The organism is Micromonospora sp. NPDC049257 (assembly GCF_040678915.1).
GTDB lineage: Bacteria > Actinomycetota > Actinomycetes > Mycobacteriales > Micromonosporaceae > Micromonospora > Micromonospora antibiotica.
In genome coordinates, this window is record NZ_JBFAQU010000004.1 from 224,551 (window position 1) to 390,101 (window position 165,551).

At 73.8% G+C, this 165,551-nt stretch carries 141 protein-coding genes and 1 pseudogene (1 of these 142 running past the window's edge); 49 read left to right on the forward strand and 93 right to left on the reverse strand.

Annotation, left to right across the window (positions count from 1 at the left end; all coding sequences use genetic code 11):
• Positions 1 to 1,565, forward strand: partial view of a cytochrome c oxidase subunit I gene (gene ctaD / locus AB0K25_RS09425; protein ID WP_363819449.1) — the 3' portion only. 442 nt of this gene lie to the left of the window's left edge; only the last 1,565 of its 2,007 coding nucleotides appear in the window; its start codon lies off the left edge, out of view; it ends in the stop codon at positions 1,563 to 1,565.
• A 77-nt stretch (positions 1,566 to 1,642) separates the two neighbouring features.
• Here ctaD and AB0K25_RS09430 read toward each other — a convergent pair whose 3' ends face one another.
• The 4 genes from AB0K25_RS09430 to AB0K25_RS09445 form a co-directional block, all read right to left on the reverse strand.
• Positions 1,643 to 2,782 (reverse strand): SigB/SigF/SigG family RNA polymerase sigma factor, encoded by a 1,140-nt coding sequence (locus AB0K25_RS09430; RefSeq protein ID WP_208566310.1) that lies wholly within the window; start codon positions 2,780 to 2,782, stop codon positions 1,643 to 1,645.
• A 335-nt stretch (positions 2,783 to 3,117) separates the two neighbouring features.
• Positions 3,118 to 4,521: a hypothetical protein gene (locus tag AB0K25_RS09435; protein ID WP_363819600.1), complete on the reverse strand. Its 1,404-nt coding sequence runs from the start codon at positions 4,519 to 4,521 to the stop codon at positions 3,118 to 3,120.
• A gap of 134 nt (positions 4,522 to 4,655) precedes the next feature.
• Complete coding sequence (locus tag AB0K25_RS09440; protein ID WP_219461088.1) at positions 4,656 to 6,419, reverse strand: thiamine pyrophosphate-binding protein; 1,764 nt, start codon at positions 6,417 to 6,419, stop codon at positions 4,656 to 4,658.
• On the reverse strand, positions 6,412 to 7,530 hold the full coding sequence (locus AB0K25_RS09445; RefSeq protein WP_219461083.1) for a Vms1/Ankzf1 family peptidyl-tRNA hydrolase: 1,119 nt from the start codon (positions 7,528 to 7,530) through the stop codon (positions 6,412 to 6,414). Before AB0K25_RS09445 ends, AB0K25_RS09440 begins: the two co-directional genes overlap by 8 nt.
• Before the next feature lie 175 nt (positions 7,531 to 7,705).
• On the opposite strand from AB0K25_RS09445, the gene AB0K25_RS09450 reads away from it, so the two are divergent.
• The gene (locus tag AB0K25_RS09450) at positions 7,706 to 8,248 is read left to right on the forward strand and encodes a hypothetical protein (protein ID WP_363819453.1); all 543 of its coding nucleotides are present in this window, start codon (positions 7,706 to 7,708) and stop codon (positions 8,246 to 8,248) included.
• Between the two features lie 141 nt (positions 8,249 to 8,389).
• On the opposite strand, the gene AB0K25_RS09455 is transcribed toward AB0K25_RS09450, so the two are convergent.
• A complete protein-coding gene (locus tag AB0K25_RS09455; protein ID WP_357533820.1) occupies positions 8,390 to 8,725 on the reverse strand; it encodes a DUF3817 domain-containing protein in 336 nt (111 codons plus the stop codon).
• 163 nt (positions 8,726 to 8,888) lie between these two features.
• Between AB0K25_RS09455 and AB0K25_RS09460 the strand changes: the two genes are divergently transcribed.
• The 4 genes from AB0K25_RS09460 to AB0K25_RS09475 all read left to right on the forward strand — a co-directional run bounded on the left by AB0K25_RS09460 (position 8,889) and on the right by AB0K25_RS09475 (position 11,288).
• A complete protein-coding gene (locus AB0K25_RS09460; protein WP_208566314.1) occupies positions 8,889 to 10,367 on the forward strand; it encodes a glutamate--cysteine ligase in 1,479 nt (492 codons plus the stop codon).
• A 68-nt stretch (positions 10,368 to 10,435) separates the two neighbouring features.
• Entirely contained in the window at positions 10,436 to 10,915 is a 480-nt protein-coding gene (locus tag AB0K25_RS09465) for a DUF2975 domain-containing protein (protein WP_363819456.1), read from the forward strand.
• Positions 10,915 to 11,136, forward strand: coding sequence for a helix-turn-helix transcriptional regulator (locus AB0K25_RS09470; RefSeq protein ID WP_208566316.1), 222 nt, complete (start codon positions 10,915 to 10,917; stop codon positions 11,134 to 11,136). The genes AB0K25_RS09465 and AB0K25_RS09470 overlap by 1 nt, the downstream gene beginning before the upstream one ends.
• Positions 11,133 to 11,288, forward strand: a complete 156-nt coding sequence (locus AB0K25_RS09475; RefSeq protein ID WP_219461075.1) for a hypothetical protein — start codon at positions 11,133 to 11,135, stop codon at positions 11,286 to 11,288. The genes AB0K25_RS09470 and AB0K25_RS09475 overlap by 4 nt, the downstream gene beginning before the upstream one ends.
• 44 nt (positions 11,289 to 11,332) lie before the next feature.
• On the opposite strand, the gene AB0K25_RS09480 is transcribed toward AB0K25_RS09475, so the two are convergent.
• The 5 genes from AB0K25_RS09480 to AB0K25_RS09500 all read right to left on the reverse strand — a co-directional run bounded on the left by AB0K25_RS09480 (position 11,333) and on the right by AB0K25_RS09500 (position 16,353).
• The gene (locus AB0K25_RS09480) at positions 11,333 to 12,904 is read right to left on the reverse strand and encodes a pentapeptide repeat-containing protein (protein WP_363819459.1); all 1,572 of its coding nucleotides are present in this window, start codon (positions 12,902 to 12,904) and stop codon (positions 11,333 to 11,335) included.
• 138 nt (positions 12,905 to 13,042) lie between these two features.
• The gene (locus AB0K25_RS09485) at positions 13,043 to 13,669 is read right to left on the reverse strand and encodes a response regulator transcription factor (RefSeq protein ID WP_363819462.1); all 627 of its coding nucleotides are present in this window, start codon (positions 13,667 to 13,669) and stop codon (positions 13,043 to 13,045) included.
• Positions 13,666 to 14,919 carry a histidine kinase gene (locus tag AB0K25_RS09490; protein ID WP_363819465.1) on the reverse strand — a complete coding sequence of 418 codons (1,254 nt, stop codon included), beginning with the start codon at positions 14,917 to 14,919 and terminating at the stop codon, positions 13,666 to 13,668. The genes AB0K25_RS09485 and AB0K25_RS09490 overlap by 4 nt, the downstream gene beginning before the upstream one ends.
• A gap of 52 nt (positions 14,920 to 14,971) precedes the next feature.
• Entirely contained in the window at positions 14,972 to 15,430 is a 459-nt protein-coding gene (locus tag AB0K25_RS09495) for an ABA4-like family protein (RefSeq protein WP_363819468.1), read from the reverse strand.
• A complete protein-coding gene (locus tag AB0K25_RS09500; protein WP_363819471.1) occupies positions 15,427 to 16,353 on the reverse strand; it encodes a hypothetical protein in 927 nt (308 codons plus the stop codon). The genes AB0K25_RS09495 and AB0K25_RS09500 overlap by 4 nt, the downstream gene beginning before the upstream one ends.
• A 242-nt stretch (positions 16,354 to 16,595) precedes the next feature.
• On the opposite strand from AB0K25_RS09500, the gene AB0K25_RS09505 reads away from it, so the two are divergent.
• Positions 16,596 to 18,233, forward strand: a complete 1,638-nt coding sequence (locus AB0K25_RS09505; protein ID WP_363819474.1) for a cellulose-binding domain-containing protein — start codon at positions 16,596 to 16,598, stop codon at positions 18,231 to 18,233.
• 180 nt (positions 18,234 to 18,413) lie between these two features.
• On the opposite strand, the gene AB0K25_RS09510 is transcribed toward AB0K25_RS09505, so the two are convergent.
• Positions 18,414 to 19,595 carry a helix-turn-helix transcriptional regulator gene (locus tag AB0K25_RS09510; RefSeq protein ID WP_308290698.1) on the reverse strand — a complete coding sequence of 394 codons (1,182 nt, stop codon included), beginning with the start codon at positions 19,593 to 19,595 and terminating at the stop codon, positions 18,414 to 18,416.
• A gap of 314 nt (positions 19,596 to 19,909) precedes the next feature.
• Here AB0K25_RS09510 and AB0K25_RS09515 point away from each other — a divergent pair, with 314 nt between their 5' ends.
• The gene (locus AB0K25_RS09515) at positions 19,910 to 20,146 is read left to right on the forward strand and encodes a winged helix-turn-helix domain-containing protein (RefSeq protein ID WP_219461053.1); all 237 of its coding nucleotides are present in this window, start codon (positions 19,910 to 19,912) and stop codon (positions 20,144 to 20,146) included.
• Between the two features lie 346 nt (positions 20,147 to 20,492).
• Here the strand turns inward: AB0K25_RS09515 and treZ are convergent, their stop codons facing one another.
• The 3 genes from treZ to glgX are packed head-to-tail and all read right to left on the reverse strand — an operon-like array spanning position 20,493 to position 26,687.
• Entirely contained in the window at positions 20,493 to 22,226 is a 1,734-nt protein-coding gene (gene treZ / locus AB0K25_RS09520; RefSeq protein ID WP_363819477.1) for a malto-oligosyltrehalose trehalohydrolase, read from the reverse strand.
• On the reverse strand, positions 22,223 to 24,565 hold the full coding sequence (gene treY, locus AB0K25_RS09525; protein ID WP_357533831.1) for a malto-oligosyltrehalose synthase: 2,343 nt from the start codon (positions 24,563 to 24,565) through the stop codon (positions 22,223 to 22,225). The genes treZ and treY overlap by 4 nt, the downstream gene beginning before the upstream one ends.
• A gap of 1 nt (position 24,566) precedes the next feature.
• A complete protein-coding gene (glgX, locus tag AB0K25_RS09530) occupies positions 24,567 to 26,687 on the reverse strand; it encodes a glycogen debranching protein GlgX (RefSeq protein WP_219461039.1) in 2,121 nt (706 codons plus the stop codon).
• Positions 26,688 to 27,012: 325 nt separating this feature from the next.
• Between glgX and AB0K25_RS09535 the strand changes: the two genes are divergently transcribed.
• Positions 27,013 to 28,419 (forward strand): glycosyltransferase family 4 protein, encoded by a 1,407-nt coding sequence (locus tag AB0K25_RS09535; RefSeq protein WP_357533836.1) that lies wholly within the window; start codon positions 27,013 to 27,015, stop codon positions 28,417 to 28,419.
• An 85-nt stretch (positions 28,420 to 28,504) separates the two neighbouring features.
• Here the strand turns inward: AB0K25_RS09535 and AB0K25_RS09540 are convergent, their stop codons facing one another.
• The 4 genes from AB0K25_RS09540 to AB0K25_RS09555 form a co-directional block, all read right to left on the reverse strand.
• Positions 28,505 to 29,788 carry a citrate synthase gene (locus tag AB0K25_RS09540; RefSeq protein WP_219461036.1) on the reverse strand — a complete coding sequence of 428 codons (1,284 nt, stop codon included), beginning with the start codon at positions 29,786 to 29,788 and terminating at the stop codon, positions 28,505 to 28,507.
• A 224-nt stretch (positions 29,789 to 30,012) separates the two neighbouring features.
• Positions 30,013 to 32,061: a sulfatase-like hydrolase/transferase gene (locus tag AB0K25_RS09545; RefSeq protein WP_363819482.1), complete on the reverse strand. Its 2,049-nt coding sequence runs from the start codon at positions 32,059 to 32,061 to the stop codon at positions 30,013 to 30,015.
• Positions 32,054 to 33,475, reverse strand: coding sequence for a methyltransferase (locus AB0K25_RS09550; protein ID WP_219461010.1), 1,422 nt, complete (start codon positions 33,473 to 33,475; stop codon positions 32,054 to 32,056). The genes AB0K25_RS09545 and AB0K25_RS09550 overlap by 8 nt, the downstream gene beginning before the upstream one ends.
• Positions 33,476 to 33,490: 15 nt before the next feature.
• The gene (locus tag AB0K25_RS09555; RefSeq protein ID WP_219470885.1) at positions 33,491 to 33,781 is read right to left on the reverse strand and encodes a hypothetical protein; all 291 of its coding nucleotides are present in this window, start codon (positions 33,779 to 33,781) and stop codon (positions 33,491 to 33,493) included.
• Between the two features lie 184 nt (positions 33,782 to 33,965).
• Between AB0K25_RS09555 and AB0K25_RS09560 the strand changes: the two genes are divergently transcribed.
• A complete protein-coding gene (locus AB0K25_RS09560) occupies positions 33,966 to 34,364 on the forward strand; it encodes a VOC family protein (RefSeq protein WP_363819485.1) in 399 nt (132 codons plus the stop codon).
• Between the two features lie 1,163 nt (positions 34,365 to 35,527).
• On the opposite strand, the gene AB0K25_RS09565 is transcribed toward AB0K25_RS09560, so the two are convergent.
• Complete coding sequence (locus AB0K25_RS09565) at positions 35,528 to 36,193, reverse strand: helix-turn-helix domain-containing protein (protein WP_363819603.1); 666 nt, start codon at positions 36,191 to 36,193, stop codon at positions 35,528 to 35,530.
• A 220-nt stretch (positions 36,194 to 36,413) separates the two neighbouring features.
• Between AB0K25_RS09565 and AB0K25_RS09570 the strand changes: the two genes are divergently transcribed.
• From AB0K25_RS09570 to AB0K25_RS09615, 10 genes are read left to right on the forward strand one after another with little or no spacing between them, the layout of a single operon-like run.
• Positions 36,414 to 37,424 (forward strand): asparaginase, encoded by a 1,011-nt coding sequence (locus AB0K25_RS09570; RefSeq protein ID WP_219461002.1) that lies wholly within the window; start codon positions 36,414 to 36,416, stop codon positions 37,422 to 37,424.
• Positions 37,421 to 38,452, forward strand: coding sequence for an alcohol dehydrogenase catalytic domain-containing protein (locus AB0K25_RS09575; RefSeq protein ID WP_357533841.1), 1,032 nt, complete (start codon positions 37,421 to 37,423; stop codon positions 38,450 to 38,452). Before AB0K25_RS09570 ends, AB0K25_RS09575 begins: the two co-directional genes overlap by 4 nt.
• Positions 38,449 to 39,885: an MmgE/PrpD family protein gene (locus AB0K25_RS09580; protein WP_219460997.1), complete on the forward strand. Its 1,437-nt coding sequence runs from the start codon at positions 38,449 to 38,451 to the stop codon at positions 39,883 to 39,885. Before AB0K25_RS09575 ends, AB0K25_RS09580 begins: the two co-directional genes overlap by 4 nt.
• Positions 39,879 to 40,817: a polysaccharide deacetylase family protein gene (locus AB0K25_RS09585; protein WP_219460995.1), complete on the forward strand. Its 939-nt coding sequence runs from the start codon at positions 39,879 to 39,881 to the stop codon at positions 40,815 to 40,817. The genes AB0K25_RS09580 and AB0K25_RS09585 overlap by 7 nt, the downstream gene beginning before the upstream one ends.
• A 2-nt stretch (positions 40,818 to 40,819) precedes the next feature.
• Positions 40,820 to 41,611 carry an ABC transporter ATP-binding protein gene (locus tag AB0K25_RS09590; RefSeq protein WP_232377477.1) on the forward strand — a complete coding sequence of 264 codons (792 nt, stop codon included), beginning with the start codon at positions 40,820 to 40,822 and terminating at the stop codon, positions 41,609 to 41,611.
• Positions 41,608 to 42,468 carry an ABC transporter permease gene (locus tag AB0K25_RS09595; RefSeq protein ID WP_357533847.1) on the forward strand — a complete coding sequence of 287 codons (861 nt, stop codon included), beginning with the start codon at positions 41,608 to 41,610 and terminating at the stop codon, positions 42,466 to 42,468. Before AB0K25_RS09590 ends, AB0K25_RS09595 begins: the two co-directional genes overlap by 4 nt.
• The gene (locus AB0K25_RS09600) at positions 42,465 to 43,562 is read left to right on the forward strand and encodes an ABC transporter substrate-binding protein (RefSeq protein ID WP_208566337.1); all 1,098 of its coding nucleotides are present in this window, start codon (positions 42,465 to 42,467) and stop codon (positions 43,560 to 43,562) included. Before AB0K25_RS09595 ends, AB0K25_RS09600 begins: the two co-directional genes overlap by 4 nt.
• Positions 43,562 to 44,344, forward strand: a complete 783-nt coding sequence (locus AB0K25_RS09605; RefSeq protein WP_357533849.1) for an aldolase/citrate lyase family protein — start codon at positions 43,562 to 43,564, stop codon at positions 44,342 to 44,344. Before AB0K25_RS09600 ends, AB0K25_RS09605 begins: the two co-directional genes overlap by 1 nt.
• Entirely contained in the window at positions 44,341 to 45,003 is a 663-nt protein-coding gene (locus tag AB0K25_RS09610; protein WP_208566339.1) for an SDR family oxidoreductase, read from the forward strand. Before AB0K25_RS09605 ends, AB0K25_RS09610 begins: the two co-directional genes overlap by 4 nt.
• A gap of 39 nt (positions 45,004 to 45,042) precedes the next feature.
• On the forward strand, positions 45,043 to 46,113 hold the full coding sequence (locus AB0K25_RS09615) for a LacI family DNA-binding transcriptional regulator (RefSeq protein WP_357533851.1): 1,071 nt from the start codon (positions 45,043 to 45,045) through the stop codon (positions 46,111 to 46,113).
• A gap of 139 nt (positions 46,114 to 46,252) precedes the next feature.
• Here AB0K25_RS09615 and AB0K25_RS09620 read toward each other — a convergent pair whose 3' ends face one another.
• The 5 genes and pseudogenes from AB0K25_RS09620 to AB0K25_RS09640 form a co-directional block, all read right to left on the reverse strand.
• On the reverse strand, positions 46,253 to 47,479 hold the full coding sequence (locus AB0K25_RS09620; RefSeq protein WP_357533853.1) for a glycosyltransferase: 1,227 nt from the start codon (positions 47,477 to 47,479) through the stop codon (positions 46,253 to 46,255).
• Complete coding sequence (locus AB0K25_RS09625; RefSeq protein WP_363819493.1) at positions 47,476 to 49,881, reverse strand: glycosyltransferase family 39 protein; 2,406 nt, start codon at positions 49,879 to 49,881, stop codon at positions 47,476 to 47,478. The genes AB0K25_RS09620 and AB0K25_RS09625 overlap by 4 nt, the downstream gene beginning before the upstream one ends.
• Before the next feature lie 167 nt (positions 49,882 to 50,048).
• A pseudogene (locus AB0K25_RS09630) lies at positions 50,049 to 51,512 on the reverse strand (HAMP domain-containing sensor histidine kinase); the annotation flags it as partial.
• A gap of 52 nt (positions 51,513 to 51,564) precedes the next feature.
• Positions 51,565 to 52,311: a response regulator transcription factor gene (locus AB0K25_RS09635; protein WP_219460972.1), complete on the reverse strand. Its 747-nt coding sequence runs from the start codon at positions 52,309 to 52,311 to the stop codon at positions 51,565 to 51,567.
• 133 nt (positions 52,312 to 52,444) lie between these two features.
• Positions 52,445 to 52,678, reverse strand: coding sequence for a hypothetical protein (locus AB0K25_RS09640; protein ID WP_357533858.1), 234 nt, complete (start codon positions 52,676 to 52,678; stop codon positions 52,445 to 52,447).
• A 240-nt stretch (positions 52,679 to 52,918) separates the two neighbouring features.
• Here AB0K25_RS09640 and AB0K25_RS09645 point away from each other — a divergent pair, with 240 nt between their 5' ends.
• From AB0K25_RS09645 to AB0K25_RS09655, 3 genes are all read left to right on the forward strand, one after another.
• Positions 52,919 to 53,869 carry a serine/threonine-protein kinase gene (locus AB0K25_RS09645; RefSeq protein ID WP_357533860.1) on the forward strand — a complete coding sequence of 317 codons (951 nt, stop codon included), beginning with the start codon at positions 52,919 to 52,921 and terminating at the stop codon, positions 53,867 to 53,869.
• A gap of 81 nt (positions 53,870 to 53,950) precedes the next feature.
• Positions 53,951 to 54,376 (forward strand): OsmC family protein, encoded by a 426-nt coding sequence (locus AB0K25_RS09650; protein ID WP_208566347.1) that lies wholly within the window; start codon positions 53,951 to 53,953, stop codon positions 54,374 to 54,376.
• Between the two features lie 268 nt (positions 54,377 to 54,644).
• Complete coding sequence (locus tag AB0K25_RS09655) at positions 54,645 to 55,478, forward strand: hypothetical protein (RefSeq protein WP_219460966.1); 834 nt, start codon at positions 54,645 to 54,647, stop codon at positions 55,476 to 55,478.
• 145 nt (positions 55,479 to 55,623) lie between these two features.
• On the opposite strand, the gene AB0K25_RS09660 is transcribed toward AB0K25_RS09655, so the two are convergent.
• The 5 genes from AB0K25_RS09660 to AB0K25_RS09680 all read right to left on the reverse strand — a co-directional run bounded on the left by AB0K25_RS09660 (position 55,624) and on the right by AB0K25_RS09680 (position 60,148).
• Complete coding sequence (locus AB0K25_RS09660; protein WP_363819498.1) at positions 55,624 to 56,142, reverse strand: ATPase; 519 nt, start codon at positions 56,140 to 56,142, stop codon at positions 55,624 to 55,626.
• A gap of 157 nt (positions 56,143 to 56,299) precedes the next feature.
• Complete coding sequence (locus AB0K25_RS09665) at positions 56,300 to 56,746, reverse strand: response regulator (protein WP_208566350.1); 447 nt, start codon at positions 56,744 to 56,746, stop codon at positions 56,300 to 56,302.
• Between the two features lie 128 nt (positions 56,747 to 56,874).
• The gene (locus AB0K25_RS09670) at positions 56,875 to 57,243 is read right to left on the reverse strand and encodes an STAS domain-containing protein (protein ID WP_308290694.1); all 369 of its coding nucleotides are present in this window, start codon (positions 57,241 to 57,243) and stop codon (positions 56,875 to 56,877) included.
• A gap of 65 nt (positions 57,244 to 57,308) precedes the next feature.
• Complete coding sequence (locus AB0K25_RS09675; RefSeq protein WP_357533863.1) at positions 57,309 to 58,355, reverse strand: cobalamin-dependent protein; 1,047 nt, start codon at positions 58,353 to 58,355, stop codon at positions 57,309 to 57,311.
• Positions 58,352 to 60,148: a PP2C family protein-serine/threonine phosphatase gene (locus tag AB0K25_RS09680; RefSeq protein WP_363819502.1), complete on the reverse strand. Its 1,797-nt coding sequence runs from the start codon at positions 60,146 to 60,148 to the stop codon at positions 58,352 to 58,354. Before AB0K25_RS09680 ends, AB0K25_RS09675 begins: the two co-directional genes overlap by 4 nt.
• A gap of 265 nt (positions 60,149 to 60,413) precedes the next feature.
• On the opposite strand from AB0K25_RS09680, the gene AB0K25_RS09685 reads away from it, so the two are divergent.
• The gene (locus AB0K25_RS09685) at positions 60,414 to 60,764 is read left to right on the forward strand and encodes an STAS domain-containing protein (RefSeq protein WP_219460960.1); all 351 of its coding nucleotides are present in this window, start codon (positions 60,414 to 60,416) and stop codon (positions 60,762 to 60,764) included.
• 84 nt (positions 60,765 to 60,848) lie between these two features.
• Entirely contained in the window at positions 60,849 to 61,202 is a 354-nt protein-coding gene (locus AB0K25_RS09690) for an STAS domain-containing protein (RefSeq protein WP_219460958.1), read from the forward strand.
• A gap of 147 nt (positions 61,203 to 61,349) precedes the next feature.
• Here AB0K25_RS09690 and AB0K25_RS09695 read toward each other — a convergent pair whose 3' ends face one another.
• Positions 61,350 to 61,685 (reverse strand): hypothetical protein, encoded by a 336-nt coding sequence (locus tag AB0K25_RS09695; protein WP_208566356.1) that lies wholly within the window; start codon positions 61,683 to 61,685, stop codon positions 61,350 to 61,352.
• A gap of 157 nt (positions 61,686 to 61,842) precedes the next feature.
• On the opposite strand from AB0K25_RS09695, the gene AB0K25_RS09700 reads away from it, so the two are divergent.
• Entirely contained in the window at positions 61,843 to 62,931 is a 1,089-nt protein-coding gene (locus AB0K25_RS09700) for an AI-2E family transporter (RefSeq protein ID WP_363819506.1), read from the forward strand.
• Between the two features lie 27 nt (positions 62,932 to 62,958).
• On the opposite strand, the gene AB0K25_RS09705 is transcribed toward AB0K25_RS09700, so the two are convergent.
• Positions 62,959 to 64,260, reverse strand: coding sequence for an NAD(P)/FAD-dependent oxidoreductase (locus AB0K25_RS09705; RefSeq protein ID WP_363819509.1), 1,302 nt, complete (start codon positions 64,258 to 64,260; stop codon positions 62,959 to 62,961).
• A gap of 291 nt (positions 64,261 to 64,551) precedes the next feature.
• Here AB0K25_RS09705 and AB0K25_RS09710 point away from each other — a divergent pair, with 291 nt between their 5' ends.
• Positions 64,552 to 65,637 (forward strand): hypothetical protein, encoded by a 1,086-nt coding sequence (locus tag AB0K25_RS09710; protein WP_208566359.1) that lies wholly within the window; start codon positions 64,552 to 64,554, stop codon positions 65,635 to 65,637.
• 226 nt (positions 65,638 to 65,863) lie between these two features.
• A complete protein-coding gene (locus AB0K25_RS09715; RefSeq protein WP_208566360.1) occupies positions 65,864 to 66,895 on the forward strand; it encodes a LacI family DNA-binding transcriptional regulator in 1,032 nt (343 codons plus the stop codon).
• A 113-nt stretch (positions 66,896 to 67,008) separates the two neighbouring features.
• On the opposite strand, the gene AB0K25_RS09720 is transcribed toward AB0K25_RS09715, so the two are convergent.
• The 5 genes from AB0K25_RS09720 to AB0K25_RS09740 form a co-directional block, all read right to left on the reverse strand.
• Positions 67,009 to 67,302, reverse strand: coding sequence for a DUF6510 family protein (locus AB0K25_RS09720; RefSeq protein WP_208566361.1), 294 nt, complete (start codon positions 67,300 to 67,302; stop codon positions 67,009 to 67,011).
• A 16-nt stretch (positions 67,303 to 67,318) separates the two neighbouring features.
• Positions 67,319 to 68,053: a ferredoxin reductase gene (locus AB0K25_RS09725; protein ID WP_219469924.1), complete on the reverse strand. Its 735-nt coding sequence runs from the start codon at positions 68,051 to 68,053 to the stop codon at positions 67,319 to 67,321.
• Between the two features lie 28 nt (positions 68,054 to 68,081).
• A complete protein-coding gene (locus AB0K25_RS09730; protein WP_307799081.1) occupies positions 68,082 to 68,681 on the reverse strand; it encodes a sulfite oxidase-like oxidoreductase in 600 nt (199 codons plus the stop codon).
• Positions 68,682 to 68,782: 101 nt separating this feature from the next.
• Complete coding sequence (locus AB0K25_RS09735) at positions 68,783 to 69,802, reverse strand: TerC family protein (RefSeq protein ID WP_219460943.1); 1,020 nt, start codon at positions 69,800 to 69,802, stop codon at positions 68,783 to 68,785.
• Positions 69,803 to 70,091: 289 nt separating this feature from the next.
• A complete protein-coding gene (locus AB0K25_RS09740; RefSeq protein ID WP_363819514.1) occupies positions 70,092 to 70,505 on the reverse strand; it encodes a DUF2267 domain-containing protein in 414 nt (137 codons plus the stop codon).
• A 221-nt stretch (positions 70,506 to 70,726) separates the two neighbouring features.
• Here AB0K25_RS09740 and AB0K25_RS09745 point away from each other — a divergent pair, with 221 nt between their 5' ends.
• A complete protein-coding gene (locus AB0K25_RS09745; RefSeq protein WP_219460935.1) occupies positions 70,727 to 70,999 on the forward strand; it encodes a DUF2795 domain-containing protein in 273 nt (90 codons plus the stop codon).
• A gap of 255 nt (positions 71,000 to 71,254) precedes the next feature.
• Here the strand turns inward: AB0K25_RS09745 and AB0K25_RS09750 are convergent, their stop codons facing one another.
• The 3 genes from AB0K25_RS09750 to AB0K25_RS09760 form a co-directional block, all read right to left on the reverse strand.
• On the reverse strand, positions 71,255 to 72,229 hold the full coding sequence (locus AB0K25_RS09750) for a pirin family protein (protein ID WP_219460930.1): 975 nt from the start codon (positions 72,227 to 72,229) through the stop codon (positions 71,255 to 71,257).
• 48 nt (positions 72,230 to 72,277) lie between these two features.
• Complete coding sequence (locus AB0K25_RS09755) at positions 72,278 to 73,201, reverse strand: hypothetical protein (protein ID WP_357533874.1); 924 nt, start codon at positions 73,199 to 73,201, stop codon at positions 72,278 to 72,280.
• Positions 73,202 to 73,306: 105 nt separating this feature from the next.
• On the reverse strand, positions 73,307 to 74,101 hold the full coding sequence (locus AB0K25_RS09760; protein WP_357533876.1) for a DedA family protein: 795 nt from the start codon (positions 74,099 to 74,101) through the stop codon (positions 73,307 to 73,309).
• Positions 74,102 to 74,173: 72 nt separating this feature from the next.
• Between AB0K25_RS09760 and AB0K25_RS09765 the strand changes: the two genes are divergently transcribed.
• Entirely contained in the window at positions 74,174 to 74,992 is an 819-nt protein-coding gene (locus tag AB0K25_RS09765; RefSeq protein ID WP_357533878.1) for an MOSC domain-containing protein, read from the forward strand.
• A 104-nt stretch (positions 74,993 to 75,096) separates the two neighbouring features.
• Here AB0K25_RS09765 and AB0K25_RS09770 read toward each other — a convergent pair whose 3' ends face one another.
• The 3 genes from AB0K25_RS09770 to AB0K25_RS09780 all read right to left on the reverse strand — a co-directional run bounded on the left by AB0K25_RS09770 (position 75,097) and on the right by AB0K25_RS09780 (position 77,311).
• Positions 75,097 to 75,951, reverse strand: a complete 855-nt coding sequence (locus AB0K25_RS09770; RefSeq protein WP_208566368.1) for an SAM-dependent methyltransferase — start codon at positions 75,949 to 75,951, stop codon at positions 75,097 to 75,099.
• A gap of 94 nt (positions 75,952 to 76,045) precedes the next feature.
• Positions 76,046 to 76,933, reverse strand: a complete 888-nt coding sequence (locus AB0K25_RS09775) for a helix-turn-helix transcriptional regulator (protein ID WP_357533880.1) — start codon at positions 76,931 to 76,933, stop codon at positions 76,046 to 76,048.
• A gap of 138 nt (positions 76,934 to 77,071) precedes the next feature.
• A complete protein-coding gene (locus AB0K25_RS09780; protein WP_208566370.1) occupies positions 77,072 to 77,311 on the reverse strand; it encodes a DUF397 domain-containing protein in 240 nt (79 codons plus the stop codon).
• Between the two features lie 267 nt (positions 77,312 to 77,578).
• On the opposite strand from AB0K25_RS09780, the gene AB0K25_RS09785 reads away from it, so the two are divergent.
• Entirely contained in the window at positions 77,579 to 78,229 is a 651-nt protein-coding gene (locus tag AB0K25_RS09785) for a GGDEF domain-containing protein (protein ID WP_208566371.1), read from the forward strand.
• A gap of 43 nt (positions 78,230 to 78,272) precedes the next feature.
• Here AB0K25_RS09785 and AB0K25_RS09790 read toward each other — a convergent pair whose 3' ends face one another.
• The 5 genes from AB0K25_RS09790 to AB0K25_RS09810 form a co-directional block, all read right to left on the reverse strand.
• Positions 78,273 to 78,767 (reverse strand): type II toxin-antitoxin system PemK/MazF family toxin, encoded by a 495-nt coding sequence (locus tag AB0K25_RS09790; RefSeq protein ID WP_208566372.1) that lies wholly within the window; start codon positions 78,765 to 78,767, stop codon positions 78,273 to 78,275.
• 30 nt (positions 78,768 to 78,797) lie between these two features.
• The gene (locus AB0K25_RS09795; protein ID WP_308290691.1) at positions 78,798 to 80,105 is read right to left on the reverse strand and encodes an RNA polymerase sigma factor; all 1,308 of its coding nucleotides are present in this window, start codon (positions 80,103 to 80,105) and stop codon (positions 78,798 to 78,800) included.
• Positions 80,078 to 80,497 carry a YciI family protein gene (locus AB0K25_RS09800; RefSeq protein ID WP_219460922.1) on the reverse strand — a complete coding sequence of 140 codons (420 nt, stop codon included), beginning with the start codon at positions 80,495 to 80,497 and terminating at the stop codon, positions 80,078 to 80,080. Before AB0K25_RS09800 ends, AB0K25_RS09795 begins: the two co-directional genes overlap by 28 nt.
• A gap of 98 nt (positions 80,498 to 80,595) precedes the next feature.
• On the reverse strand, positions 80,596 to 81,027 hold the full coding sequence (locus AB0K25_RS09805) for a hypothetical protein (protein WP_363819524.1): 432 nt from the start codon (positions 81,025 to 81,027) through the stop codon (positions 80,596 to 80,598).
• Positions 80,970 to 81,467 (reverse strand): hypothetical protein, encoded by a 498-nt coding sequence (locus tag AB0K25_RS09810; RefSeq protein WP_363819527.1) that lies wholly within the window; start codon positions 81,465 to 81,467, stop codon positions 80,970 to 80,972. The genes AB0K25_RS09805 and AB0K25_RS09810 overlap by 58 nt, the downstream gene beginning before the upstream one ends.
• Before the next feature lie 54 nt (positions 81,468 to 81,521).
• On the opposite strand from AB0K25_RS09810, the gene AB0K25_RS09815 reads away from it, so the two are divergent.
• Complete coding sequence (locus tag AB0K25_RS09815) at positions 81,522 to 82,037, forward strand: NUDIX domain-containing protein (RefSeq protein ID WP_208566375.1); 516 nt, start codon at positions 81,522 to 81,524, stop codon at positions 82,035 to 82,037.
• A 40-nt stretch (positions 82,038 to 82,077) separates the two neighbouring features.
• Positions 82,078 to 83,451: a hypothetical protein gene (locus AB0K25_RS09820; protein WP_357533883.1), complete on the forward strand. Its 1,374-nt coding sequence runs from the start codon at positions 82,078 to 82,080 to the stop codon at positions 83,449 to 83,451.
• Between the two features lie 163 nt (positions 83,452 to 83,614).
• Here the strand turns inward: AB0K25_RS09820 and AB0K25_RS09825 are convergent, their stop codons facing one another.
• The 8 genes from AB0K25_RS09825 to AB0K25_RS09860 are packed head-to-tail and all read right to left on the reverse strand — an operon-like array spanning position 83,615 to position 109,284.
• Complete coding sequence (locus AB0K25_RS09825) at positions 83,615 to 89,131, reverse strand: amino acid adenylation domain-containing protein (protein ID WP_363819531.1); 5,517 nt, start codon at positions 89,129 to 89,131, stop codon at positions 83,615 to 83,617.
• Positions 89,128 to 92,289, reverse strand: a complete 3,162-nt coding sequence (locus AB0K25_RS09830) for an amino acid adenylation domain-containing protein (RefSeq protein WP_363819534.1) — start codon at positions 92,287 to 92,289, stop codon at positions 89,128 to 89,130. The genes AB0K25_RS09825 and AB0K25_RS09830 overlap by 4 nt, the downstream gene beginning before the upstream one ends.
• On the reverse strand, positions 92,286 to 92,474 hold the full coding sequence (locus tag AB0K25_RS09835) for an MbtH family protein (protein WP_208566379.1): 189 nt from the start codon (positions 92,472 to 92,474) through the stop codon (positions 92,286 to 92,288). Before AB0K25_RS09835 ends, AB0K25_RS09830 begins: the two co-directional genes overlap by 4 nt.
• A complete protein-coding gene (locus AB0K25_RS09840) occupies positions 92,474 to 93,427 on the reverse strand; it encodes a TauD/TfdA family dioxygenase (protein WP_219460903.1) in 954 nt (317 codons plus the stop codon). Before AB0K25_RS09840 ends, AB0K25_RS09835 begins: the two co-directional genes overlap by 1 nt.
• A 24-nt stretch (positions 93,428 to 93,451) precedes the next feature.
• Positions 93,452 to 98,929, reverse strand: coding sequence for an SDR family NAD(P)-dependent oxidoreductase (locus AB0K25_RS09845; RefSeq protein ID WP_363819537.1), 5,478 nt, complete (start codon positions 98,927 to 98,929; stop codon positions 93,452 to 93,454).
• Between the two features lie 56 nt (positions 98,930 to 98,985).
• Positions 98,986 to 102,540 (reverse strand): amino acid adenylation domain-containing protein, encoded by a 3,555-nt coding sequence (locus AB0K25_RS09850; RefSeq protein ID WP_363819540.1) that lies wholly within the window; start codon positions 102,538 to 102,540, stop codon positions 98,986 to 98,988.
• A 58-nt stretch (positions 102,541 to 102,598) separates the two neighbouring features.
• Positions 102,599 to 105,769, reverse strand: coding sequence for a thioesterase domain-containing protein (locus AB0K25_RS09855; protein ID WP_357533893.1), 3,171 nt, complete (start codon positions 105,767 to 105,769; stop codon positions 102,599 to 102,601).
• A complete protein-coding gene (locus AB0K25_RS09860; protein ID WP_363819542.1) occupies positions 105,766 to 109,284 on the reverse strand; it encodes an AMP-binding protein in 3,519 nt (1,172 codons plus the stop codon). Before AB0K25_RS09860 ends, AB0K25_RS09855 begins: the two co-directional genes overlap by 4 nt.
• Before the next feature lie 632 nt (positions 109,285 to 109,916).
• On the opposite strand from AB0K25_RS09860, the gene AB0K25_RS09865 reads away from it, so the two are divergent.
• Together AB0K25_RS09865 and AB0K25_RS09870 are read left to right on the forward strand one after the other, a co-directional pair.
• On the forward strand, positions 109,917 to 110,531 hold the full coding sequence (locus tag AB0K25_RS09865; protein ID WP_091239114.1) for a class I SAM-dependent methyltransferase: 615 nt from the start codon (positions 109,917 to 109,919) through the stop codon (positions 110,529 to 110,531).
• 150 nt (positions 110,532 to 110,681) lie between these two features.
• Positions 110,682 to 111,287 (forward strand): class I SAM-dependent methyltransferase, encoded by a 606-nt coding sequence (locus AB0K25_RS09870; RefSeq protein WP_219460876.1) that lies wholly within the window; start codon positions 110,682 to 110,684, stop codon positions 111,285 to 111,287.
• Positions 111,288 to 111,311: 24 nt separating this feature from the next.
• Here AB0K25_RS09870 and eccB read toward each other — a convergent pair whose 3' ends face one another.
• Positions 111,312 to 112,697 carry a type VII secretion protein EccB gene (eccB, locus tag AB0K25_RS09875; RefSeq protein WP_357533898.1) on the reverse strand — a complete coding sequence of 462 codons (1,386 nt, stop codon included), beginning with the start codon at positions 112,695 to 112,697 and terminating at the stop codon, positions 111,312 to 111,314.
• A gap of 194 nt (positions 112,698 to 112,891) precedes the next feature.
• Between eccB and AB0K25_RS09880 the strand changes: the two genes are divergently transcribed.
• Positions 112,892 to 113,605 (forward strand): spermidine synthase, encoded by a 714-nt coding sequence (locus AB0K25_RS09880; protein ID WP_357017926.1) that lies wholly within the window; start codon positions 112,892 to 112,894, stop codon positions 113,603 to 113,605.
• A 204-nt stretch (positions 113,606 to 113,809) separates the two neighbouring features.
• Positions 113,810 to 113,989, forward strand: a complete 180-nt coding sequence (locus AB0K25_RS09885) for a hypothetical protein (RefSeq protein ID WP_208566388.1) — start codon at positions 113,810 to 113,812, stop codon at positions 113,987 to 113,989.
• Between the two features lie 224 nt (positions 113,990 to 114,213).
• Here AB0K25_RS09885 and AB0K25_RS09890 read toward each other — a convergent pair whose 3' ends face one another.
• A complete protein-coding gene (locus tag AB0K25_RS09890) occupies positions 114,214 to 114,534 on the reverse strand; it encodes a multidrug efflux SMR transporter (RefSeq protein WP_208566389.1) in 321 nt (106 codons plus the stop codon).
• Between the two features lie 277 nt (positions 114,535 to 114,811).
• On the opposite strand from AB0K25_RS09890, the gene AB0K25_RS09895 reads away from it, so the two are divergent.
• Positions 114,812 to 115,828 carry a hypothetical protein gene (locus tag AB0K25_RS09895; RefSeq protein WP_357533902.1) on the forward strand — a complete coding sequence of 339 codons (1,017 nt, stop codon included), beginning with the start codon at positions 114,812 to 114,814 and terminating at the stop codon, positions 115,826 to 115,828.
• 222 nt (positions 115,829 to 116,050) lie between these two features.
• Here the strand turns inward: AB0K25_RS09895 and AB0K25_RS09900 are convergent, their stop codons facing one another.
• Both AB0K25_RS09900 and AB0K25_RS09905 read right to left on the reverse strand, forming a co-directional pair.
• On the reverse strand, positions 116,051 to 117,196 hold the full coding sequence (locus tag AB0K25_RS09900) for an acyl-CoA desaturase (RefSeq protein WP_208566391.1): 1,146 nt from the start codon (positions 117,194 to 117,196) through the stop codon (positions 116,051 to 116,053).
• Positions 117,197 to 117,210: 14 nt separating this feature from the next.
• Positions 117,211 to 118,302, reverse strand: a complete 1,092-nt coding sequence (locus AB0K25_RS09905) for a ferredoxin reductase (RefSeq protein ID WP_357533906.1) — start codon at positions 118,300 to 118,302, stop codon at positions 117,211 to 117,213.
• A gap of 83 nt (positions 118,303 to 118,385) precedes the next feature.
• Here AB0K25_RS09905 and AB0K25_RS09910 point away from each other — a divergent pair, with 83 nt between their 5' ends.
• The 3 genes from AB0K25_RS09910 (at position 118,386) to AB0K25_RS09920 (ending at position 124,876) form a co-directional block, all read left to right on the forward strand.
• Positions 118,386 to 119,672, forward strand: a complete 1,287-nt coding sequence (locus AB0K25_RS09910) for a helix-turn-helix domain-containing protein (protein ID WP_357533908.1) — start codon at positions 118,386 to 118,388, stop codon at positions 119,670 to 119,672.
• Between the two features lie 162 nt (positions 119,673 to 119,834).
• Entirely contained in the window at positions 119,835 to 120,194 is a 360-nt protein-coding gene (locus AB0K25_RS09915) for a hypothetical protein (protein ID WP_208566394.1), read from the forward strand.
• Complete coding sequence (locus AB0K25_RS09920; RefSeq protein WP_363819554.1) at positions 120,191 to 124,876, forward strand: caspase family protein; 4,686 nt, start codon at positions 120,191 to 120,193, stop codon at positions 124,874 to 124,876. The genes AB0K25_RS09915 and AB0K25_RS09920 overlap by 4 nt, the downstream gene beginning before the upstream one ends.
• Positions 124,877 to 125,010: 134 nt before the next feature.
• On the opposite strand, the gene AB0K25_RS09925 is transcribed toward AB0K25_RS09920, so the two are convergent.
• From AB0K25_RS09925 to AB0K25_RS09950, 6 genes are all read right to left on the reverse strand, one after another.
• Positions 125,011 to 125,907 (reverse strand): sulfite exporter TauE/SafE family protein, encoded by an 897-nt coding sequence (locus AB0K25_RS09925; protein WP_363819557.1) that lies wholly within the window; start codon positions 125,905 to 125,907, stop codon positions 125,011 to 125,013.
• Positions 125,904 to 126,503, reverse strand: coding sequence for a rhodanese-like domain-containing protein (locus AB0K25_RS09930; RefSeq protein WP_357017947.1), 600 nt, complete (start codon positions 126,501 to 126,503; stop codon positions 125,904 to 125,906). The genes AB0K25_RS09925 and AB0K25_RS09930 overlap by 4 nt, the downstream gene beginning before the upstream one ends.
• Positions 126,504 to 126,531: 28 nt before the next feature.
• Complete coding sequence (locus AB0K25_RS09935; protein WP_363819560.1) at positions 126,532 to 127,932, reverse strand: MBL fold metallo-hydrolase; 1,401 nt, start codon at positions 127,930 to 127,932, stop codon at positions 126,532 to 126,534.
• A gap of 126 nt (positions 127,933 to 128,058) precedes the next feature.
• On the reverse strand, positions 128,059 to 128,328 hold the full coding sequence (locus tag AB0K25_RS09940) for a metal-sensitive transcriptional regulator (protein ID WP_204926517.1): 270 nt from the start codon (positions 128,326 to 128,328) through the stop codon (positions 128,059 to 128,061).
• Positions 128,329 to 128,441: 113 nt separating this feature from the next.
• On the reverse strand, positions 128,442 to 128,711 hold the full coding sequence (locus AB0K25_RS09945; protein ID WP_357533916.1) for a GlsB/YeaQ/YmgE family stress response membrane protein: 270 nt from the start codon (positions 128,709 to 128,711) through the stop codon (positions 128,442 to 128,444).
• A 102-nt stretch (positions 128,712 to 128,813) separates the two neighbouring features.
• On the reverse strand, positions 128,814 to 129,608 hold the full coding sequence (locus tag AB0K25_RS09950; protein WP_363819563.1) for a dienelactone hydrolase family protein: 795 nt from the start codon (positions 129,606 to 129,608) through the stop codon (positions 128,814 to 128,816).
• A gap of 336 nt (positions 129,609 to 129,944) precedes the next feature.
• On the opposite strand from AB0K25_RS09950, the gene AB0K25_RS09955 reads away from it, so the two are divergent.
• From AB0K25_RS09955 to AB0K25_RS09965, 3 genes are all read left to right on the forward strand, one after another.
• Complete coding sequence (locus tag AB0K25_RS09955; protein ID WP_219460842.1) at positions 129,945 to 130,688, forward strand: SDR family oxidoreductase; 744 nt, start codon at positions 129,945 to 129,947, stop codon at positions 130,686 to 130,688.
• Between the two features lie 65 nt (positions 130,689 to 130,753).
• Positions 130,754 to 131,653: an RNA polymerase sigma-70 factor gene (locus tag AB0K25_RS09960; protein WP_219460839.1), complete on the forward strand. Its 900-nt coding sequence runs from the start codon at positions 130,754 to 130,756 to the stop codon at positions 131,651 to 131,653.
• Positions 131,654 to 131,756: 103 nt separating this feature from the next.
• Positions 131,757 to 132,416: an HNH endonuclease family protein gene (locus tag AB0K25_RS09965; protein ID WP_363819566.1), complete on the forward strand. Its 660-nt coding sequence runs from the start codon at positions 131,757 to 131,759 to the stop codon at positions 132,414 to 132,416.
• A 268-nt stretch (positions 132,417 to 132,684) separates the two neighbouring features.
• Here AB0K25_RS09965 and npdG read toward each other — a convergent pair whose 3' ends face one another.
• From npdG to AB0K25_RS10020, 11 genes are all read right to left on the reverse strand, one after another.
• Complete coding sequence (gene npdG, locus AB0K25_RS09970) at positions 132,685 to 133,347, reverse strand: NADPH-dependent F420 reductase (protein ID WP_219460834.1); 663 nt, start codon at positions 133,345 to 133,347, stop codon at positions 132,685 to 132,687.
• A 228-nt stretch (positions 133,348 to 133,575) separates the two neighbouring features.
• Complete coding sequence (locus AB0K25_RS09975) at positions 133,576 to 133,911, reverse strand: VOC family protein (protein ID WP_219460814.1); 336 nt, start codon at positions 133,909 to 133,911, stop codon at positions 133,576 to 133,578.
• Complete coding sequence (locus AB0K25_RS09980; protein ID WP_357533921.1) at positions 133,908 to 134,891, reverse strand: LLM class flavin-dependent oxidoreductase; 984 nt, start codon at positions 134,889 to 134,891, stop codon at positions 133,908 to 133,910. The genes AB0K25_RS09975 and AB0K25_RS09980 overlap by 4 nt, the downstream gene beginning before the upstream one ends.
• Positions 134,892 to 134,899: 8 nt before the next feature.
• The gene (locus tag AB0K25_RS09985) at positions 134,900 to 135,871 is read right to left on the reverse strand and encodes an enoyl-CoA hydratase/isomerase family protein (protein WP_208566406.1); all 972 of its coding nucleotides are present in this window, start codon (positions 135,869 to 135,871) and stop codon (positions 134,900 to 134,902) included.
• Between the two features lie 15 nt (positions 135,872 to 135,886).
• Positions 135,887 to 136,882, reverse strand: a complete 996-nt coding sequence (locus AB0K25_RS09990) for an LLM class flavin-dependent oxidoreductase (RefSeq protein ID WP_357533923.1) — start codon at positions 136,880 to 136,882, stop codon at positions 135,887 to 135,889.
• Complete coding sequence (locus AB0K25_RS09995) at positions 136,879 to 138,645, reverse strand: AMP-binding protein (RefSeq protein WP_357533925.1); 1,767 nt, start codon at positions 138,643 to 138,645, stop codon at positions 136,879 to 136,881. Before AB0K25_RS09995 ends, AB0K25_RS09990 begins: the two co-directional genes overlap by 4 nt.
• A gap of 50 nt (positions 138,646 to 138,695) precedes the next feature.
• The gene (locus tag AB0K25_RS10000) at positions 138,696 to 139,697 is read right to left on the reverse strand and encodes an LLM class flavin-dependent oxidoreductase (protein WP_357533927.1); all 1,002 of its coding nucleotides are present in this window, start codon (positions 139,695 to 139,697) and stop codon (positions 138,696 to 138,698) included.
• Positions 139,694 to 140,785 carry an LLM class flavin-dependent oxidoreductase gene (locus AB0K25_RS10005; protein ID WP_357017981.1) on the reverse strand — a complete coding sequence of 364 codons (1,092 nt, stop codon included), beginning with the start codon at positions 140,783 to 140,785 and terminating at the stop codon, positions 139,694 to 139,696. The genes AB0K25_RS10000 and AB0K25_RS10005 overlap by 4 nt, the downstream gene beginning before the upstream one ends.
• 73 nt (positions 140,786 to 140,858) lie before the next feature.
• The gene (locus AB0K25_RS10010) at positions 140,859 to 141,890 is read right to left on the reverse strand and encodes an acyl-CoA dehydrogenase (protein ID WP_363819573.1); all 1,032 of its coding nucleotides are present in this window, start codon (positions 141,888 to 141,890) and stop codon (positions 140,859 to 140,861) included.
• 13 nt (positions 141,891 to 141,903) lie between these two features.
• Complete coding sequence (locus tag AB0K25_RS10015; RefSeq protein WP_219460794.1) at positions 141,904 to 143,055, reverse strand: acyl-CoA dehydrogenase family protein; 1,152 nt, start codon at positions 143,053 to 143,055, stop codon at positions 141,904 to 141,906.
• Positions 143,056 to 143,088: 33 nt separating this feature from the next.
• Complete coding sequence (locus tag AB0K25_RS10020; RefSeq protein ID WP_357017987.1) at positions 143,089 to 144,636, reverse strand: AMP-binding protein; 1,548 nt, start codon at positions 144,634 to 144,636, stop codon at positions 143,089 to 143,091.
• 68 nt (positions 144,637 to 144,704) lie between these two features.
• Here AB0K25_RS10020 and AB0K25_RS10025 point away from each other — a divergent pair, with 68 nt between their 5' ends.
• Positions 144,705 to 145,685: an MBL fold metallo-hydrolase gene (locus tag AB0K25_RS10025; RefSeq protein WP_357533935.1), complete on the forward strand. Its 981-nt coding sequence runs from the start codon at positions 144,705 to 144,707 to the stop codon at positions 145,683 to 145,685.
• A 33-nt stretch (positions 145,686 to 145,718) separates the two neighbouring features.
• Here AB0K25_RS10025 and AB0K25_RS10030 read toward each other — a convergent pair whose 3' ends face one another.
• Genes AB0K25_RS10030 through AB0K25_RS10080 form a run of 11 tightly spaced genes read right to left on the reverse strand, consistent with a single transcriptional unit; the run spans position 145,719 to position 157,809 of the window.
• Positions 145,719 to 147,272 carry an AMP-binding protein gene (locus tag AB0K25_RS10030; protein WP_363819577.1) on the reverse strand — a complete coding sequence of 518 codons (1,554 nt, stop codon included), beginning with the start codon at positions 147,270 to 147,272 and terminating at the stop codon, positions 145,719 to 145,721.
• Positions 147,269 to 148,792: an AMP-binding protein gene (locus AB0K25_RS10035; protein ID WP_363819580.1), complete on the reverse strand. Its 1,524-nt coding sequence runs from the start codon at positions 148,790 to 148,792 to the stop codon at positions 147,269 to 147,271. Before AB0K25_RS10035 ends, AB0K25_RS10030 begins: the two co-directional genes overlap by 4 nt.
• A complete protein-coding gene (locus AB0K25_RS10040) occupies positions 148,792 to 149,286 on the reverse strand; it encodes a VOC family protein (protein ID WP_219460777.1) in 495 nt (164 codons plus the stop codon). Before AB0K25_RS10040 ends, AB0K25_RS10035 begins: the two co-directional genes overlap by 1 nt.
• Before the next feature lie 29 nt (positions 149,287 to 149,315).
• A complete protein-coding gene (locus AB0K25_RS10045; protein WP_357533941.1) occupies positions 149,316 to 150,236 on the reverse strand; it encodes an SDR family NAD(P)-dependent oxidoreductase in 921 nt (306 codons plus the stop codon).
• A complete protein-coding gene (locus AB0K25_RS10050; RefSeq protein ID WP_363819583.1) occupies positions 150,233 to 151,417 on the reverse strand; it encodes an acetyl-CoA acetyltransferase in 1,185 nt (394 codons plus the stop codon). The genes AB0K25_RS10045 and AB0K25_RS10050 overlap by 4 nt, the downstream gene beginning before the upstream one ends.
• On the reverse strand, positions 151,407 to 152,819 hold the full coding sequence (locus tag AB0K25_RS10055; protein WP_363819586.1) for a zinc ribbon domain-containing protein: 1,413 nt from the start codon (positions 152,817 to 152,819) through the stop codon (positions 151,407 to 151,409). The genes AB0K25_RS10050 and AB0K25_RS10055 overlap by 11 nt, the downstream gene beginning before the upstream one ends.
• Positions 152,820 to 152,836: 17 nt before the next feature.
• Positions 152,837 to 153,628: an ABC transporter ATP-binding protein gene (locus tag AB0K25_RS10060; RefSeq protein ID WP_357533947.1), complete on the reverse strand. Its 792-nt coding sequence runs from the start codon at positions 153,626 to 153,628 to the stop codon at positions 152,837 to 152,839.
• Positions 153,625 to 154,515: an ABC transporter permease gene (locus tag AB0K25_RS10065; protein ID WP_219460764.1), complete on the reverse strand. Its 891-nt coding sequence runs from the start codon at positions 154,513 to 154,515 to the stop codon at positions 153,625 to 153,627. The genes AB0K25_RS10060 and AB0K25_RS10065 overlap by 4 nt, the downstream gene beginning before the upstream one ends.
• A 2-nt stretch (positions 154,516 to 154,517) precedes the next feature.
• Positions 154,518 to 155,441: an ABC transporter permease gene (locus tag AB0K25_RS10070; protein WP_219460760.1), complete on the reverse strand. Its 924-nt coding sequence runs from the start codon at positions 155,439 to 155,441 to the stop codon at positions 154,518 to 154,520.
• Complete coding sequence (locus AB0K25_RS10075) at positions 155,438 to 156,283, reverse strand: dipeptide/oligopeptide/nickel ABC transporter ATP-binding protein (protein ID WP_357533950.1); 846 nt, start codon at positions 156,281 to 156,283, stop codon at positions 155,438 to 155,440. The genes AB0K25_RS10070 and AB0K25_RS10075 overlap by 4 nt, the downstream gene beginning before the upstream one ends.
• A 2-nt stretch (positions 156,284 to 156,285) precedes the next feature.
• Positions 156,286 to 157,809, reverse strand: coding sequence for an ABC transporter substrate-binding protein (locus tag AB0K25_RS10080; RefSeq protein WP_219460756.1), 1,524 nt, complete (start codon positions 157,807 to 157,809; stop codon positions 156,286 to 156,288).
• A 191-nt stretch (positions 157,810 to 158,000) separates the two neighbouring features.
• Here AB0K25_RS10080 and AB0K25_RS10085 point away from each other — a divergent pair, with 191 nt between their 5' ends.
• From AB0K25_RS10085 to AB0K25_RS10095, 3 genes are read left to right on the forward strand one after another with little or no spacing between them, the layout of a single operon-like run.
• Positions 158,001 to 158,738, forward strand: coding sequence for an enoyl-CoA hydratase/isomerase family protein (locus AB0K25_RS10085; RefSeq protein ID WP_208566425.1), 738 nt, complete (start codon positions 158,001 to 158,003; stop codon positions 158,736 to 158,738).
• A complete protein-coding gene (locus AB0K25_RS10090) occupies positions 158,735 to 159,553 on the forward strand; it encodes a VOC family protein (protein WP_219460753.1) in 819 nt (272 codons plus the stop codon). The genes AB0K25_RS10085 and AB0K25_RS10090 overlap by 4 nt, the downstream gene beginning before the upstream one ends.
• Positions 159,550 to 160,065, forward strand: coding sequence for a flavin reductase family protein (locus tag AB0K25_RS10095; protein ID WP_219460750.1), 516 nt, complete (start codon positions 159,550 to 159,552; stop codon positions 160,063 to 160,065). The genes AB0K25_RS10090 and AB0K25_RS10095 overlap by 4 nt, the downstream gene beginning before the upstream one ends.
• A gap of 144 nt (positions 160,066 to 160,209) precedes the next feature.
• On the opposite strand, the gene AB0K25_RS10100 is transcribed toward AB0K25_RS10095, so the two are convergent.
• The 6 genes from AB0K25_RS10100 to AB0K25_RS10125 form a co-directional block, all read right to left on the reverse strand.
• Positions 160,210 to 160,698 (reverse strand): MaoC family dehydratase, encoded by a 489-nt coding sequence (locus AB0K25_RS10100; RefSeq protein WP_219460746.1) that lies wholly within the window; start codon positions 160,696 to 160,698, stop codon positions 160,210 to 160,212.
• A 73-nt stretch (positions 160,699 to 160,771) separates the two neighbouring features.
• Positions 160,772 to 161,515, reverse strand: a complete 744-nt coding sequence (locus tag AB0K25_RS10105; protein ID WP_357533953.1) for an enoyl-CoA hydratase/isomerase family protein — start codon at positions 161,513 to 161,515, stop codon at positions 160,772 to 160,774.
• 5 nt (positions 161,516 to 161,520) lie between these two features.
• The gene (locus AB0K25_RS10110; RefSeq protein WP_219460742.1) at positions 161,521 to 162,477 is read right to left on the reverse strand and encodes a zinc-binding dehydrogenase; all 957 of its coding nucleotides are present in this window, start codon (positions 162,475 to 162,477) and stop codon (positions 161,521 to 161,523) included.
• Complete coding sequence (locus AB0K25_RS10115) at positions 162,474 to 163,184, reverse strand: nitroreductase family protein (RefSeq protein WP_357533957.1); 711 nt, start codon at positions 163,182 to 163,184, stop codon at positions 162,474 to 162,476. The genes AB0K25_RS10110 and AB0K25_RS10115 overlap by 4 nt, the downstream gene beginning before the upstream one ends.
• Positions 163,181 to 163,594 (reverse strand): nitroreductase family protein, encoded by a 414-nt coding sequence (locus AB0K25_RS10120; RefSeq protein WP_363819606.1) that lies wholly within the window; start codon positions 163,592 to 163,594, stop codon positions 163,181 to 163,183. Before AB0K25_RS10120 ends, AB0K25_RS10115 begins: the two co-directional genes overlap by 4 nt.
• Before the next feature lie 103 nt (positions 163,595 to 163,697).
• Positions 163,698 to 164,669: a nuclear transport factor 2 family protein gene (locus tag AB0K25_RS10125; RefSeq protein WP_219460736.1), complete on the reverse strand. Its 972-nt coding sequence runs from the start codon at positions 164,667 to 164,669 to the stop codon at positions 163,698 to 163,700.
• A gap of 121 nt (positions 164,670 to 164,790) precedes the next feature.
• On the opposite strand from AB0K25_RS10125, the gene AB0K25_RS10130 reads away from it, so the two are divergent.
• The coding region (locus tag AB0K25_RS10130) for an acyl-CoA dehydrogenase family protein (protein ID WP_363819609.1) at positions 164,791 to 165,551 on the forward strand (761 nt) is incomplete at its 3' end.

Below are 165,551 nucleotides of genomic sequence, written 5' to 3' on the forward strand. Positions count from 1 at the left end.
TCGGCGGCTACCTCACCCCCGGTGGTGCGGCCGACTTCGGCTGGACGGCGTACAACCCGCTCAGCGACGCGACGCACTCCCCCGGCATCGGGGGGAACCTGTGGGTGGTCGGCCTGGTCGTCTCCGGCCTGGGCACCATCCTGGGCGCGGTCAACCTGATCACCACCACGCTGACCCTGCGCGCGCCCGGCATGACCATGTTCCGGATGCCGATCTTCACGTGGAACATGCTGCTCACCGCCGTCCTGGTGATCCTGGTCTTCCCGCTGCTGGCCGCCGCGCTGCTGGCGCTGGGCGCGGACCGACTGCTCGACGCCCACGTCTACGACCCGGCGACCGGCGGGCCGATGCTGTGGCAGCACCTGTTCTGGTTCTTCGGCCACCCCGAGGTCTACATCGTGGCGTTGCCGTTCTTCGGCATCATCACCGAGATCATCCCGGTCTTCAGCCGCAAACCGATCTTCGGCTACACCGGCCTGGTGCTGGCCACCGTCGCGATCACCGTGCTGTCGATGACCGTCTGGGCGCACCACATGTTCGCCACCGGCCAGGTGCTGCTGCCGTTCTTCAGCTTCCTCAGCTACCTGATCGCGGTGCCCACCGGGGTGAAGTTCTTCAACTGGATCGGCACCATGTGGAAGGGGCAGCTCACCTTCGAGACGCCGATGCTGTTCGCCGTCGGATTCCTGGTCACCTTCCTGCTCGGCGGCCTGACCGGGGTGCTGCTGGCCAGCCCGCCGGTGGACTTCCACGTCACCGACTCGTACTTCGTGGTGGCGCACTTCCACTACGTGCTGTTCGGCACCATCGTGTTCGCCGCGTTCGGCGGGGTCTACTTCTGGTTTCCCAAGATGGCCGGCCGGCTGCTCGACGAACGGCTCGGCAAGCTGCACTTCTGGACCATGTTCATCGGCTTCCACGCCACCTTCCTGGTGCAGCACTGGCTGGGCGACGAGGGGATGCCCCGCCGGTACGCCGACTACCTGCCCGACGACGGCTTCACCACGCTCAACATGATCTCCACGGTCGGGTCGTTCGTGCTCGGCGCGTCCACCCTGTTCTTCCTCTACAACGTGTGGAAGTCCTGGCGCTACGGCGCGCTGGTGACGGTGGACGACCCGTGGGGTTTCGGCAACTCCCTGGAATGGGCCACCACCTGCCCGCCCCCGTTGCGCAACTTCGACCGGATGCCCCGGATCCGCTCCGAGCGGCCCGCCTTCGACGCCAAGTACGGCCCCCTCGTCGCCGACCTCGGCCGGGACCTGCCGCAACGCACCACCCGGCCACCGCAGCACCTGCACGACGAGTTGCACCACGAGCGGCACGTCCCCGAGTCACCGGCGGCCGAGGGCGCGCACGGGGCCCGGGAGGCGGTGGAGTACCAACCCGCCCCGCAGTCCGGCGCCCGCCCGGTGGAGGTGCCCGAACCGGAGGACGTCCGCCGTCCCGGCTTCGCGCACTCCGACGCCCCGGACGACGACGGCCCCGGCGGTGCGAACCCCGACACCCCCGAACGGTGGCGGCACCCGCACGGCACGGACGACGACGACCCCGGACGGCGCTGACCCGCAACGGCCGTCGGGCCGGCACCCCGTGCGGGGGTGCCGGCCCGACGTTCGTCCTGCCGCCGGCCGGAGCCGGGTCAGGCGTCCACGGTGGCGGGCAGGCCGGCGGCGGCCAGCGACCGCCGTACCGCCGGCTGGGCCCGGGTCAGCCGCAGCGGCACCCCGGTCCGGATGGCGGCGTCCCGGCCGGCCACCAGCGCGGCGATGCCACCGGCGTCGACCCCGCCCGCTCCGTCCAGGTCCACCACCAGCTCGCGGGGCTGCCCGGCGACCGCCTCCAGCATCATCCGGCGCAACTGGTCCGCGCCGTCGCGGTCGATCTCTCCCCCGACCTCGACCACCGTCCGCTCCGCGGTGCGTCTGACCGCGATCCGGTTCCGGCCGGTCTCCGTCTCGGCGGTGCCGTTCTGCCAGGGCGGCGGGGTGTCGGCGAGCATCGCCTGACGCAGCCAGGTCAACGCCCGCGACAGCAGCCGGGACACGTGCATCTGGGAGATGCCGAACCGGGCGGCGATCTCGGCCTGGGTCTGGTTGCCGTAGAAGCGCATCGCCAGGATGCGCCGCTCCCGCCAGGGCAGCCGGTGCAGCAGCCCGCTGACCGTCACCCGGTCGTCCACCGACTCCAACGCGTTGTCCGACTCGCCGACGAGGTCACCGAACTCGGCGGAACTCTCCCCGCCGACCGGCGCGTTGAGCGAGGCGGGGCTGTAGCCGGCCGCCGACTCCAGGGCGGCGAGGATCTCCTCCTCCGGCGTCTCCAGCCGGGCCGCCAGCTCGGCCACGCTCGGCGCCCGGGACAGTTCGCTGGTCAGCGCCGAGGTGGCCTGCCCGACCTCCAGGATCAGGTCGCGCAACCGCCGGGGCACGTGCACCCCCCAGGTGCGGTCCCGGAAGTGCCGCTTGATCTCACCGACGATGGTGATCGCCGCGTACGCCGTGAACGAACCCCGCTCGGGGTCGTACCGGTCGACGGCGTTGACCAGGCCGAGCCGGGCCACCTGCTCCAGGTCCTCCAACGGCTCGCCCCGCCCCCGGTAGCGGCGGGCCAGCCGGCCGGCGAACGGCAGGGCGAACCGGACCAGGTCCTCGCGGGCCTCGCCCCGACGCTCCGGTGGCAGGCCGGCGATCCGCGCGGCGTACGCCAGCGCGGCGGCGTCCAGATCCTCCAGACCCCGTTCGGTCGGAGGTGGTGTGGTCGTGGTGGTCTGTCCGAACATCCGCGCCTCCCTCAGGAAGGTCCCCCGCCCGGATCGAGCCGGTCGTGCGCGTGGTGGCACCACGCACCGGGTCGGAAGTGGGGTCACGTGCCGCGCCGGGATCGCCGGACGCGCGGAGGCGATGACCGGTCGCCACCCGGCGTGATCGCACCGTCGCGGCGAGCGGTCTTCCCGCTCCCCAGGTACTCAACCACGCGGCCCCGGGTTCGCGAGGATGTTTCGGTGTGCCCGGTCCGGCCCGACGGCGCGGACACCCCCGGCGTCCCCTTTCCGGGTTACCGGCTGCCCCGTCGCCCGCCGGAGCGGGCGGTGTCGGTGCCGGACGGGCAGGCCGGTCAGGACACGGCCAACCCCAGCGGGGCACCCGCGTCCCGGAGCCCGGCCAACGCGTCGGCCACGCTCAGCGGCGGCGGCGTCGGCAGGTCGTACGGCTGACCGCGCAGCACCTCGGTGGCCCGCCGGGTGGCCACCGAGGCGACCGGGTAGCCGCGGGCGGCGGTGCGGTCCAGGGCCCGGCGGCGACGGCCGAACGCCGCCACCGCCAGCCACTGCGGCAGCCCGGCCAGCGCCGGTGAGCGCATCCCCGGCGACTCGGGCAGCACGTCCACCGAGCTGAACGGCTCGCTGCCGGCGAGCCACCACTCCACCTCCTCGACGCTGCGTCGGGTCGCGTTCTCACACCAGTACGGCACCAGTCCCGCCCGTACCACCTGCCACGGGTCGAACAGCCGGCCGCACTCGACCACCAACCGGTCGCCGGTCTTGCCGGCCCGACGCAGCCACCGGCGGTACAGGTCGGCGGTCGCCGCGCTGAGCGCCCCGGGGTGCGGCGTCTGCACCTGACGCAGCTCGTGCCCCCGGCTGCGGGCCCAGTGGTCCAGCGTGCGGGTGAAGCCCGGTTCCACCCCGTGCTCGGCGGGCTCGCGGGCGGCGGTGACCGCCGGTGGCTCCCAGCCCTGCCCGGTCCCGCCGACCGCCCGCAGCACCTGACGCAGGGTGGGTGAGTCGGTGTGGAAGTCCACCGGTTCCAGCCCGCTGGCCGGGGAGCCGAGCTGGAAGCTGTGCCCCTGCCCGGAGTCCGACACCGGCCACCGACGGCCGTCACCGACCAGCAGCAGCACCGCCCGGGGCGTCAGCCGGTCGGCCAGGAACCGGGCGTACGCCACCGGCAACGCCCGCCACCGGGCCACCAGGCTGATCGCGACGCCGGCCAGCGTGCCCCGGCTCGCCGGGCAGTGCACCTGGCGGACGTGCAGGTCGGGGTTGCCGGCGAGGACCCGGGCGGCGAACGCGGCACCCTGGTCCAGGGCGGCACCGGGCCGGTCCACCGCGCCGCGCGTCCAGTGCGCGGTCATCTCGAACCCGGTGGGCAGCCAGGGCACCCCGAGCGCCACGGCCAGGTGCACCGCGGCGGCGTGCGGGGAGCCCAGCACCAGCGCCGGATACCGTTCCCGGGGGTACTGGTCGACGATCCACCGGGCCACCCGTTCCCCGTCCACCTCGCCGGCCTGTGCGGCGGTGAGCGCCAGCTTGCCGGCGACCCGCCCGGCGACGGCCCCCCGCACCGGCTCCGGCGCGGGGGTGAACCGTGACGGCGGGCTCGGCTGGCCCAGGTCGGCGCAGTCCACCCCGCGCAGGGCCCGGGCGGCGGCGGCCACCAGCACCCGCGCGGGGCTGCCCACCGCCACGACCCGGTCGCCGGCCAGCCCCGCACCCTGGGCCGTCGGTCCCGCCGGCACCACCGACGCCGGCTCCACCCCGCCTCGATCACTCACCACGCAGCCCGGCTTCCCCTCCCTCTGGGGTCTAAACGGGGCATCCCGCCCCGTCGGGCGCAATCCCCGACCCCGGGGGTGCACCGGCGACGACGGTGCTAGACGAGGTCCTCGGCCTCGACGACCGACCGCTCGGCCGACATCATCCGGTCCCGGACGCGTCGGGCGGCGTCGCCGTCGGCGAACAGGCCCCGCAGGTCGGCCAGGGCCGGTTCCGGCACCCGCAGCGGCACGCCCGGGTCCACCACCGCCTCCAGCACGCACGGGCGGTCGGCGGCGAGCGCCTCGTCCCAGGCCGCGCCGACCAGCTCCGGCCGGTCCACCCGGACACCGTGCAGCCCGAGCAGCCGGGCCCAACCGGCGTACGGCACGTCGGCCCGCCGCCCGGCCACGCCCGGCACCCACCCGCGGTGGTCCAGACCCCGCTGGTCACGGTCGTTGAGCACCAGCACCACCAGCCGGGGATCGGCCCACCCCTGCCAGCGGTGGGCCACGGTGATCAGCTCGGCCAGCCCGTTGAGCTGCATCGCGCCGTCACCGAGCAAGGCGATCACCGGCTCGTCCGGGCGCTCCAGTTTCGCGGCGAGCGCGTACGGCACGGCGCAGCCCGGCGAGCCGAGTGCGCCGCAGAGCTGCGCGTCGACCCCGGGCGGCAGTTCCAGGTGGCGGGCGTACCAGTAGAGCACCGAACCGACGTCCACGGCGACCGACCCGGTGCGGGGCAACCGGGTGGACAGCTCGTGCAGCACCAGCTGCGGGTTGACCGGTTCGGCCGGTTCGGCGGCGCGGGCGGCGGCCTCCGCGCGCCACCGCTCGACGGAGCCGGAGACGGTGGCCCGCCACTGCCGGTGGGGCCGGTCGGCGACCTGGGCCAGCAGCGCGCGCAGGGTTTCGGTGGCATCGCCGACCAGCGGCACGTCCACCGGGTACCGGCTGCCGATCCGTCGCCCGTCGATGTCGATCTGGATGGTGCGGGCCTGACCGGGCATCGGGAGGTAGTCGGTCCACGGGTCGTTGGTGCCCACCAGCAGCAGGGTGTCCGCGCCACCCATCAGCTGGGCGGCGGCGGTGGTGCCGACCGCACCGAGCACCCCGGTGTGGAACGGCAGCCGCTCGTCGAGCACCGGCTTGCCCGGCAGTGAGCTGGCGACGCCGGCACCCAACCGGTCGGCCAGCGCCGCGATCTGCCCGGCGGCACCCCGGGCGCCCTGCCCGACCAGGATCGCCACCCGCGCTCCGACGCTGAGCAGCGCCGCGGCGGCGTCCAGGTCCGCCTGGTGGGGCAGCACCCGGGCCAGCGGTTCGCCCGGCGTCGCGTTGAGCACCCCCACCGTGTCCGGTTGCAGGTCCGGCACCACGGCGACCTGCAACGCGCGGGGCAGCACCACGCAGGTCGGGCTGCGGGTCGCCGCGGCGGTGCGCAACGCCTGGTCGAGCAGGGCCGGCACCTGGGCCGGGGTACGGCCGTAGCGGACGAACTGGTGGCAGACGTCGCCGAAGAGCCGGCTCAGCCCGATCTCCTCGTGCACCTCACCGAGCGGTCCGGTGACGTCCTCCCCGAGGATCGCCACCACCGGCCGGCTGTCCAGTTTCGCGTCGTACAGACCGTTGAGCAGGTGCACCGCGCTGGGGCCCTGGGTGGCCAGGCAGACCCCGATGCCGCCGGTAAACTTGGCGTGCCCGGTCGCCATGAAGGCGGCGGCCTCCTCATGCCGGGCGGGGACGAACTCCGGGTCCCCGCCCGCGGTGTCCAGTGCCTCGACCACCGGGGCGATCGCGTCCCCCGGGCAGCCGAAGGCGCGGGGCACCCGCCAGGCCCGCAACCGGTCCACCACCAGCTGCGCGACCGTACGGTCAGCCATGGTCGCGTCCCGGCGTGGCCGGGTCGACGTAGCGCAGCACCGCACCGATCCCGTCGGCCAGTTCGGGGGCCTCGTCCGGCCCGAGGACGGTCAGGTCCGCGTCCGTGCCGACCAACGCCCGGACCAGTGCCGCGTCGGCGCGGACCCGTTGCGGGTCGGACACGGCGGCGAGCTGGCCGGGTGCGGTGGCGATGTCGGTCGGGCGGGGTCCGATCCACAGCTCACCGACGGCCGACGGGTCGTCGACGAGCAGCATCGTGTCGACCTGGTTGCGTTGCAGGGCGGCCACCACGGCGGCCAGCCCCGCACCGACGTCCTCCTGGGTGCCGAACCGGTCCAGCGCGGCGGTGACGTGCTGGTCGGCGACCTCGGCGATGGTCTGCACGGTGACGTCGTCCATCGCGGCCGGGTCGGCGCCACCGGCCCGGGAGCCGGCGTCGGTGCGCACCACCACGTCCTGCCAGCGGGCCGGCAGCTGCGCGGTGATCATCCCGGTGGCCCGGATGTCCCCGGCGACGACCACCACGTCCGCGCCGACCCGGTCGGCCAGTTCGGCGGTGGCCGCGGCGGCGTCCCCGGCGTTGTGGTGCCAGGCTTCCATCGCGGCCCGCTGGTAGCGGGACTGGGACCAGCCGCCGGGTTGCACCCGGCGCAGCGGGTAGGTCTGCCGGCCGCTGACGTGGGCCCGTCGGGGCACCCCACCGGCGCTGACCGCGACCGCGTCCGCGCCGGTGCGGTCGGCGAGGACCCGCACCCAGGCCACCTGTTCCCCGCGTTGCGCCAGCAGGGGCATCACGTGCGGCAGCGGCGTGTACGCGGCCAGGTCGCGCAGTGGTGGCGCGGCGAGGTACTCGGACAGCACCACCCGGCCCCGACTGGCGAACGCGGCCAGCCCGTAGTCGCCGGGCATCGGGTCGTGACCCCGGACCACCCGGTCCAGGGCCGCGATGGTCGGCTCGTCGGCGCCGTCGGCGGCGAGTTGTTCGGCAAGGGCCCGCCAGCGTAGGTCCAACGCCGGACGCGCGTCCTGGGTGTCCCGGGAGGCGTCCAGGTAGACCGAGCACCACGGCCCGGGACGGTCATAGAGCGGGCGCAGGAAGGACAGCTGCATGCTCGACCCCTTTCCGGCTCGGCCGCCCGCTTACCCGGGCTGCCCGGGATGTCACCTCGGCCCGACCACCAGCCGAAGCGCCTCACCCACCGTCGTCCGTGTCGTGACTCTCCGGTTCATTCACGTCGTTCGACCCGTTTGCTGGATACCATCAGTGAACGGGAAGGGACTCTCGGTGGTGAACATGGACAGCGATCTCCGAAATCGGGTGGTACGCCCCACCCAGCGGATACTCACCGGGCGGGTGGTCCGGTTCATGGACGGCTACCCCCGCGAGGTCAGGATCGGCCAGCCGGTGCTGGTGGCGGTGCTGACCGCGGCGAGCGTGGCGGGTCTGCTGGTGCTGCTGGTGCGGACCGCCCTCTCCCGGGCCGGCGGGGGCGCGCGCCGCACCTGGAAGGACCTGAAAAAGGGTCCGGAGTTCCTGGTCACACCGCTGCGGGTGCGCGACGACAAGGGTCTGCTCTATGAGGTGGAGTTGCACGGGCACCTGCCGCAGAGCGCGGTGCACCCGTCCGACTGGGTGCAGCTGACCCTGCGGCCGCAGGACGTCGACCTGCCGCCGCGCATCGAACGGATCGTCAACCTGACCACCGGTCAGCTGCTCACCCCGCGTACCGCCACGGTGTGGAGCCACCTGGGCCCGCCGCTGCTGATCCAGGCGGTGCTGGGGGCGGTGCTGGTGCTGCTGGTCGCCGCCGCCGTGGTCCTCACCTGACGGCGACCCGTCCGATCGTCACCCGCCCCGACGGCCGGGCCCGGACGGGCGGCCCGGTCGTGGGTGGGTGGGTTCCGGCCCGGTCGACTCCCGGCGTCGGCCCGTCGCGGGGTGTCCCCGCCGGGCGCGCACGCGGGGCGGTCAGCCGACGGGGGTCAACGGGCGCTGCTCCCCGGTGGCCCGCAGCAGGCCCCGGCGGGCGGCCCAGCGTTCAAAGAACAGGGTGGCCAACGGCGGCACCGCGCAGACCAGGGCGACGACGGTGACCCCGAGGGACCACCGGTGCAGCCGGGCGACGGCGAGCACCAGGAGGCCGTACGCGACGAAGAGCGCGCCGTGAATCGGCCCGAAGACCTTGACGCCGATCTCGTTGCCCGGCGGGCCGTACTTGACCGCCATGCCGACCAGCAGGGCCAGCCAGGAGCACGCCTCGGCGATCGCCGCCGCCACGAACAACCGGGTCACCTTCTCGCGCATCGGGTCATGGTAGCCAGCCGCCGTCGGCGGCCGGCGCGTGACGACCGGGGGGCGACGGGGATCACCCGGGTCCCCGGTGGGTACGTAGGGGGTCCTTCGGGTCTTCCCGGTCCGTCCGGGACGTGCGAGGTTGACAGGACCAACGGTGACAGGGCGGGTGGCCATGGGTGAGGAAGTCGGAGCGCGCACGTTCAGCCGGGAGGACCGGGCCCGCTACCGGGAGAAGGTCCGCCGGTGTCTGGACGTCTTCGCCGAGATGCTGCGGGAGTCCCGGTTCGACGTCGAGCGGCCGATGACCGGCCTGGAGATCGAGCTGAACCTGGTCGACGACGACTCCCGGCCGACGATGCGCAACGCCGACGTGCTGGCCGCCGTCGCCGATCCCAGTTTCCAGACCGAGCTGGGCCAGTTCAACGTGGAGATCAACGTGGCGCCCCGACGACTCGTCGGCACCGGCACGGCCGAGTTCGAGTCTCACGTGCGGGCCAGCCTGAACGCCGCCGAGGAGAAGGCCCGCACGGTCGACGCCCACATGGTGATGATCGGCATCCTGCCGACCCTGGAGCCGGGGCACCTGACCGCCGGGGCGCTGTCGGCGAATCCGCGCTACGCACTGCTCAACGAGCAGATCTTCGCCGCCCGTGGGGAGGACCTGCGGATCGCGATCAGCGGGGTGGAGCGGTTGGCGACCACCGCCGACACCATCACCCCGGAGGCGGCCTGCACGAGCACCCAGTTCCACCTGCAGGTCAGCCCGGTCGACTTCGCCGCCTACTGGAACGCCGCCCAGGCGGTCGCCGGGATCCAGGTGGCGCTGGGCGCGAACTCCCCGCTGTTCTTCGGCCGGGAGCTGTGGCGGGAGACCCGGGTGCCGCTGTTCCAGCAGGCGACCGACACCCGCTCGGAGGAGATCAAGGCCCAGGGGGTACGCCCACGGGTCTGGTTCGGTGAGCGCTGGATCAACAGCGTCTTCGACCTGTTCGAGGAGAACGTGCGCTACTTCCCGGCGCTGTTGCCGGTCTGCGACCCGGAGGACCCGGCGCAGACGCTGGCTGCCGGTGGGGTGCCGAGGCTGGCCGAGCTGCGGTTGCACAACGGCACCATCTACCGCTGGAACCGGCCGGTGTACGACGTGTGGAAGGGCCGCCCGCACCTGCGGGTGGAGAACCGGGTGCTGCCGGCCGGGCCGACGGTGGTGGACACCATCGCCAACGGCGCGTTCTACTTCGGGCTGGTCCGGGCGCTGGCCGAGTCGGACCGGCCACTGTGGTCGCAGATGTCGTTCAGCGCGGCGGAGGAGAACTTCACCAGCGGGGCCCGGCACGGCATCGACGCGCAGGTCTACTGGCCGGGTCTGGGCTATCTGCCGGCGACCGAGCTGGTGCTGCGCCGGCTGCTGCCGTTGGCGCACCAAGGGTTGGACGGCTGGGGGGTGGATCCGGCCGAACGTGACCGGCTGCTCGGCATCATCGAGCAGCGCTGCCTGACCGGACGCAACGGCGCGAGCTGGCAGGTGGCGACGTTGCACCGGTTGGAGTCCGCCGACCATCTCGACCGGCCGGAGGCGTTGCGGGAGGTGGTCCGCCACTACGTCGAGCTGATGCACAGCAACCAGCCGGTCCACGAGTGGCCGGTCCCCTGACGGTGTCGGGTCACCGCCCACCCGCCGAGTCGATTGACTTTCGATAGCTTACGAGCGATAGTCGATATATGACGACAGCGCGTTGGGCGGTCACCACCCTCAGAGGCTTCCTCGTGGTCCTGTTCGCGGTGCTGGTGCTGTTCCAGACCATGTCGCTGCCCGGCCAGTTCGCCCACCTGGCGCGCGAAGCACCCGAGCAGGCCTACCTGCGCTGGCCGGCCACCGCCGTGACGGTGTTCTGGGTGCTCTGCGTACAGGTGGTGATCGTCGCCACCTGGCGGCTGCTCACCCTGGTCAGAAACGACCGGATCTTCAGTGAGTCGGCACTGGCCTGGGTGGACGCCATCGTCTGGGCCGTCGCCGCCGGCTGGCTGGTGCTGGTGGCCGTCTTCGGCTATGTCGGGTTCCACGCCGACGACCCCGGGCTGCCGATGCTGCTGTTCCTCCTGTCGGTCGGCGTCACCGTGCTCGGGCTGCTGATGGTGGTGATGCGGGCGCTGCTGCGGCAGGCCACCGCACTGCGCACCGACCTGGAGGCGGTGATCTGATGCCCATCGTCGTCCGCATCGACGTGCAACTGGCCAGACGCAAGATGAGCGTCGGCGAGTTCGCCGAGCGGGTCGGGCTGACCCCGGCCAACGTGGCCGTGCTGAAGAACGGCCGGGCCAAGGCGGTGCGGTTCAGCACGCTGGAGGCGATCTGCCGGGTGCTCGACTGCCAGCCGGGCGACCTGCTCGAATTCGTCGACGACGAGGAGCCGACGCCGTGAGGTACCTGTCCGCCCTCGTCGCCGTCGTGCTCCTGGCCGTCGGGGTGGCCGGCGTCGTACTCGGCGAGTCCGACGACTCCCCCGGGCTCCAGTTCCTGGGCGGCCTGCTGGTCATCGGCGCGATCGCCATCGGCGTACGGGTCCTGCGGTAGCGCCCGCCGGGGCCGGGTCGTTCAAGGGCGCCGCGCGGTGGCGCTCACGCCGGGGGAGACGCCGTCTCGTCGACCACCATCCCGGCGTGACCCGCCACGGCGCCGAGGACCTCGCGCACACCGCGTCGGCGGTCGAGGCGTGCCCCGGCGAAGCTGACGGGACCGTGGAACGTCGCCTGCCCGTCGCCGCCGCCGAGCCGGAAGGTCGCCCCGGTGAAGACGCTCCCCACGAACCCGGTGTCGCCGTGGAACTGGGCGCCGGTGAAATCGGCGTGGCCGACGTGGCAACCGCCGAGGTCGAGGTCGACCAGGGTGGCCCCGCAGAGCATGAGGTCCGTTCCCGGCCAGTGCGGCGGCTCGCCCGGGGCGGGCGTCGACGGACGCAGCCGCGCCGCGAGCATCCGTTGCGCGGTGCGCCGCAGCTCCAGCTCGGCGGCCTGCCCGTCGGTGCGGGGCCCGGCCAGGTCGAACGACAGCGGGGTACGCAGGTAGCCGCAGACCGCGTCCACCACCCGCTGCCGCAGCTCCGGCCGGGCGTCACCCAGGTCGGCGAGGACCGCCAGCCCCGCCCGGCGCACGTCCGGGTCGGCGTCGGCGAGCTGACCCGAATACGGGCGGACGGCGTCGTCGGGCACCAACTGCGCCCCGTCCGGCCCGGCCGGTGCCGGCGTCCAGCCGAGCGGCCAGCACACCGGCCCGTCGTCGGTCGTACCGGCCCAGGTCGCGCCGGTGAGCTCCACGCTGGGCTGGTCGAGGTGGACCGGCCCACCGAACCGGGCCCGTCGGAACGTCGCGGCGGCCCCGAACCGCGCCTTGAAGAACCAGGCCGGACCGGCGAAGCTGGCCTGCCGGAACGACACCGGCCCGACGAACCGGGCACCGTCGCCGCCCTCGCTCCACTCCTGGTAGTCACCCATCAGCACGGCGACGGGCCAGTGCGGGTCGTCCTCGTTCGGCTCGTCCCAGGGTGCCGGGGAGGTCTCCTCGATGGTCTCCCAGGCCGGGTCGTCCTCCCACAGCTCGTCCTCGCCCCGGCCGAACCAGGCGAACGCGGCGAACCGGGCCCCGGTGAAGTCGGCGTCGGCGCGGAACCGGGCCCGACCGAATGCGGCGTGGCCGAGGAACCGGGCCCGGGTGAAGCGGGCCGGGCCGGGCCAGACGGTGCGGGCGAAGTCGGCGTCGCCGGTGAACCGGACGTCGGAGAACGAGGTGGTCCCGAGGAACCGGGCGTCGGCGAACCGGGCCGCGCCCAGCACCGCGCAGGAGAGGTCGAGGTCGACCAGGGTGGCCCCCCGCAGGTCGAGGTCGACGGCGGGCGGCGGTTCCGGATCGGCGGTCGGGTCCGCCGGCCCGGCCGGGGCTTCCGCCGCCGGGCGCAACAGCGCGGCCAGCACCCGGCCCGCCTCCCGCCGGGCGTCGGCGTCCCACCCGTCGGCCCCCACCGGTGCCCGCAGCCCGTCGGCGAGAGCCGCGACCGCCCGGGGTCGCAGCCCGGGGCAGCCGGACACCAGTTCGCCGAGGCCACGCAGGGCGACGATCCGGCCCGCGCCGGTCTCCTGCGCCACCGCGCGGACGGCTACCTGGAACGCCACCGAGTCCGACTCCCCGACCGTCACCCGACCTCCCACCCGAGCCCTCGCCGGGGACGCCCCCGGCGTCGCGCAGGATAGCCGGGCCGACAGGCAGCCACCCCAGCCGGGCGGCCCGGTCAGCCGCCCCCGGTGGGCCCGGTCAGCCGCCCCCGGTGGGCCCGGTCAGCCGCCTCGGGCGAACAGCGCCAGGCGAACCCGGTTCGGGCTGTCCGTCTTGGTCATCAGACTGGTGATGTGGGTCTTGACGGTGGTCACGCCGATGTGCAGCCGGTCGGCGATCTCGGTGTTGGACAGCCCCTCGGCCACCAGGTCGAGGACGTCCCGCTCGCGGGCGGTCAGGCCCGTCACCGGTGTGCGCGGCTGCACGCGGGCCCGCACCGCCCGACCGACCAACCGCTGCAACACCTCTTCGCTGAACGGGCTGGCTCCGGCGGCGGCCCGCCGGACCCCGTCGACCAGGTCGGCAGGCGGGGCGTCCTTGAGCAGGAACCCGCAGGCACCGGCGGTCAGGGCGGGATAGAGATGGTCGTCGTCGCCGAACGTCGTCAACACCAGCACCCGGGTGCCGGGCCGGTTGGCGAGGATGCGCCCGGTCGCGGTGATCCCGTCGACACCGGGCATCCGCAGGTCCATCACCACGACGTCGGGGACGAGCCGGGCGGCCAGGGTGACCGCGTCGCGGCCGTTGTCGGCCTCCCCGACGACCTCGATGTCGGGTTGTGCCTCGCAGAGCATGCGCAGGCCCGCACGGATGAGGTGCTGGTCGTCGACCAGCAGCACCCGGATCACGCCGGCCCCGCCGCGTACGGCCCGGCGGAACCGGGCGGCGGGGACGCCGGGCCGGCCCACCCGGCCCGAGGCGTCCCCGCACCGGCCGGCGACGCACCGGCACCGGGCGACGCCCCGGTGGGGGACGCACCGGCAGGCAGCACGGTCCGGACCCGCCAGCCGGTGCCGGCCGGCCCGGCGTCCAACCGCCCACCGAGGACCTCCACGCGTTCCCGCATGCCGGTGAGACCGTGTCCACCACCGGGCGGCACCGCCGCCGGAGCCCAGCCCCGACCGTCGTCGGACACCTCCCAGTGGACGGCGTCCTCGACGACCGACACCGACAGCCGTGCCCGCGCGGACGCGCCGGCGTGCTTCACCACGTTCGTCAGAGCCTCCTGGGTCAACCGGAGCACCGCCAGCCCGCGTACCGCGTCGAGTGCGCCCACCGCCGGATCGACCTCCGCCTCCACCGTCACCCCGGCCTGCCGGGCCCGGTCGATCGCCGCGCCGAGCGCGGTGGGCAACGCCGCCGGCTCGATCGAGATCAGTGCCGCGTCCCCGTGCGCCACGTCGGGATCACGCAGCACCGCGACCAGCCCCCGCAGGTCGGCCAACGCCGCCGTCCCGGTCGCGTGCACGTCGTCGAAGACCGCGCCCACCCCGGGGCCGAGGTCGGTCAGGACGTGCCGGGCGACACCGACACGCAGCACCATCGACGCCACATGGTGCGCGACCACGTCGTGCAGCTCGCGGGCGATGGCGCTGCGTTCGTCGGCGCGTGCCGCCCTGTTGTCCGACTCGCGTCGCAACTGTTCCGCCCGGAGCCGTTCCTCGGCCTGCCGGGCGAGTTCGCGGTTGGTACGCACCACCGTGCCGACCAGCAGCGGCAGCCCGACGTAGACCAGCACCCCGAACACCGTCCCGACGATGCCCCGGGCCCCGTGACCCGACGGGGACGGGCCGAACGCCGTGACCACGGCCAGCCCGCCGGCGGCCAGCCAACCGGTACGCGGCCGACGGGACCGCATGGTCAGTTCGAGCAGCGCCCAGCTGGCCCCGACCTGGTTGATGGTGGTGTCGTCGAGGGCCACGACCGCGACCACCAGCAGTCCGGTCTGCACCGTCAGGTTCACCAGGGGCCGGCGGTGTGCGAGCACCGCGACGGCGAACGCGACCACCGCCAGCGCCCACTGGGCGTCGGTGGGCGGCTTACCGGCCTGCGTGCCGAAGACGAGGTAGCCGAGGCCGCTGAGATCGAGCAGCAGCATCCGCACGAGAGTGTCCCGTGCGTCGAACAGTCGCCCGACCCAACCCACGGGGTCAGCCTACGGATCGGGGGGTGGGAGCGGCAGCTGCCCCACTCGGGTGGGCCCAGCGGGTCCGCAGCACCAGGTAACCGGCCAGGCCGAGGGGTCCCAGCAGGATCGTCGCCACCAGCACCGGGGCCATGACCAGCGCCGGCACGGCACGGTCCCGGCTGTCGAGCCACGCCCACCGGCCGACGAACAGGTCGAACCCGATCAGGTGCGCCCAGGCTGCCGCCGCGCCGACGTCGGTGCCGAACAGGTCCCGTACCCCGGTCAGGGTCGGCGAGGTCACCACCGGGAGCACCGCGCCGAGCGCCGGGAGCACCAGCACCGCGTAGATCACCAGGACCGGCAGGACGATCAACGGCGACCGGACGATCCGGATGGTCCACGACCAGCCCGGCAGCAGGATCATCAGCGCCCAGAACGGTGCGGCCAGCGCGAAGGTCAGCGTGAACCAGGTGGCGGTCACGCGGCCAGCGCCAGTTCCGGGCGACGTCGCCGGGCCACCACCGCCACCGCGGCGACCGTGGTCGCCGCGGCCAGGGCGGCCAGCGCGGTGAGGGTGGCCAGGTCCGGCCGCAGCAGCGGCTGCCCGCGCAGCGCCTGCCAGGTCAACAGCACCGTGAGTACGCCGTACCCGGCCCCCGCGACGACCAGCAGCCGGACCCGGCTCCGCTCGTCGAGCCAGTGACCCAGGTAGCGGCGCAGCAGGTAGGCCAGGATCGGTAGCGCCTGCATGGCGTGCAGCCCCACGAAGTGCCCGATCCGCAGGTCGCCCCCGGTGGTGCTCCACCCGACGATCGGCAGGCCCGGCCCGCCGTCCGGCACGCCCACGCTGTGCGCCCCGGCGATCCCGTCCGGCCCGGCCCGGTCCTGGGCCACCATCGGGAACGCCGCCAGCATTCCCAGCGCGGACAGGCCGAGCCCCAGAGCCACCGCCCAGGTGGTGGCCCGGTCGGTGGGCCGCCGTACCAGCAGCGCCACCGCGACGATCAGGTGCGCGGCGAACAACACCATGATCGCTATTCCCATCACCTGCCAGAGCGCGGCGTTGAGCGGGGTGGTCTGGTTGTAGTGGCTGGTCGTGCCGCGCAGCACCTGCCCGACGATCACCACCATCTCGACCAGGGCCGTCGCCACCACCACGCCGGCCGACCACTCGGCGATCCGGCTGCGGCGCGGCAGTTGCGCCAGCATCCAGGCGAGGGTGGCGGCGTAGAGCGCGAAGGACACCGAGAACTTGAACGGCTTGAGCCAGATCGGCACGCCGGTGAGTACCCGCCCGTCGACCACCACACCGACGGCGGTGACGACGGCGAGCACCGCCGCCGCCACGCTGAGCACCCTCAGGGGGCGGTGCCGGCCGGCCGCCCGGGACATCAGTTCAGTCATGTGTCGAGCCTCGCCGGCCGTCGGCCCGGCCGCGCCCGACCGGAAGCCCCGGTCACGGCCCCCGGTCGGAGGCCGCCTCCTCCCCAGGGTGGAGGGGTGCCGGGGCGGACGGGCGGATTGACGGCATAGACGATGCTCAGTACCTTGGAAAGCGCTTACCTCGACTGACGCGCCGACCCACCACCTCCCGGAGCGGCCCCGGGGCAGGGCGGGCTTCGTACCCCAACCCCCAGGAGAAGACCATGATCTACCGACAGCGTCGGACGGCACTGTGGATGTCCGCAGTGGCGGCGACGACGCTCACCGCGACCGGAGTCGTGATCACCGCGAACGCCGCCCAGGCCGCCGCCGGTTGCCGGATCGACTACACGGTGTCCACCCAGTGGTCCGGCGGTTTCACCGCGAGCGTCAACCTCACCAATCTGGGCGACCCGCTCAGCGCCTGGACGACCACCTGGACGTTCGGTGCCGGGCAGCGCGTCGACCAGGGGTGGAACGCCACGTTCAGCCAGAGCGGCAGCACGGTCAGCGCGGCGAACGCCGGTTACAACGGGGCGGTCGCCACCAACGGCACGGTCTCGTTCGGTTTCAACGGCACCTGGACCGGCAGCAACCCGGTCCCGACGAACTTCGCGGTCAACGGGGTGGCCTGCACCGGCGGCGTCACCCCCACCACCGGCACCCCCACCAGCGCGCCCCCGACGACACCCCCGCCCACCACACCCCCACCCACGACACCCCCGCCGACCACGCCGCCGCCGACCACCCCACCGCCCACGACACCCCCGCCGTCGGGCAGCACGCTGTACGTGGCACCGAACGGCAGCGCCGGTGCGGCCGGCACCCAGACGAACCCGACCACGCTCGCCTCGGCCATCACCCGGGTCACCGCCGGTGGGACGATCTATGTCCGCGCCGGGACGTACAACCTGGCGCAGACCGTGACCATCGAACCGGGCAACAACGGCACCGCCAGCGCCCGCAAGAAGCTGTTCGCCTACCCGGGCGAGAAGCCGGTGCTGAACTTCTCGGCGATGAGCGAGGACCCGGCCAACCGAGGGCTCGCGCTGAACGGGTCGTACTGGCACGTCCAGGGCATCGTCGTCGAGCGGGCCGGCGACAACGGGATCTTCGTGGGCGGCAGCAACAACATCATCGAACGTACGGTGACCCGCTTCAACCGCGACAGCGGGCTACAGCTCTCCCGGATCGCCTCCAGCACCCCGCGCGACCAGTGGCCGGCCAACAACCTGGTGCTCAGCGCCGAGTCGCACGACAACGCCGACTCCGACGGGGAGGACGCCGACGGCTTCGCCGCCAAGCTCACCGTCGGCAACGGCAACGTCTTCCGGTACGCGGTGTCCCACAACAACATCGACGACGGGTGGGACCTCTACACCAAGACCGACACCGGAGCCATCGGTGTGGTGACCATCGAGGACTCCCTGGCCTACAACAACGGGACGCTCAGCAACGGCACCCAGAACGGCAACGGTGACCGCAACGGCTTCAAGCTCGGCGGCGAGGACATCGCGGTCAACCACGTCGTGCGGCGGACCATCGCCTTCCGCAACGGCAAGCACGGGTTCACCTACAACCGCAACCTCGGCTCGATGTCGATCTCGAACAACCTGAGCATCGACAACACCGAGCGCAACTTCTCGTTCGACGGTGGCAGCTCGGTGTTCCGGAGCAACACCTCGTGCCGCAGCGGCAGCGGCTCGAACGACAAGATCGTCGGCAACGCCGACAGCTCCAACCAGTTCTGGAACGGCAGCAACGGCTCCCGCTGCGCGTCGTACACCGGGGCGATCGGTTGGTCCTTCGCCTCCGACGGGCGGCTCGTGGTGACCCTCGGCGGCCGGCAGGTCACCCTGTAACCGCCGGCCTGCGGGTGGTGGCCCGGCCGGTCCGACCGGCCGGGCCACCACCACGGGCAGCCCGGTCGGCACGGCCGGCGCGGCCTGCGGCCCGTCGGCGGCGACGGCCAAGGGCGGGCCGCAAGCCGGGCAGGCGGAGGCGGCGGACCCGGCCGGGCGGGGCAGGCGGAGGGCGACCGGTCACCGGGTCGTGAGGCCGACCAGCGTGGCCAGTCGCGCGACACCGGCCACAGTAGGCCGCCCCCGGGCGATCTCGGCGATCACCGCACGCGCCGCCGGCCGGCAGCGCACCTCGGCCGGCGCGATGCCGTCCGCGTCGACGAGCACCCGACCGGCCCCGAACAGGTCACCGACCTGGAGGTACGCCCGCGCGGCGTCGACCAGGTAGGCGGCCCGGTACTCGGCCGGCAGCAGCTGCCACCCCTCCCGACGGACCACCTGCTCGTGCCGGTAGACAGCCTCCCCACCGTCGCCCACTTCGATCGCCGCCACCACCCGGGCCAGCTCGACGGCGACCGGCCCGAAGCAGATCCGGTGCGGATCGTCACCGCTCCCGGCCCGGGTGGCGATCCCGGCAGTCAGGTCGATCAGCTCGTCGGCCCGGTGGGTGTCGCCGTGCTCGGCGGCGGCAAGGGCGGCCTGGAGCAGCAGCGTCCCGCAGAGCGCCTGCCGGCCCGCCGGGGCGTCGCGTACCGGCCTCGGGGCGACGCGACGCGCGGCGGCCACGGCCACCGCGAGCGCCAACCGGCCACGGCCCAGGGCCCGCAACGCCTGCCCCACCGCGACCGCCGCCGTACCCGCCAGTACCGGGTCGTCGCCGGCCACGGCCACCGCCCGGTCGGCGGCCAACCACCCGAGGTCGGCCTCGCCGAGCTTCACCAGCACCGCCGAGGCGATCCGGTACGTCTGCACCAGCGCCTCCGCCGCGCCCTCCGGGGCGGTCGAGTGCCGGCTGCGGGCCGCGTCGAGCAACCCCGGCAGTGCCCGCAGCACCTGCGCGTAGTGCGCGTGCTGATAGGTCAACCAGGCGTGCCCGACATGCCGCCGCAGTTCCGCCGGTGACACCACCCCGACCGTGACGTCGTAACGGGCGAGGGCGGCGCGCAGCCCGTCCACCCCGTCCACGCCGGTCCCGCCCGCCGACGGCAGCCGGGTGCCGAGCAGCACCGCCGGATCGACCCGCAGCACCTCGGCGATCTCCTGGATGACCGAGTACCTGTCCAACGTGCGGACCCCGCGTTCGACCTTGTCCACCCAGCTCTTCGACTTGCCGAGCCGGTCGGCAAGCATCTGTTGGGTCATCCGCCGCCGTACCCGCCAGCGCGCCACCCGCCGTCCGACCGGCAGTTCCTCAGAGCCCACGCCGCCACCGCCGATCCGGCACGGCGCGCGTCGTGTCCTCCACGGGTACCCGCTCCGCCTCGGCCTGCGCGAGCAGGCGACACCGAGCCGCCTCCTGCTCAGCTGCATCAATCCGCTCACCCCGGTTCCTTGGAGGGGACGGATCGTCCTGAACCGAATAGACCGGATGCTGGTACCACTTTCGTCTCGGCATGACACCCCTCTTCATCACTGACCGGGGTCCAACTCTACTAGCAGAGTAGACAGTGTAAGCAGTGTTGAAACAAAATACATACTGGACATGGCTAGCTGGGCCGACTGATCTACTGAATTCCATGAGTGGCTACGTCCCGACCTTCCGGATGGTCATCAACGACATCCGGACGTCGATCGCCTCGGGGCAGCTCAAGAAAGGCGACAAACTCCCGTCGCTGCCTGAACTTGCCGAGAGGTACGACTGCTCCATCGGCACGGTGCGGCGGGCGATCGAACATCTCCAGATCACCGGCGAGCTTCAGGGACGCCAGGGCAAGGGCACTTACGTGACCGGGAAGCTGTTCGAGGAGTCCTGAGCTGCGGGCTGATGCTCGTCGCCCGTCAGCGGGCGGCGCGAGGTCGGGTCTGGAGTGTCATGGTCCGATCGGGCTTATGACACACAGGCATAAATATGACGGACAGGCATACTGCTCTGCGCGCACACTGGCTCCCGCCGCACCCGTGACCCAGCGTGACGACCCCTCGCGGGGACAGGCACCCTCGCGATCCCCGATGCTGCCGCGGGCAGCAGCGGGCAGCAGCGGCCCGCCGCTACCCGCCGCACCGCCCGTGTCACCCGAGAAACGCGCGGGCCCGCGCAGATGACCCCGGGCCACGACCGCTGCCGCGCACAGCCAGCCGTGGCACAGCCGGGCGCGGCGCTCAGAGAGCCACGATCGCGGCGGTCTCCGCCGGCAGCTCCACCCGGTCGCGCATCACCGTGACGCCCTCTCCGGTGGTGAGCAGCACCCGGCGTGCCACCCCGGGCAGGGTGATCCGCTGGCGTCGACCGGCGAGGTTCGCCACCACCAGGCATCCGCCCCGGCGGACCACCAGGAACTCGTCGCCGTGGCGTACCTCCACCTGGTGCAGGCGGGGGTCGGACAGGTCGGGGCGGGCCTTGCGCAGCGCGATCAGCCGCCGGTAGAAGTCGTACATCTCGCGGTGTTCGGGCTTGTCCAGCTCGGCCCAGTCGAGCCGGGAACGCAGGAAGGTCTGCGGGTCCTGCGGGTCGGGCACGTCGCCCGGCGGCCAGCCGTGCGCGGCGAACTCGCGCCGCCGGCCGGTCGCGACCGCCGCCGCCAGCTCCGGCTCCGGATGGCTGGTGAAGAACTGCCACGGCGTGCTGGCCGCCCACTCCTCCCCCATGAACAGCATCGGGGTGAACGGCGCGGTCAGCAGCAGCATCGCCCCGACCCGCAGCAGCGCGGGCGACAGGCCGGCGGAGATCCGGTCGCCGGTGGCCCGGTTGCCGATCTGGTCGTGGTTCTGCAGGTACGCCACGAACCGGTGCCCGGGGGTGGCGTGCCGGTCCACCGGCCGGCCGTGGCTGCGGTTGCGGAAGCTGGACCAGGTGCCGGCGTGGAAGAACGCCCCGGTCAGCACGTCGGTCAGGCACTCCAGCGAGCCGAAGTCGCCGTAGTAGCCCTGCCGCTCCCCGGTGAGCAGGGTGTGCAGGGCGTGGTGGGCGTCGTCGTTCCACTGCGCGTGCAGGCCGTAGCCGCCCGCCTCCCGGGCGGTGATCAGCCGGGGGTCGTTGAGGTCGGACTCGGCGATCAGCGACAGCGGCCGGCCCAGGTGGGTGGCGAGCGCCTCCACCTCGACCGCCACCTGCTCCAGGACGTGCACCGCGCGGGAGTCGGGCATCGCGTGCACGGCGTCCAGCCGCAGGCCGTCGACGTGGTAGTCGCGCAGCCACATCAGCACCGAGTCGACGATGTAGCGGCGCACCCCGTCGGAGTGCGGGCCGTCCAGGTTGACCGTGCGTCCCCAGGAGTTGTCCTGCTCGGTCAGGTAGGGCGCGAACCTCGGCGCGTAGGCCCCGGAGGGCCCGAAATGGTTGTAGACGACGTCGAGGATCACCCCCAGCCCCCTGGCGTGGGCGGCGTCGACCAGGCGTTTCAGCCCGTCCGGCCCACCGTAGGGCTGGTGCGGGGCAAACCAGCACACCCCGTCGTAGCCCCAGTTGTGTTCGCCGTTGAAGGCGTTCACCGGCAGCAACTCGATCAGGTCGACGCCGAGGTCGACCAGGTGGTCGAGGCGGTCGATCGCCGCGTCGAAGGTGCCCTCCGGGGTGAACGTGCCGACGTGCAGCTCGTAGAGGATGCTGCCGGGCAGTTGCCGGCCGGGCCAGCCCTGGTCGGTCCAGGCGAAGGCGGCGTGGTCGTAGCGTCGGCTCGGCCCGTGCACCCCGGTCGGCTGCCAGGCCGACCGGGGGTCGGGCAGCGGGGTGTCGTCGTCGTCGAGCAGGAACGCGTAGTCGGTGCCGGGGCCGGCGGCGGGCACCTCGACCCGCCACCAGCCGTCCGGCCCCGCCCGCATGTCGTGGTCGGCGACGCCGGGCAGGTGCAGCCGGACCCGGGCGACGTCGGGCGCCCAGACGGTGAACTCGGTCATGCGGCAGCCTCCACGGGGTCGGTGGGAGCCAGCAGGGCGGTGGGCGCGAGGAGCGCGACGGGGTAGGTGCTCAGCAGATCATGAAGGAGCAGCTCAGAACCACTGTAGACCCGTCCGGTGAACACGTCGGTAACACTGTTGCCGGGCATCGACAGGCGGGTGTCACGCCAGCCGCCGTCGCGGGCCAGCCCCACCGGCAGCCGGGTCGCCACCGCGATCACACCACCCCGGTCGAAGGCGACCACGTGGGCGGCGGCCGGCCCGTGCGCGGCCACCGGCCGGTAGCCGGCGAACAGCTCCGGGTGGTCACGGCGCAGCCGCAGCGTGCGGGAGACCACCAGCAGCTTGGCCGCGCCGTCGGCGGCCACCGCCGGTTGCCAGCCGGCGTCGAGCCGGGCCAGCAGCTCCCGGCGTACGGCGAAGTCGACCGGGCGGCGGTTGTCCGGGTCGACCAGCGAGTTCTCCCACAACTCGGTGCCCTGGTAGGTGTCGGGCACCCCCGGCATGGCGAGCTGGACCAGCTTCTGGCCGAGCGCGTTGGACCAGCCGGCCGGGGTCAGCTCGGCGGCGAACGCGCTGACCTCGTCGTGCAGCAGCGGGTCGTCGTACAGCCGGTCGACCAGGGCGTGCAGGTCGTGTTCGAAGGTCGGGTCGGGGTCGGCCCAGCTGGTGGAGGTCGACGCCTCCCGGGCGGCCTTCTCCACGTACGCGTGCAGCCGCTCCCGGTCGATCGGCCAGGCACCCACGGCGGTCTGCCACAGCAGGTGGGCGAAGGCCGGATCGGCCAGCGGCGCACGGGCCATCCAGTCACCGACCTGCTCCGCCCAACGGGCCGGCAGCTCGGCGAGCACGGCCAGCCGGGCCCGGACGTCCTCGCCGCGCTTGGTGTCGTGGGTGGACAGCGTGGTCATGCTGGTGGGCCAGCGGACCTGCCGGGCGGCGGCGAACCGGTGGAACTCCGCCGGCGGCACCCCGAAGTGGGCCGGCGAGCCACCGACCTCGTTCAACGCGACGAACCGGCTCCACCGGTAGTAGGCGGTGTCCTCCACCCCCTTGGCCATCACCGCACCGGTGAGCTGCGGGAACCGGGCGGCCAGCTCGTGCTCGGGACGGCGCAGCAGCGCGGTCACCGCGTCGAGGGTGGCGGTGAGATCGGGCCGGCGGCGGCCCGCCTCGGCGCGGGCGGCGGCCAGGTGCCGGGCCCCGTGCGGCGGGTAGCCCCGGTAGACCGGGAAGCAGGCGGCCAACTCCGCCAGGGCCGCCCGGGTGGCGTCCCGGTCGAGGTCGGGGGCGAGCGCGGCGAGCCGGCCCAACTCGGCGGCGAGCAGCCGGGTGGCGGCTTCCAGCTTGGTGGTGTGGGTGAGGTCCTGCCACGAGGTGTGCCGGCCGGTGAGCCGGGCGTCGAGGGCGGTGAAGTCGCCCTCGGCCCGCCCGTCGACGAACAGCCCGCAGACCGCAGCGAGCGCGTCGTAGCCGGTGGTGCCGTCGACCGGCCAGTCCGGTAGCTCCTCGCCGTACTCCAGGATCTTCTCCACCACCAGCCAGGCGTGCGGGGCGGCGGCCCGCAACCGGGTCAGGTAGCCGGCCGGGTCGCGCAGGCCGTCGGGGTGGTCGACGCGGATGCCGTCGACCTCACCGGCGGCCACCCAGCGCAGCACCTCGGCGTGGGTGGCGTCGAAGACCGCCGGGTCCTCCACCCGCAGCCCGGCCAGGTCGGACACGGCGAAGAACCGGCGGTACGTCAGCTCGGCGTCGCCACGCCGCCAGGAGACCAGCTCGTAGTGCTGCCGGTCGTGCACGTCGCGGGGGCTGCCGTCGGCGGTGCCGTCGGCGATCGGGAACCGGTGCTCGTGGTAGCGCAGTTCCCCGTCGACCAGCTTGAGGTCGTCGGTCGCGTCGGGGCTGTCGGCGAGCACCGGCAGCAGCAGCCGCCCCCGCTCCCAGTCGACGTCGAACCAGTCGGCGTAGGCCGAGTCCCGGCCCCGGCGCAGCACGTCCCACCAGGCCGGGTTGGCGGCCGGCTGGGCAACCCCGGCGTGGTTGGGCACGATGTCGACGACCAGGCCCAGCCCGGCCGCCCGCAACGCCCGGACCAGCCGTTGCCGGCCGGCTTCCCCGCCCAGCTCCGGGTTGACCGCGCGGTGGTCGACCACGTCGTAGCCGTGCGCGGAGCCGGGGGTCGCGGTGAGCAGCGGTGCGGTGTAGAGGTGGGTGACGCCCAGGTCGGCGAGCCAGTCGGCCAGCCCGGCGGTGGTGTCCAGGTCGAACCCGGGTCGGACCTGGACGCGGTACGTCGACCCGACCGTCGCCGTCGAGTCGGGTGCGGGCTGAGCGGGCATGTCAGACCGTCCTCTCCAGGACCACCAGGGAACGGTCCGGCACGCAGACCGCGCCGCCCGCCTCGACCACCGTCGGCTTCTCCGGATCCGGTTCCGCGGTGCTGATCACCAACTCCCAGCGCTGCCCGAACTCCGCACCGGGCAGGGTGAAGTCCAGCGGCGCGTCGTGGGCGTTGAAGCAGAGCAGGAACGAGGAGTCCCGGTGCCGCTGGCCGTACTGGCCGCGCTCGGGGATGCCGTCGCCGTTGACGAACAGGGCCACCGACCGGCCGAAGTCGTTGCCCCAGTCCTCACCGGTCATCTCCCGGCCGTCGGGGGTGTACCAGGCCAGGTCCGGCAGCCCCGCCTCGGCGTTGCGGCCACCCACCGGCAGGCCGGTGAAGAACCGGCGGCGACGGAACACCTGGTGCCGGTTGCGGAAGTCGGTGAGCCGCCGGACGAAGGCCAGCAGGTCGTCGTCGGCGTGCTCCCAGTCCACCCAGGCCAGCTCGCTGTCCTGGCAGTAGGCGTTGTTGTTGCCGTGCTGGGTACGGCCCAGCTCGTCGCCGTGGCCGAGCATCGGCACGCCCTGGGAGAGCATCAGGGTGGCGAGGAAGTTGCGGCGCTGCCGGGCCCGCAGTGCGGTGATGCCGGCGTCGTCGGTCTCCCCCTCGACGCCGCAGTTCCAGGACCGGTTGTGGCCCTCGCCGTCGCGGTTTTCCTCACCGTTGGCCTCGTTGTGCTTGTCGTTGTACGACACCAGGTCGTTGAGGGTGAACCCGTCGTGGCAGGTGACGAAGTTGATGCTGTGGAAGGGGCGGCGGCCGTCGTCCTGGTAGAGGTCGGCCGAGCCGGAGATGCGGGAGGCGAACTCGGCCAGGGTGGCCGGCTCGCCGCGCCAGAAGTCGCGGACCGTGTCGCGGTACTTGCCGTTCCACTCCGTCCACAGTGGCGGGAAGTTGCCGACCTGGTAGCCGCCGGGGCCGACGTCCCACGGCTCGGCGATCAGCTTCACCTGGCTGACCACCGGGTCCTGCTGCACCACCTCGAAGAACGTGGACAGCCGGTCGACTTCGTAGAACTCGCGGGCCAGGGTGGCGGCGAGGTCGAAGCGGAACCCGTCGACGTGCATCTCGGTCACCCAGTAGCGCAGCGAATCCATGATCAGCTGGAGGGAGTGCGGGCTGCGCACGTTGAGGCTGTTGCCGGTGCCGGTGTAGTCGACGAAGTACCGGCGGTCCTCTTCGGACAACCGGTAGTAGCTGGGGGCGTCGACGCCCTTGAAGCTCAACGTCGGGCCCAGGTGGTTGCCCTCGGCGGTGTGGTTGTAGACCACGTCGAGGATGACCTCGATGCCGGCGGCGTGCAGCGCCTTGACCATGCCCCGGAACTCCTGCACCTGCTGGCCGAGGCGGCCCAGCGCGGAGTAGCCGTGGTGCGGGGCGAAGAAGCCGATGCTGTTGTAACCCCAGTAGTTGCGCATGCCGAGGTCGGCCAGCCGGTGGTCGTGCACGAACTCGTGCACCGGCATCAGCTCGATGGCGGTCACCCCGAGCTGCCGGAAGTAGTCGATCATCACCGGGGAGGCGATCGCCGCGTAGGTGCCGCGCAGCTCCTCCGGGATGCCGGGGTGACGCATGGTGAGCCCGCGCACGTGTGCCTCGTAGATCACCGAGTGGTGGTAGGGGATGCGCGGCGGCCGGTCGTTGCCCCAGTCGAAGTACGGGTTCACCACCACCGACTTGGGCATGAACGGGGCCGAGTCGGTCTGCGACATCCGGTCCGGGTCACCGCCCAGCTCGTAGTCGTAGACCGCCGGGTCCCAGCTGACCTCCCCGTCGACCGCCTTGGCGTACGGGTCGAGCAGCAGCTTGTGCGGGTTGCACCGGACACCGTTGGCGGGGTCGTACGGGCCGTGGACCCGGTAGCCGTACCGCTGGCCCGGCTCGATCCCGGGGATGTACGCGTGCCAGACGTACGCGTCGACCTCACGCAGCTCGACCCGGCGCTCCGCGCCGGTGTCCCACTCGTCGAACAGGCACAACTCGATCTTCTCGGCGACCTCCGAGAAGATCGCGAAGTTGGTGCCCATCCCGTCGTAGGTGGCGCCCAGGGGATAACGCTCACCCGGCCAGACCTGCATGTCGCTCCTTCGGCCCATGATCATGAGCACACCTACCGAGTCGGGGACCGGCCGATGCGCACGCCACTGATGCCCCGTGGCCGGGTCGGCCAATCCACCCGTTCGGACGGCACCCGATTTCCACCCGTCCGAGGGATCACCCACCGTCAGGTGTCGTCCGTCACGATAGGCCCTTTCGAGATGCGCCGAGCCGCCCGATGCCCTTTGCTAGACGCGACGCGCCCGCGCGGGCACGTCGCCACTCGGCCCTCGGCCACCCCCACCACCGCCCCCTCCCGCCGTCACCGCTGCCGGCGTGATCGCGTGCGCATGGACGGAGATTGATGTGACCACCCTGCGGGTCAGCGACCAGCTCGCGACCGCTGTGGACCGGACCCGCCGGCCCACCCCCACCTTCCGGCCCCAGCTCCCCCAGCAGGGCGGCGGCTCCGGCGTGCCCCCGCGCACCCGGCGCATCCTGATGCTCTCCTGGGAGTATCCGCCGGTGCTGGTGGGCGGGCTCGGCCGGCACGTGCACGCCCTGTCGGTGGCCCTGGCCGCCGCCGGGCACGAGGTCACCGTCGTCACCCGGCACACCGAGGGCGCGGCGCTGGAGGAGTACGCCGACGGCGTGCGGATCGTCCGGGCCGCCGAGGACCCGGTCACCTTCCCGCTGGCCACCGACTCGCTGCTGGCCTGGACGATGGCGTTCAACCACACCCTGACCCGGGCCGCCCTGCGGGCCACCGAGTCCGGCGCGTACGACGTGATCCACGCCCACGACTGGCTGGTCGCGCACACCGCCATGACGTTGCGCGCCCACCTGGACGTGCCGCTGGTGACCACCATCCACGCCACCGAGGCCGGCCGGCACCAGGGCTGGCTGCCGGGGGAGATGAACCGGACCATCCACGGCGTCGAGCAGTGGCTGGCCGCCGAGTCGGGTCGGGTCATCGTCTGCTCCCGGTACATGCGCGACGAGGTGGGCGCGCTGTTCGACGTGCCGACCGCCCGGGTCGACGTGGTCCCCAACGGGGTCGAGCCGCACCGGTGGAAGGTGCCGACCTCGGCGGTCACCGCGGCCCGCGCCCGGTTCGCCGGGGACGGGCCGCTGGTCACCTTCGCCGGCCGGCTGGTCTACGAGAAGGGCGTCCAGCACCTCCTCGCCGGCCTGCCCCGGCTGCGCGAGCGGCACCCCGGCCTGCGCGCGGTGATCGTCGGCGACGGGCCGTACAAGGCGGAGCTGGAGGCCGAGGTGCGCCGGCTCGGGTTGGGCGGCACGGTCGCCATGCCCGGTTTCCTCGGCGGCACCGACCTGCCGGCCGTGATGGCCGCCTCGGACTGTTTCGCGGTGCCCAGCATCTACGAGCCGTTCGGGATGGTCGCCCTGGAGGGCGCGGCAGCCGGCGCACCGCTCGCGGTCGCCGAGACCGGCGGGCTGGCCGAGATCGTCGAGCCGGGGGTGACCGGGATGACCTTCGCCCCGGAGGACCCGGCCGACCTCACCGAGGCCGTGCACGCGCTGCTGTCGGACCGGGAACGCGCCCGGGTGCTCGCCCGCCGGGCCCGCGCCATGGTCCACGAGCAGTACGGCTGGTCGGCGATCGCCGCCCGCACCGCGACAGCGTACGCCTCGGCGATCGCCGGGGACGCCGCGTTCACCGCGCAGCGGGCCGAGCAGCGGATGGCCACCGGCCGGGTCACCGCCCCGATCCCGGCGGGCAACCTGCTCGTCGCCGCCGGCCTGCGCTGATCCACCGGGCCCCGACGCCCGGTCTCCCGTACGCGAGAAGGCCGCCGACCCCCAGCGGGGTCGGCGGCCTTCGTCGTGACCGGGGTCAGCGCTGCGAGATCGCGGTGAACTCCCGCTCGGGCGCACCCGTGTAGACCTGCCGGGGCCGGCCGATCTTGGTCTCCGGGTCGCTGATCATCTCGCGCCACTGGGCGATCCAGCCGGGCAGCCGGCCCAGCGCGAACAGCACCGTGAACATCTTGGTCGGGAAGCCCATCGCCTTGTAGATCAACCCGGTGTAGAAGTCCACGTTCGGGTAGAGCCGGCGGGACACGAAGAAGTCGTCGGCGAGCGCGATCTCCTCCAGCTGCATCGCGATGTCCAGCAGCGGGTCCGGCTTGGCCATCCGGCCGAGCACGTCCTGGGCGGCCTTCTTGACGATGGCGGCCCGGGGGTCGTAGTTCTTGTAGACCCGGTGCCCGAAGCCCATCAGCTTGACGCCGTCCTGCTTGTCCTTGACCTTGCGGACGAAGGACGCGACGTCACCGCCGTCGGCCTCGATCTTCTCCAGCATCTCCAGCACGGCCTGGTTCGCCCCGCCGTGCAGCGGACCGAACAGGGCGTTCACCCCGGCCGAGACCGAGGCGAAGAGGTTGGCGTTGCTGGAGCCGACCAGCCGGACGGTGGAGGTCGAGCAGTTCTGCTCGTGGTCGGCGTGCAGGACGAACAGCATGTCCAACACCCGCGCCACCACCGGGTCGACCTCGTACGGCTCGGCGGGAACGCCGAAGTTCATCCGCAGGAAGTTCTCCACGTAACCCAGGGAGTTGTCCGGGTACAGCAGCGGCTGACCGATGGACTTCTTGTAGGCGTACGAGGCGATGGTGGGGACCTTCGCCATCAGCCGGACCGTGGACATCTCCACGTGCTCGGAGTCGAACGGGTCCAGGCTGTCCTGGTAGAAGGTGGAGATGGCGCTGACCGCCGAGGACAGCACGGCCATCGGGTGGGCGTCCCGGGGGAAGCCGTCGAAGAACCGGCGCATCTCCTCGTGCAGCAGGGAGTGCCGCCGGATCCGCTCGCTGAATTCGCCCAGCTGCTGCTGGGTCGGCAGCTCACCGTAGATGAGCAGGTAGGAGACCTCCAGGAAGGAGGACTTCTCGGCCAGCTGATCGATCGGGTAGCCGCGGTACCGCAGGATGCCCGCGTCACCGTCGATGTAGGTGATCGCGGAAGAACAGGACGCGGTGTTCACGAAACCGGGGTCGTATGTTGTCATCCCGGTTTCCTTGAGCAACTTACTGACCCCGATGCCCGCAGGGCCCTCGACCGCGCCCTGCACCGGCATCGAAAGCTGCCCACCGGGGTGGTCGAGCTTGACTTCCGTCATGTGGTTCCTCGCTTCGCCGGCGAATCTTCGTTGAATTGCCTTCGCTTTTACCGTAATCGCGGTCGCGGGGATACTGCCCCCCGTGGTTCTGCGGTGAGGTATGCGTCACCCGATTCCCGACCCAGCGGCGCGGAAACCCCGCCGGGCCCGGGGGTACGGCCGGAGCCGGACACCGGTGACGGGACGCAGAAAAGCGGCGAAATGCCAGGAAATTGCACTACAGCTTAGGAGAGGGTCAATCGACGCAGATCGCCGCCGCTGCCCACCCGGTAGATGTCCAACCGGTTCGCCCCGGCCCGGAACAGCCGGTCGTCGGGGAGGAACGCGGCGAACCGGCGACCCCCCCGGTCCGGGGGCACCACCGGGACGACCGCGCCGATGCGGCCGTTGACGGCCACCGCGAGCAGCGTGCCGTCGGGCACCTGCCCGGGCACGGTCCCCCACACCAGGGCCGGCAGCTCCCCCGCCCCCGCATCGACGTGGTCGAACGCGCCCAGGTGCGCCACCGAGGCGGTACCACCCGACGGCTTCTCCCCCACCGTCGTGCCGACCAGCGGATGCGGGACGGGCGGCGCGGGACGGGCCGGCACCCCGCCGGGAAGGGCCACCCGCTCACCGGGCTGGTCGTAGAAGAACTTCTCGGTACGCTCCCGGGGCGGCTGCTGCGCAGACCGGCCGTCGAGCCGCCACGGGACCCGGACGTGCACCTCGTCGGCGATGGTGGGCAGCAGGTCCACGTGCTCCCAGTTGCGGTCGTCGACCCGACCGGCACGCTGACCGGGCTCCTTGACGAACAGCGGCACCCAGGCCACCTCGCCGGGCGCGTGCGTGATGGCCCCCATCCCCCGCCCCTGCCAGTCCGGGGCGAAACTCACCCCGTGGTCGGCGGTGAGCACGACCAGCGACCTGTCGTACAGGCCGGAGGCGCGCAGGGTGCGCAGCGTCTCGCCGACCAGCCGGTCGGTGTACCGCAACTGGGCCAGGTGCCGGGCCCGGGCCAGTTCCGCCCAACCCGCGCCGTCGTTGGGCAGGTCGTCCGGTGCGTCGTAACGCGCTCCGGACGGCAGGTACACCCACGGGGCGTGCGGCATCAGCAGGTGCAGGAAGTGCAGGGTCGGCCGGTCGGACGGGCGCAGCCCGGCCAGGAAAGCGGTGAACCGGGCCGGCTGGTTGTCGTTCAGGCTGTCCCAACGGAACTTCGGGTCGGCCGGGACCGGTTCGGCGGCGTCCAGGCCCACCTCGGCGGCGGTCTGCTCCCGGTACGACTCCTGCGGGTCGACCCGGCTGTCCACCGGGGCGGCGATGCGGCCCAGCAGCGCCCCGCTCTCCCGGACCAGCACGCCGAGCCCCTGTTCGGGGGCGACCGGCTGGTCACAGCGGCTGGGCGGGCAGAGCCGGGTGATGCTCTCCTGGGCCCGGATGTCGTACAGGCCGCCGAGGGCGGTGAACAGGTTGTCCGGGTACTGCGAGTAGTGCGGGGCGGCCGGGGTCGACGGGTAGCGGCCGGTCAACATCGCCGGCAACGCGTACGGCGTCCACCCGCTGACGCCGGTGGCGTTGCGGTACCAGGTGGAGCCGCCGGCCAGCTCGGCGAAGTTCGGGTAGCGGGCCGCGTCGATCCGTCCGTCCGGACCGAGCAGCGACACCAGCGGCAACTCGTCCAGGACGATCATGACGACCGGCGGGTGCGAGCCCGGGCCGGCGACCCCGGCGGCACCCTCGTGCGCGCGGGGCAGCACCACCGCCGAGGCGGGCGATGCGAACAGGAACAACCCGACGAAGACGACCGGTCCGACGGCGGCCACCCGCAACACCCGGCCGGGCAGCGACCAGCGCCGGTGTGCCACCGCCCCGGCTGCCCCGGCCAGCACCGCCACCACCACCAGCGGTACGCCCCGCAGCGCCGTCACCTGCCGGCCCACCTGCACGGCCAGCCCGGCCAGCAGCAGCCCGACGAGCACCGTGTGGGCACCGGCCCGGACCCGGGCCCCGGCCAGCCGGGTCGCCGCCCCGAGCAGTACCACGGCGAGGCCGGGCACCACCGCGACCAACGCCACCAGCGCGAGCACGTCCCCGCTGCCGGCCCGGTGGAACAGGAAGAAGTCGGGGCTGCGCCCGAGCACGTCGAGCAACGGCTGGGTGACCACCAGGCCGACCAGGGCGACCAGCTCCGCCGCCCGGCGCAGCTCGACCCGGCGGGTGGACGGCGCGCTCCGCTCATCCGGCGCGGGCGGCGCGACGGGCTCGGTCCGGGTGAGGGTCGGCTCAGTCACCCACCACCACCTGGTAGAGCGTCCGGGTGCCGGAGGGCAGTTCGCACCGACGCTCGATCCGGCAGTGGGCGGTCAGCAGCCGGGTGAACTCGTCGCGCCGGTAGTCGGGGAAGATCCCGGCCGGCTTGTTCGCCAGCAGCCGCCGCGCCATCGGGTCCTGCGGATCGACGAACTCCACCACCAGCCGACCACCGGGTCGGACGTACCCGACCAGCTGGTCGACCACCTCGGGAAGCGGCACGTTGTGGCCGATCGCCAGGTGGTGCACGACGGCGAGGGCGAGCACCACGTCGGCGTGGGCCCGGGCGGCGAACCCGGCCCGTTCCACGCCCCGCCAGCCGCCGCCGGGTGACGGGTCGGCCAGGTCCATCACCAGCGGCAGGATCCGCCGGTCACCCTCGGCACGCAGCGCCCGGTAGAGGGCGTCGACCACGGCCGGGTCCTGCTCGACGGCGACCACCTGGGCGGCGTGCCGGGCGGCGATCCGGGCGTACCGGCCGTCGTTGGCGCCCAGGTCGAGCGCCAGCCGGGGGGTGCCGCCCGCCGCCACCGCCGCCTCGACGAAGCTCTCCTTGGCCGCCCGGTCCGCCGTGGTGTAGCCGCAGGTGCGCGGGTAGTCGACCCAGTGGCTGCCGGCCACCCGACGGTCCAGCCGACTGACCAGCCGCGTCAACCGTCGTACGGTGGCCAGGGCCAGCTGGCGGGAGTAGCCCGCGTCGCGCAGCTGGGCGGCGACGGCGTTGCTGCTGGCGTCGGCGTTGCGGGCCTGCATCGCGCCGTGCAGGTGCACGTGCGTGGGCACCCCGGGCAGCAGCCGGCGCACGCCCCGGAACAACGGTCGGAGCTGGTCGGGGGTGATGCCGTCGACCCGGGCCCGCAGCCAGGGCTGGAAGTCCACCCCGAGATGGGCCTGAAGCAGCAGCGGATAGAGCAGGGTCTGGCAGAACTGCCGGTAGCCGGCCCACGGCTCGCCCTCGGTCAGCGGCGCGAACGAGCCGATGTCGATGAAGACCGGGGTGGCCCCCCGCCACTGGAGGTTGTAGGCCGAGCCGTCCTTGACGGTGAACCCCGCCTCCAGCGCCCGACGCAGGATCTCCAGGTGCAGCAGGGCGGCGTCGCGCAACATGCCGAACGACCACTCGTACGGATGCGAGACGAACGGGATGCGCTCGTGCCGCAGCACCGTGGTCCACCCGGTGTCCGGCAGCGTCGCCGGGTCCACCGCCGAGGTGGCGCAGACCTTGCCCTCGGCGAGCAGCGCGGCGAAGAACCCGCTGGCCGCAAGGGCCTGCCAGTCGGCGGTGCCCTGCGGGCCGAGCCCGCGCAGCACCTGTTCGCCCAGGTGGAAGACCCGATTGGCGGGGTCGCGGAAGGAGCCGGGTTCGGCCCGGATCCCGAGGTCGGCGGTGGTCATCCGTGCGCCGGCCCGTCAGTTGCCGGCGGGCTGTCGCGGTTGCCGGTCGGTCCGGGTGGCCTCGGCCGGTACGGAGGGGTGCCGCCCGGTCGCGACCGGTTGCCGCCCGGTCGCGGTGGCCTCGGCCTGCCCGGCGGGTTGGCCGGGTGGGCGGGCCTCGACGGGTTCGGTGGGGTGGCGCCGGAAGCGGGCCGCCACCCGCCGCCAGTAGAGCTTGGCGGCGACCGCTGCGCCCGCTGTTCCGCCGACCACCGCCTGCACGATCAGACTGCCGGATCCCGCGTCCAGGTAGGCCAGGTGCATCATCGGCCGCTCCCTTCCCTCGCCGTCATGGACCGCCGACAGGCACGCCGTTACGAGGCATTTGAACCTGAAAGGCGGGTTTCTCCCCTGACACCGTACGTCGTCCGGTCCCCGCGCGAGGGGCACATGGTTTCCTCGGTCCGTTCCGTTCAAGACCCCGGGTCGGGCACCGACCTAGCCTGAACCCATGACGCCCCGCTTCGACCTCATCGGCACCGCGGTCAACGACATGGCCCGCACCCTGGACTTCTACCGCCGGCTCGGGCTCGACATCCCCGCCGACGCCGACCACGAGGACCACGTCGAGGTCACCCTGCCGGGTGGGCTGCGGCTGGCCTGGGACACCGTGACGCTGCTGCGCGGCTTCCACCCCGACTGGACGCCACCCAGCGGCAGCCCGCGCGCCAGCCTCGCCTTCCGCTGCGCCGACCCGGCCGAGGTGGACCGGTACTGGACCGCGCTGACCGACGCGGGCTTCCACGGTGAGGTCGCCCCCTGGGACGCCTTCTGGGGCCAGCGGTACGCCGTCCTGCACGACCCGGACGGCAACGGTGTCGACCTCTTCGCCCCGCTCGACCCGAGCTGACCACGGCGGCCACGGATTTGCCGGCATTCCCACCTGCTGCCGGCGGGACGGCGTGGTAACCGAGACCGAGAAGACCCGGCTCACGCCACCACTGCCCGCGCCACCGCCCCACGGGGCCACAGCCACGCGCGGCCACCGCCTGCCCCGCCACAGCCCGCGCACCACCACAGCCCGCGCGACCACCACAGCCCGCACCACCACAGCCCGCGCGGCCACTCCCCCGCACCACCACAGCCCGCGCCCGCGCGCCACACTGCCCGGGATGCCACCCGGACGCAGGATCCTGCCGGGAGCGGGACCAGGCGTGGTGCTATTCGGGTCCTTTCGAGCTGATGACGTCAACGATTCACTCGACCGGCCCGCCCACCGACTTCGCCGCTGCCGGGCCGGTTCGGGCAGGCGGAGCGGGGAGAACGAGGACAGAACCGGCCCGCCACCCTCTCATCCCCGAGCCGACATCGTCGGTCGGTGGCGTCATCAGCCCTCCCCTCCGACGCCGACCGGCGGGCGTGGAAGGTCCTGGAGAAACTGGCGAGGGCTCCGGACGACCAGGGCGGAAGCAGGGTGGTGACCGACGAGGACTCCGGACGACCGGGGCGGAAGCAGGGTGGTGACCGACGAGGACTCCGGACGACCGGGGCGGAAGCAGGGTGGTGACCGACGAGGACTCCGGACGACCGGGGCGGAGGCAGGGTGGTGAGTCGTTTGGGTCATCAGCTCGAAAGGGCCCGGACAGCACATGGTCAGCCGGGCTGTCCGACGACCCGGGCGACGGCCCGGGTAATGGCCCGGGCGACGGCCCGGCGCTCAGTGCGCCGGCCGGAGCACCGGAATCGTCTCGATCAGCCCGACGATGCCCGCCGTGGCCCGGCGTCCGCTGGCGGCCCTTCCGCAACGGACTTCCGGGCCATCGCCCGGCCACGCTTGCCCAGCACCCGGCCCACGGCGACCACGACGTGACTGACGACCGACTGCCCCGTCCGTCGTCGCGCCGATGTCGACGGAGCCGCCCACGGCTGCCAAGGCACCCGATGACGGGCAGCCCCGAGTAACGGCAACGGGCACTACCGGGCAACGGACAGCGACAGGCAACACCCTGGCAACGGGCACTACCGGGCAACGGACAGCGCGGGTCAAGGGGCACCACTGCCGACGGGGCGGGGTCACCGGGCGAGCAGGGTGGTCGGCGGGACTCCGGCCAGGTCCCGGGCGTCGCGGGTGAAGTGGGCCTGGTCGGCGTAGCCGGCACGGGCAGCCACCTCGGCCAGGCCGACCCCGCGACCTGCCAGGGCGAGGGCGCGGCGCAGCCGCAGGATGCGGGCGAGGGTCTTCGGGCCGTACCCGAAGAGGGCCTGGCTGCGTCGGTGCAGGGCGCGCGGGCCGAGGCCGACCTCGGCGGCGGTCGCGGTGACCGTGGCGCCGGCGGCGAGCAGGGCGGCCACCCGGGGGCCCAGCGGGTCCGCGCCGCCCACCCGGGCGAGCCGGTCGGCCGCCACCGTGGCCAGATCGGCGGCGGTGGGCGACGCGCCGAGTTGGTCGGCGAGCCGGAGGGCGGTCCGCCCCCAGAGGGCGTCGAGGGGCACCCGACGGTCGCGCAACTCGTCGGCGGGGACGCCGAAGACGGCCGGGCCCAGCCCGGGCGGTAGCCGGACACCACGCCACCGCTCCCCCTGCCGGGACAGGCTCAGGTAGGCCGTGCGGTCCGGCCCGGCGACCAGCAGGCCCGCCCGGCTCGACCAGAGCAGATCCAGGCAGCCATCGGGCAGCACCCGCGTCGGCGCGGCGTCCGGGCGACTCTCGCTCGCCCAGAGCACCGCGCCGACGATCATCTCGGCAGGCCGTTCCCGGTACACGGACCCAGCCTGCCACGCCACCGGCCGGGGACCGCGCCACGCCACCGGCCACCGGCCCGAACCGGACGACGACGGACACCGAAACAGGCCGGACATCGGGCCGTCACCTGGCAGATCGCCATCGCATAACTTCCTCGCTTCCGCGTTCCCGCAGCTCTTGTGCAGGGCGAACGTTTGTGCAACTGTCATCACCCAGTTGAGCAATCGTTTGCGCAAGGGGGTGTGGCTGGTGCGGATCGCGGTTCTGGCAACCGGTGGGACGATCGCGTCGCGGTGGGACCCCGACGAGGGCCTGGCCGTGACCGACTCCGTCACGGACCTGCTGAAGAACGTCACCGTCCCGGCCGGCGTGGAAATCCACGGCTTCGACCTGTCCTGCCGGCCGAGCTTCGCGCTCTCCCTGGACGACATGCTCGGCACCGTCCGGGCCGTCCGGGCCAAGCTCGCCGACGGGTTCTCCGGCGTCGTCGTCACCCACGGCACCGACACGCTGGAGGAAGCCGCCTACCTGACCGGGCAGCTCACCGGCCCCGACGCCCGCGTCGTGCTGACCGGCGCGCAACGCAGCGCCGACGAGCCCGACTCCGACGCCGGACGCAACCTCGCCGACGCGATCCGGATCGTCGCCGCCCCGCAGCCGGTCGGCGCGGCGACGGTCATGGGCGGGGTCGCCTACGCCGCGGTGGAGAGCCGCAAGGTGCACACCTCGGCGGTGTCGGCGTTCTCCGGCGGAACGGCCGGGGTGCTGGCCCTGGTCGACCCGGACGGCGTGCTCCGCGTCTCCACCGCCGCCCGGGGCAGCCACTACGCCGACCGACCGGTCCCCACCGCACTTCCCCGGGTGGACCTGGTCAAGCTCGTCGCCGGTGTGGACGGCACCCACCTGAACGCGTCGCTGCGCGCCGGTGCCGCCGGCATCGTGGTCGAGGCGTTCGGCGCGGGCAACGCCCCACCCGCGGTCGCCGAGGCCGTCGCGGAGGCCGGCCGACGCGGCGTACCCGTGGTCATCACCAGCCGGACCGGGGCGGGCCGGGTCCGCCCGGTCTACGCCGGCGGCGGGGCGACCCTCGCCCGCGCCGGCGCGCTCTTCGCCGGTGACCTCACCGGCACCCAGGCCCGGGTGGCGTTGGCCCTCGCCCTGGCCGTCGAAGAACCCGGCGCCGTGCCGGCAGCCCTGCGCACCATGGTGGAAGGACGTCACGCGTGAAGACCGAAGCAGTGACCATGAACGGGTACGGCGGCCCCGAGACGCTCACCCTCACCGAGGTCGACCTGCCCGAACCCGGCCCCGACGAGGTCCTGCTGCGGGTGCTCGCGGTCGCCGTCAACCACCTCGACGCCGACCTGCGCAGCGGGGTGTCCCGGATGCCGCTGCGGCTGCCACACGTGCTCGGCCGGGAGGTCGTCGGCGTGGTGGAACGGCTCGGCTCCCGGGTCACCGACCGGGCCCCGGGCGACCGCGTGCTGGTGCTGCCCAACACGCCCTGCGGGACCTGTCCCCGTTGCCTGGGCGGCCGGGCCAACCTCTGCCCGAACGCCGACATGCCCGGCATCACCAGGTGGGGCGGCTACGCCCGGCACGCGGTGGCCCCGGCGCGCGGCCTGCTCGACATCGGCGACCTCGACCCGGTGGTCGCCGCCTCCACCCCGATCTCCTTCGGCACCGCCTGGCGCACCCTGTACTCCATCGGCCGACTCGCGCCCGGCGAGTGGGTCCTCGCCCCGGGTGCCGCCGGTGGGCTCGGGCACGCGGTGGTGCAGCTCGCCAAGCTCGGCGGCGCGCGGGTGGTCGGCCTGATCGGCGACCCGGCGAAGGCCGACTTCGTCTCCTCCCTCGGCGCCGACGCGGTGCTGAGCACCCGCGATCCCGACTGGGCCACCGAGGCCCGGAAGATCACCGGGGGTGCGGGCTTCGACGTGATCGTCGAACACATCGGCGGCGACGTCTTCGAGGCCGCGCTGGGCACCCTCGCCCCCACCGGCCGACTGATCGTCGGCGGCGGCCACGCCGGGGAGCACCCGCACCTCGACCTCATCGAGACCTTCCGCAACGAGTACGAGCTGCGCGGGTCGCGCAGCCAGCGCCCCGACGAGATCGCCCGGGTGCTGGGCCTGGTCGCGGCGGGACAACTCACCCCCCGGGTCGACGCGGTCCTCCCGCTGGCCGACGCCGGCCGGGCCCACCAGGCGCTCGCCGACCGGCGGGTGCTCGGCAAGCAGGTGATCACACCGTGACCGACCACCGGCGGGGGGATGCCCGCGGCGACGTGCTGGCCACGCTCGTCGCCGGTGCCGTCGAGGCCGCCGACACGCTGCTGGCCACCGGCGCTGGACAGGTGCTGGTCCGGCAGGTGGCAGCCCGGCTGACCGCCAACGCCGTCGCGGCCCGGGGGCACCTGCCCGCCGGGCTCGACACCCCCGGCGACCCGCACGGCCGGTGCACCCTGCTGGCCGCCCCGGGCGGGACGGACGAGCCGGCGCGGGCGGCGGCGGTGACGGCGACGGCGATCACCGTCAGCCAGTGCGACGAGGGCCTGCGCGAATCCCGGGGGCACCCCGGGCTGCACGCGTACGCCGCCGCGCTGGCCGCCACCGAAGCCGACGGTCGCAGCCTGCGGGTGTTCCTGCGGGCGCTGGCGGTCGGCTGGGAGGTGGGCGCCCGGCTCGGTCTGCTCCTCGGCGCACCCCGCCCCGGGGTGCACCCGCACGGTGGGTGGGGCACCGGCGCGGCGGCGGCCGCCGCCGGGATCGTCACCGGTCAGGACACCGCCGGGGTCACCGACACGGTGAACCTGGCGCTGACCGTGGCGCTGGCCGGGCCCGAAGCCGACACCCGGCGGGGACACGCCGCCCACTACCTGCTGCCCGCCCTCGGCACCGCCAACGGGCTGACCGTCGCCCGGCTCGCCGACGCCGGGTTCCCGGCCACCGGTCCGGCGCTGCCGCACCTCGCCCGGACCGTCCACCACGGCGGAACCGACCGGCCCGTGGACGGTGCGCTGGGATCCCGACCGCTGCTGCCGGAGGCCTACTTCAAACCGGTGGGGGTCTGCGCGCACACCCTGACCGGGTGGACGGTGGCCCGCGCGATGGCCCGGGACCTGACGGCCGACGAGGTGGCGACGGTGACCGTGGACACCTACGCGGGCGCGGCCCTGCTCGCCGAGCGTCGTCCGGTCGGCCGGCTGGCCCGCCAGTTCAGCATCCCGTGGGTGGTCGCCTGCGGGCTGGTCGGCACCGACCCGGGTGCCCCGGACGGGCCGGCGGACGACCGGCGGGCCCGCGCGGCCCGGCTCGCCGAGCGGGTGACCGTACGCCACGACCCCGGGCTGGACCAGGGATATCCGGCGGGCCGGCCGGCGGTGGTGGAGGTGACCACCCGCAGCGGGGCCCGGCTGACCGGGCGGGCCCGGTTCCACCACGGCGACCGGGAGGACCCGATGACGGCCGACGAGCTGGCCGCCGTGGACGCCGCGCTGCTGCGTACGCCGGGCGTACCGGCGGGGGCGGCCGAGCTGCTGTACGGGCTGACCCGGGCCCCCGGGGCGACCCGACTGCGAGACCTCACCGCGCTGGTCCGGGGTGGGGCACCGAATCCGCACGGCGGCCCGCCGTCGGTTCCCGCTGGGCCCGGCCCATCCGGCAGAAAGGACATGACGTCATGGTGATCAGAGTCGAACCCGGCACCGCGCGGGACTTCATCGGCTACGGCGCGGACCTGCCCCGCGTCGAGTGGCCCGGTGGCGCCCGGGTGGCGGTGAGCCTGTGCCTCAACTACGAGGAGGGGGCCGAGCACAGCCTCCTCGACGGCGACAGCGTCAACGAGTGGGTCGGCGAGATCTCCTACACGCCGACCAGCGCGGAACACCGTGACCTGTCCCAGGAGTCGGTCTACGAGTACGGCAGCCGGGCCGGGGCGTGGCGGTTGCTGCGGCTGTTCGACCGCACGCAGACCCCGGTGACCGTCTACGGCTGCGCCGAGGCGCTGGCCCGTAACCGGCCGCTGACCAAGGCGTTCGTCGACGCCGGGCACGAGATCTGCTCGCACGGCCTGCGCTGGCGGGAGCCGTCGGGGATGACCGAGGACGAGGAACGCGCGGAGATCCGGCAGGCGGTGGCGACGATCACCGAGCTGTGCGGGGAACGCCCGGTCGGCTGGTACTCCCGCTACGCCCCGTCGGACCGGACCCGGCGGCTGCTGGTCGAGGAGGGTGGCTTCCGCTACGACTCCAACGCCTACAACGACGACCTGCCGTACTGGGTGCAGGTGGCCGACCAGCGGCACCTCGTGGTGCCGTACACCCACACCTACAACGACGGCCGGTTCGCCTTCAGCCCCGGCTACGGCAACCCGACGGACTTCTTCGAGAACTGCCGGCGGGGCATCGAGTACCTGTGGGAGGAGGGCGAGACCTCCCCCAAGATGATCTCGATCGGGCTGCACGCCCGGCTGATCGGCCAGGCCGGGCGGGCCTCCGCGCTGCGTGACCTGATCGCCTGGGCGCAGGACCTGCCCGGCGTCTGGTTCGCCAGGCGGCGCGACATCGCCGACTGGTGGCACCACAACTACTCCGACCTGCCGGCCCACGGAGGGCAGTGACCATGCGCATCGAGATCGACAACGTGGCCAAGGGGTATCCCCGGGCCGACGGGAGCCGACTGTCGGTGGTCGGCAGCCTCAGCACCACGATCGAGGCGCAGGAGTTCGTCTGCGTGATCGGGCCCAGCGGGTGCGGCAAGTCGACGCTGCTCGGCCTGCTCGGCGGGCTGCGCCGGCCGGACGACGGGGAGATCCGCTTCGTCGGCGAGCGCACCGCCGCCGGCCCGCTCACCTCGATCGTCTGGCAGGACTACGCGCTGATCCCCTGGCGCTCCATCGCCGACAACGTCGGCTTCGGGCTGGAGCTGCGCGGGGTGCCCGCCGCCCGGCGGCGCGAGGTGGCCCGGGAGCACCTGACGATGATGGGCATCGAGGCGTTCGCCGACAACAAGCCGCACGAGTTGTCAGGCGGGATGCGCCAGCGGGCCGGGATCGCCCGGGCCCTGGCGAGCGACCCCGAGGTCCTGCTGATGGACGAGCCGTTCGCGGCGGTGGACGCCCAGACCCGGACCCTGTTGCAGGACGAGCTGCTCCAGGTCTGGTCGAAGCACCGCAAGACGGTCCTGTTCATCACGCACAGCATCGAGGAGGCGCTGCTGCTGGCGGACCGGATCATCGTGCTCGGGCCCCGGCCGACCCGGGTGGTCGAGGAGATCCGGGTGCCGTTCCCCCGGCCGCGTACCCGCGACGTCGAGTTGGACCCGCGGTTCACCGAGTTGAAACGCCACCTGTGGGCGCAGTTGCGGGACGCCACCCTGGCGGCCGAATGGGCGGAAGCGAAGGGGGACCGATGAGCGAGCAGAGCGTGCCGACCCGGGAGCGGACGCCCGACGAACCCGTGGTCCGCTACGCGGTGGACCCCCGCGCGGAACGCCCGCCGGGTCGCGGCTTCAAGCTGCTCAGCAGCGGGCTGGGCAGCATGGTCCCGGTGGTCGTGGTGCTGGCGCTGTGGCAGGGCGGCAGCATGGCCGGGCTGATCGACAAGACCTTCTTCCCGGCCCCGTCGGAGTGCGTGCAGGCCCTGGTCGAGCTCTTCTCCTCCGGGGAGCTGCTGCCCAACGTCGGGATCACCGCCCAGCGCATCCTGCTCGGCTTCCTGCTCGGGGTGATCCCGGCGACGCTGCTGGGCATCGCGATGGGACGGTCGAGGTGGGTTCGGGTGCTGATCGACCCGCTGATCGCCATCACGTACCCGATCCCGGTGGTGGCGATCCTGCCGCTGCTGCTGGTCATCTTCGGCACCGGCGGGCGGCCGATCGTGGTGCTCGCCGGGATCATCTCGTTCTTCCCGGCCGTGGTGAACGCGATGTCCGGGGTGCTCCAGGTCGACGAGCGGCTGATCCTGATGGCCCGCAACCTGGGCGCCGGCCGGCAGCAGATCCTCTGGAAGATCGTCCTGCCGGGCGCCCTGCCGTCCATCTTCGCCGGCATCCGGCTGGCCGCGGGGCTGGCCCTGCTGGGCACCATCGCCGGTGAGTTCCTCGCCGCCAGTGACGGCGTCGGGTCGATGACCTGGCGGTACTGGCAGATTTATCAGATCGACAACATGTACGCCACGCTCGCGGTGATCGCGGCGATGGGCTTTTTCCTCACCACGGTGACGCTGCGCGTGCAGCGGCGCTTCTTCAGCTGGACGGAGGGCCAATCATGACAATCAAGCGGATCACGACGATCAAGCAAAAAGGTGTCATCGCCGCGCTGTTGGGGGCGAGCCTGCTGCTCGGCACCGCGGCCTGCGGTGACGACGCGGAGTCGAAGGGCGCCGACGGCACCGACAAGGTGACGGTCAACTCGCTGGAGATCCTCTCGCTGGCGCCGATGATGGTGGCCGACGCGAAGGGCTTCTTCGGCAAGCACCAGGTCGAGGTGGAGTTCAGCAACGCCGACATCTACTCCCGGCTGGCGGTGCAGGGTCAGGGCAAGCTCGACGTGAACATCCCGGGCACCGGTGGCGCGCTGTTCAACGCGGTCAACCAGGGCCTGCGGGTGCGGGCGGTGGCCGACCGGCAGCAGTACCGGTGCGCGTCGGACAACCTCCTGCTGGCCCGTACCCAGGCCTTCGACGGCGGCCTGAAGAGCGTGGCCGACCTCAAGGGCAAGAAGGTCGCCATCCTGGCCAAGGGTTCGACCACCGAGTACTGGCTGGACCGGGCGCTGGGTGAGGTCGGGTTGAAGCAGTCCGACCTGGGGCAGATCGTCACCCTGAGCTACCCGGACACGGCCAACGCGCTCAAGAGCGGTGCGGTGGACGCCGGCTTCGTGGTGCAGCCGCTGGCGTACCAGCTCATCACCGACGGGCAGGCCAAGCGGGTGCTGGCGATGAACGAGGTGGCGCCCAACCAGGAGCAGGGCCTGATCACCATGTCGCAGGACTTCATCAGCAAGCGGCCCGAGGTCGCGGCCCGGTGGATGGCCGGCTGGCTGGAGGGCGTGCGCTACTACCAGGACCCGGCCAACAAGGACGACGTCATCAAGATCGTGGCCGAGCGGACCAAGGTGCCGGCGGAGACGATCACCAAGCTGTACGGCACCGACCAGTGGCCGTACATGGACCCGAACGGTCGGGTGGACACCGCCACGGTGACCGCCGAGGACGGCAAGTGGCTGCTCGACAACAAGATCATCGAAAAGTTGCCGGAGGTCGGTGAGTGGCACGACGGTTCCGTCGTCGACGCCGCCCTGAAGATCGTCGGCGAGGTGCCGGCCAACCGCGACTGCGGCGGCGTGCAGAAGCTGGAGTCCTGATGTATCCCCGTCCGAGCCGGCTGGCCGAGGTGCTGCGCGACGGTGGCGTCGCCCTCGGCAGCCTGACCCTGCTCCAGGAACCGGCGATCGGCGAGATCCTCGGCACCCTCGGCTACGACTTCCTGGTCGTGGACACCGAGCACGCCGCGGCCGACGAGCAGAGCGTGCTGGCGATGGTCCGGGCGGCCGGCTCGGCGGGGACCACCCCGCTGGTCCGGCTGCGCCGGATCGAGGAGAAGGACCTGCTCTGGTCCCTGGACAGCGGTGCCGGTGGGGTGGTGCTGCCGCTGGTGGAGACCGGCGCGCAGGCCGTCGAGGCGGCCCGGCTGACCCACTACCCGCCGGTCGGTGACCGGACGCTGTGCTCGGCGGCGCGGGCCGCCGGGCACGGCACCGCCCGGGGCGACTTCGACCGCTACCTGACCTGGGCCGGACAGAACACCACGGTCGTCGCCCTGGTCGAGACCCCTGCGGGGCTGGCCAACCTGGACGACATCCTCGCCGCCGACCTCGACGTGCTCATGCTCGGGCGGGCCGACCTGTCGGTCAAGCTGGGCCTGGGCTACCAGCCCACCCACCCGGAGGTGGAGAAGCACGCGGTCGACTTCGTCGAGCGGGTCGTCGCCGCCGGCCGGGTCGCCGGCATGCTGGCCTACTCCGCCGAGGAGGCCCGCCGCTGGATCGACCGGGGCGTCCGCTTCGTCGTCTACTCCCAGCCGGAGATGCTGCTCTCCGACGCCTACCGGCGGGCCCGCGACGAGATCCTCGGCGGCACGTCGTGAGCCTGCTGGTGACCGGCGGGGCCAGCGGCATCGGCGCGGCCGTGGTCGCCGCCGCCCGCGCCCGGGGCGAGACGGTGCACGTGCTGGACGTCTCCACCGGCGTGGACGCCGCCGACCCGGTCGCGGTGGGCGAGTTCGTCGACGCGATCGGCACCCCGCGCCGGGTGGCCCACCTGGCCGGGGTGGTCAGCTCCGGTGGCATCGAACAGACCAGCCTCGCCGAGTGGGAACGCACCCTGCGCAACAACCTCACCGCCGCGTTCGTCGTCAGCCAGGCCGTGGTGCCCCGGATGGCGGCGGCCGGCGGCGGGTCGCTGGTGCTGATGAGCAGCCTCAACGCCCGTGACGGCGGCACCCGGCTGTCGGGCACGGCGTACGCGGCGGCGAAGGCGGGGGTGCTGGGCCTGATGCGGCACCTGGCCGTCGACTTCGGACCGCAAGGGGTACGGGTCAACGCCGTCGCGCCCGGCCCGGTGGCCACCCCGATGCACGACCGGCTCACCGCCGAGCAGAAGGCGGGGCTGCGGGCCCGGATGCCGCTGGGCCGGGTCTCCTCGGCACAGGAGATCGCCGACATCGTGCTGTTCCTGCTCTCCGATTCCTGCGCCACGGTCACCGGCATGACCTTCGATGTGAACGGGGGCAGTCATCTCAGCTAGGTTGCCGGGTACGGGTACCGGTCCGGCACGGGAGGCACAGTGAACAAACGGGTGACCCTGCGCGATGTCGCCAGCCTCACCGGGGTGCACGTCTCCACGGTCTCCCGGGTGCTGCGCGGCGACGACGTGCGGGTCGCCCCGGCGACCGCGACCCGGATCGTGGAGGCCGCCAAGCAGCTCGGGTTCCACCGGGACCGCTGGGCGGCCAGCCTGCGCAGCGGCAAGACCGGGGTGATCGGCGTGCTGGTCCCCCGGATCACCGACATCGTGCTGGCCACCGTCTTCGAGGGCATCGACGCCGCCGCTGCCGCCGCCGGCTACCAGGCGGTGGTCAGCAGCAGCTGGGACGACGACGAGGCGCGGGCGCTGCGCATCCAGCGGTTGATCGGGGAACGGGTGGACGGGCTGATCATCGGTGACGCCCGCCGCAACGACCCGATGCTGGCCCGGCTGGCCGCCGACGGGGTGCCGTTCGTGCTGGTCAGCCGGGCCTCCCGGGGTTTCCCGTCGGTGACCGGCCGGGACCGCCTCGGTGGGCGGCTCGCCGCCGAGCACCTGATCGACGTGGGCTGCCGGCGACTGGCGGTGATCGCCGGCCCCGGCCACGCCAGCACCTCCGCCGACCGGGTCGCGGGCTTCCTCGCCGCGGCGAAGGCCCGGGGCGTCCCGGTCGACCCCCGGTGGGTCGCACCGTCCACCTTCGACGTCGCCGGTGGGGCCTCGGCGATGGCCGGGCTGCTGGCCACCGGTCGTCCCGACGGGGTCTTCGCGGTCAACGACTTCGCCGCGATCGGCGCGATGGGCACCCTGCGCGACCACGGCCTGCGGGTCGGTCGGGAGGTGGCGGTGGTCGGGTACAACGACATCGACGTGGACGCCCAGCTCCTGGTGCCGCTCACCTCGATCCGTACCCCGCTGCGGGACATGGGCTCGCAGGCGCTGCACGCCCTGCTCACCCTGCTCGACTCGGGCAGCACCACGTCGGTGCGGCTGGCCCCGGAGCTGGTCGTCCGGGCGACCACCGCCGACTTCCTCCCCGACGCGACGAGGGCGGTGGCGGGTACCGTCGCGCTGCCGGCGGTGTCCCGGGTGGGCACACCGGTGAACTGACGGCCGCCCGGCGGACCCGGTCGGCCGGCACCCGCCGTGCCGCCCGGACCGGATCCGCCCGTGCCCCGCGCCACCCGGACCGGTGCCGGGGGCCGGTCGTGCGGGGTACGGCGGCCACGACGCGTCGCCGCCCGGCCGGTCAGCGCCGGCGGTGGTGCATCGCCAGGCGTAGCAGCAGGAACCGCAGCGCCGTGGCGGCCAGGTTCGCCGCCACCAGCACCACCAGTTCGACCGACCGGGCCGGGGTGCCGACGGCGTGCAGCGCGGCGAGCGCACCACTGGTCAACGCCAGCCCGAGGGCGAAGGCGAGCAGGCCCTGGAGGTGGTGCCGACCGACCGACCGACGACCGGTGATGCCGAAGGTGAGCCGCCGGTTCGCCGCGGTGTTGCCCACCGCGGTCACCAGCAGCGCCACCAGGTTCGCCGGTTGCGCGCCGAGCACCCCCCGGGTCGCCACGAACAGCACCAGGTACGCCACGGTGCTGACCACCCCGACCAGCGCGAAGCGGGCCAACTGGCCGGGCAGCCCGACCGGCACCCGCGCCGGCTGCCCGGCCAGCGGTGCCCGGCCCCACTGGGCGCGCAGGGTGGCCAGCGGCAACGCCCCGGTGAGCAGGGCCCGCCCCAGGCGGCCGATGCCGCGCAGGTCGGCCAGGGCGGTGGCCACGATGTCCACCCGGCTGTCCGGGTCGTCGACCCAGTCCACCGGCACCTCGTGGATGCGCAGCCCGGCCCGCTGGGCGAGCACCAGCAACTCGGTGTCGAAGAACCATCCGGTGTCCTGCACCAACGGCAGCAACTCCCGGGCCACGTCGGCGCGGATCGCCTTGAAACCGCACTGCGCGTCGGAGAACCGGGCCGCGAGGGCACCCCGTAGCAGCAGGTTGTAGGCCCGGGAGATCACCTCCCGTTTGGCGCCCCGCACCACCCGGGAGGTCCGCGCCAGTCTGGTGCCGATGGCCAGGTCCGAGTGACCGGAGATGAGCGGGGCGACCAGCGGCAGCAACGCGGCCAGGTCGGTCGACAGGTCCACGTCCATGTAGGCCAGCACCGGGGCGTCCGAGGCCGACCAGGCGGCCCGCAGCGCGCGGCCCCGACCCTTGGCGCTCAGGTGCCGCACCTCGACGTGCGGCAGTTCGGCGGCGAGCGCCTCGGCCACCCCGAGGGTGCCGTCGACACTGGCGTTGTCCGCCACGGTGATCCGGAACGGGTACGGGAAGTGCGCGCTGAGGTGCTCGTGCAGCCGACGTACGCAGGGGCCGAGGTCGGTCTCCTCGTTGTAGACCGGCACCACCACGTCGAGCACGGCGGTGGGGGTGTCGGTCCGGGTCTCGATGGCGCGTCGGGGGCTGCCGATCGTGGTCATCCCTGTGCCTCCTGTCCGGCACTGGTCAGGTCGTAGACGGTGACCCCGTCCACGGTCTGCGCGGTGAAGGTCTCGGCGACCCAGGCGGCGATCTCCTGGGAGGCGGAGCTGCCCCCGTTGGCCCGGAAGCCGCCCCCGCCGACGAAGTAGTGGATCTTCCCGGCGGCCACGTACTCCTGGAACCGGGCCAGGGTGGGCGACGGGTCGCTGCCGTTGAAGCCGCCGACCGCCATCACCGGACGACCGGTGGCCAGCTGGTATCCGGAGGCGTTGTTGGAGCCGACGGCCGCCGCGACCCAGGTGTAGTCGTCGGCGTCGGCCGTCAGCAGCGCCTTCAGCGCGGCACTCGGCTCGCGGGAGTCGAGCAGCCCGCCCATCCCACCGCCGGTGCGCCCCTGGCCACCCCCGGTACGCCCACCGTCCTGCCCCGTGCCACCGTTGCGGCCGGTGCCGCCGTCCTGCCCCGGGCCGCCGTTCTGGCCGGTGCCGCCGGGGAAGCCGGGGAACTGGCCCGGGCCGCCGTCGGCGGTACCACCGGGGAAGCCGGGAGGCTGACCGTTCTGGCCGGTGCCGCCGGGCCGGTTGCCGCCCGGGAAGCCGCCACCGGGAAACTCCATGCCGTTGCCCATCCGGCCGCCGGGTCCGCCACGCCCCGGGCCGAAGCCGCCCTGCACGGCCGGGCCGGCGCTCGGGATGGACCCGGTGTGCGGGGTGCCGGTGGTCTGCGCCGCGTACGCCGCCGGGCCGGCCAGCGCGGCCGACGCGCCGAGGGCCAGCGCCACCGGCACCAGCCGCCGGGGCAGCAGTCGGGCCGCCAGGATCAGCACCGCCACGGCGAGGCCGACCACCAGCACGGCCGGGCGCAGCCAGGGGTGGAAGTCGGGGCTGCGCCCGAGCAGGGTCCAGGACCACCAGGCGGTCACCGCGAGGGTGCCGGCCAGGACGACGGTGGCGAACACCCCCCGCCACCGGGCGGACCGCCGACCACCGGCCCCCGGCGCGGCACCGGCGACAGGCTGCGCCGGCCCGGGGTCGGCCCCCGGCGTCGGTCCCGGGTGGACAGCCGACGCGGTGACCGGCGCGGCGGGCGTCGCCGTACCGGTGACCGGGGTGGCGGGTCGGGCGGCGGCCCGGCGTTCCCGCCAGAGCAGGACGGTGCCGATGCCGACCAGCGCGCCGACCGCCGGGGCCAGGGCCACCGTGTAGTACGCGTGGAAGATGCCGGACATGAAGCTGAAGATCAGCCCGGTGACCAGCAGCCAACCGCCCCACAGCAGCAGCCCGGCACGCCGGCGGTCGGTGCGGGCCGCCCGCCCGGCCAGCACCAGGCCGGCGACGAGCAGGATCAACGCGGCCGGCAGCAGCCAGGAGATCTGGCCGCCGACCTCGGTGTCGAACATCCGCAACCAGCCGGTCTGCCCGGAGAACGGCCCACCGCCGCCCGGCCGGGCGCCGCCGCCGACGCTGCCCTCCTCGTCGCCGGTGATCCGGCCGAGGCCGTTGTAGCCCAGGGTCAGCTCCAGGATGCTGTTGCCCTGCGACCCGCCGATGTAGGGCCGGGCGCTGGCCGGGACCAGCTCCACCGTCGCCACCCACCACCCGGCGGCCACGACCAGCCCCAGACCGGCCAGCAGCAGTTGCCGGATCCGCCGCCAGAAACCGGTCGGCGCGGCCAGCAGGTAGACCCCGGCGAAGACCGGGACCACCAGGAACGCCTGGAGCATCTTGGTGAGGAAGCCGAAGCCGACCAACACCCCGACCAGCACGATCCACCGGGTGCTGGCCGTCTCCACCGCCCGCACCGTGGCGTACGCGCCGAGCACGAGCAGCAGCACCAGCAGCGCGTCCGGGTTGTTGAACCGGAACATCAGGGTGGCGACCGGGGTGAGCGCCAGGACCGTCCCGGCGATCAGGCCGGCGGCCGGGCCGTACCAGCGGCGGACGGTGGCGAACAGGACGCCGACCGAGGCGACGCCGAGCAACGCCTGCGGCACCAGGATCGCCCAGCTGTTCAGCCCGAAGATCCGTACCGACAGGGCCATCAGCCACAGCGAGGCTGGCGTCTTGTCGACGGTGATCGAGTTGGCCGCGTCGGAGGAGCCGTAGAAGAACGCCTTCCAGCTCTCCGCACCGGCCTGCACGGCCGCCGAGTAGAACGAGTTCGCCCAGCCGGACTCCCCCAGGCCCCACAGGTAGAGCAGGGCGGTGCCGAGCAGCAGCACGGCCAGCGCGGGTCTGACCCAGCGCGGGTCCCGTCGTGGGGGCGCGTCGCCCGCGTCCGGGTGGACGGTCGCCGACCGGGCCGGCGGTACGGTCGCGGCGTCGGGCGGGCCCGACGGCGGTGCGGTCGCGGCGTCCGGCGGGCTGGCCGGCGTCGTCAGCAGGCTCTCGGTTCTGTCCATGCGGTCAGCCTGGCCGGGCTGGTTGGGTCGATCCCGTGCCCTGGCTATGCGTGCGCTGTGGAATCCGGGGACGCGGGCCCGTCGCCGTCCGACCGCGCGGGCGCGACGGAAACCTGCGGCGCGGGGGCGGCGGGACGTGCCGGTGTCGGCGGGTCCGAGGCCGGGGGCGCGGGGGCGGTGGAGTCCGGCAGCCGTACGGTGAAGACGGTGCGGCCCGGTCGGCTCTCCAACGCGACGGTGCCGTGGTGAGCCTCGACCACGGCGGCGACGATGGCCAGGCCGAGGCCGGTGCTGCCGTGTTCCCGGGACCGCGAGCTGTCCCCCCGGGCGAACCGTTCGAAGACCTCGTCGCGCAGCTCCGCCGGCACCCCGGGGCCATCGTCGGTGACGCTGATCTGCACCGCGCCGGGCATCGGGGCGAGCCGGGTGGTGACGGTGCTGCCGGGCGGCGTGTGCACCCGGGCGTTGGCCAGCAGGTTCGCCACCACCTGGTGCAGCCGGACGGCGTCACCGGGCACCTCCACCGCCTCGTCGGGCAGGTCGAGTTGCCACCGGTGTTCGGGGCCGGCCACGTGGGCGTCGCTGACCGCGTCCACCACCAGCGCGGTCAGGTCGACCGGCCCGGTGGCCAGCGGCCGGCCGGAGTCGAGCCGGGCCAGCAGCAGCAGGTCGTCGACGAGGCTGGTCATCCGGGTGCTGGCGGACTCCACCCGGCGCAGCGCGTGGGCGACGTCCGGCGGCACCTGGTCGCGGCCCCGGCGGGCCACCTCCGCGTAGCCCCGGATCGCGGCCAACGGGGTGCGCAGCTCGTGCGAGGCGTCGGCGACGAACTGGCGTACCCGGGTCTCGCTGGCCTGCCGGGCGGCGAGCGCGGCGGCGACGTGACCGAGCATCCGGTTCAGCGCCGCTCCCACCTGCCCCACCTCGGTACGCGGATCGGTGTCGGCGTCGGGCACCCGCACCGACAGGGCCACCTCGCCCCGGTCCAGCGGCAGCTCGGCGACCCGTCCGGCGGTGGCCGCCACCCGGTGCAGCGGACGCAGTGTGGCCCGGACGATCAACGCGCCCAGGCTGCCGGCGACGAGCAGACCGGCGGCCGCGACGCCCGCCTGGGCGACGACCATCCACCACACCGTCTCCTGCACCAGCTGCAGCGGGATGGCGAAGATCAGGATGTCGCCATCGGGGAGCCGGCGGGACACCGCCCGGTAGTCACCGCGGTCGCCGAGTGCGACGGTGTGCGGCGCACGGTCGGTGGGTAGCCGGGTCAGCGGGGCGACCTCGGCGGCGGTGAGCGCCTCGGTCGCCCCGGAGCTGCTACGGATGCGGGCCGACGTCTCCCCCTGCGGGGTGACCCGCATACCGACCGAGCCGACCGGGAACGTCGGCGGTGGATCGGGTGACCCCTGCCGGTTGGCGGACTGGTCGAGAGGGCGCGGCTGGTCCGGGGATCGGTCCCAGGGCAGCCGGCTGTCGAAGCGGCGGTTGTCCATGGCGAACTGGTTGTCGACCTGGTTGATCAGGAAGTGCCGCAGCGCGATCGTGGTCAGCCCGCCGATGCCGATGCTGACCAGCGCGAGCAGCGCGACCACGGTGAGCACCAGCCGGCGGCGCAGGGACCAACCGGCCAGCCACCGTGCCCGGACCGCACCGGACAGCCGGCGACGCAGCCGGCCGACCGGGTCACGGCGCGGGCTTGAGGACATAACCGGCGCCGCGCAAGGTGTGGATCATCGGGCGGCGTCCCACGTCGATCTTCTTACGCAGGTACGAGATGTACAGCTCGACCACGTTGGCCTGCCCACCGAAGTCGTAGTTCCAGACCCGGTCGAGGATCTGCGCCTTGCTCAGCACCCGGCGCGGGTTGCGCATCAGGTAGCGCAGCAGCTCGAACTCGGTGGCGGTCAGGGTGATCAGGTCGTCGCCCCGGCGTACCTCGTGGCTGTCCTCGTCGAGGGTGAGGTCGCCGACGGTGATCACGGCCTCCTCCCGGGCGGTCACCGCGAAGCCGGTACGCCGCAGCAGGGCGCGCAACCGGGCGATGACCTCCTCCAGGCTGAACGGCTTGGTGACGTAGTCGTCGCCGCCGACGGTCAGCCCGGCGATCCGTTCCTCGACCGCGTCACGGGCGGTCAGGAACAGCACCGGCACGGTCGGGGTCTGCTCGCGCAGCCGGCGCAGCACCTGGAAGCCGTCCAGGTCGGGCAGCATCACGTCGAGCACCACCGCGTCGGGTTGGAACTGCCGGGCCGCGCTGAGCGCCGCCATCCCGTTGCCCGCGCTGCGCACCTGCCAGCCCTCGTAGCGCAGTGCCATCGAGAGCAGGTCGGTCAGGGTGGGTTCGTCGTCGACCACCAGCACCCGGACGGGCTCACCGTCGGGACGGCGAAGCTCGATCCGGTTCGGTACGGTCTGCCCGTCGGTCACCATGCCCCCATCGTGGGACCGGTTGCTGGTCCTGATCTATGCGCATCCTGTGTGCCGGCTGTGCGCGTGCGGCTGCCCCGCTCGACCGTACCGGGCCGGACGGGGTCGGGTGGGCCGATCGTGCTTCTGTGGGCCGCTACTGGCCCGCGCCGAGCGGGTAGGTGTGCACGAAGGACATCGTCCAGACCCCGTCGGCGGTCGGCCGGTCCCGCTGGTAGAGGTGGTCGGGGCCGCCCCCGCCCGGGGTCGGCGGGGTGTCCGGGTGGCGCAGCACCCAACGCACCGGCGGCACGCCCGCCTGGTCGGCTGGCAACGCCCTGACCAGGTCGTGGGCCGGCCCACCGAGGAAGCGTACGGTCACCTCGCCCATCGACCCTCCCGGTGGTGGGCCGACGGTACGCCGGCCACCCCGGCAAGCTACCGCACACCCGGCCGGGCCGGGGGCACACGACGGACGCCGCACGACGGAGGCCGCACGACGGGCCGGCACCTGGCGGTTCCGGGGTCCACCGGGGCGGGCGGACGGTTTGCCCTGCGCAGCGGCCGGGTACCGGCTCGGCAGCGCCATCGCCATCCCGGCGACGCGGTCGGCATGGACAGGAGCGGGTCGATGAGGACGCTCGCCGGGCGGTACCAGCTCGAACAGCGCATCGGCATGGGTGGGATGTCGGAGGTCTGGCGGGCGCACGACGTCGTGCTGGACCGGCCGGTCGCGGTCAAGCTGATGTCCCCCGCCCACCGGGGCGAGGAGACCTCCGTCGAGCGGATCCGGACCGAGGCCCGCTCCGCCGCCCGGCTCGTGCATCCCAACGTCGCCAGTGTCCACGACTTCGGCACCTCCACGACGCTGCCGGGCCGGGAGATGCCGTACATCGTGATGGAGCTGGTGGAGGGGGAGACCCTCGCCGCGCACCTGCGGGCCGGGCCGTTGGACTGGCGCATCGCCGTACGGGTCTGCGCCGAGGTGGCCGCCGGGCTCGCCGCGGCGCACGCCCACGGCATCGTGCACCGCGACGTCAAACCGGCCAACGTCATGCTCACCCCGTCGGGGGCGAAGGTGCTCGACTTCGGCATCGCCACCCCGGCGGGGGCCCCCGACCGCAGCCCGGACGGCATGGTGGTGGGCACCCCGGCGTACCTGGCCCCGGAGCAGTTCGACAGGCAGCCGGCCACCCCCGCCGCCGACATGTACGCGGTGGGGGTCCTGCTCTACTACTGCCTCACCGGCCGGTTGCCGTACGCGGCGGGGACCACCGCCACCCAACTGGTCGGGGCCCGGTGGAAGATCACGGCGGAACCGCTGCCGCCGATCGCGGGGTTGCCACCCGAGGTGGTGGACCTGTGCCGGCGCTGCCTCGACGACGACCCCCGGCAGCGGCCCAGCAGTCTGGTGGCGGCGCTGGAGCTGGCGGAGGTGGTCGACGCCCGGGTCTACGTGCCGATGCTGGCACCGGTGCCCCGGCCCCGGACGGCGTCGATGTCGCCCTGGACCGAGCGGGCGGCGGCGGAGGCGACCGAGGTGGTGGCGTTGCACGACTGGTCGCGTACCGGATCGGTCTGATCCCGGTTCCGCCGGCCGCGCGGCACGGCGTTTCACCCGTTCGTGGCCGGGAATCCGGCCCACGAGTGAGGGAGGAACGCGATGCCGGATCCGAGTTCCTGGCTGCACGAGGCCAGCGCGACCGCCACGGGCGGGCACGTACGCACCGACGACGGTGGGCTCTCCACCGCGCTGGCGTCGCCGCTCGCGCCGCACTGCACGGGGTTGACCCCGGAGCAGCTGCTCGCCGCCGCCTTCGCCTCCTGCCTGCACCACGCGGCGGTCGAGGCGGCCGGGGAGATCACCGACGAGGCGCACACGGTGCAGGTGACCGCCGAGGCGAAGCTGGGACGCGACGACGACGGCCGGTACCGGGCCGACGTGCACGCCAGCATCTCGTCGGTGGGGTTGAGCCGCGACCAGTTGGCCGAGCTGGTCGCGTACGCCGACCGGCTCTGGCCGTTCTCCAGCGACGACAGCAGCCGGCACCGGTTGACGGTGAGCGCGGCCGACAACGGCCGGCACTGAGCCACATCGTTCGGCCGGTGGAGGCACCATCGGTGGTACGGCCACCATCGCCCCCACCGGACGAACGATGCCCACCGATCGATCAGCAACGATGACATTCTGCCCGCTATCGCCAAAGAAGTAATGCTATAAGCGACAGAAGCGGCCTGAGGCTTACGCGGCTCCCCTAGCGATATGCGGAGAAGATCCGGGCGGAAAGTGACCCGTTGTGGCGTAGGCCACCCGGCACGGCGGTGGTCCGCGGCCGAAACCTCTCTAGCCTCGGCGGGTGCACCCCGACGACACCGATGAGCAGCGACCGGCCCGACAGCACGCGGCTGACCCTTCGACCGGGGCCACCTCGGACGAACGGAGGATCGGCCGGCACCGCGCACCGGAGCCGCCCCGGCGGGGCGTCCGCACCCCGTTCGCCTCGGTCCCCGCCCGGATCGCCCTCGCCGGCGGCGTCACCTGCTGTCTGGGGCTCATCGCGTTCGCCGGTACGCACCACGTCGACCGGCAGCGGCCCCGGCCGGTGCAGGAGGTGCTGGCCGACCGGGCCGCCGACGAACAGCGGGCCTCCCGCGCACGGGACCGGGCCGCCTCGCCCCCGGCCGCCCCGGCGTCGGCGAGCCCGCACCCACCGGCCGCCCGCAGCGCCTCACCGACACCGACGAAGCCGGGCCGGCCCCGTCCGGTCGCCGGCCTCACCCCGGTCCAGATGGACAACGCCAAGAAGATCGTCGACGCCGGTGTCGATCTGGGCGTGCCCCGACGCGGCATGGTGGTCGCCGTCGCCACCGCCATGCAGGAGAGCGACCTGCACAACCTCGCCAGCGACGTGCTGCCCGAGTCGTACGACCACCCGCACCAGGGCAGCGGTTCCGACCACGACTCGGTCGGCCTGTTCCAGCAACGCCCGAGCAGCGGCTGGGGCACCGTCGCCCAGCTGATGCGCCCCGACTATGCGGCTCGGGCCTTCTATGCGGCGCTGGCCAAGATCCCCGGCTGGCGGGAGCTCAGCGTCACCGCCGCCGCGCAGGCCGTGCAGATCTCCGCCTACCCCCACGCCTACGCACGGCACGAGCAGCGGGCCACCACCGTGGTGGCCGCGCTGACCTGAGGCCCGACGACCCCGGCCCGTCACCGCAGCGGTGGCGGCGCCGACCACTGAGGCCCGACGACCCCGGGCGGTCGCCGCAGGTGGCGGCATCGACCGCTGAGGCCCGACGGCCCCGGGTGGGTCGCCGGCAGCGGGTGCGGCCCGGTCAGGCCGCCCAGGTCCCCGGCTCAGGCTGGTCGGCCGGCACCTCGTCGACGCCGGTGGCCACCCGGGTCGCCGGCACACCCCCGGCGGCGGCGGTCGGGGTGTCGACCGGCACCGTCTCGACGGCCACCCCGGTCAGGAGCTGATCCGCCCGGGCGGCCCGGTGCCGCCGTTCGTGCAGCGACGCCTCGAACTCCCGCCGGGCCTGCACCGCCTCGGCGTACACCCGCTCCCGCAGTTGCCGGGCCTCCTCCCGGGCGGCGTCCAGCTCGTCGCGGGCCCGGGCCAGTAGCTCGGCCGCCGGCTCCGCCGGGCGGACCGCACGGCCGGCGTCGGCCCGCCGCCGGTCGACCATCGCCAGGAGCAGGGTGGTCTCCTGGCGGATCTGATCCCAGTCCCGCCCCGCGCCGGCGATCACCTCCGCCCGCGCGGCGAGTCGGGTCAACCGGACTCCGAGCTCGTCCAGGAAGGAATCGGCCTGTTGCCGGTCGGAGCCGGACCGCACGACGGAGAACCTCATCACGTGTCGCCCCCCAGGAAGCTGATACGTCTGTTCCAGCTCGATCCTGGCGGCAGCCGGCCGACACGGGGGCGGTTCGGGAAAAATGTTCAGCAATTGCGGGGCCGGCGGCCGGCCGGGCCCCGGCGCGGGGGACGCGCCGGGGCGAACCGCGCGGTCAGGAACGCTTCGGCAGCACCACGACCCGGCCGAAGAACTCGTCGATCCGGCGCACCACGTCGTTGAAGTCGTCCAGGTCGATCGGCTTGGTGACGTAGGCGTTGGCCTGCAGGCTGTAGCTGCCCACGATGTCGGTGTCCGCGTTCGAGGTGGTCAGCACCACGATCGGGATCGTCCGCAGGTCGTCGTCCTGCTTGACCTCGCCGAGCACCTGACGCCCGTCCATCCGGGGCATGTTCAGGTCGAGCAGGATCACGTCGGGGCGTCGGGCGTCGACGTGCCGGCCCTCCCGACGCAGGAACTCCATCGCCTCCTGGCCGTCACCGACCACGTCGATGACCTTGGCGATCTCGGAATCCGCCAGGGCTTCCTCGATCATCAGCACGTCACCCGGGTCGTCGTCGACCACCAGGATGCGGACGGGGTTCGTGGCGCCTCGGTCCATGGGTCCAACCTGTCTGTCTCGGCGATCGGGGACGACGGTCTCGGTACCCCGTCGGCGGGAGAACCGAACGCGGTCATCCGCGAGGTGGGAAACCGGTCGGTCATCCGCTGGCGGGGAAATTTAGCCCATCACCGGGCGGACGGCGACCGCGGGTCGGCGGTGTCCGGCTGGTAACGCAGCACCTCGGCCAGCCCGGTGATCTGGAGAACCCGATCCACCCGGCCGGTCGCCCCGGACAGCCGCAACCACCCGCCCCGGGCGGCCGTCAGGTTGTCACCGCGCACGAAGGCCGCGATGCCTGTGGAATCGCAGAAGGTCAACGCGCCGAGGTCGAGCAGCAGGTGCCGCTCGCCGTCGGCCACGAGCCGGTCGATCTCGGCGTTGAGCGCCCCGGCCGCACCGAGATCCAACTCGCCCGCGAGCCGCAGGCACACGCCGCCACCATCGCGCTCGTCGTGCGTGACGGTGAAGGTCAACGTCGTCCCTCTCGCTTCCACCGCAGGAAGACCCTTGCAGTGCAGCAAGTATACGCAGCGCTCCCCGGGCGCCCCGCAACGCCGCGTCAGTGCCGGACGACCCCGGATGCGACGGTCGCCGCCACACCCAGCGCCACGAACCGTCCCGCCCGGGGGAAGTCACGCAGGGCGTGCCCGTAGTGGCCCAGGGTCGACGCGACCGCCGCGGTCGGTACCCCCCGACTGGCCAGGATCGTCGCCAGCCAGGACACGAAGTCGGTGAACAGCTCCGGGTCGTCGACGTAGACGGCGGCGGCCAGCGAATCCACGATGTAGCCGAGATCACCGATCGTGGCATCCCACTGCGTCGAGGTGTACTCCCCGACCGACGGCACCCGGACCCGCAGGTCCGCCACCGCCGAGTCGATCAGCTCACCACGCCGTTTCACCAGGCCCGCGTACTCGTGGTCGGCGAGGTGGGACAGCTCCGCAGGTGGAACCCGACGCAACCGCCGCTCGTCGGCGACCAGGTCGGCCGCGCCCGGGGCGTCCGCCGCCCAGGCGACCCCGAGCCGCCGGGCCCACCGGCCGTCCACACCGAACCCGCGCCCGCCGACCACCACCGGCACGTCCGAGCGCCGGCACGCCTCGATCATCCGGTGCGCGTACGGCAGCCGCATGGGCAGGGCACAGGCCAACGCGACCGCGTGCGCGTCGTGCCGGTGCAGGTAGGACACCAGGTGCGCAGCCGGCACACTGGCCCCCAGGAACGTCACCTGCCAGCCGCGCAGTCGCAGCACCTCCGCGACCAGCCGGGGCGGCAGGGCGTGCCACTCACCATCCATGCAGGCCACCACGATCCGCCCCCGGGTGGGACGCGGATCGGCGTACCCGGCGATCGCCGCCACCACCCGCTCGCTGATGTGGGTCGCCGCGTGTTCCTGCGCCACACTCCACTCGTTGCGGGCCCACCGCTCACCCACCTCGACCTGGGCCGGTGCGACCAGGTCGAGCAGCACCCGCTCCGCGGGGACACCGGCGTCGAGCAACCCGGTGGCGACCTCGATCGCGCCGTACTCGTCCGCCTCCTCCAGACAGGCGAGGAAGTCGGCGAAGGCGTGCGCCGGGTCGACCGGGGCGGTCGGGACGGTCACGATCGGGGGTTCCTCTCGGCCGTGCCCGGGACAGCCGGGACGGAGTGCAGGTGCCGTCGGGGACGACCGCCCGGCCCGGTCGCCCGCAGGGCCAGCACCGCGATGTCGTCGTGGTCACCGTGCCCCAGCCAGTCGCAGGTGACCTGCTCGACCCGCTCGGCGAGCGCCGGGGCGGGCATCCGGTGGCAGGCGGTCACCGCATGGACCAACCGGTCCTGGCCGAACTGCTCGTCACCACGTCGACCGCCCCGGGCCTCGGTCACCCCGTCGCTGTAGAGCAGACAGGTCTCCCCCACGGCCAGGCGTACGGTGACCTCACCGACGCGGGGGTCGGGGACCACGCCGATCAGCATGCCGCGCAGCGGCACCGTCTCGACCTCGCCGGAGTTGCGCAGCACCAGCGGCGGCAGGTGCCCGCCACCGGCCATCGTCAGCGACAGGCCGCCGTCGCGGTGCGGGCGTACCGTCCCGAGCACCAGGGTGGCGAAGCGGCCCTGACCGTGCGCCTGGGTGGTCTCCAGCAGGGCGTCGTTGAGCAGCTTCACCAGCCGGCCGGGGTGCGACTCGACACGATGGAGCGCCTGGAGACACTGACGCAACTGGCCGGTGAAGACCGCGGCCTCCACCCCCTTGCCCGAGACGTCGCCGAGGAAGAACACCGCGCCACCGTCGGCCAGCCGGTGCGCGCCGTAGAAGTCGCCACCGATGCGCAGGCTCGCCTGCGCCGGCCGGTAGGCCGTCCCCCACTGCACGCCGGCCACCTCGGGCGGCTCCACCGGCACCAGACTGGCCTGGAGGGTGTCGGCCACCTCGGCCTGGTTGCGGTAGAGGACCGCGGTGGTGAGCGCGGCGCCGGCCCGGGCGGCGAAGGCCCGGACGAGATCCAGGTCGGCCTCGTCGTACCAGCGGATGCGGCGGGCCACCAGCAGCACCCCGGCCGGGGCGTCCCGGCCGGGCAGCGAGACCATCCGGGCGGTCACCTCCGACGTGGTCAGCCCCGGCAGCCAACCGGCCTCGACCGCCTGCTCGACGAGCCAGTCCACGGCATGCGGCTCGACACCGGACAGCCCCTCGGCGATCGCCGGGGGCAGTGCGGCGGCGGGCAGCACGCCGCTGTCCACCGTGGGGGACTCGTGGTCGGCCCGGGTCGCCCGCCACCACCGGGCCCGCCCGGACCGGGGCGCCAGCACCAGCACCGCCACCTCGGCCAGGGTCGGTACGGTCAGCCGGATGACGGCGGCGGCGGCCCGGTCGGGGTGCAGCGGGTTACCGAGCTTCTCCCCCACGACGGCGAGGAAGGCGGACCGGGCCCGCTCGGCGAGCAGCGCGTCCGCCCGGGAGACGCTGTCGGTGACGTCCTCGACGTACAGACAGCTGCGGGACCCGGACAGCGCCACCCGGCGGATCCGCAGCCGCCGGCCGTGATGGCCGAACCCGTCGGGGTCGGTGACCCCGGTCAGCACGGCGAGCCCGGCGGCGGCCAGGCCACGACCGGGCGTCACCTCGGGCAGCAACCGCTCGGCGACGGGGCTGACGTGCCTCACCACGCCGTCGGAGTCACAGATGATCAGGCCCTCACGGAAGTGCTCGACGACCTCGGACCAGGCGGGCTCGGACCGGGCGGGCTCGGGCCAGGCGGGCTCGGACCGGGCGGGCTCGGGGCTGGTGCCGTCCGGTGCCAGCGGGGGCAGCACGGCGGGGGCGCCGACGGACCGGGCCGGAGCCCGTCCGGCACTCGGCGTGGAGATCCGTCCGTCGCCCGGGTCGAAACCCCTGACGTCGGCAGCAGCCACCAGCTGAGCCCCACTCCCCTTGTCACCGTCCGCCTGTCACCGTTCGCCGGGCCGCGGAGGTCGTCCGTATGCGCCAATCTGTTCCGCTCAGCCTACGCCGCACGGCGGGTTCCGCCACCGCACGGCACCCGGCGGCCCGGATACGCGCTCCTGCGGACCCGCCGGGAGATTGTTACGATCCGGCTGATCCAGCCCGACCGTCGGCCCTGCGGAAAGGCGCGCTGTGGCATCCCCTGGCAGGACTTTCGAAGCTGCCCCGCTGACCATGTCGGTCGACGGGTCCGACCCCCGGTCACCGGTCATCGCGGTCGGGGGTGAGCTGGCCTACACCACCTCCGCGCCGTTGCGCGCCGAGATCGACCGGTTGCTCACGGGCCGGCCTCCGGTGATCGTCATCGACTTCGCCGGCCTGACCTTCATCGACAGCACCGGGTTGTCGGTCATCGTGCACGCCTGGCGCGAGGGCCAGCGGGCCGGGACGCTGATCCGCCTGCGAGCCACGCCCCGGTTCCTGGGGACCATCCTGGACATGACGGGGGTCACCGGGCTACTGGCCCGTCAGGCGCCGGAGCAGTCCGCCGTCGCCGCACCGAAGCCACCCGCCGCCACCGCCTGAACCCCCGGCGACCGCGCCCGGCCCCGGATGGGTCCCGCGAACCCCCGACGTTTCCCGGTCCGGGGTTGCTGGGAACATGAGGGCATGCGCCCGCAGCTGTTGTCCATCGAGGTGACCCGGCCCGATGCCGGCCACGCCCGGCTGCGGTTGACCGGTGACCTCGACTTCGACACCGCTCCGGAGCTGCTCGAGGCGGCGGCCCGGGTCCGCGCGGACGGCTGCCACGAGCTGACGGTCGACCTCGGCGGGGTCGGTCTGTGCGACTCGTCGGGCCTGAGCGCCTTCCTGGTGCTCAGCCGGGGCGGCGTCGGGCCGCTGCGGCTGACCGGGGTGGGTGACCGGCTCCAGCAGTTGCTCGACCGCACCGGCCTGACCGAGCTGCTGGCCGTGGAGCGACCGACGGCAGGTGCCGCCGACGACGTCCGCGAGGTGGGCTGAGCCACCCGGCTGCCGGGGTGGCCCCCGACCCTGGGACCAGGGGCCGGGGGCCGGGAGGGGGCGGGCGGGTCAGCTACACCCCGGTCATGTTCGTGCCGGGGCCGGCGGCGGGCGGCCCGGTCGACCCCGTCGGCGTACGGCCGACGGTCATCCGGCGACGGCGGGCTCCTGCGTCACGACGGCGGGTTGCCGGCGGGGACCGGTCGACCGGACCTCGACGGGGGAGGGTCGTTCGACGTCCTCCGGAGGACCGGAATCGGGCAGCTGGAACAGGTAACGGACGAATCCCCCACCCGACTCGTTCTCCTCCGCTCCCGGCCACTGCCCGGCGCAGTCCACACCGACGACCTCACGACCGGAACCGTCGGCCTCCTCCACCAGCGCCCAGAGGCTCACCGGGTAGCACCGTGTCGCCTCGGGGCCGATCCGCCACCGCGAGTACCAGCCGGGACGAGCCGGAACAATCTCCACGATCCTCTTCATGACGACCTTCCCTTCCGCGTGCCTCGGAAGACCTCCGGTCGCCTCGATGATCTGCCCCGGACGGGTGAGCGCCCCTCACCCCCGGCGAGTGAAGCCGCTGCCCGCCGGGGGTCCGGCAGAACGGTTTCCGGGCTCCGACCGGGGGTAGCCGCGCCGGATGGGGACCACCGACGATCGTCGTACCGCCCGCCGGGCGCTGATCGTGATCGGTCTGGTGTTGGCGGTCGTCATCGGGCTCGGCCTGCTCTGGTCCACCCGTCGGGTGCTGATCTGGATCCTGCTCGCGGCGTTCCTCGCGATGGCCCTCAGACCCCTGGTGGACCGGGTGGAGCGCCGGCTGGTGCGGCACCGGGCCACGGCCACCCTGCTGGTCTTCCTGGCCGTGTTCGGGCTGCTGGCGGCGGTGGGCGCGGTGATCCTGGTGCCGCTGCTGGACGAGCTGGGACGGTTCGCCGACCGGGCCCCCGAACTGCTGCGGCAGGCCCGCGCCGGGCAGGGACCGCTGGGCGGCCTGCTCGACCGGACCGGCCTGTTGGACTACGCCCGTCGCCACGGCGACCAGGTCCAGCGGTACGGCGGTGAGCTGCGCCAGCCTGCGGTGGAACTGTTCCGGGGCGTCCTGCGGACCCTCGCCGGCCTGGTCACCGTCGTCGTGCTGGCCTACCTCATGGTCCTGGAGGCGCCCTGGATCATCCGGACCATGCTCGGGGCGGTCGGTGCCGGCACGGGGGTGCGGTTGCGGCGGATCGGGCGGGGCACCTCGCGGGTCATCACCGGCTATCTCAGCGGCAACCTGCTGATCAGCGTGATCTGCGGACTGGGGACGTACGTCGTGCTGGTGCTGGTGGGGGTGCCGTTCGCAGCGGTGATCGCGCTACTGGTGGGGATCGCCGACCTGGTTCCGCTGGTCGGCGCGACGCTCGGGGCGGTCGTCGCGTCCGGGGCCGGCTTCCTGCGCTCCCCCACCGCCGGGCTGGTGGTGCTGGTCTTCTTCGTCGTCTACCAGCAGGTGGAGAACCATCTGCTGCAACCGCTGATCATGTCCCGGGCGGTCCGGCTGAACCCGCTCACCGTGCTGGTCAGCGTGCTCGTCGCGGCCGATCTGGCCGGGCTGGTCGGGGCGCTGTTGGCCATCCCGGCGGCCGGGGTCGTCCAGGTGCTGCTGCGCGAGTTCGGACCCGTCGGCCACCGCAGGGGTGACGATGTCGGCGGGTCCGACGCGGCCCGGCCCGGCCGCCGGGGGTGAGCCGGCGGCCGGACCGATCAGCTTCGGTCAGCGGGTGCGCGCCGGCACCTCGGGCGAGGAACTCTCCAACGGCACGGCGTTGGCCGGGACCAGGCCGAGCTGCGTCGCCGGGCGGGTCAGCGCCGCGTCGAGCACCCAGTCGGCGCTCACCCGCGCCCGGTTGCCGGGCATCGCCAGCAGGTGGTAGCCCCGGGTGACCGCCTTGGCGGGCAACCCGGACAGCGACAGTTTCAGCGGGTTGGCCGCCGCGTCCTTCCCACCGAGGTCGACCACCCAACCCAGGTCGTGGTGCTTGTACGGGTGACGCCGGCCCTGGCCGTAGGAGGCGGCGATGTTGCGCGCCACGAGCTTCCCCTGCCGCTGCGCGTGCTGGGCGGTCATCGTGCAGACCTGGCCGGGGCGGGTCAGGTCCGGCACGGCGGCGGCGTCGCCGCAGGCGTACACCTCGGGGAAACCGGGGACGTTGAGGTACTCGTCGACCACCAACCGGCCCTTCTCGGTCCGCAGCCCCAACTCGGCCACGAACGGGTCGGGACGGACCCCGACGCACCAGGCCAGCGTGCAGGTCGGGACGTACTCGCCGTCGGTGAGGCGTACCCCGTCGGCGGTGGCCTCGGCGACCGAGGTGCCCATCCTGACGTCGACACCCCGACGACGCAGCACCCGGTCGGCGGTGCGCGACATCCGCTCGTCCAGCTCCGGCAGGACCCGGGGGGCGACGTCCAGCAGCATCCACCGGGGCCGGACCGTCAACCGGGGGCGCTGCGCGTGCAACGCGTCGGTGAAGAGCTGCCCGTGCGCGGCGACCTCGGTGCCGGTGTAACCCGCCCCCACCACCACGAAGGTGGCGCGGGCCTGCTGCTCGGCCGGGTCCTGCGCCTGCTCGGCCAGCTCGATCTGGCGGACCACGTGGTCGTGCAGGTAGACCGCCTCGGGCAGGCCCCGGAAGCCGTGGGCGTACTCGGTCACCCCGGGGATGGGCAGCAGCTTGTTGACGCTGCCGACGCAGAGCACCAGCCGGTCGTAGGCCAGTTGGCCCCGCTCCCCCTCCGGGTTGGTGAAACCCACCCAGCGGTTGGCCAGGTCGACCCGGTCGGCCTCGCCGACGACGACCCGCACCCCGGGCAGGGTGCCGGTCAACGGGACCGAGATCCGGGTCGGCTCGACCACCCCGGCGGCCACCTCGGGCAGCAGCGGCAGATAGAGGAAGTAGTCGGTCGAGTTCAGCAGCACGATCTCGGCCCGCCCACCGGCCAACCGCCGCAACGTCTTCGCCGCGTGGTAACCGGCGAAACCGGCGCCCACGATCACCACACGAGGTTTCGTCATGCCCGCTCCCTTCCCGGCGGTCAGCACGACAAACGTGTCGGATCGCCCCGGCACCGTCGCACCGGAGCGGGGCGGAGCGCGCCGGAGCGGGGCGGGGCGGCCGGTGACCCGGAGTCACCGTTCCCGCCGCCGCGCGAGGACGCGTGCGGTGCACGAGGGCGTTCCGGCCCGCCTGATACATCAGTGACGGGCTCCCGACTGTAGTCACACCGCGTAGACGACACCGTTGCTTTCGACGCGCCTTCCGCTCACGCTGAGTTCCTGTTCGACCACCACCAATCGGAGGGACAGATGAGAGTTCGCCGTGTCGTCGCCGTCGCACTGGCCGCCCTGCTGGCGGCCGTGGGGCTCGCGCCGACCGCACCCGCCGCGGCGGCCACCGCGGACCGTTGGGGTTTCGCCTACGTCGACAACCCCACCGTCACCAGCTGGACCGTGCTGGACACCACCCGGCAGTGGGGCACCTGGAAGACCGCCTTCCCGGCCGCCTGGGCCACCGGCATCAAGCTCGCCCCGGGCCGGTTCCAGGTGCGCTTCCCGCAGATCGGCGCCGGTGCGCGCGGGGTGCCGCACGTGACCCCGGTGGACCGGGCCGGGCACTACTGCACCGTGGTGCGCTGGTTCCAGTCGGGCACCGACGAGATCGTCGACGTGCAGTGCTTCGCCCCCGGCGGCACCCGCGACGACAGCCGGTTCACCGTGCTGTGGACCGCCAGCTCCGGGGTGCTGCCGGCCGGCACCGCACACGCCTACGTCCAGGGCGGGGTCAGCGGCCTGGTCCAGTCGTACGTGTCCACCGGGGCCCCCGCCGCGCTGGCCCCGCTGGGGGTCGGGCAGTGGTCGGTGCGGCTGCCCGGGGTCGGGCTGGCCGGGGTGCTGGCCGGCAACGTGCAGGCCACCGCGATCCAGCCGAACGCCGGTCCGCGCCGGTGCACCGTGGCCCGGTGGGGCGCCTCCGGCACGGACGTGCTGGTCTACGTGTTCTGCTTCGACCAGGCCGGCGCGCCGGTGAACACCGACTTCACCCTCTCCTACCACCGGGGGCGGTCGGTGATCGGGTCGCTGGCCCCGCCGAAGTTCTTCGGTCACCTGGCCAGCGCGGCGGGCGGCCCCACCAACGACAACTCCCAGCTCGGGGTGGGCGTCAACACCATCGCACCGCTCGCACCGGCCGGCCGCTACCTGGTCACCTTCAAGCAGCTCGGCCAGAAGGAGACGCATGCCCAGGTCACCGCGCAGGGCACCGGGCCCAACTACTGCAACCTGACCCAGCCGTGGTCGTACGCGGTGGACGCCCCGGTGGACGTGATCTGCTTCGACAACACCGGCACGCCCGCCCCGTACCAGGTGCTGGTCGCCTTCACCTCCCGGATCTGAGCCGGACGTCGATGCCCGCCGGTGCACCGCACGGGCGGGCATCGGCCCGGGCGACGCCGCCGTACCGCCAGCACCCGCCCGGCCCGGCACGTGCCGGGGGCCGTCGCCGCCCCGCCCAACCCGTGGACCGGGTGCCGAACGTCGTCTCCGCTTCCCGGCCGGTTCGGCTAGCGTTGTCGGACCGTCGCCCCGGCGGCCGAGCCACGAGCAGCACGAAGGTGAGCCGATGGGACCGAAGGCGAGCATCCGGGACGTCGCCGCCGCGGCGGGCGTCTCGGTGACCACCGTGTCCCACGTGTTGAACAACAAGTCCGGCACCCGGGTCAGCGCACAGACCCGGGAACGGGTCGAGGCGGTGGCCCGGCAACTCGGTTACGCGGCGAACGGGCTGGCCCGGGGGCTACGGCTGCAACGGTCGTACGCGCTGGGGCTGCTCGGCGACGTCATCGCCGCCACCGGGCAGGCCGGGCGGCTCATCCTCGGCGCGCAGGAGACCGCATCGGCGCGCGGGTGGGTGCTGCTGCTCACCACCGGACGCGACCTCGAGGCCGAACGGCGGGAGATCCGGGCGCTGTCGCGGCACCGGGTCGACGGTGTGCTCTACGCGACCACGGACCACCGGGTGGTGCGGGTCCCCGACGAGCTGCGCCCGATGCCGGTGGTGCTGCTCAACGCCCGCAGCGACGACGCCACGCTCCCCTCGGTGGTGCCCGACGAGCGCGGTGGTGCCGCCGCGGCGGTGCGGGAACTGCTCGCCCACGGGCACCGCCGGATCGGTTTCGTCACCACCGTCGACGACGTTCCCGCCGCGCGGGGCCGGCTGCTCGGCTACCGCGAGGCGCTGTGGGCCGCCGGGGTCCCGTACCGGCCGGAGCTGGTACGTGCCGACGTCGGCGACCCCGCCGGCGGGCACCGGGCCGCCCGCGTCCTGCTCGACGCGGCCGACCGGCCGACGGCGCTGTTCTGTTTCACCGACCGGATGGCGATGGGCGTCTACCGGGCCGCCGCCGAACTCGGCCTGCGGGTGCCGCAGGAGCTGTCGGTGGTCGGCTCCGACAACCAGGAGGTCATCGCGGACGGGTTGTTCCCCGCGCTGACCACCGTGGCGTTGCCGCATCACGGGATGGGCGCGTGGGCGGTCGAGACGATGGTGGAGCTGCTCGACCGGCCGAAGGGGGCCCGTCGCCGGGTGGCCCGGCACGTCGCCATGCCCTGCCCGCTGGTCCGCCGGGCGTCGGTCGCCGCCGCACCGCACTGACCGGCGGAACCCGCAGGTGCCGACCGCGGGCCCGGACCACACGGGTCCGGGCCGTCCGGCCGCGAGCCCGGTCGCACCCCGCGACGGCGGCGGGGACGAAGGCAGGTGGCTGGTCAGAGTGGTCGGGGGAACGGTTCGGCGGTCGGCATCGGCACCTGGAGGTAGGTGGCGCCACGCAGGTCCAGCCAGGCCCGGTCGGGGGCCCGGACCAGCCGCAGCATCACCTCGGCGCAGGAGGGACAACGACCCACCAGCCCCGGGGCGTGGGCCCAGACGCGCAGTCCGGCCATCGGGCCGACCATGCCACAGGACGCGCACCGCCCGGTCGCCGCGCTCAGGTCCACCGCGAGCAGCTCGCGCAACGGCCCGTCGAGCATGTTGCCGTCCAGGTAGGACATCTCGGTCATCGGTTCTCCTCGCCGGTCAGCCGGTCGGCCCGAACCGTTCGGTCCGGACCCGCCGGGTCGGGTGGCCCAGCCCCACCAACAGGTCCGCGACGGTCTCCACGAAACCGGTCGGACCGCAGACGTAACAGAGCGGTTCCAGGTCCGCCGGCCAGCCGTGGGTGTTCACGTCGGCCAGACCGATCCGGTGCGGCTCGCCCCGCCACCCGTCGGGGGCCTCGCGGGTGTAGACGTAGCTGACGTCCAGGCCGAAGTCGTCGCGGGCGCGGGTACGTAGTTCGTCGGCGTAGATGACGTCCGCCGGGGTGCGTACCGAGTAGATCAGCCGGAACGGCGCCCGGCTGCCGGCGGCCCGGCGGGCCCGCACCATCGCCATCAGTGGCACCACCCCGGAACCCCCGGCGACCAGCAGGACCGGCGCGGTCTGCTCGGACCGCCAGACGAACCAGCCGCCGACCGGGCCACGCACCTCCACCGGGTCCCCCTCGGCCCAGGCGTCGGTCAGGTACGGCGACACCTCGCCGTCGGGCACCCGCTGCACGGTCAACGCGATCCGGTCGCCGTCGGGCGGGCCGGCCAACGAATAGGAACGGGCCGCCTGGTAGCCGTCGGGGGCGGTGAGCCGGACGTCGACGTGCTGCCCCGGCAGGTGTCCCGGCCAGCCGGGCACCGACAGGACGAGGGTCTGCGCGGTGGGCGTCTCGATCCGGCGCTGCGCCAGCCGGGCCACCCGCCAGCCCAGCGGGGCGGCCACCCGGCCACCCGGGGCGGCTGTGGTCACCTCAGTCACCCTGGTAGCGCTGCTCACGCCACGGGTCGCCGTAGTCGTGGTAGCCGGCCGTCTCCCAGAAACCGGGCTCGTCCTCCACGGTCAGCCGCAGGCCCCGCACCCACTTGGCCGACTTCCAGAAGTAGAGGTGCGGCACCAGCAGCCGGGCCGGGCCACCATGCTCGGCGGGCAGCGGTTCGCCGTCGTACCCGTGCACCACCCAGGCCTGACCGTCACGCAGGTCGTCCAGCGGCAGGTTGGTGGTGTATCCGCCGTACGAGTGGGCCTGGGCGTAGTCGGCGGCGGTGTCCACGCCGTCGAGCAGCACGTCCAGCGAGACGCCCTGCCAGCTGGTGCCGAACTTGGACCACCGGGTGACGCAGTGGATGTCCACCGTGGGGGTCTCCTGCGGCAGGGCCATCAGCTCCGCCCAGGACCAGCGGAACTCGTCGCCGGTCTCGGTGGCGAGGACGAACTCCCAACGGTCCAGCGGGACCCGGGGGGTCGGCCCGGCGGACAGCACCGGGAAGTCCTCGGTCAGGTACTGCCCCGGCGGCAGGGCCGGATCGGTCGTACGGCGTCGGCCCTGGAAGCCCGGTGACACGATTCCCACCCGTCAGTCGTACCACCCGGCGGGTGTGCGCGGGAGGGTTCCCGCCGACCGGCACGCCTTCGGCGGCGACCCGGTCGCGGGTCGCCGCCGGGCGCGTACCGTCAGTGCTTGTCGGTGACGACCTCGACCTCGCCGGGCTCCCGGTCGCGGGTGGCCCGCAGGCTGGTCAGGGTGACCACGGCCAGGACGCCGATGATGACGCCGAGCGAGGCCAGGGTCGGGATCTCCGGCACGCCCGACCAGATCCCGTGGGCCCAGTGCAGGCCGAGCTTGACGCCGATGAAGGCCAGGATGATGGCCAGACCGTAGCTGAGGTGCACCAGGCGGCTCAGCGCGGCATGCAGGACGAAGTAGAGCGCCCGCAACCCGAGCAGCGCGAACGCGTTGGTGGCGAAGACCAGGTAGGGGTCCTCGGTGATGCCGTAGACGGCGGGCACCGAGTCGACCGCGAAGACGATGTCGGTGGCGAGCACCGCGACCACCACCAGGGCGAACGGGGTGAGGGCCCGGCGACCCTGCTGCCGGATCGTCATCCGGGTGCCGTGGTACTCCTCGACGACCGGCATGAACCGGCGCAGCAGCCGCACCGACCGCATCTTGTTGATGTCGACTTCCTGCTCGTGCCCGGACAGGGCGTCGCGCAGCAGCTTGACCGCGGTGGCGATCAGGATGATGGCGAAGAGCAGGAAGGCGAAGTCGAGGGTCTGCAACGCCGCCGCGCCGAGGGCGATGAAGATCGCGCGCAGCACCAGCGCCCCGGCGATGCCGTAGAGCAGCACCCGTTGGGCGAGCACCGCGGGCACCGCGAAGGCGGCCAGCAGCAGCATGAACACGAAGAGGTTGTCGACCGACAGGGACTTCTCGACCAGGTAGCCGGTCAGGTACTCGACGCCCTGCTGGGAGCCGAAGCGGTACCAGACCCAACCGCCGAAGGCCAACGGCAACGCGATGTAGAAGGCCGACCAGCCCAGCGCCTCCCGGATCGACACCTCGTGCGGGCGTCGGGTGACCAGGAAGTCGAGGACCAGCAGGGCGAGCACGCCGACGATGGTCACCGCCCACAGGGTGGGCGTGCCGACCGACGACAACCCACCGGCAGCAAAGTACGACAGATCGGTCATGGAGCCTCCTCGAACACCGTGCCATGTTCGAGGTCTCCTTCACCCACGTTCGCCGTGGGCAACCACCCGAGGCGCACCCGGGGCGCGCCGTACTGACCGGAATGGTTCGTGGGAAGTACTCCCCTCGTGCGGTCCAGGTTAGGCCAGGTCCGAGCAACTCGCCAAGTCAGGGCGCACCACCGTCACGGCGTCGTTGCCCTGGTCAACGGCTGTGTGCCCGGGGCGGCGGTCGGCCCGACGCCCCCGCCGGAGCCCGACCACCCGGTGGCACCGGGGTCGACCGGTGGGGTCAGGCCCGACGCAGGGCGGCCACCCCGGGGGTGAGCGCCGGTTCCACCAGTTCCCGGTAGTCGCGGGGGAACCGGGTCACCAGATCGTCGAACTCACCACCGCTGACCGCCTCGCGGACCGTGACGAAGACCGCCCGCACCACGTTCCGGGCGGCCGATTCGTCCAGGTCGGCCCGCTGCGCCACCCGGGCGACGAACTCGGCCGCACCGAACCGCTCGGCCGCCTCGGTGCTCGGGCTGGGCCGCAGTGCCAGCCGCAGCGGCGCGGGCAACTGGGTGGCGAGGTCGAGCACCTCCCCACCGGTCAACCGCTCGGCGAGGGTGGCCAGGGTCGCGTGGACCAGCACCACGGCCCGCTCCGGGTCGGTGCGGACCCGACGGGCCACCTGGTCGACGAAGGTGTCGTAGTTCATGCGGGGCTCCCTTCGACATGAGGCCGGTCGGTTACCCGCCACGGCGACCCGGAAACGACCCGGTTCCCCGCCCTCGCCCGGGTCCGGTTCCGACGCCGGATCCCGCTGCGGGCCGTACCACCGGCAACGAGCCACTTTTCCGCTTCGGGGCGCGTGACCGGCCGGCGGACGGGTAACCGCCGCCGATCGTGACCGGCACGAGGCGGCGAGGAGGCTCACCGGTGGCCAGTCGAACCGAGGTCCTGCGGTACCTGTCCCGGCTGGACTGCCCGGCGACGCGCGACGCCGTGGTGCGCCAGGCCGAGCGGGAGGGCGCACCACCGGAGGTGGTACGGGCGTTGCGCGCGCTACCGCCGGTGGACTACGCCGACACCGCCGAGGTGGCCCGCTGCGCCGCGCTCGACCCGGCGCCGGAGGGCGACCCGGCCCGACGCGCGGAACAGGGCGACCGCAGGCGTCACCTGCGGGTCGCACAACACCTGCGGAGCATCTGAGCCGCCGGCGGCGAAGGTGGTCTGCTGCCCGGCCGGCGAGACGGCGGGGCCGGGAGGCGGGAGGGGTCCCCACACAGGCGGGCGCCCCGGGTCACGAACCGTGACCTGGGGCGCACGCGTGCCTGTTCACCGGCCAACCGCCGGGTGGCCACCCGAACCGGGTGGGCATCGCTGCCACGATCATCATATGACACGCCATCACCCGTACGGCTGATTGTTGAAATAGTGTGGGCTAGCACACGGCCGGGCGGCGGGTCAACCGTGCAGGTCCCCCCGCCGGTCCCGGGCCTTCAACCGGACAGTCGGCAGTTCCGGGGCGGGCAGCGGCGGGGCCGCGTCGTCGGCGACCCGCCCGAACCGGTCCCGGCCGGCCATCCAGTCGTCCCGGGCGGCGGCCACCTCCTCGTGCGAACGACCGACGAAGTTCCACCACATGACGAGCGGCTCGTCGAACGGCTCACCGCCGAGCAGCATCAGCCGGCTCCCCGGTTCGGCGGTCAGCTCCAGCCGGTCGCGCCCCCCGCCGAGCAGGAGCAGCGCGCCGGGCTCCAGGGACAGTCCGTCGACCCGGGCCCGGCCGGACATCGCCAGCAGGGCGTACTCGAAGCCGGGTCGCAGGCCCAGCGTGGCCGGAGCCGGCCCGTGTGCCTGGAGCTGCGCACCGACCAGCGGCGTGTGCACCACCGCCGGGGACCGCTCGCCACCCAGCTCACCGACGAGCAGGGTGTGGTCCCAGTCGCCGGTGCGCCAGCGGGGCAGGTCGGCGTGGTGGGCGAAGTCGGCCGCACCGGCCCGCGCCGGATCCGGCAGCGCCACCCACAGCTGCACACCGTGCATCAACGGCGGGTGGGAGGCCGGTGACCGCTCGGAGTGGGCGATGCCGTGCCCGGACGTCATCACGTTGAGCTGACCGGGCCGGATCGGCTGGACGTTGCCGAGGCTGTCGCGGTGCACGATCTCACCGTCGAGCAGCCAGGTCACCGTCTGCAGGCCGGTGTGCGGGTGCGGGGGCACCTCCATGCCGGGCCGCTGCGCAACGTCGTCGGGGCCGAAGTGGTCCACGAAACACCACGCCCCGACCATCCGCCGGGCCCGCTGCGGCAGCAGCCGGCGCACCGTGGTGTAGCGACCCAGGGGCACGTCGTGGCCGGGCAGCAGCACGCTGCCCGGGTCCTCGTCGGCCATGCCGGGTGGTCGGGTCTGCGCCGGCAACGATTCGGTACGGTCCACCGTCCGACTCTATGCCGGCCCGCCCGCCCGGGCGCGGGGCCGGCCGGTTCAGTCCTCGACGACGGTGACCGTGTTGGCCCCGGCGACGAGGTCGAGGTAGAGCCGGTCGGGTGCCCGGTCCCAGTTCGGCGAGCCGACGGTCGCCCCCCGGGCCAGCCCGTCCCGCCGATCGCCGTACCAGACGACGCTGCCGGCGCCGGAGCCCGCCCGGACCCGCACCGGGGGCCCGTCGGGCGCCCGGACCACGAACTGGTTGACACCGCCGGTCATCCGTACCGTGCGGGTGCCGGTCGTCGGGGGTAGCCGCAGGTCGACCCGGGCCGCGCCACCGATCAGCTCCAAACCCGACAGCCGCGCGTCGGAGAGGTCGAGGACGTGGTCGCTGACCCCGCCGATCAGCCGCAACCGCCAGGTCACCCGCGTGTTGAGGACCACGTCGACGACGCCCCGGCCGGGCCGGTCCCGGCGGGTCACCCGCAGCTGCACCCGGTCGCCGGAGACCTCGGGCCGGGGGGTCAGGCCGGCGTCGGCCGGGCTGCTGATCCGGTACAGGTCGGCACCGAGATCGTCGGTGCGCAGCCGGAACGAGGTCACCCCGTCCAGCAGCTCGAAGGTCGCCCGGCGCAGCTCACCCACGGGTGCGGTCGCGGTCCGCCCGGAGGCGGCCTCGGCGGCACCGGCACCACCCGGCTCGGCGGTCGCCGCCACCGGCGGCGCCCCGTCGCGGCCACCGGAGATGACCATCCCCAGCCGGTCCGGGTTGGCCATCGTCACCACCACCGCGAGCGCGCCGAGCGCGACCACCAGCACCGCCGCGGCGGCCAGCAGCCGCGCCCCCCGGGGCCACGGCGACCGGTCCGCCCGGTCGCCGTCGGTCACCTCGACCGGCTCACCCGTCACCTCGATCACCGGCTCGAAGACCGGTTGCTGCTGCCCCGCCGTCGGACGGTGCTCCTGATCCGGCTCCGCCATCGTGCCTCCCCTGTTCCGGTCCCCGCACAGCAGTACGGACGCGCAGCCGCAACGGATCAGTCCGGTCGGCGTACGGTGGCGGACGTCGCCGGGGCCGGGGCCGGATCAGTCGGTGTCGCGTCCCCAGACGCCACCCCGGTAGACGGTCCCCCGGTAGGTCGTGTCCCCGCCGGGCTCCGCCGGCCCGGCGGCGGCATCGCCGGGCGGGACGCCGCCGGCCGGGGTGTCGGCGCGGGCGGCGCGGGCCCGGCGGACCCGGTTGACCACGAACCAGCCGGCGGCGGCGACGCAGACCACGATGACGACCTTCTGGAACGACCCGACGTACTCCTCGACGACGTGCCAGTTGTCGCCGAGCAGGAAGCCGGCCATCACGAAGGTGGTGTTCCAGATCAGGCTGCCCAGCGTGGTGTAGAGCAGGAACGTCAGGATCGGCATCCGCTCCACCCCCGCCGGGATGGAGATGAGGCTACGGAAGATCGGGATCATCCGCCCGAAGAACACCGCCTTGACCCCGTGCTTGAGGAACCACGCCTCGGTGCGGTCCACGTCGCTCAGCTTGACCAGCGGCAGCCGGGCCGCGACGGCACGCATCCGGTCGCGCCCCAGCGCCGCGCCGATGCCGTAGAGCACCCACGCGCCGACCACGGACCCGAGGGTGGTCCAGAGGATCGCCGAGACCAGGCTGATCCGCCCCTGGGCGGCGGCAAAGCCGGCCAGCGGCAGGATCACCTCGCTGGGGATCGGCGGAAACAGGTTCTCCAGCGCCACCGCCAACCCCGCGCCGGGGCCGCCGAGCCGCTCCACCAGGCCGGTGACGAAACCCACCGGTCCCTCGGACGACGGCTCGGCGGTGGACACGACCGTACGGGAGTTGAGCGCCAGGGAGCGTGGGATCATCCGACAAAGTTACGAGCCGGTCGACGAATCGACCACGCGGACCGTGCGTACCTGACCGTTTACGCTGGGCCGGTGGGCGGAGTGTTGACTCAGGTGTGGCGGTATCCGGTCAAGTCGATGCTGGGCGAACCGCTACACGGCGCCATGGTGGACGGTCGGGGGCTGGCCGGGGACCGCCGGCTCGCCGTGCTGGACCGCGACACCGGGCGGGTCGGCAGCGCGAAGCGGCCCCGCCGGTGGTCGGCCCTGCTCGGGGTCCGCGCGACCGGTGCCGCCCCCGACCGGGTACGCCTCACCCTCCCCGACGGCACCGGCTACGCCCACCCCGACGACGGCCTGGACACCGCGCTGTCCCGGCTGCTCGGCCGGTCGGTCACGCTGACCGGCACGGTGCCCGCCGACGCCCTGCTGGACCGGGCCGACCCGGACGCGGTGCTGGCCGAGGGAGCCGATGCCGACGTGCCGGTCACCGGGAACCCGTTGGATGGCGTCGCCCCGGCCGGCAGCCTGGTCGACTTCGCACCGCTGCACCTGCTCACCACGGCCAGCCTGGACGCGCTCGACCTGCCCTGGGAGGCGGCTCCGCGCTACCGGCCCAACCTGGTCGTCGCCACCGACGCGACGGGTTTCGTGGAGAACTCCTGGGTGGGTCGGGAGCTGCGCGTCGGTGCGGAGGTGGTGCTGCGGGTGGTCGCGCCGACCCCCCGGTGCGCGGTGCCCACCCTGGCACACGGCGAGCTACCCGGGGATCCGGAGGCGCTGCGGCGGCCGGCCCGACGCAACCGGGTGGTCCCCGTGCCCGACCTGGGGGCGCAGCCCTGCGTCGGGGCGTACGCGGTGGTGGTGCGGGGCGGTCGGGTCACCGCCGGGGACCGGGTCGGGCCGGCCTGACCGTAGGCAGCCCGCCGCGTAGGAGTCCACGCGGGGTGAGCGGAGCGTCGGGTCGCCCGTGCGGGGAGCCCTCCGGCGTCGGCCCGGCCGGTCGACGGGACGGGTCAGGGCTTGCGGCCGAGTGCGCAGTACATGCTCACCTCGTCCACCGTGGGGCGGGGCTGTGGTTCGGCCTCGGCCCGCCAGCGGGCGACCGAGACGAAGCCGGGCTCGACCACCTCCAGGCCGTCGAAGAACCTGGCGAAGTCGTCCCGGCTGCGCAGGTTGATCCCGCCCGGTGGGTTGCCCGCCCGGGTCGTCTCCCGGGCGGCCTCGGCGACGTCCGGAGGAAGGTGGTCGTAGGTGGCGTGCGAGGCGGCCAGGTAACTGCCCGGCGGTAGTTCCGCGAGCAACCGGCGGACCACGGCGTACGGGTCCTCGGCCTCCCCCACGAAGTGCAGGATGGCCACCAGCATCAGGGCGACCGGCTGCCCCAGGTCGAGGGTGCGCCGCAGCTCGGGGTGGTGCAGGATCTTCTCGGGTTCACGCAGGTCGGCGTCGATGTAGGCGGTGGCGCCCTCGGGCGAGCTGGTCAGCAGGGCGCGGGCGTGGGCCAGCACGATCGGGTCGTTGTCGACGTAGACCACCCGGGACTGCGGGGCGACGGACTGGGCCACCTCGTGGGTGTTGTTCGCCGTCGGGATGCCGGTGCCGATGTCGAGGAACTGTCGGATGCCCGCCTCACGGGCCAGGTGGGCCACGGCCCGTTGCAGGAAGCGACGGTTCTCCAGGGCGGCGGTGCGGATGGTCGGGAAGGCCGCGGCCATGGCGTCGCCGGAGTCGCGGTCGGCCTGGAAGTTGTCCTTGCCACCGAGCCAGTAGTTGTAGCGGCGGGCCGGATGCGCGACCGAGGTGTCGATCCGGTCGCTGGGATGCTGGGCGGCGCCCGTCGGGGCATCGGTGGTCACCGGGTCCTCCATGACTGCGCGCCACCGGTCGATGGCGTCCGTCCACTGTCTGCGGTTCTGATCATCGTAGAGGCCGCCCCGCCGGGGTGGCGGGCCGGTGCGGTGGTCACTGCGGGTACAGCTCGTCACGCAGTCGGGCGAGGACCTCCGGTGTGCGCTCCGGCGGGGTGGCCTCGACGCAGAGGCGTTCCATCGCCGCCGCGTAGTAGTCCAGGTCTTCCCGCTTGTCGAGGTAGAGCGCACTGGTCAGCTGCTCGATGTAGACGATGTCGGGCAGGTCGTCGTCGCCGAACCGCAGGATCGTGAACGCCCCGCCGGCCGCCGCGTGGCCACCGGCGTCGAACGGGATGACCTGCAACCGGACGTGCGGCGACCGGGTCGCCTCGATCAACGCGGTCAGCTGCCCCCGCATCACCTGCGGGCCGCCGATCGGCCGGCGCAGGGCGGCCTCGTCGATCACCGCCCAGAGCTGCGGCGGGTCGGGGCGGTGCAGCACCTGCTGACGCTGGACACGCAGCTCCACCCGGCGGTCGACCTCCTCGACCGCCGCGCCCCGGTGGCCGAGCAGGACCACCGCGCGGGCGTACTCCGGGGTCTGGAGCAGGCCGGGGACGAACTGCACCTCGTAGCTGCGGATCAACGCGGCGGCGGCCTCCAGGCCCAGGTAGGACTGGAACCAGGTGGGCAGCACGTCGCCGTAGCGGTGCCACCAGCCGGGGCTGTTGGCGTCGCGGGCCAGCTTGAGCAGCGCGTCGCGGTCGGCGGCGGCGGTGACCCCGTAGAGGGTGAGCAGGTCGGCGACGTCCCGCTCCTTGAAGCCGACCCGGCCCAGCTCCATCCGGCTGATCTTCGACTCCGAGGAGCGGATCTCCCAACCGGCACCCTCCCGCGTGACACCGCTGGCCTCCCGCAGCCGGCGCAGCTGCGCGCCGAGCAGCATCCGCAACACCGTGGGGCCGGTGGCCGGTCCCCCCTCGGCGGCAACCATCGTCACGTGCCCGCCCCTCCGCGCATGCCCATCCGTTCACGGTCCCCGGGCCCCCGCCCGACCGACGAGTAAGCATGCCATGGACCGTCCGTGAGATGAACATCCTCCGGACGGACACGGTCCCATGAGCGGGACCACCAGGTGTCAGTCGATCAGATGGTCGAAGTCGCCGTCGCGCGCGCCGAGGACGAATGCCGCTATCTCGTCCACCGTGTAGATCAGGGCCGGCCCCTCGGGGTGGCGCGAGTTGCGCATGGCGATGCCCGCCCCGCCGGGGAGTTCGGCCAACTCGACACAGTTGCCGCTGGGGTTGCTCCGCCGGCTCTTCTCCCACCTCAGGGGGGGCAACTCGGTGGTGGGGACGCCGTTTTGAGGCTGCTGCATGGATGTCTTTCTGTCGGGGTTCGGACCCACTGTCGCAAGGGGATGGTGCGGGTTCGAGGGTGGTGCGACATCAGATCCGGCCGTGCTGCACGTGCATCTGCTATTGCATCTGCACCAGACAGCGAGCATGATAACGCACGTGCGCGGTACTTATCCGTTCACTTTGAGTGACCAGCCCCAGGGCATTCACCTGGGAAAACGGCGACCCTGCGCGGCACGACGGCCGCCGCCGCCCGGGTCGTACGCCGACACTGCGAGGGAGGACCCGTGCCGGATCCGTTGACCGTCGCGTCCGGCGTCTCCGCAGCCGGGGCCCTGGTCTCGGTGTGGCAGCTACGCCGCCGGGCGCTTGCGGCCGAGGCGGAACTGGAGCACCTCCAGGCCGAACTGGCCGCCGAACGGCACGCCGCCAGTCACGACCCGCTCACCGGGCTGCCCAACCGGCGGGCCTTCTACCGGCTGGCCGCCGCGCTGCTCACCGATGCCGGCGGGCAGCCCCTCATCGCGGTCGTCCTCGACCTCAACGACTTCAAGCAGGTCAACGACCGCTACGGGCACGCCGCCGGCGACCAGGTGCTGATCAGCGTCGCCCAACGGCTGGCCGCCTTCGCCGGCGACAATCTGGTCGCGCGGCTCGGCGGCGACGAGTTCGCCGGCCTGCTGGCCAGCCCGTCGGTCGACCGACGCTGGATCGACCACGCCACCCGTCGGCTCTGCGAGGCGCTGGCCGCCCCCATCCCGCTGGGCCCGTGCAGCGTCCGGGTCACCGCCTCGGTCGGGCTCGCCCCCGTCACCGGCCCCACCCAACTCGCCGACGCGCTGTGCCGGGCCGACGCCGCCATGTACCGGGCGAAGGGTGTCACCAGCCGTCAGTCACCCCGGCAACTACTCGACGTGGCCCGCCTCGCCGAGTGCTGAAACCCACCACCGGCCGGGACGGCCCCGGCCACACCGGCAGCGCTCAACGCCAGCCGTAGCCGGCCCGCAACGCCTGTCCGACCCGGTCGAAACGGCCCCGGTCCAGCACCGCGCCCTCCCGGCGGATGCCGTCCTCCCGCATGGTGAGCACCCGGTCCAGGCGAACCCAGCTGGGCCGGGCGTCACGGTCCCACTCCCCCGGGCCCAACGCCAGCCAGTGCCGCTGACCGTCGCGCTCACTCTGGCTGGAGAGCATCAACCCGAACAGGGTGCGGCTGGACCGGCCGACCACCAGCACCGGACGGTCCTTGCCCTGCTTCGGGTCGTCCTCGTAGGGGACCCAGGTCCAGACGATCTCCCCCGGGTCGGCCTGCCCGTCCGGCTCGGGGGCGTACGACAGCTCCCGCCGTTGCAGGGCGCTGACCTGCCGCCGCCGCGCCACCTGCGCCGGGATCGCAGCCGGGGTGCCCCGCCGCGCGCCGACCACGCCGGTCACCCGGCCGAGCCGGGTCGCCACGTTCCTCAACAGACCTGCCACGGCGGGCAGCCTACCGCCGTCGCGCCCGGGTCACCCGCCGAGGGCGTCGACCTTGCGCAGCAGCACCGCCCGCTCCCGGACGTTGCGGCACAACCGGGCGGCGAACTCCAGCTCCGCCCGGGCCTCGGCGCTGCGGCCGAGCCGGGCGAGCAGCTCGCCCCGCACGCTCGGCAACAGGTGTGACCCGGCCAGTCGCCCCCCGGCGGCCACCTCGTCCACCAGGGACAACGCCTGCTGCGGGCCGTCGGCCATCGCCACGGCCACGGCCCGGTTCAGCTCGACGACCGGCGACGGCGCCACCCGGCCGAGCGCCTCGTAGAGCAGCACCACCCGGGCCCAGTCGGTGCGCTCCACCGAGGGGGCACCGGCGTGGCAGGCGGCGATCGACGCCTGCAGGCCGTACGGGCCGAGGCCTCGCCCCAGCGCCACCACCCGGCCGAGCGCCGCCGTCCCCCGCCGGATCGCCGACCGGTCCCACCGCCGCCGGTCCTGGTCCGCCAGCAGCACCGCCGCACCGTCGGCGTCGACCCGGGCCGGGAACCGGGCGGCGGTCAGCTCGCACAGGGCGAGCAGTCCGTGCACCTCCGGCTCGGCGGGCAGCAACGCGGCGAGCGTCCGGGCCAACCGGATCGCCTCGTACGCCAGGTCGGGGCGGAGCAGCTCGTCGCCGGTCGTCGCCGTCGACCCCTCGGTGAAGATCACATAGAGCACGCCCAGGACCCCGCCGAGGCGTTCCCGCCGCTGCGGCGGCTCGGGCAGGGCGAACGGCACCCGTGCGGCGGCGATCGTCTTCTTCGCCCGGGTGATCCGCGCCTGCACGGTGGGCACCGGCACCAGCAGCGCCCGGGCGATCTCCTCGCTCGACAGGCCACCGACCACCCGTAGCGTCAGCGCCAGCCGGGCCTCGGGGGCCAGCACCGGATGACACGCCACGAACATCAGCGCGAGGACGTCGTCGTCGACCCGGTCCGGGTCCCACGGCAGTTCCCCGTGCCCGGAGGCGGGGTCGGCGAGCTGGCCGGCGAGCACCGCGTACCGGTCGTCCAGCGCCGCCCGGCGGCGGAACGCGTCGACCGCCCGCCGCCGGGCGGCGGTGAGCAGCCAGCCCACCGGGTTCGCCGGCACCCCGTCGCGCGCCCAACCGACCAGCGCCTGCGCCACCGCCTCCTGGGCGACGTCCTCGGCGAGCGCGAAGTCGCCGGTGTACCGGGCCAGCGCGCCGACGATCCGGGCCGACTCGATGCGCCAGAGCGTCTCGACGGCCCGCCGGGCCGCCTCGGCTCCCGGCGGGTCGTCGGTGGGCACCGTGCTCAGAGCTGGCCGGTCCGCTCGCGCCACGCCCGCTCCCTGACGATGAACTCGTTGTCCTGCGGGAACTCGTCGATGCCGGGGACCCGGCGCACCTCGCACCTGCTGCCGCTGACCGCCGGCATCCGCCGGGCCCACTCGACGGCTTCCTCCTTCGACGCCACGTCGAGCAGGTAGAAGCCGCCGAACAGCTCCTTCGTCTCGCCGTACGGGCCGTCGGTGACGACCGGGGTCTCCCCGCTGTAGTCGACCACCACGCCCTGCGCCGGGTCCTCCAGGCCCTCGGCGGCCACCAGCACGCCCGCGCGGATCAACTCATCGTTGAACCGTCCCATCGTCTCCAGCATCTCCTCGAAGGGGATCTTCATCATCGTCGCCAGGGACTCGTCGGTGTTCCGCATGATCAGCATGTACTTGGCCATCGTCGTCGCTCCTCGTCGTCGGGTCGCCGTTCGACCCGCTCACCCTCAGGTCGAACGGGGACCGGGCCGGATCGACACGACCGTCCGGTCAATTTTCGTCAGGCCGGCCGCCGGGCCAGCACCAGGGTGGTCCGCAGGTCGAGGGTGACGGTGCCGCCGAAGCCGTCGACGGCGGCCCCGATCGCCGCGAGGACCCGCTCCCGCTGCCGCGGTGGGCGGCGCAGCTGCGGCGAGAAGGTGCCGACGAGACGCTGGTACTGCGCCGTGGTCAGCGGCACCGCCCGGCGGAACGCGGTCGGCCGGACGTCGGTGAACAGTCCACTGCCGGTGATGTCGGCGTGGAACCAGTCCTCCGGCTGGTCGTGGTGCGGCACCGGGTCGACCGACTCGAACGCCGCCCGGATCGCCGCCGACTGGGCCGGGTCGACGTAGTCGTAGCGGTGGGCGAAGACGGCCAGGGTGCCGCCGGGGGTCAGCGCGTCGTGGGCCCGCCGGTTGCGGGTGGCCGGGTCGAGCCAGTGCCAGGCCAACGCGCACGACAACAGGGGCACGCCGGCCGGGGCGGCGACCACTGCTCGAACCGGGCCACCACCACCTCGACGTCGGGGAACCGGGCGGCCAGCACCGCCGCCATCCGCGCGTCCGGCTCGACACAGGTCACCCGGGTCCGCCCCGGCGCGGCCCGGTCCACGTCGGTCCGGCCGGCGCCGACCGGGCCGGGGCGCGACGGTCCGGTCGATCCCGACCCCACGACGCCCGGCCCCACGACGCCCGACGCCGGCCGGGCCGGGCCGGCAGCGGCGGCGAGGTCGCGCAGCAGCGCGGTGGCCAGGCCGGTGCCCGCGCCGACCTCGACCAGCCGGGTGGGTGGTCCGCCGTGATAGGCGAGGATGGTGGCGGCGAGGGCGGCCGGGTAGCCCGGCCGGATCTCGTCGTAGTCGCCCGCCACCTCACCGAAGAGCTCCGCCATGATCGCCATCGTCGCACCGCCGCCGCCCCGACGGTGCCCCGTCGAGGGAGGCCCATGACCGAACTGCCCCGGGACCTGCCGGTCATCGAACGCACCGCCGTCCGGCTGGTGGTCCGCGACCTCGACGGCCTGATCCTGCTGTTCCACACCCGCGACCCGGAACACCCCCGGCTGGGCACCTGGTGGGAGCTGCCCGGCGGGGGCGTCGACCCCGGCGAGACGTACCCCGAGACCGCCCTGCGCGAACTGCGGGAGGAGACCGGGTTCGTCGTCGCCGCCGCGCAGCTCGGCCCGCCCACCTGGCGGCGGCGGGCCAGTTTCATCCACCGCCGGTTGCGCCACGTCCAGGACGAGGTGGTGCTGACGGTACGCCTCGACGCCGCCGCCCCGGACATCGACGGCGCCGACCGGCTCGACTACGAGGTGGAGGACTACTTCGGGTTCCGCTGGTGGCCGCCCGACGAGATCGTCACCAGCACCGCCCGGTTCTATCCGGGCCGGCTGCCCGAGCTGCTCACCGGTTTCCTGGCCGGCGAGCAGATCGACGAACCGTTCGAACTGTGGTCCTGACCGGGGTGCCGCGAGCGCGAACGGTGGGCACAGTGGGGGCATGACGACGATCCCGTACACCCCACTGGCCCGGTACGCCGCCCGGCTGCACGCCGAACTCGGCGACCGGCACCACGTCGCCTCCCCGCTCGGTGCCTGGCTGCTGCTGGCGCTCGCCGCGCCGGCCGCCACCGGCGCGGTCCGGGCCGAGCTGGCCGAGGTGTTGGGCGTCGACGGGGAGGCCGCCGCGGCGACGGCCGCCGCCCTGTTGGACCACCCGCACCCGCTGGTGCCGTCGGCCACCGCGCTCTGGCACCGACCCGGCGCGGACACCGCGAAGCTCGCCGGCTGGACCGACGGACTGCCCCGGGCCACCGCCAGCGGGCCGCTGCCCGACCAGGCGGGCCTGGACGCCTGGGCCCGCGAGCACACCCTGGGGCTGATCGACCGGTTCCCGCTGACCGTCTCCCCCCGGGTGCTGCTGGCGCTGGCCGGCGCCCTCGCCACCCGGATCTCCTGGGCCACCCCGTTCGACCTGGTGCCCGGCGCGATGCTCGGCCCGGGCGCGGCGGACCTGCCCGGCGACGAACGCCGACCGGGCGCGGGACCCCGCCCCGACCAGGCGCACGGGCCGGCCGGGCCGGGGGGCGACGCCGGCCCCGGGCACGGGCCGGCGGGGTCCGCCGACCGGGGTGCCCCGGACAGCGGGTGGGCCGGGCGGCTGGCCCGGGCGCTGCGCAGCCCGGAACACGGGCACCGGGTCTGGATCGCGGCGACCGGACCGGCCGGTGACGTCGCCGTGCACGCCGCTGCGGCGGTGGAACGCGACGGGGCCGGGCTGCTGGTGCTCTCGGTGCTCGCCGACCCGGCGGTCCCCCCGGCCGACGTGCTCGCCGCCGGCTACGCGCTGGCCGGCGCGGCGGTGGACGGGGAACCGGGCCGGCGGTCGCTGTTCGACCTGCCGCTGGGGGTGGGACCGCTCGGGACGCTGCGCGAGGAGCGGGTCCGCACGTCCGCCCGCGACGGTCGGGAGGAACGCCGGCACGCGGTGCTGCCCTGCTGGTCGGCGCGGGACGAACACGACCTGACCGCCCCCGGGCTGGGGTTCACGGCGGTGGGCCGGGCGCTCGGCGGGCTGCTCGGCACCGAGGCGGACGTCGAGGCCCGGCAGGTGGCGGTTGCCCACTACGGCCGGTACGGCTTCGAGGCCGCCGCGGTGACCGGTGCGTTCGCCCTGACCAGCCTCCCACCGGAGGGGGTCCGTCGGACCGCCGAGCTGCGTTTCGGGCACCCGTACGCGGTGCTGGCGGTGGCCACCGACCACCGCGACGGCGGGACCGGGCCGTGGCACGGGGTGCCGGTCTTCTCCGCCTGGGTGGCCGAGCCCCGGGAGCCGTCGGACACCGACCTCGCCGATCCGGCCGAACCCTTCTGACCAGGCCCGGGCCGGCCTGCCCGCCCGTGGAGGGGCGGACGCCGCCCGGCCCCGACCGCGACGAGCGTCCCCGAGGCGGCACCGTCCCCGGGGACCCGTCGCGGCCGGGTGTCCCTGCCGCGCGGGTACGACGCCTCGATGCCGTCGTACCCGCGCGGACCGGTCAGCCGGCTACCGACGCCGGTTCCGGGCGGGTCTTCGCCCGCTCGGCGAGCCGCCGCTGCCGCTCCTGCGCCCCGATCAGGTCGTCGGGGAGCGAGTCGGGCACCTCGATGTCGAAGCGGCGCAGCATCCGGATCGCGAACCCACCGAGCGTGATCAGCACCAGGGCCAACCCGAAGCAGACGTACGCGAAGCCGATGCCCCGACCCGGACCGGTGCCGATCACCGCGCCCACCGAACCGGCGAGCGTGCCGCCGTCGGCGAGCATCGGCTCGAACAGGGCCGTCGCGCCCGGGGCGAGCAACGCGAAGCCGATCGGCAGGGTCGACCAGGAGATCGTCTGGTTCAGGCTGAACACCCGGCCGTGGAACCGCTGCGGCACCTTGACCTGCACGATCGTGGCGTAGATCGACTGGGCGGTGGTCATCGCCATGGCCAGCCAGAACGCCCCGAAGGCGATCATGACGACGGAGGCGTCGAGGCCGATCAGCAGGCACCCGACGGCGGTGCCCAGGTTGCCGATCAGCACCCCGATCATGCGCCGCTGCCGGGGCCCACCCCACAGCGACATCAGCACCCCGCCGGCCACCGCGCCGATCGCCTCGGCCAGCGCCACCTGCGCCACCTGGGTGGCGGTGCCGAACGACAGCACCAGCGGGGTGGTGAGCACCAGCGCCGGGGCGAGGAAGACGTTGCCCAGCGCGAAGTAGCCGAGCATCAGCCGGAAACCCTTGTGCCGCCACGAGTAGCGCAGACCGTTGGCGATCGCCACCAGCAGCCGTTCCCGGGGCCGCCAGCCGAGCAGGTCGGGGAAGCGGACCACGGCCAGCGTCAGCACCGCCACCAGGTAGCTCGCCACGTCGATCAGCAGGATGCCCTTGAGGCCGATCGCGGCGAGCAGGCCGGCCGCGAAGACCGGCATCAGCAGCATCGCGAAACCGCTGGAGAGCTGGGTGATGCCCATCGCGTGCCCCAGGTAGCGCTTCGGCACCAGCTGCGGCACCGCCGACTGGAAGGCGATCCGCTGGAACGACCCGGCCACCTGACTCAACGCCACCAGCCCGTAGATGTGCCACAGGGCGAGGTTGTCGGTCCAGAGCAGGGCGGCCAGCACCAGCTGGATGGTGCCGGAGACGCAGCTGGCGATCATCATGATCCGTCGCCGGCTGATCCGGTCGGTGAGCGCGCCGGCCACCGGCAGCATCAGCACCCCGCAGATCAGCGCCAACGCCCACAACAGACCCAGGTCGGCCACCGAGCCGGTCCGGGTGAACAACCAGATCGGCAGGGCGAACGCGGTCAACGCCGAACCGGTGGTGGAGACCAGCTGCCCGGCGGTGACCGCGACGAACCGGGCCATGCTGGGCTTCACCACCGCCGGGGCGGGCCCGTTGACGTCGCCGACACGCTGGTGGTCGGCGACCACCCAGCCGGCGTCCTCACCCCGGGCCGCCGGGCCGAGCGCCGTCACGTCCCCGGCCCGCACCGCCGGGTGCACCTGGGTGACGATCTCCGCCAGCTCGTCGGCCCGGTACTTGAGGAAGAAGTGCCCGGCCTGGTCGAGCACCACCAGACCGAGGGTGTCGCTGAGGAACTGCCACTCCGCGTACCGCTCGGCGTGGTAGTCGGTCACCGGGTCCTCGGAGCCGACCACCGAGACGATCGGCGCACGCAGCTTCTCCGCGCCCCGGTCGAGCAGCCCGGTGAAGTACTCCTCCGACGCGCGGGAGTCGGCCCGCATGTTGCTGATGATCCGGTCGGCCTGCTCCGGCTCCAGCTCGTCGGTGTCCACGCCCATGCTCTTGAGCCAGCTCGCGTAGTGCCGGTTGCTGCTGAGCTGCTCCAGCCGGTTGCGCAACGCCGCGAAGGCGCCCTTCGGACGGGCGAACGGGAACATCGCCCCGATGTAGACCACCTCCAGCTCCCGCCCGGCGGCCTCCACCTTGCGGGCCACCTCGGCGACGATGGCGCTGCCCACCCCGCAGTGACCGTAGAGGGCCAACGGACCGTCGATCCGCTCCACGATCTCGGCGGCCACCCGGCTGGTCAGCTCGTCGAACGGCAGGGCGTCCTCGGTCAACCCGACGTCGTGGCCGGGGATGGCCAACGACCACAGGGCGTGCCCGGCGGGCAACGCGTCGGCCAGCGGCTGGTAGACGATGGCGCTGCCGCCGCCGTACGGGACGCAGACGTAGCTGAGCACCCGCTTGCCGGCCGGGATCGGCTTGGTCAGCTCGTAGAGCAGCCGACGCGGGCCGGCCGCCTCGGCGTCACCGGTCATGAACGCGGCCAGTTCCCGGATGGTGCGCTGCTGGAACAGGTCCATCACGCCGACCGCCCGGCCGCCGTGCTCGGCCCGGCGGATCTTCGCCACCACCTGGGTGGCGAGCATCGAGTGCCCGCCCAGGTCGAAGAAGTCGTCGTCGATGCCGAGCGTCGGCACGCCCAGCACCTCCGACCAGATCCCGGCGAGCAGCCGCTCGGTGTCGTCGCGCGGCTCGACCAGGGCCACCGACGCCTCGCGGGTGACCACCGGCGCGGGCAACGCCTTGCGGTCGAGCTTGCCGTTCGGGGTCAGCGGCAACGCGTCCAGGGTGACGAACGCGGCCGGCACCATGTACTCCGGCAGCGTCTCCTTCAGCGCCGACTTCAGCGCGGCATGCTCGGCCCCGCCCACCAGGTAGGCGGTGAGCCGCTTGTCGCCCGGGCTGTCCTCGCGGACGATCACCGCCGCCTCGGCCACCCCGGCCTGCTCGCGCAGGGCGCTCTCGATCTCGCCCAGCTCGATGCGCAGGCCGCGCAGCTTGACCTGGTGGTCGATGCGGCCCAGGAACTCGATCACACCGGCCGGTTCGGCCCCGGTCGTCGGCCCCGCCGGGTCGGGCACCCAGCGGGCCAGGTCACCGGTGCGGTACAGCCGGGCGCCCGGCTCACCGGAGAACGGGTCCGGCACGAAACGTTCGGCGGTCAGCGCCGGCCGCAGGTGGTAACCACGGGCCAGCCCCACCCCGCCGATGTGCAGCTCACCGGCCACCCCGACCGGGCACTCCCGACCGGCCGGGTCGAGCACGTGCAGCCGCAGGTTGGCGATGGGCCCACCGATCGGCACACCGGTCAACCCGGCCAGCAGCGCCGGGTCGCAGTGCCAGGCGCTGACGTCGATCGCCGCCTCGGTCGGGCCGTACAGGTTGTGCAGTGCGCAGTGCGGCAACCGGGCGGTGAAGTCGACCGCCGAGGCCAGCGGCAGCTCCTCACCGGAGCAGATCACCCGCCGCAGCGCGGTGGCCGCCTCCACCCCCTCCTCGGCCAGGAACACCGTCAGCATCGACGGGACGAAGTGGGCGGTGGTGACCCGCTCGGCCACCAGCACGTCACGCAGGTAACCGGCGTCCTTGTGACCGCCGGGCTTGGCCAGCACCAGCCGGGCCCCGGTGCGCAGCGGCCAGAAGAACTCCCACACCGACACGTCGAAGCTGGCCGGGGTCTTCTGCAACACCGCGTCGTCGGCGACGAGCCGGTAGGTCTTCTGCATCCAGTCGAGCCGGTTGACGATGCCCCGGTGGGTGTTCGGCACCCCCTTCGGGCGACCCGTCGACCCCGACGTGTAGATCACGTACGCCAGGTGTTCCGGGCCGGCCAGCGGGGCCGGGTCGGTCTGCGGCTGGTCGGCCCAGAGGGTCGGATCGTCCAGGGCCAGCACCGTCGCGTCGACGGTGGGCAGCACGTCGCGCAGCTGCTCCTGCACCAGCACCACCGGCGCGGCGGCGTCGGTCAGCATGAAGGCCAACCGGTCGGCCGGGTACTCCGGGTCCAGCGGCAGGTACGCCCCACCGGCCTTGAGCACGCCGAGCAGGCCCGCGACCAGCTCGACGGAGCGTTCCGCGCAGACCCCGACCAGGGTCTCCGGGCCGACGCCGGCCGCCCGCAGCCGGTGCGCCACCCGGTTCGCGGCGGCGTTGAGCTGCGCATACGTCGTCGAGACGCCCTCGATGGTGACGGCCACCGCGTCCGGGGTCGCCGCCGCTGCCGCCTCGATCGGGCCGTGCAGCGTCTCGGCAGCCGGGAAGTCGGCGGTGGTGTCGTTCCACGACGCCAGCAACGCCCGCTCGTCGGCGGGGAGCAGGTCCAACGCCGAGACCGGCACGTCCGGGGTGGCCGCCACCGCGCGCAACAGGGCGCCCCAGCGGTCGGCCATCCGGGTCACGGTGGCCCGGTCGAACAGGTCGGTGTTGAAGACCAGCTTGCCCCAGAGCCCGTTGACGGTCTCCACGGCGTGCAGCTCGAAGTCGAACCGGGTGGCCCGCAGCTCCATCGGGGTCCAGTCGAACGTCACGTCGGTGGCGTCGGAGACCTCGGTGAACCGGCCCATCTCGTAGTTCTGCAACACGAACATGGCCTGGAACACCGGTGAGCGGCTGACGTCGCGGGGCAGGCCCAGCTCGTGGACCACCCGCGCGAACGGCACCTCGGCGTGCTCGAAACCGTCGAGCACGCTGCGCCGGGTGCGTTCCAGCAGCTCGGAGAAGGTCGGGTCACCGCCCAACTCGGCCCGCAGCGGCAGCATGTTGATGAACATGCCGACGAGGTCCTCCAGCTCCGGGGCGGACCGGCCGGCCACCGACGCGCCGACCGCGAAGTCCTCCTGACCGGCGTGCCGGGCCAGGAAGACCTGGTAGGCGGCGAGCAGCGTCATGAACAGGGTGCCGCCGGCCACCCGGGTGAGGGTGGTCAGCCGCTCGGTCTCCGCCGGGGTCAGCCGGAACTCGACGAAGTCGCCCCGGTAGGTCTGGGTGGCCGGGCGGGGCCGGTCCAGCGGCAGCTCCAACGGGGTGATCCCGGCCAGCCGGGACTTCCAGTAGTCCAGGTGCGACCGGGCCGCCGGGCCGGCCAGCTCCTGCGCCTCCCAGACGGCGAAGTCGCCGTACTGCACCGGCAGGGTGGGCAGCTCACCGCCCCGGTAGGCGGTGATCAGATCGCGCAGCAGCACGTCGACCGACCAGCCGTCACCGACGATGTGGTGCTTGCTGAGGAACAGCACGTGGTCGTCGGCGGCCAGCCGGATCAGCAGCGCCCGCAGCAGCGGCCCGGCCGCCAGGTCGAACGGCGCGAGCGAGGCCGCCTCCACCAACTCCCGCGCGGCCCGCTCGTCGGGGGCGTCGACCACCGTCAACGGCACCTCGACGGTGTCGGCGACCACCACGGTCGGCTTGCCGTCGGCGTCGGCGGGGAACCGGCTGCGCAGCGACTCGTGCCGGGCGGTCAGCGCGGCGAGGGCGGCGCGCAGCGCCGTGACGTCGAGCGGGCCACGCACCCGCAACGGCACCGCGATGTGGTACGCCGCCTCGCCGGGGGCGAGCTGGTCCATGAACCAGACCCGCTCCTGGGCGTACGACAGCGGCACCTCGACACCCTCGGGGCGCGGCGTGACGCGGGCGGCGGGGGTGGCCTGCCGTCGGCGTAACCGTTGGGCGATCAGTGCCGCCCGGGCGGCGTCCCGGGAATCCTTCAGGTCCGTCATGCGGAAGTGTCCTTATCCGCCGCCAACAGCGCGGCGACCTCGGTCTCGGAAAGGTCGTCCAGTTCGGCGGCGATCTGCGCCTCGATCTGGGCGGCCAGATCGGCCACCACGGGGCTGCCGAACAGCGCCCGCATCGGCAGGTCGACGTCCACCTCGGCCCGGATCCGGGCCATCGCCCGCATGCCGCGCAGCGAGTTGCCGCCGAGGGCGAAGAAGTCGTCGAGCGCGCCGACCTTCTCCACCTGGAGGATGTCGGCGTACACCTCGGCGACCAGGGTCTCGGCGTCGGTGCGCGGCGGCACGTAGCCGTCGCCGGCCACGGACTCCGGCGGGGCGGGCAGCGCCGCCCGGTCCAGCTTGCCGTTCGGGGTCAACGGCAACGCGTCGAGCCGGACGAACGCGGCCGGCACCAGGTGCGCCGGCAGCTCCCGGGCCAGCTCGGCGGCGAGGTGCGCCTCCTCGGCGGTGCCGACGTGGTAACCGACCAGGGTCGGCTCCCCCGAGTCGGTGCGCACGGCCACCGCCGCCTCCCGAACCTCCGGGTGCTCCCGCATCGCCGCCTCGATCTCGCCCAGCTCGATGCGCATCCCGCGCACCTTGACCTGGTCGTCGCGGCGGCCCAGGTAGTCGAGGGTGCCGTCGGCCCGCCACCGGGCCAGGTCACCGGTGCGGTACATCCGCTGCCCCGGCGGGCCGTACGGGCAGGGCAGGAACCGTTCGGCGGTCAGGCCGGGCCGGCCCAGGTAGCCCCGGGCGAGCTGGTCACCGGCGACGTACAGCTCACCGACCACCCCCGGCGGGACCGGCTGCCCCGCGGCGTCGAGCAGGTACACCCGGCTGGTGGCGGTGGGCCGGCCGATCGACACGGGGCCGGCGGGCACCGGCTGCCCGGGGGCGAGCCGGGCGGCGACACAGCCGACGGTCGCCTCGGTGGGGCCGTACTCGTTGACCACCGCCACGTCCGGGTGCGCGGCCCGCCAGTCGGCGAGCTGCTCACCGGTGAGCGCCTCACCGCCGATCACCAGGTCGGTGGTGGGCGACAGGGCCTCCTCCAGCAGCGGCAGGTGGCTCGGGGTGACCTTGAGGAAGGTCGGCCGCCCACCCGTGCGGGCCGCCGGGGAGTCGATCCCGGCCAGCCGGACGGTGCCCCCGGCGGTGAGCGGGCCGAGCAGCCCCGTCACCGTCAGGTCGAACGAGACCGGCGAGTGCAGCAGCGCGGTGCCGGACAGCCCCGGGTAGGTGTCCCGGGCCCAGGCCAGGTACGCCGTGATCGCCCGGTGCTCCACCACCACACCCTTGGGCCGGCCGGTCGAACCGGAGGTGTAGAGCACGTAACCGGGGTGCTCCGGGCGCAACGGCGCGACCCGGTCGGTGTCGGTGAGGTCGGCCTCGCCCCGGGCCGGGTCGGCACCGGCCACAACGGCGTCGGCGAGGGCCGGGTCGACGTCGAGCACCCCGTCGAGCAGCAGCGCGTCCGCCGACACCAGGGGGGCGGTCTCCGCCACGGCCAGCACCAGCGCGGGTGCGGCGTCGGCGAGCAGGTAACCGATCCGGCCCGCCGGGTAACCGGTGTCCACCGGCACGTACGCGCCCCCGGCCTTGAGTACGGCGAGGATCGCCACCAGCAGCTGCGGGCCGCGCGGCAGGGCCAGCGCCACCCGGGTCTCCGGGCCGACGCCCCGGCCCACCAGCACCCGGGCCAGCCGGTTCGCGGCGGCGTTGAGCCGGGCGTAGGTGAGGCAGACGTCGTCGCAGACCAGCGCGGTGGCGTCCGGGGTGGCCGCCACCTGCCGCTGCACCTCGTCGACCACGGTGGACGACGCACCGGCCACCCCGGTCCCCGCCCAGTCGCCGAGCACCAGGTCGCGTTCCGCGTCGGCGAGCAGCGGCAGCGCGGACACCGGCTGCTGCGGGTCGGTGACCGCCGCGTCGAGCAGCCGGACGTAACGGGCCACGACCGTCTCGGCGGTGGACCGGTCGAACAGGTCGGTACGGTAGACCAGCCGGCTCTCCCCGGTGGTGATGTCGAAGGCCAGGTCGTCCTTGGTGGTGCCCAGCTGCACCAGGTCCAGCCCGGAACCGGGGATGAAGTTCAGCGCGGTCTGGAAGACCGGCTGCACCGACGGGTCCCGCTCCGGGGCGACCGCCTCGACGATCCGCTGGAACGGGGTCTGCCCGTGGTCGAGGGCGTCGACCATCGCGTCGCGGACCCGCCCCAGCAGGTCGACGAAGGACGGGTCACCGCCCACGTCGCAGCGCAACGCCACCGGGTTGACGAACATGCCGATCAGCGAGGTCAACTCGGCGGTGTCCCGGCCCGCGGTGGAGACCCCGACCACCACGTCGGTGTCGCCGGAGATCCGCGACAGCAGCGCCGCGAAACCCGCCAACAGCACCATGTACGGGGTGGCCGCCGATCCGCCGGCCAGCCGGCCGACCCGGTCGAGCAGCCCGTCGGGCAGGTCGAAACGCACCTCGTCCCCGGCGAAGCCGAGCTGCGCCGGGCGGGGCCGGTCCAGCGGCAGGCCGGTGACCGCCGGTGCCCCGGCCAGGTGACCGGTCCAGAAGGCGAGCTGCCGCGCCAGCTCCGCGCCGGTGAGCTGGTCGCGCTGCCAGGCCGCGAAGTCGGCGTACTGGATGGGCAGCTCCGGCACGGCGGCCGGCGCACCGGTCGACGCGGCCTGCGCGAACGCGGCGATCTCGGCGTCGAACAGCACCGCCGAGTGGCTGTCGAAGACCGCGTGGTGCACCACCAGCAGCAGCGTCCACGCCTCACCGAGGCGCACCAACCGGGCCCGCCACAGCGGCGGCGCGTCCAACGGGATCGGCGTGCGGGCCAGCTCGACGCAGAGCGCCGCGTAGCGTTGCGCGCGTTCCTCCTCGGGCAGTTCCCGCAGGTCGTCGGTGGGCAGCCGGGTCGGCTGGTGCTCCCGGACCACCTGCACCAGGTTGCCGTCGTCGACCCGCAGGTAGGTCCGCAGCGCCTCGTGCCGGGCGACGACCTGGTCGAACACGCCGGTCACCGCGTCGACGTCCAGCCCCGCCGGGAAGCGGCACGGCATCGAGACGTTGTAGACCGGCGACGCCGGGTCGAGCTGGTTGGCGATCCAGACCCGCTCCTGGGCGAACGAGGCGGGGAAGGTCCACTCGCGGGTCATGCCGTCTGCTCCCGTACCGAACGCGGACGCATGTCGGTCCAGACCTCGTCGACGTGGGCCAGGCATTCCTCACGGCTGCCGGCGAAGCCCGCGTCGTGCCACCCGGCGGGCAGGTCGCGGTCGGCCGCCCAGATCGAGTACTGCTCCTCGTCGTTGCGCACGACCAGGAATCGGGTGTCGGCCATCAGTTCGCTCCAGCGGTGTCGGGGGTGTGCGGTTCGGCCATCGCGACGGCGATCTTGCGGGGTCCGGTGAACGGCTCCCGCCCGTGCGCGGCGGTCATGTTGTCGACCACCAGCACGTCGTCGCGCTGGTAGTCGAAGCGGACGCTGGCCGCCCGGTACGCGGCCCGCAGGTGGTCCAGCACGTCGGCGGGGATCTCGCCGCCGTCGCCGTAGTAGGTGTTCGCCGGCAGCCCCTCGGGGCCGAACATCGCCAGCAGCCCCTCCTGGTAGTCCTTCGGCAGGGTGCTCAGGTGGAAGAAGGTGGCGTGGTTGAACCAGCGCGGGGTGTCCGAGCCGGGCCGGTGGTGCACCACGTCCCGTACCGCCCGGGTCCGCAGCCCGTCCTTGCCCACCCACTCCAGCTCGATCCGGTTCGCCGCCGCGTACGCCTGCACCTGGGCGCGGTCGTCGGTGCCGAAGACGTCCTGCCAGCGGGTGCCGAAGTCGGCGTGGAAGTTGCGCACCAGCAGCCAGCGCCGACTGACGAACTCCGCACGGACCGCCGGGTCGATCTCGGCGTACACCCGGCGCACGTCGGCCAGCGGGGTCGCGCCGAGGGTCTGCGGCGCGGTCAGGCAGTAGAAGAACAGCGTCAGCGGCCAACGCGCCTGGTAGGAGTTCTCGTTGTGCAGGAAGATCTCCTCGTCCGGCGGGTAGTCGGTCGAGGTGTAGACCTTCCCCTTGATGGCGTGCCGGGGCGAGGACCGCTCGGTGTAGGTCAGCGGCTCGCCGGAGAACGCCCGCACCACCGCGTCGAAGCCGTCCACCCCGCCCACGTCGAAGCCGCGGAACAGCAGCCCGCCGTGCGCGACGAGGTCGGCGCGCAGCTCGGCCCGGCGTCGGCCGATCAGCTCGGTCAGGGGTGTGCCGTCGTTCTCGACGACCACCGGCAGCGTGGCGATCGTGTCGCTCATGGCGTGGTCTCCTGTTTCTCGACGTCAGGCGCGGGGTAGCCGCGGGATGGCGGGGATGGTGGCCGGCGCGGCCGGTTCGTCGGCGGCGGCGGCCCGCAGCTGGGCGATGCGCTCGGCCAGGCCGGCCACGGTGGGGGTCTCGAAGAGGCTGCGCATCGGCAGCCGGACCCCGGTCGCCTTGCGCATCGCGGCGATCAGCTGCACCGCGACCAGCGAGTTGCCGCCGAGGGCGAAGAAGTCGTCGTCCACCCCGACCTCGGCCACCCCCAGCCCGTCCCGCCACACCCCGGCAATGGTGATCTCCAGTTCGGTACGCGGGGCCGCCGAGCCGCCCCCGGTCGCCGCCGGAGCGGCCGCCGACGGCTCCGGGTCCTGCTCCAGGCTGTCCGTGGTGACCCGGGAGGCCCGCCGTCGGATCTCCTCGACCGGGCGGGTGGCGATCACCACCTGCGCGCCGAGACCGGCGGTGAGGCTGCGCCGGAACGCCTCCGCGCCGTCGACCGGGCGGATGTCCTCGGTGAGCGCCCCGGCCGCCGGCTCGACCGGGCCCGCGTCGGCGGTGCCGGTCAACCCGCCGGTGACCGCGCCCTGGTCGACGCGGCGCAGCACGAAGTCGCCGATCGCGACGAGTTCCCGGCCCTCGGTGTCGGTCAGCGACAGGTCGGCGGCGACCACCTCGTCGGTGGCGCTGGCCCGGTGCCGCAGGTGGCTGTGGAACACCGCCGGCAGCGGCCCGCGCACCACGATCCGCCCGTACGACAGCGGCAGGTAGGTGCCGTCGCCCTGGCCCCGGCCGAACGCGGTCGCCACGTCCAGCAGCGCCGGGTGCAGCCCCCACGCCGGCAGGTCGGCCCGGACCGGCTCCGGGGCCTCGATCCGGGCCAGTTCCTCGCCGTCGCCGAGGCGGTGCTCGGTCAGCGAGGCCCAGCGCGGGCCGAAGGTCAGCATGCTGGTACGGCCCCGACCGAACGAGGCGTCGTCGTCGACCCGCCGGCCGTCGACCACCGGCACCCGGGCCGCCGGGGCGGCCTCGACGACCCAGCCCGCCGACCCGCGCACATGGGTGCGGAGCTGGCCGGCGGCGAGGCTGCGGACCGCGAAGTCGACGCCCTCCTCGGCCGGGGTCAGCTCGACCCGGTACTGCGCGACGGTGCCCTCGGGCACCGCGAACGGCTCCAGGAACACCACGTCGCGCAGCTCCACCACGGCCTGCGGGTCGTGGGTGGGCACCCCGGCGGCCACCGCGGCCCGCACCGACTCCAGGTGGGCGGTGCCGGGCACCACCGGCACCCCGCCGATGCGGTGCTCGTCGAGCAGCCAGTGGGTGCCGGCGGAGACCAGCCCGTGCAGCACCGTCGACTCCGGGCCGGTCACCTTCGTGGTGAGCACCGGGTGGTCCACCGGCGTGGTGACGGTGTCCCGGCCGGCGGCCCGGAACGCGGCCGGCGCGGCGGTCTCCACCGCCATGCCGACCTCCGCCCAACCACCCCAGTTCTGCGACAGCACGGGGGCCCGGAAACCGACGCCGGAGCGGGCGAACGCGTCGAGGAAGGCGTTCGCCGCGCAGTAGTCGACCTGGCCGAACCCGCCGATCACCGAGGTGATCGACGAGCAGAGCACCACGAAGTCCAGCGGCAGGTCACCGAAGACCTCGGCCAGGGCGAGGGTGCCGGTGAGCTTCGGGGCGAGCACCCGCTCCGCCTCGGCCCGCTCCTTCACCTCGGCCATGCCGCCGCCGGGCAGACCGGCGGCGTGCACGATGCCGTCCAACCCACCGAACTCGGCCTCCACGGTGGCCCGGACCCGACGCAGGTCGGCCGGGTCGGTGACGTCGGCGGCGAGCACCCGCACCGTCGCGCCGGCCGCCTCCATCCGGCGGATCGCCGCGATCGCCCGGCCGGCCCGGTCCGCGCCGCCGTGCACCGCCAGGTGGTCGTCCCACCGCTCACGCTGCGGCAACCCGGACCGGGCCAGCAGCACCAGCTTCACCCCGGCCCGCCGGGCGAAGTCCTCGGCGAGGGTGACGCCGATGCCACCCAGGCCACCGGTGACCAGGTAACGGCCGCCGTCGCGCAGTGCCCCCGGCTCGCCCTCGGCGGCCACGGTGACCTGCTCGTACCCGGTCACCCAGCGGCGGGTGCCGCGCAACGTCAGCTCCACCCGCTGCGGGTCCACCGGGCGGCGCAGTTCGGCGGCGAGCGTCTCGACCCCGGGGTCGGCCGGGTCGGCGTCGACCAGCCGCACGGCCAGGCCGGGCAGTTCGGCCGGCAGCACCCGGGCCAGACCGGCGAGGGTGGCGTGCTCGGGCCGGACCAGGTCGGCACCGGTGACGTCGCCGACGCCCGCGGTGACCAGGTCGAGGGTGAGCGGCTGCTCCCCGGCGGTCGCCCCCGCCCCGGCGAGCGCCTGCACCAGGTGCAGGGCGTCGAAGAAGCCACGCTGCTGGGCGTCCCAGGCGGCCGTCGCGTCGAGCCCGGCCGGCGGGCCGTCCAGGGCGAAGGCGTGCACCAACCGGTCCGGCACCCCGCCTGCGGTCAACGCCGCGACCAGCGCGTCGTGGTCCTCGCGGTGGCCGGGGCGCAGCCGGTACCCGTCGTCGGACGCCGCGAACGCCGCGCCGGGGCGTACCACGACCGGGTCGTCACCGGCGGTCCGCAACGCGGCGACCAGGGCGTCCGCGCGCGGACCGGCGGCGAACACCAGGCAGCGGCCCGCCGGCACGGTCGCCGGGTCGGCGGCGGCCTGCCGCCACACCGGCACCGCGAACCACTGCGGCAGCGCACGCGGACCGGTCTCCGCCGGCACGTCGGCCACCGCCACCACCGGGTCCGGGTCGACCCAGTAACGCCGGCGCTCGAACGGGTACGTCGGCAGCGGCACCCGCCGGGCGGCCGGGTCGGCGTCGAGGCGCACCCCGACCCCGGCGCACCACAGCGCGGCGGCGCTGGTGAGCAGGGCGGCCAGGTCACCGGCCGGCTCACCGGGGCCCGGCAGGCTGCCCAGCGGGGTCAACGCCCGCTGCTGCGGGGAACCCTTGGCGACCTGCATCCGGGCCAGGTTGGCCAGTTGCCGGCCCGGCCCGCACTCCAGCAGCGCCCAGGTGCCCGCGCCGAGCAGGGTCGCCACGCAGTCGCCGAAGCGCACCGGCTGACGCAGGTGCGCCGCCCAGTACGCCGGGTCGGTGGCCTGCTCGGCGGTGATCCAGGTGCCCGTCACGTTGGACAGGAACGGGATGGCCGGCGCGCGCAGCGGCACCGTCGCCATCAACGCGGTGAACTCCGCCAGGATGGGGTCCATCATCGGCGAGTGGAACGCGTGCGAGGTGCGCAGCTGCTTGCTCTTGTTCTTGCCGCCGAGGCTGTCGGCGAACGCGGCGACGGCGGCGCTCTCGCCGGCCACCACGCAGGTGCCGGGGCCGTTGACGGTGGCGATGGCCAGCCCCTCGGGCAGCCGGGCGGCGACCTGCGCCTCGTCGAGCGAGACGGCCAGCATCGCCCCGGCCGGCATCGACTGCATCAGCCGACCCCGGGCGGCGACCACCCGCAGCGCGTCGGGCAGGCTCAGCACCCCGGCGACGGTGGCGGCGACGTACTCGCCGATCGAGTGGCCGATCATCGCCGCCGGGCGGACCCCGGCCCGCTGCCAGAGCAGCGCCAGGGCGTACTCGACGACGAACAGGGCCGGCTGGGTGTAACGGGTCTCGGTGAGCTTCTCCGCCGCCTGCGGGTCGCGGCCCAGGATCAGCTCCCGCAGGTCCAGGCCCAGCTCCGGGTGGAGCAGCGTCGCGCACTCGTCGACGGTGGCGGCGAAGGCCGGTTCCTCGGCGTAGAGCTGCGCGCCCATCCCGGCGTACTGGGCGCCCTGGCCGGAGAAGAGGAACGCGGTGCGGGGCGCGGCACCGTCGACCACCCCGGACTGGCGGCGGCGCGGGGTACGCAGCGCGGTCACCGCCTCGGCCAGGTCGGTGGCGACCACGGCCACCCGGTGCGGGTACTCCTGGCGGCCCACCCGCAGCGTGTGCGCCACGTCGGCCAGCAGCTCCGGCCCGCCGTCGCTGGTCGCCGCCAGGTGGTCGGCGAGCCGGGTGACGGCGCTGTCCAGGGCCGACGCCGTCTTCGCCGACACGTGCAGCAGCTGCGCCGGCCGGACCCGGCGATCCGTCCGGTACGCCGCCGGCGCCTCCTCGAGCACCACGTGCGCGTTGGTGCCGCCGATGCCGAACGAGCTGACCCCGGCCCGGCGGGGTCCGCCGTCGGTGTCCCACTTGGTCAGGGTGTTCGCCACGTAGAACGGGGTGTCGGCGAAGTCGATGCCCGGGTTGGGCGTCTCGTAGTTGATCGTCGGCGGGATCAGCCCGTGTTCCATCGCCAGCACCGTCTTGATCACGCTGACGATGCCGGACGGCTGGCTGAGGTGCCCGATGTTGGACTTGACCGAGCCGATGCCGCACCAGCCCCGCTCGGCGGTGTCCCGGGTGAACACCGCCGACAGCGCGGCCACCTCGATCGGGTCACCCAGCGCGGTGCCGGTGCCGTGCGCCTCGACGTAGCTGATGGTGCGCGGGTCGATCCCGGCCATCCCGACCGCCTGGGCGATCGCCTCCACCTGCCCGTCGACGCTGGGGGCGGTGAAACCGACCTTGCCGGCGCCGTCGTTGTTGATGGCGTTGCCCAGCACCACCGCACGGATCGCGTCGCCGTCGGCGATCGCGTCGGAGAGCCGCTTGAGCAGGGTCACCCCGACACCGCTGCCCCAGACCGTGCCGTTGGCCCCGGCGTCGAAGGGGCGGCACCGGCCGTCGGGCGAGGTGAAACCGTCCATGCCCAGGTAGCCGACGTGCGGCAGCTCCACGTTGACGCCACCGGCCAACGCCATGTCGCACTCGTGGTTGCGCAGCGCCTCGCAGGCCAGGTGGAAGGCGACAAGCGAGGTGGAGCAGGCGGTGTGCACGGTCAGGCTCGGCCCCCGCAGGTCCAACCGGTACGACACGTTGGTCGCCACGTAGTTCGGCGAGTTGCCCGTGGCCAGCGAGACCGCCCCGTGCGGGTTGCCGCCGACCCGCTTGTTGCGCAGCACGTACCGGTGCAGGTAGGTGTTGCCGCCGGTGCCGGCGTACACGCCGACCGCCCCGGGGTAGCGGGCCGGGTCGTAGCCGGCGTCCTGCAACGCGGTGTAGCAGCTCTCCAGGAACAGCCGGTGCTGCGGGTCGGTCACCTCCGCCTCGCGGCTGGTCATCCCGAACAGCCCGGCGTCGAAGGTGTCGTACCCGTCGATCAGCGGGGCCCGGCTCACCCAGCCCGGGTCGTCGACCTCGTCGGTGGTCGCGCCCCGGGCGAGCTGCTCGTCGCGGCTCAGCTCGGTGACCGACTCGACGCCGTCGACCAGGTTGCGCCAGAACTCGCCGACGTCGGCGGCACCCGGCAGCCGGGCGGCGAGCCCGACGATGGCGATGGGTTCGATGCCGTCGTCGGAGGGCGGCGCGGTGTCGATCTCGTTCTGCATCGGGGTAGTCCTTTGTCGCAAGGTGCCGCCCGCAGGCGGTGGGGAGGAATGCGGCGTCACGGCTGGTGCGGTCGGCGAGGCGGTGGGGTACGACGGGTCCGGCCACGCCGGGCGGCGGCGCGCAGCGCGGCGCGGGCCAGCTCGGGTCGGTCGGCGGCCCCGTCGAGGCTGGCGGCGAGCGCCCGGACGGTGGGGTGCCGGAACAGGTCGAGCATGGTGATCGACCGGCCGGTCGCGGCGGTGAGCCGGGCATGCACCGCGGCCAGGGCCAGGGAGTGCCCGCCGATGTCGAAGAAGTTGTCGGCGACCCCGACCCGGTCGCGGTCCAGCACCTCCCGCCAGATGCCGGCGATCAGCTCCTCGGTTCCGGTCAGCTCGTCCGGACCGGTCGGCACCGGCGCGACCGGGGCCGGTGCGGTGGCGGCCACCGTCATCGCGCCGAGCGCCGCCACCCGTACGGTGGGCCGGGGCAGCACCACGGCGACCGTGTCGGCCGGGCTGTGCGGGTCGGCGGCGAGCGCGCCGACCAGGTCGACCAGGTCGGCCAGGAGCGCGTCGATCCGGTCGGCGTCGAACAGGTCCGGGTTGTAGACGACGTCCACCCCGCACCGGCCGTCGCGCTGCACCACGTAGACGGTGACGTCGAACGGGGAGCCCGGCTTGGGCACCGGGACCACCTCGCCGGTCAGGCCGGTCAGCGCCAGCCGGGGCGGGGCGAAGTTGAGCACGTTGAACAGCACCTGCACCAGCGGGGCCCGGGAGGTGTCCCGCCCCACCCCGAGGGTCTCGACGAGCTTCTCCAGCGGTGCGCCCGGGTGGGCGGTCGCCTCGTGCAGCTCGGCGGCGCACCGGTCGACCAGTTCACCGAAACCCACCCCACCGGCCGCGCCCGGATCGCCGGCACCGTCGGCCCGGCCGGTGCGCAACCGCACCGGGACGGTGTCGATGAAGAAGCCGACCACGTCGTCGAAGGCGGCCAGCCGACGGTCGGCGACGATCGCCCCGACCACGTGGTCGTCGCCGCCGGTGAGCCGGCGCAGCAGCTCGGCGAAGCCGGCCAGCAGCACCGCCGCGACGGTGCCGCCGCGCCGCTCGGCCAGGTCCCGCACCGCCCGGTCGGCGGTGGCGGACAGGGTCACCGCCGCCTCCGCCCCGGCGTACGTCTGCACCGCCGGGCGGGGGCGGTCGCGGGGCAGATCCAGCACGGTCGGCACGCCCCGCAGGTGCTCCGTCCACCAGGTGAGGTCGGCGGGGCCCTGCCGGCGGTCCCGCGCGTCGCGCCACACCGCGTAGTCGGCGTACGAGGCGGACAGCGGCGGCAGGGCCGGCGACGCACCGGCGACGGCCTGCGCGTACCCGGTGGCCAGGTCGGCGTAGAGGACCGCCTCGGACCAGCCGTCGAAGACCGCGTGGTGCATGGTCATCGCCAGCACGTGCTCGTCGGGGCCGAGCCGGTAGACGGTCACCTGCCAGGGCGGCCCGGTGGCCAGGTCGAAGGCGTGCGCGGCACCGGCGGCGAGCATCCCGGCCAGCTCGGTCCCGGCGTCGGCGCGACCGGTCAGGTCGACCACCGGCACCGCCACGTCGGTCGGTTCCTCGCAGACCGCGTAGGGCACCCCGGCGTTCTGCGGGATGCGCCAGCGCAGCACGTCGTGCCGGGTGGCCACGGCCCGCAGCGCCGCCCCGAGCGCCACCGTGTCCAGCGGGCCACGCAACCGGTGCGCGACCGCGATGTTGTAGGGGGCGCTGGAGGGGGCGAGCTGGTCGACGAACCACAGTCGGCGCTGCGGCGGGGACAACGTCGGCGGGTTGCCGGTGGTCAGCCCGTCGGCGTCGGCGGGCGCGGCGGCCCGCAGCCGGGCGGCCAACGCGGCCGGGGTGCGCCCGGCCAGCACGTCCCGGGTGTCGACGTGCCGGCCCAGCTCGGCGCGCAACGCCGCGACCAGCCGCATCGCGGCGACGGAGTTGCCACCGGCGGCGAGGAAGTCGGTGTCCGGGGCGGGTGCCGCGCCGAGCAGCCGGGTCCAGACCCGCCGCACGACCCGCTCGACCGGGTCGGTCGGCTCGTCGGTCGGCCCGTCGGCGGGGACGACGGTCAGGGCGGCGTCGGCCAGCGCCCGCAGCGCCGGCCGGTCCAGCTTGCCGGTGATGGCGCTGACCGGCAGGTCGTCGCGGCGCAGCAGCCGCGCCGGCAGCATCGCGGCGGTCAACCGCCCCCCGGCGTACGCCCGGACGGTGTCGTCGTCGGGCGCGGTGGCCGGGGTGAGGAACGCGACCAGTTCGGTCCCGGCCGGGCCGGGCACCGCCTCCACGGCCACCCGGTCGACGCCGGGCACCCCGGCGAGCACGGCCTCCACCTCGCCCAACTCGATGCGCTGGCCCCGGACCTTGACCTGCCGGTCGGCCCGGCCGAGATAGACGATCCGCCCGTCCTCGGCCTGCCGGACCAGGTCGCCCGTGCGGTAGAGCCGCTCGCCGGGCAGCCCGGAGAACGGGTCGGGGACGAACCGGTCGGCGGTCAGGCCGGGCCGGTTGAGGTAGCCGTCGGCCAGCCCCGGCCCGCCGATCAGCAGCTCACCGGTCTGCCCCGGCGGCACCGCCCGCAGCGCGTCGTCCACCACGTACGCCCGGTGGTTGGGCAGGGGCAGCCCGATCGGCACCGGGTCGGTGTCGGCGGCGGTCAGCTCACCGCTGACCGCCAGCACGGTGGTCTCGGTGGGGCCGTAGCCGTTGAGCAGCAGTCGTCCCGGCGCCCAGCGGGCGGCCAGCTCGGCGGGGACGGCCTCGCCGCCGCAGAGCACCGTCCGCCAGCCCGGCACCCGGGCCGGGTCCAGCATGGACAACACGGTCGGGGTGATGAAACCCCAGTTCACGTCGTGGGCGACGATGAACCGGGCCAGCCGGTCCGGGTCGGAGCGGTCGTCCACGCCGAGCAGCTGCACGCTGCCGCCGAGCAGCAGCGGGACGAACAGGTCGATGCTGGCCGCGTCGAAGCCGAGCGAGGCGATGCCGAGGCTGCGCACCCCGGCGTCGGCGGCGCTGAGCGCGGCGCAGCCGGTGACGAACTCGACCACGTTGCGGTGGGTGGTCAGCACCCCCTTGGGTCGGCCGGTGGAACCCGAGGTGAACAGCACGTACGCCGGGTCGCCGGCCCGCGCCGGGCAGGGTGCCGACGGGGCCGGGCCGGTGGCGGTGACCACCTCGACGCCGGGGGTGTCGGCGAACTCGACCGCCGCCGCGTCCCCCACCACCAACGTCACCCCGGCGTCGGCGGCGATCTCCCGCAGCCGCTGCCGGGGGCCACCGGGCTCCAACGGCACGTAGCAGCCCCCGGCGAGCAGCACGCCCAGCACGTCGACCACCAGGTCGGGCCGGCGGTGGGCGCAGATCCCCACCCGGGTCTGCCGGCCCACCCCCCGGGCCCGCAGCGCGGCGGCCAGGCCCGCCGCCCGACCGACCAGCTCCCGGTAGGTGAGCCGGTCGTCCCACTGGCGCACCGCCACCGCGTCCGGGCAGCGGGCCGCCCGTTCGGCGATCAGCTCGGCCAGCGTCCCGTCCGGCCAGGGCAGTGCTTCCCCGGTGACGGCACTGATGGACAGGATGTCGGTCACGTCGCTCCCCGTACGGTTGCTGGTGCGGTACGCCCCACCGGGCGGACGGTGTGCCGGTTCACCGGTCGTCCCGGGCGGTGTCGTCGACCACGTGCAGGCGCAGTTCGCTGAGGTACCGGCGGCCGGCCGCGTCGGGCACCCAGGCGTCGTCCGGGCCGGGCAGCATCTCGCTGACCGTCAGGGAGACCCCGGGGCCGTCGCCCATCCGGGCCGCCCGCACCATGGCGCAGAACATGTTCGCGAAGGCCGGGCTGCTCAGGTCGGCGTAGCAGGGTTTGGTCTCGCTGCCGAGCTTGACGTAGACCTGCTCGGGCAGGTCGAGGCGGCGTCGCCAGGCCCGCACCGCGAGGAACCGGTCACGTTCCCCGGCGGCGTCGGCCAGACCGCTCTCCCCCACCGTGGTGCGCCAGGTCCGCCGGGCCACCACCAGCCGGTCGATGGTGACCCGGGGGGTGTACGGGGCGGCGGCGACCAGCTTGAACCCGTCCACCGCGTGGGCGCTGAGCAGTTCACCGAAGACCTCGGTCAGCGGCCAGCTCTCGCCGTCGGCGGCGGTGGCGACCAGCTGGCCGTCCCGCTCGGACACGGTGAGCGCCACCGTGGGCAGCACCCGGGCCGGGTCGGCCCCGGGCGCCGCCGCGAAGGCCAACTGCCGGTCGCTGGGCCCGGCGAGGGCTTCGGCGGTGCGGCTGGTCCGCCGTGGCCAGTCGGTGGGGTACAGCAGCCGCAGCCGACGCCCGCCCAGGTCCGTGGTGAGGGCGTCCCGCAGCCGTTGTGGGTCGGGGTGGGCCGGGATGAACACCTCGCAGTCGAAGGACGCCCACGCGGCGTGCAGTTCGCCGAGCACGACGGTGTACTCCCCGCGCGCCAACGCCTCCGCGTCGGACGCGCAGAGTTGCAGGTCGGGGCTGTGCAGGACGGCCTTGGACCAGTGCGCCGGGGCGGCCGGGAAGACCTCGTCGACGCGGTCGGCGAGATCGGCGGCGGCGAGGCGCACCTCCCGGGTACCCGGTGGCAGCCCGGCGAAGCCGAACAGTCCCGCCCAGCGGGCGGCGAAGTCGGCGGCGACCGCGTCGACCGGGCGGTCGCCGGCACCCCAGAACAGTCCCTGGGCGAGGTACCACAGGTCGGCCAGGGAGACGGGGGCGTCCCCGGTCTCGCCGCGCAGTTCGTCGTACAGTTCACGGAACACCCGGTCGTACGCCTGCGCCAGGGCGGCCACCATCCACCGGGCGGCCCGCAGCAGCACGTCGAGCGGCGCGGCCAGGTCGGCCAGGAACGGGGCGCCGAGGGTGACGTCGAGATCCCGGGCGGTGTCCTCGTGGCAGAGGGTGCGGCCGGCGTACATCCGGCCCTCCCGACGTCGGGGCGACCGCCCGGTCAGTTCGGTGAAGGTGGTGTCGAGGGCGTCGAGGGCGTCGCCCAGGCGGTGCGGGTCACCGGCGGCTGCGGCGACGGCGTCGCGGGCGGCCGTCAGCCGGTCCAGCCCGGACCGGGCGGCCAGCCGGGCCGCCGGATCGCCGATGGCGTCGATCCGGGCGCGCAGCACCTCCTCCGCGGCCGGGCTGACCGGCAGGGCCGCGTCCCAGGTGAGCAGCTCCCGTTCGACGAGCCGGTCGAGCAGGGTGTAGCCGTCCTCGGGCCGGCGCAGCCCGATGGCCGGGTCGGCGACCAGCTCGTGGGCGGGGCGGTGGCCGTCGACGGCGGCCAGCAGCGCGGCCTCCACCGGGGACAGCGCCACCGGTGGTTGCCCGGGGCGCAGCACGCTGCGGTCGCGCACCGCGACCTGCGGGGCCAGCACCGGCGGCCACCAGCGCCGGACGGCGAGTTCGGCGCCGATGCACTCGGCGTACTCGTCGAGCGCCCACGACTCGAACCGGACCCACCGTCGCCGGGTCAGTTCCGGGCCGACCCGCAGCCGGGCGGTCTCCGGCTGCGCCGGGTCGACGGTCACCCAGCAGCTGGGGCCGAAGAAGCCGACCGTCTCGTTTTTGCCGCAGTACCGCTGCCAGTACTTGAGCAGGGCCCGTTCCCGGTCGCGACGGCGCACGTTGCGGGGCGCGTCGGGACCGCCCCGGACCAGCCCGTCGAAGGCCACCAGCGCGCCCCGGTTCTGCCAGGTCACCGCCTCGCGCACCAGCGGGTCGGCGGCGAGTTCGGTGAACCGCTGCCCGGCGGCGCGGACGGCCTCGTCGAACTCCTTGTCGAAGCGTTCGACGCCGCTGCCGGTGGCCAGCAGCTCGTCGGCGAGCGCGGCGGCGGCCGGGGCGGCGAACAGGACGAGGCCGTCGGCCGGGAAGCCGGTGCTGCGCAGGATCGCGTCGCGCCACACCGACCAGCCGGTGTCGCCCAGCGGCACCCGGTGGTCGGCTGGCCCACCCGTGCCGGGTGCCGGCACCGCCGCGACGGACCCCGGGGCGCGGCCGGCACCGACCGAGGCGACCCGGCCGGTCTCGGTCTCGGTACGCGGGGCACCGGGGGTGGTGGGCGGCGGGGAGCCGAGGGCGGCGGTCAGGTCGGCGCGGATCAGACCGAGCAGGTCGGGCAACCGGTCGTGCAGGAAGAAGTGCCCGCCGTCGAGTTCGTGCAGGGTGAAGCCGGCTGCGGTGTGCCCGGCCCAGCCGGCGCTGTGCTCCCGGCTGACCGCCCGGTCGGCCCGGCCGCCGAACGCCACCACCGGCACCGGCAGCGGCGCCTCGGGGACGTACCGGTAACTGTCGACCCGGCCGAAGTCGGCGCGCAGCAACGGCAGCAGCAGCTCCACCAGTTCCGGGTGGTCGAGCAGGCCGGCGGGCAGGCCGCCGCCGTCGGCGAGCCGGCGCAGCAGTTCGTCGTCGGCCACCTGGGACAGCCCGTCGAAGAGACTCGCGGCGGTGACGTGCGGGGCGCGGGCACCACCGACGTAGAGCCGTAGCGGCAGCTCACGGCCGGTGCGGCGCAGTTCCCGGACCACCTCGAAGCCGAGCCGGCCGCCCATCGAGTGCCCGTAGATCGCGTACGGGCGGTCGGCCCGGTCGGCGACGGCGGTGGCCACCTCCGCGACGGTGAAGGCGGCGTCCTCGCTGATCCGGTTCTCCCGGCCGGGCAGCTGCACGGCCAGCACCTCGACGTCGGGGCCGATCTCCGCCGGCCAGCGGCGGAAGGCGCTGGCCCCACCCCCGGCATACGGCAGGCAGAACAACTGCACCGGTGCCAGGGGTCGGCTTCCGGGCGAGACGAACCAGTTCACCGTGCGCCTCTCTGCGGTGGATCGATCCAGTGCCGCCGGCGCTGGAAGGGGTAGCCGGGCAGCCCGGTGCGCCGCACGACGCCCTCCGGGTGCAGCGCGGCCCAGTCGACGTCCCGGCCGGCCACCCACCCGGCGGCCAGGTCCCGCAGTGCGCCGGGCGCACCGGCCACGGTGACGCCGGTGGTGAGCAGTTCGTCCAGCCCGGCGATCGCCTCGGTCAGGTCGGCGGCGACGACGGCGGCCCGCCGGCCGAAGGAACGCCGGCCCAGGGCCAGGGTGGCGGCCACCTCGGACAGTTCCGGCCCGGTGCCGGCCAGGTGGGTACGCAGCCGGGTCAACGCCGCGCGCAGCGCCTGCGGGGTGCGCGCCGACACCGGCAGCAGCCAGGACCGGGGGGCCGCCGGCTCGGCCGGTGCGACCGGGGGCGGCTGTTCCACCACCACGTGCGCGTTGGTGCCGCCGAGGCCGAACGAGCTGACCCCGGCCACCCGGCGCGGCGCATCCGGCCAGTCCCGGGCCTTGGTCGGTACGTAGAACGGGCCCCCGGCCAGGTCGATCTCCGGGTGGGGTCGGGTGAAGTGCAGGTTCGGCGGGATCACCGCGTGCTGGACGGCGAGCACCGTCTTGATCAGACCGGCGATGCCGGCCCCGGCGTCGAGGTGACCGATGTTGGTCTTCACCGAGCCGAGCGCGCAGGACTCGGCGGGGGCCGCCCCGCCGTACACCTCGTGCAGGGCGGCGACCTCGATGGCGTCGCCCAGCGGCGTACCGCTGCCGTGGGCTTCGATGAAGCGGACCTCGCCGGGGGCGACCTCGGCGGCGGCCAGGGCGTTGGCGACGGCGGCGGCCTGCCCGGCGGGGCCGGGCACCGCGAACCCGGCCCGGTCGGGGCCGTCGTTGGTGACCGCCCAGCCGGGCAGGACGGCGTAGATGCGGTCCCCGTCGGCCTGGGCGTCGGCGAGCCGACGCAGCGCGACCACCCCGACGCCGGAGCCGAAACCGGACCCCTCGGCGGCCTCGTCGAAGGCGCGGCAGCGGCCGTCCGGGGAGGCCAGCCCGCCGGGGGTGGCCCGGTAGCGGGGCCAGGTGACGCTGACACCGCCGGCGAGGGCGATGTCGCACTGGTAGTCGGCGAGGCTCTGGGCGGCGAGGCAGACCGCGACCAGCGAACTGGAGCAGGCGCTCTGCACCGCCACCGCCGGCCCGGTCAGCCCCAGCCGGTACGCGACCTGGCCGGGCAGGTGGTCGGTGGCCTGCCGGCCGATCAGCCGGGCCTCCCAGTCGTCCGGGTCGACGTCGCCGACCACGGCCGGGTTGTCCATCAGGTGGAACAGGAAGTAGCGGTTGGCGGAGGTGGCCGCGTAGACGCCCACCAGGCCGGGGAAGCGGGTCGGGTCGTGCCCGGCGTCCTCCAGCGCCTCCCACGCGGCCTCCAGGAAGAGCCGGTGCTGGGGGTCGGTGCGGGCGGCCTCCTCGTCGCCCATGGCGAAGAACTCGGCGTCGAAGTCGGTGACCCCGTCGAGCCGGCCGCCGGCCCGCACGTGCCGGGGGTCGGCGCGCAGTCGCGGCCCGATGCCGAGGGCGTCCAGTTCGGCGTCGGTGTGGTCGTGCATCGAGTCCACGCCGGCGCAGACGTTCCACCAGAAGGTCGCCGCGTCGGGTGCGCCGGGGAACCGACCGGCGAGCCCCACCACCACGATCTCGTCGCCGGTGTACTCGCGGGCGGCGACCGGCGGGGTGGCCGGGGTGGGCAGGGTCGGCGCGGGGGCCGCCGCGGTGCGTACCGCCGCCTCGGGCGGGTGCAGGCCGACGGCCGGGTGGTCCCCGTCGAGGAGGCGGGCCTGCGTGGCGATCGTCGGGTGGGCGAACAGCCGCACCATGGGCGGCATCACCCCGAACCGCTCGGCGATGCGCTGCTGGACCTGGCCGAGCAGCAGCGACTGCCCGCCGGCGTCGAAGAAGTTCTCCTGCCGCCCGATGGCGCTGCGGCCCAGCACCGCGCACCAGATGTCGTGCACGGTGCGCTCGGTGGCGGTGGTGGGCTCCTGCCCGGCGGGGACCTCGGGGGTCGGGTCGGGCAACGCCCGCTCGTCGATCTTGCCGGTGACGGTGAGTGGGAACGCGTCGAGCACCAGCACGGCGCGGGGCAGCGCGTGTTCCGGCAGCCGCCGGGCGAGGGCGGCGCGCAGGGCCACCGGGTCGAGACCACCCTCGGCCGGCACGGCGTACGCGAGCAGTTCGCCGCCCCGGGCGATGGCGCGGACGGCGGCGACGCCGGGCTGGTCGGCGAGGACCGCCTCGACCTCGGTCAGCTCGACCCGGAACCCGCGTACCTTGACCTGGCGGTCGAGCCGGCCGAGGCAGACCAGCTCACCGCCGGGCAGCCTGGCCCCCAGGTCACCGGTGGCGTACGTGGGCATCCCGTCGGGGTCGACACCGAACCGGTCGCTCGACTGGCCCAGGTATCCGGGGGCGAGGTGCCGGCTGCGCACCACGATCTCGCCGGAGTCGGCCAGCCGCAGTGTGTAGCCGGGCAACGCCGTGCCGATCGGCAGCGGGCCGGTGGCGGCGGGGGCGGCGGTGGCCAGCGGCAGCGCGTACCGGGCGGCGAAGGTCATCTCGGTGGCGCCGTACCCGTTGACCAGGACACAGTCCGGGGCGAACCGGTCGCGGCCCCGGGTGGCGTCGGCGTGGGTGGCCTGTTCACCGCCGAGCAGCACCACCCGCACGGTGTCCAGCCGCCGGTCGCCGAGGGTGTCGAGCAGGAACCGGTAGACGGTCGGGGTGGAGTGGTAGACGGTCACCCGGTGCCGGGCGAGCCGCTCGACGGCGTACGCCAGGCCGTGCCGGCGCAGGTCGATCGGGACGAGGGCGGCCCCGGTGAGCAACGCCGGGTAGAGGTCGGGGATGGCCGCGTCGACGCTGAACGAGGCGAGCAGGCTGAGCCGGTCGGTCGGGCCGATCGCCAGGGTGTCGATCTGGTTGTCGACGACGTGCCGCAGGTTGCGGTGGGTCTGGGCGACGGCCTTGGGCGTGCCGGTGGAGCCCGAGGTGAACAGCACGTACGCCGGGCTGTCGGGGTCGACGGGGGTGGGCCGCAGCGGCGCGGTCGCGCTGTCGTCGAGGACCAGCACGCCGGTGCCGGGGCGTGCGGCGCACAGCGTGTCGGCCAGCGCGCGGTGCTCGGCGGTGCAGGCGACGACCCGCACGTCGGCGGCGACGTCGAGCAGGCGTCGGAGGCGGTCGACCGGGAACCCGGGGTCCAGCGGCACGTACGCGCCACCGGCGGCGAGGGTGCCGAGGGTCGCGGCGACGGCGGCCACGCCGTGCCCGGTGAGCAGGGCGACCAGGTCGCCGGGCCGGACACCGGCCGTGGTGAGCGCGGTGGCGTGCCCGCCGACGGTGGCGGCCAGGGCGGCGTAGCTGACCTCGTGGGTCTCGCCGAGGATCGCCGGCTGGTCGGGACGGGTGGCCGCGACCCCGGCGAACTGTTGGATGATCGTCTGTTGCGGCATGTCAGCGGGCCGGCTCGGCTCCACTGTGGGCAGGCGCGCAGGAACAGTCGATTGTGATCATGATCCCCCCCAGGACTTCACAATGGAAGCAGAATAGGGCTCGATGCGGCCGAGAAAAGATCATCGATCGGAGTCGGACCGAAGGGCCCACCGGCACCTGAAGATCGGACGGCGAAATTCGGCCGATCATCCCCCTAGCGCGAAAAGGAGTTTCAGCCTAAGCGCCTACCGGCAAGTAAATTTGCGGCAAAAGCCCCTGCAAACCGGCGATTTTCCACCGTAGACGGCACCTTAACGGCAGGTCAGGCGGGTTTCCACGACCGCCCGGCCCACGCCATCCTAGGGTCGACGGGCTGGACGGTCCCGCCCGACCGACGCCGTTCGCGCCGCCCGTCGCCCGACCCCGCCGGCCCGGAGCAGGGGCGGCGCACACCCAGGGTGAGGCCCCACGCCACCGAGCGTCACCTGGTAAGACCCGGTGCCAAACCGCCGCTCACGGGGGCTGACGATGGCCGCCCGGGTCCGTAGCATCTGTCGGGGTGCCCGCGTCGGGGTGGGCATCCGACGGCCGGCCGGGTGCCTCCGCACGCGCGCCGGGTGGCGACGTTGCGCGACGGGCAGAGAGGCCGGCGATGAGTCGAGCAGAGCAGGACACCGCGGCGGGCACCGAGGGCGAGGACTACACCCAACGGCTGCAGCGTCTCGGTGGCGCGCGCTGGAAGCAGGTGCTCGACGTGCAGGCGCCCTACCGGTGGAACCTCCAGCGGCTCGAGCTGGGGCGTACCCTCGACGTCGGCTGCGGCCTCGGTCGCAACCTGGCCAACCTGGGTGAGGGCGCGGTCGGGGTGGACCACAACCCGACGTCGGTGGCGCACGCCCGGGCCGCCGGCCTGGAGGCGTACACGATCGAGGAGTTCCACCAGTCCCCGCACGCCCGGCCCGGCGCGTTCGACGCGCTGCTCGCCGCCCACCTGCTGGAGCACCTGCCCGCCGAGGCGGCCCTGGAGGTCATCTCCGGCTACCTGCCGTTCCTGCGGTCCGGCGGCACCGCCGTCTTCATCACCCCCCAGGAGCGGGGGTACGCCAGCGACGCGACCCATGTCCGGTTCGTCGGCTTCGACGAGGCGGCGCAGGCGGCCCGCGATCTCGGCATGACGGTGGTCAAGCAGTACTCCTTCCCGTTCCCCCGGTCGATGGGCAAGGTCTTCACCTACAACGAGTTCGTCACGGTGGCCCAGCTGCCCTGAGCCGCGTCACCCACAGGTGACGGGCCAGCGGCAGGCGGACGCCGCGCGGCTCCCGCGGGCCTGCGACCGGGGGCCGCCGGTGTCGCGGGCCGGGACCCGAGCTGTCCGTGCCCGCCGCGTGGCACCCGGCAGGCCGGTTACCGTGGCGACATGACCAACCCGACCCGGTGGGCGACCGAGACCGGCCCCGAACACTCGCAGTGGTACATCGACCGGTTCCGGCGGCTCGCCGCCGAGGGTGCCGACCTGGCGGGTGAGGCCCGCCTGGTCGACGCGGTGGTGGCCCCCCGTTCGCGGATCCTCGACGCCGGCTGCGGCACCGGCCGGGTCGGTGCCGCCCTCGCCGCGCGGGGGCACCGGGTGGTCGGGGTCGACGCCGATCCCACCCTGATCGAGGCGGCCCGCGCCGACCACCCCGGGCCCCGCTGGCTGGTCGCCGACCTCACCGAGTTGGATCTCGCCGGCTCCGGCGAGGGGGAGCCCTTCGACGCCGCCGTGGTCGCCGGCAACGTGATGGCCTTCGTCGCCGCCGGCACCGAACCGACAGTGCTGACCCGGATCGCCGCCCACCTGCGCCCCGACGGGGTGGTGCTCGTCGGTTTCGGTCTCGACCGGGGTTACCGGCTCGACCACTTCGACGCCGACGTGGCCGCCGCCGGCCTCCGCCTCGACCAGCGCTTCGCCACCTGGGACCTGCGCCCCTGGCGGGACGACGCCGACTTCGCGGTCAGCCTGCTGCGCCGCCCGACCGGCTGAACCGCCCGGGGTGGGCGGAATCGGTCAGGACGGGGCGGCGACGGCCCGGGCGGCGGCCGGGTCGAGAGGGCTGCCGGCGGGGACCAGGCTGACCAGGCCGGCGGGGAGCCGGACCGGGGTGACCCCCTGGTAGCCGAGCATCCCGAGCACCTCACCGTCGGCGAGCACGTAGCGGCGGCCCAGGTCGGTGACCACGGAGACCGCACCGCCGTCCGCACCCGGCGCGGCCACCGACTCGACCACCGCGCCCCGGCCCGGCTCGACCAGCACCTGGTCCACGCGCACCCCGCCCGAGCCGTCGGCGGTGCGGGCGGCGGCCGAGAGGTCCGGCACGGTCGCGCCGACCCTGATGTCGCGGACCACGCCGTCGACGCCGACCCGGGCACAGAGCGCGCCGTCGTCCACGCCGGCCAGGCGCGGCGGGGCCGGAGGCGGCGCGGCCGGGCCCGCGGGCACCAGATCCGGCAGCTTGGGCAGCGCGGCGAACCGACCCAGGCTGACCGGGGCCGGTTCGTCCTGGCCGGTGCGGGCCATCAGCAGGGCGGCCTGGAGTTCGGTGATGCCGGCCAGGCCGGCCCGCTCGGCGACCGCGTACTGTCGGCCACCGCCGGAGTTGCGGACCAGGTAGACGTCCCCGATCGTCGCTCCGGCGACCTCGGCGGAGGGCTCGCCGAGACCGGCCACCGGGGGCGGGGCCAGGTCGACGCCCGCCGGCAGGGCGTTGAGCAACGCCGGGGCGGCCGGAACCGCGCGCTCCCGGGTGGCGGCCAGCGCCGCGAGCACCCGGGCGGTGTCGCGCAGCAGGTACCGGCGTTGGTGCCAGATCAGGTGCAGGCCGCCGTCCGGGTGCCGGACCAGGACCGCCTCCTCGGTGAGCCGCCGCCCGCCGGTCGCCTCCCGGCCGATCAGCAGGGCCGACCGGGAGGTCGCCCGACCCGCCTCCGTCGGCTCCAGCGAACACACCGTCCACGGGGCGGTGGAGAGCCGACCGGGGGCGGGCAGTGAATCCGGCGCGTCGGCGATGCCCAGTGGCAGGCCGCGCGGCACCCCCTCGATGGACCGACGCGACACCAGCACGGTGCGGGACCGGTCCGCCCCGACGATCAGCAGCGCCGACGCGTAGTTGAGCACCGGGTGCAACCTGCCGTCGCGGTAGACGAACCGGGCCCCGGACTCCTTTTCCACGACCACCGCCCCGGTGTCGCGCCAGGCCGACCCGCCACCGGCGAACAGACCGTAGAGGGCGAAGCCGCCCAGCCCGATCGCCGCGACCAGGACACTGGCCAACCCGGTGCCGGCCAACCGGCGAAACGGCGACCGCGCCGGGTCGGTCTCCCGCATGACCAGGGCGGCGACGGCCCGCTGCACGGTGAACTGGTAGGAGTGGAGCTGGTCCTGCCGCGACGGCATGGCGTCCCTTCCGCGAGTCCTCGGCGGACAGGATATGCGCTGTGTCGATGTCCCGTTGACCCTCCGTCGCCGACCGGCGGGGGCCGGGAGCCGGCCGGGGCGGACCCCGGCCGGCGGGCGTGCGCGAGCCGACACCGGTCCGAACCGGTCGCCCCGGTAGCATCCCGGCACGACGACGGTGGAAGGGTGGCCGGGTGGGCGTGCGATTCGAGGAACTGGCCTGGCGGGAGACCCCGATCGGCGCCATCAGCCTGCGCCGACGGCGCGACCCCGCACTCGACGTCGACGTGTACGAGGTCAAGCTCGACGACGAGTACCTGATGTCCAGCCTCTTTCCGGTGGCCGAGATCGAACTGGCCCGGCTGGGCCTGGCCCCGCTGGCCGACGAGCCGCTCGACGTGGTCGTCGGCGGCCTCGGCCTCGGCTACACCGCGCGTACCGCCCTGGAGGACGCCCGGGTGCGCTCGGTGCTGGTGGTGGAGACGATCGAGGACGTCATCGACTGGCACCGCCGCCAACTGCTCCCCTTCGCCGCCGGCCTCGCCCCGGACCCGCGGACCCGGTTCGTCCGGGCCGACTTCTTCGCCACCGTCGCCGCCGGCGTCGGCTTCGACCCGGACCAGCCCGGCCGCCGCTTCCACGCGGTGCTGCTCGACGTCGACCACTCCCCCCGCAACGTGCTGCACCCCAGCCACGCCGCCTTCTACACCCCCGACGGCCTCCGCCGGCTGGCCGACCTGCTGCTGCCCGAGGGGGTCTTCGCGCTCTGGTCGGACGACCCGCCGGACGACGCGTTCGGCCGGGTCCTCGCCGAGGTGTTCCCCACCTGGCAGGCGCACGTCGTCCCGTTCGCCAACCCGCTGACCGGCGGGGAGTCCGCCAACACCGTCTACGTCGCCCGGCGCTGAGCCTGCGGCGACCCGCCCGACGCCCGTCCCACCGCTGCGGCCGGCCCAGGGGCACCGGCCGCTCGGGCCCGGTCCGGCACCGGCCACGCCGGCCCACCGGGAGGTGGCGCACCGCCCACGGGACACGCGACGCGACGCCGGTCGAGGCGTACGGCGGCGGCAAACGGGAATGCCGCCCGGTCAGTGCTGTCAGAGGAGGTGGACATGCGGGCCATGCTCTTCGTCGTCGGTGTCGTCGGCGGCGCGCTCATCCTGCTCGGGCTGCTCCTGGAGGCGGTCCGCTGGCTGGCGATCATCGGTCTCGTCGCGCTGCTGGTGGTGATCGTGCTGGCGTTCCTGCGGGGACGGCAGGCGGTGCACCGGCACTCCGCAGGCCGCCGCTAGCCGACGCCGGTAACCACGCACGGACCCGGGTCCCGCCGTGCGGGCCCGGGTCCCGCCGCCTCCCCGGTGGCGTCGCACCGGCCACCGCGCCCACCGGCCACCGCGCCCACCGGCCACCGCGCCCACCGGGCGGCACCGGGAGGTGCCGACCCGGGCGATCCGGTGCCCACCCGCACGCACCCCGCCAGCGGCCCCGGCTGCGGGCCGGGGGCGAGGCGGCTGGCTCAGTGCGCCCCGCCGAGGTTGAGTACCACCACTCCCCCGATGATCAGGCCCACCCCGATCACCTTCGACGCGCTCAACGGCTCGCCGAGGAAGGCCGCGCCGATCGCGACGATCGCCGCGGTGCCCAGCCCCGACCACATCGCGTACGCCACCCCGACCGGGATGTCCCGGACGGCCAGCGCGAGCATCCCGAAGGCCAGCAGGTAGGCGACGGCCAGCCCCACCGTGGGCCAGAGCCGGGTGAACCCCTGCGTCGCCTTGAGCAGGCTGGTGCCGCCCACCTCGGCGCTGATCGCGATCAGCAGGAACACGTAGGCCATCTCAATCCCTCCGCTGCGTACCCCCATGATCGCGCACCGCCCCGGACGGCCCGGCGGGGTCTGACGCGGGACGGCCCGGCGGGGCCGGTCGCGTATCGGACACCGCGTAACCCGGCCCCGACCCCGACCGTCATACAGTCAGCACCGTCGTCTGGTCCGCCCGGTCGACACACCGGGACGGGCCGGTACGCCGGACCCACCCGCGCCGGTCGCGCCGGGTCCGGCCGACGTGGCGGGCCGGGCGGGTGCCGGGACCACCACGTCCGAAGGAGCCACCATGATCGGTCAACGAGCATTCGCCGGGGCTGCGGTCGGCCTGCTCACCGCGGCACTGGGCCTGCCCGGGACGGCGGCTGCCGACCCACGCCGGGACAGCCTGCGGTACTGCGCGCTGCATCCGCTGCCGCTGCCGGCGGGGGTGACGCACGGCGAGGCCCAGGCGGTGGACCCGACGGGCCGGTTCGTCGCCGGCATCGGCACCCGGATCACCGACGGGGTGTGGGAGCAGGTCCTGCTGATCTGGCAGGGCAACCGGGTCACCGCCGTGGACACCCCGCTGGCCGGAGAGGTCACCGGGATCAACCCGGCCGGCGTGGTGATCGGCAACGGGTCCATGTCCGCGACGTACCGCCCCTGGCGTTACCAGGACGGCCTGCTCACCGAACTACCCGTCCCGGGGACCGTCTCGAACGTCTGGGCCGAGGGGATCAACGCACGCGGCGACATCGTGGGACACGGCTCGGTGGAGGCCACCGAGACCCAGCTCCCGCTGCGGTGGCCGGCTGACCGGCCGGACGCGGTCGAGACTGTCGCGCCGCTGACCGACGGGATCGCCAACGCGGTCCTGGACGACGGCAGCGTCGTCGGCACCTCAGTCGGGCCGTCCGGACCGCCGAGCTACGCGGGCTGGGTACGTCGCCCCGACGGCGGCATCCGCTGGCTCAGCGTGCCCGGCAAACCCCGCGCCTGGGCGAGCGCGGGCCGGGGTGACTGGGCCGCCGGTGGGGTGGACGACACCCCGGAGGAGGGCGACGGGACCCCCCAGCGGTGGAACCTGCGCACCGGGGCGGCGACGCCGGTCCATCCGGCGGTGGGGTGGCGGATCTACGGTGTGACGGCCAGCGGTGTGGTGCTCGGCGAGTCGGCGGTGGGGCACGGTGACCGGGTGACGCCGCTGCCCGGGGTGACCAACAAGATCCGCTTTGTCCGGGCGGGCGCGATCGCGGACAACGGCATGGTGGTCGGCTGGACCGTGGGTGACCGGCTCACCCCGGTGCGCTGGACCGGCTGCTGACGGGCCACGCGGCGGGCCCGGCCGCGTCCCGGCCGGGCGGCGGGGCTGGCCGGGGCGTGGGCCGGGCCGACGGGGACGACTGACGGTCCGCCCGGCCCGGCCGGCGCCGGCTCGGACCCGCCCGGTGGGGCTCCACAGGCCGCGTTCGAGACCACCTGCACCGGTGCCGGCAGGCGGCCACGGTGTACACCGTGGCCGCCGTCGGGCCGCCGTCTGCGGGGGTCAGACCCCGGAGGTGGCGAGGGCGCGGGCCGGGCGCTCGTCGGTGGTCGGCCGGGCCGCCCCACGGTTGGGCAGGGACAGCCGGATGACCTTCCACCATGCGGAGGCGACCTGCTTGGGCAGCGGGCCGGTGGTGTAGGACAGCCCGTACCTGTCGAACAGCGCCCGTACCTGCGGGGCGATCTCCTGGTAACGCTTGCTGGGCAGGTCGGGGAAGAGGTGGTGCTCGATCTGGAAGGACAGGTTGCCGGTCATGACGTGCATCAGCCGGCTGCCGCTGATGTTGGCCGAGCCGAGCATCTGCCGCAGGTACCACTCACCCCGGGTCTCCCCCTCGATCGAGGTCTTGGAGAACGTCTCCACCCCGTTGGGGAAGTGCCCGCACATGATCACGGAGTGGCTCCACAGGTTGCGGATCAGGTTCGCGGTGAAGGTGGCGGCCAGGGTGCTGAGGAAGGACGGGCCGGACAGCAGCGGATGGATGACGTAGTCCTTGAGCACCTGGCGGCGGATCTTGCGGCCGACCCCGCGCAGCCGGGCCCGGAACTCGGGGGTCTTGTGCCGGCCCTTGCGCAGGTTGCGGCCCAGCTCCAGGTCGTACGCGGCGATGCCGTATTCGAAGAAGCAGGCGTTGAGGAAGTTCCACAGCGGCTGGCCGAGGTGCATCGGGTACCACTTCTGGTCCTCGTCGACCCGCATGATGCCGTACCCGAGGTCGTTGTCCTTGCCCAGCACGTTGGTGTACGTGTGGTGCAGCTGGTTGTGCGAGTGCTTCCACTGCTCGGCCGGGGAGACGTGGTCCCACTCCCAGGTGGTGGAGTGGATCTTCGGGTCGCGCATGAAGTCGTACTGGCCGTGCAGGATGTTGTGGCCGATCTCCATGTTCTCAAGGATCTTGGCCACCGCCAGGCCGGCGGTGCCGACCACCCAGGCCGGCGGGAAGAGCGAGAAGAGCAGCACCGCGCGGCTGCTCATCTCCAGCGTCCGCTGCGTCTTGATCACCTTGCGGATGTAGGCGGCGTCGCTCTCGCCGCGCTCGGCGAGCACCCGGTCCCGGATGGCGTCGAGCTCCTTGCCGAGGATCTCGATGTCCTCGGCACTCAGGTGGGCGATCGGGTTGACGGGCTTGTGCTGGATGACGGTCACGTCCGGCCTCCTGGTCAGAGATCGATGTCGCAGGTACCGGCCGCCGCCGACACGCAGGTCTGAATGAGCACACCGTCGCCGGGCAGGGCGGTGGTGAGGGTCCCGTCGCGCAGGTCGCGCACCGCGCCCTGGCGCAGCGGCAGCACGCAGCCGTAGCAGATGCCCATCCGGCAACCGGACGGCATCAGCGCCCCGGCGGCCTCACCGGCGTCGAGGATGGGGGTGCCGCCGTCCGCGGCGACGGTGAGGCCGGCCCGGGTGAAGGTGACGGTGCCGCCCTCACCGGGGGCGATGACCGTCGGCCGGAACCGCTCGGTGTGCAGCCGGTCGGCGACGCCGGCCGCCGCCCAGTGCTCCTGCACCGCGTCGAGCATCCCGACCGGGCCGCACGCCCAGGTCTGCCGGTCGAGGTGGTCGGGCACCAGGTCGGCCAGCTCGTCGACGCCGAGCAGGCCGTCCCGGTCGGTGTACCGCTCGACCAGCCGGATACCGCCCTGGGCGGCCAGCGCACGCAGTTGCCCGCCGAACACGACGTCGTCCGGGGTCGGCGCGGAGTGCACCACCACCACGTCGGCCCGGGTGGGCACGCCGGAACGCAGCATGCCCATCACCGGGGTGATGCCGCTGCCGGCGGTGAGGAAGAGCACCCGGGCCGGGATCGGGTCGGGCAGGACGAAGTCGCCCGTCGCCTGGTCGAGCTGGACGATGGTGCCCACCCGGGTCCGGTGGACCAGGTGGTTGCTGACCCGGCCGTCGGGGATGGCCTTGACGGTGACGCTGATCAGGCCGTCGGGACGGTCCGGGGCAGAGGTCACCGAGTAGGCCCGCCACTGTCGCACCCCGTCGACGTCGACGCCGAGGCGGACGTACTGGCCGGGGAGGTGGCCACGCCAGTCGCGGCCGGGTTGGATGGTGAGGGTCGCCGCGTCCCGGGTCTCCGGGTCGACGGCGACGATCCGCCCGCGCAGGGCGGCCCCGGCGCGCAGCGGCGCGACCAGGTCGAGGTAGTCCGCCGGCAGCAGCGGGGTGGTGACCGTCTCGGCCAACCGCAGGAGCCGGTCCCGGACGGACGTCTTCGCCGGGGGATGCGGGACGGTGGTGGTCATGACCCCAGAGTGCTCGCTATTCCGCATAACATCTTGACCAAGGAAGGTGAATCCGATGCGGTAACTTGTGCGGAGGGAACAACATGCCGGAATCAGGGGCAGCCGGTCAGCTCGGCGGTCGACTGGAGCTCGACGCCCAGGTGGCCGAGCGGTTACGCGGCCGGCTGCCGATGGTCGCCGCACACACCGTCACCACCATCACCGCCGAGGTGTCCGCCTACTCCGGCACCCTCACCGGCCAGATGCGCGAGAAGATCGAAAACGCGGTACGGGTGGCGTTGGGCACATTCCTCCAGCTCATCGAGCGGGCCGGGACGGCCGACCCGAGCACCCCGCTGAGCCGGGCGCTGGAGGCCGCGTACGCGCTGGGCGCCGGGGAGGCGCGGGCCGGCCGGAGCATGGACGCGCTGCTGGCCGCGTACCGGGTGGGGGCCCGGGTGGCCTGGCGGGAGGTCTCCACCACCACCGTGCGCAGCGGGTTGTCCGCCGAGACGGTCGCCGAGTTCGCCGAGCTGATGTTCGCCTACATCGACGAACTCTCCGCCGCCAGTGTCGCCGGCCACTCCGACGAGTTGGCCAACGTCGGCCGGGCCCGGCGGCGCGACCTGGACCGGCTCACCCAGCACCTGCTCGCCGGTGATCCGGAGGAGGTACTACGGCGCAGCGCCGAACGGGCCGAGTGGTCCCCGCCGCAGACCCTGACCGTGGTGGTGCTGCCCCGCAGCAGCCTGCGCGGGGTGCTCGCGGTGCTGCCCCCGCACACCCTGGAGAGCGGCGAGGACCTGCCCGGGGCGCAGCGGGCCGAGGAGGAGGCGCTGCTGCTCGTACCCGACATGCACGGCAGCCGGCGTCGGCAGCTCGGCACGGTGCTGCACGGGCACCGCGCGGTGCTCGGGCCGGCCCGCCCCTGGGTCGCGGTGGCCCGGTCGTACCAGCGGGTGTTGAAGGCGCTCGTGCTCGGTGTGCCGCGACCGGCGGACGGCACCGCGCTGGACACCGAGCAGCACCTCGCCCGGTTGGTGCTGCACACCGACCCGGAGGCGCTGGCCGACCTGCGCGCCCAGGTGCTCGCGCCGTTGGCCGACCTCTCCCCGGCGACCGCCGCGCGGCTGGCCGAGACGATGCGCTCCTGGCTGCTGCACCAGGGCCGCCGCGACGACGTCGCCGCCGACCTGTTCGTGCACCCGCAGACGGTCCGCTACCGGATGGGTCGGCTGCGCGAGCTGTACGGCGACCGGCTGAACGAGCCCGGCACGGTGCTCGACCTGACGGTGGCGCTGGCGTTCCCGCCCGCCGAGGGCGACGGCGGGCCCGCCGAGCACCCACCGGCCACCGCGCCTCCGCCTTCGTCCGAGGCCCGGCGGCCGTGAGGCGGGACGCCGCGACCGCGCTCCACTACGGACCGTCCGGCGTCCCACCACCTCGGTCACCGGGACCGGCCGCAGTGGACGGTCGGAGTGACTGTGTCGACAGGACGACAGGAACGCGTCCGGCGGCTGACAGCGCGCGAGGACGTGGGCCATGATGGCGGCATGCGTCTGATTTTCTCCGTCTCGGCCTCCGACGAGTCGCCGGTGCACGACCTTCGCGACGAGTTGGCGGCCGATCCGGAGCTGCGTGACGCCCGGGTCCGGCTGCTGCACACCGCCCCCGAACCGGGCACCCTGGGCGCGGCCGAGGTGCTGGAGTTCGTCGGCCAGGACGTCCTGCTGCCCGTGGTGATCCAGGCGGTGTACGACTGGTTCCAGGCCCGACGCGGCGCCCGTCGGGGTGCGGAGACCACCGTCACGGTCACCCTCACCGACAGCCCGGACGGCACCCGGGAGGTGAAGATCGAGGCGAGCGGCTCGGCCGAGGACGTCATCGCGGTGCTCCGGCAGGGCCTGCGGTGACCACTGCGCACCAACCACGGTTCGACCCGACGAAGTCCCGCGCCGTCCTGCTGGGCGTCAGCCGGTACGACCACCTGGCGCTGACCGTGCCTGCCGCGCGGGACAACATCGAGGCGTTGGCCACCGCGTTCGCCGACCCCGCCGTGTGGGGCCTGCCGAGGCGGCGGATCAACGTGGTGCACGACCCGTCGGCCGACGACCTGGCCGGCTACGTCGAGGACGCGGCGCAACTGGTCGGCGAGGACGGCGTGCTGGTGGTCTACTACGCCGGCCACGCCGTCCGGGTGGGCCGGTCGATGCGGCTGCTGCCCCGGGAGGCCACCGACAACCCCGGCACCGAGTTCCCGGTGGAGGGTTTCGTGGCCGCCGCGCAGGGGGCCGGTGCCCGGCACCGGCTGCTGATTCTCGACTGTTGTCACGCGGGCAACGCCAGCGCCGCCCTGCCGGCGGAGCCGTTCCGGGTGGACGAGGAACTCAGCGGCTGGCAGTTGCTGGCGGCCGTCCGCAGCGGGCCGGCGCTGGACGCCGGCCCGGAGGAGCTGCACACCCCGTTCACCAGGGCGCTGCTGGACGTCCTCGCCCATGGCGGGGCGGACGCGGCGCAGTGGCTGACGCCCGCGGACGTGCTGCGGGAGGCCGGGGAGCTGCTGGCCGGCGCGGGCTATCCCCGACCGGCCCGCAGCCCGGCCGAGTTCGACCGGGGCTGGGTGCGCAACGTGGCCTGGCGACCGCCGGAGAAACGGCCGGTGCCGTTCCCCCGCCGGTCGCCGGGGGCGTCCGGTGAGCACAGCGACCGGGCCGGTTTCGAGAGTGCCTGGCCGACGCGTCAGGTGCCGTTCGAGGGCCGGGTCCCGGAGCTGGCCCGGGGCGCGGCCAGCCTGGGGAAGCAGGGTGCCGTCCTGCCGGTCGTCGGGCCCCGGCACGCGGGCAAGCGGTACTTCGTCGACGAGGTGCTGGCCCGCTTCGCCGAGCAGGCCGACCGGGTCGCCGACGTGGCCCTGCTGCGGCTGGACATTCCCAACAGCAGTGCGCCCGAGCCGGTGCTCGGGGTGCTCGCCCGGGAACTCGACGTGACCATCGACGACGTCACCGACTACGGCGTGGACTACCCGGAGGCGGTCCGGCTGACCCTGGTCGACGAGTTGCAGAAGCAGCTGCACCGGCGTCGGCTGATCCTGTTCGTGGAGGGGTCCCGGCTGGGCACCACGCCGGAGGTGGTCCGGGCCGAGCTGGAGCGGCTGCTGGAGCTGCCGGTGTTCGACCAGGCGCTGGTCATCGTGGCGACCCGGGCACCGGTCAGCGTCAGCGGCGACGGCCGGCTGCGCTACCTGCCGGTGATCCAGCTGCGGGAACTCAGCGAGGACGAGGCCACCGCGCTGGTCGACCAGGTGCTCTCCGACCCGGTGTACGGCGGCGGTCTGACCATCGCCGGGCTCGCCGAGGGGCGGCTCTGGACGGAGCTGGACGACAAGCTGGTCCGGCTGCCGGGGGTGCTGCACAACGGGATCGACGAGCTCGCCAACGACGTGCTCAACAAGCGGATCGAACAGGCCGGTGTCGAGCACCTGGTCGACGCGCTGCTGCGCCGCTCCGCCGCGACGGTCGGCGCGGGTCTGCGGGACGTCGACTGCTTCGCGCTGTGGACCGGCACCGACGGCGGACGGGGTCGACCGGGCGCGCTGGCCGTGTTGACCGCCTGGGCCGTCACCGACGGTCTGTGGATGTCCTCCGAGCTGCTCGAGTCGATGGGGTGCGGGCTCACCGCGATGGCCACCCACCACCTGGTCGAGGCGCGCATCCTCACCCAGCAGGAGCACGACGGCACGCTCTGGCTCGACCTGGGCCGGTCGACCCGGCACGCGTTGAGCAACGCGCTGACCGCCACCCTGCGCGGCACCGGCGGCGGCAACGTCTACGGCCGGGCCCTCGTCGACGGCGCCGAACTGACCCCCGACCAGCTCGACGGACCGGTCGCCGAGGCGATGTTCGCCCTGGTCATGGCGGTGCTGACGCAGCGGCAGCGGCACCCGGCCAACTCCGACCGGCACGTCATGAAAGGCATCGACCGGGCGATCGGCTGCCTCGACGAGACCGTGGGCGGGTATCCCCGGCTGCGGGAGACGCTGACCAAGCTCGCTGCCGCGCACTCCGGCGACGCGGCGTTCAGCCCGGTGCTGCTGGAGGCCGCGACCGCGCCGTCCGCCGCCGACCCGGTCGGCACGCCGGCCGACGCCGAGTCACCGTCGGACGGCGGGGAGGCCCGCTCCGAGCGGCCGGTGCGCGCCTCCGGTTATCCGGTGGTCGCCGGTGCCGCCCAGCTCAACCAGGCGATGCGGGCCACCGGGCAGACCCAGCAGGTACGCGAAGCGTTCGTGGCCGCCGCCGACGCCGTCGCGGAGGCGATCGGGCAGGCCGACCGGGACGCGTTGTCACACCGGTTGCTGAAGTCGATCGACACCGCGCTGTTCATCGGTGGCCGTCGGCTGCGGGCGGGGACCAGCCTGCTGCCGGCCCGGGAGCGGGCCGCGCCGGTGCTGGCCGAGTGCGCCCGGGCGGCCGGCGGCAGCCGACCCGACCTGATCAACGTGGCCATCTCCTGGCTGCTCAACACCGTCGACCTCCAGCTGACCTCGGGACGGGTCACCGACTCGCAGGCCGCGCTCGGCACCGCCTTCGCCCTGTTCGACCTGATGCCCGAACCGGTGACCCTGCGGGACCGGTTCGCGGTGTTGCAGATGCGCCACCGGCTGCTGTGCGGCCGGGCCCGGGGGCAGCACCGCCTGGCCGACCGGGTGACGACCCTGTCCGAGGCGACGGCCGCGGTCGAGGAGGGGTTGGCCCTGTCCGCGTCGGACAGCGACCGGGGTCTGTGGAGCATGCGGCTGTGCGGGGTGACGACGCTGCTGGTCGCCGAGCAGCCGACCTTCGCCGACCAGTCGGCGACGGGCCGGCGGGTCGTCGAGGCGCTGACGTCGTCGTGGGGTTCGCCGGGCCGGTGGCCGAGCGACACCCGGATGTACGTGTGGCGGCTGCTGCACGCCGTGCACCGCGGCGACCCGGACGTGGTCAGCCAACTGGAGGCCGCGAAGCAGACGATGGCCCTGGTGCTGACCGCCGGGGAGTTCGCGCTGTTGCCGGGCATCGAGGCGGAGGTGCACCTGTTCGTCGCGCACTGCCTGCGCCGCAACAACCGGTTCGGGGACGCGACGACCGAGGCCGAGACCGCCCTGGAGTGCGCCAGACGGGCGCACGGCGACCAGCCGGGCGCCCAGTCGCTGCTGCGTGAGCTGCGCATCCAACGCGAGTTGGGGGGGGTGGCGGGCCGAGGTGGACACGCCGGCACGCGGCGACGCACCCCGTACCCGGGTCCGGGACCAGAAGCTGTTGCGTCGGATCCGGGAGGTGCAGTCCTGGCTGGCCGACCAGGAGCACACCACCTGGCACCACGCGGTGCTCGACCTGTGGTGCCACCGGGCCCGGTGGAGCAACGAGGGCAACCTGCTGGCCGCCTCCACCCCGGAGGGGCGCGACGTCAGCAGCATCCCGCATCAGGAACGGCTGACCAACATCGGTCGGCTCTACCGGGTGCGCCGGGACAAGCTCGACGGTCACCTGCGGCGGTTCAGCCACTCCATCGAGCTGTTGCAGATGGAGGTGGGGCTGGAGCGGCAGTACCGGCGGTGGCTGGGGGTGCTGGAGACCTACCGGGACGAGCAGGGGGTGACCCGACGCAACGACGTCGACAACAGCGCGGTGTGGGATCTCATCCGGGCCGCCGAGCAGCGCTGGCCGGACCACCCGGGGGTGCTGGAGGTCCGGGCGGAGTTCCACCGCTACATCTGGGAGTACCGGCGGGCGATCGAGGCCTACCGACGGTTGACCGTCACCGCCCCCGACGGTCGGGGACGGTTGCGGCACGGGCTGGCCATGGTGGAGGCGGTGGTCGGTTACGCCCAGTTCTCCTGGCCCCGCAACGATCCCGACCCCCGTCCGCTGCTGGTCGAGGCGGGGGACCTGCTCGCCGCCGAGGAACGGGAGGGGCCGTTCCTGGAGCAGCTGGTGATCCTGCGTACCCGGGTCGACCTGGAGCTGGCCCGGGAGATCGACTGGGCCGACGTCGAGAAGGTCGCCGCCGAGATCATGAGCAGCGACGGCTACACCGCCGGTGTCGCGGCGATGCTCAACCGGCGGTGGAGCGGCGACGCCGTGGTCACCAGCCTCGCCGATCCGGGGGTGTGGCGGATCGCCGAGGGCAGCCGGTTCGCCGACCAGCTGCACCAGCTCTTCGACACCTCCCCCCGGGTGCATCCGCTGGCCGACCGGGAGGTGACCGACGAGGCCCACTCGACGATCGCCGACTTCCTGCGGGAGAACTTCACCGAGGTCCAGCTCCTGCGCGGCCTCGGTGCGGTCTACCTGCGGATGGCCGAGCTGCACCGGCAGCCCGAGCAGGCCGGCCGGGCCTTCCACTTCTTCGACGGGTGCCGGGTCTTCCAGCAGGTCCACCTCGCCGGCCGGGTCACCCCGGTCACCCGGTTCCTGATGGCCCGGGCGATCCTGCTGGCCGCGGAGCTGACCCAGTCCGCCGACCCGATCGAGGGCCCGTGCCCGTGGGAGGGCAAGAGCTGGCTGGAGTACGCCGACCGGCTCCTGCAGTCGTGCAAGGACGAGTCGGTGGGTGAGTTCGGCAAGCAGTGCAGCCACTTCCGGAAGGTGACCACGGAGCTGCTGCGGAGCATCCGGTCCCGGCAGGGGATGGAGAAGATGCGCAACCTGCGCCGCCCCCGGTGACCAGTGCCCGCCCCGGACGGGGTGGTCAGCCGGCGGGTCGGGTCGACCCCCGGTCGACGCCGACCGGTGCGCCGGGCGACCGGCGGGCACAGGCCAGCGCGGCGAGCACCGCACCGGCCGTGAGGCCGGCCAGCCCGGTCCAGAGCGCCGGGTCGGCCCGCACCCCGCCGGGCATCTGCCGGACCAGCACGAAGCCGCCCATGACCAGCACGAACCAGCCGAACGACCGGCGCAGCACGTCGGCCGGCACCCGGCTGGTGAGCAGCCCGCCGAGCAGGCTGCCGAGCACGGCGGCCACGGTGACGGCGGCCGCCAGCGGCCAGTTGATGTCGACGGTCCAGAGGTAGCCGGCGAGGCCGGCGAACGACTTCATCGCGATGACCAGCAGCGAGGTGCCGATCGCGACCGGCACGGGCAGGCCGCCGAGCAGGGCCAGCGCGGGCACCACGAGGAATCCCCCGCCCGCCCCGACGAGGCCGGTGGCCAGCCCGACCACCGCCCCGTCGGCGAGCACCCGGGCCAGGGGCAGCTCGCGCGGCCCGGCCGCCTTCCCGGTGGTGCGTCGACCCCGGATCATGGCGGCGGCGGTGGCCAGCATCAGCACCGCGAAGCCGGTGAGCAGGAGCGTCGGCGGGAGGTGACCGGAAAGCCGCCCACCGGCGTACGCCCCGGCCATGCCGGCGAGCCCGAACACCAGCCCGGTACGCCAGCGGACCCGGTGCGCCCGGGCGTGCGGCAGCACCCCGACGAGGCTGGTGACACCGACGACGAGCAGGGAGGTGGCGATGGCCTCCCGTACGGGCAGGTCGGCGACGTAGACCAGCAGCGGCACGGCCAGGATGGAGCCGCCGCCGCCCAGCAGGCCGAGGCTGACCCCGATCAGCACGGCCAACCCGACGGTCAGCAGCAGGGTGGCGCTCACCCCTGCCGTCCGGTGTCACCGCGCAGCTGGGCGACGACACCGTCCAGGTCGCATCCGGCACCCCGGTTGTACGGCAGCCGGCCCAGCAGCATGCCCATGGCACAGGTGTCGGTGAGGGCGGCGACGGTGAGCCCGCCGCCGATCAGCGCGGCGACCCACTTCAGGCCCGGCACCAGCACCGAACCGAGGACGCTGACCAGCACGATCGACCCGGCGACGAGGCGTACCTGCCGTTCCAGGTCCCAGCGCGGGGTGCCCCGCCGGACCGGTGCGGAGGTCTTCTCCCAGGCGAGCATGCCGCCGTCGAGGACCCGCAGGTGGGGTAGCCCGGCGGCGGCGAGCGCCTGACCGGCCTGGCCGGCCCGTGCGCCGGAGCGGCAGACCAGCACCACCTCCTCGTCGAGGTGTCGCCGCAGTTCGTCGCGGTGCTCGCGGAGCAGGTCGAGCGGAACGTTGTAGGCGCCGGGAATGTGCGCGGTCTCGAACTCGGCCGGGGTGCGGACGTCCAGCAGCCGGGGTGCCCGGCCGGAGTCGACCAGGGCACGCAGGGTGTCGGTGTCGACGGTGGCCTCGCGGGTCGGGTCGGTGGGGTCCATCTCTCCTCGTTTCGGGTTCGCCGGGGTCTCAGGCGGGGGTGGTGAGGGTGAGGCCGGCCGGCGCGGCCCGGTCGAACCGGTCGTCGACGACGACCACCGTCCGGCCGGCGTTGGCCAGCAGGGACGCGGCGGCACTGGCGCGGTAGCCGGAGCCGCAGTGCACCCAGATCGCGCCGGGGGGAATCTCGGCGAGCCGCGCCGACAGTTCGGGCAGCGGGACGTGTACGGCGTCGGTGAGGTGCCCGGCCGTCCACTCGTTGGTCATCCGCACGTCCAGGACGACCTGCGGGGCGGGCAGCCCGGCGGGCGGGTTCCCGACGCGGGCGGCGGCCAGGGCCGCGAAGTCGGCGACGGGCTGCTCGCGGAGCTGTCCGGGGTCGGCGGCCCACCGCTCGGGGCCACCGGTGGCCTGGGCGGCAGGCCGGTCGATGCCGATGCGGGCCAGTTCCCGCTGGGCCTCGGCGACCTGTTCCGGGGTCTCGGCGAGCAGGGTGAGCGGGGTGCCCCAGTCGATCAGCCAACCGAGCCAGGTGGACATCGGCCCGTCGAGGCCGAGGCTGACCGTGCCGGCCAGGTGCGCGGCGGCGTACGCCTTGCGGTGCCGCAGGTCGACCACCCACTGCCCGGCGGCGATCCGTTCGCGCAGTTGCCCGGCGTCGGCGCGGGTCGCCGGGGTGAGGTCGATCGGCGGCGCGCCGGCGGCGTTGATGGCCCCCATGTGCGCGTAGTACGCCGGGTGGGCGTCCAGGCCGGCCAGGATGTCGGTGACGAAGTCGGCGGCGGCGAGCCGGAGCACCGGGTTGACCTGCCGTTCCCGGCCGATGGTGGAGTCGGGGGCGTCGGCCTGGGTGGCGGAGCAGAAGCTGCCGAAGCCGTGGGTGGGCCAGACCTGGGTGCCGTCGGGCAGCAGGTCGGCCAGCCGTCGGGCGGAGGTGTGCTGGCGGTGGGCTAGTTCGTGGGCGTGCTGCTGGCCGAGCAGGTCGGTGCGGCCGGTGGTGCCGAACAGCAGGGAGCCGCCGGTGAACACGCCGACCGGCTGCCAGCCGCCGTCGGTGGCGGTGTCCAGGACGTACGACAGGTGGTGGAAGGTGTGGCCGGGGGTGGCGACCACCCGCAGCCGCAGGGTGTCCGACACGGGCACCTCGTCGCCGTCGTCGACCGGGGTCCGGGGGAATCGGACCTGGTCGGCGGCGGCCACCAGGTATTCGGCCCCGGTGAGCCGGGCGAGTTCCCGGCCGCCGGAGACGTAGTCGTTGTGCAGGTGGGTCTCCACCACGTGGGTGATCCGGACGTCGCGCTGGCCGGCCAGGCGCAGGATGCGGTCGACGTCGCGCTGCGGGTCGACCACGACCGCCACCTGGCCGTCGGAGGCCAGGTAGCTGCGGTCGCCGAGGGAGGACGTGCTGAGCACCGTCACCTCAACAGTCATGACAAACCTCTCTTTTCACTTATACCCCTGGGGGTATGTAACGGACAGACGGGTGTTCGTGTTCCGGGGTACGGAGTACCCGCCCGGAATGCGCTCAGGCGGGCCGGGCGGGGTGCCGTTCGTGGGTCAGGCCAGCGCCAGGAAGAGCTTCTCCAGCTCGGCCTCGGTCATCTCGGGAGTCTCACCGCGCCCACGCGCCGCGTCGCAGTGCCGCATCCCGGAGGCGATGATCTTGAAACCGGCCCGGTCGATGGCCTTGGAGACCGCCGCGAGCTGGGTCAACGCCTCCCGGCAGTCCTCGCCGTTCTCCATCATCTCGATCACGGCGTTGAGCTGACCCCGGGCCCGCTTGAGCCGGGTCAACGCGTCGCCGGTCATCTCCGGTCGCAGTTTCACGGTGCACCTCCTGCCACCAACATACCCCCGGGGGTACCCGAACCGCCACCCGCCCGCAACGGCCGCGTCGGCCCGCCCCGGGGAGAGGGCGGGCCGACGCGAGGGGGTGCGGGTCAGTGCCGACGTCGGCCGTACGTGCCGGCGAGAACGGCGACGCCGCCGGCCGCGAAGGCCACCTGGAGGAACAGCTCGATCCAGTCGATGCCCCCGGTGTCGTCCACCCCGAGCGCGCCGGCGAGCAGGGTGCCGAGGATCGCGGCCACCACGCCGATGGCCAGGGTCAGCAGGATCGAGATCTTCTGCTTCCCGGGCACCACGAGGCGACCCAGGGCACCGATGATCAGACCGATGATGATGGCGGTGAAGAAGCCCTGTACTTCCACGTGTGTCGTCCCTCCGCGAGTCGCTGTCGACCTGGACTCTGCCCCGGGTGGGCGGGCGGTGAAACCACGGCGGGACGCCACGGACCAAATGTCACGCGACTGTCATACGCTCGCATGGGGACCGTCATCCGAACGCCGCGCCGATCCCCGGAAGGTCCGTTCCAACAGGTCGAACAACGCCGTCCAGTGCCGCTCGGCGGCCTGTTCGTCGTACATGGCGGTGTCGGCCATCGTGAAGCCGTGCGGGGCTCCGGCGTACACCTCGGAGCGGTAGGCGACCCCGGCGGCGTCGAGCGCCCCCTCCAACGCCGCGATGTCGTCGGCGGTCATCGAATCGTCCCGGTCGGCGTGGGCGAAGTACAGCTCACCGGTGACCGTGCCGACTCCCCGGTGCGGGCTGTCCGGCGCGTCGGTGACGACCCGGCCGGCATGGAAGCTGGCCAGCGCCGCGATCCGGTCCGGATGCGCCTCGATCGCGCGCAACGCGTTGGTACCACCCATGCAGTACCCCACGATCGCCACCGGCCCGGCCGCGACGTCGTCGCGGGCGGCGAGGAAGTCCAGGTAGGCCCCGGCGTCCCGGGCCACCAGCTCCGGGGTCAGCGCGGTGATCAGCGGCACGATCCGGCCGAACAGCTCGCCGCGCCGCTGCGGATCGGCCAGGTCGGCGAGGTCGACGCGCGGCATCGGACCGGCGCGGTGGAACAGGTTCGGCACGAGCACCAGGTACCCCTGCGCGGCGATTCGCTCGGCCATCTCGGCGAGCCGGGGACGCAACCCGAAGGCGTCCATGAAGAACAGCACCGCCGGGAACGGCCCGTCCCCGGCCGGCCGGGCCAGGTACGCCTCGGCCGCGCCGTCACTGGTCGGAACCTCCACCGTCGTCGTGCCCGCCATGGTGTCTCCTCACCCGGGTGCCGGCGCACCCACCGCGGGAACGCTACCCGGTGCGCGAACAGCCGACGGAACACAGCACGGCATCCCCGCGACGGACGGGATGCCCGGCGGGGTGGCCCGGCGACGGACGGGGGTGACCGGTGCAGCAGCCCGGCGACGGACGGGTGACCGCAGGCCAGCGACCCGCGTGGGTGGCGTCGGCGGCCCGGCTGCGGTAGGCAAACCGCCAGGTGGACGGCGTGCCGGGCCGGAGTTGTCACGGATCGGGGGTCTGCCCGGTCGTTGGTGGTGCAGGGGCGGTGGGACCGCCACGGGCAGACAGGGAGTGGACCGACCATGAAGATCGTCGTCATCGGGGGCAGCGGACTGATCGGCAGCAGGCTGGTGGCGCTGCTCGGGCAGCAGGGCCACGACACGGTGGCCGCCTCCCCCCGTACCGGGGTGGACACGCTCACCGGCGCGGGGGTGGCCGAGGCGCTCGACGGCGCCGACGTCGTGGTGGACGTGTCGAACTCGCCGTCGTTCGAGGAGACCGCCGTCCTGACGTTCTTCGAGACGTCCACCCGCACCCTGCTGGAGGCGGAGGCGAAGGCCGGCGTACGGCACCATGTGGCGCTGTCGATCGTCGGCGCCGACCGCATCCCGGACAGCGGCTACATGCGGGCCAAGGTGGCGCAGGAGGCGCTGATCGCCGGGGCGGACATCCCGTGGACGGTGGTGCGCGCCACCCAGTTCTTCGAGTTCGTGCCGGCCATCGTCGAGTCCGCCGTGGCGGGCGACGAGGTACGCCTGCCGCCCGCGCTGATCCAGCCGATCGCCGCCGACGACGTGGTGACGGCGCTGGCCGAGATCGCGGCCGGCGCACCGGTCGACGGGATCGTGGAGCTGGCCGGGCCGCAGCGGTTGCGCCTGGACGAGCTGGGCCGGGAGACGCTGACCGCCGCCGGTGACCCCCGGCCGGTGGTCACCGACCCGCAGGGGCGCTACTTCGGGGCGTTGCTGGCGGAGCAGTCGCTGGTCCCGCTCGGCGACGCCGCCCGTACCGGTGGCACCCGGTTGGCGCAGTGGCGCGCACGCTGACCCGTTGCGGGGGCCCGGCGTCGGGTGACGTCGGGCCCCTGCGGCGCACCGCCTACGGTGGGTCCATGACGACCGGGGCCGCCGCCGACGAGCCACCGGCCGTCGCGGCGGCCGACCTGGCCGCGTTCCTCGACGTGCGGCCGAGGCTGTTCGGGCTGGCCTACCGGATGCTGGGCAGCGTCGTCGAAGCCGAGGACGTGGTGCAGGAGGCGTGGCTGCGCTGGCAGGGCACCGACCGCAGCGGGGTACGCAACCCGGCGGCCTTCCTCACCACGACGACCACCCGGCTGGCGGTGAACGCGGCCACCTCCGCCCGCGCCACCCGGGAGACGTACGTGGGGCCGTGGTTGCCCGAGCCGGTCGACACGAGTGCCGACCCGACCCTCGGTGCGGAACGGGCGGCCGCGTTGGACGTGGCGGTGCTGTTGCTGTTGGAACGGCTGGCTCCCGCCGAACGGGCCGCGTACGTGCTGCGCGAGGCGTTCGACTACCCGTACCGGGAGATCGCCGAGGTGCTCGGCACGTCGGAGCCGAACGCCCGGCAGCTGGCCAGTCGGGCCCGGCGGCACCTTGCCGTGGCGGGGTCCGCGCCCGCCCCGCCGCAGCGACGGCGGCAGCTGACGCGGGCGTTCCTCGGCGCGGCCCGCGACGGCGACCTGACCACGTTGGAACGGTTGCTCACCGCCGACGTGGTGGCCCGTGCCGACGGCGGCGGCCGGGTGCACGCGGCCCGCTTGGACGTGTGCGGGGTGGCCCGGGTGACGAACTTCCTGGACAACGTGCGACGCAAGTACTGGCGGGCGACGACGGTCGACCTGGTCGAGGTCAACGGCGGCCCGGCGGTACTGGTCGCCACCGACCGCCCGGTCACCCTGATCACGGTGGACACCTCGGCCCGGGGCATCGAACGGCTCCTGCTGGTGGTCAACCCGGACAAGCTGGGTCGGCTGCCGGCCCGACGCTGACCGGCGATTTCCGCCACCGTTCACGCAACGACCGGTAGACCGACCATTCGACTTCCGTCTATACATGTGGCAACGGAGCCGCATCTGACCGGACGGAGCACCCATGAACCGACGCCTGCGTGCCGCCGCGACCATCCCCACCGCGGTCCTCGCCGCCACGCTCGGCCTCGCCCACCCCGCCGAGGCCGCCGGCTACTCCGCCCCGCTGACCACCGCCGTCGCCGGCCTGCCCGTCGCCGCCGAGAACCGCACCGGCTACAGCCGCGACCTCTTCCCGCACTGGATCGACGCCGACGGCGACGGCTGCACCACCCGCAACGAGGTGCTGCTCGCCGAGGCGGTCAGCGCGCCCACCGTCACCGGCACCTGCGCGCTGGCCGGGGGACGCTGGTACTCCTACTACGACAACGCCTCCTGGACCGCCACCGGTGACCTCGACATCGACCACATGGTGCCGTTGGCCGAGGCGTGGGACTCCGGCGCGCGTACCTGGAGCACCAGCCGCCGCCAGGCGTACGCCAACGATCTCGGCGACAGCCGCCCGCTGGCCGCCGTCACCGACAACGTCAACCAGTCCAAGGGCGACCAGGACCCGGCCAGCTGGCTGCCGCCGTACGCCGCCGCCCGGTGCCGGTACGTCACCGAATGGGTGGCCACCAAGATCCGCTGGCGGCTCACCGTGGACAGCGTCGAGAGGAGCGCCCTGACCAGCCTGGCCGGCGGCTGCCCCAACGCCACCGTCTCGGTCACCTACGCGTACTGAGCGACCCCGTCGCCCGCGCCGCCCCGATGCGGACACGCAACGCCGGGGCCAGCGAACCGGCGGGTCGACGGGTGGGGTCACCTGACCGACGGGGGTACCTCACCGACGGGGTCGACGGACCGACGGACCGGGTGCAGGGGTCGACGGACCGACGGGGTCAAGGACCGACGGGGTCGACGGACCGGGTGCAGGGGTCAACCGAGTGACCGTGACCCCTGCGGTGGTCCGGGGGAGATCGGTGCCGTCTGCTCCCTCTGCCCGGACCGGATCACACGTCGGTGATCCGCAGGCCCGCGTGGGCGCGGTAGCGCCGGTTGACCGAGATGAGGTTGGCGGTGAACGCCTCGACCTGGTGCGCGTTGCGCAGCCGCCCGCCATACACGCCCCGTACCCCCGGAATGGTGTCGGCGAGCGCCCGGACCAGGTCGGTGGCCTCCCGGTCGTCGCCGAGCACCAGCACGTCGGTGTCGACCGTGTCGAGATCCGGGTCCTCCAGGAGTACGGCGGAGACGTGGTGGAACGCGGCGACGACCCGCGACCCGGTGAGGATCGCGGCGGCCTGCTGGGCGGCGGAGCCCTCCGGGACGGGCAGGGCATAGGCACCCTGCTTGTCGAAGCCCAGCGGGTTCACGCAGTCCACGACGATCTTCCCGGCCAGCGCCGGGGCGAGCGTGGTGAGCAGTTCGGCATGCCCGTCCCACGGCACCGCGACCACCACGATGTCGGCCTGCGCGGCGGCGTCGGCGTTCGACCCGCCCCGGACCCGGCCGGGCAACCCGGCGGCCGTCTGCGCGGCCCGCCCGGCGTCCCGCGACCCCAGCACGACGTCCAACCCGGCCGCCCCGAAGCGCCGGGCCAACCCCCGCCCCTGCGGCCCGGTCCCGCCGAGCACGCCGACGGTACGGTCCCGCAGCTCGTCACTCACACTCACGTACGTCTCCTTCTCGTCCCACCGCCCGCCCCACACAGTCCCGATCTCCGTCCCGCCGGCCCTCCCTCCCGCCCCACGCCCTGCCCCGCCGTCGCGGTGATCAAGAGATTTGCGTCAGTTGATCAAGAGGTTTACGTCATCGTGGAGATCATTCCTGACGCTTTTCTCTTGATCACCGGAGCAGGAGCGGGGTGGGGGTGGGTTTGGGGTGGGGTGGGTTTGGGGTGGTCAGGGGTGGGGTTGGTAGAGGGTCAGGGGGGTGCCGGTGGGGTCGGTGACCAGGGCCCGGCGTTCGTGGGGGCCGGTCACCGGGTCGGTGGCGGTGGCGCCGGCGGCGATCAGGTGGGCCAGGCAGGCGTCGAGGTCGTCGACCTGGATGCTGAGCACGGTGCGGCCGGCGACGGGTTGCTGGGTGGCGTCGGCGAGGCCGATGGTGACCGTGCCGTCGGTGACCGCGGCGTACCGGTCGCCGTCGCGGAACTTCACGGTCAACCCGAGCGCGGTGTAGAAGGCTAGTTGGGCGTCCAGGTCGTCGGCGGGGACGATCACGTGACCGATCCTCATGGGCGGAACCTCGGCATGACCTCGCGGGCGAACCGCTCGACGATCTCCATCGACCGTTCGATCGGCAGGCCGAGCCACTGGGCCCGGAACACGAAGTGGTTGTAGCCGGCGTCGGCGAAATCCTGGATCTTGGCGGCGATGTCGTCGGGCGAGCCGAAGAAGAGCGCCTTTTCCTTGATCGCGTCCCACTGCGACTCGAAGAAGTCCATGCCGTACTGGACGTACTCGCCGTAGGAGCGTTTCACCTGTTCACCGGCAACGGCGAACGCCGCCTCGGCGGAGTCGGCCACGCACAGGTCCCGGTGGATCGGGAAGACCGCGTCCCGTTCGTCGAAGCCGGCGGCCCGTCGCTGTTCGCGGTAGTCGGCCAGGTTGCCGACGGCCCAGTTGCGGCGCACGTTGGACGGGGCCAGCCAGGGCAGCCCCTGCCGGGCGATCCGGGCGATGCCGGTCGGGCCGTTGGCGCCCACCCAGACCGGCGGGTGCGGGCGCTGCACCGGCAGTACGCTGCACCGCACCCCGTCCAGGGTGAAGTGCTTGCCCTCGTGGTGCACCGGCTCCCCGGTCCACAGTTGCTGCATCACGGCGAGGGCCTCGTTCATCCGGGACACCCGGGTGCGCCGTTCGATACCGAACGACGTGAACTCGGCGTCCCGGTAGCCCGACCCGATGCCCAGGACGAACCGGCCACCGGACATCTGGTCGATGGTGGCGATCTCCTCGGCCCAGTGCACCGGGTGGCCCAGTGGCAGGATGAGGATGCCGGTGCCGAGTTGCATCGTCCCGGAGTGGTCGATGAGCCGGCTCAGCAGCGGCAGCGGCTGCGGGGTGCTCAGCGACGACAGGTAGTGGTGGATGCCGAAGACCGAGTCGTAGCCCAGGTCGCGGACGTGCTGGACGTACTCGACGGTCTCACCGATGCGCCGGCCCAGGTCGTCGCCGGGGGCGTACTGGTGGTCGAGCAGGATGCCGAACTTCACGCCGTCGCCTACTCTTCCCGCGACCGGCTGTCGCTGAGCCGGAAGTACGGGGCGACGAGCCGGTCCCGGTCGGCCAGCGCCTGCCCGATGCCCTTCTCCCGGCGCTCCTTGAGGAAGTTCCAGTCCCCCTCGGCGAAGCTGACGTTGGTGGCCCAGCCGTGCCCGACCCAACCCGTCATCGCCCCGAGACCCTTACCCCGGGCCTCCATCACCACCTGCATCATCGACTTACCCATCATCAGCGAGTCCAGCGGCATCACCGCGATCGCGTCGGCGTAGTCGTCGACCCAACGTTGCAGGTCCTCACGGGGTACGACCTTGGTGACCAGGCCCTTGCGCTCACCCTCCTCGGCACCGATCGCCCGCATGGTGAGCATGACGTCCTTCATCGTGGTCAGGCCGACCTTCTCGATCCAGTGGTACATGTCCTGCGGGGCGGGACCGAGGTAGCGGAACGCCGGGTGGGTGAACCGGGCGTCCGGGGAGGCGATGACGATGTCGGCGGAGAGCGCGATCTGGAAGTGCCCGCCGTAGCAGTAGCCCTGCACCTGGCAGATGGTCGCCTTGAGCGACTCGATGATCGGTCGGGTGAAGCCGGAGCTGAGCACGTTGCGGTCGGGCAGGATGCGCTGCCGCTGCGCCGGGCGACGCCGGGACGCCTTGTCGGTGCCGGTCTTGTAGCCGATGTAGTGGCCGAGTTCGGCGGCGTCGGCGCCGGTGCCGAAGTGCTCCCCCTCCCCCGTGAACACGATGACCTTGACCCGGTCGTCGGTCTCGGCCTCCTTCACCAGGTCGCCGACGCGTTCGAAGGCGGCCACCGGGATGGCGTTGAGTCGCTCCGGGCGGTCGAAGGTGATGGTGGCGACGGCCCGTTCCTCGTCGACGTCGTAGCGGACGTACTTCGCCAGGACCTCGGGGTCGACCTCCATGTTCTCGACGTCCCACTGGCTTTCCAGCAGCTCGGCTTCGGTCTTCTTCACGGCGGGTTCCTTAGGTCAGGTGGTGGGACGGAAGGCGGGGATCACCTCGGCGGCGAACAGCCGCAGCGAGGCGCGGAGCTTGTCGGTCGGCATCCCGAGCCACCCGGGACGGAAGATCAGGTGGTCGAAGCCCAGGTCCCGCAGCGCGCTGATCCGCTCGACGAGGAATTCGGGCGAGCCCAGCAGCAGCGTGTTGCGGACCAGTTCGTCGAACCGGTCCCGCTGCCAGCGCAGCGCCGGATACTCGGCGTACGTCGAGTACTCGACCCGGGCGTGTGGTAGCGCCTCCGCGACGGCCTGTTCGGTGCTCGGCGCGCAGTACAGCTCCACGCCGACGGGCCGCTGCACCGTCGCCGGGTCCCGCCCGTACTCGGCCAGCGCCTCGTTGTAGACGGCCAGGTGCTCGGGCAGGAACCGGCGGCTCGGGGAGTTGCCCGGCGCGTACCAGGCGTCACCGAGCCGGGCGGCCCGACGGACCGCCTTCTTGCCCCCGGCGCCGATCCAGATCGGTGGGCCGCCCGGGGTCAGCGGCGGGATGCCGATGGTGGCGTCGACCTGGGGATAGAACTCCCCGTCGTGGGTGACCGGCTTTCCGGTCCACAGCGCCCGGATCAGCCGCAGGCTCTCGTCGAAGCGGCGGAACCGGCTCTCCGGGTCGACCCCGAAGGCGGCGAACTCGTTGTCCCGGTAGCCCGCACCGACGCCGAGGACCACCCGCCCGCCGGAGAGGTGGTCCAGGGTGGCGAACTCCTCGGCGACGTGCACCGGGTGGAACATCGGCAGCAGCAGGATGCCGGTGCCGAGCAGCATCTCCCCCGAGCGCGGGATCAGGCTCGCCAGCATCGAGATCGGCTGCGGGGTGGCCAGGTTGGACTGGAAGTGGTTGATCGTCCACACCGAGTCGTAGCCCAGCTCCGCGGCCAGCTCGACCGTGCCGAACAGGTCGTCGAGGTGCCTGCGGAGGTCGTCGCCGGGCGGATACTGGTGCGACGCCATGATGCCGAACCTCATCGGCTCCCCCTAGCTGTCGGTCGGCTGGTCCGGCCGTCGTGCGGCCGGGACACCGCCACGGAGGCGACGCTGTCCGCCGCCGGTGCGGCGGCCGCCGCGTGGTCGGCGTCGGTCGGGTCGGGCGACGGTGCTGCCGCGCCGGCCCCGGCCGGCTGCGCCGCCGGGTCCGCCACGCGGCTGATCTTGCCGGTGGCGCTGCGTTCCAGGGCCGGCACGAACTCGATGCGCCGGGGGGTCTTGAAGTGGGCCAGCCGCTCCCGGGCGTACGCGACGAGCCGCGCGGAAAGGTCGGTGTCGTCGACCGTGCCGTCGGTGGCCCGGACCACCAGCGCCACCGGGATCTCGCCCAGCCGGTCGTCCGGGCGGCCGAGCACCCGGACGTCGCGCACCAGCGGATGGGCCCGCAGTTCGTCCTCGATCTCCTCGGGCCAGACCTGGAAACCCCCGCACTTGATCATGTCCCGTTTGCGGCCGACCAGGAAGAGCACCCCGTCGGCGTCGACGTAGCCCATGTCGCCGGTGTGCACCCACCCGTCGCGGACCAGCTCGGCCGAGGCGGCGGCGTCGTCGACGTACCCCCGGGTCAGGGCGGAGCGGACCACCACCTCACCCTGGGCACCGGACGGCAGCGCGGTGCCGGCGTCGTCGCGGATCTCCAGCTCGACGCCCGGGTAGACCCGCCCGGCGGAGCCGGGCTTCCACCGGCCGGCCTTCATGTCCCGGCCGGTCCAGCCGGCGATGTGCCCGGCCTCGGTCGAGCCGTAGTTGACCAGGATGGGCACCCGGTAGCGTTCCTCGAACGCGCGCCGCACCGGCCAGGAGATCGCCTGCCCGGCCACCAGGACCGACTTGACCCCGGCGAACGGCAGGTCCCGGTCGGCGTGCACGATGTCGAAGACCATGGTGGGCAGCAGGAAGAGGTTGTCGAACCCGAACCGCGCCATGAGGTCGGCGAGCCGGTCGACGCCGAAGCGTTCCCAGACCACCGCCGGCCGGCCGACGAAGTACGCGAACAGCAGCGCGTGCTGGCCGCCACTGTGGAACAGCGGCAGGGCGATGAGGTTCGGCCTGGCGTCCGGCGCGGCGGTGCCCTCGGCCCCGGTGCCGGTGGTGACCCGGGCCAGCCGCATCAGCGACTCCCGCGTCCCGCCGTGGGTGACACTGACCGCCTTCGGTCGCCCGGTCGTGCCGCCGGTGAACAGGATGCACGCCTCGGCCTCCGGCCCGACCTCGACGCCGGTGACCCGCACCTCCCGCCGCCACGGCAACGCCGGCACCCCGGCCAGCGACGCCGTGACGGAGCGCACCGGGGGCCCTGCGGCGACGTCACCCGCCCCGGTGCCGTCGGCGTCGTCGTTCCCGGGGGCGGCCCGGGCGGCGTCCCCGGCGGCAGCCCGGGCGGCGAGGAACGCGGCGACCACGTCGGGGCGACGGTCGTCGACCAGCAGCAGCCGGGGCGCGGTCTTGGCCACCGACTCGGCCAGCTCGGCGGCGTTGTAGAGGCTGCTGACGGTGACCGGCACCGCGCCGATCTTCCAGGCCCCGAAGAGCAGGAACACGATCTCGGGCCCGTTGGTCAGGTAGCAGGCGACCCGGTCGCCGGGGCCGACGCCCTCGGCCCGCAGTGCCGCGGCGACACCCCCGGCGAGCAGGTCGATCTGGTCGAACGTCCACGACCTGCCGTCCTCGCCGTACAGGCCGGGCAGGTCGGCCCGGTCGGCGCACCGGCCCTCCAGGATGCCGGCCAGGTTGCCGGCGCTCACCGGGTCACCCTCATCCACCGGGCCACCGGCGCCCGCTGGACCACCGGCGCTCACCGGGTCACCCCGGGGGCGGTCGCGGCGAGCCTCGGGATGACCTCCGCGCCGAAGCGGGCGAGTTGCTCCATCGCCTCGTCCTGGCCCGCGCCGACGAACTGGTGACGCAGCGAGACCTCGGTGATGCCCAGCTCGCTCTCCCAGCGGCGCAGCTTGGCGACGATCTCGTCGGCCGAGCCGACCAGGCAGTCCTCGGCGAGGTACCGGTCGAGGTCGAGGGACTGGGCGTCGTCCCACGACTTGTAGCCCGCGTACTGGCGTTGCAGGTGCGGACGGACGGCCGCGACGGCCGCCGGGTAGCTGTCGCCGAGGTACGCCTCGCGGCTCATCGGGTACTCCCGGTCCAGGGAGAAGCCGCGCTCGGCCAGGTCTGCCCGGTAGATGCCGAGCATCCGGGCCAGCTCGGCGTCGTCGCCCTTCGGGCCGATCAGCCATGGGGCGTCCAGCCGGGCGGCGCGGCGGATCGCCGGTTCGGCGAACGCGCCGATCCACAGCGGTGGGCCGCCGGGCTGGACCGGGCGCAGCGCCAGGGACGCGCCGGGCACCTCGCCCCAGCTGCCGGCGGCGTCGATCGTCTCGCCGTTCCACAGGGCGCGCAGCATCGGCACGTACTCCCGCAGTCGGCGCAGCCGGTCCTCCCAGGCGACGCCGAACGCGGTGGTCTCGCGGCGGCGGTAGCCGGCGCCGATGCCGACGGTCAACCGGCCGCCGCAGAGCACGTCGAGGGAGGCGAGGTCCTCGGCGAGGGCTACCGGATTCAGCAGCGGGGCCAGCAGGACCCCGAACCCGATCCGCACCCGGGAGGTGGCGTGGGCGAGGTAGCCGGCGAGCGGGATGGGCTGGACGAACGCCGACCGGGCCAGGTAGTGGTGGCCGAGGTAGACGGCGTGGAAGCCGGCCGCCTCGGCGGCGGCGGCCTGGGCCAGTACGCCGTCGATGCCCTCGGTGGCCGACGCCGACGGGTCGAACTGGGCGCTCAGGAAGCAGCTGATCTTCACCCGGCGACCGCCTCAGGAGTGGCTACCCGCTCGGCGGCGCGGTCCTGGGCCCGGAAGTGCGGGATGACCTTGTCGGCGAACTCCTCCATCGAGCGCAGCGCGGCCTTGCGGTCCAGGGACGGGATCCGCAGCCAGCCGATGTAGTGGTTGATGCCGAGCTGTTCGCGCAGCATCTCGATGGTGTCGATGACGCGCTGGGCGGAGCCGAAGTTGCCGCCGTGGGTCAGCGTCTGCTCCAGGGTGAGCAGTTCGATGTTCTTGGCGACGGCCGCATAGTAGGACCGCTCCTGGGCGATGGCGTCCTCCGAGCCGGGGATGACCTTCCCGACGGACTTGTAGTAGTTCATCGCCGCCTGGGCCGCCGCGCGCAGGCCCTCCTCGCTGTCGCCGCACCAGACCTGTTGCATGAACGGCAGGTCGTAGGTGGAGATGTCGAAGCCGTTGTCCCGCATGCTCTGCCGGTAGAGGGCGAAGTTCTTCTGCATGATGCCCAACGGCGTGAAGTTCGGTGAGGTGATGATCGACTCGCCGACCGCGCCCCGCTCCCGGAAGCTCTCCGGGGAGACCGTGCCCTGCAGGATCGGCGGCCCGCCCGGGGTGAACGGCCTCGGGTAGGTGGTGACGTTGTCGTAGTGGAAGATCTCGCCGTGGTAGGAGAAGTTCTCCTGCGACAGCGCGAGCCGCAGGATATCCAGGGTCTCCTGGTAGCGCTGCTTGGACTCCGCCAGGGGCACCCCGAAGCCGGCGAACTCGGCGGGCTGGTAGCCGCGGCCGACGCCGATGGAGACCCGGCCGCCGCTGAGCACGTCGAGGGCGGCGATGTCCTCGGCCAGCCGCAGCGGGTGGTGCAGCGGGAGGACCAGGACGGCGGTGCCGATGGTGATCTGCCGGGTCCGCTCGGCGACGGCCATGCCGAAGTTCACCGGGCTGCCGAGGATGCCGTACTTCGAGAAGTGGTGCTCGGCGAGCCAGATCGAGTCGAAGCCCAGCTCGTCGGCCAGCTGGATCTCGTCGAGGGTCTCTCGGAGCACCTGGTGGTCCGATGCGCCGTCGGCCACCGGGAACAGGTTCATGATTCCGAACTTCACGGCCTTCTCCTCATTTATTCCGACCAGCCGGTATGCTACTGCCCGGGTTGGTGCCCGGCAAGACTTCCGCAGGTCAGCCCCGCCCGGCCCGACGTGCCCGGATACGCAGTTCCCCGGTCCGTCGCCGGTGCCACGACCCCCGACCGCACCGGGCGTCGAGCACGAACGCCCGGCGCAGGAACAGGTGCGGGTCCGCCTCCATGGTGATGCCCATCCCGCCGTGCACCTGGATGCACCGCTCCGCGGCGAACACCGCCGCCTGCCCGGCCGCCGCCTTCGCGGCGTGCACCTGGACCCCGGCGTCCGGGCGACCGGTGTCGACCGCCCACGCCGCGTACAGGGTCAGGTCCCATGCCGCCTTGCGGGCGGTGGCCGCCTCGGCCAGCGGGAACGCGACCCCCTGGAACGCGCCGATCACCTGACCGAACTGCCGGCGCGTCCGGGCCTGCTCGGCGGCCAGATCGATCGCCCCCTGCGCCACCCCGCACAGCTCGGCCGCCACCACCAGCGCGGCCCGCAGCGGGCCGGTTCCGGCGGGCTGTGTCCGCTCGGGCGCGGCCACCGTCAGGTCCGACAGCGGCACCGACGGGTCCACCGACTGCCGCGCGGTGGTCCGGACCGGGTCGGCGAACCAGACCCCGTCCGGGCCGAGGGCGACGACGCCGTCGGCCTGCGCCGCGTACGGCACCAGGGTCCGCACCAGCGGGTCCGGCACCACCCCGTCGGCCCACCCGGAGCTGCCCGGCACGTCGACGGCCAGGGTGAGCACCCGGCGACCGTCGAGCACCTCGTCGGGGAGCGGACCGGTGCGCCGCTCCTCGCCGCAGAGCAGCTGGACCGCCGCCGCGTGCGCCGGGAACCGGCTCGGCACCAGCCGCCCACCGAGCGCCTCCACGGCGACCAGCAGGTCGATCAGGCCCGACCCGATGCCACCGGCCGGCTCGGGCACCCCGAGCAGCCCGAAGTCCCGCAGCAGCGGACCGTCAGCCGCCGGGGCCCGCCACGGGCCGACCTGCAACTCGCGGGCCGTGCCCCGGTCGGCGTCCGCGAGCGCGCCCACGGTCGCACCGATCTCCCGCTGTTCCTCGGTGAATGTCGCACGCACCAGACCACTCCGCTCAGCGTGAGCGGGGCAGGCGCAGCACCCGCTCCGCGAGAATCGACTTCTGGACTTCCTCCGTGCCGCCCTCGATCGTGTGGGCGCGGGCCCGCAGGTAGCGGCGCATCCGGGCGGCGGCGCCGTCGCCGTCGACCAGCACCCCGCCGGCCTCGTCGAGCTGCACGGCGAGCCGGTTGGCGTGCTGCACCACCCGGGCCCACAGGCTCTTGAGCGCCGAGGTCTCCGGCCCGGGTACGCCGCCGGCCCGGCTCTCGCCCAGCATCCGCATCGACCCGATCCGGACCGCCTCGGCGTCGCACTGCAACGCGCCCACCGCGTCGGCGAACGCGCTGTCGTCGGCCACGCCCCGCTCGACCGCGACGTCGATCAGCCGGTCCACCGCCTGGCGGGCCCACACCCAGAGGTTCAGCGCCATGCTGCCGCGTTCGAACGCGAGCGTGGTGAGCGCGACGGTCCAGCCGTTGCCGACCCCGCCGAGCACGTCGTCGTCGGCGACGAACACGTCGTCGAGGAACATCTCGTTGAACTCGGTGTCCCCGTTGATCATCACCAGTGACCGGACGGTGAACCCGTCCATCGGGGCGAGGAAGTAGGTGATGCCCCGGTGCTTCGGCGCGTCGGGGTCGGTGCGCGCCAGCAGCAGGCACTTCGACGCGTTGTGCGCGTTGGACGTCCAGATCTTGGCCCCGTTGATCCGCCAACCCCCGTCGACCCGGGTCGCCGCCGTGGTCAGGCTGGCCAGGTCCGACCCGGAGCCGGGCTCACTGAAGCCCTGACACCAGTACTCGTCGCCACGCAGGATGCCGGGCAGGTGCCGGGCCTGCTGGGCGTCGGTGCCGTGCACGATGATCGTCGGCCCGGCCAGCATCATGCCCACTCCGTTGAGCGGGTACGGGGCACCGCGTACTGCGGCCTCCTCGTTGAAGACGGCCTGCGCCAGCGCATCCATCCCCCGGCCGCCGTGCGCGACCGGCCAGGACAGCCCGGCCCAGTTGCCGGCGCAGAGCCGGTCCTGCCACACCCGCGACCAGTGCTCCCGCTCGTCCTGGGTCAGCTCCTCCTGGTCGGGCACGTCGGCCAGCGCCCCGTCGAGCCACCTGCCGGCCTCGCGCCGGAACGCCAGGTCGGTGTCACTGTCAGCGAAGTCCATGCCCACCTCCCACCTGGTCGTCGATGTCGCCGGTCACGCGCCGGCCTGTCCGGCGCGGGTGAGCCGGGCCTTGTAGAGCTTGCCGTTCGGGTCGCGGGGCAGCGCGTCGCGCACGACGTAGGACTGCGGACGCTTCGGCTTGGCCAACCGCTCGGTGAGGTAACGGCGCAGCTCCGCCAGTGCCTCCTCCGGGTCGGGCGCGGTGTCGGCCAGCACGACATGGGCCTGGGGAACCTCGCCGAATTCCGGATCGGGCGTGCCGACGACCCCGACGTCGGCGACCCAGTCGTGGCCGATCAACGCCGCCTCGATCTCGGCCGGGTAGACGTTGACGCCGCCGACCAGGATCAGCTCGGCCGCGCGGCCGGTGATGTAGAGGAACCCGTCGGCGTCGACGTGGCCGACGTCCCAGACGGTCAGCAGGCCGTCGCGGCGCGCGCCGTCGGTCTTGCCGGGATCGTTGTGGTATTCGACCCGGTCGTCGCCCTGGCGCATGTAGACGATGCCGGTCTGTCCGACGGGCACCTCGTTGCCCAGCTCGTCGAGGATGCGCAGGGTGGAGATCGAGGCCGGCCGGCCGACCGTGCCCGGGTGGGCCAGCCACTCGTGGGGTCGCGCGACGGTGGTGCCGACCTCGGTCGAGCCGTAGTACTCGTAGACCACCGGGCCGAACCAGTCGAGGATGCGCTGCTTGACCTCGCGCGGGCAGGGTGCCGCGCCGTGCAGCACGTAGCGCAGCGAGGAGACGTCGTAGCGGTCGCGGACCACCTCGGGCAGCTGCAGCAACCGGTAGAAGTGGGTCGGCACCATGCTGGTGCCGGTGACCCGACGCTCCTGGACCCGGCGCAGGAAGCCCTCCGGCGTCCAGCCGTCCATCAGCACCATCGTGCCGCCGGCGTGCAGCGCGCCCATCGCCGGGGTGATGTTGGCCGAGTGGTACATCGGGGCCGACACCAGCCAGGACGCGAACGCGTCGCGCTCCATGCCGAACTCCCGGAACAACCAGACGTAGGTCAGCGCGCCGGTGTCCGCGTCGACGCCGCTGAGCGGACGCTTGACCCCCTTGGGCCGGCCGGTGGTGCCGGAGGTGTACATCATCAGCGACCCGGCCGGGGTCTGCGCCGGGCTGGTGGCGGGCATGTCGGCGGTGAGCGCCGAGAGCGGTCGGGCCCGGTCGGTGCGGGGCGTGCCGTCGACGAAGACCTGGATGTCGGGCGCGGCACCGGCGGCGTCGACCACCACGTCCTCGACCCGCTCGGAGCCCACCACCACCCGGGCGGCGCTGTCGGCGAGGATGTAGCCGACCTCGGGCGCGGTGAGGTGGTAGTTGAGGGTGACCAGGTAGAGCCCGGACTGCATCGCCGCGAGATAGAGCGCGACCAGGCCGGGGCTGTTGGTCATCACCGCCGCGACGGTGTCGCCGGGCCGCAGGCCCGCGTGGGTACGCAGCCCGTGCGAGATCCGGTTGACCTCGGCGAACAGGTCACCGTAGGAGATCCGCCGGTCATCGGCGGTCACGATCGCGCACAGGTCCGGTTCCGCGGCTGCCCAGAGCCGGAACCCGGTCCGCTCCTCGCTCATCGGACTCCTTGAGCTAGATTCCGACCATCCGGTATGTTGGTGTCCCACAGTAAGGGAGCCTCCCGACGATGTCCAGACCCGCGATCGACGCCCACGCCGCCAGTTGGCGGGCCCGCCAGGTGCCGGTCCCCGCCCAGGTCGTCGACGGTGTCTGGGCCATCCCGGTCCCCCTGCACGGCAGCGCCCTGCGGTCCATCACCGTCTTCCTGATCACCACCGGCGACGGCCCCGTCCTCGTCGACGCCGGCTACGACCACCCGAGCTGCTGGGCGTCGTTCCAACGGTCGCTGGTCGCCATCGGCCAGCGGGTCGACACCATCACGGCGGTCCTGCTCACCCACAACCACCCCGACCACGTCGGGTTCGCCGACCGGGTACGCACCGCATCCGGCGCGCGGGTGGTGATGGGCGCGGCCGACGACTTCGCCACCATGCACCGGCGGCGCGGCACCTTCCTCCAGCAGGTACGCAGCGCACTCGACCTGACCGGCGCCCCGCCCGACGTCGTCGCCGCCATGTACGCCGACGCGGTCGCCGTCGCCGTGCACCGGGAGGACCTGCGGCTCGACGTGGCCGTGGCCGACGACACCGAATTCCGCTTCGGCGACGTGACCGTCCGCGCCCTACCCGCCCCCGGGCACACCTACGGCCACACCGTCTACGTCGACTCCCGGGGCCTCGTGTTCACCGGTGACACGATGATGGCCGAGGGCCCGACCCAACTCGCCATCGTCAGCCGCCCCGACGACGACCCGGCCGCCGACCTGTTCGGCACGCTGGCCCGCATCGGCGACCTCGGGGCCGCCATCGCCTGCCCCGCCCACCAGTTCCCCTACCGCGACGTCGCCGCCCGCGCGCAGGCCCTCACCGCGTTCCACCGCGACGAGGTCGCGACGGTCCGGGGCCTGGCCCGCGACGGCGACACCGCGTGGGACGTCGCCCGGCGGATGACCTGGAAGAAGCCGTGGGACGAGCTGGGCCGGGGCACCCGACGGTTCGCCCTGGTGCACACCCTCGCCCTGCTGCGCCACGCCGCCACCGACAGGTGACGCCGGGGCGGCCCGCCCGACCCGACGAGCGGCTCAGTCGCGCCGGGCGTCGTCGTACGTCCAGTCCGGGCGCAGGGTCGAACGCAGCTCCCGCAGGGTCCGCTTGAGCACCTTGCCGGACGGGTTGGTGGGGAACTCCGGCACCAGGTAGACCTCCTTGGGCACCTTGAACCGACCCAACCGCTGCCCGGCGTGCGCGATCAGCGCCTCGGGCGTCAACCCCGGCCGGGCCACCACGAACGCGGCCGGCACCTCCTGCCACACCGGGTGCGGGGCGGCCACCACCGAGGCGGCCAGCACCAGCGGATGGTCGGCCAGCACGTTCTCGATCTCGGCGCTGGACATGTTCTCCCCACCACTGCGGATCATGTCCTTGAGCCGGTCACGGATGTAGAGGTAACCGTCGGCGTCGAAACAGCCGATGTCACCGGTGTGGAACCACCCGTCCCGGAACGCGGCGGCGGTCGCCGCCGGATCGTCGAGGTAGCCGGGGCTCACCTTCGGCCCGCGTGCGACCACCTCACCGGGCGCGCCGACCGGCACGTCCGCACCGTCCGGGTCGACCACCCGGACCTGGACCCACGGCACCGGCAGCCCCACCGACCCCTGCTTGGACTCCTGGTGCGCGGCGTCGAGGTAGGTCAGCCCGCTGCACGTCTCGGTCAGGCCGTACCCCTCCATCAGCCGGGCGTTCGGGAACAGCCCCCGGGCCACCCCGAACAGCGCCGAGGTGACCTGCGAGAAGATCAGCCAGCGGACCGACGACAGGTCGGCGGCGGCGGCGGTGGGCTCGCGGCGGACCAGGTCCAGCATGGTCGCCGCGACCACCATGCCGGTGATCCGTTCCGTCTCGATCGCCCGCAGCACGGCCGCCGGCACGAACCGGCGGTGCAGCACCATGGCGCCCCCGACGTGCCAGATGCCGAAGCCGGGCAGGTCGGTGCCGCCGACGTGGTAGAGCGGCGCGACGTTGAGGATCCGGTCCGTCGGCCGCAGCCCCAGCTCGACGATCTGGGCGTGCATGTTCCGGTTCACGTTGCCGTGGGTGAGCAGCACCCCCTTGGGCAGGCTGGTGGTGCCGGACGTGTAGACGATCCGTTGCAGGGCCGCGTCGTCGAGGTCGGCGTCGGCGACCCGCGCGCCCCGGTGCGCCGCGACGAGCGCCCGCACGTCGGTCCAGCCGTCGTCGATCGGCTCCAGCGCGAACCGGCGTACCTGCGGCAGGTCGGCGAGGGCGGCGGCGGTGAGCGCGGCGAACTCCGGCACGGTGGCGACCGCCCCGACCCGCGCGTGCGCCAGCAACCGGGCCAGCTCCCCCGCGGTGAGCCGGTAGTTCAGCGGGACCACGACCGCGCCGAGTTTCGCCAGGGCCAGGCAGAGCAGGAGGAACTCGGGGACGTTGTCCGCGACGACCGCCATCCGGGCGTCCCGGCGTACCCCCTCGGTGGCCAGACCGGCGGCCAGGGCGTTGACGTCGTCGTCGAGCTGCCGGTGGGTCCACCGGCGGTCGGCGAAGACCAGCGCGTCGGCGTCGGCGAACCGGCGGGCGTTACCGGCCAGCATCGCGGCGAGGTTCGCGGTGCTCACCCGGACACCGCCGCCTCGCGCAGCGCCTTCTTCAGCACCTTGCCGGAGTCGTTGCGCGGCAACGACGTCACCAGCTGCACGTGCCGGGGGACCTTGTAACGGGCCAGTTCGGCCCGGCAGTGCGCGCGCAGCTCCTCGGCGGTGGCGCTCGCGCCGCCACGGAGGATGACGAACGCCTTGGGCACCTCGTCCCACTGCGGGTCGGGCACCCCGATCACGGCGACCTCGGCGACGTCGGGGTGCTGGGCGAGGACCCGTTCGATCTCGGCACTGGCGATGTTCTCCCCACCGGACTTGATCAGGTCGGCCCGGCGGTCGACGAACCACAGGTAGCCGTCGGCGTCGATGCGGCCCACGTCGCCGGTGCGGAACCAGCCGTCGCGCCGGCTGCGCCGGTTGGCCTCGTCGTCGTTCCAGTAGCCGGGCGACACCTTCTCCCCCCGGACGATGATCTCCCCCTCGACGTCCGGGCCGACCGGCCGGAAGTGCTCGTCGACGATGCGGATCTGCACCCCGGGGAACGGTGCCCCGAGCGCGCCCAGCTTGCTCTGCTCGTGGGCGGCGTCGAGGTAACAGACGCCGTTGCACAGCTCGGTCATGCCGAAGGTGTCGATCAGGCGGACGTGCGGCAGCCGACGCTTCACCTCCTGCCGCACGCTCGGCGCGACCCCGGCGAACAGCAGGTAGCGCAGCGCACCGAGGTCCGGCGGGTCGTCCAGGTCGAGCAGGCCGAACAGGATCTGGGCGGCCAGCACCAGGCCGGTGATCCGTTCCTCGGCGGCGATCCGGGCGATGTCGGTCGGCTTGAACGTCGGGGTGAGCACCATCGTCGCCCCGGCCACGAACGTCGCCAGGCCCGGCGCCTCCAGCCCGCTGACGTGGAACAGCGGCGCGGAGACGAGGATCCGGTCGGCGGCGGTCAACTCCAGTTCGAGGACCTGCGCGAAGTGGTTCGCGGTAAGGTTCCCGCAGGTGTGCACCACGCCCTTGGGACGGGCGGTGGTGCCCGAGGTGTAGAGCAGCCGGTGCACGTCGGCGGGGCCCTTGTCGGCGTCGGCGACCCGCACGCCGGGTGGCTGACCGGCGAGCAGGTCGGCCAGCCGTCGGGAGTCACCGACGACCGTGTCGCCGTTGGCGACCAGCGTCCGCAGCCCGGTCGTGGCCGCCAGCCGGGCGGCGTCGGCGGCGAAGTCGTCGTCGTAGAGCAGCCCGGTGACGCCGGCCTGGTCGATGACGTACGCCTGCTCGTTGACGTGCAGCCGCCAGTTCAGTGGCACCGAGACCGCGCCGAGCCGGCTCAGCGCCAACAGCTCGATGACGTAGGTGGCGGTGTTGCGCCCCAGCACCCCGACCAGGTCGCCGTCGGCGATGCCGGCGTCGCGCAGGGCCGCGGCGTGCCGGTCCACGTCGGCGTCCAACTCGGCGTACGACCAGCGGGTGGTCCCGTCGACCAGGGCCTCGGCGTCGGCGCGGCGCAACGCCTGGCGACGCAGCGTCTCGGTGAAGTTGCTGCCGCCCATCAGTCGCCGCTCCCCCGCCGCCGGGCCAGGATCTCCTCCCGGGACGGCAACGACACGAACTCCAGCAGGTTGCCGTCGAGATCGCGGGCGGCGAACGCGGTGATGTACCCGTAGTTGTCCAGCAGCACCCGGTTGGGCGCGGACAGGCACTGCGCGCCCAGCTCGGTCAGCCGCCGGTGCAGGTCGTCCAGCTCGTCGCGCGGCACCTCGAAGCTGAGCAGGAAGGTGCCCAGCTCCAGGTGACCGGCGGTGGCGGTGCGGGTCTTCACGCCGTTCCACTCGATGAGTTCGAGCTGGCCGACCCGGCTGGGGCCCTGGAGGTACTGGACCCGGCCGGTGGTACCGGCGGGCAACCCCAGCGACACCTCGATCCCCGGCCCGCCGACGTCGGTACGCAGCGTCCGGCGGTAGCCCAGGGCGCGTTCGTAGAAGTCCGCGGCGCGGTCGACGTCCGAGACGGTCATGGCCACGTGGTGCACTTCGCTGACCGGCATGATGCCTGCCTTCCGATGGGGTTCGCGGTTCAGGCGGACGGTCCGGACGGCCCGCCGAGGACCCGTTGGATCAGGGTGACCTCGTCGGCGCCACTGTCCGGCACGATGAAGTCGTCGAGTCGGCAGATCTCGTCCACCGCGTCGAGGATGTCATCGGGCGAGGCCGGCGCGGTCCCGCCGTACCAGCCGGGGGTGACGCCCAGGAAGATCCGCCCGACCCGGCCGCCGCCGACGGTGAGGATGTGCCGGTTGAGCTGGCACTGCTCCGAGGCGAGGAAGGTCGCCACGGCGGCCACGTGCTGCGGGTCGAACCGGTCGGTCAACTCGCCGAGCAGGTTCTCGGTCATCCGGGTCGCCGCCGTCGGCGCGATCGCGTTGACCAGGATGCCCCGGCGGGCGCCCTCCAGCGCGAGCACGTTCATCAGCCCGATCAGGCCGGTCTTGGCGGCGCCGTAGTTGGCCTGACCGAAGTTGCCGAACAGGCCGGACGACGAACTGGTCAGCACGATCCGGCCGTAGCCCTGGGCGACCAGGTGCGGCCAGGCGGGCCGCAGCACGTGGAACGCCCCGGCCAGGTGCACGTCGAGCACCGCGCTGACGTCCTCGTCGGACATCTTGGCAAGCGTCCGGTCCCGCAGGATGCCGGCGTTGTGGATGACCGCGTCGAGCCGGCCGTACGTGTCGATCGCCCGGCCGACCAGGTCCGCACCACCGGCGGCGGTGGCCACCGAGTCGGTGGAGGCGACGGCGGTGCCGCCGGCCGCGCGGATCTCGGCGACGACCTGTTGCGCCGCGCCGGAGGAACCGGAGCCGTCGACCGTCCCACCGAGGTCGTTGACGACCACCGACGCGCCCCGTGCGGCGAGGGTCAGCGCGTGCGCCCGGCCGATGCCGTTGCCCGCGCCGGTGACGACGACGACCCGGCCGTCGAGGGTGACCCGGGCGCTCATCGCTCGTTCCCCAGGACCGCCACGAACGCGACGCAGGAGCCCGGTTGCCCGCCGAGGTTCTGGGCCACCGCCAGCCGGGCGTCGGGCACCTGTCGGGGCCCGGCCTCCCCGCGCAGCTGGGTGAAGCACTCGAACATCATCCGCAGCCCGGTCGCGCCGATCGGGTGGCCGAACGACTTGAGCCCGCCGTCGGTGTTGACCGGCAACGCCCCGTCGGCGTCGTAGCGGCCGTCGAGGATGTCCCGCCACGCCTTGCCGCGGGCGGAGAAGCCCAGGTCCTCCATCAGCACCACCTCCGTCGGGGTGAAACAGTCGTGCACCTCGGCCAGCGAGATCTGCGCCGCCGGGTCGGTCACCCCGGCCTGCTCGTACGCCTCGCGGGCGGCGGTGACCACCTCGGGGAAGGTGGTGAAGTCGTAGCCGTCGGCGGCCAGACCCGACCCGGAGCCGGCGACGAAGCTCATCCCCCGCAGGTAGACCGGTTTGTCGGTGTACCGGTGGGCGTCCTCGGCCCGGACCAGGATCGCCGCCGCCGCACCGTCGGAGACGCCGGAGCAGTCCATGACGCCGAGCTGCCCGGCGATGCGGGGGGACCGCTCGACCGTCTCGGTGGTCACCGCCCGACGGAACTGGGCGCGGTCGTTGCGGGCCCCGTTGGCGTGGTTCTTCACCGCTACCCGGGTCATCGCGGCGCGCATCTGTCGCTCGTCGATCCCGTACGCCGCCTGATAGGCGGGGGCGAGCAGGGAGAATCCGGCCGGGGCGGTCCAGTCGACGTCGGTGCCGTCGGCGGGTGGGAAGACCGCCGACAGCCCGGAGTACGAGGAGTCCTTGAGTTTCTCCACCCCGGTCGCCATCACCATGTCGTACGCGCCGGAGGCGACGGCGAAGGCGGCGTTGCGCAGGGCCTCCGAGCCGGTGGCGCAGTAGTTCTCCACCCGGGTCACCGGCTTGCCGGTCAGCCGCAGCGGGCGGGCGAGGGTCTGCCCGGACATGCCCGAGCCCTGGGTGCCGACCCAGAACGCGTCGACGTCGTCGAGGGTGACGTCGGGCAGCGACCCGACGCACTCCTGCACGGCGTCGACGAGCAGGTCGTCGGCGGAGGAGTTCCAGTGGTCCCGGAACGGGGTGCAGCCCATCGCGACGATCGCGACGTCGTGGGTGGTGCGCCTACTGGCCATCGGCGGTGTCCTTCCCTGGCGCGGCGTCCGCGGGTGCCGGGCGGAGCTTCCAGAAGTAGTTGTGGATCGAGTCGGTGGTCCAGAGCCGGCGGAAGGTGGGGGCCATCGCCATCCCCACCGCCACGTCGCCGGGTGCCACGTCGGTGGCGTACGCGCTGAGCCGGCCGCCGCCGTCGACGTCGGCGACGACGATCGCGACCTCCGGTTCCGGCATGGTCGTCAGGTGGTCGCGGGTCACCGAGACCACCCTGGCGGTGCGGTCGCGCAGCGACACCGGGGCGGTGCCGGACCCGGCGGTGCCGCAGGAGGCGCAGACCCGGCCGGGGGGTGTGGTGACCCGGCCGCAGGCGTCGCAGCGGCTGCCCTCCAGCCGGTACTTCCAGCCGGCCCGGCGGTGCATGGGCGGGGCGGCCGGGGCCGGGGCGGCCGGCCGGGCCGGGCCCTGCACGTCGAGCAGTCCCCGCCAGCGCAGGTAGCGGCCGTAGCCGAGGCGCTGCCGGGCGGCGAGCTGGGCGCGGACGGTCGGCCCGCCCCGGGCGGCGCGGACCCCGTCGCCGACCCGCAGCACGAACGCGTCGGCGCCCTCGGTGGCCGACAGCAGCAGGATGGTCTGCCCCGGTTCCGCCTCGTCGAGGGCGTCCGCGAGCAGCAGCCCGGGGTGGGCGGCCCCGGTGAAGCCGGTGGCCCGTTCGACGGTCGCGTCCTGCCCGGTGCCGCCGAGCGCCTTGCGTAGCGTCGCCGCCGCACGGGGATTCGACGACGACACGACCACCTGGTCGACGGTGTCGAGGGACGCCTGCGCCAGGGCGCGGCGGGCGGTGTCGAGGCCGGCGGCGACGAGGATCTCGGCGGTGAACCGTTCGTCCCAGACCCGGTCGTGCCGTTCCCCGGGCAGCCGCCAGCGGTCCAGCAGTTCGGTGGTGTGGCCGGCGCGGGCGAGGAGCACGGCGGCCCGCCAGCCGCCGACGAACGCCGTGGCGGCGTCCCCCTGGGCCAGTTCGTCGGGGGCACCGGGCCGGGTGGTGCGCACGTCGGCCAGGGCCGCGGTGGCGACACCCCGCAGGACCAGGTCGAGGGCGGACGCGCCGGCCCGGTGGCCGCGCAGGTCGAGGGCGGTGACGCCGGGGTCGAGGCCCAGCGCCTCGTGGACCACCCCGGCGGACGTCTTCGTCTCGTACGGGGCGCTGGTGGTGGCCAGCAGCAGGTGCCGCCCGGCCGGGGTGTCGGCGGCGACGTGCCGCAGCGCCTCGACGGCCATGGTGACGGCGTCCTCGTCGTAGCCGGCGACGCTGCGGGCACGGCCACCGGCACGGGCCGGGCCGCTCGGGTCGAGCCTGTTGTCGTCGAGCGCGTACGCCGGGAGGTAGGCCGCGTAGGCGTCGATGCCGGGTTGGTCGGGCATGGGTCGCGGGTTCTCCTTCAGCTCCACGAGGGGATGGCGGCGAGCAGGCGTCGGGTGTACTCCTGCTGCGGTCGGTCCAGCACGGTCAGGGCGTCGCCCTGTTCGACGACCCGCCCGCCGCTCATCACCGCGATCCGGTCGCACAGGTCGCTGGCGAGCATCAGGTCGTGGGTGACGAAGAGCAGGCCGATGCCGAGTTCGTCGACCAGGGTGCGGAACAGGTCGACGACCTTGGTCTGGGTGGTGACGTCCAGGGCGGTGGTGCACTCGTCGGCGATCACCAGCGCGGGGCGGGTGACGACGGCGAGCCCGATGGCGACCCGCTGGCGCAGGCCGCCGGAGAGCTGATGGGGGTAGCTGGCCAGCACCCGGCCGGGGTCGTCGATGCGCATCTGGGCCAGCACCTCCACCGAGCGGCGTTCCACCTCGGCGCGGGTGATGTCCCGGACGTGGCGGCGCAGCACCTCGGCGAGCTGGGTGCGGACCTTCAGCAGCGGATTCAGCGACCGGGACGCGTCCTGGAAGACCATGCCGACGGCACTGCCCCGGACCCGGCCGGTGCGGTCGACGCCGGGGGCCACCACCTGCTCACCGGCGACCGCGATGGTGCCCTGGTCGACCCGGACGTTGCGGTCGAGCAGCCCGACGACGGCGCGGGCGAGGGTGGTCTTGCCGCTGCCGGACTCGCCGACGACGCCGACAATCTGGCCCCGGCGGATCTCCAGGTCGACGCCGTCGAGCAGGCGCAGCTCGCCGTCGGCGAGCCGGGCGGTGATGGACAGTCCGGAGAGTGTCAGCAGTGCGCTCATCGCCGCCTCTTCCGCGGGTCGTGGTGGGTGAGCAGCGCGTCGCCGAGCAGGTTGACCAGCAGCACCAGCACGGTGATGGCGAGCCCGGGGAAGAAGGCGATCCACCAGGCCTGGCTCAGTTCGTCCTGGCCGGAGGCGAGCATCGAGCCCCAGCTGTTCATCGGCGGCACCACGCCCAGGCCGAGGAAGCTCAGCGCGCTCTCGACCAGGATCGCGGTGCCGACCTGGAGGGTGCCGAGCGCGACGATGGTGCCGGCGAGGTTGGGCAGGATGTGCCGGAAGACGATCCGGGGTTCGGACGCGCCGGCGGCGCGCAGGCCGACGACGAACTGGCGTTCCCGGATGGCCAGGGTCGCCGCGCGGGTGACCCGGGCGCACACCGCCCAGCCGGTGAGCGCCAGCACCAGGAACAGCACCGGCAGGGAGCTGCCCCGGTTGGCGATGATGGCGAGGGCGACCAGGATGAACGGCAGGGCGAGCTGGGCGTCGATGAGGATCGAGATGACCCGGTCGACCCAGCCCCGGAAATAGCCGGCCAGCAGGCCGAGCAGCGTGCCGGGGCCGATCGCGACGAGCGCGCCGACCAGGCCGATCACGATGGTCAACCGGCCGGCGGAGACGAACTGGGTGAGCAGGTCCTGGCCGAGCTTGTCGGTGCCGAGCGGGTGCGCCCAGCTGCCGCCGGAAAGGAACGCGGGCGGCTGGCGGGTCGCGTCGAGGTCCTGGCCGCCGTCGGGCAGCAGCCCGGTCAGCGGCAGCACGAACACCGCGACGGCGGTCACCGCCAGTGGCAGGGCCAGCCAGAACACCGAGGTACGCGCCCGGCGGCCGGCCCGGCGCGGTGGCGACACCGGGGCGGTGACCGGGTCAAGTTCGAGTTGGCTCATGCTCACCGCACCCTCGGGTCGACGATCGAGTGCAGGACGTCGACGAGCAGGTTCAGCAGCACGAACACCAGCGCGCCGAACACCACGATCGCCTGCACCAGCGGGAAGTCGCGGAACTGGATGGCCTGCAACGCGAGCTGGCCGAGACCGGGCCAGGAGTAGACGTACTCGACGGCGACCGCGCCGGAGAGCAGGATGCCGGTCTGGAGCACCACGATCGTCAGGATCGGCATCATCGCGTTGGTGAAGGCGTGCCGCCACACCACCCGGCGGGTGCTGATGCCCCGGGCGCGGGCGGAGTCGATGTAGGGCTCGGCCAGCGCGTCGCTCATCGAGGCGCGGGTGAGCCGGGCGATGTGCGCCATCGGGTAGACCGACATGGTCAGCGCGGGCAGGATCAGGTGTCTCGGGCTGCCGGACTGGCCGGCGGGCAGCCAGCCGAGTTTGACGGCGAACAGCACCACCAGCATCATGCCGAACCAGAAGACCGGCACGGACTGGCCGAGCAGGGCGAGGGTGGAGGCCCCCCGGTCCCACCAGGTGCCCTCCCGGGTGGCCGCGAGCACCCCGAGCGGGATGCCGACCAGCAGGGCGAGGGCCATGCCGGCACCGACCAGTTGCAGGGTGAACGGCAGCCGGTCGGCGATCATCGAGGTGTTGGACTGGTAGAACTGCAACGACTGGCCGAGGTCGCCGGTGAACACGCCCTTGAGGTAGTCGAGGTACTGCACGACGACGGGCAGGTCCAGGCCGAGCTCGTGGCGCAGCGCCTCGCGTTGCTCGGGCGGGGCCATCGGGCCGAGGATGGTGGCGGTCGGGTCGCCGGAGAGCCGGCCGAGCAGGAACGCCAGGCTGAGCGCGATGAGCAGCGAGGCGAACAGCGACGCGAGCCGGCCGCCGACGCGGCGTACGGTGCTGGCCTTCATCGGCGGGACCTCCAGCGCGCGCCGGGCATCGCGGCGAGCAGTTCGCGGGTGTAGTCGTTCTCGGGGGTGCCGAAGACCCGGTCGCAGGGTCCCGCCTCGACGACCCGGCCCCGGTACATCACGTGCACGACGTCGCAGAGCGAACGGACCACGGCCAGGTCGTGGCTGATCATCAGCAGCGCCGCGCCGGTGGTGGCCCGGATCTGCCGTAGCAGGGCCAGCACGTCGGCCTGCACGGAGACGTCGAGGCCGGAGGTCGGTTCGTCGGCGACGATGAGGCGGGGACGCATGAGCAGCGCGCGGGCGATGCAGACCCGCTGCGCCTGGCCCCCGGAGAGCTGGTGGGGGTAGCGGTCGAGCAGGTCCGGGGCGAGCCGGACCCGGCCGAGCAGGTCGGCGTCGTCGATCCAGGAGGTCCGTTCGGGTTGCAGCGCCCGCAGTTCCCGCAGCCCGGAGCGGACCGATTGGCGGGGGTCGAGCGAGCCGTGCGGGTCCTGGAAGACCACCTGCACCTCGGGGCGCAGCCGACGCAGCTGGGTGCGGCTGACCGCCGCGAGCGAGTGGCCGAGCAGCCGGATGTCGCCCCGGCCGCGCGGGCCGAGCCCGGTGGCGGCCATCGCGAGGGTGGTCTTGCCGGAGCCGGACTCGCCGACGACGGCGACGCTCTCGCCGGCCCCGATCCGCAGTGACACCTGGTCGACGGCGCGGAAGAGCGCGCCGGTGCCGCCGTCGCGGTGCTCGACGACGAGGTCGTCGACCTCCAGCACGGGGGTGTCCGACTCCGGGGTGCGGGGGTGCCGGGCGACCTCGCCCGGCACCCCCGTCTCCGCTGCCTCGGACATCGTCAGCGGGTCGCCTTCGTGAAGTCCACGGTGTTCAGCGGGCCGAACACCACGCCGGAGACGCCGGGGCCGGTCGCGTAGTTGAACACCTGCCGGTACAGCGGCACGTAGCAGTGCTTCTGGACCACGCCGATCGTGTTGAGCTGCTCGTAGAGCGGGGCGGCCTGCTGGGCGTCGTTCTGTTCCAGCGCCTGCTGGGCCAGGGTGTCGATCTGCGGGTCGGGGCAGTTGCCGGTGATCGACTTGGTCTTCATGAAGCCGCTGACGAAGTAGTCGGGCACGGCGACGTTCGGCACCCCGGCGAAGATCGACAGGCCGGGCACCTGGCGGCCGATGATCCGCTTGACCAGCGTGCCGTAGTCCAACGGCACGTAGCTGACCTTGAAGCCGGCCTTCTCCAGGCTGCCACCGACGGCCTGGGAGACCTCTTCGATGTTGGTGTACTGGGCCGCCGGGTAGGTGATCTGCACGGTCGGGGTCGCCCCGCCGAGGAGTTCCTTGGCCTTGGCGGCGTCGGCGGTCACGCTCTGCGTCGGCTGCTGGCCGGGCTTGACGTTGAGCAGGCCGGCGTCGGCGACCGCCTGGCCGTCGAAGATGCCCTTGACGATGGCGTCGCGGTCGATGGCCAGGGCCGCCGCCTCGCGCAGCTTGGGGTCGTCGAACGGCGCCTTCGTGGAGTCGAGGAAGGCGATGATCTTCATGGCGGTCTCGGTGCTGACCACCTCGACCCCGGCGGACTTTGCGGCGCTGGCCTGGGCCGGCGGCAGGTCGAAGGAGACGTCCACGCTCTTGCTCTGGATCAGCGCGAGCCGCTGGGCGGCCTCGTTGGCCCAAGTGAAGGTGACACCCTCGTTGGTCGCCTTGGTGCCCCAGTAGCCGGGGTTGCGCTTGACCGAGATGTCCCGGCCGGCGTTCGCGCCGGACCAGACGTACGGGCCGGTGCCGACGGGTGCGGCGGCGAAGCCTTCCGAGCCCTTCTCCTGGTAGTACTTCGGCGGCACCAGGTAGACGGTGGTGAGCAGGTCGGGGATGTCGTACTGCGGGGTCTTGGTCTTGACCACGACGGTGGTGGCGTCGGGTGCCTCGATCGCGGTGACGTTGCCGAAGTACGACTTGAGCTGCGAGGCCGCGCTGTCGCGGGTGAGCGTGATGGTGTTGGCCACCGCCGCCGCGTCGGCCTTCTCGCCGTTGCTGAAGCTGATGTCGGGTCGGACCTTGAGCGTCCAGGTCGTGGCGTCGGTGCGGGTCCAGCTCGTGACCAGGCCGGTGTTGGTCGGCGCGAGGTCGCTACCGGTGTTGATCAGGGGTTCGAGCATCGTCGCCCAGACGATCTGGGCGGAGCGCGCGCCGACGATCGGGTCGAGGGTCGCCGGTTGGGCGGCGAGCAGCGCCCGGATCGGGGCGGTGCCCGACGCGCCGGAGTCGTCGGAGTCGGAGCCGCCGCACCCGGTGAGGCCGGCGCCCACGACGGTCAGCGCGGCGGCCAATGCCAGGAAGCGCCGGGAGCGCAGGGATTTCATGATCATCATGGGTGTCCTTCACTGCGATGGACCCGTCATGTCTCCGCGTGAGGCGGCGGTGACGTTCGCCACAAAGTACCGACCAGCCGGTATCAAGTCAACGGGTCGGCTGGGTATCCCGCTCGTGACATTCACGTGACACAGGGCCGCCGGCCAGCGCCGTTGTATTCATACCGACCGGTATGTATGATACCGCGGTGACCATCACCCGCACCTCCGGGCACGACGGCCGCCTCGCCCGGATCCGCTACGACAACGCGGCACGCGGCAACTGCTTCGACACCGCGACGCTGCACGACCTCGTCGACACCCTGGAGACCGCCGCCGCCGACGCGCGCTGCGTGCTCATCCGCCTCGACCTGGCCGGCAGGCACTTCTGCGCCGGCTGGGACACCTCCTCCTTCGCCGCGCTGGCCGGTGCCACCCGGGAGACCGTCGCCGCCGACCTGCGCGCCAGCGACGCCGCACTACAGCGCATCCGGCAACTGCCGGTGCCCGTCGTCGCCGCCGTCCGGGGGCGGATCATCGGGTTCGGCGTCGGCCTGCTCGGCGCCGTACACCTGCCGGTCGCCGCCGCCGACGCCCAGCTGTCCCTGCCGGAGGCCCGGTACGGCTTCGCGCCGGCCGGCGTCGGCCACACGATCGCCCGGTCGGTGCCCCGGCCACACGCCTACCACCTGCTGACCGGCGCGGCGACGGCGACCGCCGACCAACTCCTCGACTGGGGCCTGGTGGCCCGGGTGGTCGCCACCGACGAGCTGGACCGGGCGGTCGACGACCTCGTCGACACCCTGCTGGCCGTGCCGGGGTCCACCCTGCGGGCGGTGGTCGAGGTGATCGAGTCGAGCCTGACCACCGGCACCGCCGACCAGGCGTACGACATCTCGGCCCGCACGATCGTCGCGGGCCCGGCCACCCAGGGAGCAGCCGGATGAGACCACGATTCCGACCCGGCGAGGCGGTCTGGGTGGAGCTGTGCACCCCCGACCCGGAGCAGGCCGAGGTGTTCTACGGCGCGCTGCTCGGCTGGACCGTCCGGGCCGAACGCCTCGGCGCCACCACCTACCGGATGTGCAGCCGCGACGGGCGGGACGTCGCCGGGATCTCCGACGCCGCCGCACTGCACGGCGACCGGCCCCGGGGCTGGCTCACCTACTTCGCCGTCGACGACGTCGCCGCGTCCGCGCGGCAGGCGGTGACGCTCGGCGGCGAACTGGTCTCGCCGCCCCGCTACCTGCCGGCGGCGGGCACCGGCGCGGCGGTCGTCGACCCGTTCGGCGCGGCCTTCGGCCTCTACCAGGGTGAGTCACGCGTCGGCGTCCAGGCGGTCAACTCGGTCGGCGCGCTGTGCTGGAACGAACTGGACACCGGTGAACCCGCCGCGTCGGTGGCCTACTACCGCGCCCTGTTCGGCTACACCACCCGGCAGCGCGACGACTCCCCGACCGCCCGGCCCTACACGCTCCTGACGCTCGGGGACGTGCCGGTCGCCGGGGTCCTCGAACTCGACAACGCCTGGCCGAACCTCATCCCGTCGAGGTGGATCACCTACTTCGCCGTCGCGTCCCTGGACGACGCGCTGGCCCGGGTGACCGCCCTCGGTGGATCACCGACGGTCGGGCCGGTCGACACCCCACACGGGCGGCTGCACCTGGTGAAGGACCCCGGCGGCCACACCCTGTGCCTCATCCAGCTCGAAGACGGGCTCCGCCCCGACCACGACTCCAGCGACCCGGCGGTGAACCGATGATGGCCGAGCCCCTGTTCGACTCCGCCGAGTTCCGCCAGGTGTGCGGACACTTCCCCACCGGCGTGACGGCGGTGACCGCGGTGACCGCCGAGGGCGCCGTCGCCGCGCTGACCGTCAACTCGTTCACCTCGGTCTCCCTGGAGCCGGCGAAGGTGCTGTTCTGCGTCACCACCTTCTCGTCGAGCTTCCCGGTACTGATGGGCTCCGACCGGATCGCCATCCACATCCTCAGCCAGGACCAGCAGGACGTGGCCCGCCGGTTCGCCACCTCCGGCCTGACCGGGGCGCAGCGGCTCGACGGGGTCTCCTGGGTGCCCGGCCCCGACGGGGTGCCGCTGCTGCCCGACACCCCGGCGATCCTCGCCGGCCGGCGCGACGAGGTGATCGCCAGCGGCGACCACGTGATCATCCTGCTCGACGTGGACCAGGTGCACCTGAAGCCGACGGACGTGCCGGCGCTGTCGTTCTACCGGGGCCGGTTCGTCACGCCGTCCCGGCCGGCGACCGAGTGAGCCCCGGCCACCGGCCTTCCGAGTCAGCCCCGGCCGCCGGCCTTCCGGGTCTGCCCCGGCCGGCGGCCCAGCCGGAGGAGCGCCGGCCGGCGACCGGGTGAACGCCCGCACCCGGTCAGCCCGGGTGCGGGTCGGTCGGCGGCCTCAGGCGTGGTAGCGGAACAGGATCTCCGCCACGCAGCAGGGCTGCGACGTCTCGGCGAACTCCACCACGATCGACGCCTTGGCCTGGACCCCGGCGGCCGAGCCCTCCCCCGCCGGGGCGATCGGCGTCGCCGAGACCAGCGTCGCGGTGCCCTGGATCTCGACACCCGGTGGCAACGGCCGGACGAACCGGACCCGGTCCAGGCCGTAGTTGACCCCCATCGAGAAGGTCCGCACCTCCAGGATGTCGGCGAGCAGCCGGGGGACGAGGGCAAGGGTCAGGAACCCGTGCACGACGGTGCTGCCGAACGGCCCGGACCGGGCCCGCTCGACGTCGACGTGGATCCACTGGTGGTCCCCGGTCACGTCGGCGAACTGGTCGACCTGCTGCTGGGTCACCACCTGCGGCGCGCTGACCCCCAGCTCCGCGCCGACCAGTGCCAGCAGCTCGTCGGGGGTGTCGATGGTGGTTCGCCTCGTGGTGCGCATCCGGGTGCTCCAATTCGGGTGGTGGGTACGGGAGTCGGCCCTGCTCCGGCGGGCCGGCGCGGTGCGGAACGGGTCAGTCGGGGGTCGCCGCCGGAGGCGTCGACCCGGTGCGGACGGCCGCCTGGGCGGTGACGTGTGCGGTCAGGGTCGCCCACTCCCGGTCCCAGGCCGCGTCGTCGGGCACCGGGCGGGCGAGGCCCAGCATCCGCCGGATCGCCGTCGCGTCGAGGGCGGCCACCGCGTCGGCCAGCGCGTCGACGTGCCCGACGAGGTGATCGTCGGACACCGCCGCACTGACCAGTCCCCGGCGTACGCACTCGTCGGCCGACCAGGTTTCCCCGGTGATCAGCAGGCGGCGGGCGAGCGCCGGGCCGACGGCGAGGGGCAGCAGGACGCTTGACCCCCAGCCGGGGACCTGCCCGGCGGCGAGGTGCCGGTCGCCGATGCGGGCACTGTCGGCGGCGACCGCGAGATCACAGGCGAGCAGCAGTTCGAGGCCGCCGCCGAAGGCCGCCCCGTTGACCGCGGCGACGGTGGGCACCGGGGCCGCCCGGATGCCGCGTACCAGGCGGCGGCCCCGGTCGAGGTGGGTCAGCAGCGCCGGCAGGTCCCCGAGCAGGCCGGTCGCCTCGGCGAGATCGGCCCCGGCGCAGAAGCTGCGGCCGGTGCCGGTGAGCACGAGCACCCGTACGCCCGGGTCGGTCGCGGCGGCGAGCCACCGTTCGAGCCCGGCCAGCACCGTGCTGTCGCAGGCGTTGCCGGCCCCGGGACGGTCGATCCGCGCCCAGAGTGCGGGCCCCCGCCGGGTCAGTGCCACGGAGGTCACGTCAGGCTCACGCAGAACTTGCCGAACCCGGTGCCGGCGAGCATCCGGCCGGCCTGGACGCGGATGTCGGCTAGGTCGACGACGCTGTCGACGGTGGGCCGGAGGCGGTGGGTGTCGACGAAACCGACCAGGGCCACGAACTCGTCGAGCGTGCCCATGGTCGCGCCGTGCACGCTGATCTCCCGGGCGAACAGCCGCGGCAGGTCCAGTTCGGCGGTGAAGCCACTCGTGCCGCCGCACACCACGATGGTGCCGCCGGCCCGGGTGGAGCGGGTCGAGTGGGCGAAGGTGGCGGGGCCGACGGTCTCGACGACGATGTCGGCGAGTTCCGGCGTCCGCGCGCCGCTGTCCAGGGCGACGGCCGCGCCGAGGGCCAGTGCCCGTTCCCGTTTGGCCGGGGAACGGGAGGTGACCATGACGGTGGCACCGGCGGCCACGGCGAGGCTGATCGCGGCGGTGGCGACCCCACCGCCCGCGCCCTGCACCAGGACCACCCGCCCGGGAGCGACCGCCGCCCTGGTGAACAACATCCGGTACGCGGTGAGCCAGGCCGTCGGGAGGCTGGCCGCCTCGGCCCAGCTCAGCCCGGCCGGCTTGGGGACGAGGTGTGCCGCCGGCACGACGATCCGCTCGGCGAGGACACCGTGGCCGGCGTCGGGGAGCAGGGTGGCGTGCGGGACGGTCCGGCCGTTCGGCGCGGTGGGCAGCACCGGGTAGACGATCACGTCGCGACCCTCGGCGACCCCGGCCGCGTCGCTGCCGATGACCCGGGGCCCGTCGTGCGGTGCGGTGCCGACGCCGCGCAGCGTCCACAGGTCGTGCATGTTGAGCGCGCCGGCCCGGACGTCGACGTCCACCCAGCCCGGGGGCGCCGCCGGGGCGGCGAGGTCGCCGACGCGCAGCGCGCCGACCGGGTCGTCGGCGCAGGGTGTCAGGACGTGGGCGGCTCTCATCGCGTCGCCGATCCGGCCGGTTCGGTGGGGCCGTTCCAGAACGCCACGTCGGCGAGGTCGGCCCGGGCGGCGGGACGGAAGTCGAGTCCCCGGGTGTAGGCGACCGGGACGAGGGTGACCGGTCGCCAGTCGTCGGGCAGGCCGAGCACTTCGCGTACCCGGGTGGCCCGGTGCGCCATGGCGGTGGCCAGCACCGAGCCGAGGCCCCGGGAGCGCAGCGCGAGCTGGAACGACCAGGCGAACGGGAAGATCGACCCGTAGTAGCCGGACGCGGTGCCGCCGACCGGCCGCTGCGGGATCGGCTTGGTGCTGCACAGCACGACGAGGACGGGTACCCGCGCCAGGTGGTCGACGAGGTGCTTCACGGCGGTGAGGACCCGGTGCTGCCGTGCCTGGGCCTGCGGGTCGGCGCGTACGCCCGGCGACAACCGGGCGGTGGTGGCCGCCTCGCCGTCGGCCAGCGGCTGCGCGACGGTGGCGTCCCAGATCTCGGTGTACAGCTCGGAGAGCTGCCGTTTGAGCGTCGGGTCGTCGACCGCGACGATCCGCCAGTCCTCCAGGTTGGAGCCCATCGGCGCCTGCTGCGCGAGGCGCAGACACTCCTCGATGACGGCCCGGCCGACGGGCCGGTCGAAGTCCATCCGGCGGCGCACCGCCCGGGTGGTGGTCAACACCTCGTCGATGTCGGTGATCACTGCGCTGCTCATCCGTGGTCCTCTCCGGTGAGGCGGTCGACGGGCTTGTCCCGGTAGGGCAACGGCGTCCCCCACCGGTCGAGATAGCTGACGGCGTCGACGGGCCGCCGGGCCGCGACCTTGAAGTCGGTGCCGACGGTGTACGCGACGGGCAGCATGGTGATCTGCGCCGCGCCGTCGGGTATGCCGAGCAGCGCGGCGACGGACGCCGCGTGGTGCAGGTGCAGGGTGGTGATCACCGTGCCGAGCCCGCGGGCCCGTAGCGCCAGGTTGACCTGCCAGATCGCCGGATAGAGCGACCCGTGGAGGGCGGAGTTGGTGCCGGGGCCGCCGGTGGCCGGGTCGGGCCGCGTCGCGCAGGGGATGACGAGGTACGGGGCCCGGCCGATGCTCCGCGCGAGGTGTTCGGCACCGGCGAGGATGCGTGCGGTCCGGGCACTGACCGTGCCGTCGGCGTCGACACCGCCGAGGCGGCCCCGGACGAGGTGGTGGTCAGCACGTGGTTGAGGTCGGTGAACGGCAGGCTCATCGGCCGACCTCCGCGTCGTGGCCCATCAGGTCGGCGACGTGCAGGGTGTCGCAGTACTCACGGACCTCGGCGATGCCCCCGGGCTGGACGTCGACGACCCAGAGGTAGCGGTTCTGGTAGCGGGAGCCGTCCCCGAGAGTGGCTTCGCCCCGGGCCTCGACGGCGACCAGGGTGTCGTCGACGACCCACCGCTCGGCGGTCACCTCGACGGCGGCCGACCGGTACGCCCCGCCGGACAGCCGCGCCCGCATCGCGGCGAGCTTGCCGGTCATGGTGACCCGCCCGTGCAACGGCCCGTTGGCGTCGAGGTCGCCCCACCGGTGCTGCCGGCCGAGGTCACGGCGGCGGCCGGAGTCGGTCCACCAGGTGGCGTCGGCGGTGAAGTGGGCACCGAACGCGTCGAGGTCGCCCCGGGCCAGCGCCGGCCACGGGGCCAGCGCCGTCACCAGTGCCGTGGGCGCGTCGGCAAGGTCGGGCGCGCGGCAGGCCGGACGGTCGTCGAGGCTGCTGCGGGCGACGGCCGCGCCGCCGCCCACGACGTGCTGCGCGTGGCTGGTGTCGAGGTACTCCCGGACCGCGACGACGGCTCCGGCCGGGTTCACGTCGAAGACGAAGCCGTAGCGGTTGGCGTACTCCAGGCCGCTGGCGTGCACGCCGTACCCTTCGACCTCGATGACGCAGGTGTCGTCCCCGGCGATGATCCGGCGCGGGATCTGCCGGCAGCCGGTCGGAAACGCCTTCGGGCCGAGGGACCGCATCAACGCGAGCTTGTCGTCCATCCGCATGACGCCGTGCAACGGGAAGCGCCCGCTGCCGCGCGGGGCGAGGACCGGGTCGCCGCCGCGTCGGTCGGGGCCGGTGTCCACCCACCAGGTCGCGTCGACGGCGCACAACCGGGCGAGGCCACCGAGGCTGCCCCGGTCGAGCGCGGAGACGAAGTCCATGCCTGTCCGGACCGCGCGGGTCATCCGGCCTCCCACATTCCGACTGGTGGGTATCTAACCCTGTCGGACCGGGCAACTCAAGGGATGCTTTACATACCGACCGGATGGTATTATCGACGACAGCTTGTTGACGAGGGGGTTTGTGGTGTTCGAGGCGTACCAGGTGCCCGAGGAGCACGACGCGGTCCGGGAGGCCGTCCGGGCGGTGTGCGACGCCAGGGTCGCGCCGCACGCCGCCACCGCCGACGAGAACAGCGAGTTCCCGCAGGCCGCCTACGACGCGCTGCGGGCCGCCGACTTCCACGCCCCGCACATCCCCGTGGAGTACGGCGGTGCCGGCGCGGACGCCCTGGCCACCGCCATCGTCATCGAGGAGGTCGCGCGGGCCTGCGCCTCGTCGGCCCTCATCCCGGCCGGCAACAAGCTCGGCACGATGCCCCTGCTGCTGGCCGGCTCCGAGGAACTCCGGCGTCGCTACCTGCCGCCGGTGGCCGCCGGTGAGGGGATGTTCTCGTACTGCCTGTCGGAGCCGGAGGCGGGCAGTGACGCGGCGTCGATGACGACGCGGGCGGTGCGTGATGGTGATCACTGGGTGCTCAACGGGGTGAAGCGGTGGATCACCAACGCCGGCGTGTCGGAGTTCTACACGGTGTTCGCGGTGACCGACCCGGCGGCGCGGTCGCGGGGGATCTCCGCGTTCGTGGTGGAGAAGTCCGACCCGGGGGTGAGCTTCGGTGCTCCGGAGAAGAAGCTCGGCATCAAGGGCTCTCCGACGCGGGAGGTCTACCTCGACAACGTGCGGATCCCGGCGGACCGGATGATCGGCGAGCCGGGGACCGGGTTCGGCACCGCGATGCGGACCCTGGACCACACCCGGGTCACCATCGCCGCGCAGGCCGTCGGGAT

Excerpts from the sequence above, each read along its gene's own strand:
- AB0K25_RS09635 (WP_219460972.1), bottom strand. The coding sequence starts at position 52,311 with ATGGTGACCGACGGGCAGACCGTACCGAACCGGATCGAGCTTCGCCGT.
- AB0K25_RS09685 (WP_219460960.1), top strand. The coding sequence starts at position 60,414 with ATGTCGGTCGACGGGTCCGACCCCCGGTCACCGGTCATCGCGGTCGGG.
- AB0K25_RS09720 (WP_208566361.1), bottom strand. The coding sequence starts at position 67,302 with ATGACCGAGATGTCCTACCTGGACGGCAACATGCTCGACGGGCCGTTG.
- AB0K25_RS09455 (WP_357533820.1), bottom strand. The coding sequence starts at position 8,725 with ATGCGCGAGAAGGTGACCCGGTTGTTCGTGGCGGCGGCGATCGCCGAG.
- AB0K25_RS09865 (WP_091239114.1), top strand. The coding sequence starts at position 109,917 with ATGAGTCGAGCAGAGCAGGACACCGCGGCGGGCACCGAGGGCGAGGAC.
- AB0K25_RS09840 (WP_219460903.1), bottom strand. The coding sequence starts at position 93,427 with ATGAGCGACACGATCGCCACGCTGCCGGTGGTCGTCGAGAACGACGGC.
- AB0K25_RS09930 (WP_357017947.1), bottom strand. The coding sequence starts at position 126,503 with ATGGACCCCACCGACCCGACCCGCGAGGCCACCGTCGACACCGACACC.
- AB0K25_RS10065 (WP_219460764.1), bottom strand. The coding sequence starts at position 154,515 with ATGAGCCAACTCGAACTTGACCCGGTCACCGCCCCGGTGTCGCCACCG.
- AB0K25_RS10040 (WP_219460777.1), bottom strand. The coding sequence starts at position 149,286 with ATGCCGGTCAGCGAAGTGCACCACGTGGCCATGACCGTCTCGGACGTC.
- AB0K25_RS09505 (WP_363819474.1), top strand. The coding sequence starts at position 16,596 with ATGATCTACCGACAGCGTCGGACGGCACTGTGGATGTCCGCAGTGGCG.
- AB0K25_RS09755 (WP_357533874.1), bottom strand. The coding sequence starts at position 73,201 with ATGGCGGAGCCGGATCAGGAGCACCGTCCGACGGCGGGGCAGCAGCAA.
- glgX (WP_219461039.1), bottom strand. The coding sequence starts at position 26,687 with ATGCAGGTCTGGCCGGGTGAGCGTTATCCCCTGGGCGCCACCTACGAC.
- AB0K25_RS09950 (WP_363819563.1), bottom strand. The coding sequence starts at position 129,608 with ATGGCGGGCACGACGACGGTGGAGGTTCCGACCAGTGACGGCGCGGCC.
- AB0K25_RS10125 (WP_219460736.1), bottom strand. The coding sequence starts at position 164,669 with ATGACCCGCGCGGTCCGGACAGGCATGGACTTCGTCTCCGCGCTCGAC.
- AB0K25_RS09460 (WP_208566314.1), top strand. The coding sequence starts at position 8,889 with ATGGGTGAGGAAGTCGGAGCGCGCACGTTCAGCCGGGAGGACCGGGCC.
- AB0K25_RS09430 (WP_208566310.1), bottom strand. The coding sequence starts at position 2,782 with ATGTTCGGACAGACCACCACGACCACACCACCTCCGACCGAACGGGGT.
- AB0K25_RS09845 (WP_363819537.1), bottom strand. The coding sequence starts at position 98,929 with ATGCAGAACGAGATCGACACCGCGCCGCCCTCCGACGACGGCATCGAA.
- treY (WP_357533831.1), bottom strand. The coding sequence starts at position 24,565 with ATGCCCGCTCAGCCCGCACCCGACTCGACGGCGACGGTCGGGTCGACG.
- AB0K25_RS09990 (WP_357533923.1), bottom strand. The coding sequence starts at position 136,882 with ATGAGGTTCGGCATCATGGCGTCGCACCAGTATCCGCCCGGCGACGAC.
- AB0K25_RS09890 (WP_208566389.1), bottom strand. The coding sequence starts at position 114,534 with ATGGCCTACGTGTTCCTGCTGATCGCGATCAGCGCCGAGGTGGGCGGC.
- AB0K25_RS10015 (WP_219460794.1), bottom strand. The coding sequence starts at position 143,055 with ATGGACTTCGCTGACAGTGACACCGACCTGGCGTTCCGGCGCGAGGCC.
- AB0K25_RS09645 (WP_357533860.1), top strand. The coding sequence starts at position 52,919 with ATGAGGACGCTCGCCGGGCGGTACCAGCTCGAACAGCGCATCGGCATG.
- AB0K25_RS09700 (WP_363819506.1), top strand. The coding sequence starts at position 61,843 with ATGGGGACCACCGACGATCGTCGTACCGCCCGCCGGGCGCTGATCGTG.
- AB0K25_RS09585 (WP_219460995.1), top strand. The coding sequence starts at position 39,879 with ATGGTGATCAGAGTCGAACCCGGCACCGCGCGGGACTTCATCGGCTAC.
- AB0K25_RS09815 (WP_208566375.1), top strand. The coding sequence starts at position 81,522 with ATGACCGAACTGCCCCGGGACCTGCCGGTCATCGAACGCACCGCCGTC.
- AB0K25_RS09440 (WP_219461088.1), bottom strand. The coding sequence starts at position 6,419 with ATGGCTGACCGTACGGTCGCGCAGCTGGTGGTGGACCGGTTGCGGGCC.
- AB0K25_RS09915 (WP_208566394.1), top strand. The coding sequence starts at position 119,835 with ATGCGTCTGATTTTCTCCGTCTCGGCCTCCGACGAGTCGCCGGTGCAC.
- AB0K25_RS09800 (WP_219460922.1), bottom strand. The coding sequence starts at position 80,497 with ATGGCCAAGTACATGCTGATCATGCGGAACACCGACGAGTCCCTGGCG.
- AB0K25_RS10110 (WP_219460742.1), bottom strand. The coding sequence starts at position 162,477 with ATGAGAGCCGCCCACGTCCTGACACCCTGCGCCGACGACCCGGTCGGC.
- AB0K25_RS09830 (WP_363819534.1), bottom strand. The coding sequence starts at position 92,289 with ATGACCCGCGAGTGGACCTTCCCCGCCTCGTTCGCCCAGGAGCGGGTC.
- AB0K25_RS09595 (WP_357533847.1), top strand. The coding sequence starts at position 41,608 with ATGAGCGAGCAGAGCGTGCCGACCCGGGAGCGGACGCCCGACGAACCC.
- AB0K25_RS09650 (WP_208566347.1), top strand. The coding sequence starts at position 53,951 with ATGCCGGATCCGAGTTCCTGGCTGCACGAGGCCAGCGCGACCGCCACG.
- AB0K25_RS09955 (WP_219460842.1), top strand. The coding sequence starts at position 129,945 with ATGAAGATCGTCGTCATCGGGGGCAGCGGACTGATCGGCAGCAGGCTG.
- AB0K25_RS09960 (WP_219460839.1), top strand. The coding sequence starts at position 130,754 with ATGACGACCGGGGCCGCCGCCGACGAGCCACCGGCCGTCGCGGCGGCC.
- AB0K25_RS10075 (WP_357533950.1), bottom strand. The coding sequence starts at position 156,283 with ATGTCCGAGGCAGCGGAGACGGGGGTGCCGGGCGAGGTCGCCCGGCAC.
- AB0K25_RS09810 (WP_363819527.1), bottom strand. The coding sequence starts at position 81,467 with ATGGCGGAGCTCTTCGGTGAGGTGGCGGGCGACTACGACGAGATCCGG.
- AB0K25_RS09640 (WP_357533858.1), bottom strand. The coding sequence starts at position 52,678 with ATGGGCGAGGTGACCGTACGCTTCCTCGGTGGGCCGGCCCACGACCTG.
- AB0K25_RS09560 (WP_363819485.1), top strand. The coding sequence starts at position 33,966 with ATGACGCCCCGCTTCGACCTCATCGGCACCGCGGTCAACGACATGGCC.
- AB0K25_RS09895 (WP_357533902.1), top strand. The coding sequence starts at position 114,812 with ATGATCGGTCAACGAGCATTCGCCGGGGCTGCGGTCGGCCTGCTCACC.
- AB0K25_RS09860 (WP_363819542.1), bottom strand. The coding sequence starts at position 109,284 with ATGCCGCAACAGACGATCATCCAACAGTTCGCCGGGGTCGCGGCCACC.
- AB0K25_RS09740 (WP_363819514.1), bottom strand. The coding sequence starts at position 70,505 with ATGAACTACGACACCTTCGTCGACCAGGTGGCCCGTCGGGTCCGCACC.
- AB0K25_RS09600 (WP_208566337.1), top strand. The coding sequence starts at position 42,465 with ATGACAATCAAGCGGATCACGACGATCAAGCAAAAAGGTGTCATCGCC.
- AB0K25_RS09500 (WP_363819471.1), bottom strand. The coding sequence starts at position 16,353 with ATGACTGAACTGATGTCCCGGGCGGCCGGCCGGCACCGCCCCCTGAGG.
- AB0K25_RS10045 (WP_357533941.1), bottom strand. The coding sequence starts at position 150,236 with ATGAGCGCCCGGGTCACCCTCGACGGCCGGGTCGTCGTCGTCACCGGC.
- AB0K25_RS09565 (WP_363819603.1), bottom strand. The coding sequence starts at position 36,193 with ATGATCGTCGGCGCGGTGCTCTGGGCGAGCGAGAGTCGCCCGGACGCC.
- AB0K25_RS09515 (WP_219461053.1), top strand. The coding sequence starts at position 19,910 with ATGAGTGGCTACGTCCCGACCTTCCGGATGGTCATCAACGACATCCGG.
- AB0K25_RS09770 (WP_208566368.1), bottom strand. The coding sequence starts at position 75,951 with ATGGAGGACCCGGTGACCACCGATGCCCCGACGGGCGCCGCCCAGCAT.
- AB0K25_RS09885 (WP_208566388.1), top strand. The coding sequence starts at position 113,810 with ATGCGGGCCATGCTCTTCGTCGTCGGTGTCGTCGGCGGCGCGCTCATC.
- AB0K25_RS10050 (WP_363819583.1), bottom strand. The coding sequence starts at position 151,417 with ATGGCCAGTAGGCGCACCACCCACGACGTCGCGATCGTCGCGATGGGC.
- AB0K25_RS09715 (WP_208566360.1), top strand. The coding sequence starts at position 65,864 with ATGGGACCGAAGGCGAGCATCCGGGACGTCGCCGCCGCGGCGGGCGTC.
- AB0K25_RS09690 (WP_219460958.1), top strand. The coding sequence starts at position 60,849 with ATGCGCCCGCAGCTGTTGTCCATCGAGGTGACCCGGCCCGATGCCGGC.
- AB0K25_RS09870 (WP_219460876.1), top strand. The coding sequence starts at position 110,682 with ATGACCAACCCGACCCGGTGGGCGACCGAGACCGGCCCCGAACACTCG.
- AB0K25_RS10060 (WP_357533947.1), bottom strand. The coding sequence starts at position 153,628 with ATGAGCGCACTGCTGACACTCTCCGGACTGTCCATCACCGCCCGGCTC.
- AB0K25_RS09965 (WP_363819566.1), top strand. The coding sequence starts at position 131,757 with ATGAACCGACGCCTGCGTGCCGCCGCGACCATCCCCACCGCGGTCCTC.
- AB0K25_RS09705 (WP_363819509.1), bottom strand. The coding sequence starts at position 64,260 with ATGACGAAACCTCGTGTGGTGATCGTGGGCGCCGGTTTCGCCGGTTAC.
- AB0K25_RS09760 (WP_357533876.1), bottom strand. The coding sequence starts at position 74,101 with ATGATCCCACGCTCCCTGGCGCTCAACTCCCGTACGGTCGTGTCCACC.
- AB0K25_RS10100 (WP_219460746.1), bottom strand. The coding sequence starts at position 160,698 with ATGCGCACCACGAGGCGAACCACCATCGACACCCCCGACGAGCTGCTG.
- AB0K25_RS10020 (WP_357017987.1), bottom strand. The coding sequence starts at position 144,636 with ATGAGCGAGGAGCGGACCGGGTTCCGGCTCTGGGCAGCCGCGGAACCG.
- AB0K25_RS10090 (WP_219460753.1), top strand. The coding sequence starts at position 158,735 with ATGAGACCACGATTCCGACCCGGCGAGGCGGTCTGGGTGGAGCTGTGC.
- AB0K25_RS10035 (WP_363819580.1), bottom strand. The coding sequence starts at position 148,792 with ATGGGCGGCAGCAACTTCACCGAGACGCTGCGTCGCCAGGCGTTGCGC.
- AB0K25_RS09910 (WP_357533908.1), top strand. The coding sequence starts at position 118,386 with ATGCCGGAATCAGGGGCAGCCGGTCAGCTCGGCGGTCGACTGGAGCTC.
- AB0K25_RS09555 (WP_219470885.1), bottom strand. The coding sequence starts at position 33,781 with ATGATGCACCTGGCCTACCTGGACGCGGGATCCGGCAGTCTGATCGTG.
- AB0K25_RS10095 (WP_219460750.1), top strand. The coding sequence starts at position 159,550 with ATGATGGCCGAGCCCCTGTTCGACTCCGCCGAGTTCCGCCAGGTGTGC.
- treZ (WP_363819477.1), bottom strand. The coding sequence starts at position 22,226 with ATGACCGAGTTCACCGTCTGGGCGCCCGACGTCGCCCGGGTCCGGCTG.
- AB0K25_RS09540 (WP_219461036.1), bottom strand. The coding sequence starts at position 29,788 with ATGACGGAAGTCAAGCTCGACCACCCCGGTGGGCAGCTTTCGATGCCG.
- AB0K25_RS09735 (WP_219460943.1), bottom strand. The coding sequence starts at position 69,802 with ATGACCGATCTGTCGTACTTTGCTGCCGGTGGGTTGTCGTCGGTCGGC.
- AB0K25_RS09975 (WP_219460814.1), bottom strand. The coding sequence starts at position 133,911 with ATGAGGATCGGTCACGTGATCGTCCCCGCCGACGACCTGGACGCCCAA.
- AB0K25_RS09605 (WP_357533849.1), top strand. The coding sequence starts at position 43,562 with ATGTATCCCCGTCCGAGCCGGCTGGCCGAGGTGCTGCGCGACGGTGGC.
- AB0K25_RS09665 (WP_208566350.1), bottom strand. The coding sequence starts at position 56,746 with ATGGACCGAGGCGCCACGAACCCCGTCCGCATCCTGGTGGTCGACGAC.
- AB0K25_RS09625 (WP_363819493.1), bottom strand. The coding sequence starts at position 49,881 with ATGGACAGAACCGAGAGCCTGCTGACGACGCCGGCCAGCCCGCCGGAC.
- AB0K25_RS10115 (WP_357533957.1), bottom strand. The coding sequence starts at position 163,184 with ATGAGCAGCGCAGTGATCACCGACATCGACGAGGTGTTGACCACCACC.
- AB0K25_RS09935 (WP_363819560.1), bottom strand. The coding sequence starts at position 127,932 with ATGACTGTTGAGGTGACGGTGCTCAGCACGTCCTCCCTCGGCGACCGC.
- AB0K25_RS10055 (WP_363819586.1), bottom strand. The coding sequence starts at position 152,819 with ATGCCCGACCAACCCGGCATCGACGCCTACGCGGCCTACCTCCCGGCG.
- AB0K25_RS09445 (WP_219461083.1), bottom strand. The coding sequence starts at position 7,530 with ATGCAGCTGTCCTTCCTGCGCCCGCTCTATGACCGTCCCGGGCCGTGG.
- AB0K25_RS09780 (WP_208566370.1), bottom strand. The coding sequence starts at position 77,311 with ATGCAGCAGCCTCAAAACGGCGTCCCCACCACCGAGTTGCCCCCCCTG.
- AB0K25_RS09695 (WP_208566356.1), bottom strand. The coding sequence starts at position 61,685 with ATGAAGAGGATCGTGGAGATTGTTCCGGCTCGTCCCGGCTGGTACTCG.
- AB0K25_RS09660 (WP_363819498.1), bottom strand. The coding sequence starts at position 56,142 with ATGAGGTTCTCCGTCGTGCGGTCCGGCTCCGACCGGCAACAGGCCGAT.
- AB0K25_RS09590 (WP_232377477.1), top strand. The coding sequence starts at position 40,820 with ATGCGCATCGAGATCGACAACGTGGCCAAGGGGTATCCCCGGGCCGAC.
- AB0K25_RS10080 (WP_219460756.1), bottom strand. The coding sequence starts at position 157,809 with ATGATCATGAAATCCCTGCGCTCCCGGCGCTTCCTGGCATTGGCCGCC.
- AB0K25_RS09465 (WP_363819456.1), top strand. The coding sequence starts at position 10,436 with ATGACGACAGCGCGTTGGGCGGTCACCACCCTCAGAGGCTTCCTCGTG.
- AB0K25_RS09835 (WP_208566379.1), bottom strand. The coding sequence starts at position 92,474 with ATGGCCGACACCCGATTCCTGGTCGTGCGCAACGACGAGGAGCAGTAC.
- AB0K25_RS09820 (WP_357533883.1), top strand. The coding sequence starts at position 82,078 with ATGACGACGATCCCGTACACCCCACTGGCCCGGTACGCCGCCCGGCTG.
- AB0K25_RS10070 (WP_219460760.1), bottom strand. The coding sequence starts at position 155,441 with ATGAAGGCCAGCACCGTACGCCGCGTCGGCGGCCGGCTCGCGTCGCTG.
- AB0K25_RS09550 (WP_219461010.1), bottom strand. The coding sequence starts at position 33,475 with ATGACCACCGCCGACCTCGGGATCCGGGCCGAACCCGGCTCCTTCCGC.
- AB0K25_RS09905 (WP_357533906.1), bottom strand. The coding sequence starts at position 118,302 with ATGACCACCACCGTCCCGCATCCCCCGGCGAAGACGTCCGTCCGGGAC.
- AB0K25_RS10025 (WP_357533935.1), top strand. The coding sequence starts at position 144,705 with ATGTCCAGACCCGCGATCGACGCCCACGCCGCCAGTTGGCGGGCCCGC.
- eccB (WP_357533898.1), bottom strand. The coding sequence starts at position 112,697 with ATGCCGTCGCGGCAGGACCAGCTCCACTCCTACCAGTTCACCGTGCAG.
- AB0K25_RS09470 (WP_208566316.1), top strand. The coding sequence starts at position 10,915 with ATGCCCATCGTCGTCCGCATCGACGTGCAACTGGCCAGACGCAAGATG.
- AB0K25_RS09490 (WP_363819465.1), bottom strand. The coding sequence starts at position 14,919 with ATGCTGCTGCTCGATCTCAGCGGCCTCGGCTACCTCGTCTTCGGCACG.
- AB0K25_RS09710 (WP_208566359.1), top strand. The coding sequence starts at position 64,552 with ATGAGAGTTCGCCGTGTCGTCGCCGTCGCACTGGCCGCCCTGCTGGCG.
- AB0K25_RS09620 (WP_357533853.1), bottom strand. The coding sequence starts at position 47,479 with ATGACCACGATCGGCAGCCCCCGACGCGCCATCGAGACCCGGACCGAC.
- AB0K25_RS09825 (WP_363819531.1), bottom strand. The coding sequence starts at position 89,131 with ATGACGGACCTGAAGGATTCCCGGGACGCCGCCCGGGCGGCACTGATC.